Origin of the sequence: Sporosarcina sp. P13 (assembly GCF_002743055.1) — a bacterium.
Taxonomy (GTDB): Bacteria; Bacillota; Bacilli; order Bacillales_A; family Planococcaceae; genus Sporosarcina.
On record NZ_PDYM01000002.1, the window covers coordinates 1 to 182,240 of the forward strand.

Annotated in this window: 218 protein-coding genes, 1 riboswitch and 1 other annotated feature; of the genes, 36 read left to right on the top strand and 182 right to left on the bottom strand. The window is 40.8% G+C overall.

The window, feature by feature from the left end; genetic code table 11:
* Positions 1-397 precede the first annotated feature (397 nt).
* Genes CSV79_RS01295 through CSV79_RS01305 form a run of 3 tightly spaced genes read left to right on the top strand, consistent with a single transcriptional unit; the run spans position 398 to position 2,189 of the window.
* Positions 398-886, top strand: coding sequence for an RNA polymerase sigma factor (locus CSV79_RS01295; RefSeq protein WP_099687232.1), 489 nt, complete (start codon positions 398-400; stop codon positions 884-886).
* Positions 883-1,467 carry a zf-HC2 domain-containing protein gene (locus CSV79_RS01300; protein ID WP_143560520.1) on the top strand — a complete coding sequence of 195 codons (585 nt, stop codon included), beginning with the start codon at positions 883-885 and terminating at the stop codon, positions 1,465-1,467. The genes CSV79_RS01295 and CSV79_RS01300 overlap by 4 nt, the downstream gene beginning before the upstream one ends.
* Entirely contained in the window at positions 1,464-2,189 is a 726-nt protein-coding gene (locus tag CSV79_RS01305) for a YfjL-like protein (protein WP_099687234.1), read from the top strand. The genes CSV79_RS01300 and CSV79_RS01305 overlap by 4 nt, the downstream gene beginning before the upstream one ends.
* A 240-nt stretch (positions 2,190-2,429) precedes the next feature.
* Here the strand turns inward: CSV79_RS01305 and CSV79_RS01310 are convergent, their stop codons facing one another.
* The 4 genes from CSV79_RS01310 to CSV79_RS01325 form a co-directional block, all read right to left on the bottom strand.
* Entirely contained in the window at positions 2,430-3,152 is a 723-nt protein-coding gene (locus CSV79_RS01310; protein WP_233201335.1) for a VCBS repeat-containing protein, read from the bottom strand.
* 412 nt (positions 3,153-3,564) lie between these two features.
* Positions 3,565-5,382: a serine hydrolase domain-containing protein gene (locus tag CSV79_RS01315; RefSeq protein ID WP_099687236.1), complete on the bottom strand. Its 1,818-nt coding sequence runs from the start codon at positions 5,380-5,382 to the stop codon at positions 3,565-3,567.
* A gap of 79 nt (positions 5,383-5,461) precedes the next feature.
* Positions 5,462-7,732, bottom strand: a complete 2,271-nt coding sequence (locus tag CSV79_RS01320) for an excinuclease ABC subunit UvrA (protein ID WP_099687237.1) — start codon at positions 7,730-7,732, stop codon at positions 5,462-5,464.
* A gap of 206 nt (positions 7,733-7,938) precedes the next feature.
* Positions 7,939-8,289, bottom strand: coding sequence for a DUF2200 domain-containing protein (locus CSV79_RS01325; RefSeq protein WP_099687238.1), 351 nt, complete (start codon positions 8,287-8,289; stop codon positions 7,939-7,941).
* 519 nt (positions 8,290-8,808) lie between these two features.
* Here CSV79_RS01325 and CSV79_RS01330 point away from each other — a divergent pair.
* Positions 8,809-9,411 (top strand): LysE/ArgO family amino acid transporter, encoded by a 603-nt coding sequence (locus tag CSV79_RS01330; RefSeq protein ID WP_099687239.1) that lies wholly within the window; start codon positions 8,809-8,811, stop codon positions 9,409-9,411.
* A gap of 74 nt (positions 9,412-9,485) precedes the next feature.
* Here CSV79_RS01330 and CSV79_RS01335 read toward each other — a convergent pair whose 3' ends face one another.
* Both CSV79_RS01335 and CSV79_RS01340 read right to left on the bottom strand, forming a co-directional pair.
* Positions 9,486-10,727 (bottom strand): metal-dependent hydrolase family protein, encoded by a 1,242-nt coding sequence (locus CSV79_RS01335; RefSeq protein ID WP_099687240.1) that lies wholly within the window; start codon positions 10,725-10,727, stop codon positions 9,486-9,488.
* 15 nt (positions 10,728-10,742) lie between these two features.
* On the bottom strand, positions 10,743-11,912 hold the full coding sequence (locus CSV79_RS01340) for a hypothetical protein (protein WP_099687241.1): 1,170 nt from the start codon (positions 11,910-11,912) through the stop codon (positions 10,743-10,745).
* A 374-nt stretch (positions 11,913-12,286) separates the two neighbouring features.
* Between CSV79_RS01340 and CSV79_RS16520 the strand changes: the two genes are divergently transcribed.
* Positions 12,287-12,511, top strand: coding sequence for a hypothetical protein (locus CSV79_RS16520; RefSeq protein WP_143560521.1), 225 nt, complete (start codon positions 12,287-12,289; stop codon positions 12,509-12,511).
* Between the two features lie 174 nt (positions 12,512-12,685).
* Here the strand turns inward: CSV79_RS16520 and CSV79_RS01345 are convergent, their stop codons facing one another.
* The 6 genes from CSV79_RS01345 to CSV79_RS01370 all read right to left on the bottom strand — a co-directional run bounded on the left by CSV79_RS01345 (position 12,686) and on the right by CSV79_RS01370 (position 16,606).
* Positions 12,686-13,204 carry a hypothetical protein gene (locus tag CSV79_RS01345; protein WP_099687242.1) on the bottom strand — a complete coding sequence of 173 codons (519 nt, stop codon included), beginning with the start codon at positions 13,202-13,204 and terminating at the stop codon, positions 12,686-12,688.
* 89 nt (positions 13,205-13,293) lie between these two features.
* On the bottom strand, positions 13,294-14,673 hold the full coding sequence (locus CSV79_RS01350) for an FAD-binding oxidoreductase (protein ID WP_233201336.1): 1,380 nt from the start codon (positions 14,671-14,673) through the stop codon (positions 13,294-13,296).
* A gap of 111 nt (positions 14,674-14,784) precedes the next feature.
* The gene (locus CSV79_RS01355) at positions 14,785-15,000 is read right to left on the bottom strand and encodes a hypothetical protein (protein WP_099687243.1); all 216 of its coding nucleotides are present in this window, start codon (positions 14,998-15,000) and stop codon (positions 14,785-14,787) included.
* Positions 15,001-15,349: 349 nt separating this feature from the next.
* Positions 15,350-15,583 carry a hypothetical protein gene (locus CSV79_RS01360; RefSeq protein WP_099687244.1) on the bottom strand — a complete coding sequence of 78 codons (234 nt, stop codon included), beginning with the start codon at positions 15,581-15,583 and terminating at the stop codon, positions 15,350-15,352.
* Between the two features lie 94 nt (positions 15,584-15,677).
* Positions 15,678-15,911 (bottom strand): hypothetical protein, encoded by a 234-nt coding sequence (locus tag CSV79_RS01365; RefSeq protein ID WP_099687245.1) that lies wholly within the window; start codon positions 15,909-15,911, stop codon positions 15,678-15,680.
* Positions 15,912-16,150: 239 nt separating this feature from the next.
* A complete protein-coding gene (locus CSV79_RS01370; RefSeq protein ID WP_099687246.1) occupies positions 16,151-16,606 on the bottom strand; it encodes a hypothetical protein in 456 nt (151 codons plus the stop codon).
* Positions 16,607-16,784: 178 nt separating this feature from the next.
* Here CSV79_RS01370 and CSV79_RS01375 point away from each other — a divergent pair, with 178 nt between their 5' ends.
* Entirely contained in the window at positions 16,785-17,765 is a 981-nt protein-coding gene (locus CSV79_RS01375) for a polysaccharide deacetylase family protein (protein ID WP_233201337.1), read from the top strand.
* A 163-nt stretch (positions 17,766-17,928) separates the two neighbouring features.
* On the opposite strand, the gene CSV79_RS01380 is transcribed toward CSV79_RS01375, so the two are convergent.
* Entirely contained in the window at positions 17,929-18,342 is a 414-nt protein-coding gene (locus CSV79_RS01380) for a hypothetical protein (RefSeq protein WP_143560523.1), read from the bottom strand.
* Positions 18,343-18,566: 224 nt separating this feature from the next.
* Between CSV79_RS01380 and CSV79_RS01385 the strand changes: the two genes are divergently transcribed.
* Positions 18,567-20,243: a ribonuclease J gene (locus CSV79_RS01385; protein ID WP_099687248.1), complete on the top strand. Its 1,677-nt coding sequence runs from the start codon at positions 18,567-18,569 to the stop codon at positions 20,241-20,243.
* 133 nt (positions 20,244-20,376) lie between these two features.
* Here the strand turns inward: CSV79_RS01385 and CSV79_RS16525 are convergent, their stop codons facing one another.
* Both CSV79_RS16525 and CSV79_RS01390 read right to left on the bottom strand, forming a co-directional pair.
* Positions 20,377-20,535: a DUF4083 family protein gene (locus tag CSV79_RS16525; RefSeq protein ID WP_158232441.1), complete on the bottom strand. Its 159-nt coding sequence runs from the start codon at positions 20,533-20,535 to the stop codon at positions 20,377-20,379.
* 176 nt (positions 20,536-20,711) lie between these two features.
* Positions 20,712-20,912 (bottom strand): ATPase, encoded by a 201-nt coding sequence (locus CSV79_RS01390; RefSeq protein WP_099687249.1) that lies wholly within the window; start codon positions 20,910-20,912, stop codon positions 20,712-20,714.
* Between the two features lie 262 nt (positions 20,913-21,174).
* On the opposite strand from CSV79_RS01390, the gene CSV79_RS01395 reads away from it, so the two are divergent.
* Complete coding sequence (locus tag CSV79_RS01395; RefSeq protein WP_099687250.1) at positions 21,175-23,241, top strand: catalase; 2,067 nt, start codon at positions 21,175-21,177, stop codon at positions 23,239-23,241.
* 147 nt (positions 23,242-23,388) lie between these two features.
* Here CSV79_RS01395 and CSV79_RS01400 read toward each other — a convergent pair whose 3' ends face one another.
* From CSV79_RS01400 to CSV79_RS01680, 57 genes are all read right to left on the bottom strand, one after another.
* A complete protein-coding gene (locus CSV79_RS01400) occupies positions 23,389-23,808 on the bottom strand; it encodes a hypothetical protein (protein ID WP_099687251.1) in 420 nt (139 codons plus the stop codon).
* A 196-nt stretch (positions 23,809-24,004) separates the two neighbouring features.
* Positions 24,005-24,430 carry a hypothetical protein gene (locus CSV79_RS01405; RefSeq protein WP_099687252.1) on the bottom strand — a complete coding sequence of 142 codons (426 nt, stop codon included), beginning with the start codon at positions 24,428-24,430 and terminating at the stop codon, positions 24,005-24,007.
* Positions 24,431-24,807: 377 nt separating this feature from the next.
* Entirely contained in the window at positions 24,808-26,271 is a 1,464-nt protein-coding gene (gene gcvPB, locus CSV79_RS01410; protein ID WP_099687253.1) for an aminomethyl-transferring glycine dehydrogenase subunit GcvPB, read from the bottom strand.
* Complete coding sequence (gcvPA, locus tag CSV79_RS01415; protein ID WP_099687254.1) at positions 26,264-27,610, bottom strand: aminomethyl-transferring glycine dehydrogenase subunit GcvPA; 1,347 nt, start codon at positions 27,608-27,610, stop codon at positions 26,264-26,266. The genes gcvPB and gcvPA overlap by 8 nt, the downstream gene beginning before the upstream one ends.
* Before the next feature lie 21 nt (positions 27,611-27,631).
* Positions 27,632-28,732 (bottom strand): glycine cleavage system aminomethyltransferase GcvT, encoded by a 1,101-nt coding sequence (gene gcvT / locus CSV79_RS01420; RefSeq protein ID WP_099687255.1) that lies wholly within the window; start codon positions 28,730-28,732, stop codon positions 27,632-27,634.
* A gap of 158 nt (positions 28,733-28,890) precedes the next feature.
* A riboswitch (glycine riboswitch) is annotated at positions 28,891-28,983 on the bottom strand.
* Between the two features lie 136 nt (positions 28,984-29,119).
* Positions 29,120-29,626 carry a shikimate kinase gene (locus CSV79_RS01425; protein ID WP_099687256.1) on the bottom strand — a complete coding sequence of 169 codons (507 nt, stop codon included), beginning with the start codon at positions 29,624-29,626 and terminating at the stop codon, positions 29,120-29,122.
* A gap of 165 nt (positions 29,627-29,791) precedes the next feature.
* Entirely contained in the window at positions 29,792-30,223 is a 432-nt protein-coding gene (gene comGF / locus CSV79_RS01435) for a competence type IV pilus minor pilin ComGF (RefSeq protein ID WP_143560525.1), read from the bottom strand.
* Positions 30,220-30,519, bottom strand: a complete 300-nt coding sequence (locus tag CSV79_RS01440) for a hypothetical protein (protein WP_099687259.1) — start codon at positions 30,517-30,519, stop codon at positions 30,220-30,222. The genes comGF and CSV79_RS01440 overlap by 4 nt, the downstream gene beginning before the upstream one ends.
* Positions 30,512-30,952 (bottom strand): type II secretion system protein, encoded by a 441-nt coding sequence (locus tag CSV79_RS01445; protein ID WP_158232442.1) that lies wholly within the window; start codon positions 30,950-30,952, stop codon positions 30,512-30,514. The genes CSV79_RS01440 and CSV79_RS01445 overlap by 8 nt, the downstream gene beginning before the upstream one ends.
* A gap of 1 nt (position 30,953) precedes the next feature.
* Entirely contained in the window at positions 30,954-31,229 is a 276-nt protein-coding gene (gene comGC, locus CSV79_RS01450) for a competence type IV pilus major pilin ComGC (protein WP_099687261.1), read from the bottom strand.
* Positions 31,230-31,515: 286 nt separating this feature from the next.
* Complete coding sequence (locus tag CSV79_RS01455; RefSeq protein ID WP_099687262.1) at positions 31,516-31,749, bottom strand: DUF3006 domain-containing protein; 234 nt, start codon at positions 31,747-31,749, stop codon at positions 31,516-31,518.
* On the bottom strand, positions 31,746-32,810 hold the full coding sequence (locus CSV79_RS17350; RefSeq protein WP_099687263.1) for an MBL fold metallo-hydrolase: 1,065 nt from the start codon (positions 32,808-32,810) through the stop codon (positions 31,746-31,748). Before CSV79_RS17350 ends, CSV79_RS01455 begins: the two co-directional genes overlap by 4 nt.
* Before the next feature lie 148 nt (positions 32,811-32,958).
* Complete coding sequence (locus CSV79_RS01465; protein ID WP_099687264.1) at positions 32,959-33,252, bottom strand: hypothetical protein; 294 nt, start codon at positions 33,250-33,252, stop codon at positions 32,959-32,961.
* A 179-nt stretch (positions 33,253-33,431) separates the two neighbouring features.
* On the bottom strand, positions 33,432-33,614 hold the full coding sequence (locus tag CSV79_RS17385; protein WP_099687265.1) for a YolD-like family protein: 183 nt from the start codon (positions 33,612-33,614) through the stop codon (positions 33,432-33,434).
* Between the two features lie 615 nt (positions 33,615-34,229).
* On the bottom strand, positions 34,230-35,018 hold the full coding sequence (locus CSV79_RS01480) for an N-acetylmuramoyl-L-alanine amidase family protein (RefSeq protein ID WP_158232443.1): 789 nt from the start codon (positions 35,016-35,018) through the stop codon (positions 34,230-34,232).
* Positions 35,011-35,133: a hypothetical protein gene (locus CSV79_RS17250; protein ID WP_255407403.1), complete on the bottom strand. Its 123-nt coding sequence runs from the start codon at positions 35,131-35,133 to the stop codon at positions 35,011-35,013. Before CSV79_RS17250 ends, CSV79_RS01480 begins: the two co-directional genes overlap by 8 nt.
* Before the next feature lies 1 nt (position 35,134).
* Complete coding sequence (locus tag CSV79_RS01485; protein ID WP_099687267.1) at positions 35,135-35,413, bottom strand: phage holin; 279 nt, start codon at positions 35,411-35,413, stop codon at positions 35,135-35,137.
* A gap of 14 nt (positions 35,414-35,427) precedes the next feature.
* A complete protein-coding gene (locus CSV79_RS01490) occupies positions 35,428-35,814 on the bottom strand; it encodes a hypothetical protein (protein WP_099687268.1) in 387 nt (128 codons plus the stop codon).
* Positions 35,815-36,149: 335 nt separating this feature from the next.
* A complete protein-coding gene (locus CSV79_RS01495; RefSeq protein ID WP_099687269.1) occupies positions 36,150-36,686 on the bottom strand; it encodes a hypothetical protein in 537 nt (178 codons plus the stop codon).
* Positions 36,687-36,803: 117 nt separating this feature from the next.
* A complete protein-coding gene (locus CSV79_RS01500) occupies positions 36,804-37,022 on the bottom strand; it encodes a hypothetical protein (protein ID WP_099687270.1) in 219 nt (72 codons plus the stop codon).
* A gap of 265 nt (positions 37,023-37,287) precedes the next feature.
* Positions 37,288-37,431: a hypothetical protein gene (locus CSV79_RS16700; RefSeq protein ID WP_158232444.1), complete on the bottom strand. Its 144-nt coding sequence runs from the start codon at positions 37,429-37,431 to the stop codon at positions 37,288-37,290.
* Positions 37,432-37,713: 282 nt separating this feature from the next.
* The gene (locus CSV79_RS01505) at positions 37,714-37,965 is read right to left on the bottom strand and encodes a hypothetical protein (protein ID WP_099687271.1); all 252 of its coding nucleotides are present in this window, start codon (positions 37,963-37,965) and stop codon (positions 37,714-37,716) included.
* Positions 37,966-37,987: 22 nt separating this feature from the next.
* The gene (locus CSV79_RS01510) at positions 37,988-38,593 is read right to left on the bottom strand and encodes a hypothetical protein (RefSeq protein ID WP_099687272.1); all 606 of its coding nucleotides are present in this window, start codon (positions 38,591-38,593) and stop codon (positions 37,988-37,990) included.
* On the bottom strand, positions 38,594-39,637 hold the full coding sequence (locus CSV79_RS01515; protein WP_099687273.1) for a hypothetical protein: 1,044 nt from the start codon (positions 39,635-39,637) through the stop codon (positions 38,594-38,596).
* Positions 39,638-39,651: 14 nt separating this feature from the next.
* The gene (locus CSV79_RS01520; RefSeq protein WP_099687274.1) at positions 39,652-41,964 is read right to left on the bottom strand and encodes a hypothetical protein; all 2,313 of its coding nucleotides are present in this window, start codon (positions 41,962-41,964) and stop codon (positions 39,652-39,654) included.
* An 18-nt stretch (positions 41,965-41,982) separates the two neighbouring features.
* A complete protein-coding gene (locus CSV79_RS01525; protein WP_233201338.1) occupies positions 41,983-43,428 on the bottom strand; it encodes a siphovirus ReqiPepy6 Gp37-like family protein in 1,446 nt (481 codons plus the stop codon).
* Positions 43,407-44,150, bottom strand: coding sequence for a hypothetical protein (locus CSV79_RS01530; protein WP_099687275.1), 744 nt, complete (start codon positions 44,148-44,150; stop codon positions 43,407-43,409). The genes CSV79_RS01525 and CSV79_RS01530 overlap by 22 nt, the downstream gene beginning before the upstream one ends.
* A gap of 11 nt (positions 44,151-44,161) precedes the next feature.
* Positions 44,162-45,028 carry a phage tail family protein gene (locus CSV79_RS01535; RefSeq protein WP_099687276.1) on the bottom strand — a complete coding sequence of 289 codons (867 nt, stop codon included), beginning with the start codon at positions 45,026-45,028 and terminating at the stop codon, positions 44,162-44,164.
* Between the two features lie 15 nt (positions 45,029-45,043).
* Complete coding sequence (locus CSV79_RS01540; protein ID WP_099687277.1) at positions 45,044-49,594, bottom strand: tape measure protein; 4,551 nt, start codon at positions 49,592-49,594, stop codon at positions 45,044-45,046.
* Between the two features lie 206 nt (positions 49,595-49,800).
* Positions 49,801-50,385: a bacteriophage Gp15 family protein gene (locus CSV79_RS01545; protein ID WP_099687278.1), complete on the bottom strand. Its 585-nt coding sequence runs from the start codon at positions 50,383-50,385 to the stop codon at positions 49,801-49,803.
* 10 nt (positions 50,386-50,395) lie between these two features.
* Complete coding sequence (locus tag CSV79_RS01550) at positions 50,396-50,788, bottom strand: hypothetical protein (RefSeq protein ID WP_099687279.1); 393 nt, start codon at positions 50,786-50,788, stop codon at positions 50,396-50,398.
* Positions 50,789-50,847: 59 nt separating this feature from the next.
* Positions 50,848-51,129 carry a fibronectin type III domain-containing protein gene (locus tag CSV79_RS01555; RefSeq protein WP_233201346.1) on the bottom strand — a complete coding sequence of 94 codons (282 nt, stop codon included), beginning with the start codon at positions 51,127-51,129 and terminating at the stop codon, positions 50,848-50,850.
* Positions 51,089-51,520 carry a phage tail tube protein gene (locus CSV79_RS01560; protein ID WP_099687281.1) on the bottom strand — a complete coding sequence of 144 codons (432 nt, stop codon included), beginning with the start codon at positions 51,518-51,520 and terminating at the stop codon, positions 51,089-51,091. The genes CSV79_RS01555 and CSV79_RS01560 overlap by 41 nt, the downstream gene beginning before the upstream one ends.
* A complete protein-coding gene (locus CSV79_RS01565; RefSeq protein WP_158232446.1) occupies positions 51,521-51,919 on the bottom strand; it encodes a minor capsid protein in 399 nt (132 codons plus the stop codon).
* A complete protein-coding gene (locus tag CSV79_RS01570; RefSeq protein WP_199171855.1) occupies positions 51,919-52,242 on the bottom strand; it encodes a minor capsid protein in 324 nt (107 codons plus the stop codon). Before CSV79_RS01570 ends, CSV79_RS01565 begins: the two co-directional genes overlap by 1 nt.
* Positions 52,243-52,248: 6 nt before the next feature.
* The gene (locus CSV79_RS01575; protein ID WP_099687283.1) at positions 52,249-52,593 is read right to left on the bottom strand and encodes a putative minor capsid protein; all 345 of its coding nucleotides are present in this window, start codon (positions 52,591-52,593) and stop codon (positions 52,249-52,251) included.
* Positions 52,593-52,988, bottom strand: a complete 396-nt coding sequence (locus CSV79_RS01580; protein ID WP_099687284.1) for a head-tail connector protein — start codon at positions 52,986-52,988, stop codon at positions 52,593-52,595. Before CSV79_RS01580 ends, CSV79_RS01575 begins: the two co-directional genes overlap by 1 nt.
* A gap of 12 nt (positions 52,989-53,000) precedes the next feature.
* Positions 53,001-53,249 (bottom strand): hypothetical protein, encoded by a 249-nt coding sequence (locus tag CSV79_RS01585; RefSeq protein WP_099687285.1) that lies wholly within the window; start codon positions 53,247-53,249, stop codon positions 53,001-53,003.
* A gap of 59 nt (positions 53,250-53,308) precedes the next feature.
* Positions 53,309-54,205, bottom strand: coding sequence for a capsid protein (locus CSV79_RS01590; protein WP_099687286.1), 897 nt, complete (start codon positions 54,203-54,205; stop codon positions 53,309-53,311).
* A 24-nt stretch (positions 54,206-54,229) separates the two neighbouring features.
* Positions 54,230-54,877: a hypothetical protein gene (locus CSV79_RS01595; protein WP_099687287.1), complete on the bottom strand. Its 648-nt coding sequence runs from the start codon at positions 54,875-54,877 to the stop codon at positions 54,230-54,232.
* Positions 54,878-54,989: 112 nt separating this feature from the next.
* Positions 54,990-55,253: a DUF6275 family protein gene (locus CSV79_RS01600; RefSeq protein WP_099687288.1), complete on the bottom strand. Its 264-nt coding sequence runs from the start codon at positions 55,251-55,253 to the stop codon at positions 54,990-54,992.
* A complete protein-coding gene (locus CSV79_RS01605) occupies positions 55,253-55,498 on the bottom strand; it encodes a DUF2829 domain-containing protein (RefSeq protein ID WP_099687429.1) in 246 nt (81 codons plus the stop codon). Before CSV79_RS01605 ends, CSV79_RS01600 begins: the two co-directional genes overlap by 1 nt.
* 72 nt (positions 55,499-55,570) lie before the next feature.
* Positions 55,571-55,774 (bottom strand): hypothetical protein, encoded by a 204-nt coding sequence (locus tag CSV79_RS01610; RefSeq protein ID WP_099687289.1) that lies wholly within the window; start codon positions 55,772-55,774, stop codon positions 55,571-55,573.
* Complete coding sequence (locus CSV79_RS01615) at positions 55,774-56,898, bottom strand: phage minor capsid protein (RefSeq protein ID WP_099687290.1); 1,125 nt, start codon at positions 56,896-56,898, stop codon at positions 55,774-55,776. The genes CSV79_RS01610 and CSV79_RS01615 overlap by 1 nt, the downstream gene beginning before the upstream one ends.
* 5 nt (positions 56,899-56,903) lie before the next feature.
* On the bottom strand, positions 56,904-58,397 hold the full coding sequence (locus CSV79_RS01620) for a phage portal protein (protein WP_099687291.1): 1,494 nt from the start codon (positions 58,395-58,397) through the stop codon (positions 56,904-56,906).
* Positions 58,398-58,411: 14 nt separating this feature from the next.
* Positions 58,412-59,692, bottom strand: a complete 1,281-nt coding sequence (locus CSV79_RS01625; protein ID WP_099687292.1) for a PBSX family phage terminase large subunit — start codon at positions 59,690-59,692, stop codon at positions 58,412-58,414.
* A complete protein-coding gene (locus CSV79_RS01630; RefSeq protein ID WP_099687293.1) occupies positions 59,673-60,479 on the bottom strand; it encodes a terminase small subunit in 807 nt (268 codons plus the stop codon). Before CSV79_RS01630 ends, CSV79_RS01625 begins: the two co-directional genes overlap by 20 nt.
* A 106-nt stretch (positions 60,480-60,585) precedes the next feature.
* Positions 60,586-60,840 carry a hypothetical protein gene (locus CSV79_RS01635; RefSeq protein ID WP_099687294.1) on the bottom strand — a complete coding sequence of 85 codons (255 nt, stop codon included), beginning with the start codon at positions 60,838-60,840 and terminating at the stop codon, positions 60,586-60,588.
* 174 nt (positions 60,841-61,014) lie between these two features.
* Entirely contained in the window at positions 61,015-61,446 is a 432-nt protein-coding gene (locus CSV79_RS01640) for a helix-turn-helix transcriptional regulator (protein WP_099687295.1), read from the bottom strand.
* A 14-nt stretch (positions 61,447-61,460) separates the two neighbouring features.
* A complete protein-coding gene (locus tag CSV79_RS01645) occupies positions 61,461-61,649 on the bottom strand; it encodes a hypothetical protein (RefSeq protein ID WP_099687296.1) in 189 nt (62 codons plus the stop codon).
* 11 nt (positions 61,650-61,660) lie between these two features.
* Entirely contained in the window at positions 61,661-61,999 is a 339-nt protein-coding gene (locus CSV79_RS01650; RefSeq protein WP_099687297.1) for a hypothetical protein, read from the bottom strand.
* Positions 62,000-62,095: 96 nt separating this feature from the next.
* Positions 62,096-62,980, bottom strand: a complete 885-nt coding sequence (locus CSV79_RS01655; protein ID WP_099687298.1) for a DUF5677 domain-containing protein — start codon at positions 62,978-62,980, stop codon at positions 62,096-62,098.
* Between the two features lie 15 nt (positions 62,981-62,995).
* The gene (locus tag CSV79_RS01660) at positions 62,996-63,859 is read right to left on the bottom strand and encodes an HNH endonuclease (protein ID WP_099687299.1); all 864 of its coding nucleotides are present in this window, start codon (positions 63,857-63,859) and stop codon (positions 62,996-62,998) included.
* A 63-nt stretch (positions 63,860-63,922) separates the two neighbouring features.
* Positions 63,923-64,531, bottom strand: coding sequence for a hypothetical protein (locus CSV79_RS01665; protein WP_099687300.1), 609 nt, complete (start codon positions 64,529-64,531; stop codon positions 63,923-63,925).
* The gene (locus CSV79_RS01670; protein WP_369823350.1) at positions 64,528-64,719 is read right to left on the bottom strand and encodes an XtrA/YqaO family protein; all 192 of its coding nucleotides are present in this window, start codon (positions 64,717-64,719) and stop codon (positions 64,528-64,530) included. Before CSV79_RS01670 ends, CSV79_RS01665 begins: the two co-directional genes overlap by 4 nt.
* A 73-nt stretch (positions 64,720-64,792) precedes the next feature.
* Complete coding sequence (locus CSV79_RS01675; protein WP_099687301.1) at positions 64,793-65,215, bottom strand: hypothetical protein; 423 nt, start codon at positions 65,213-65,215, stop codon at positions 64,793-64,795.
* Entirely contained in the window at positions 65,208-65,387 is a 180-nt protein-coding gene (locus tag CSV79_RS01680; RefSeq protein ID WP_099687302.1) for a DUF6877 family protein, read from the bottom strand. The genes CSV79_RS01675 and CSV79_RS01680 overlap by 8 nt, the downstream gene beginning before the upstream one ends.
* 323 nt (positions 65,388-65,710) lie before the next feature.
* On the opposite strand from CSV79_RS01680, the gene CSV79_RS01685 reads away from it, so the two are divergent.
* Complete coding sequence (locus CSV79_RS01685) at positions 65,711-65,866, top strand: Spo0E family sporulation regulatory protein-aspartic acid phosphatase (RefSeq protein WP_369824902.1); 156 nt, start codon at positions 65,711-65,713, stop codon at positions 65,864-65,866.
* Between the two features lie 238 nt (positions 65,867-66,104).
* Here CSV79_RS01685 and CSV79_RS01690 read toward each other — a convergent pair whose 3' ends face one another.
* From CSV79_RS01690 to CSV79_RS01775, 20 genes are all read right to left on the bottom strand, one after another.
* Positions 66,105-66,614, bottom strand: coding sequence for a Holliday junction resolvase RecU (locus CSV79_RS01690; RefSeq protein WP_099687303.1), 510 nt, complete (start codon positions 66,612-66,614; stop codon positions 66,105-66,107).
* Positions 66,614-66,781 (bottom strand): DUF6011 domain-containing protein, encoded by a 168-nt coding sequence (locus tag CSV79_RS17035; RefSeq protein ID WP_233201339.1) that lies wholly within the window; start codon positions 66,779-66,781, stop codon positions 66,614-66,616. Before CSV79_RS17035 ends, CSV79_RS01690 begins: the two co-directional genes overlap by 1 nt.
* A 147-nt stretch (positions 66,782-66,928) precedes the next feature.
* A complete protein-coding gene (locus tag CSV79_RS01695; RefSeq protein WP_099687304.1) occupies positions 66,929-67,435 on the bottom strand; it encodes a dUTP diphosphatase in 507 nt (168 codons plus the stop codon).
* Positions 67,436-67,452: 17 nt separating this feature from the next.
* Positions 67,453-67,602: a hypothetical protein gene (locus tag CSV79_RS16705; RefSeq protein WP_158232448.1), complete on the bottom strand. Its 150-nt coding sequence runs from the start codon at positions 67,600-67,602 to the stop codon at positions 67,453-67,455.
* A 30-nt stretch (positions 67,603-67,632) separates the two neighbouring features.
* On the bottom strand, positions 67,633-68,133 hold the full coding sequence (gene ssb, locus CSV79_RS01700; RefSeq protein ID WP_099687305.1) for a single-stranded DNA-binding protein: 501 nt from the start codon (positions 68,131-68,133) through the stop codon (positions 67,633-67,635).
* Positions 68,134-68,314: 181 nt separating this feature from the next.
* Positions 68,315-68,563, bottom strand: a complete 249-nt coding sequence (locus CSV79_RS01710; RefSeq protein WP_099687307.1) for a hypothetical protein — start codon at positions 68,561-68,563, stop codon at positions 68,315-68,317.
* Positions 68,560-68,712, bottom strand: coding sequence for a pilus assembly protein PilO (locus CSV79_RS01715; RefSeq protein ID WP_099687308.1), 153 nt, complete (start codon positions 68,710-68,712; stop codon positions 68,560-68,562). The genes CSV79_RS01710 and CSV79_RS01715 overlap by 4 nt, the downstream gene beginning before the upstream one ends.
* Before the next feature lie 11 nt (positions 68,713-68,723).
* On the bottom strand, positions 68,724-69,536 hold the full coding sequence (locus CSV79_RS01720) for an ATP-binding protein (protein ID WP_233201340.1): 813 nt from the start codon (positions 69,534-69,536) through the stop codon (positions 68,724-68,726).
* Positions 69,537-69,548: 12 nt separating this feature from the next.
* Positions 69,549-70,352, bottom strand: coding sequence for a DnaD domain-containing protein (locus CSV79_RS01725; RefSeq protein ID WP_099687309.1), 804 nt, complete (start codon positions 70,350-70,352; stop codon positions 69,549-69,551).
* 24 nt (positions 70,353-70,376) lie between these two features.
* Entirely contained in the window at positions 70,377-71,078 is a 702-nt protein-coding gene (locus CSV79_RS01730) for an MBL fold metallo-hydrolase (RefSeq protein WP_099687310.1), read from the bottom strand.
* Positions 71,079-71,810: a phage recombination protein Bet gene (gene bet / locus CSV79_RS01735; RefSeq protein ID WP_099687311.1), complete on the bottom strand. Its 732-nt coding sequence runs from the start codon at positions 71,808-71,810 to the stop codon at positions 71,079-71,081.
* A 1-nt stretch (position 71,811) separates the two neighbouring features.
* On the bottom strand, positions 71,812-73,791 hold the full coding sequence (locus CSV79_RS01740; RefSeq protein WP_099687312.1) for an AAA family ATPase: 1,980 nt from the start codon (positions 73,789-73,791) through the stop codon (positions 71,812-71,814).
* Between the two features lie 94 nt (positions 73,792-73,885).
* Positions 73,886-74,032, bottom strand: a complete 147-nt coding sequence (locus CSV79_RS16955; protein WP_199171856.1) for a hypothetical protein — start codon at positions 74,030-74,032, stop codon at positions 73,886-73,888.
* Entirely contained in the window at positions 74,033-74,215 is a 183-nt protein-coding gene (locus CSV79_RS01745; RefSeq protein ID WP_099687313.1) for a hypothetical protein, read from the bottom strand. It abuts the gene before it with no gap.
* A gap of 310 nt (positions 74,216-74,525) precedes the next feature.
* The gene (locus CSV79_RS01750) at positions 74,526-74,798 is read right to left on the bottom strand and encodes a hypothetical protein (RefSeq protein WP_099687314.1); all 273 of its coding nucleotides are present in this window, start codon (positions 74,796-74,798) and stop codon (positions 74,526-74,528) included.
* A 9-nt stretch (positions 74,799-74,807) separates the two neighbouring features.
* The gene (locus tag CSV79_RS01755; protein WP_099687432.1) at positions 74,808-75,089 is read right to left on the bottom strand and encodes a helix-turn-helix domain-containing protein; all 282 of its coding nucleotides are present in this window, start codon (positions 75,087-75,089) and stop codon (positions 74,808-74,810) included.
* Positions 75,090-75,231: 142 nt separating this feature from the next.
* Positions 75,232-75,996, bottom strand: coding sequence for a phage antirepressor (locus CSV79_RS01760; protein ID WP_099687315.1), 765 nt, complete (start codon positions 75,994-75,996; stop codon positions 75,232-75,234).
* Positions 75,997-76,201: 205 nt separating this feature from the next.
* On the bottom strand, positions 76,202-76,459 hold the full coding sequence (locus CSV79_RS01765; protein ID WP_199171857.1) for a helix-turn-helix transcriptional regulator: 258 nt from the start codon (positions 76,457-76,459) through the stop codon (positions 76,202-76,204).
* Between the two features lie 28 nt (positions 76,460-76,487).
* Positions 76,488-76,778: a helix-turn-helix domain-containing protein gene (locus CSV79_RS01770; protein WP_099687317.1), complete on the bottom strand. Its 291-nt coding sequence runs from the start codon at positions 76,776-76,778 to the stop codon at positions 76,488-76,490.
* An 11-nt stretch (positions 76,779-76,789) separates the two neighbouring features.
* Entirely contained in the window at positions 76,790-77,014 is a 225-nt protein-coding gene (locus CSV79_RS01775) for a helix-turn-helix transcriptional regulator (protein WP_099687318.1), read from the bottom strand.
* A 171-nt stretch (positions 77,015-77,185) separates the two neighbouring features.
* Here CSV79_RS01775 and CSV79_RS01780 point away from each other — a divergent pair, with 171 nt between their 5' ends.
* From CSV79_RS01780 to CSV79_RS01810, 7 genes are all read left to right on the top strand, one after another.
* Positions 77,186-77,536, top strand: a complete 351-nt coding sequence (locus tag CSV79_RS01780; RefSeq protein WP_369824903.1) for a helix-turn-helix domain-containing protein — start codon at positions 77,186-77,188, stop codon at positions 77,534-77,536.
* Positions 77,537-77,644: 108 nt separating this feature from the next.
* Positions 77,645-78,271: an LptM family lipoprotein gene (locus CSV79_RS01785; RefSeq protein WP_099687320.1), complete on the top strand. Its 627-nt coding sequence runs from the start codon at positions 77,645-77,647 to the stop codon at positions 78,269-78,271.
* A gap of 80 nt (positions 78,272-78,351) precedes the next feature.
* Positions 78,352-78,861, top strand: a complete 510-nt coding sequence (locus CSV79_RS01790; protein ID WP_099687321.1) for an ImmA/IrrE family metallo-endopeptidase — start codon at positions 78,352-78,354, stop codon at positions 78,859-78,861.
* 160 nt (positions 78,862-79,021) lie between these two features.
* Entirely contained in the window at positions 79,022-80,212 is a 1,191-nt protein-coding gene (locus CSV79_RS01795; protein ID WP_099687322.1) for a hypothetical protein, read from the top strand.
* A complete protein-coding gene (locus CSV79_RS01800) occupies positions 80,181-80,702 on the top strand; it encodes a hypothetical protein (protein WP_099687323.1) in 522 nt (173 codons plus the stop codon). The genes CSV79_RS01795 and CSV79_RS01800 overlap by 32 nt, the downstream gene beginning before the upstream one ends.
* A complete protein-coding gene (locus CSV79_RS01805) occupies positions 80,692-81,288 on the top strand; it encodes a hypothetical protein (RefSeq protein WP_099687324.1) in 597 nt (198 codons plus the stop codon). The genes CSV79_RS01800 and CSV79_RS01805 overlap by 11 nt, the downstream gene beginning before the upstream one ends.
* 121 nt (positions 81,289-81,409) lie before the next feature.
* Entirely contained in the window at positions 81,410-82,564 is a 1,155-nt protein-coding gene (locus tag CSV79_RS01810) for a tyrosine-type recombinase/integrase (protein WP_099687325.1), read from the top strand.
* Between the two features lie 49 nt (positions 82,565-82,613).
* Here CSV79_RS01810 and CSV79_RS16535 read toward each other — a convergent pair whose 3' ends face one another.
* The 3 genes from CSV79_RS16535 to comGA are packed head-to-tail and all read right to left on the bottom strand — an operon-like array spanning position 82,614 to position 84,780.
* Positions 82,614-82,715, bottom strand: coding sequence for a prepilin-type N-terminal cleavage/methylation domain-containing protein (locus tag CSV79_RS16535; RefSeq protein ID WP_158232449.1), 102 nt, complete (start codon positions 82,713-82,715; stop codon positions 82,614-82,616).
* Between the two features lie 18 nt (positions 82,716-82,733).
* Positions 82,734-83,786, bottom strand: coding sequence for a competence type IV pilus assembly protein ComGB (comGB, locus tag CSV79_RS01815; protein WP_099687326.1), 1,053 nt, complete (start codon positions 83,784-83,786; stop codon positions 82,734-82,736).
* Positions 83,776-84,780, bottom strand: a complete 1,005-nt coding sequence (comGA, locus tag CSV79_RS01820; protein ID WP_099687327.1) for a competence type IV pilus ATPase ComGA — start codon at positions 84,778-84,780, stop codon at positions 83,776-83,778. Before comGA ends, comGB begins: the two co-directional genes overlap by 11 nt.
* Before the next feature lie 344 nt (positions 84,781-85,124).
* Here comGA and CSV79_RS01825 point away from each other — a divergent pair, with 344 nt between their 5' ends.
* Positions 85,125-85,367, top strand: a complete 243-nt coding sequence (locus tag CSV79_RS01825) for a DUF2626 domain-containing protein (protein WP_099687328.1) — start codon at positions 85,125-85,127, stop codon at positions 85,365-85,367.
* A 61-nt stretch (positions 85,368-85,428) separates the two neighbouring features.
* On the opposite strand, the gene CSV79_RS01830 is transcribed toward CSV79_RS01825, so the two are convergent.
* Positions 85,429-86,064 carry an MBL fold metallo-hydrolase gene (locus tag CSV79_RS01830; RefSeq protein ID WP_233201341.1) on the bottom strand — a complete coding sequence of 212 codons (636 nt, stop codon included), beginning with the start codon at positions 86,062-86,064 and terminating at the stop codon, positions 85,429-85,431.
* 158 nt (positions 86,065-86,222) lie between these two features.
* On the opposite strand from CSV79_RS01830, the gene CSV79_RS01835 reads away from it, so the two are divergent.
* Positions 86,223-86,405, top strand: coding sequence for a DUF2759 domain-containing protein (locus CSV79_RS01835; RefSeq protein ID WP_099687330.1), 183 nt, complete (start codon positions 86,223-86,225; stop codon positions 86,403-86,405).
* 48 nt (positions 86,406-86,453) lie between these two features.
* On the opposite strand, the gene CSV79_RS01840 is transcribed toward CSV79_RS01835, so the two are convergent.
* The 5 genes from CSV79_RS01840 to rpmG form a co-directional block, all read right to left on the bottom strand.
* Positions 86,454-87,470 carry a YqgU-like beta propeller domain-containing protein gene (locus CSV79_RS01840; RefSeq protein WP_099687331.1) on the bottom strand — a complete coding sequence of 339 codons (1,017 nt, stop codon included), beginning with the start codon at positions 87,468-87,470 and terminating at the stop codon, positions 86,454-86,456.
* Between the two features lie 66 nt (positions 87,471-87,536).
* Complete coding sequence (locus CSV79_RS01845) at positions 87,537-89,429, bottom strand: LTA synthase family protein (protein WP_099687332.1); 1,893 nt, start codon at positions 89,427-89,429, stop codon at positions 87,537-87,539.
* 131 nt (positions 89,430-89,560) lie between these two features.
* On the bottom strand, positions 89,561-89,758 hold the full coding sequence (locus CSV79_RS01850; RefSeq protein WP_099687333.1) for a YqgQ family protein: 198 nt from the start codon (positions 89,756-89,758) through the stop codon (positions 89,561-89,563).
* Positions 89,751-90,335 (bottom strand): 5-formyltetrahydrofolate cyclo-ligase, encoded by a 585-nt coding sequence (locus CSV79_RS01855; protein WP_099687334.1) that lies wholly within the window; start codon positions 90,333-90,335, stop codon positions 89,751-89,753. Before CSV79_RS01855 ends, CSV79_RS01850 begins: the two co-directional genes overlap by 8 nt.
* Positions 90,336-90,391: 56 nt before the next feature.
* Positions 90,392-90,541, bottom strand: a complete 150-nt coding sequence (gene rpmG, locus CSV79_RS01860) for a 50S ribosomal protein L33 (RefSeq protein ID WP_099687335.1) — start codon at positions 90,539-90,541, stop codon at positions 90,392-90,394.
* Positions 90,542-90,715: 174 nt separating this feature from the next.
* On the opposite strand from rpmG, the gene CSV79_RS01865 reads away from it, so the two are divergent.
* Together CSV79_RS01865 and CSV79_RS01870 are read left to right on the top strand one after the other, a co-directional pair.
* Positions 90,716-91,069: a hypothetical protein gene (locus CSV79_RS01865; RefSeq protein WP_099687336.1), complete on the top strand. Its 354-nt coding sequence runs from the start codon at positions 90,716-90,718 to the stop codon at positions 91,067-91,069.
* The gene (locus CSV79_RS01870) at positions 91,066-91,476 is read left to right on the top strand and encodes a hypothetical protein (RefSeq protein WP_099687337.1); all 411 of its coding nucleotides are present in this window, start codon (positions 91,066-91,068) and stop codon (positions 91,474-91,476) included. The genes CSV79_RS01865 and CSV79_RS01870 overlap by 4 nt, the downstream gene beginning before the upstream one ends.
* Before the next feature lie 48 nt (positions 91,477-91,524).
* Here the strand turns inward: CSV79_RS01870 and CSV79_RS01875 are convergent, their stop codons facing one another.
* From CSV79_RS01875 to CSV79_RS01890, 4 genes are all read right to left on the bottom strand, one after another.
* Positions 91,525-93,678, bottom strand: coding sequence for a peptidoglycan D,D-transpeptidase FtsI family protein (locus CSV79_RS01875; protein ID WP_099687338.1), 2,154 nt, complete (start codon positions 93,676-93,678; stop codon positions 91,525-91,527).
* 249 nt (positions 93,679-93,927) lie between these two features.
* Positions 93,928-94,536, bottom strand: coding sequence for a superoxide dismutase (locus CSV79_RS01880; RefSeq protein ID WP_099687339.1), 609 nt, complete (start codon positions 94,534-94,536; stop codon positions 93,928-93,930).
* Positions 94,537-94,623: 87 nt separating this feature from the next.
* Complete coding sequence (locus tag CSV79_RS01885) at positions 94,624-95,106, bottom strand: DUF456 domain-containing protein (RefSeq protein ID WP_099687433.1); 483 nt, start codon at positions 95,104-95,106, stop codon at positions 94,624-94,626.
* Between the two features lie 19 nt (positions 95,107-95,125).
* Positions 95,126-96,757, bottom strand: coding sequence for a Na/Pi cotransporter family protein (locus CSV79_RS01890; protein WP_099687340.1), 1,632 nt, complete (start codon positions 96,755-96,757; stop codon positions 95,126-95,128).
* Positions 96,758-96,996: 239 nt separating this feature from the next.
* Here CSV79_RS01890 and CSV79_RS01895 point away from each other — a divergent pair, with 239 nt between their 5' ends.
* From CSV79_RS01895 to CSV79_RS01910, 4 genes are read left to right on the top strand one after another with little or no spacing between them, the layout of a single operon-like run.
* On the top strand, positions 96,997-97,500 hold the full coding sequence (locus CSV79_RS01895; protein ID WP_099687341.1) for a DUF1189 family protein: 504 nt from the start codon (positions 96,997-96,999) through the stop codon (positions 97,498-97,500).
* Positions 97,501-97,546: 46 nt separating this feature from the next.
* Positions 97,547-97,891: a hypothetical protein gene (locus CSV79_RS01900; protein ID WP_099687342.1), complete on the top strand. Its 345-nt coding sequence runs from the start codon at positions 97,547-97,549 to the stop codon at positions 97,889-97,891.
* Positions 97,892-97,942: 51 nt separating this feature from the next.
* Positions 97,943-99,067, top strand: coding sequence for a flavodoxin-dependent (E)-4-hydroxy-3-methylbut-2-enyl-diphosphate synthase (gene ispG, locus CSV79_RS01905; RefSeq protein WP_099687343.1), 1,125 nt, complete (start codon positions 97,943-97,945; stop codon positions 99,065-99,067).
* The gene (locus CSV79_RS01910) at positions 99,064-99,654 is read left to right on the top strand and encodes a 5' nucleotidase, NT5C type (RefSeq protein ID WP_099687344.1); all 591 of its coding nucleotides are present in this window, start codon (positions 99,064-99,066) and stop codon (positions 99,652-99,654) included. Before ispG ends, CSV79_RS01910 begins: the two co-directional genes overlap by 4 nt.
* 151 nt (positions 99,655-99,805) lie before the next feature.
* Here CSV79_RS01910 and CSV79_RS01915 read toward each other — a convergent pair whose 3' ends face one another.
* Positions 99,806-100,276 (bottom strand): peptide-methionine (S)-S-oxide reductase, encoded by a 471-nt coding sequence (locus tag CSV79_RS01915; RefSeq protein ID WP_099687345.1) that lies wholly within the window; start codon positions 100,274-100,276, stop codon positions 99,806-99,808.
* A 253-nt stretch (positions 100,277-100,529) separates the two neighbouring features.
* Between CSV79_RS01915 and CSV79_RS01920 the strand changes: the two genes are divergently transcribed.
* The gene (locus CSV79_RS01920) at positions 100,530-100,694 is read left to right on the top strand and encodes an aspartyl-phosphate phosphatase Spo0E family protein (RefSeq protein ID WP_099687346.1); all 165 of its coding nucleotides are present in this window, start codon (positions 100,530-100,532) and stop codon (positions 100,692-100,694) included.
* A gap of 105 nt (positions 100,695-100,799) precedes the next feature.
* On the opposite strand, the gene CSV79_RS01925 is transcribed toward CSV79_RS01920, so the two are convergent.
* From CSV79_RS01925 to CSV79_RS01935, 3 genes are read right to left on the bottom strand one after another with little or no spacing between them, the layout of a single operon-like run.
* On the bottom strand, positions 100,800-101,213 hold the full coding sequence (locus tag CSV79_RS01925) for a Fur family transcriptional regulator (protein ID WP_099687347.1): 414 nt from the start codon (positions 101,211-101,213) through the stop codon (positions 100,800-100,802).
* 25 nt (positions 101,214-101,238) lie between these two features.
* The gene (locus tag CSV79_RS01930; protein ID WP_099687348.1) at positions 101,239-102,069 is read right to left on the bottom strand and encodes a metal ABC transporter permease; all 831 of its coding nucleotides are present in this window, start codon (positions 102,067-102,069) and stop codon (positions 101,239-101,241) included.
* Positions 102,066-102,836 carry a metal ABC transporter ATP-binding protein gene (locus CSV79_RS01935; RefSeq protein ID WP_099687349.1) on the bottom strand — a complete coding sequence of 257 codons (771 nt, stop codon included), beginning with the start codon at positions 102,834-102,836 and terminating at the stop codon, positions 102,066-102,068. Before CSV79_RS01935 ends, CSV79_RS01930 begins: the two co-directional genes overlap by 4 nt.
* 99 nt (positions 102,837-102,935) lie before the next feature.
* Here CSV79_RS01935 and CSV79_RS01940 point away from each other — a divergent pair, with 99 nt between their 5' ends.
* Complete coding sequence (locus CSV79_RS01940) at positions 102,936-103,178, top strand: hypothetical protein (RefSeq protein ID WP_099687350.1); 243 nt, start codon at positions 102,936-102,938, stop codon at positions 103,176-103,178.
* Positions 103,179-103,210: 32 nt separating this feature from the next.
* Here CSV79_RS01940 and CSV79_RS01945 read toward each other — a convergent pair whose 3' ends face one another.
* Positions 103,211-104,113: a deoxyribonuclease IV gene (locus tag CSV79_RS01945; protein ID WP_099687351.1), complete on the bottom strand. Its 903-nt coding sequence runs from the start codon at positions 104,111-104,113 to the stop codon at positions 103,211-103,213.
* On the bottom strand, positions 104,110-105,405 hold the full coding sequence (locus tag CSV79_RS01950; protein ID WP_099687352.1) for a DEAD/DEAH box helicase: 1,296 nt from the start codon (positions 105,403-105,405) through the stop codon (positions 104,110-104,112). Before CSV79_RS01950 ends, CSV79_RS01945 begins: the two co-directional genes overlap by 4 nt.
* 111 nt (positions 105,406-105,516) lie before the next feature.
* Between CSV79_RS01950 and vrrA the strand changes: the two genes are divergently transcribed.
* The gene (gene vrrA / locus CSV79_RS01955) at positions 105,517-105,987 is read left to right on the top strand and encodes a VrrA/YqfQ family protein (RefSeq protein WP_099687353.1); all 471 of its coding nucleotides are present in this window, start codon (positions 105,517-105,519) and stop codon (positions 105,985-105,987) included.
* Positions 105,988-106,056: 69 nt separating this feature from the next.
* Complete coding sequence (locus tag CSV79_RS01960) at positions 106,057-107,022, top strand: 4-hydroxy-3-methylbut-2-enyl diphosphate reductase (protein WP_099687434.1); 966 nt, start codon at positions 106,057-106,059, stop codon at positions 107,020-107,022.
* Positions 107,023-107,131: 109 nt separating this feature from the next.
* Here the strand turns inward: CSV79_RS01960 and CSV79_RS01965 are convergent, their stop codons facing one another.
* The 9 genes from CSV79_RS01965 to ccpN all read right to left on the bottom strand — a co-directional run bounded on the left by CSV79_RS01965 (position 107,132) and on the right by ccpN (position 116,123).
* Complete coding sequence (locus tag CSV79_RS01965; protein ID WP_099687354.1) at positions 107,132-108,253, bottom strand: Nif3-like dinuclear metal center hexameric protein; 1,122 nt, start codon at positions 108,251-108,253, stop codon at positions 107,132-107,134.
* Positions 108,250-108,948, bottom strand: coding sequence for a tRNA (adenine(22)-N(1))-methyltransferase (locus CSV79_RS01970; RefSeq protein ID WP_099687355.1), 699 nt, complete (start codon positions 108,946-108,948; stop codon positions 108,250-108,252). The genes CSV79_RS01965 and CSV79_RS01970 overlap by 4 nt, the downstream gene beginning before the upstream one ends.
* A 117-nt stretch (positions 108,949-109,065) precedes the next feature.
* Entirely contained in the window at positions 109,066-109,437 is a 372-nt protein-coding gene (locus CSV79_RS01975; protein WP_199171858.1) for a c-type cytochrome, read from the bottom strand.
* A gap of 138 nt (positions 109,438-109,575) precedes the next feature.
* Positions 109,576-110,715 (bottom strand): acyl-CoA dehydrogenase family protein, encoded by a 1,140-nt coding sequence (locus CSV79_RS01980; RefSeq protein ID WP_099687357.1) that lies wholly within the window; start codon positions 110,713-110,715, stop codon positions 109,576-109,578.
* A gap of 101 nt (positions 110,716-110,816) precedes the next feature.
* The gene (locus CSV79_RS01985) at positions 110,817-111,383 is read right to left on the bottom strand and encodes a hypothetical protein (RefSeq protein WP_099687358.1); all 567 of its coding nucleotides are present in this window, start codon (positions 111,381-111,383) and stop codon (positions 110,817-110,819) included.
* A gap of 87 nt (positions 111,384-111,470) precedes the next feature.
* Complete coding sequence (gene rpoD / locus CSV79_RS01990) at positions 111,471-112,640, bottom strand: RNA polymerase sigma factor RpoD (protein ID WP_099687359.1); 1,170 nt, start codon at positions 112,638-112,640, stop codon at positions 111,471-111,473.
* A 15-nt stretch (positions 112,641-112,655) separates the two neighbouring features.
* Positions 112,656-114,464 (bottom strand): DNA primase, encoded by a 1,809-nt coding sequence (gene dnaG / locus CSV79_RS01995; protein WP_099687360.1) that lies wholly within the window; start codon positions 114,462-114,464, stop codon positions 112,656-112,658.
* A 190-nt stretch (positions 114,465-114,654) separates the two neighbouring features.
* On the bottom strand, positions 114,655-115,473 hold the full coding sequence (locus tag CSV79_RS02000; protein WP_099687361.1) for a pyruvate, water dikinase regulatory protein: 819 nt from the start codon (positions 115,471-115,473) through the stop codon (positions 114,655-114,657).
* 11 nt (positions 115,474-115,484) lie between these two features.
* Positions 115,485-116,123, bottom strand: a complete 639-nt coding sequence (gene ccpN / locus CSV79_RS02005) for a transcriptional regulator CcpN (RefSeq protein ID WP_099687362.1) — start codon at positions 116,121-116,123, stop codon at positions 115,485-115,487.
* A 312-nt stretch (positions 116,124-116,435) separates the two neighbouring features.
* Here ccpN and CSV79_RS02010 point away from each other — a divergent pair, with 312 nt between their 5' ends.
* Entirely contained in the window at positions 116,436-117,815 is a 1,380-nt protein-coding gene (locus tag CSV79_RS02010; protein WP_099687363.1) for a glycine--tRNA ligase, read from the top strand.
* Between the two features lie 22 nt (positions 117,816-117,837).
* Here the strand turns inward: CSV79_RS02010 and recO are convergent, their stop codons facing one another.
* From recO to gpr, 25 genes are all read right to left on the bottom strand, one after another.
* Positions 117,838-118,617 (bottom strand): DNA repair protein RecO, encoded by a 780-nt coding sequence (recO, locus tag CSV79_RS02015; RefSeq protein WP_099687364.1) that lies wholly within the window; start codon positions 118,615-118,617, stop codon positions 117,838-117,840.
* A 35-nt stretch (positions 118,618-118,652) separates the two neighbouring features.
* Positions 118,653-119,567 carry a GTPase Era gene (gene era / locus CSV79_RS02020; protein WP_099687365.1) on the bottom strand — a complete coding sequence of 305 codons (915 nt, stop codon included), beginning with the start codon at positions 119,565-119,567 and terminating at the stop codon, positions 118,653-118,655.
* Positions 119,551-119,961 carry a cytidine deaminase gene (locus CSV79_RS02025; protein ID WP_099687366.1) on the bottom strand — a complete coding sequence of 137 codons (411 nt, stop codon included), beginning with the start codon at positions 119,959-119,961 and terminating at the stop codon, positions 119,551-119,553. Before CSV79_RS02025 ends, era begins: the two co-directional genes overlap by 17 nt.
* A gap of 28 nt (positions 119,962-119,989) precedes the next feature.
* Positions 119,990-120,340 (bottom strand): diacylglycerol kinase family protein, encoded by a 351-nt coding sequence (locus CSV79_RS02030; protein ID WP_099687435.1) that lies wholly within the window; start codon positions 120,338-120,340, stop codon positions 119,990-119,992.
* Positions 120,341-120,344: 4 nt separating this feature from the next.
* Positions 120,345-120,818, bottom strand: coding sequence for an rRNA maturation RNase YbeY (gene ybeY / locus CSV79_RS02035; RefSeq protein WP_099687367.1), 474 nt, complete (start codon positions 120,816-120,818; stop codon positions 120,345-120,347).
* An 18-nt stretch (positions 120,819-120,836) separates the two neighbouring features.
* The gene (locus CSV79_RS02040; protein WP_233201342.1) at positions 120,837-122,951 is read right to left on the bottom strand and encodes an HD family phosphohydrolase; all 2,115 of its coding nucleotides are present in this window, start codon (positions 122,949-122,951) and stop codon (positions 120,837-120,839) included.
* A 66-nt stretch (positions 122,952-123,017) separates the two neighbouring features.
* On the bottom strand, positions 123,018-123,980 hold the full coding sequence (locus tag CSV79_RS02045; RefSeq protein WP_099687368.1) for a PhoH family protein: 963 nt from the start codon (positions 123,978-123,980) through the stop codon (positions 123,018-123,020).
* Between the two features lie 5 nt (positions 123,981-123,985).
* Positions 123,986-125,077 carry a sporulation protein YqfD gene (locus CSV79_RS02050; RefSeq protein WP_099687369.1) on the bottom strand — a complete coding sequence of 364 codons (1,092 nt, stop codon included), beginning with the start codon at positions 125,075-125,077 and terminating at the stop codon, positions 123,986-123,988.
* Positions 125,067-125,324, bottom strand: a complete 258-nt coding sequence (locus tag CSV79_RS02055; RefSeq protein WP_099687370.1) for a YabP/YqfC family sporulation protein — start codon at positions 125,322-125,324, stop codon at positions 125,067-125,069. The genes CSV79_RS02050 and CSV79_RS02055 overlap by 11 nt, the downstream gene beginning before the upstream one ends.
* Before the next feature lie 47 nt (positions 125,325-125,371).
* The gene (locus tag CSV79_RS02060; RefSeq protein WP_099687371.1) at positions 125,372-125,899 is read right to left on the bottom strand and encodes a hypothetical protein; all 528 of its coding nucleotides are present in this window, start codon (positions 125,897-125,899) and stop codon (positions 125,372-125,374) included.
* 33 nt (positions 125,900-125,932) lie between these two features.
* A complete protein-coding gene (gene floA / locus CSV79_RS02065; RefSeq protein ID WP_369824904.1) occupies positions 125,933-126,934 on the bottom strand; it encodes a flotillin-like protein FloA in 1,002 nt (333 codons plus the stop codon).
* Positions 126,934-128,271, bottom strand: coding sequence for an NfeD family protein (locus tag CSV79_RS02070; protein ID WP_099687373.1), 1,338 nt, complete (start codon positions 128,269-128,271; stop codon positions 126,934-126,936). Before CSV79_RS02070 ends, floA begins: the two co-directional genes overlap by 1 nt.
* Before the next feature lie 379 nt (positions 128,272-128,650).
* Positions 128,651-128,824, bottom strand: a complete 174-nt coding sequence (rpsU, locus tag CSV79_RS02075) for a 30S ribosomal protein S21 (RefSeq protein WP_009496905.1) — start codon at positions 128,822-128,824, stop codon at positions 128,651-128,653.
* Positions 128,825-128,966: 142 nt separating this feature from the next.
* Positions 128,967-129,638 (bottom strand): deoxyribose-phosphate aldolase, encoded by a 672-nt coding sequence (deoC, locus tag CSV79_RS02080; RefSeq protein ID WP_099687374.1) that lies wholly within the window; start codon positions 129,636-129,638, stop codon positions 128,967-128,969.
* 92 nt (positions 129,639-129,730) lie between these two features.
* Positions 129,731-131,071 (bottom strand): tRNA (N(6)-L-threonylcarbamoyladenosine(37)-C(2))-methylthiotransferase MtaB, encoded by a 1,341-nt coding sequence (gene mtaB, locus CSV79_RS02085; protein ID WP_099687375.1) that lies wholly within the window; start codon positions 131,069-131,071, stop codon positions 129,731-129,733.
* A gap of 16 nt (positions 131,072-131,087) precedes the next feature.
* Positions 131,088-131,828, bottom strand: a complete 741-nt coding sequence (locus tag CSV79_RS02090) for a 16S rRNA (uracil(1498)-N(3))-methyltransferase (protein ID WP_099687376.1) — start codon at positions 131,826-131,828, stop codon at positions 131,088-131,090.
* A 2-nt stretch (positions 131,829-131,830) separates the two neighbouring features.
* Entirely contained in the window at positions 131,831-132,775 is a 945-nt protein-coding gene (gene prmA, locus CSV79_RS02095) for a 50S ribosomal protein L11 methyltransferase (RefSeq protein ID WP_099687377.1), read from the bottom strand.
* 15 nt (positions 132,776-132,790) lie between these two features.
* The gene (dnaJ, locus tag CSV79_RS02100; RefSeq protein WP_099687378.1) at positions 132,791-133,912 is read right to left on the bottom strand and encodes a molecular chaperone DnaJ; all 1,122 of its coding nucleotides are present in this window, start codon (positions 133,910-133,912) and stop codon (positions 132,791-132,793) included.
* A 135-nt stretch (positions 133,913-134,047) separates the two neighbouring features.
* Positions 134,048-135,874, bottom strand: coding sequence for a molecular chaperone DnaK (gene dnaK / locus CSV79_RS02105; RefSeq protein WP_099687379.1), 1,827 nt, complete (start codon positions 135,872-135,874; stop codon positions 134,048-134,050).
* Positions 135,875-135,924: 50 nt separating this feature from the next.
* Positions 135,925-136,500: a nucleotide exchange factor GrpE gene (grpE, locus tag CSV79_RS02110; protein ID WP_099687380.1), complete on the bottom strand. Its 576-nt coding sequence runs from the start codon at positions 136,498-136,500 to the stop codon at positions 135,925-135,927.
* Positions 136,497-137,552, bottom strand: a complete 1,056-nt coding sequence (hrcA, locus tag CSV79_RS02115) for a heat-inducible transcriptional repressor HrcA (RefSeq protein WP_099687381.1) — start codon at positions 137,550-137,552, stop codon at positions 136,497-136,499. Before hrcA ends, grpE begins: the two co-directional genes overlap by 4 nt.
* A gap of 90 nt (positions 137,553-137,642) precedes the next feature.
* Positions 137,643-138,782: a radical SAM family heme chaperone HemW gene (hemW, locus tag CSV79_RS02120; protein WP_099687382.1), complete on the bottom strand. Its 1,140-nt coding sequence runs from the start codon at positions 138,780-138,782 to the stop codon at positions 137,643-137,645.
* A 69-nt stretch (positions 138,783-138,851) separates the two neighbouring features.
* Entirely contained in the window at positions 138,852-140,675 is a 1,824-nt protein-coding gene (gene lepA / locus CSV79_RS02125; RefSeq protein ID WP_099687383.1) for a translation elongation factor 4, read from the bottom strand.
* Between the two features lie 83 nt (positions 140,676-140,758).
* Positions 140,759-141,559 carry a stage II sporulation protein P gene (gene spoIIP / locus CSV79_RS02130; protein ID WP_233201343.1) on the bottom strand — a complete coding sequence of 267 codons (801 nt, stop codon included), beginning with the start codon at positions 141,557-141,559 and terminating at the stop codon, positions 140,759-140,761.
* 53 nt (positions 141,560-141,612) lie between these two features.
* A complete protein-coding gene (gene gpr, locus CSV79_RS02135) occupies positions 141,613-142,650 on the bottom strand; it encodes a GPR endopeptidase (protein WP_099687384.1) in 1,038 nt (345 codons plus the stop codon).
* 195 nt (positions 142,651-142,845) lie between these two features.
* Between gpr and rpsT the strand changes: the two genes are divergently transcribed.
* Positions 142,846-143,097 (top strand): 30S ribosomal protein S20, encoded by a 252-nt coding sequence (gene rpsT / locus CSV79_RS02140; protein WP_099687385.1) that lies wholly within the window; start codon positions 142,846-142,848, stop codon positions 143,095-143,097.
* Between the two features lie 48 nt (positions 143,098-143,145).
* Here the strand turns inward: rpsT and holA are convergent, their stop codons facing one another.
* Entirely contained in the window at positions 143,146-144,153 is a 1,008-nt protein-coding gene (gene holA, locus CSV79_RS02145; protein ID WP_099687386.1) for a DNA polymerase III subunit delta, read from the bottom strand.
* Between the two features lie 125 nt (positions 144,154-144,278).
* On the opposite strand from holA, the gene CSV79_RS16710 reads away from it, so the two are divergent.
* Both CSV79_RS16710 and CSV79_RS02150 read left to right on the top strand, forming a co-directional pair.
* Positions 144,279-144,431 (top strand): hypothetical protein, encoded by a 153-nt coding sequence (locus CSV79_RS16710; RefSeq protein WP_158232450.1) that lies wholly within the window; start codon positions 144,279-144,281, stop codon positions 144,429-144,431.
* A gap of 917 nt (positions 144,432-145,348) precedes the next feature.
* Positions 145,349-145,483 (top strand): YqzM family protein, encoded by a 135-nt coding sequence (locus CSV79_RS02150; protein ID WP_099687387.1) that lies wholly within the window; start codon positions 145,349-145,351, stop codon positions 145,481-145,483.
* 64 nt (positions 145,484-145,547) lie between these two features.
* Here the strand turns inward: CSV79_RS02150 and CSV79_RS02155 are convergent, their stop codons facing one another.
* The 11 genes from CSV79_RS02155 to CSV79_RS02205 all read right to left on the bottom strand — a co-directional run bounded on the left by CSV79_RS02155 (position 145,548) and on the right by CSV79_RS02205 (position 154,113).
* Positions 145,548-147,812: a DNA internalization-related competence protein ComEC/Rec2 gene (locus tag CSV79_RS02155; protein WP_099687388.1), complete on the bottom strand. Its 2,265-nt coding sequence runs from the start codon at positions 147,810-147,812 to the stop codon at positions 145,548-145,550.
* A gap of 17 nt (positions 147,813-147,829) precedes the next feature.
* Positions 147,830-148,393, bottom strand: coding sequence for a ComE operon protein 2 (locus tag CSV79_RS02160; protein WP_099687389.1), 564 nt, complete (start codon positions 148,391-148,393; stop codon positions 147,830-147,832).
* Positions 148,394-148,406: 13 nt separating this feature from the next.
* Positions 148,407-149,057, bottom strand: coding sequence for a helix-hairpin-helix domain-containing protein (locus CSV79_RS02165; RefSeq protein WP_233201344.1), 651 nt, complete (start codon positions 149,055-149,057; stop codon positions 148,407-148,409).
* A gap of 68 nt (positions 149,058-149,125) precedes the next feature.
* A complete protein-coding gene (locus CSV79_RS02170; protein WP_099687391.1) occupies positions 149,126-149,866 on the bottom strand; it encodes a class I SAM-dependent DNA methyltransferase in 741 nt (246 codons plus the stop codon).
* Positions 149,863-150,207, bottom strand: coding sequence for a ribosome silencing factor (gene rsfS, locus CSV79_RS02175; RefSeq protein WP_099687392.1), 345 nt, complete (start codon positions 150,205-150,207; stop codon positions 149,863-149,865). Before rsfS ends, CSV79_RS02170 begins: the two co-directional genes overlap by 4 nt.
* Before the next feature lie 3 nt (positions 150,208-150,210).
* A complete protein-coding gene (yqeK, locus tag CSV79_RS02180) occupies positions 150,211-150,783 on the bottom strand; it encodes a bis(5'-nucleosyl)-tetraphosphatase (symmetrical) YqeK (RefSeq protein WP_099687393.1) in 573 nt (190 codons plus the stop codon).
* Entirely contained in the window at positions 150,758-151,342 is a 585-nt protein-coding gene (locus tag CSV79_RS02185) for a nicotinate-nucleotide adenylyltransferase (RefSeq protein WP_099687394.1), read from the bottom strand. The genes yqeK and CSV79_RS02185 overlap by 26 nt, the downstream gene beginning before the upstream one ends.
* Positions 151,343-151,352: 10 nt before the next feature.
* Positions 151,353-151,643 (bottom strand): ribosome assembly RNA-binding protein YhbY, encoded by a 291-nt coding sequence (gene yhbY, locus CSV79_RS02190; RefSeq protein WP_099687395.1) that lies wholly within the window; start codon positions 151,641-151,643, stop codon positions 151,353-151,355.
* Positions 151,644-151,645: 2 nt separating this feature from the next.
* Positions 151,646-152,470 (bottom strand): shikimate dehydrogenase, encoded by an 825-nt coding sequence (gene aroE, locus CSV79_RS02195; protein ID WP_099687396.1) that lies wholly within the window; start codon positions 152,468-152,470, stop codon positions 151,646-151,648.
* A 24-nt stretch (positions 152,471-152,494) separates the two neighbouring features.
* Positions 152,495-153,595, bottom strand: a complete 1,101-nt coding sequence (gene yqeH / locus CSV79_RS02200) for a ribosome biogenesis GTPase YqeH (RefSeq protein WP_099687397.1) — start codon at positions 153,593-153,595, stop codon at positions 152,495-152,497.
* A 2-nt stretch (positions 153,596-153,597) separates the two neighbouring features.
* A complete protein-coding gene (locus CSV79_RS02205) occupies positions 153,598-154,113 on the bottom strand; it encodes a YqeG family HAD IIIA-type phosphatase (RefSeq protein WP_099687398.1) in 516 nt (171 codons plus the stop codon).
* A gap of 156 nt (positions 154,114-154,269) precedes the next feature.
* Here CSV79_RS02205 and sigK point away from each other — a divergent pair, with 156 nt between their 5' ends.
* Positions 154,270-154,968, top strand: coding sequence for an RNA polymerase sporulation sigma factor SigK (gene sigK / locus CSV79_RS02210; RefSeq protein WP_099687399.1), 699 nt, complete (start codon positions 154,270-154,272; stop codon positions 154,966-154,968).
* A gap of 261 nt (positions 154,969-155,229) precedes the next feature.
* On the opposite strand, the gene mtnN is transcribed toward sigK, so the two are convergent.
* From mtnN to cymR, 15 genes are all read right to left on the bottom strand, one after another.
* A complete protein-coding gene (gene mtnN, locus CSV79_RS02215) occupies positions 155,230-155,922 on the bottom strand; it encodes a 5'-methylthioadenosine/S-adenosylhomocysteine nucleosidase (RefSeq protein ID WP_099687400.1) in 693 nt (230 codons plus the stop codon).
* A 112-nt stretch (positions 155,923-156,034) separates the two neighbouring features.
* Complete coding sequence (locus tag CSV79_RS02220; protein WP_099687401.1) at positions 156,035-156,742, bottom strand: YrrS family protein; 708 nt, start codon at positions 156,740-156,742, stop codon at positions 156,035-156,037.
* Positions 156,743-156,848: 106 nt separating this feature from the next.
* The gene (gene greA / locus CSV79_RS02225) at positions 156,849-157,325 is read right to left on the bottom strand and encodes a transcription elongation factor GreA (protein ID WP_099687402.1); all 477 of its coding nucleotides are present in this window, start codon (positions 157,323-157,325) and stop codon (positions 156,849-156,851) included.
* A 113-nt stretch (positions 157,326-157,438) separates the two neighbouring features.
* Entirely contained in the window at positions 157,439-158,074 is a 636-nt protein-coding gene (udk, locus tag CSV79_RS02230) for a uridine kinase (RefSeq protein ID WP_233201345.1), read from the bottom strand.
* A gap of 28 nt (positions 158,075-158,102) precedes the next feature.
* Positions 158,103-158,738 carry an O-methyltransferase gene (locus CSV79_RS02235; protein ID WP_099687404.1) on the bottom strand — a complete coding sequence of 212 codons (636 nt, stop codon included), beginning with the start codon at positions 158,736-158,738 and terminating at the stop codon, positions 158,103-158,105.
* Positions 158,739-158,765: 27 nt separating this feature from the next.
* The gene (mltG, locus tag CSV79_RS02240; RefSeq protein WP_099687405.1) at positions 158,766-159,902 is read right to left on the bottom strand and encodes an endolytic transglycosylase MltG; all 1,137 of its coding nucleotides are present in this window, start codon (positions 159,900-159,902) and stop codon (positions 158,766-158,768) included.
* A gap of 82 nt (positions 159,903-159,984) precedes the next feature.
* On the bottom strand, positions 159,985-160,275 hold the full coding sequence (locus CSV79_RS02245; protein ID WP_099687406.1) for a DUF1292 domain-containing protein: 291 nt from the start codon (positions 160,273-160,275) through the stop codon (positions 159,985-159,987).
* A 12-nt stretch (positions 160,276-160,287) separates the two neighbouring features.
* A complete protein-coding gene (ruvX, locus tag CSV79_RS02250) occupies positions 160,288-160,707 on the bottom strand; it encodes a Holliday junction resolvase RuvX (protein ID WP_099687407.1) in 420 nt (139 codons plus the stop codon).
* A complete protein-coding gene (locus tag CSV79_RS02255; RefSeq protein ID WP_099687408.1) occupies positions 160,704-160,976 on the bottom strand; it encodes an IreB family regulatory phosphoprotein in 273 nt (90 codons plus the stop codon). The genes ruvX and CSV79_RS02255 overlap by 4 nt, the downstream gene beginning before the upstream one ends.
* A 49-nt stretch (positions 160,977-161,025) precedes the next feature.
* A complete protein-coding gene (alaS, locus tag CSV79_RS02260) occupies positions 161,026-163,659 on the bottom strand; it encodes an alanine--tRNA ligase (RefSeq protein ID WP_099687409.1) in 2,634 nt (877 codons plus the stop codon).
* A gap of 41 nt (positions 163,660-163,700) precedes the next feature.
* Positions 163,701-163,907: a binding site (T-box leader), on the bottom strand.
* A gap of 38 nt (positions 163,908-163,945) precedes the next feature.
* The gene (recD2, locus tag CSV79_RS02265; protein WP_099687410.1) at positions 163,946-166,378 is read right to left on the bottom strand and encodes an SF1B family DNA helicase RecD2; all 2,433 of its coding nucleotides are present in this window, start codon (positions 166,376-166,378) and stop codon (positions 163,946-163,948) included.
* A gap of 19 nt (positions 166,379-166,397) precedes the next feature.
* Positions 166,398-167,063, bottom strand: coding sequence for a tetratricopeptide repeat protein (locus CSV79_RS02270; RefSeq protein ID WP_099687411.1), 666 nt, complete (start codon positions 167,061-167,063; stop codon positions 166,398-166,400).
* Positions 167,064-167,075: 12 nt separating this feature from the next.
* Positions 167,076-168,200, bottom strand: a complete 1,125-nt coding sequence (gene mnmA, locus CSV79_RS02275; protein WP_255407406.1) for a tRNA 2-thiouridine(34) synthase MnmA — start codon at positions 168,198-168,200, stop codon at positions 167,076-167,078.
* A 16-nt stretch (positions 168,201-168,216) separates the two neighbouring features.
* Entirely contained in the window at positions 168,217-169,365 is a 1,149-nt protein-coding gene (locus tag CSV79_RS02280) for a cysteine desulfurase family protein (RefSeq protein ID WP_099687413.1), read from the bottom strand.
* A gap of 13 nt (positions 169,366-169,378) precedes the next feature.
* Positions 169,379-169,798, bottom strand: coding sequence for a cysteine metabolism transcriptional regulator CymR (cymR, locus tag CSV79_RS02285; RefSeq protein WP_099687414.1), 420 nt, complete (start codon positions 169,796-169,798; stop codon positions 169,379-169,381).
* A 127-nt stretch (positions 169,799-169,925) separates the two neighbouring features.
* On the opposite strand from cymR, the gene CSV79_RS02290 reads away from it, so the two are divergent.
* Positions 169,926-171,221, top strand: coding sequence for a replication-associated recombination protein A (locus tag CSV79_RS02290; protein ID WP_099687415.1), 1,296 nt, complete (start codon positions 169,926-169,928; stop codon positions 171,219-171,221).
* Positions 171,222-171,246: 25 nt separating this feature from the next.
* Here the strand turns inward: CSV79_RS02290 and CSV79_RS02295 are convergent, their stop codons facing one another.
* The 6 genes from CSV79_RS02295 to nadC all read right to left on the bottom strand — a co-directional run bounded on the left by CSV79_RS02295 (position 171,247) and on the right by nadC (position 177,882).
* Positions 171,247-172,038: a DUF6612 family protein gene (locus CSV79_RS02295; protein WP_099687416.1), complete on the bottom strand. Its 792-nt coding sequence runs from the start codon at positions 172,036-172,038 to the stop codon at positions 171,247-171,249.
* An 87-nt stretch (positions 172,039-172,125) separates the two neighbouring features.
* Positions 172,126-173,199: a branched-chain amino acid aminotransferase gene (locus tag CSV79_RS02300; RefSeq protein ID WP_099687417.1), complete on the bottom strand. Its 1,074-nt coding sequence runs from the start codon at positions 173,197-173,199 to the stop codon at positions 172,126-172,128.
* Positions 173,200-173,217: 18 nt separating this feature from the next.
* A complete protein-coding gene (locus CSV79_RS02305) occupies positions 173,218-174,462 on the bottom strand; it encodes a glutamate-5-semialdehyde dehydrogenase (protein ID WP_099687418.1) in 1,245 nt (414 codons plus the stop codon).
* Positions 174,463-174,478: 16 nt separating this feature from the next.
* Positions 174,479-175,576 (bottom strand): glutamate 5-kinase, encoded by a 1,098-nt coding sequence (proB, locus tag CSV79_RS02310; protein ID WP_099687419.1) that lies wholly within the window; start codon positions 175,574-175,576, stop codon positions 174,479-174,481.
* Positions 175,577-175,918: 342 nt separating this feature from the next.
* Positions 175,919-177,028, bottom strand: a complete 1,110-nt coding sequence (gene nadA, locus CSV79_RS02315; protein WP_099687438.1) for a quinolinate synthase NadA — start codon at positions 177,026-177,028, stop codon at positions 175,919-175,921.
* Between the two features lie 5 nt (positions 177,029-177,033).
* Entirely contained in the window at positions 177,034-177,882 is an 849-nt protein-coding gene (gene nadC, locus CSV79_RS02320) for a carboxylating nicotinate-nucleotide diphosphorylase (RefSeq protein ID WP_099687420.1), read from the bottom strand.
* Between the two features lie 109 nt (positions 177,883-177,991).
* Between nadC and CSV79_RS02325 the strand changes: the two genes are divergently transcribed.
* Both CSV79_RS02325 and CSV79_RS02330 read left to right on the top strand, forming a co-directional pair.
* Positions 177,992-179,143, top strand: a complete 1,152-nt coding sequence (locus tag CSV79_RS02325) for an IscS subfamily cysteine desulfurase (protein WP_099687421.1) — start codon at positions 177,992-177,994, stop codon at positions 179,141-179,143.
* A gap of 11 nt (positions 179,144-179,154) precedes the next feature.
* The gene (locus CSV79_RS02330; RefSeq protein ID WP_099687422.1) at positions 179,155-179,694 is read left to right on the top strand and encodes a transcription repressor NadR; all 540 of its coding nucleotides are present in this window, start codon (positions 179,155-179,157) and stop codon (positions 179,692-179,694) included.
* A gap of 178 nt (positions 179,695-179,872) precedes the next feature.
* Here the strand turns inward: CSV79_RS02330 and CSV79_RS02335 are convergent, their stop codons facing one another.
* The 4 genes from CSV79_RS02335 to CSV79_RS16960 form a co-directional block, all read right to left on the bottom strand.
* Positions 179,873-180,478 carry an alpha/beta hydrolase gene (locus CSV79_RS02335; RefSeq protein ID WP_099687423.1) on the bottom strand — a complete coding sequence of 202 codons (606 nt, stop codon included), beginning with the start codon at positions 180,476-180,478 and terminating at the stop codon, positions 179,873-179,875.
* Positions 180,479-180,516: 38 nt separating this feature from the next.
* Positions 180,517-181,461, bottom strand: a complete 945-nt coding sequence (locus CSV79_RS02340; protein WP_099687424.1) for a ring-cleaving dioxygenase — start codon at positions 181,459-181,461, stop codon at positions 180,517-180,519.
* An 81-nt stretch (positions 181,462-181,542) separates the two neighbouring features.
* Positions 181,543-181,992 carry a MarR family winged helix-turn-helix transcriptional regulator gene (locus CSV79_RS02345; RefSeq protein ID WP_099687425.1) on the bottom strand — a complete coding sequence of 150 codons (450 nt, stop codon included), beginning with the start codon at positions 181,990-181,992 and terminating at the stop codon, positions 181,543-181,545.
* Positions 181,993-182,107: 115 nt separating this feature from the next.
* Positions 182,108-182,240, bottom strand: a 133-nt coding sequence (locus CSV79_RS16960; protein WP_143560528.1) for a YceI family protein, incomplete at its 5' end; no start/stop codon positions are given.

A 182,240-nucleotide genomic window follows, 5' to 3' on the forward strand; every position in this document is an offset into this window, starting at 1 on the left:
AGGAGTGTACCGGAGCGGAAAAAGGCCGACTCCTGCGGGATCTAGCGCGAATGTTGAGACCCCACAGGAAGAGCCGTCACGAAGAACGGCTTTTGCGAGTAAAAGCGTTAGCGTTAGGAGCACGGTTCCAGCGACGAGGAGGCTCAAGCGCGCCCCGCGGAAAGCGTGCCTTTTGGAGCGCAGGGGAACGGACTATTTTCTAGTTATGTCCCAGCCTTTTCACTTGATATAAAATCGGTTCTTCCTCCTGTTACACTAACGGTTGTTTTCTATCTACTACCTGTTTGTCATAGTTAAAATCCAAAAATCTTTTTTTAAATTGTAACGAAAGCTACGTTCAAGGTACTACTATAGTGAAGAGCTAAACAGAAGGTATTTTATGAGAAAGGAGGTCATCATGAAAGAGCTCGAAAAGATTTATAAAGATATCCAGCCTAAAATCTATGCTTTTTTCTTAGTCAACACAAATATTCAAGCGGTAGCAGAAGATTTAACACATGATGTTTTTTATGAAGCATGTAAAAGCATACGTTCATTTCAAAAAAATTCAACACTTCAAACGTGGCTGTTTTCAATCGCAAATAATTTACTGAAAAAGTATTACCGTTCAACTAAATACGAAAAACAACTACAGTTGATCGTTGCCAATGAAAAAGAAATCCCAGAAAAATCATTGGAAGAAAAAATGATAATCAATGAAGAAACAAAAAGCTTGATTAAACAAATTCAAGCTCTTGATGACCTCCCGAAGAAGATTGTTGTACTAAGAATATTTGGGGAATTATCTTATAAAGAAATCGGGGAGCTTGTTGGAAAAACCGAAAATTATGTTCGGGTGACATTTCATCGCACCAAATTAAAACTTCAAAAAGAAACGGAGGCATGATGATGACTAAAAGTTGCTATATTGTTGAAGATTTACTCCCCTTATATAAAGAAGATCTTTTATCTAGCGAAACGGAGGATTGGGTAAACGATCATTTAAACAGTTGTTCACAATGCAAAGCACTTGCACAACTTGCTGACAAACCTATTACTGAGGAAGTGCTCTCTTCACCTATAGATCATGAAAAAATGATGTCAAAAATCCAATATAAAATTTCTTTATATCAAATGATTTTCATCGGAATGTCCTTTTTTCTAGCTTTACAAACAACGTTAGTAAATGATAGTTTTGGGTTTATTTTATCCTATACTATTATGGGGTCTTTACTCTACTTATTTTATAAAAGCTTTAAAATTGTCGTAGCCATCGCATTTTTACCGGTCTTCTTCTGGTCTATTAGTTCAAGTTTCTCCATGAACACAAATGAAATAGGCTACCCAACCACAACTTTACTTCAACACTTTTTCCAATCCATTGTTGGCTCTTCATTAATTGCCGTTATCCACTTAGCTTTCGCACTAGTTGGCGCGCTAATTGGATACCTAATTTTTAAAATCAAAGAGAGCGGGGAAAACAAATGACTAAGATTAAATGGATTTACTTAGTTGTGATTATCATTTCAGTTGGAGCAGTCTTGTTCTTCTATAATGCGTTTAACGGAAATCCGATTTCCAAAATGACAGCTCAATCGACGCTTAAAAACCACTTGGAAAGTAACTATCCTGATGATGAATTCGTCATCCAAAGAGAATTTTATAATTTTAAAGATGGTGGCTATAATTTTTATGTCACACAAATTGGTGAGGAGGAACAAACTGAATACGAGTTTATACTCACAGGGTTTTTCGGCTCAAATATTCACTCTGATGGCATCTATTACGCAAATCAAGATGTAAAGCTTATTAGTAAATTACAAAAAGAAGCGAGCGAGGAAATTACAAATCTTCTTCAAGAAAAAGTACCAGAAGTACTTGAAGTAACCCCTCAGCTTGAAGTATTAAAAGGAAAATACCCATCCGATGCAAATTGGTCAAAGGACTTTAAAGCTGAAAAACCAATGTATATCCACATTACCATCGACTCACGCAAGTTTTCAAAAGAAGATATGTTACATGCTTCAATTTTAATACAGCGATCGTTACATGAATCAAACTATACGTATGAACATATAACGATTAATGGAAATATAATCGATGAGAATTATGAAGAAGTTAAAGGTGAACCATTTTGGGTTGTTAAATACGCGGTGGGATTTGAACATGATACAAAACTCACATTAAAAGATATTGAGCAATACGAGTAAATGAAAACGAGGAACAGACTATGACAAAACCTCAAAAATGCATGAAGAGCAATTTTACGCCTTCATGCATTTTTCTTTTTGACTACGTATTTATAAACGCATCTTTTTTAAGATACAGGAATGTACCGGAGCGGAAAAAGGCCGATTCCTGCGGGGATTTATCGCGAATGTTGAGACCCCGTAGGAGCGCAAGCGTAATTTTACCAACAGAAAGTATGATATGATTTTCTGCATTACACCTCAGCCACCAAAAATAGCCACATACTGGTTTTGCAATTCAAATCGATTGTTCTTCCATCCTAACGTATTCATTATAAATCCTAAAGAATCCGCATTATATCTTCCCGCTATTTTTTGATAAGCCAATAATTCATAAACGCCATTCCCATCAAAATCTACCGGATACAATCCACTCAACGGATTCACAAAACCGCTGATTGGTTGTTTTAACTTTCCGTTTCTATCATATATTTCATTCAAATAGTCCAACCCTTTTAGTGATAAATCAATCATATACTTTTCATTGTTCAATTTACTTATTACTAGCACCTTGTAATGATCTAGATATGTGACTTCGTATGAATACAAGTTATTATACGCTTCAAAGTCAAACAGCAATGTTGGTTTATTGCCCATATAGGAAACTATATAATAGTTCATTATCCCGCCACTGCCACCTGTAGCCATACTTATTAAAATCTCCTCCACACCATTACCAGTAAAATCCCCTAAGTATAGCGTAGGATTGTAGCCCACATTTTCCTTCAGCGCAACACTCGTCAACATGCCCGTTCTACCATCCCGCACATGAAGCGTAATCTGCTGAACAAATGGGCTATCTACTGTTTTTATCCCTGTTAAATACACTTGGTCGGGTACTTTGTCTCCCGTAACATCGCCTGTAGTGGACGCTACAACCATCGTGTGATTTCCAATATTACTAGAATGATGATTAGTCATCATGGCACCCCTTCCCGCTGATTTGATTGTCCCTACTATCCTATGGGTTCTTAGGGTAATTGCTACTTAATAAAAAATACCCCCAATGGAAGCAGATTCATTTCCATTGGAGGCAGGGCCACGATTCCTAATCCTGTACTAATTTACAGGTGAAAACTCACCTAACTTCTTTTTATAATCCAGATGTAGAAGAATAGATAACATTACTAAAAAAATAACCATAGAAAAAGGTATTAGCCATGAATTTTCTGTATTTGCATAAAGAACTTAGAACATGACTACAATCGCAATAATTGGTGCTGCAAAATAATAATTTCTCGCATGATTATTGACCAAATGACACTGGCAGACAGAATAAAACCAACTCCATTTTGACCATCATTCTAGCGATAAACTCCATGACTACATGATCGATTTAATAATAAAATTCCCAATAGACTATATTCACACACAAAATAATGGTAGAACAGATTGTCAACATTCTACTAACTGCTTCATATTTATATGTTTTATAAGTTTTCATTTGAAAAAGTAAACATACGCTTATGGCAACTGAACAGATGATATATATCAGATTTGCAGTTAAAAAAGGTTTAAGCGATGCATAGGTCGTCATCGATACTGTCTTGTAACTAATCCAAAGTACGTTACTGAACAGGAATATATTTAATATCTGTTGACTGATCAGTACTATAGATTGTTTTTTCTTCCGTATTTTTTTAACGATAGCGTGGATCGTAAAGTAGAAAGTATACAGAAAGGCGAATGCCCCTAGCAGAATGATTCCCCATTCAAAGAAATGTTTCGTATAAGGAATGTATAGTAAGTCTGTTTGTGCGGATGATAGCATTTTTTTCGTTTCTGTATGTTTGGAATACACGTCAAGAGCATACGCACTAAAATCCTCTTTTGCAATATAAATACTAGGTTCTTCTTGTGAATAATAAAAACCATTCATCAGTAAATCGTGTGAATCCATCTGTTTCACTTGGCTTCTTAAAAATAGTCCATACACTTTACTAAAGCCGTGGCGGGGCACACGAGCTGGTTCGTACATACCAATCCATTGTGAAGAGTTCTCCAAGTTTGTATTATTTCCCGTATGCTTATATGTACCGAAAATAATTTCAGGAATCCCGAGTGTGAACGTACTTTCGTTTGCCGTGTTCGTCAACACTAAAACACCTTTACGCTCAAGTCTGTCTACGTAAAATGAGGAACTAAAAGCCATGGTATTCCCCCCATGACCAAAAACTTGTTTACTAGTGGAAGGCAAGAAAAATAATCCATTTGCTATTCTTGGTAGATTCGATTCCGGGTAATATAAAGACGGTTGAAACAGCAAGTCAATCGTTTGCTGCTGTTTAAACAACGGTGAACCATCTTCAGCTAAAAGCGCTTGTAACATTTTTTGAAGATCAGTAGCTACTCCCATGACACTTCCAGCCGCATACAAAGGAATCACATAATGATTCGGTTCTATTAATTGAAGATCCGCTGTATATCCTTGCACCTTTTTCCTTTGTTCTTTCACCCATGGATTATCGTCCTGTTCGGCATCTATCGCTGTTTTCGTCATATGAAGTGGATCAAAAATATGTTTTTGGACGTATTCTCTATAATCTAAACCGCTCACTTCTTCAACAATATACGCAGCGAGACTTGCCCCATAGTTTGAATAAGCAACGATTTGACCCGGCGGAAACACTTGCTTCGTATCAACAGCTTCTACTACTTCTCTTAATGAAGACTTTTTAGTTGGATTATGGATCATTAAATCCGTATAACTATCATCGAACCCTGCCGTATGATGCATTAAATGTTGTAATGTCACTGGATTGTCAAACGATGTTTTTGATCGGAAATCCTGTGGCAAATACGTTTCAATATTTGCTTCTAAATCAAGTTCCCCATCCTCTACTAATTGTAAGACACTAATCCAAATAAGAATTTTAGAAACAGACGCCCATTCAAAGACCGTTTCTTCATCGACGGGGGTCTGCTTATCTATATCCGCATAGCCTTTCATCTCATATATTATTTCATCTTCGTTTAGTACAATCGTTGCTACACCAGCGGCAGTTTTTTCATGTTCTTTTATATAGGCCTCTACTTTATCTTTTAACGTCTGCTGTGTCGATGCAGATAAAGCAGGTTCAGGTGTATAGACAAATAAAATCCAAACAAGGATTGTAGAAAGGAAAACGGTAAATAGTTTATTATACGTGTTCACTAAAATTCAGACCCCTTTTCCCAATTAATCTTAGAAACATTTTTTTATAACAAGGAAAACAAACTACGCTACTACGGGATCACCCTTCCACGCCAAGCCGAAGCCACTTTGCAGTTGGTGTGTCCACATGCACCATCTCTTCCGGTGTTCCTTCAAACAGTATATGCCCACCATTCTTCCCGCCTTCAGGACCTAGCTCAATCACCCAGTCACTCGCCGCTATAAAGTCTATATTATGTTCAATAATCACGACTGAATTTCCTTTATTGACGAGATTCTGAAAGACGTCCAACAATCGCGCATTATCATGTACATGCAACCCTAATGACGGTTCATCCAACAAATAGATTTGTCCTTCTTTTTTCAAATGACTTGCCAGTTTCAGACGCTGCACTTCACCGCCACTTAATGAACTTGTCGTTTGGCCCAATGTCAGATACCCTAGCCCCACATCTTTTAGCGTGTCTATTTTTTTCACGATTTTAGGCATTGTAAAATAGTGATTCGCTTCGTCAATCGTTAACTGTAAAATTTCCACTATATTTTTCCCCTCGTAACGATAGGACAATGCTTCATCTGAATACTTCGTTCCGCCACAAACTTCACAAGGAATCGTCACTGGATCGGCAAAGGCGACGTCTGGAGTCGTAACCCCTTTCCCATCACATACTGGACACGCACCTAATGAATTAAAACTAAACAAGCCAGCTGGTTGGCCCGTAGCTTTCGCAAAAATCTTACGAATATCATCCATGATCCCCATATACGTTGCGAGGGTTGAACGACTGGAAGTTCCTATACTTCCTTGACCTACCATAATCGCATCGCCATAACTTTTTGGGAATGCTTCAAACAGTAAAGAACTTTTACCAGAACCCGATACACCACATATCGAAACCAAGACATTCTTAGGGATATCTACGCTAACATCTTTTAAATTAGTAGTCATTGCATTCTTTATCGAAAAATACTCTTCACTATCTCTTGGCTGTTTATTTATTTCCAACGTGTGATCCAGGCTCGTCACCGTCGAAGCATTTTTCAACCCTTCAGGCGTTCCTTGGTAGACAATTTCTCCACCATGTACGCCTGCTCCTGGACCCATCTCAATGATTTCATCCGCCACTTTTATAACGGCTACATCATGTTCGATGACGATTACCGTATTATGATTTGCTTGCAAACTTTTCAGCATGTTTAGTAATAAATCTACTTCTTCAGGATGAAGTCCTGCACTCGGTTCGTCGAAAATATACGTCAAATTATTTAAACTGCTCCCTAAATGACGCGCAATTTTCACTCGCTGCGCTTCACCACCAGACAACGTCCCCATTTTTCTTGCTAGACTTAAATAGCCTAAACCTAAATCTACTAGTTGTTTAATAGTCGGTATCGCTTGTTCCGCGATAGACTTTCCTAGTGGATCTTGAATTTTCTTTAGTTCACCTAGCAATTCTGTCAGCTCTAGTTGATCATACGCAGCAATATTGAAACCATTAATTTTACACTCCAATACTTCTGGATTTAAACCTGAACCAATGCAAGTTGGACAAACTGTATGCGTGGAAACTGCTAGTACATCATCCTGAGATGTTTGTTTTAGCTTCGAGACGTCGCGATTAATATATAGTCGTACAAATCTAGGCAATAACCCGTCCCACTCATGATCCTGCGGTCCGTCTTTCGTATGAAAAGGCGCAAACACTCTCTCGCCTTCGGGTGGTCCATAAATCAATAAGTCATACGTTTCTTTAGAATAGTCTTTTATCGGTAGATCCGGATCAAATAACCCACCCGTCATCATCCACCGACCTTGCCAACCTGAAGGAGATAACGGCTTAAACTGTACCGCATACTCTCGCAACGATTTATCGGGATCTATCATCTTATGTAAATCCGGAGCTACAACCTCGCCAAATCCACTACATTGCGGACATCTACCAAATGAACTTTGGCTTGAAAAGTCCGTAGCGGAACCTATAGATGGACTCCCCATTCTAGAAAACAGCAACCGAATCAATGGATGGATATCCATATACGTACCTACCGTAGAACGTGAATTGCCAGCTACCGCTTTTTGCTCAACAACGACGACTGGACTTAAATGCTGCATAAGATCCGCACGCGGTCTTTCGTATCTAGGCATTTGATTCCGAACATATAGTGGATAGTTCAGCGTCATTTGTCTTCTACTTTCGGTAGCTAACGTATCAAATACAACTGAACTCTTTCCAGAACCTGAAAGTCCTGTAAATACCGTAAGTTGTTCTTTCGGGATATTCAAATCTATATTTTTTAAATTATTTTCTTGTAGTCCACGTAAGATTATTTCATCTTTACTATTCGCCATACGTTTGTCCCCCCTAGCCGTCATTAGTTCATCATCTAGTAAGAAGTGTCCCTCTTTTCTATAACTAACACTACTTTTCAAAACAAAAAAGACTGTAGAATGAAAATCTCTACAATCTCTGTTTAATCGAGAGTAGTAAAAGACCCCCAACACGAATCGATAATACGAACTTCATGAATCCGCCTTCCCTACTAAAACTCCACCACTCACTTCCGCAAAATTTTCTCCATCGCTTTTCCTTTAGCCAACTCATCAATTAGCTTATCCAAATAGCGAATTTCCCGCATCGTTGGCTCTTCAATTTCTTCTACTCGAACACCACACACCACGCCTGTAATCAACGTTCGTGACGGATTCATTTTTGGCGCCTCGGCAAAGAACGTCTCAAAATCTGTCTGTTTTATGAGAAGCTCGTCGAATTCCGCACAGCTATACCCTGTCAACCACAGGATGATTTCATCAACTTCTTCCTTCGTACGACCTTTCCTCTCCGCCTTCTTTACATAAAGTGGATAGACACTTGCAAAACTCATTGTATAAATTTTATGTTTAGTCATAGTACATCCCCCGTTCGTTTCTATTCAACCAGTTATAATATAGATCTTTTCTCTATTCCCTTATACTCCATAAGTATTAGATCTCCTCTATCATTCGATAATTACTTAGATTAAAAATTACATATCTATGTTTCAAGCGTAGTATTTCCTGGGCAATCTTCGTTCTTCACATCACAAATCCAGCAACGCATTCGGGCGATTTAAAATGAAATCATCCTTATCAAAACTACCTTTTTTAGTCTCTACATGCATTTTCCCGATAATAAATCATAACAATATCATTGAAATAGAACACAAAATAATGTTATTTGATTTTTTTATAAAACACGGTAAATAGGATTAAACGGAACAAAATTTGAAGAGTATGTTATATACTTCGTGATTGAAAGATCAGCTCGATCACCTCTTAAGCCAAAAAACAAGCTATAAAACCCTGAATGAAATAGGAATAGCACAACAATTTATTGTTTCATTTTATTATAATCATAGTACGATAGTAGTTGAAAGGGAGTTGACCAGATGGAAGCCATGATTCACGGTATAATCTTAGCATTCGGCCTGATTTTACCTTTAGGTATTCAAAATGTATTTGTCTTTTCACAGGGAGCCACACAGCCTAAAATTCACCAAGCACTTCCAGCGACTATTACAGCTGCACTATGTGATACATTATTAATTCTTTTAGCTGTTTTCGGCTTATCTATTATCGTATTGCAGTTTGAATGGTTACGACTTGGCCTAGTGTCGGCTGGGATTTTATTTTTACTTTACATGGGGTATGCGATTTGGAGATCCAATACAAAAACCAATGAAACGAAAAACGCATTACCTATTCGGCAACAAATTCTCTTTACTTTATCCGTTTCTTTGCTAAACCCCCATGCGATCTTAGATACCGTTGGAGTAATTGGGACAAGCGCCCTAAAATACGTCGGAACGCAACAACTGTATTTTACAATCGGTTGTATCGTAGTAGCTTGGATATGGTTTTTCGGATTAACGATAGCAGGATCTGTAATGAAAGAACTAGATCATACAGGAAAGTTAATGAATATATTTAACAAATGCTCCGCGCTCTTTATTTGGGGAACTGCTATTTATCTATTAATAGGAATTATATAACACAAAAAAACCACCTGATTTTCGGTGGTTTTTTTATGTTGCTCTTCTATACGATGTAGCAATGCATTTCTGAATTAGCGAATATCCTTCTCCACTTTACCATCTTTAATAACGACTTGAATCGTATCATTAGTAGCTAATGAATAAATATCTTCTAGCGGATTTCCTTTGACGATCACTAGATCAGCAAGTTTTCCACTCTCAAGCGTACCGACTTTATCTTCCCATCCTAAACATTCAGCAGCTGTTTTCGTAGATGCGATGATAGATTCCATCGGTGACATCCCCGCGTCAACCATTAAACCAAGTTCACGAAGATTGGTCCCGTGTTTGAACACGCCTGCATCTGTCCCCATCGCAATTTTCACGCCCGCTTTATAAGCTTTTGTGAAGCTTTCTACGTGTTGTTCGATTACTTCTTTGGATTTTTGAACGGCCGACTCAGGCATACCCGTTTCATCCGCTGTTTCTAAGACCGCCACAGGTGCTAACAGTGTGGGCACTAAGAACGTACCGTTTTCAAGCATCAATTCAATTGCTTCATCATCGATAAAGATCCCATGCTCGATCGAATGAATACCAGCTCGTACCGCATTTTTAATACCTTCTGCGCCTTGAGCATGCGCCATCACTTTTACACCTTTTCTAAAACGACCTTCTTCGACAATTACCTTAAGTTCTTCCAATGAAAACTGCGTGAATTCGGGATGATCTGTTGCACTTAGTACACCACCTGTAGCATGTACTTTAATTACTTCCGCACCAGCCCGTAGCATTTCACGAGTCTTTTTACGTACTTCCTCCACACCATCACACACACCATGGGGCATCCCAGGATAGTTAGATGGCAAAATGTCTGTAACCGTGCCTGATACTGTATATCCGTCACCATGTCCGCCCGTAATCGTTAGTGCATTAATACTGAGTTGCATTCTAGGTCCTGAAATCAGTCCGTCCTCAATAGCCTTCTTCACACCAAGATCCGTTCCAAGTGCATCACGAACCGAAGTAACACCTGCATGTAAAGTCGTTTTCAAATACTTTGCCGCTTGGTAATACATGAAAGAGAAAGGCGTAGCCAGACGCTCAGCAATCGGGCTGAATTCCATCATCATATGCACATGCGTATCGATAAACCCCGGTAAAATCGTTCCACCTTGTGCATCGATGATTGTTTCCTCTCCGGAAGCCTTGTATTCTGATTCATTTCCCACAAATTCAATTTGTTTGCCGTCAATGACTACAATCTGATTATGTTTACTTTCCGTACCAGTTCCATCAATTAATAAACCATTTTTAACTATAATCTTTTTCATGTGTTTCCCTCCACGTTATAACGTTTGAACTAAGATGCCCGCAATTAATACAGATGCAATGGTGACTGTCGTAAATCCACCTATCAACATTGGCGCAAGGAGTTCATCCATAATAATTTTTGCTTCTTTTTCATCCCGCCCAATACTACGACTTACCTCTTCACAAAGAATGTAGTCACCTGGGAATCCAAACAAAGCTGTCAACGCAACAGGCATCCCTTTATACGGATCCCATTTGACAAGTTTAGATGTAAGGAAGCCACCGATTGTAATACCAGTTGTCCCAAGAATTAAAATCAATAGGATACTTGGTAAATTACTAAGAACTTGTGCAGGCGTAACACCGGACATTGTTCCGATAACTACAAAAACAATTCCAATCATTGTAATCGTAAATGAATTTGATTTTTCCAATGCTCTGGCGGGAAATAAACCTAATTTTAGACCGACAATACCGATCGCTAAGCACCAAAGTGAATAGTGAATTGGCGTAACAGTCCCTAATCCCACACCAATTGCAGCACCCAAAAAGACAAAGAACAATTGCAACGTTGTACTTGACTTAATCGGACTCACTTTCTTCGTCGTATCTACTTGAACCTCTTGCTCTGTGTCTTGATTCATTGGAATAAATGTCCCCGCGTCCATCTGCTTTTGAATCTTCACTGCATATTTACGCATAAATGACATAGCAAGCGGCATACCTAACACACCTTGAAACGCAACGATTAGTGCCGGAATAATGACGAGACTAGATAATCCAATTTCAGTTAATTTATCAGAAGTGACTATTAATGCAATAATTCCTCCACTTATCGGCCCAATACCTGCAACCGCAGTAGGATAATCAAAAACAAGAGGAACAATGATCAAAATTAAGATACCTGAGAAAAGCACGCCTCCTAAAGAGATAACCACGGCTTTAATTTGACTCTTTAATAGTGAAAAAGGAATCATCGTTCCCATATGCAAAATAGCTGGCCCAATTAGTATGGCCCCTAATGCAGGAAATTGAGCACTTTCTAAAATATCTTTTGGAAAAACGCCTGTCCATCCAAGTACTAGAAATCCAAGCATTGCGGTAAGCAACATAGGAATTCTAGCCTTTGAAACGATAGAAAGCCATTCACCTAATGCGATTAAAGCGAAAATACACGTTGTAGCAATGACTGGATTTGATAACATGGATGAAAACCTCCTAGGTGAAATTAAAATGAATACTATTCAGTTATTGCGATATCCAATATATCACGTTTGTTATCAAAAAGTAAATAGTATTCAGTTAAGTTTGTTGTATTTTTATTATTTTTTTCCAAGACTCAATATCCTTTGCTTATTTAGAGTTCCCCTCCTCAATTCTAAATGGTGTTAGCACTTCACTTTATTCGTCAGTTGCTACATCCCTTCCATCCTTATCCCAATAACTTGTCACCCATGTATATCTTCCATAAAACGAGACATATTACGGCAAGAGGAAATGTAAATTGAAGAACTAGGTTCGACGCTTTTTCAAAAAGCACGATCAACGAATAAATAGGATTAGGGTTTGGAGCTCGCCAGTGAAAATGCTTGTAGGAAAGAGTAAAGGGAAGCCAATCGTAATACAGAAATTAACAGGAGGTCATCATATGGAGAAGGATAACTACACAGTAGTTGGAACAAACATAGACGAAGTAAAAAGACTTAATGCAGAATCTGGTCTAACCTATAATGAGATTAATGAACTTCTTACAAAAGAAATTGAACAAAGAAAAAACGTTACTACGGATAAACATAAAACGTAATTGTCACACTTACGTTTTCCAGGCGTTAACAAATTTCTTACCTAGGGAAAAAGGCATTATTTCGTTCAACCCTGAACGGAATAATGCCTTTTCCTTTTATGATAGTACAATCGATATGTATAGTACCCTTGCGTCCCCATCATACTTTAGGTAAATATAAAATCCGAATGATATTCATATACTCTCCTTTCGTTCTCTAATAAACTCCCAAACGCCACACAAACACAATAACAAACCAAAAACAGTAATAAAGACCACTGGGGAGATGATTGTAACAAAGCTAAAAGCAATCATCGCAAAACCGACAATCAAATAATGATGCACAGCATGTAAATGGTACGTATCCTGTTCGGTGTGCCAGGCACGAAAATACCCCTGTAATAAGCCAAGAATCACTTGTAACAGAAGCACCATATACGGCAGAACTTCAGATAGATTTTTTATATTTCCTATTAGTAGATACACCACGCCCATACCTAGATAAATTAGACATATAAAAGACTGATTCTTATTTTTTTTGGACTGAAAGATTCGATACCCCCAAGCAGCCGCAAATGAAAACGCAGCAAAGAACCAGGCAAATAATGTGAATGTCAGAGATACTTGCTTTAACCAAATGATATAATACGGAAAAATCACAACTTGTCCTACAGTGACAACGAGCGGTAGAAAACGTCTAGTTTTATCATTCATACAGTGCTCCTTCACTTGACGTAATAGTCATAAAACATATTTTGGAACACTTCATTTGGATCTCTTCGCAATTTTTCATTCGCAAAGTTTTACCATGCTGGGTAAGAACGCCTAAATTGTTCTTTTGTCTGATAGCGATAATAAGGTAAGTAATAAGTTCCTCCATGTTCAAGAGTTATGTCCGTCCAACGCTGGATGATTGATGTAGCGTTCGTAACCTCTTCTTCCTTTACTCCATGCTGCATTAATACTACCAAACCTAACATGTCTTCTTTTGCATAGTTCAGCGTAGTAAAGTTATCTTTAGCTGCATAGCGAATCGTTATATTATGAACTTTGAAATCATCATGTTTGTCATTGGCTTGGATCACCTGCTTTACATCTTCTATATACTCTGTGTACGCATGAACCGGAACAAAAAACTCTTGCAACACTTCAACCCGCCCCGGTTTCGTATATTCCATAAACGTGGATTCAGAGCGCATGGCATTATTTCGGGTAATCTCTTGGTTATTAATGGAAGTAATATATCTTTTCTGCATAGTCCAAAATAGATCTTCCAAAGCTCCACCTTGTCGTCCCAAATCAAGTGCTATCTTGGATAATCGAACACCTTGTTCTTTTTTCAGAAAGTTTTTATGATCCTGTTTATCTGTGTAATTGTAATTGATTACATACATTTCATTTAAAAATGAACTGGGTGCAACACTTACTCTGGCATAGTGCATCGCTGTTTGTTGCTGGTTGACTAACTGAGTAAAATAGGATGGATACTCGCTCGTTTTCAACTTCTCTGTCTGAATCACATATAAGTCATTGTCCGTTAATTCCAACGTCACGTCTAAAATTACTCCAAATAATCCATAGCCACCAAATACATACTTCATCCATTCATCTGGATCATCCCGCGTGACGTTCATTATCTCTCCAGCAGGGGTTAACAGCGTCATTTCCTTAACCGTTTCCGCCATCGAACCGAAGCGAATATCCCGTCCGTGCGCATTGACTGAAAGCGAACCACCGATTGTAAAGATTGATTGAGATTGTGTCACTTTCAAAGCTAAACCATATGGAAGTAGTGCTTCTTGAACAGCTTCCCATGTCGCTCCGGCTTCTACACGAATCGTTTTTTGATGTTCATCTAGTTCTAATATTCGATTGAATGACCGCATATCAACAACGACACCGTCTTTATAATACGTATGACCACCTTGCGAATGTTGTAATCCCGCAACTGAGATCTGCTGCCCATTGTCGTTTGCTTGTTTCACAATCCGTTGCAAATCATCTCGGTTGTCCGCCACTACGATTCGTTCCACGCGTTCTGGAAGAAGACCGGTATAATCTGTTACCAAACTGCTTTGAGAAAGCCCATATTTTCTTTTCTCAATGGGTATATTCCATAGGACGACAGCCGCAAAAATAACAACTACACTTCCTAGAAACCATGGTTTTTTAACTAGATCCATTATAATTCGCATAGCCTCCTGATATGTATATTGTCATCCCTACAAATTCATTGAAATAAATACAATTCCAACCCGTTTCACATACGGTCCTCTTCGTCTAACAACAACTTTTTATTCTAGTTGCATTCTTTCCTTTTCTTTCAAAATAAAAATTTCCCTAATAAATGCCCCAGTAACCCCCGACAAACCAATCACCGCAAAAAGATTTAACACCTTAACAACTACATAGGGTGAATTAATGACTAGCAGACTATCAACTGTAATGATTATTGCAAATAGCACACAGATTAAAATCATTTTGGCAGGTGTATTCTTTTTCTCTTTCATCGATTCCTCCCGATCCTGTTATTACACATAGCAAGATAGGCGCTATTCCTAAGTAGAGAATAACACCCGTTAGCTTCACAACGTTTATTTGTTCGACACATCATAAAAAACGGTCGTATAGAAATCAAAACCAGCTCTGAAATCTCCTCGTAAATTACCTAACGACCTTTGTAATTCGCTTCTCGTGAAATATTTTCCGTCTTATATATATCTGTATAATGAATGCTACTGAACTGATCCCCCAGAATTTCTTTTTACGTTTTGTATTCATATAATTCTCTTTTACCTTGGAACGAATCGCTTGCTTTTTCAGAAGCTTATACAACAATCGGACCCCATTGCGGTAAGATTACTTCTCTTTATATCCATTTATTTCTTCTAACACAATTTTTGTACAAATAACTATAAGTCCACTAAGTAGGATCATTCCTGAATATATTGGAAACAAATCCCCTGATTCTGGACCAAAGAAATAGTCAAAAATTAAAGGTAAAACAACAAAACTAAGAATGATGAAGCCAACCATTGTTCCAATTACTGCTTTCAACATATCATCCCCTAATCCTAAGTTTATGAATTTCATTCTTCACAATTAATTCTCCCCATTCATAGGAAACCAGAAACCCATGATACAAGTTGCTTTTATCGACTGATCACAACAATTATTGTAAACCTCCCTATGAAACTACCTTAACCTTCTTTCTTGAAAGTCCAAAATAGAGGGCTATGAGCAGCGGAATGATCGGAGTGAAACCAATATACTTCAACGCGCTAACTGCTCCTGAAAAATAGTACGCAATAGGTATGAAACTAACCATACAGATCAGCATGAAGCGCCAAGACCGTTTAACCACTCCAATGATCAACGTAAAAACTGAGATCAAAAATGAAGCATACCAAAGTAAGATCACGGAACTCCTCCTTTTAGTTTCAGGAATTACTTAATTCTTCCATATAATCGATTATAAAGTTCTTTGTGAACGAACACAAAATAAAACACCTCTTTTTATGCTAGCGTGATTAACAAGAAATCACTACCACTTAAATGAGGTGCTTGCTGTATTTAAAACTAACTATTTAACGCTTCCTTCTATTTAACAATTGATCCGCAATGTTTCCACCAAAATAGAAGGAAATCTTTTTTAGTTCATTACATCTTAAATGGAGGAGTTGTTGTATTTAGCTGATTTGCATACTGGATAATGAGCATGGCGATTTGTTGAAATTCTTTCATTTGTTGCTTTACTGTTGCAAATTCTTGTAACTTGATAATATCTGCAGTGGATTCGATTTGTTCAAAATACATCATTGCCTGTGTAAAGTTTTCAGCTGCTGGATAAACAAGTTCATTAATCCAAATATTAATACTGTCTGAAGAATAGGCGTCCGTCACCAAAAGACACTCCACATACCCTTGACATCTATAATGGTAGTACATGCCCGAATTAAAAAAATGATTAAAAGCAGTCCACTGTTTGGGTAACGGTTCTTGAAGTTTTCCTGTAATTCGATAAGACAAGTTTTGAATCACTTGAATTTTTTCACTGAATTTTACTAATTGAATATAGATCTGTTCAAAAGTATCCTCGATTGTCGATGTTTGCATAAGGGCTTGATTCCACCTTTACCTATTGTTATACACACAGTATGCGATTTCCGGGTTATATGTACATGAATATTCTCTACAGATTAAGGCTCCTTAAGAACCCTCTTTAAAACGTATTAATAATCAAAATAAGGGCATAACAGGAATAATTAACTACCACTTCAAAAAGGAGGACCTTATGAAACAAATTAGTCTAATGACATGTCTGTTAATAGTTTGCGCGACTTTGTTGATTCTAGATAACGAAAGAAATCCAGAACCCCAACAAACCATAACTCCCACATCCAAAACCATCACAACTGGCGCTTCACTGGTTGACAGCGGAATGGACGATTACATAAAAAAAATCCAGTCCTATGCGGAGAAGCATGATATAAAACCAATTGATGCGAAAATTGATCCAGTGTGGAAGGCTATTCCGGGATACAATGGTCTAACCGTCGATGTTACCAAAACATACAAAATGATGTTAGATGGTAATAATTTCGATACAAATCATCTAGTTTTTAAAGAGGACCCGCCAAATGTTCATTTGGATGATCTCCCACCCTCGCCTATTTATAAAGGCAATCCAGAAAAACCAATGATTGCATTATTAATCAATGTTGCTTGGGGTGAGGAACATATTCCACATATGTTGAAGACTTTAAAAGAATCTGAAGTAAAGGCCACCTTTTTCTTTGACGGTAGCTGGGTGAAAAGAAATCCGAGCATTACGAAAATGATCAACCTAGAAGGTCATGAAATCGGTAACCACGCCTACAGTCACCCCAATCTTAACAAAAGTTCTCTCAAAGAAACACAAGATGAATTAAGGAAAACAAGTGAAATCATTGATGATACACTTGGCGTGAAACCTAAGTGGTTTGCACCGCCTAGCGGAAGTTTTAATCAGCAGACTGTCGATGTTGCACATGAACTTGGGATGAAAACGATTCTATGGACAGTTGACACGGTAGACTGGAAAAAGCCAGATACGTCGGAAATGGTCACTCGAGTATTATCTAAAGTTGAAAATGGCTCCATGATACTTATGCATCCTACAAAACCAAGTGCTGAAGGATTGGAAGCTATAATTAAAGGGGCAAAAGAGAAAGGACTTCATCTAGGTACCGTGAGTAATTTAATGAGTGAAAAGCGGGTGGATCCTTATAAATAAAGCAAAGGAAAGCTAAAATACCAAAAACGCCCACCTATCTAGAAGTGAGCATTTGTTATTGGCCTAGTTTAGTTATTATTTCGTAGATCACTGTTTATTCCAAAGTTTATTGTAGAGGGGGCGGCTTCCATCGATAAATCACTCCGCCCCACTTCCTATTGCTTTATCCACCTACTGATTGAAAATAAGTTTCCTCACCGTTTTTAAAAACTCTCATGTATTCATACTCCTTATCCAATGTGATCTTATATAATCTGTAGTTCTCAGCAGGCTTCATAACTTCATCCTCTTCGGTTAAGTAAATATTCCATGAGTTATCATCTGTCTTAATATCCAAACTTCCAAACCCCTTACCACTTTCCAAAAAATCTTGATCAAGATACAGATAGCGCGTGTCTGATGCATTTCCAAGGATATGAATCCCATTACTATCTTCGGTCGTTACGCTAGTTTCAATAAAACTTTTCACATCACGCGTCGCTTGATCTATACGTATTTCTGAAAAAGATACTTCCTTTTTACCGCATCCCGATACCATACTAGTTAGTAATACTAGTAGCACTATGCATCTTCTCATGTTTTCACACTGCCTTTCCATTCTTTTTCTCAAACAATCCAACTATCTCAATTTCCCCCCCTTTAAATATACTACTAATTCCCGTTACCATAAAATATCCATAAAAAACTTTAGAAGGACACGAAGAAGATTTGAAGGCAACCCATTGAAGTCTTCTTTCATAATAAATTTACTTTTAAAGGGCATACTTAAAAGAATCTTAAAACTTAAAGGAGATAGCATGTATGACCACACTCGAAAATACTTTGTCAATCTTTGCATTGGGCGGAATAAATGAAATAGGGAAAAATATGTATGTTGTACAATATGAAGACGATATTTTTGTTATTGATTGCGGTTCAAAGTTTCCCGATGAAAGCCTTTTAGGGATTGATTTGATCATCCAAGATATTAGCTATTTACAACAAAACAAAGACAAAGTCAGGGCACTACTTATTACGCATGGCCACGAAGATCATATTGGCGGTATTCCTTATTTTTTAAAACAACTGAATATCCCAGTTTATGCAACGGCATTAACAGCAGGATTAATAAATATTAAATTGAAAGAACATGGACTACTTAGACATACTGACATGACGATTGTAAATGCAGCATCAAAATTACCGTTCGGAAATGTTGATGTCACCTTTTTTAGAACGAATCATAGTATTCCCGATTGTGTGGGGATCGTATTCCATACACCGATTGGAACTGTTGTCCATACTGGAGATTTTAAATTCGACTTAACACCTGTTAATAATGATGCGCCAGATATCCACCAAATGGCTGAGATTGGAAAAAACGGTGTGTTAGTATTGCTATCTGAAAGTACCAATGCAGAGCGTCCCGGGTTTAACCCCTCGGAAATAACTGTCGGTGGGCATATTGAAGAAGAATTTCGAAAAGCAAAGAAAAAAGTATTTATCTCTACTTTTGCCTCAAATGTACACCGTGTGCAACAAGTCATCGATGCAGCACAAAAAACAGGAAGAAAATTGGCGTTACTAGGAAGAAGTATGATCAATGTAGTGAATGTCGCCTCGGAGCTCGGGCATTTAAAAATACCTGATGATATGTTGATCGAGCCGTATGAAGTAGGTAAAATGAGTCCTGAAAAAGTTGCCATATTATGCACCGGTAGCCAAGGAGAACCGATGGCTGCTTTGTCGCGATTATCTAGTTCAAACTTTAGACATGTGGAAGTGCTTCCGGATGATACCGTCATTTTAGCATCATCCCCAATCCCGGGTAACGAAAAGAATGTTTCACGTATAATTGATAATTTATATCTTCTAAAAGCCCATGTGATTTATGGCTCGGGGGGTACTGCTACGGGAATGCATGTATCAGGACATGCCAATCAGGAAGAACTTAAGCTCATGCTAACACTTATGAAACCGAAATATTTCATTCCGATTCATGGGGAATATAGGATGCTCTATAAACATCAACAACTGGCTGAAGCTGTAGGTGTGGATCGAGAAAATATTTTTATTATTAATAATGGAGACGTTGTGGATGTCGATCCTTCAAAAGCATACCAAACACGTAAAGTTCATGCCGGTCGTGTTTTTGTAGACGGATTAGGTGTAGGTGATGTTCGGAATATTGTATTGCGTGATCGCAAAGTATTATCAGAAGAAGGAATGCTCATGATTCTGATTACAGTTAGTAAAACAGATGGTCAACTGATTGCTGAACCAGATACGATCTCACGTGGTTTTGTTTATCAGCCGGATGCACAGGAACTTATTAATGAAGTAAATGAAGTTGTTAAAACAACGGTAAATAATCTAAAAGCAGTAAATGGTAGTAAACGAACCGTTATAAGACAACATGTAAAAAAATCTGTAGAAACTTTATTATTTGAACGAACGAAAAGAAGACCGATGATTCTTTCTTTTATCATTGAAATTTGAGGGAACATATATAATCAACATTGAAGAATGAATAGTAGTTTGTTTAGCTTGCAAGTGTGGAGATTCGGATTCTGATATTTGCAGACACTCCACACTTGCACATTCTTCTGTATTCATGCGACAGCTCCTATCCTCACTTTTCACTCTCTTCTTTATCGAGCAAAGCGATTAACTTATCCAATTTCTTTTCTATTCTTTTATTACTTTGAATTTTCTTCTGTTGATTGCTTAATAAAGAACTAAACATGAAAGCAAGAAAACAGATGAATATAATATAGAGCAATAATTCCATAGTTAAATCACTCCTCCTCATCGTGAAACATTGTACATATATTTCCCGAGAAATTACCTATTCGCAGCATCACCTATTTAATTAATCAGCAAAATCTTTACATAACGTACCGATTGCTTTGCTGTCATAGTACTATCCAATGTCACGGCACATCATTCGCTGTACAACATTTCATATTACTTAGCTCTCGATTTGATTACACGTTCACAAATAAACCCAGCTAACATTCCAACAGCAATGGGTAATAGAGAAATCTCAGTATCCGACAGTGACATTCTAAATATAAGGATATCAATATCCGCTATATAACCTAGTAAATATAATACTATCATCGTTCCAAATGAAACTAGTAATGGAATCCAAAGTGACTTATCCATTAGATCACCTCACTTTTCAAAATATGTCTTCTGAACATTCTAATGGGTGTAAAAAACTATATCGCGTCACATTTTCTCAGTCTATCTAACTCTCCTTTACTCTATTAACGGATTAGTCTTGATATAAGTTTCATTTAATCTGCAAACATTTCAATAATCTCTCAATTTTCTTCCAAAAACGTTGCATGACTATTTGTACTAGTCATCTAGACATACACATACACTATCGATGAGATGCTAGGAATGACTTGGAGGCGATGATGTGAAGAATCATTCTTCAAACAAAGCAAATAACATAAAAAAGAATCGTAAAGATCAACAGTTAGATCAGTTTAGAGTAAATAATGAAGGGACAAAACTTACCACCAATCAAGGAGTCAAAGTTTCAAATGATGAAGAGTCTTTAAAAGCAGGTGTACGTGGACCTACTTTAATAGAAGGAATTCATCTAAAAGAGAAGTTATCGCATTTTGACCGTGAACGAATTCCTGAACGTGTAGTTCATGCTAGAGGATATGCTGCACACGGCGAATTCGAGTGTTATGAATCGATGAAAGAGTATACATCAGCAAGTTTCCTTCAAGAAGCGGGACAGAAGACACCTGTTTTTACACGCTTCTCTAATGTGGCGGGAAGCTCTGGTTCTGTTGATACAGCAAGAGATGTAAGAGGTTTTGCGGTAAAGTTTTATACAGAAGAAGGAAACTATGACCTAGTCGGTAACAATCTACCCGTATTTTTCATTCAGGATGGTATAAAATTTCCAGATCTAATTCATGCGGTCAAACCAGAACCTAATACAGAAATGCCGCAAGCCGCTTCAGCACATGATACATTCTGGGATTTCGTAGCCAATAATCAAGAGTCAGCACATATGGTCATGTGGCAAATGTCAGACCGTACCATTCCTAGAAGTTGGCGGATGATGGAAGGGTTCGGTATTCATACATTTCGCTTTATAAACAGCGAAGGTAAAGCAACATTTGTGAAGTTTCACTGGAAGCCCGTACTTGGGGTGCATTCACTCGTATGGGATGAAGCGCAGAAAATTGCTGGAAAAGATGCAGACTTTCAGCGCAGAGATTTATGGGAAAACATTGAAAATGGTTATTTTGCTGAGTATGAATTTGGTGTCCAGATGATTGCTGAAGAAGATGAATTTATGTTCGACTTTGATATTCTGGATTCAACTAAACTCTGGCCTGAAGAGATTGTGCCTGTTAAAATCATTGGAAAAATGACCTTAAATCAAAACGTTACGAATGTTTTTGCTGAAACCGAGCAAGCTGCATTTCATCCGGGCAATGTTGTCCCAGGAATAGATTTTACCAATGATCCACTGTTACAAGGACGACTTTTATCTTATCTAGATACACAACTTTATCGTCTAGGCGGTCCAAATTTCACGGAAATACCTATCAATCGTTCGATTTGTCCATTTCATAATAATCAACGCAATGGGTTTAATCGTCAGCGAATTGATGTCGGCCCGGTAAGTTATCACAACAATTCCTTAGCCAATAATACGCCATCCACCTCTACAGCGGAAGAAGGCGGATTCGTTCATTACGCGGAAAAAGTTGAGGGACGTGTGATTCAAGCCCGAAGTAAATCGTTCGATGACTTCTTTTCGCAAGCTCGACTCTTTTGGAATAGTATGTCGCCTCCAGAAAAACAACATATCATTCAAGCATTTAGCTTTGAACTAGGAAAAGTAACTAGTGTTGCCGTTAGACAACAAGTGGTAGATATGTTTTGCAATGTGGATAAGGTCATGGCAACCACGATTGCGATAAATATAGGTGTTAACAAGCCAACGGGTGAACATGTGAATGTTACAGCATCATCACCTGCCTTAAGTCAAGAACATACGAATCGCTTTCCTTATAGTTTAAAAGTAGGGATCATCATAGGCGACCAGTTTAATGACCAGGAAGTGAAGTCAACGATTGAAAACCTATCGAAATACGGTGTATGGGTTTACACGATTGGTGAAAAGATCGGTACAGTAAAAGGCAAAAACGGACTAGCGATCCATATAAGTGATACGTTTTCAACAACGGCACCTGTCTTATTTGATTCCCTTTATGTGGTGGGTGGAACAGCAGTAAATCAGGCGAAGTTTAATTCCGAAAGTGTCTATTTTATTAATGAAGCATTTAAACATTACAAACCCATTGGCATTGCGTCAACAGGCAACTCCCTATTTAAGGATTCTGACGCAAAGGAAGGCGCCGGTATTATACAAGCCGAAAACACCCCCGAGTTTAGCGATGATTTTGTAAGGGCCATCACCCAGCAACGATTTTGGGATAGGCAAATTTATTAAGTGTTTAGGTAAAGAAAATAACCGCTACATCAAACCTCCTGTTACTCCCCTTCTATCAGGAAAATTCATGTAAAAAAATTCGCACCGCTTTTTGCGATGCGAATTTTTCTATTTACCTATTACGCCTCTTTCATATATTTCAACACTTTATAATTTTATATTAAGATTATAATCATCCTGTCCAGACGATAAATCGATTGTCGTCTCAAAGTCATATCCATCAGTAATTTTCACTTCATGTATTTCATCGGAAGAATTATTTGATGTACTCAAGTCATGTTGTTGAATTTGTTGATGTTGAACTTGCGGTCTAGTCTGCACATGCTGTTGATGTTGAACTTGCGGACTAGTCTGCACATACTGCTGTTGATCCCTGTTAGTTAATATGTCCAACCTTTCCTTTTCCTCTTTTTTCTGAGATATAATATACTCCAGCTGCTTTTGTAAACTAGTAAACTGTTTTTCTTTCATGCGGTTCTCCTTCTGGTTCATCCTTATATACATGCCGAAAGCAATAACAGAAACGAAAAATAATAACGAAAAGACATATGCTATAATCTCCATCATTTAATTCCTCCAAACCCAATTTTTCAAAATAGAATTCTTATGTGATGTATTCCCCTATTTACAGTTTATATTTATAAATATTTTGCCCATCCAAACGTTTCTAGCTCTATCTGTAATTCTCTACATTATTTAGAAAAAGGAGTCTAGTACTCTCACCAAGTATAGACTCCTTTTTTAATTGAATTTTTATACTACGTTATACACAACGGCTTCTTAGTGCTGGTGTTGTTGGAACGTACTGTGCAACTACTCTCACTTTTAACGGTAAGGCAGTACAAACATCTCCAGGAATCGCAAAGCAAAAACCAGTTACTCGAGTCGTCCTGCATGGGCCCCCAGGATCACCCGTATAAACTTCAGCCACCTTAAATCCTAAGTTTCTGTTATTTTCATCACAGATTTCCACCGCCATGTAAATTAGTCTATTTGGACATACATCTAAAAGATCTATATTTAACCTTAAAATTCTACCTGTACACAATAACGAATGTGTGGTCGTTCTTTGTGGGAAAAACCGACATCTCCCAAGATTTATATCACTACCAGCTGAACAACAATCAACGTCCACGCTAACTGGGTCGTCTTGATTAACCTCAACTAATTCTTGATTTTCATTTTCCATAATAAAATTCCCCCTTAATATTTTTTAATCAAAATAGATAACTTCTGAACGGATCTTACAATTCTCTACTACTGCCCTATTACACTTTATAAAACTGAAAGCTTTGTCTCGTTCTTGTGAACCACTTCCTATCTCCTTTCTCAATCTAATATATGGCTGATAATATTTTATGTACCGACGTTTGTCCTAAGCTAAACGCCCTTATCCCAGTTAATACATATAAAACTGCTTTCCCCTTTGGACAAATCCAGTTCCCTATTCGGTTGGAGGAAATCCATGTGTACACAGGTACCTCTCATTGCGACAAAATCCCCAGCTAATCCTAAACAAAAAAAATTCGCACCGCTTTACGCGATGCGAATTTCTTCATTTACCTATTACGCTTCTTTCGTATAACGCAAGACTGGCTTACGTGCAGCTTTTGTTTCATCCAAGCGACCAATAACTGTTGTATGTGGTGCTTCTTGAACAATTTCTGGATTCTCATCTACTTCTTTAGCGATCTGGATCATCGCTTCGATGAAGTTATCCAATGTTTCTTTGGACTCTGTTTCTGTTGGCTCGATCATCATGCCTTCTTCTACGTTCAATGGGAAGTAGATTGTTGGCGGGTGGTAGCCAAAGTCTAATAAGCGTTTCGCCATATCAAGTGTACGTACGCCAAGTTTCTTTTGGCGACGGCCAGACAAGACGAATTCATGTTTACAATGCTGTGTATATGGAAGATCGAAGTATGGCTCTAGACGACGCATCATATAGTTCGCATTAAGTACCGCATATTCCGTAACAGCTTTCAGGCCATCTGGACCCATAGAACGGATATATGTGTAAGCACGTAGATAAATACCGAAGTTACCATAATACGGCTTCACGCGACCGATCGATTGTGGCACGTCGTAGTTCAAGACAAAACGATCGTCCACTTTTGTAATGACTGGTTTTGGCATGAATGCTGCAAGTTCCTCCGTTACGCCGACTGGACCAGAACCTGGACCGCCACCGCCGTGAGGACCTGTGAATGTTTTGTGCAAGTTCAAGTGAACCGCATCAAAGCCCATATCTCCAGGACGTGCTTTGGACATAACCGCGTTCAAGTTCGCACCGTCATAATAAAGCTTTCCGCCAACTCCGTGAACCACTTTCGCCATTTCAAGAATTTCTTCTTCAAATAAACCAAGTGTATTCGGATTCGTCAACATCAATGCTGCTGTATCCGGTCCAACTTTTGCTTTCAAGTCTTCTAAATCTACTAAACCATTATCATTGGACTTCACAGTCACCGTATCAAAACCAGCAACTGTTGCTGAGGCAGGATTTGTACCGTGAGCAGAGTCTGGTACTAGAACTTTCGTACGTTGTGTGTCGCCATTCGCTTCATGGAATGCACGGATCATCATCAATGCTGTCCATTCACCGTGTGCTCCAGCAGCGGGTTGTAGTGTCACTTGAGGCATTCCCGTAATTTCAGCTAAGTGCTCCTGCAAATCATACGCCACTTCCAAAGCGCCTTGTACCGTAGACTCATCTTGTAATGGGTGGATACGTGCAAATCCAGGGAAACGCGCGACGGCTTCGTTGATTTTCGGATTGTACTTCATCGTACAAGAACCGAGCGGATAAAATCCTGTGTCGACTCCGTGGTTACGGTTGGATAGCGCCGTATAGTGACGCATAATGTCTAGTTCCGACACTTCCGGTAGTTCTGCATCTTCTGTACGGATCAGTTGCTTCGGTAGAATAGAAGATACATCTAGTTCCGGTACATCTAACTCAGGCAAACTGTATCCGACACGTCCAGCTTTAGATATCTCAAAAATGAGCGATTGATTTTCGTTATGCATGGATAGCCTCCAGTTCTTGCACGAATGCATCGATTTCTTCTTTAGTACGTTGTTCCGTCACAGCGATTAATGCGTGATTTGCTAAGTTTGCATCTACCAAGCTTAAATCATAGCCACCGATGATGCCTTGCCCTAGCAAACGCTTATTCACTTCTTTAATAGGAGATTTCAAATCTACGACGATTTCATTGAAATGAGCTGGGCCGAACTTCACATCGAATCCTGCTTTTTCAAAAGCTTGACGTGCGTAGGCTGTTTTCGCGATGTTTTGATACGCGATTTCCTTGACGCCTTCTTTACCAAGAGCTGTCATCGCAACAGAAGCCGCCAACGCGTTTAATGCTTGATTCGAACAAATATTAGAAGTCGCTTTGTCCCGACGAATATGCTGTTCACGTGCTTGCAACGTTAATACATAACCGCGGCGTCCTTGATCGTCAGTTGTTTCTCCAACTAAACGACCTGGCACTTTACGCATCAACTTTTTTGTTACCGCAAAATAACCACAGTGAGGTCCACCGAATGATTCCGCGATACCAAATGGTTGTGCGTCACCTACCGTAATATCCGCACCTAACGCTCCTGGAGGTGTCAAAACACCAAGTGCTAACGGATTAGCTGAAACAACGAATAATGCGCCGTTTGCATGTGCAATATCGCCCATTACTTGAAGATCTTCTACTTGGCCGAAGAAGTTCGGGTATTGAACGAGTACCGCAGCAGTTTCATCATCAATTAATTCCTTCAGCTTCTCTACGCACGTTACACCGTCTGTATGTGGAATCGTCACGACTTCAATCGATTGTCCATCTGCATACGATTGAACGACTGCTTGGGACTCCGCATGAACTGTAGAAGACACGAGCAACTTCTTACGACGTGTATGACCAGCTGCAAGCGTTCCTGCCTCTGCCAATGAAGTCCCGCCATCATACATCGAAGAGTTCGCAAGCTCCATACCAGTCAATTCGCAGATCATCGTCTGGAATTCAAAAATGGCTTGCAATTCACCTTGTGAAATTTCCGGCTGGTATGGCGTGTACGCAGTGTAAAACTCAGAACGTGAAATAACATGATCGACAATTATTGGTCGGTAGTGATCGTAAACACCCGCTCCTAAAAACGAAGCATAGTCTTGCGCGTTACTATTCTTCGCAGCTAAACGGCCCAATTCTTTCAATAAAGATGTTTCAGATTTTGCTGGTTTAATTTTATATTCTCCTGTAAATCGAACCGCTTCAGGAATGTCTGAGAATAATTCATCTATAGAAGAAACTCCGATTGTTTCAAGCATATCTTTCTGGTCTTGCTCCGTCATTGGAAGATACCGATGCTTCATAATAGTTTTACCCCTTTTCGCTTATGATCTTTTATAGAAAGGTGTGCCAATTACTTTGGCTTTTAAACGTTTCGAACGAATTTCTACTTCCACTTCTGTACCAAGCTCTGTCAACTCTGTAGTAAGTAGCGCAAAACCGATATTCTTCTTTAATGTAGGAGATTGCGTTCCTGTCGTCACTTCTCCAACTTCTGCCTCGCCGGAATAGATTTTGTAACCTGTTCGTGGAATCCCTTTATCAATCATTTCAAGACCAACTAATTTACGTTTCAACCCTTGTTCTTTTTGCCGCTTCAATGCTTCCTTACCGATAAAGTCTTGTTCTTTGTTTAACTTCACAACGAATCCAAGACCTGCTTCTAAAGGAGAAATCGTAGCTGACAATTCTTGACCATATAACGGCAATCCCGCTTCAAAACGCAATGTGTCACGCGCACCAAGTCCTGCCGGCACCACACCTTCCGCTTCCCCAGCTTGCAAAATCTTCGGAAATAACGTTTGAATCGCTGCTGGAGAACCATAGATTTCAAAGCCGTTCTCGCCTGTATAGCCAGTACGTGAAACGAGGACATCTTCCCCGCCCACATGCACATTTTCTTTAAAACGGAAGAACTTGATCTTATCTAGTGGCTCATCCGTTAATTTTTGCAGTATGTCTTGCGCTAAGGGACCTTGCAGTGCAAGTAATGCATAATCAGCTGATTGGTTTTCAATAACGACGTTTTCTGTCTGTTGCTTTTTCATCCAGGTAACATCTTTATCGATATTGGATGCATTAACAACTAATAAATAGCGGTCTTCTGCTAGTTTATAAATTAGGAAATCGTCAATTGTACCGCCATCCTCATTACACATCACGGTATATTGCGCTTGACCGATCTGTAGCTTCGATACATCATTGGTCACTAGCTTCTGCAAGTATTCAAGCGACCCACTACCTGTAACAAGAACTTCGCCCATATGGGACACATCGAAAAGACCTGCTTTCGTACGGACTGCTTCATGCTCTGCTTTAATGCTTGAAAACTGCACAGGCAATTCCCAGCCGCCAAAGTCGATCGTCTTCCCTCCATACTCTTTGTAACTCTCAAATAAGGGCGTACGCAATAGTTGATTTGTCAAACTGCTTCCTCCTTTATCATCTGATCTTATAGATCAGTCTGTAGTACAAAAAAGGACAGAGGTCTCCTATAGTAAGAGACCCCTGTCCTTTTGCCTGAAAGCTTTACAGTTTCCATACTTTCTTCGGCCGCCGATTCAATCGGCACTCTCCAGAGATGCGTCATGTATGCGTTTTGTTACCTGAGAGATTCATAACATTCGTTACTTGCTCCTTCGGCGGCGCCTAATGCGCGCTCTCCCCATACAATCATTCGCATTATTTAATTAATTTTTTCTTCCCTGATATCTTAACATTTCATAGAAGTAAGCGCAATCTATTTCTAATAAAGGAAATAAGACGAATGATAAGATGTGAAACCATCAAATCATTCGTCTTATGAAGTACCTTTACTGATATCTTTCAATTTGAAAAATAATATACTCAGCAATATCCGTCAGTGACTTGCCCGATGTTTCTACCGTAAAGTGACATGCCTGTATATACTTTGGTTTACGTTTTCTATACAGTGTTTCCAATTCTTTACGTGAAGACTGCTGCACGATTGGGCGATTGACATCAGTCGAGATTCTTCTCCAAATATCACGGAACGACGCATTTAAGAAAAATACAATCCCTGTTTCTCGCATGAGTTGGATATTTTCTTCTTTCACCGCCACACCGCCACCTGTCGCAACGATACAATACTCTTCTGGAAACGACCGCAAAAATTCCGTTTCTAATTGGCGGAAGTACGGTTCTCCATGCTTCTCAAAAATTTCAGGAATCGTCAATTGCATTTGTTCTGAAATTTCATGATCCATATCATAGAAAGGTATATCCGTTAGCGTATGCAGTCGTTTACCGATCGCACTTTTCCCACACCCCATAAATCCTACTAAGTAAATCCTTTTCATAGTCAACCATCCCGTTTCATTAATTTGACCGCTTGTTGTGTGTAATATGTTTCTAGCGAGTCATATATCCCGTATAACCTATCATGCCATGAAACGAGGGAGAAAAGAAAGAGACTTACGAAAAAAAGTAGAACAATGGCGAAAATAAATGATCCTCCCTTCTCATTACATAGATATTCCAATCGCAAACGTCCCTTCTTTTTTTATTCCATTATTTTTTGTAACAGAGATCTTTAAACGATTGCCATCTACCGTAAAGCTAGCAGACTGTAAATCCACTAATAACGGCACATGACCTTCTCCGTTTACTAACTTACGGATCATTTGCTGGTATACTTGAAGTGTAATTCGACCCCTGTCGGTGTGAAAGGTGAAACTAGTAGTTTTAGGTTGTTCTATTACGTGGACTTCTTCCAATAATTCTTGAACTTCTAGGGAGAAAACTTCCCATTCGCTAAGAAAATCATTTTGATAGCTCGACTCAACCGGTGCTTTCCAATAAAAAAATAATAGGGTGAGTTGTATAACAATAGTAAATATAAGTAGATGAATCATACTTTCGAATAACGAAAATCCGTTTTCATCGATTCTTTTCATACGCTCACACAATGGTTACTAGCCCCTCGTAAGTTTTCATATAGTACACAAATTTCTTCTTCATTTACTGTCCAATGATAATCCAAATCTTCATGTGTGCGCACGCCAGTCGTTTGACCACTTGCACGATAGTAGATTGCTGCTTGATAACTAGTTTGGGCTGCTATCATCGCATGTTTTTTTGCTACTACAGAAGTCGTCAACTTCATTGCCATTGGTAAGAGGGAGCTAAAAATAACCATGATGATGGCTAAAGATAGCATAGCTTCAGGCCACGATTGCCCTTTTTCATTCATTGATTATCATCCTACCCCTTTCAAATTGAAAACTAATTTTTTTATTTCCTATTGTTTGTGTAACAAATGTCATAGTTCCTGTTGGCGATAAATTACCATTGGGCATAAAATATAATTCCTTTAGCTTCGTGGACTCAGCCCTTCTCATACCAGTAGGAAATTGACCTTCTAATATAACAGTTTTGTCTTCTTTTGCAGACCGATAAAATACCCCATTGCCGGAAAATGTTATTAGCATAGGCTCATTATGTGTTATAGCATATAATTGCGTTTCATGAACGAATGTCATAAATACTTTCAATGCATCCTCTTCTGATATTTTCTGCAAGCGCTTTTCACTGAATGGAAGAATGACACCGGTCAGAATGACGATAATGGATAATACCAATAGTAATTCCAAAAAAGTGAATCCATGTTCTTTTCTCCAGTGCAATTTAACCGCCCGTTTGAACAACAGTCACCTTTCCTTCCGCATCAATCGCTATCGCACTTCCATCTGGACAAGAAGGTTCTGCTGGTAAATAGCCACCCGCTGTTAGTTCGGGAATCGTAGGAATATTTTTCATATCCATTTTATATGCTTGTATTTGCCCATTCACCATATTTACGTATGCTTCACACCCTTTTTCATCTATTGATTTGGAATGCTTTGTAACGTTAGGAATCGCAATTAATATTAAGACTGTAATGATCAGCAAAACGATCATCATTTAAAACAGCTTTTACTGTAGTTTTCAGTCCACCCAAAAGCTTGATTTAAATAGGTGTAAATCACTTTCTTTGTCTTTTTTCTTTGCTACGCTTATCTGTCCTTGTATATTTCCGTGGTTTTTATGTGAGTAGACCACTTAAAAAGACCACATAACCTAGTTTTAAAATGTGGTTTCCTAAAAAAAGACCACATTTATTAAGAACCTTCTATATAATGTGTCGTTTCTTGATGCGTCAATAAATTAAAACAGCCACCGACTCTATTGAGTGGTGGCTGTTTGGGTATCATTTTTTATTCTTAAGTTTTTCAAGCAAATCATTTACTTTTTCTCTTGTGATTTCAGTTTCTTCTTTCAGCACGACAATTTTACCATCTAAATAGATTTCAACGATATCACCTTCTGTGATTGACTCGGTAATATCTGAATTCGAAATTAGTAATTGATTCACTTCGTCAGGGTATTCTAGGAATACATACTGTCCTTCTTCCACCCTATCCAATGTATATTTCTTACTCATCGCTCACACGCCCATCCGTCTTTGTCTCGGTCCATCTTGGATTGATATGCAGGGTGCCCCTTAGATACACCGTTAGGATAAACTTTGCGCAACTCTGTGCAGTTTTTGAAATTAGTTTGAGTCACAGGCTTTGTAACTGGTTTAGAAGGGACTGGCTTTGGCTTGACTGGTGTCGGCTTTGCTACCGGTTTAGATGGTTTAGGCTTAGCAACAGGAGCAGATCCCTTGCCGCAACTATTCTCTACCGAGTGCTTTGCACCATTAGTCGTCACCGTGATATTGCAGTGAACAGGCGTTTTGTAAGTCTTCGCTCCAACATTTTTCAAACGCGCTTCAATAGCAGCATGTGGGTGTCCGTAGCTATTGTTTTCGCCATAGCTTAGGATTGCTACACTTGGCTTAACACTGCTGATAAAGGCAGCAGAACTACTCGTTTTAGATCCATGATGGCCATTTTTAAGAACTGTAGCTTTGACATCATATTTTGATCTAATATAATCCTCTGTAACAGTATCAGCGTCACCCATAAGCAAGAAGGATACTTTGTTATAAGTAATTTTCAAAACGATTGATGCAGCATTGCTGTCTTTTCCTTTTTCGTCTGCAAATAGTACACGTGTAATTAATTGTGAATCAAGTGCCAACTTGTCCAATTCCTTGGCAACTGTAAACTTGATGTTCTTTTTGTCGATTAACGTCAACAGATTATAGTACGTTTGTGACGTATGTACATAACCAGAATCGATAAAGTTTGTTACCGGAAATGCATTTAATACAGCTTCTAATCCACCAATATGGTCTGCATCTGGATGCGTCGCTACCACGTAATCCAAACGTTTAACGCCTTTTTCTTTCAAAAATGAAACGACTTTACTTCCAGCCGCCTTAGGACCGCCATCCACTAACATGTTTTTACCGTTTGGCGACTGGACTAGGATTGCATCCCCCTGTCCTACATCAATAAAATGTACTTTCATTTCTTTTGCTGCTGCGTCCGTAGAAATAGGCATCAGACTTATGGCTAGAACCATAGTCACGATGAGTGTTACTAGTTTTTTCAATTTATGCACCCCTTTTGTAATATATTATTTATCATAATCTGTCAGGTGTACGTTGTCTAGATATATTTTCCAATACTAGGCGCACCTGTCAGTATACAATACACAAAAATACAGCCACCTTCTATAAGAGAGAAATGGCTGTTTAATTTCAATGCAATTTAGTCCTAACGCCGATCGATGCAACCATAAAATCAAGTGCAGACATTTGTGGTAAATCATTTACAAAAGACCACGCTTGTTTAGGGTCGATAAAAGCAAACGACTGAATGCCATGTTTCACTTCTCCTGCGACACATAGATAAAGATATACACACGATAAACCATCTTTTTTGCCATCCATATTATCCCCGGTCACTAAAATCATCACCGCATCATTTGTTGGGCTAAAAAATGTCGTTAGAAATTCAGTCCCATCCAATTCCATTTGTTCTTCGTAATTCACTATACCTCCCCCTTTAATAGTCAATTCGACATGGGGAAGGAATATCCTTCAAATTATCTAAGTAATATGTATTTTAATTCGATGCATTGCACAGCAATAATTACAGCGACCGAAATCCGGTCAATGCCAAATGGATCTTCTAATAATATGGCTTTTGACTGCACGTTAATCTCTCGTATCTATCCTTGATGATAGATAACCTTGCCATCCTGCCATGTTTGGATCTCCGCTTCGCATTGTCGCAAGTAAGCCATTTCCAGCGTTTCCTGAATGTTATCCCAATCAAACTGGTCCAGTTGTGATTGCATTATGTAGTCGTCTTCCGCTCGCCATTCGCGGAGTCGTTCCAGGTGCTCAGGCAGGAAGAGAGACGTCCATTAGATATTGCCACGATCTTTGTTATTTTCCATCATACGATTACCTTTTCTCTGTGTAGTACAGGAAGGGCTGCTAATACATTGTCGATAAGGAAAGTTCGTTTAGATTTTCGTAGGAAGCATTATGCTACAAAGGTTTCCTTATGCATATGTAGAACCTTTACTTTTCGCTTGCTGATGGATCTATCCTTGGCCATGTACATGATTTCTAGCGTTTCACCATATCTTCCCGACTTTTCTAATGTTTTGCGTACGTTCGTTTGTGAAGTGAAAAATAACAATATGTTAATGATAAGTAGTGAACCATACAAAAACATCTATCTATTTCCTTCGTACTAAATTATGTAATACAGATTTAAAATCAAGCATGGGTAACTGTTGCGCCTATCGGTTCGTATAAACGAGGTAGCAACTACAACATATATGTAAAAGACGTAATCTCAAAATCAGGAAAAGTCTTAAACGAAAATATGAAGATGAAGTTTTCAACTATGAAATAAAAAAAGCGACTAGTCCAGATCGGATAGAGTCGCTTTAACTTTACATTGGCCACTTTCCAAAGCCCTGCATATCAAAGTTTGCATTATGGCCAACTGCATCTTATTTAAACTCTTTGATTCCAGCACCCATCAATAGAGCAACTAAATCACCGTTAGCGGCTGATCCGTCTGCTTGCTTACCAATCCACGCCGAAGAATAGCCGCGTTCTGATGCCGCCTTCGTTGCAATCTCCTGCTGTAATTTGCTACCTAGAAAAGTCTCCACTTCTTTACGTAATGTACCAGATGTGAATTCTAGCTCGATCGTAAGCTTATCTGGCGTTGGTTTAGGTTTATTAGGAACTGCTGCTACAACTTTTCTACCTCCAGTGTAATTAATTATTCCTTGCGCTGTCAGTAATGCCAACTTTTCGACTTCACTAATCAAGATAGTTTCATCGTTGTAATTCGAAATAAACGCATACTCTACGAGAACAGCCGGCATATGTGTTAAGCGCAACACCGCGAAGTTTGCTCTCTTTTTACCACGATCACGAATACCGATTTGATTAGCAATTGAACTGTGTACAGCGTTCTGTAGTTTTGTTGTAGCGGCGCTAATACTACCGTTATAGACGAACGTCTCGAAACCTGTTGCTGATGCTGTAGCCGAGTTGTCGTGTAAGCTGAAAAAGTAATCGCCTCCCCAAGCATTAGCTAGTCTCGCACGCTCTCCTAACGAAATAAATTCATCAGTTGAACGTGATAGTCTCACTTCATGCCCATAACCTTCTAGAATCGTCTTCAGTCGTAAAGCTACTTTTAGAACATTGTCTTTCTCTCTGGAGCGTATTCCTACTGCACCTGGATCGTGACCACCGTGACCTGGATCAATAAAAATCTTACTCATCGCCAAACACCTCATTTTCTGGATTCTGATAACATTCCTCGCACATCATTTCACCATTGAATTGATCCAGTACTTCGATTTCTTTTCCGCACACTACACATTCTGATTTATTCATATTATTTCAGCCCTTTCTTTTTATCTTTTCGCGGTTCTTGATACCTCATAACTTGCTCACTGTCATCAGTACCATCAGTAGTAGGATCCACGACAATACCTAAGATCACGAGTAAAGCGAACACAGAGTTAATAAACTTGGTAGCTTCAAGGCCAATCAAGTCAGCCGCTAATTCCATTCCAAACCATGCCGCGGCAATCTGCAAGACCAACAAAAAAGCCGGCACTAAGGCCAGCCAGAACAACTTATTTTTCGCACGCACTTTCCAATTGATTTTCATTTAATAACCTCCTATCATTTTAAAAACTGCATTAATGCGGCAATCCCGCCAAGCACTCCACCCGACCCCGCAAACGCACCAACGATGCCTAACACGATTTTCTCGCGTGTAGAAAAGCGCTTTAGTGTGATCCGCTCATCTACATGAATGACATCTCTCTCTGTCTGCAAACGCTGCTTGTCTGCAGCGAAGTAATGATCCACAAACTTGTTCAAAATACCTCTGGTTTCTTGCCCGTCTTTCATCACTGTTAGTTCTAAATTCGTTTGTGATGACTTGATTTCCGTGACTTGATTCGTGATCGCTTCTACTTGCGTGTTAAAATCCATCTGTGCTTTCTCGACTTTTTCCAATCGCGGTAGAATGTCATGATGTATCAATTCATCGTGTCTTTCGAGCATATCCAGCTCCTCCTCCGGCTGCGCCATCTCTCACCCCACCACACTTTTCCCTTTATAAATGGATACAAATAGAACGCTCCGATTGGAACGTTCTTCATATCATTCTTTTATTTTCTCTTAGCCCAAGTAAGTGTAATAATAATAAACATTATTTTTACGTCAATAGAGAAAGAAACACATATTTCAATCATAGATACTACTCCCTTTTAAGATACTAGGTACATGACCTGTATCTATCCCATTACTTAAAAGAAGTAGCTTTTACACAATTACGACAAAAAAAGAACGTCCGATGTGGACGTTTTGAAAACCAACATTATTTTACTCAGTCTTCTTCAGATATTAGGAGGGATCCTCAGTAATAAAAACTCATTATCAATACCTAGATTCCCGTGATTAATAAAACCGAATCTTTTATAATATTTTACTAAATCTTCCGTTTCTGCGAAAAGGGCTAATGGCAATTTTATTCCCTCAGAAAGCGATATGAAATCCTCCATAATTAAAGAACCTTGACCCTTTTCTGCCGAATGTAATTCTACAATTTCTATACATTTGGCTTGATTACCTAATACTCTTTTCGTAGCTTCGTTTAAAGTGGCGCAATATCTAAATGATACCAAACTTTTCCAATCCCGATTTAAAAGGATGAAGGTCGCGTCCGATGAAGAAGATAAGTAATATTTAGTTTCAGACATATCAAGCAAAAAATTTAAAAAGCTCTTTTCTGTATTATTTGCAAAAGCGTTTGCACTTAGCAAATTTCCAAAGAGTTTCCGAAACGAAGAGGTATTCGTCTTAAATCGCTCTCTAAAAAAGCGTTGGTTTCTAATCGTCAAAAAGGTTTCGTGAGACATCTCTGATTTATTCATAGTCTGTACCTCCTTATGGCTTTATAGACTATATGCTCTGTCTCATTTACATATATTAGAATGACTTAATTCGTTCCGAATGCGACATAATGAAAAAGAGCATCCAATTGGACGCTCTTACTTGAATCTTGTTTTAATATCTATCACTTTGTTGTAATCCTCAAAATTTAAATCCATGTAATTAGCAGGATGATTGATTTCCAAATTAATTACTTGGAGATCCAAGCCGTTAATTGCCCATCTCGCACCTTTTTTCATAGAATGTTTTTGAGAAGTGATTTGATCAACTGTTGTTTCTTTGATGATTTCATCCTTGTATTTGATGTTAACTTTCATAAACTTTCCCCCTTTACGTTTGGTTAATTCGACATAAATAGAGGTTGTCCTTCTTTATTCAAAATAAAAGAACGCCCGGTGTGGACGGTTCTAGTCTGTTATCTGTACTACTATGTCTAACCCCAATGCTACAACTAAATTCAATCTATTGTTAGACACCAGTATTTTCGACCTTCATTACCTTCGACATAACCGGAGAAATTATTGAATCGTTGATTTACATCCTCAATGGAATAAGTATTAATTGTATAAGGTGATAAATCCACTATGTTTTTGTATTTCTCACCAATATATTATTCTCAATTTGCTTTTCTATTACATCAATCTCTTCTTTATACCCCCTATCAATCAAATGGTTGACATAATATAGAAACCAAACTACTCCCGCTTTTTCTTTTGTAACTTCCACGACAAACCTCTCCTCATATCCTGGTAATTATCTTACAATTAAAGAGAATATGAGTCATGCCAAATGATCAGTCACCTAACAACCTCTTTCCGAACACCAGCCAACTCTTGCTTGGACAAAGAAAAAGAGTGTCGATAACGACACACCCGTACGACTTATTATCAACCGAAATCGTCTTACATATTTTCAATAATCTCTGTTCTATACGGTTCAGAGACTTCCTCAACAGTCGTACGTTTCATGTCAATTAAAAATTTATACAACCGCGCTTTTGTACTCATTTTATATACCTCCCGATAAAACGATTTCTGTCAGATCGGCAACCGTCTGTTTTAACTGGTCGATTTCACTAGACGGAATATCCTCTAATATAAGCTTGCAAGGTGTTACAGAGACATCAACACCAGTAACTCGCTTGCCTTCCGGTATTTCTTCATAGATATACGGAACACCTACCGGAAGTCTTGGCGCAGGATGTCCGCTTTGTTGTGATAGGATTACTCCTTCATTGTCATGAATAAATAGAATTTTCATTGTTTCTACCTCCTTGTATTTCTTAAATTTTTAATGCTATCCAGTTCCAAACATCACCTGTACTACCGGATCTCGTTATTTGTCTCACTTGGAATCCGTTGTCGGTAATGTTAAAACCGCTTTTAGTAATCTGTTGACTTGGTGCTCCAGAAACTTCAATATCACCTACAAACGATAGTGATTGTATTAATTCCAAACTGACATAGATAACTTCCTGTTGCACCCCGGGATTGCGAGTTGTTGGGGTCCAGGCAATTATAAAGTTAGGTCTGAATCCTAAATTATTTACAGGTTGTAAATAACCGCCATCATATGAACTATCGGTATAAATAGATTTCCCCGATGCCCACTTTGCACCCGTATTAATTTGCCCTATCTTAGTAGCCAATACCGCAAACGTATCAGCAGGGCTTGCCGCTACGCCTTTTGCTGTCACCGCATTGGCAACACGTGTTTTCCCGTCATTGGCAAATTGAAAAAGGTTTTGCATCGCTATTTGAACATTTGCGCCCGTTAGTCCACTTATTGGATTAATAGCTACGTTTTCGGCTTTTGTTTTCGGGAATAAATCATCCCATCCGGTATTAGCAGTATTTCGTTGAGTCATTTGAATATTTTTTTCAGCCATTCATTGAACCTCCTTATACCAAAAATCCCCAGGAGATATACTCGACGGGGCTGTTGGACTTGTTGTTATTTTTATTCCTCCACCTGCTCCGATGTCATTTTCTAATTCTGACATTTTGGTGGGTTTGAATTTATCTATTGCTTGTTTCGTTCGAAGTGGCGTCATATATTTCGCGTTCGATGTTCCCGATTCTGCTTCTGCTTGCGTGGCTAATCCGTAATCGAAAACGCTACCTAGCCCTACTTGCGCTTTTGTTACCCCGTGTGGATTCGCTTTGTTTGAAATATGACTCTGGATGTTTGAATTCTTGGGTTCGTAATCCGCATCGTGCTTATGGTTGAGTCTAGAATACACATAGTCTAAATATTGATTTACAGCCACTGCTTCAGGGTGACAAAAGAATATTTCACTTAGACCGATCCTATTAAATCCATTGCTACCTACAGCACCGACTGTGTCGTAAATTGTAATTCTAAACTGTGTCAAAGCACCACTTAACCCACTCGGATATATAGGTACTAGTAATTCTTTAGACGGTGTATAGACTGTGCTTTTATCAATTATCGTCTTCCATCCTCTACTGTTGTAAGAATCGTAAGCCTCTACTTTGAATTTCGAAGGATAATAATATCTGCTAGTCCACCCAAATACACCACCTGTTTGTGTATGAATATTCGGTAACCCAGAAACAGTTATAACCAATGGATCGTTTGGGTCAACTCCGTTTGGTGAGTAAGTAGGCGCTAACTTCCCATCAAATAACGACGTCAAATTAAGCTTAGCTGAACCAGTTTGGGTTATTGCGTATCCCCTTTCTTGGGCATATAGCAAGACGTTATATTCGTTACCTACCATAGTGCTGGCCGTAGAAGGGAATAAACCATAAGCTCCTCCATTCGTTAGTTCCTGAAAATCACTAGCATGCTTTCCATCAACGGTATCAGCATTACCTCCATTAGCGGGTAAACTGGTGGGGGGTGTAAAGTTCCCCTTATGCCACACATCATCACCGTTAAACTTTAAATCCTTCCCGACAAAATTCACATTGTCACCTCCTCCTATCCAGTAACCGTTACTCTATATTGATTGGTAGACGGAGCACTGGCGAATAGTAACTTAATATTGTTAGCGTCTGTTATTTCGACATCAGCAAAGACAACGGCGAAAGGCGCGACAGCCTGTCTTAGTGTTACCGTCACATCTTGAGAGTTTAATTTGTGGTTAACTGCAAAAGTAGTAGCAACTGCATTACCTACATTCGCCGCATACTTAGCCGTCTTGGCATTCCATTCGCTTCTTTCTAAAGCTGTGATATGCCTAGTATTATCATTGTTATGAGTATTAAATTCCGCTTTTGTAGCTTGTTGAATATTATCCAAATTACCCAATCCGACCTGTGCTTTAGTGACTGCGTGCGGATTTGTTTTGTCCGCAATATGGCTTTGGATGTTCGCGTTTTTGGGCTCGAAATTCGCATCAGCATAACTTTTAGCGTTAGTTTCTGCTGTGTTAGCCTTCGCTTGTGCTCCGCTTGTTGTCTCTTTCGCGTTCCATGCGGTTCTTTCTGCCGCTGTTATGTGTTTTGTATTATCGCCTGTATGAGCATCTATAGTGGATTTGCGATAATACAAATCGTCATGATGGTGAGCTGATGGTGAAAATGTACTCGGCTTGTCTATGATGTTTGCCCATTGTAGATTAATATTTTCCCAATCCGCCTTAGACAAGACCACCCACGCAGTACCATTCCAGATATACGAATCACCAGTTGTTGTCTCATAGGCTCTATCACCAATAAGCATCCCTGTCAGTGCATTCCTGGCCGTTGCGTTTATAACCACATACGTCTGACTCTTAGCCACGTCGGGTAGTTGTGCGATAGGTATTTTTGAATTCGCATCTAACGACGGGTAGCCATTCGCTTTACCTTTGTTCGCGGAGTTTTCAGGCGCGAACCCTAACGTATTCTGTTTTGCATTCCATGTGGACTTTTCCGCATCTGTGACAAATCTTTGAGTTGTTGATTCCGTAATCATAGATGCCGGATGTGTGGGTGGGTGCGTATAGTTGTTAGCGCCTGTTGCGATGCCGTCTAATTTCGCCTTATCTTCTTTTCTAGCTAATCCATCAGAACCACTAGTCACTAGCGGAATTGCGTCAACACCACCTGTTAAATGCTCGCTTGCGTGTCTAGGAAACGGATGCCAGTTGATAACCTCATAATACTCTAGTAAAACGTCATCGCCCGCACGTAATCCAGTAGGTAACGTCACCCTGGTGGAACTAGTTTCGGTCAAAGCTCGGTCATCTTGCTTATCACCGTTGAGAAACCAAGTTATTGCACCTGTATTTGGTTTGTACATACCTTTTGTTAGATTAAATACCGTTTGCCCCGCACCTACCGTGAAGCGTTCTTGTTTACGGATAAATGATGCGGGGTTGTCATTAGCATTTAATGTACCGTCTGGCGTGACGGTTAAGTTAGCACCAACCTTGATACCACCTAACTGTACAGGTGTGGCAATTGTTGGATTAAACTTTGTTGGTTTGCCAGTGATAGAATTCCATGCATGAGTGTGATTAGATGCCGCTAATCCACTTAACTTTTGGTCCATCTCTGTTTCAGTATAGTATCTGTCGTCGTGATTGTGCGCTGATGGCGTGAACGTTGTCGGCTTTCCTGTGATTTCGCTCCACGGATGTGTATGAGCCGATGGTGCAAATGTAGACGGTTTGCCAGTGACGGCCGACCACGCTATCGAATCTTGTCCACCTAGCTGCACCCACGTTCCGGTATCTTGGTATATCTTTTTGGTATCAGTCGCCAGATAAAGCAAGCCGCTGTTATTCGCCGATGGTCTAGCGGATTCTAAACCGGAATGAACTTCTGGAACACCAACACCTTTTACGGGGCTGTACCCTAAAGCATTTGTGACGTTTGCGCTAGTCAATTCACTGCGTATCGTTGCCGATGACTTATTTTCCGCGTTGCCAAGACCAACGTCCGCCTTTGTTGTGCCGTGCGGGTTCGTTCCGGAAGGGTGTACATAGACCTGTTGTTCAACACCATCAATCTTGATATGGCCGTTAGTAACGCTGTTTTCAACTTTATTAGCACCAGACGAAATACCATCTAGCTTAGACTTTAAGGTTGTCGTGAACACAGCTGTCATTGCTTCGAGAATAGGTTTATTATTGAAAAACAATGCTAAATCGACCCAACTAGTTCCGTTCCATCCGTAGAACGTCTTGTCGGTCGTGTTGTAATAAATTTGTCCCGGCACCGGACTAACTGGAGCAGTTGCAAGATTTTGTATCCTAGCATTCTGTAATTCATTTTTCGATAAATCGATGTTCGTTAAAAACTGCAAGATTCCACCCCCCTTTATTTAATTAAAAAAGGCTTTACCCGCAAACGCAGCAGTAAAGCTTATGACTACTTTATTGATTGATTCATATTTAACGTCCCCCATAACAATGTTTTTCGCACTGTCAGTAATTATGACGGATGGATGTTTACCCAAGTTGTGGATTACCGTCCAAGATGATGATGGTGAGAGTTGACTATGCTCATGTGATTTGTCATTAGCGATAATGCTAACTTCATCTCTCGTAACGTACCCCGCATCATTTACTAAATCGGATGTTCTTTTTGGGACATTCGCTTTTTCGAGCATGGGCGCTTCAATAACACGCTTGATCTTGTCGATTAGAGTGGGAAGAGTATTACCGAAAACGGCATCCAACCTAAATCCACCCGGCTCATAAATTTCTGTCACCTCAGTGATCGGACTATCGAGAGTGATACCGAGTTTCGAGTCTTGGACAGTGACGGTATCTCCCACATCCCAATCTTTTTCGTAAATGAATGGACCATACGTAAGAATTTCTGATTCAAATGATTCGATTTTCTGAAGTTCTAATAACTTTTTATTAGCTCTTTGGGATAGCGTTGCAATCACTTCGTTTTCAGGAATCGGAATTTCGGTAGTGTTACCTTCTGCATCTTCCGTGGATCTTGTTTCGTCAACGTCCCTGGCATCCACAAACGTTTCAATACGTGAAAGGCCACTTGAATTGCTGATTTCCACAATCCTACGCGCTTCACCTTCGCCTTGACCGCCTACATAGGCTGTGTTTTTGTGTCCGATGGCACTTTGCGTAAAGTTTTGACCTTTTATATTGTCAAAGTCGATCGAAAAAATGACAGGCGGTAAAATTTCCTGTGAATCCGTTAGGTTTCTACCTTCCAATACTTCGAATACCCATTTCTCATTCTTCTCATCTAAATAGACATCCCATCCAAAATTATTACCATTCGTTATCTTTTCCAGTTCCTCGTCCAATTGCTTGTACCTGGATTGCCACTCAACAACTTGCCCACGTTGCATATCCTCCGCTATGACAAGTTGCGGAATGATACGTGTCGTATCAGTTGGATTTACTGCATTTTGTCGGACGTAATGTTTTAAAACCGTTTCTATAGGTGCATCCACTTTATCTTGTGACTGCCCTTCCGGTGGGAGAGTGAGTCTTCTACTTAAATGCCCTGATAAAGTGTAACCCCGAATGACAAGTTCTTCACTGTTTTCGCGGTTCAATTCCCTATGGAGGATAACCCCTACTTTCTTTTCTGATAATACGATTAAGTTTTCTTCCAATAAGGTTCCAATTAAATTTTTATTTAAGTTGATATGCAACTCAAATGACCCAGGCTTAATAAACCGTCTGGTAAACTGTAAACTTTCATAGTCGTCGATTTCGCCTAGCCATTGAAAATCCGGAGTCAATATACTGATAGATTGCATTTTCATCACCCTATCGTTTTGATCCATAAATCACCCGCTACAGCTTCCGCTGGTTCAGTCGTTCCAATAAGCGTCCGGACACCAATCTGATTTTGTATGCCGTTAAACCAAGATTCCCAAGCATTTTCATAGTCCACCTTATCTTGATTTAATTGACTCATCCAACTAGCTAAAGATGTTTCATATTGACCCTTTGCGGACTCCATTTCTTCCATGAATGCGTTCCACTCTTGAATAAATCCATCTGTAGGTATCGTGATTAAAGACGATACCAGGCCGGCTACTGCCGGATCTAATCGTTCATCTTTAATAGTTGCAATAGTGGTCGCTCCTGCGTTGATTTTGACTTGTGCCAAACTAATTTCATAGATAACACTATCCCTTTGTAATGTAGGCGGCTTTGGATTGGTTGCCGGTGTTCCCTTCTTAATAAACGCTTTAATATATCGAGCATTTACGTTTCGGTCTAATCGCAATACGATGCGGTCTACACGAGCATTTGTAGCATCGGCCTGATCATGAGTAAAAAGAATATCCTCTGTATTGCGATACATAAAACCCTCGATATATGCGCAACCGGGATCTATTTTTGTTTGCAGTCCATTCACATGAGAAATTTTTAAGGCCGGCATATTGTCCGTGTGATACAGGCCATTGGACAAAAACTGCTTAAAGTAAGTCGCAAAAGCTTCCATGTCATATTCACGGTCACCATTTACATCGTTAAAAAAACTATATTCTTCTGCCATACTGTCACCTCCTACACGCTTAAATAACGATTCTGCCAGGTAATCAAGACCCCCGCCCTTTCGTAATCCTCACCCGTTGAATAGTCCAATAGATTATTGCCTGGTATAAGGTTGAAAAACTTGCTGCCACGTTTGATGTAGTGGAAAGCATTAAACCTCGTTCCATCTGCAAGAACTCTTTCTACACGTTTCTGACCAAATGCTGTATTGATTTCTAGTCGTTCCCCTATAGCCAAAGGTTGATTGACCTGAATAAAATCATCTGTTGTTTTATTCTCAATTCGGATAGGCGCGGTTGCCGGGCCATTAAACACAATACGTAATGGTGTTTCAACATCTCCCTTATTCAACAGGGTTTTCGATTTTGATTCCGATTGACGGGCGAATCTTGTAGGTAGTTTTAAAGGGAATGTTAGCCCGCCTTCCCATACGACTAGTTGTTCAACTTTCTCGATAGAAAGCCAATAAGGACTTGGCGCTTTCAGGAATAGGAGCGCCTTCTGAAATTGTGTGCCCCTATTAGTATCACCGTCTGGGAAGCTTGCAACTGATTCTGCGACTACATTTATCATTTTCACTTCGTCACCGCGTATATATTTGAGTAGCCCTAACCCCAATTTTGGATTGAAGACAGAAGCAAGTCGTCGCCTATTCGTTTCGACCGCCTTTACCTCCTTACCGCGTACGGTTAATTCTAACGACATAAACCGCGGCTCCAGTATGACGTCTAGTAGCGTATCACCATCTTGGTAAGGAGCGCGTTGTGATTGTAAATCCGCGCCAACGTCACCAAGTCCCTCCACACTTGAAAGTCGAAAGGGAGAACCAAACAGCTCAATACTTTCATTTCGAGAATTCGTGAAGATTAATTTAAACATATCCGTTCTCCTTTCTTAATAATCTAGCGCCAACCGACGAAGCATTTGCTCTTGCTTACGTGCCGATTCCGATGGCGATGAATCAACCCTCGTAAAGTGGTTCGTTATATTAGGCGAGAATGATTTGCTGTTATCTGTAGTTGTATTGCTACCGCTCCCCGAACCTCCAGACAGGTTAATTGGCATTACACCCCTTATGGGAGCCGATACACCCCTCAACTTATTTACAAAGTTCGTTTGTGGTATTTCGGGTTTCATCCAGTCAACCATCTGCCCTGCTTTTCTCACAATGGAGCTTTTGGTTTTATCGATACCGATAATAAACCCTTTGCCCATGTTGCCTGCAATGAAATCCCTCATCCAACGGCTTGGACTATGGATATCCAATGCATTAGCCATTGCGTATTTGATAGCATTTGCAATGGATTCAGCTTCTGCGACAATCGCTTCACGTTCGGACTGAAAACCTTTTAGTAAACCTTGGCCAGCTTCCCGACCAATCGTCTCTAATTCCTTTAGCTTATCGCTTGTCACACTCGTGATTTCTTGTATCCTCTTTTGCCAATCTGATTTGACTTCATCTAATTTTTCGTTTGCCACTTTACGTAAACTACTAATCTGATCCGCGGTATCTTGCTTCATGCCAATCAGTTCTTTTTCGGCTTGTTGACGTGCCAATGCCTGCTTTTCCCGGTACAAGTCGCTGTACTCGGTCAACTGCTCATCCGTCAGTTTGTTGAGCGCTGCAATTTCGCCTGCCGCTTTCGGACCCATCGCTCGTAATTCTTCCAGTAGCCCATCATCAATGGCCCGTTCCGATAATGTAGTGATACTTTCTTGCCAATCTTTAAAGCCATCAACTTGTCCGCGTAAATTAGAAAGTAACTCAGTGCCTGTAGATTCGGTTTTCGCTTTAAATTCATCAAAGATGCCAGAAAAACTAAATAGCGCTTTTTCACGATCGTCCAGTGACTTCGTATAAGCTGCAGTTATTTCTTCTTCACTCTTCTGCAGATCCTCGTTGATTTTTGTGATTTGGTCAGCATAGAACTTATTTGTGTCAGCAATTTCCTTGTTCAAATCACCAAGCGCTTTCACGTAAGATTTCTGCGCTTCTATTTTTTCTTCTGTACCTTCTCTAAAATAATCAACGGCTTTCGCCCATATCTCCGCTTCTTCTCGCAAAGATAGATTTTCAAGTGTCTTCTTTTCGTCAATGAAGGATTTCAAGCTGGACATCATGTCTTTGTCGATTGCTTCCAGTGCGTTCTTCAAATTCTTTTGCGCTTCAATCTTCTCTTTCGTGCCATCTTTAAACAGCTTCACTGCTTCTTCCCAGATAGCCGCTTCGTCTTTCAAAGATAGTTGATCAAGAGACTTTTTATCTTCGATAAACGTTTTTACGCTAGATAATCTTTCTTTATCCAATATTTCTACGGCTTTGTTGTAATTCTTCTGGACTTCAACGCGTTCTTTTGTACCCGCTACAAAAAATTTGAGTGAGCGTTCCCACACTGCTACTTCTTCTTGTGCAGATAATTCATTAAGCGACTTCTTATCTTCGACAAACAGTTTAAGTTCCTTTAATTTGTCTGCTTGTTCTTTCGACATAAGTTCCACACTGTCTGATACAGCCTTACTTTCAATCTCCGCAACCTTTTTCGCCGTATTTTCTTGAATGCGTTGAACTTTGATTGCTTCGTCTTTCGTCAGCTTGCGTTTCTTCATTGCTGCTGCGCGATGAATTTTGTCGATGTCCTCTTTTGAACGTTTTTCCAACTCCGCGATCTCCGCATTAGCAGTACGCGTGATTTTCTTTTCTTCGCTTCGATAGTGCTCTGCCACGTCTAACATGAGATGAACGGTATCCTTCAACACCTTCACTACATCTTGTTCGCGTTCAGTTAAACCGTTGATAAATCCTTGCATAGTATCATCACCGATAGCCATAAAAACGCGAGAAGGGGACTTGATTCCTAAAGCGTTTTTCGCTTTATTGACAACGCCATTGACCACTCCCGCAACCGCGTCAATTGCCGCTGCTCCCATTGCGAGAATTCCGTTAATTAGACCTCTAATTAAATCTTTACCCGCTTGCAAGAATTTACCCGCTACGCCAGTGACTGCCGAAATCATTTGAGTCATCATTGAACGAACGGTACCGACCGCCTTCGACATCGCGGAATTGATTGCGGAGACTACAGCGTTAAAACCACTCGCGATAGCTGATTTGATAGAGTTTACCGCACCCGTGATTGCCGATTTAACGCCATTCCATCCTGCCTGAATCACACTCTTTACTGAGTTCATTACTGTTGTAATTATGGATTTAATAGCATTCCATACAGACGTAACAACCGACTTGATTGCGTTGGTTGCTGTCGTGACGGTCATCTTGATTGCATTCCATATAGTTGTGATTAGCGACTTGACCGCGTTCATGATGGTTGTGATTGTAGATTTGATTAAATTAAATCCGCTAGTGACTAAATTCTTGATAGCCGTCATCGACCCGCTGAATACTGTTTTTATTACATTCCACACCATAGATATAAGCGTTTTAATCGCATTCATGGCGCCGTTAGCCGTAGACTTAATTGCGTCAAATCCACTTTTGAATGCTGATTTTATTGCGTTTATTGCATTGTCGAAAACACTCTTGATTGCATTCCAGGCACTTGAGATAACTTTACTAATGCCGTTCATAATCGTGTTGACAGCCGACTGCATGGACTGGAAGCCTTTCGTGAATATCCCTTTCACGAACTCAACCGCCGAAGAAAATGCCCCTTTAACGGCTCCCCACATACTTGTGGTCGCCCCTCGGAACGATCCGGCAAAGACTGCGATACCTTTCAACATACGACCCCACAACATAAGTTGCACAGCGTTCCATAAAAATTCAATTACACCGATGAATAACTGTTTAATACCTTCCCACACACCTGCCCAATCTCCTGTGAACAAACTAGAGAAGGTCTTAACCAGTCCTAAGATGATATTTAACGCGCCCTCTATAACGCCTTTGATATTGGTCCAGACTGCTTCTATCACGAATTGAACGGCCATCCACGCGACTTTGATAATCGCTTGAATTGCAGGCATAACGAATTCAATCACAGCTTTTATTGCATCCCACACGCTTTTCGTGGCAGCTTTAATAGTTTCGCCATTCTCATTCCAAAATGTCGCTATTTTAGTAGCTACACCCTGCACGAAACTAGCCACGCCGCTTAGGGCTAATTCAATGGAAGACTTAATAGCATTCCATGCCTCTGTCGTGCTCGATTTAATGGATTCGCTATTTGCTGTCCAGTACGCAGTAATTTGGTCAGCCATACCGCCTACCACAGCTACTAGATTTCCTATGGTAGTCGTAACAATTGATACGATAACGTCCCAAATGGCGTGGACACCTTCGCGGAACCACTCGAATTTATTGTAAGCAAGGACTACCGCAGCGATGATAGCCGCAGCCAGAAGTACCCACGGATTAGCTAATATGGATGCATTCAATGCTACTTGCGCCTTTTTGACAGCCGCAAGAATGGACTTGACAGAATTGAATGAAGCGTAGGCCAGTACGACCGTTCCGATGCCTGCCACAATGGAACCTAACAACGGCAACCACGGTACTAATGCGCTATATACGGATTGAATTGCTTCCGCTATAGGAGGAATCGCGGCAACAATGGTTTTAAACGCTAGCTGAATAGCCGTTTTCAACCCATCGATAATACCTTCTATTGATCCCACGCCACCCAGTGCTAGGTCAATCCCTGCGATGATGTCCGTAACTCCTTTGACGATAGCAGTTTTCATATTCGCCCACGACGTTTTAATACCACCGCTAGCTTCCTTTGCAATATCTGCAAAGCCGCCTGTTTTGTTACTCATCTCAATGATTTTTGCGTTGAACTCATCAAACGTGATGTCGCCTTTTTTTAGCGCATCGTATAAATCGTTTTGTGCAGATCGCCCCGTAAAACCGAAAGCATTCGCAGTCTCGTTAAGTGCGACACCCATCGTCTCCTGTAAGGTTCGCCAAGATTGAAGGTCTACTTCACCTTTAGATAACATCTGGACGTATTGATCTAGACCACGCTCTGCATCAGCAGTACTTGCACCGGACGCAATAAAGGCATTGTTAAGTGCGAGGGTAGTTTCTACCGCTCCGTCTAAATCACCAGTTAATATCGCAATTCGTTGCGTCTTACTCGCTATGCTATCAAGAGTAGTGGGAAGTCCATCGATACCCTTGGATAGCTTGGTTATCGCTCCTTGCGACTGCGCGGCATCGAATCCCATTTGTTGCATGACTCGTGGGAAACTATTTAGCGTGTCATATCGGTTAATCGCACCATCAAGTGATTTCTTGACCATGTTTATCCCTTGTGCGGCTAAAGCAGTTAATCCAAGAGCCGTTACAATCTTGCCGATACCTAATGACGCTTTTTCACCTGTGTTGCCTAACTTGCCTATCTTGCCGTCAAGATTCGTAACACCTTTTACTACACTACCGTCATCCAATATGACGTCAATTACTATGGTTCCATCCCCTGCCATCTAAACACCCCTTCCACGTGAATCTGGTGTGGTCGGTGCTCGATGGCTCTCTAATTACTCGCTAAAGTAATTGACCTTTTTACATTTCGGACATTTAATTTCTGCGTGCCCTTTCAGTTTTCCTAAAAAACGTCCGCAATCTACACAACGGACGATGATTAATTTCTTCATAAAATGCCGCCTTTCGTAAGGCAATAAAAAAAAGCCTATTCAGCTTCTGGTAGTGGTTGGCCTTTCAGCGCGTATGCTCTTTTGGCATCCAGTATTGATTTTCGTTGTTTCTCCGTACCCTTACCTGTTGGCAATTCCATGCCGCGAATCTCCAATACTTTTTTGAATTTGGTTTCATCGCCAAGTCCAGCCAACAACGCCCTAAATTTAGACCAATGGAGCTTGCCTTGATATTCGAATAGATCCATTCCGTAATCTTGCATAAATGATGCGTAGATATACTCTGCATCTTCTGTAAGTGAGTAACTAGCTCCGCCTTCAGACTCTTCATTGGACGGCATTGGGTTTCCCTTAATATCCACAGGCCTTGATTTCTTTTCTCCTTCTGACACAACATCTTCAAATAATTTATTGAAGATACTGCCTTTTAGATTAATATCACAGTCAAGATCTACGCCTATGAACATCTGCATGCCTAATTCAACTTGCGTCACATCGTCAATTTCCTGATCATTCAACATCTCGATTAAACGTAAAATGTTATCAAACGACATATCGATCGGGTATGTCGTTCCGTCAATCTCGACTGTTTCTGTCAGAGGGTAAGCAAGAGTAAACACACCCTCTCACCTACTTCTTTTTATTTTTTGTATTGAGATATTTATCCACTTTCGCTTGTTGTTGATCAACGAATCCCCGGTTGTTCAATTCACCGTTCAGCGCGTTGCCTAACTGCACAAGATACTCTGCTGTAATAGCTACGGACGGTGTCTGTTCATAGATTTTGTCGAATGCACCCTCACTTAAAATGAGGTCGTAGCCTTTACGCAGTATATTTTTCAATAACACCACATCCTCTTCACTTGCGCTACTTGCTTCCAATAATTCGATTTCTTCGAGCAGTTTTTGCCCATTCTTTCGGAATGCGATTACATTTTCATCTGTTGTAATGAATTCGAATTTCAGCTCACCGATTTCAATTGGTATCGCTGGTGTTTTCGTTTGAATCTTAATAATTGACATGTAAATCCCTCCAATATTGTATTAAAAAAAGAGAGTGGGATTACCCACCCTCCACTAACTTATAACGTTGTTACTTCCACCACATTTGACGGTTCGGACTCCCCGCTGATGAATGCCGTGACGTGGAACTCATACGGCATAGCCGTTGTCAATCCTGTGACCATGTAACTATTCGTATTAACTGTATCTATCATTACTGCGTCCTTATAGACGTGATAGCCGACAGCGTGGCTAACAGCATCCCAAGTTAGATCGACCGTCGTATCGGTTTCACCGCTCGCTGTTAGGTTGTCGGGTGCATCAGGGTGTGATTGTTGGTTTCTTGTCCCAAGACACTGCACATTCAAACGCCGCATACTCCGTCGCATCGCCGCCTGTCACTTTGATACCTGTCAATGTTGCAGGACCTTCAAGTGTAGAACCATCTGTACGGACTTGCTTGAACATCACTTTTCGATCTTCACCCGTTGCGAACTCAAGATTTGCAATAAACTTCATCGCTGGGTCTGCGTCATCGTACATGCCTTCAAACGTGTACGTCTTCTTCACTGAGATGACGTCCGTTTCCGGTGTACCGTCACCATCGTAGAATCCCTGATCCTCTGTTTCTTCGTTCGAATCATCAGTCACGTTGGAAATCCACTTTGCGAGCTCGTGGTAAGTAGTCTCTCCTGGTGATTCCGGCACTGCACCCACATGATATTCCGTTAACGCGTTCTTTTTTCTGCTCATTTAAGCCACTCCTTTATAGATTGTTATTTTTGCACTGATCGATAATGCGTACACATAAAAACCCTGCTCGTCTTGTGCGACCAACGACGGCAGGGAGGGTGTTGAAATCCTATTAAATTCATAGCTACCATTCCCACTGGGTAAGTCAGCTAGATTTTCTAACGCTTGATAGATAATGGTCAAGGCGTTTAAACAGTTCATCTGATTCTTGCTTTTCGCATTGATCTGCACTTGATAATCTTTGTCTCGCATGCCGTCCATGTACTCCACCTCAGAGCCACCAGGCATTGCCATGATGGATAGGCTTTCACCTACATCCAACAAGCCAATTGACGAATGGGCATACAAGGACAGGCTATTAATCCTTTGATTGAGTTTCGTCATGAAATCAAGTTCCATTACTTCATCGCCGCCTTTACAATCGCTGTCCATTGATTACCGTGGATAGCTAGTGCTTTCCTATCCCATTTAGGACCAGTTCCAGGTGTCGTGAATTTGGCCCCATAGTTATAATACTGGCGTCTTGCATATACAGTGCTCCAAATGATGGACTTGCCGTCAATTGCGATAGTGGATTGATTGCGCAAATCACTAGATAATTTAGGCACATAGATATTGCTGTCAGCGTGCACCTGGTTAACAAGCGCGTATTGCCCTTGTTTCACCATTTTTCCCACTTTCGCTTTCACGCCACGTAGATCGCGCTTGATTCTGATTGTCATCGCCAATTAGATCACCTCTAATTCCCAGTGGTGAACCTTGTTCTGATTCGGATAATAGCACGGTACCACCTTTTTTAAGATGTACCGCTTTCCGCCGAACGTGATTACGGACTGTTCTGTGAATTCGGGTACTGGTGAACTGTTGGCTGCATCAATGAATACCACTGCTTCTGCGATAATCTTTGTTTGTGTGTTATCCCGACTAAATACGGTAGATTCATCAAAGCGAACAAAACGAATGTTAACAGGCCGTTTGTATACCAGGTTGCCCCAATCATCTTTATTTCTTGTGTACTCCTCATATACAATCGTATGGATCAACCACGATTTTGGAAGCGGTTTGATTCGCATTACCTCACCCCAATTCCACGATATAAAAGCCCAGTGCCATGAAGGTACATGTACACATCAACAGAAATGAGTTTGATTCCCGGTTCCCGTGACGTTGCACTGCCGCTTGCGCCACTAGACATGCTAGTCCGGCCGATTGTAACCGAACCAGGTTCATTCAAGCTGTGCGACGTTGTTGCACCCATATCTTGAAAATATTCAATCTGACAGGCGACTGCCTTTTTGAACTTATCGCGTCTGAACGGAATATCATTTGCAAGGTCATTGAATTGATAGAAATTACTGGTAAGACTATCAAGTACATCACTTGCACGTCTTTCCAATCTATCGAATTCTGTAGACTCCACAGGTTCGAACGGTAAAGAGGAATACTCGGCATTTGTTAAGTAAGGCATCTGATCACCGCCTTATTTTTTTGGCGCTTCTAGTTTTTTAACTTCAGCTTTCAATGACATGATTTCTTGTTTCGCTTTATCAAGCTCTTCGATAACCTTGTTATGTTCAGGAAGAGAAATGGCTCGTCCACCCGTCGCTAGCTTGATTACTTTTCCTTCATCATCAATCTGGTCATATCCTTGATTCAAGAAACTTGCTAAACGACTAGTTTCGACGTGTAGAATTCGGTTCTTCTTCTTAATTTTTACCGATTTACTCAAAACAAAAACCTCCTTATATTATCAAAAAAGAGAGAGCGATTTGCCCCCTCGAATAGTTCTTATTCGCCTGGCTCGATGTTAAACAAAATGCCTGGTACTTTCTTTTCAATCGCAAAGATGTCCCAGTATTTTCTTTCGAAATACAAGTATTTACCACCAGTAGCAGCAGACGGATTATCCAAACTAACAAACTCGTATCGTTGTGGTGTGAGAACTGATAACGGATGCACCAAAATCATATTGATTTGTTTAGCAGCTAGATCCACAACTGCTCCATCCGTAAAATCATATGCCGTTTTCATGCGTGGTGATGGTACCATTTGAATCGTCACATCATCAAGTGAATAAATGCTACGCTTCACGTTTCCGCTATTCCCAGCTACATCAAGTTGACGTTGTAGCCCTTGTGCTGTTTTTAGTAACTTGTTGACAGCTGGCGTGACATAAAGAATACGCCCGCTTTGTGGAACTTCCGCGTCATCCATTTTTTCCATAAAGTCGTCAAACACTTCAAGGATATTTGCCGCTGTAAGAACTTCTGTATTAGCTGTCCCGCCGAATGTCGTGAACTCTGAATACAACTTAGATGCTGCGTACTTGTCCATTTCCGGGATTTTCTGCTCATCATTAAACACTCGCGTAATGTTTGCAATCGACAATGCAAGGTTCGTTTCGTCAATATCCTGAGGATCTACCAGCGTGCGGAATTCACGGTCGTGTTCAATCGTTTTCGTTTCCCAATCGTTATCAGCCCGACGAGTAAATGAACCGACAACATCACGGTCAACGTCAACAAATCCGCCCACTGTAATGCGCGGGATTTGAATTGTTTTTGCATTAACCCATTTGATATTTGCGTTGTTCGGCGTACTGAATAGCGCATTAAAAGAAAGTCCTTGTGCGAATTTTTGCTGAAGCGCCATTAAATATTGTTGTGCGTAATTGACTACTGCCATTGTATACCACTCCTATTTCTAATTTTATTTGAATGCAGCTAACCACTTGTCCGTTTCGGATTGTGGTTGCTGTTGGTGCTGTCCGTTTGAAAATTGTGGTTTCGGTGGTGTGTTTGGATCTGGTTCCTGTTCTGCCGCTTTCGCAAATTGAGGATATTTTTCAACGACTTTCGCAATCGCCGCATTCATATCCGTTTCATCGTTGACCATCGTCTTCGCAAGCACCACGACATCTTCAATTGATTCAGCAATGACACCCGCTTTCATAGCGGACAGTTGCGCCTTGAGTGTTTCGTTTTCGCTTGAAAGTGTACCGTTTTTAGTTTCAAACTCTTTCAAAGCTTCGGCTTGACGTTCCGATTCGGTCTTTTGCGCGTCCTGAAATTCTTTCAGTTTTGCAAGACCTTCCTTCGCCCCTTTAAAGTCCTCGATGCCCAAATCTTTCAGCATCTTTTCCTGTTGTTTTTTCGTTTCACGGGCAATTAGATTGTTTACATCGTCTTGCGAAAATGATTTCGGCTCTGTTGGCGGCGTTTCTACAGGCGGTGTCGGTGGGGCTGGTTGCCCACTTCCTCCCGGGGGCGTTCCTGCCGGGTCAACTGGTGGTGTTGCTCCCTCTCCTGCCGGATCAGCAGAAAAGAATTGTAGGTTTAATCGCAAAAGTTTGAACATCTATAGTCCCTCCAATTATGGATAGTATTTTCCTTTCGTTTCTTTAACGCCTAACGAATAAAAGGCGAAATAAATAAGCCTGTTTATATCGTCTATTGCTTAAAGACGCGTGTTACAATTTGATGCACTTGTTTTCCCACTTTTTATAAGCATCAAAATAAATTTCACTTTTATCGCCGTTGTAAGTCAATTCGTAATACATACCGTCAAACAAAGTTGTACTTAATAATGCTTTGTTATTTTGTAATGTTTTACAACTCCAAACGACAAAAACATCTTTATCATCGATTTGTTTGTCGTCACTTTTATCTAAGTGTTCGTTGGCATAACTACGTACAATCAGCTTACAATTATCAATAAATTTTTGATTATCCATTATTCAACTACCTCCCAATCTTCTGCTAGAATATCCGCTTGATATGCCTGTGCAGGAGCGCAACCGCCATGGTCTTTAAGCGTCGCAAGGATTAAACCATTTAGAAATGAGAATGATGTATTGTAACCATCTTCATTTCCCTGTTTACACGAAGGATACTTAAACAATTGCCAATGACCACCCCAAGTTTTCCGCTTTACCTTCTTGCCATTTTTAAGTGCTTCAATCGCTTGTCCGAAATTCAATACAATCATTCCTTTTCGCTTTTTATAAAGCTGCATAACGGAACAGCAAACCGAGATATGGATCACTTCCTTTCAAATGATTTTTCGCACTTGAAATACAGGTTTCCGTGATAATACTTGACTTGGTTTTCTGTTATCCAAACACACAAACCAAGTGGAACGCAATTTCTTCTTTTGCTTGATTTGATCGACAGCATTATGAATAGATTTGATAAACGCTTTGATTTCATTCCAAGCCTTTTTAACTGTCTGAATCAATTCACGAAGTGCATCCATTATGAAATCACCCTCTCTTTGTCATATCTGCGTGGCAAACCATGCCTACCAATAAACTCACGAACATCTGCCTGCCTCAACCTAACTTGTTGCTTATATTTATTAATAGTATCGATGTCACCAATTTCATTCGCCAGGTTTAACGAGCGTTTAGACTTCCTTACCTGCCGTTCGTAATAGCGCTGTTTCTGCGACAAATCATATTTTTTCTTCATGTCTTCATCGCTAAATTGAAGTTGATTGTTGGTATTTAAACCGTCTATGAACGGATAAAGTATGTGGCGACAATTAGAGCCACGGATGCCCCACGGTTCACCATAGCCAAATTCATAAATAGACGGGTACTTAGGGTTGCTGGACGGATTACTCATTGAACAAACATTACCCTGTATTTGTGAACACGCAGGACGTGGATCGCTATAACTATTCACCAACACCAAATCCACCCCATACTCATTCATACGGGATGTGCGCAATTCGTTATATGTGTTGTTGACTGTATTTCTAATTAAAGTATCTGCGTATTGTTCTAAATGCCAGGTTCTGCCGCCTTTATCGACAAATCCTGTCGCAAAACCTTTACTCGCCCATTTAATCGTTGTTTCAGCCACCGCTTGATTAATCGTCTTGTTGCCCGCTAAAACTTGTGCAGTAGCTTCTTCAACAATTTTACGGTACATATCTGCAACAGTTCCGCGTCCGAATGTAGTAGAAATGAGCGTTTGGTTTACGTAGTTGTCTAGTTCAAGAAAAGTCTGTGTAACAAACCCTTGAAGCACAAAATCAATTTGCGTCGGTAGAGGAAGAACGTTTCGCGCTCCTTTTAACTCTTCATCAATGCTTTTGATAGAATTGAATCCAACATCATTAATCATACTTTCGATTTCACTAGCTGCAAGCCCTGTTGCTTTCGATAGTTCTTTGATCGTTTCTTGATTGAGCATTCGTAGCTGTTGCATTCGTTCAACTTGCCATTGCAACACGTAGTCTTTACCGTGTGCTGGATTTGTTTTAAGTCGTTTGGCAATCTGAAAAAATAGTTCATCTTCAAGGGCAACGTATATATCGACGATTTGAGAAGAGTACTCGTTGAATTGATAAGGTGTAATGATCGGACGTGCCATTTACATCACTCCCTTTGACCAAAGAAACTAACTTCCTTTTCTACTTCCTCAAGTTCTGGTGATGATCTTCGTTCTTCGTTCCAAATTTCCAAAAGGATTTCCAACGCTTCCTTCTCAGTCACTCCATGAATCTTCATGATTGCTAACTTTTTAGAAGTGATGCCGCTTGCTAACAACATGACCTGTTCGTTAATGTCGGCTGTTCTGTCCTGTGCGATAGAATCATCAAACGTGACTGTGACACCGTATTTCCCTTTTGGACGACTAAACACGTCATACAACTCCGCCAGTTGGACAATAACCTCAACAAGTTCAACCAATCCCGCTTCTACGATGACCTCATGCGACTGTTTCGTGCGGAACGTCTTGGAGTTCTCACTAACAACTTCGGTAGCTGTTTTCATTGACTTACCATCGAAAGCGAACGACCCGCTACTGAATCCGGTTTGCATGGAGAGTAGATTAAGCAGGGCATTAATTGCGGAAATATGTTCTTCTACTCGTAATTCCACGGTATTGTCGTGAATCTTTTCATTGTCCATATCACCAAGATTCATAGCCTCGTAGACTTCATCATTTGAATCAAAGTATCGCTGTAGTTGACCGTGCTCATTAATTACCGACCTGACAGCGGATGCCGGCACAATAATGCGTCGCTTACCAAGTCTGAACTCTCTTTCGAACGAATCATAAGCAACATCGAGTGACTTCAACGTATCAAGCGCGTGAGAATAGATCGGCACCCCCAATGGACTCGACATGTCGATTTGGTTTGCTGTATTCGGCGAAAAGTAAACGAATAACGAACGCTTGATTCCACTTACCCTTGCCTCTTCTTCAAGCGCTGGATAAAGCTCCGACAACGGAATCTTCTTCCCTAATTCCGTTGCGTTTTCACTTACATACAATTCATTCTTAATTACATATTCGTCAGATTCACGTAGATGCCATTCGAGATGCGTGTAGACCTTCTGACCTTTTCTCGTCTGATTTGTAAAGACTGCTTCAAAGATCCCCTTGTTATCCCAAGCGACAGGAATAAAGCAATCTGGTGTAACAAATGAAAGTTTAATCTCTCCATCTTGAAAATATGGTTTGATAACCATACCACCCAACGCGAATTGGTATTCTAAGTAGTCTTGAAAGTGCTTATTAAACTTATTGTTTTTCAAAACATCGTCAATATTACTCGCTAAACCTTCATCATCAATATTGATTTCACAGCGTTCATTGAAAATCAAGGTTGCCATTTCTTGCGATAATACTTTCGGCATGTTTAAAGTGGCCATACGTCTTTTCTTTAAACCGTCGATTGTCCTGTATTGCAAATCGTGCCACTCACTAAAATATCCTTGATAAAGTGCTTTCCACTGTTCAATCATTAGATAGAACGAATCATCTATAGGAATACTTTTTATATCTGAAAGCGACTTGACTGTTTTTACTAAGCCCATACGTTGCATCACCGCCTTTACTTTTGAAATGATAGTTTTGAACATTGCATCACCGCCTCTTATTTAACGTAACGATTATAGAAGTAGTTGTTAGCGTATCTAGCCTCGTCCAATGCGTGGTTGTTGTCGTCTATCGGATTACCATTATCTAAGCGGACATACATACCAATTTCCTTTAAAAAGTGGTAGTGATCGTACTCGCTGTCTGTTTCAACAATAAAGAACTGTTCATTTGTAATGGAGTTTTGCAAGCGTTCAATGCCTGTCTCGATGCCTCCGCCTTTTTGTCGACCGTCCTTTGCATTGTTATCCGCTCTTGATGTTTGGATTTTTAAAAGGTGCATTTCTTCACGCAACGACTTACAAGCTGGATCCACGAACACCTCTGTATATCGCATCTCAAATTTTTCAACGCACCATTCCATGAACCGCTTAATCTCTTTAGCATAAACAGACATGGCTTTTGTCTGTCCGGTATCAGCACCACTGTGATAGTAGTTTGCTATACGTAGTAAACGGAACTTCCCTTCGAACCGAACCACCATATTGCAGCTACATGATGTAGCATCCGACTGCCCACCATCCGCAACAAAAAACATTTCATACCTTTTCCCACGAATAACCGGAAGACTATTCACATCCAAATCAAACACGGAATAGATTACACCTTGCGGCATCACTCGTTCACCAAACCAGTCACGTCGCAACAAATACGGATTTTTCTTTAAAACCTCGTAGATCTCTTGTTTCCGTTCCTCCGTAATAATCGGATTGTCTTGTATGGTCCAGTGTAGCCAGTTGGTATTCTGAACTTCGAACACTTCTTTGATTACTGGATGGAATGGAGCAGGTGGGTTCAAGTCCGCCAAATGATAGCGGTCTTGAGCGGCAAACGTACGGCGAAAACATTCTTGAATCATGGACATATGTAGAAGGTTAATCTCACAAAAAACGACACTTCCCAAGGACATCCCCGTGATAGCGCCGACGCTGTTCGATTTCCCTCCACCTTTGTAATACACCTTTTTAATTCCGATTGGTGTATGTACTTCTAGGTGCGATCCGTGTTCATCATGTTTTATTTCGCATAAGTTACCGAATATATGCATTAGACCTGTGCCGTCGCCATCAATAAATAGGCGATAGGCTTGCTCTTGGTTGTAGGCAACAATTAGATGATTCGTGTCTCTAGTCCACGTCAGGTAGTCAGCATACCGGAAGTGTCCAGCTGTTGTCTTACCCGAACGTGGCGTGCCTTCGAAGACATCAAACGTATGGTCATATGGACGATAGATCGCTTCGAGCTGCTTTGAAGAAAACTTAATCTTTGTTTTGCTCATACAACTTCCGCCCTTCTAACAACGCATCCAGTAAACCAGTGTCTTTCTTATTACCTTTCAACTTCTCAGCACGTTCGATGGAGAAGTCTGCATCTGCTTCCGTTTTAGCAATTTCAGCTTTTAGTTTTTCTTCTAGTAAACGTTCTCTATCTTTATCCGAGAGGAGATCCGTATACTTGGCGAGCATATCCAACGCCTTCATCTTGTCAGCCAGTTTAATCTTTGGCCCATTTTCGGTATTGCCGACTTCACTAACAATAGACATATCTAATTCTTCTAATGGCTTCAGCTCTATCATGTAACCTGTTTCTGAATGTACATAATCGCCTATATCAGCGAAAGCAATGTCAATGTACTTTTGCAGGACGTCATCGGCACTTAATTTCTTATTGCTTAGTGTTTCACTTCGCATCCGGTCAATTTCTTCTGATATGTTAGGGTTTGCTAGGTGTCTATGTCCTTCAACTCTCGCAGTTGTATAAGCGCACTCATATGCCTTCTGATAAGCCTTAGTCGCATTAAAATACTTAATGTAGTAAATACAAAAAAGCCGTTGTTTATCAGTCAGGTTATCCGACTCAACAACAGGCTCTAATTCCTTCTTTTTCGGTTGCATCCTTTTGGTAAGGGTTGCAACCTTTTTCGTTTTAGTTGCATCCCTTAACCACTTATCGCGGCTTTTTCTACTCTTCAATGTTCCCAGTTTCACATCATGTTTTTCCGCTAATGCAGCCAGCGTAATCTTCGATGTTTCCCAATCTCTTTGAATCTCATCCCAATTCGTCATCTACATCACTTCCGCCTCCTTGTATTCTTTCACTTTAAATCACCTCATTATGATATTCTCTTCGTTTATTTGTATTAAAAAAGCACCTCCGAAGAGATGCTTAAAATCACTGTAACTCTTCTTCAATTTTGTCGATTCCATAAGCAGTTATCTTTGCAAAAAATAACGTTGATGCTTTCGAAGAGTAATCGATATAGCTCTTATCCCTTATATATTCATACGCAAGATGATTTTTCTTTTCATCCTCCGTCATCGGCATTGAAACTGTGATTTGCTTAGGTCTGCCGGCTGATTGTTCATTCCAATCATATAAGCCTTTTAACAGCTGATTTCGAAGTTCTTTCTTTTCTTGGATATTCATAGTATCACCTCCCACTGACAATATTCGTCAAAGAAGGTGAATATCCTCTATTTCATCAATCGTTATGTATAAGGCTCGGCATTACTGGTTAAGAGTTTGTGTATTGGTAACACGCCCCCCTCCAAACCTCCCCCCTCAATATAAAACTTTTTTCTACGCATGCAAACTTCTGAACTAAATGCACTTTTGAACGTTCTGAACATCTTGAACATCTTTAGAAATCTTTTTAGCGATAGAAGAGAAAAATCTTTTGATGTGCGTGTGAGATAATCCCATGTGTCTAGCAATCCACGAGTAGCCTTTACCTTCCAAAATCCAATGTAATACTTCCTTTTCTCGCGTGTCTTGGATGATGTGAATATACTCTTGAATCAGCTTGATTTTGTTTTCGTAGCCCTCAATCGTTTTGAAATGTTTAGACCGTCGAACGACTTCTGTGTAAACAGGGTCACTAGATCCGCCTTGAGCTTTCGGCATAGCTGCTTCAATTCCATATTGTGCAGTTAATTTGCCTCCTACATCCTGTAAGTTCTCGCGCATAACTCGTACAGAATTGACCATCCAGTGATAATCTTTCAAAAGTTCCTCGATTTGCTTCTCTGTCATGCTGACTCCCCCTTTTATCGTCTACGAACTGCTCCACTCGGTCCGCGTCTGTACGTATCCCGATTCATACCCATCAACTCTTTAAGCTCCCAATCACTCAACTGTTCACTTTCCCTGCTATTCGTACCGTTTGCGTCGTATTTGGTATCGCTTTGAATAGATTTAGTATCGCTTTTGCATGAATTAGTATCGTTTCGATTCATCCTTTCACCCCTCAACGTAGATTTTTCCGTACAACTAAGACCGGTTTATGATTCATCCACTGATTACCTTTTCTTGTATCCCAGTTGATATGCCAGGTAGAACGCGTATGTTGGTTATGCTTGTGCCGCGCTACATTCTTTTCATACTTTTTCATCCATCGAATGACAGGACAGATATGTTTGTTAAAGAAATCGGCCAACGCTCTAGCAATCCCTCTGAACACTTCCGCAACCGTTTTAATGAATTTTCGAACCGAATCTGCAATACTTTCTTTTGGTTGTTGATGCTCTGGCAGTTTTAACGGTTTCGATAACGGTCCCGATATCAATGCTTTTTGCTTATTATTCATATCAATCACTCCTTTTCTGAAATAAAAAAAGAGGACAACAAATGACGCAGCGCAATGCTGCAATCAAATGTTGTCCTCTGGTTGGCCAGGGCGGACTTATTCCATTTTTAATTCTGCGACAACTTCTTTAGGAAGATCTTTTGCATACCAAATACTATAATCATTTACACTCTGTATATCAAAATGGCCAAGAATCTTTAAATTTGCCCTAACTCCAATTGATATTGCTACTTGTAAAGACAAACTTTCTTTCACGTCTTCCCTTATAGGTTTAAACGCACCTTGATTATTAACCGTTGTAAGTTGATTCAATGCATTAGTAGAGTGAACTTCATGGGAAAATAATGCATACATTGTTTCGTATTCGTCATCCATTTTCAAATATCGGCATAATGCTGCTATAGAATCTTTTCCTTTAGAAATGTTGTACCATGTAGGATACCTACCACCTTTATTTTTATCTTTCTCTTTACGTTTCCAATCAACTTGCAAATTCTTGAAAGGTTCCTCTAACAAACGCTTATTGATATAAGCACGCCTCTCTTTAAGTTGTTTGGGCATCTGTCCAACTTTATTTCCAATAAGTGATTTTAGCTTTTTCGCCTTCTTATTATTGGGATCAAACCAGTCTATTAACTCTAATTGCGTTTGTAGGCTCTGAAATTGATAAGCCGAAGCCCTATATTCATACCGCTCATCTAGCATAAATGCAAGATAAACGTAATTTTCAAAGGCATCCCGAGCAATTGAATCTGCTGTATTTTGGTGGCCATTATCATGTAAAATAAAAATTGCATCTATTTTTTCAATGATTTTTCTGAAGATTAATAGGCTAATAACATCCGTATCCTTCAACTGGCCATCTTTACTTACTAATAACGAAATTATTCTATCAAGTTCCAATTCAGCTTTTCTAATTACTATTTGCAACTTTGCTATATCTCTACTCAAAACTCTTTCACCTCTTCCCTTCTCGCCCATCCAATAGATTCATTCCTATCTATTTTTTTTAGGTGATAATCTCCGTTGTAACCCATCCAGTAAATCCTTAGATCTCGATTTCAATTTATGGACGTCTTTTTCATTATCAACAATATGCATTTTTCGATGGCAATTCGGACAAAGTGCTATGACATTTTCAATTACGTCTGCTCCACCAAGCGACAACCAGTCAATATGATGTGATTCTAAGAATGGTTTTCCTTTTCCGTCGTGAAATGGCGCATTTGAATCACACAACTGACAAATACCAGCTGCCAATTTAAATGAGAGCTCTTTCACATAGGGATCACGGACATAAACATTTTTATCCATGACGGCTCTTTTTGAAGGGTTACTATGAGCTTGTCCTGCAAGCCCTAGTAATTCTGCTTCAGAAAAACTTCTTGCCTTTTCTTCCTTTTTCTTCATACTATTCTTTATTAGATCTTCTGATGGCGACCACTCATGATCAATTACTTTTATCGGAAAGATCCATACTTCGCGCTCGTTACCATCATTATCATTCTGTCTACCCTTATAGGGTTTATCTACAAGTGTTACTTCTCCTCTAAATGTGTATTCTCTCTCCTTGAATACCTCAAATAAGTAAACTCTAACACCATTGGTATGCGATTCTGCAAGTGTTTTATTTTGAGTTCCTAATGTTTGATCACCTATAGCACCCATACCAGTATAATGTAAAGTATTCCCGTCCCATCTATTCGTGTACAAGGACTTCACATTATTAGAAACTATCACTAATGTGTTAGTGTCAAGCGACCTTCTCATCCCCCCTTGACCTGAGCAACCAAACGTTTTCATAATTTGATCGTTCTTAATAATTTCTCCTTGTGTTAAACTCGGGAAAGTTTTTGTCATAATTTCATCTCCTATTACAGAAAAAGGATCGTTAACAACAAATGACGCAGCCCAATGCTGCAATCAAATATTGTCCTCTGGTTGGCCGGGGCGGACTATTTCATTCACTTGAAGTCTATTTCTTAACTCTTCAATCATACGAATTAAATTTTCTGCATCTGATAGCGCTCTTTCTTTGAAGTTTTCTTTATTTGGATAATTCTCTACAAAGTTAGAGATGTTTTGAACAAGTACTTTTACTAGGTTCTTTTCTTTTATGAAATCAGAACTTACATTCAAATTTTCGATTTTCTTAAGCAAACACATCGCCGATTTTTCTACCTGCTGTTTTCTGATGTTTTCGAGATTAGGATATTCGTCTTTCATGATACTGATAAATGTATTAGTAACATTGGATAGATCATAGCTATATTCCAAAATAAAAATCCTCAGCTCGCTGTTGGTCCTCAAAAACTCTTCGTTGGTTTGTCGTTTGTAAACATATAGCGATACAACACCACCGCCTAAAACTCCTATAAAGGAGCCTACAACAGTAAAGATACCTGTAACCCAAGGTTCTTCCCAAACAGAATTAACATTATCAATACCTACCGTTGTTAACAAAAAAATAGATGCTAATAATATTGAGACAACAATCCATAGTACACGGTTTTCTGTTTTTTTACAGCTCAAAACTCCTCTCCCTCTTCCCTCCGCATCCGCCGAACTTTCCCCTGGTGCGTCACAATCTTATACTCACCATGCTCTGGTAACTCCCTCAACTTCGCAACACCTTCAGAAATCACCACAACACAGTTCATTGGTAATTCCATTATATCAATATTTAACCTACCTTGCCCATCAATCGACAAATTTTCCATATTCACCAGAACCCCTCCATGTGATACAATAATGTCAGCTACGACGGGAGAAACCCTGTCTTTTTTTATTTATTCAATTTCCATAAAGCCCAAACTTCCGTGGCTCAATTTTCCCTTTAAACTCCTGATCCATGACCAAAAGCGCGATACTCTGTTGATTCGTCCTCATCTTTTCTGCCATTTCGTCAATGTGCCAACCTTTATTCCATAGTTTTCGGAACCTTTTTAACTCCCACTCTTTCCATTCCCATTTGATATTTGCGCTGGATAATAAGAAAGTTGTCGGCTGACGTTCTTTATCGCTTTCCTTCAACGCTTCTTTAAAGAGTTCAAGGGCTCCCTCGGGCGTGGTATTCGCCTGATAACTTAGCTCGTTCATTAAGTTTCCGAATTGGCGCTCGACACTCTTTTTGTTGCGTGTGAAAGGGTGCGTCCAACGTTTGTGCAGATTGATGAGTTCACCTATTATGCGTCTTGTGTCGTTAGTATTAATCATTACATTTCACCCTTTCTGCAACCCCCTGCGCATACAGCAACTGCTGAAACATATAGGGATCATCATAGCTGCCTCCTGACGACAACCAGTCCGCTATGCGGTGGTGTAAGTCTTGCACCACCGCAATAGGTAGCTTGTCTTGCAGTCTGCTGATTTCATAGATTGGATTCATGATGTTCTCCTGTTAATTTATTTTGTTGATACTTATGGTCGAACTGCGTAACATCATCAGATGAAAGTTCGTAAACCCATCTCAATTAAAAATCAGTATTTTTTATCGTCTAATTCAAGACCTAAAGAGTTAATTAAAGTCAAGACTAAATCGGTTTATCATGTATAGGACCCATCATTTATGACATTATTATGACATCAATTTTTTACACATAATTCGACATTCTTTACATTTTGAATAGGTTAAAATAGAAAATGTTGTTTTATTTCAACCGCACGCCTCAGATAAATAAAACTAATAATATTATAATGAGAGGGATTATAATGATAAGTTTCTTGTTAAAGTTTAAAATTGAAATAAAAAGAAAAGAAATGTATAAAAAAGCGAAAAATTTAGGATTCAGGCATCCACTCGTAGTAAAATGCAGTCAAGAATTAGATTTATTACTTAATAAGTATTTTGATCAAACTTCTAATTAAAGGGAGGAATATTTATTAATCAAACTCTCAGATCTCTATAAAGCCAATCAGAACAAATATTACATACGATTTGATTGGCTTCTTGTTTTGAAATCACAACTTTAAGCATCAAACACTGTGCACTACTACCCTCTTTCCATCTACTATGTCACTCCTGCTTACCTTGGATAAATCCAAATACATACGCAGTAATAAAGATCAAACCGCCTGCCAGATACACTTCCAATTCATTCACTCCTCATTCCAACACCTTTAAATAATGCAGTTGATAGTCCTCTGACGCTTGTAACAGTTCGCATTGACTAGCAATCACATCGTAAGGAATCGACTTCCTTCCGCCTCGCTGTGCGTCCTGCCAATACATGCTGAGCACTTGCATATCCAGCATGTAGTGTTCGCCATGTTCTGAAAAATATAAAAGAATGAACGTGTAAGCACCTTGCCTCCACCATGACATCAATGTTTCGTACTGATGAGTCGCTATGTTCGAAAGCGAAAAACTCGTTCGCGTCGCTGTTTGTTTTGCATCAAATATGACCGCTCGACCTTGGCACACTCCGACAAAATCGACTAGATCTCCTTTAACTACCATGCCGTTAATACGACCGCCTACGTTCTTCGTTATTCTGACTGGTGTAGGTACCTTCTTTACATCAGCAAAGCCTGTTGCGCGGTACATCTTATTAGTTGCTTCAATAAGCTTTTCCAGTTGCATGCCCCTGTTTGCATACGTACGACTTTTCACCATTATCTCGCCACCTTCAGCTGATACGCTATTTCTTCGTCCAATGTAATCTGCCGTTTCAAGAACTCCGCTTCCGCCTCGTCGTGTTTCTTTTTGCAGATCGGGCCGAACCCGACCTTGATGCTTTGCGCTGTTTTGAGTAGTTTGTTGCATCGTTTGCACTTTGGCATGATGTATCCCCTTTCTGCGGTATGCCGTTTTTATTTACTTGCGGCTCATGCCAGCGCCAGCCATCTCGTTTCATATACTTGATTTCTCTTGCATTGAAATGACCGGTCGCTGTCAGCGTTTTGTTGTCTTGCCGCTTGCAAAAGACTTTAATATCCACTTATCTGACGCTCGTGATTGACTTCGTTCTTCGCATAGTACGCGGCTTCTATTTGGTCTGTTGTGAAACCAAGACTTTCGCCTAGGTTGATAAAATATAAGAGTAGTTCTTCGTATGAATACTTTGTTCCATCAAAACTAAAATCGCTAACCGCCCCATTCAAATACTTGAATTGTTTTAGCACGTCCTGTCCTACGGAAACTCCGGAATTGCCAGAAAGCATAACAATTAACTCTTCAACGCTATAGCCTTTTTCAATTCCGATTGACAGGATGAAGTGCAAGCTATCTACGAATTCTTCCAATGCTTTTTCATAGTCGTTTTTCTTATTCGACCAAAACTTGAAAACTTCAGGCAACTCGTTCATGAGTTCGCTTAGTTCGACTTGTAGCGCGACAACTTTCTTGGCTATCAAATTTTGGCCTTCGAGTCCTTTTTCCTCAACAATGTGATAGTCCAAAGCTTTCTGCGTTTCAAACAGTTTCTTGAAATTCATGACCAAACCCCTTTCCCTCACTTCTTTTTTGTACTTCTTGGCTGTTGTTCCTGGATAAACCGCAGACCGCCGTACTCGATCACCGTTGGCTTACCTTTACGCTTTTTAAGCACCTTTACTGTTGGTGTTGGATTGATAATGATTGCGTCGTATTCGTTTGGTTTCACAACATTTCACCCTTTCAAAGTTTCATAGGACTAGAACGGTAAATCGTCATCAGTCACATCAATCGGTGCTCCACCCGGTTCGAATGGATCATTTACGTCGCGTGCTTGTCCACCGTACCCACTTTGACCTGTCTGATAACTAGGTAGAGTGTTTGTCTGATCTTGTCGATTCGTCTGTTGTGGGGCTTGCTGTGCGTTATTTGGGTTGTTCGCTTTCGGTTCCAAGAATTGCGTACTGTCTGCGACTACTTCAGTCGTATAAACACGTTTGCCGTCCTGCCCCTCGAATGATCCGGTCTGAATACGACCATCAACCCCTGCGAGACTGCCTTTGTTTAAGTAGTTCGATATGTTTTCCGCTTGTTTGCGCCATGCTACGCACTGGATAAAATCTGCTTGTTGCTCTCCGCCCTCGCTTTTAAACGGTCGGTTGCAGGCTAACGTAAACCTGCAGACCGCGATACCTGAAGTTGTATATTTGAGTTCTGGATCCTTCGTAAGTCTTCCGACCAGCACAACACGATTTATCATTTGTTACCCTCCCAAGGTTTGAAATCCCATTCTGCATAATCTAGCGGTGCGCATTTGTATCCGCAGTAATGTTTCACGCCTGCCCATTCATCAATCACGAAACCACTGGTCATCGGCTTTCCGCAATCGTGACAGTGAATCTGTTCCCTCGCGTCTGTTCCGCAAATGTAAAAGCTTTCTGTCACGCCTCTTGCCCCTCCACTTCCAAAATCATTTCATCAGCCGCCGAAACCATGCCAACCAAATTGTTATAGCTGACTTCGTTATTTTCATAGACTCGTAAGTAGCCCTCGATTTTTACGACTGGTGCATGATTACGTACCGCGTTCTCGTAATTGAAGCGTGAATGCACAAGTTCTTTCTTCGCATGTTTTAACTTTTTCTCAACATCGTGCTTTGCAATTTGTAATACTTTTAACTTTGCGCTCATGCTGACACCCCCTTTCGGGCAGCCATTGCCGCCTCCGCTACTTGCAAGCGCTGTTCCAGTGTGTCCATTTCGCACTTGATTTGTTGCTTGTCTACTGTCGCCGGCATTGGCACCATGTAGATTCCGTTGTTGTTTGTCCAGTTAGTCATTCCGCATCCTCCTAGAAATCTTTTTTTCGATAATCCCTACCAAACATTTTCACAATGTCTGTGTTCTCCATCATTCGAGAAAAGTTACGTGAATTTACTTTCGCTTCAAGCTCCTTGCCTGATAGGTTGGTCGTGTAGATCGTGCTTTTACCTGAACGGCTGTCGATGACTTCAAACAGCTTCGTCCACGTCCAGTTATCTCCACCGTTTTTCATATTCGTGTATTCAGCACCCATGTCATCCAGTACGAGCAAGTCCACATTTTCTATATAATCCAGCAAGTCATTCTCCGAGAACTGCGCTTTAGAATTGTAAGTGTCTTTGATTTTTGTGAGTAACTTTGGAACTGATAAGAACAGCGCTGTATGCCCTTTGTTAATCAACATTCTGGAAGCAGAGAAAGATAAGTGACTCTTGCCAGTTCCGTACGTTCCCGTAATCAGCAGGTTGTGACCATCGTTTGGATTGAAGTTGGTCGCGTAATCTAGCAATGTCTGTTTTGCAGAGTTAAGTTCCGCTGATGTTGGAAAGTAGTTGTCGAACGACGCTTTCAGCAACGACTGATTGACGAGTGAATTCTGATCAAATACATCTTTTGCTCGATTCATCTTGGCTTTTCGCTCGTTCTGCACTACTGCTAACTCGATAGGCTTGTCCCGGCACTTACAGCCAAGCGCGAATCGTTCAAGCTTCCCTTTTTCGGGTCCACCCATGATTGGCATTTCCACCAATCGGACTCCTGGTTCTTTGCAACCTTCGCAGTCATATTCGTCAAGAACGTTCATGTTGACGTGTGTTTTCATTACTTCCTGGATGCTTTTCATTCGTCACCCCTCCTAGAAACCGTAGTCGTATTCATAACCGTCTTTCTTTTGCTGTGCCTGTGGTTCAAATTTGTGTACTTTGCCACCAAACTTGTTTCGTTCGTGAGACTTTACTTGGTCCAGAGTAGTCAGTTTGTTATTGGCCCACTCTCTCAATAGGTACTCTACAAAGCCGTAACTTCTCTTATTTCGATCAGCAGCTGTTCGTATGGCTTCTGTAATAATTTCCTGATTTTCGTTAAAGTCGTCGAACCACATGCCCAGCGATTCTCTTTGCATTGGAGCGAGCATACATATATTCGCTTCGAACAATTGAGCAACTGTGCCGAATCCGTCTGTTGATGTAGTAGTAGAATCTTTATTTCTTAAATTCTTTAATTCTTGTTCTTGTACCAGGTTCGTCCCACCATCGTCCCGAGGTCGTCCCGTCTTCGTCTCGCTATCCGTCCCGCTAAATGATTTCGAAGGTTCGTCAAACCCTTGATAATCATCGTATTTAAGTATGGTAAACAGTGTCCCGCTAAGTGTTTCGCTAACCGCCACCATGTCCAACCCAACTAACTTCTTAATTTTTCTCTCAATCGTGCTTTTCGAGACTTTTTTCACGCCTCTACCTTCTGTATATTCGAGGTCTTCCGCTAACTTCGAGTAGGATCGGAGGTACTGCCCTCTGTTAATCTCGATCCCCCTAGTCTTGATTCCGTCTTTATGAGAGGCTTTCAATAACAATAGGGTGAACAGTCGGAACGCTGTGACATCTTGCCAAATTTCATTATCCAAGACTTTTCTGTGAAGCTTTATCCAACCTTGCATCATTCGTACCTCCTTCCAGTCGAAGTATTAAGCTACATACACTAACTTTCCAGTAGCAACCTGTACCGCATGTTTAAATTCGATCTCATTACTGTTTGAATCCGACAAGTGAAGCAAATGAATCTCTTGGACTCTTGATAGATCGTTAGAATTCAAAAAGACTAATAGATTCTCCAAGCTGAAATGCGACTGCATTACACGATTCTTCAAGAACTCAGGAATACGTCCATTTTCAACGTTATTTTCTAATATCTTTTGCGAGTAGTTACACTCGATCATTAAATGGGTAAGTCCTGAGAATTTGTATTTGATGTAGTAGGTATCAGTCGCAAATAACAGCTTGTCACCATCTTGATTAGCGATTAAGAAGCCAAGCGGCTCTGCTGCATCGTGCTGGACATCAAACGGCAATACCGTCCATGTACCAATCTTGAAAGCTTCCTTGCAATTGGCAGGCCGTATACGGTGGTGCTGAATGCCGATAGCGTCCGCCGTGCCTTGCGACATGTAAATGTCTAGCCCACGGTCTGCGACGTCCTGTACCGCCTTACAGTGGTCTTTGTGTTCGTGTGACACTAAAACGCCTGCTACATTGCTAGTTTGGAAGTTTAACGCTTGCTGTATCGTCTTGAATTTAATACCGCACTCCAAGAGGAGCGAGGTCTTGGAATCACTGATGTGATAGCAATTCCCCGTACTACCTGTTGCGAGTGTTCGAATTGTAATCATTTAAAACCCTGGTCCGCTTGACTGAACTGGTACTTTTTCGGGTTCTTCGTAACTTTCTTCTTCCTGCTTAATTTCTCCAGTTACCATATATACCGGTATATCCAGCACTTCTTTATTTGCATATTGCTTAATCTCGTCCTGAACGTGCTGTGTAACGTCTTTAGGTTCCGCTTGAGTTAGTGCATCATCTTCTGTATAAAGCGCGCCCAACGTATCGGGAAACGCTTCACGTTGCGCGTTTACGATTGCTGACTTACGAATCATGTTTAGTGGCATTGCTTTCCATGTAGCTTGTCCTTTTGAGAATTCATCCAGGCTGATTCTGGTTGTGATCGGTTTCTTTCGGTCTGAGCGGTAAATTTTGGCCCAGCCACCGATAAGCTTGTCGTTAGATAGCTTCACTGCACCTTCCACTTCTACCAATTCACCATTGCGATCCACGATAATACCGGCTTCAAACCCTTCATACTTCGGGTGGTTCTCCGCACGTTTCATGAATGCTTCTTTCGATACAATGATTTGAGCCGGCTGTGATCCGAACTTGATTAGATATGCTTCATTTAAAAATGGATTTAGCTTCTGAAACTTACATAGATTCATAAACATAACCAGTTCTTGATCCGATACATCGCCATTCCCTCGTACCAGGTAGTCTTTCACCATCGTTCCTGATAATTTCACCGTCTCACCGTTAACATCAAACTGCATAGGTCTTTCCATTAATCCGCTCATATTAAATAGCCTCCATCATTTCGTTTTGTTGTGTTTCAATTCGTAACTGCTTGTCCGGCTCTGACACGACCAGGCTGATTAGCTGGGAATCAGTATCCGCAATCCGCGTGACAGCTTCAGCATTGTCCACGAATATCGGCGCTCTAATTCCATAGTGTTCAGAAAGTGTATTAATAATATCGATACCAACATTGATACGAGCAGCGTTGTTCAAACCGCTAGAGAAGGGGATACCTTCAAACGTTGTTTCACATATCTCTTGCAGACCTCCATTGACCTGCTGGGCGAACAACTTAAATCGTGCATACTTAAACTTGCTGTTGATCTTGCTTTCAAGTAGCTCCACTTTCGAACGGATGAACTGTTCAGTCAGATAGAGTTGACGTTCTAACTCTTCGAATTCCGTAGCTAGTTCCTTTTGTTGTTCTTCGAGCTCCGCTACACGCTTTTCAGACGCTTTCACTTGGTCGTGAGCCGCAATCTGCGAATTGAGTTCCGAACGCTTTACTTTGAGTCCAGCTACTTCTTTCTCGATTTCTGCAATAGCTTCATTCGCATTTGCTTCAAATGATTTGATTTCTTCTTGAGCAGTCGTCATTTCAGCAACCTTTTCCGTGTACTTTGGATTCGTTCTAGCGTTCTTCACTTCATCGCGCAACTCATTCAGCTGGATGTTGAGCTTGTTAATTGCTTCTTCCTTCTTCGCAATACCTTCTTGCAGTTGCGCAACGACCTTCTCTGATTCCACGATTCGATTCAGCGTTTTTTCTTTGTCTGCCGCAATCGCTTTACCTGTCGTTTGGATGTGTTCTAATTTGCTCGACTTGTTTGTATTGAATTCAGCTACCGCCTTGTCTCTAGCGGCTGTCAGTTGTTCTTCTGGTAAGGCTTGTCCGCACGTTGGGCATTCGCATGCTTCTTTGTGTTCAAACTGTTTAGCGTCCTCTGTCGCAAAGTCTTCTCGTAAAGCGACCAACTTCTTGTCAAACTCGACCATATCTTTTTTACCTACAACTATCTGATGGTTTGTGTCATCTAGCTTCCGTTGCATAATCGCTTGATTGGATTTTTCTTCTTGAATCTTTGCAGTCACCTGGTAGCCCTTGTCAGTTGCTTCTGATTCCAGTTCACGCTTGATGGACTCAAGATCCATTTCAATCTGTCGTAAATTGTTCTTTTTGTTCGTAAGGGCCGAACCATTTTTAATGTTGTTGATTTGAGTAGATGTCGCGTCTATTTCTTTTTCTACTTTTACGATTTCTACCTTTATAGAAGAAACATCAATTTTCGTGTCCGGCATAGAGTTATTCAATTCATCGATTCGGACAGGTATGCGGTCTAACTCTTTATTGATTTCAGCCCGTTTTGAAGCAATGACTTTCCGGTGATCTTCGATGCTCCGACCTTTCAGGATAGCCGGCAGGTCTTTCAATTCGCTATTGAATTCCAGTACATCTTCAAGCTCTACATCGCCGCACACTTCGAGCAGCGTAGTTCTGCGGTCTTGCCATTTGACTTGTTCATTAAAGTAAAGTGGATTGGTAAGAAGTTTGAACACTTCTTCTTTCACAATGGATCCGATTTTCTCTTCATACTCTTTTTTCTTCACTGGCACGGAGTCGATGTAGTACAGCGTTTCATGGCCAGTAAACTCAGCCATTGGAGCACCGCGTTTCTTCGTCCACTTTTCCTTGTACACTTTACGTAATGAAAGCGGAACGTCACCTACTGTGAGCAACGCCGATACTTCATGTTCCAAGTTGTTGACTTCTTTACCATCAACTAACGTTTTGATTGAGAAGTCTGATTTATTTTGGGTATCCTTATTGAAAAGTAGCCACGAAAACGAGTCTGCTATAGTCGTCTTCCCAGTAGCGTTGTCTCCATAGATTTTTAAGTCTCCACCCTGAGCATCCAATTCCAAAGACTTGATGCCTTTAAAGTTCTTCAATGATAGATTCATCAATTTGATTTCTTTCATAAATGTTGCCTCCCTTGTTATTTGTGGGGTTCCGTACTATAATTCAGGTAATATAATATTCTGAAACCCTGAACTCACTGTTGTCGCAGTGGGTTTATTTTTGTTCTTCTTCGACTTCTGCAATCGTCAACTCGTGGTGGCAGTCATCACACGTTTGTGGGTAGCCGACTTCACTGCCGATAAAATGGCCACAACGTTCGCAACATACACCGCCGATCATCATTTCTGCGTATTCACCCATTTAGATTGCCTCCTCAAAACGAATGATTTCCGCATCTTTACGGATTCCGTACACTTTTAAATGATCTCCGTAGTTGTTGTAGTACGTTTGAGCAGCTTCTAGTGCGCTGTCCTCAAATGTCGTCACGTAGACCGAATCGATTTCTTGCATAAACACTATTTCCCACTGATAAGTCTTCATCATCCTCACGCTCCTTTCTAAGTTGATGACCGGCATCGGCCCACATTGAACCGAGCATAAATGCCAGGTTAATCAGCAATACCGTTGAAACTAACAAAATTCCGTAGTCCGTCATGCTATCAACTCCTTTCTATTCTATTGATGGTTGAATCCCATCAAGAAGACCAGGTGTACAATCGAGCAACCAACTCGACTGCATATTATCCGATGGCTAACCAACCAACCTGGGCTTCTTGACAGGAGCCAAAGCTCCCGTTCTGTGCTATACTGTAAGTAATCTATATTCGATGTTTGTCGACTAGCGTTGGAGCGCTTAGTCGGCTTTTTTTATGCGTACAATGCTGATGTCGATACCGCGTTTCTTAAACTCTTGCTCAACAAACCGCAAGTTAGCTTCATCGTGTTTCCTATTCTTCATCACTCGCACTTTCTGCATAGTTTGGTAGAGCTGTGCAATCCGTGCGGTTGCTTTGTTGATATCGTCCGTCCAGATAGCTTTTTCGATTCCCTCAATTTGATTTAGTGCCGCTTTCTTCATTTCAAGTACCATTTCGATATCCTCGGTCTTGTAATCTTCTAGATTCATGATTTCCTCCTATAGTAAGAAACTTACAAATCCGCCTATGATTGATGTGCCCATTGTAGATAGGATGTTTGTCAGTATTGATACACCATCCATCCCACAAATGAATGCAACTAACACATCTTGTGAACCTGTTAAAGTCGCCCACTTCTGAAAGAGCGATAAAGCGGGTTCTTTTACGTTGTTTTCGTACTTAGATATATCCGACTGATTCACATGAAGGTGGAACGCCATCTCTTCTTGATTCCACCCTTTCCGCTCACGACAAGCTTTTAAAATCGATCCATATTTCATTTCCCTCACCCCCTTCCGATATTCCATATTGGAATACTCCTTTTTTCTAGAGTGCGATATTCTTGTTGTAGACCCACTCTTAACCTCGTGTTACGCTTCGTAGTGCACCACATAATCTAGTGGAGCAAACCCCTCCGCTCCGCTAGATCACTTCTTTCAAACTTAGAAATTTATTAATGAAGTAAACCTGACCTTTGCCGGTCACTTTCGTTGTCCTAGTAATTCGTACACTTCCATCAGGATTGTTGATAGTTCGCTCCTTTACTTCAAACCAACCTCTCTCCATTGCATACTGCGTAGGCTCGTTATAATGCGATCCACTCTTCCCAAGAAACTCGTTTTCTCTCAACCACTTAAACAATCTATTTTGGCCGACATGGAAACCATTCTGTGTGATCAGCTTTGCAAGTTGTCCAATTAGAATGGATGTATCACTCGTTTCAACTGCTTCTGCAAACCGCACTTTCGGTTGTTGTTGTTCAATCCGAAGTTCGGCCTGTTGACGTTTCAGTCGCTCTTCTTTTAGATCCGTCGCCAATCTAATTAATGTGTCAGGATCAGACAGGACTTGCTCGACTGTTTCGGGTGTTAAATAACCGCCGTGCTTTCTAATAGAAGGAATCACCTCTCCGGTAACCCACTTTCTGAACTTCTTTGCTTCAGGCTTTCTGCTTTCAAGAACTACGTCGTATAATCCGTCCTCGTTCACAAATGACGCTTGTTGTGTTCCTCCTGCGGTTTGAAGGGGGTGATTTGAAATCACGTCCTTGTTTAATCGCCTTTTAACACCTGCCACTTGCTCCAACCCTAAAATGGAGCAAACATCCTTCAGTAAGAAAAGCGGATTTGATTCTTCACCACCAATTCGCAACTCTTGACCTTCAAATAATTTCGTTATTTGATTCATCTTCATTCCTCCTTTTCCTGATAACTTCTATTATAGTTTTCGACCATTTACCATTTATGGATAAAAATGTTCTTCTGTGATTGTCTGTGCTTTTCAAATAACTGTTTTTAATTAATTTCAGCGTTTTGTTGTTCTGTGGTTGTCTGAGCGTTTCGGAAATATTTCATTTCTGGAAATTTGCCAATAAGGCTTGTCAAGTACTTTTTTATAAATCAGGAAATAATATTTCAAAAGGCTGTTGAAAATAACTTTCTAAACCTAAAGAGATATCAAGCCCTGGTTTTACCCTCCCCAGCTCCAAGTGTGAAATTGTCGCTGTTGAACATCCTAACTTCTTGGCTAATTGTGTTTGGGTTAAACCCGCCTTCTTTCTTTCTGCAATCAGACGCTCACGCCTAGAACCCTTAAGATTCCTGTACTCGTTCGAAATTGCATTCGATGACTTTGAATTTCTTTTATGCACCACTGGCACCTCCTCCACCTTATTGGGGTCAACTACCAAAGTTGTAAACCAAATCGTAATTACTTCGCTTCTTAATCCATTGAAGCAACTGATCCGTAACAACCTTTGCATGTCCAAAATCACGGGTGACTGGAAAGCCTTGAATCTTTGCTGCGCGATACATTGTTGTGAGACTTACACCCAGCAAGTCTGCCGCTTCTTGTAATGATAGTAAGATTGGTAGTTGACGTTCGCGTAAAGCTTCACCAACCGCCCGATTTACTGCTACATTAATAAGCTCGTTTAATTGCGTTGCGGTTGTTACAATCACTTCTGACATCTTTCTCCCTCCTATCCGACTTCTTGTTCACCTCTAGTTAACTCATTATCTAAAAAAATATAGTCTGGATTTGACTTGAAAACAGCTGCGATTTTGACAGCTTGAGAATATGTCAACCCCCGCTTTCCGTTCTCAATCATCCAGTAATGTTCTTTTGAAATACCTACTTCATCAGCGACTTGTTGGTAAGTCATACCCTCACTTTCTCTTGTTTTTTTAAGTTTTTCTAAAATCATGGCTCTCGCCTCCCTTTGTTAACTCGAGGTTAACCACAGTATAGTTTACACCTAGTTAACATGTCAACCGTTTTATCTAAAATAGTTTCTTTTTAGTTAACTTAAACTTTTCACCTTCAAGTTATCTATTAGTTAACTTATAATGATTGTATAGAAGAGAGGTGTTAATTGGTGCTAGGTGAACGTCTGAAGAAGTTGAGAACAGAAAGAAAACTAACTCAAGATGAGTTAGGTAAAAAAATAAATGTAACCAAAGTTTCTATTTCCGGTTATGAAAACGGCAACAGAAGTCCAGATACAGAAACACTTCAAAAAATAGCGGACACCTTCCATGTAACCACCGACTACCTTCTCGGTCGATCAGATAATCCTGAAAGAACTGCGGATGAAGAATTCCAGGCATTCGCCAATGATCCCGATATGGAGCGCTGGTATAGACAGCTCCCAGACAGCGATGAAGAGGATCTTCGGAAATTGCGACAAATGTGGGATATCATCAAGAGTGACAACAAGAACAAATAAGCTTGGCACTACCACGGTGTAACTTGCCGTGTTTATTTTTACATACAGAATGGGAATATCTCACTAAGTTGTGTAATTGAGACAAATTGATTACGAGGAGTGGAGGACATGAACAAATTTTTATTAGGTTTGCTTGCCACTGTTTTAGCAGCGACACTAGCAGGGTGTGGGGACACTGGAACAAAAAAAGAAGATTCAACGCCTGCTGATACGAGTTCTGAGACAAGTGCAGTTAAAGATGAAAATAAGGCTGATAAAAAAGAGGATGAGAATGTCGAAGAATCTGAACTAGGGAAGATGACTATCGTATACAAGAACAAAGAATTAAACGAAAATGCAGAAAGTGGACCGATGAAACTAAACGTTTCAGCAGTTCAACTGGCGAACTTGGAAGTAGCCGAGGACTATAAAGGAATGTTTGACGAGAAAGATAAAGTAACAGTGATCACGGTTCAAATGAAAGCTGAAAACACAATTGACGAAACAATGTCCTTCTATCCAGACCAAGCAACGTTAACAACTGACACCGGCGATCAAATTGATGCAAGTCTCGTACTTTCTGACTCGGTAGGAGGAGACTTCTTCGGTAAGGTCAATAAAGAAGGAAATGCCATTTTCCTGGTTGATACACCAGCAGAAGAAATTGGAGAAATCAGTTTAAATATCGATGGTTCACACGATGAAAGCTTCATGAATCACGGAGATAAAATCAAGATGACTATTCCGACAAAATAATATGATGCGTCAATAGAATTGCCCTTCCTAGGGCTTTTCTTTCAAACTAAAAAGAACGTACATTCGAAGGTGGTCATGTGATGTACTTAAAAAGCCATTTGGAAGACTACATCGAGAAATTATACAACGGCATATCTATACATAATCCAGGACAACTAAATAAATACGTTATTGCAGATCGTCTAGATATTGGAATCTATTTGGCAAGTGATCCGAGCGAAGCTTTTCGTTGGCAGGAACGCTACTATATTTTCATTAATAGAAATTTAAATGGCCGGCAAAGATGGCAAGACTTTGGACATGAGTTGTGCCATGTATTACGTCACTCAGGACACCAGGGTCACATGCCTCCCCCATTTCGAGAGTTACAGGAATGGCAGGCTGATAACTTCATGTATCATTTTTGTGTGCCAACATTTATGTTGGATAGGATGCAGTTGCCGAGCGACAGACAAAGGGCTACGTTGCTGTTATGCGATGTTTTCACCGTTGAATACCACTTTGCCGAAACGCGACTAGACCAGTACTTCAATAAACTTTGTTACGGTGGATTTAAAGTGGCCGAAACGCAAGTTGATTCTTACACTTAATATTCGTTCAGCATAAGGTGGATGGGTTTGTTGTGTCGCGTGGGAAGTTGGGGACGCTGGAGTGGATTGAATGATTTAATCGAATTCCTCTTAAGACATCGCGCACTTCAATTAACGTTTTAACACAAAAATAGATCTTATAACTTGCGGGGGATTAAATATGGTCAATATCTGTGAACCTATTTCTGATAGTCTTTTTAAAGGACATTTTCAGAAACATCTTAAATCAAGAAGACAATCAACTACAGGAACTGTCCCTGTTTTGATTAATAGAATAGAACAACTTATAGAAAACCCAGATGAAAAAGAGATGTTTGAATCCTTTTTGGTTGATGAACTTAAGTTTAATAAAAACAAACAATTATTTTACAATCACCTAGGGTTAACAAATAGGGGTATTTTAAAAACACCAAAAATCGTAAAACAAAAACTTACATTAAATTCCGTTCCTGACACACCCTTTAATGACCTACTTAAAGAGGAACCAAAAAATAATGAGATACTATTTTTGGATTACACAATTCATAACAGAGAAATAGAATTAATTGAAATGTGCATTTTTAAAGAGATATTTCCTAAAGGCGATAAGGTAGAATATCTATACAACTACGTCTGGGTAGAGTTAAATATAAAAAACGATTATATGATCGTTAGAGTAAGAAACCAACAGCATATGCAAAATTTTTATACAACTAGGAGCATATATTTAGAAGTGCGTTCAATGATTGAAAATATATTTTCTGTACACTTAAATATTAATATGCTTCCTTCAAAAGAAACTTTGTACAATATGTATAAAGAATTTATTCTGAAAGCAGAGTTACCCTATCACAATCTAGTCAACGAAAATAATGATATTATAGTAAATTCCCAAATACCTATGTTTAAAAAGTTGGGTATAAGAGAAGATTCTAATACCGCTGAAACTATTATAAATAGATATAAAAAACTAATTGAACGAATTCTAACCTTGGAAGACTTCGCTTACTATACCGAACCTGTAGAAGCTCCTAAAGCTAAGGTTACAAAGATTTCTATGTCAGACGATACTGGTGCATCTGCATATATTCAACCTAACGATATTGATGGACTAGAGATTGCTACTATATACTTTGATGTTCGTGATACAATTGATGAAATGAAAACCCTTAACAAGCTATGGTTAACTTGGAATCACGAAACCATTAATGACCAATTAGATCTTTTTAATGCAACTACATCTACTTTCGAGAAATATCCAACACGATTTGAGGTTTATAGAGATTATGTGATTATTACTTTTATGGAAGAACGTTCTGTTGATAAGGAGGTACAACAATATGTCTTTGAAGCTTTTAGAGAATTTGAATAACTATCGATTTAGTAAGCAAGATATCGATATGCTTATATGGTGGATCCAAACACGAAAAAGGAACACTTGGAACTATCTAAATCCCTTGCAATACAGTGTTGACTGTAATATAAATATCGAAACAGCCATAGAGCTTTTTTTGACATGCACGCACTATTCAGATGTCAAAGTTTTTGATGTACGCTCGATAGCCAAATGTCCTAATTGCGATAGTATTATTTCCACTGAAGAAAATTGTATTATGATTACGGATCTTCCTAAGAATTGTAATGAGTGTGGTTTGCATATCCAGCCGGATTTCATGGATAATTTCACAGATATTATTTTCAAACTAATAGTTGATCCCTTCCCCCCCGAACTTACTCCTACCCCGCCAATAGGAGTAAGCAAACAGCCTGCGACACATTTAACTTCACATAAAATATTACGTTCTGACTCGAAGAATGTAAGAACGTTAGCTGGAAGAATGAGAAGGCTCAATGGGAAGTAATAACGATATTAGATTAACATCTACACAATTATATGGAATAATAATATCTGTGATAATTTCGACATTATTTATGTCTATCATTATCTACCTTGTAACTACCCACCTATTAAGTAATGATGATAGAGTTATTGCGACTATAAGCGCATTAGGAAATATAAGTGGAGGGATAATTGGCGGATTCGTCGCTTTTTTAGTTGCCAAAACTCAAATAAGCAGCTCTCTAAAAAATGAAAAAAGAATATCAACAAACAGTGTAATATCACATTTAAAGTTACTCAAATCAGAGTTCACTTATAATAAAAAGCTAATTGAAGAGTTTAAAGAAGATATTATCGGACAGATAAATGTGGATGTGATTGATCAGTTAAGTACAGAAGCTTGGTCTAGTAGTTCATCCAAGATAAGTACGGAGTTATCCGATGATGATTTGATGTCTATTCTTACTACGGCTACTACTACTAATTTGCTAAAAGTTCATATAAAAAACAATAGGACTGATAATATTGAAACTGAATTAGATGACTTATGCAGTTTTTTAAGCGAAACTATTTCTTTACTGGATGAAAATATTAAGAAGTTGATTTAACAGCGCTATTACAAAACTACTTTTTAACAAACAATATCAAAGCTCACTTATGTGAGTTTTATTTTCACCCACATAAGAACATACATTCCCGAAAACGTTATTCGAAAGGAGAAATAAATTTATGTATTGCCGCAAACTAAACAACGGAAAGTGGTCATGCACCACTGACGCCACACCTAACCCCCTAACTGGCCAACGCAGACAAGTAACGCGCCGTGGAGATACAAAGAAAGAAGCTATGAATCGAGCGCAACTAGCTGCAGATGAATTATCCAAACAAAGACAACCACAAAAAAGACTCGTCCAGGAAGTATGCGACGAGTGGTTGAACGTTTACAAAGAAACGGTTAAACCGTCTTCAGTGAAAACTAGAATGGTAGCTATGCGCCCCTTCATCGATAAGCACGGGAAACATTTAATCAGCAAGCTACAGATTAATGACATACAGAAATTCTTGATCGAAAGACGTGATACAGGCATTTCGAAACATCACATTGCCGCAACGCGAACTGCATTGAATTTAATGTTTGAATATGCTTTTAAGAATGAGTATGTCGAGAAGAATTTCGTGAAAGATACTGTGATCCCGAAAGCTACGAAAAATTCACAGCAACTTATCAACGCGAAGAAAAAGTATCTTGAAAAAGACGAGATCCAGCACTTTCTTGCAGGTGTGAAGTCATCTGGCAGACGGAACGCTTATCCCCTAGCTCTCACAATGCTGTCTACAGGCTTACGTGTCGGAGAGGCATTGGCGCTCACATGGAGTGATATCAACTTGGAAAAGCGCACTCTCGTTGTAAGTAAGACGCTGTTTGAAAAGTCAGCGGATGAAGGTGGGTTTGAGTTTATGCCTCCGAAAACAGAAGACTCCAATCGGACGGTATCGTTTAACCAAGAGCTGGCTGAAGAATTAAAGAGGATGAAGGTGCAATACAACAAAGAGAAGCTGATAGGTTTACGAGATCCAAAATCCGAATGGCGCGATTTAGTTTTCACTGGACGAAACGAGCAACCGGTTCGAGCCGTTACAATCGGTAGCGTGTTTAATAAGATATACAAAGCATACGGCATTGAGGGTGTGAGCGGCACGCATATTTTAAGGCATACGCATATCACGATGTTGGTTGAAGCAGGAGTGGACTTGCCTGTTATTATGGAGCGTGTCGGTCACTCCAACATAAACATTACGTTAGACATTTACACACACGTCACCAAGAAAATGCAGAAGCAAAGTGACGACAAAATTAATGAATATTTCCTTCAGTTTATCTAAATTCAAAATAAATGTGGTTTTCCTGTGGTTTTCCAATCTACGAAACTACTTAGAAACGTGCGTAAACACTATCTTTGCGCACTTCCCTCCTTATAACGTTTGAAATGATCATCATTTCTATCAACGTAAATCCTTTTTCGTTCTTTATCAACTTGGATTTCCTCCTCATTTAAATACTATCTATCATCTTATACACAGGTAATAAAATCGATAAATACGACAGCAAAATACAAATAGCCAATATGCCGAATAGAGCGGGTTGCAAAATAGTAATCCATTGATTCATTTTCTCCTCTAATTGCTCGCCTGTATGTTCACTGTAAATCATTAATTCTTTTGAAAGATACCCTGTATCTGCACCATGTTTAGCAAAGTCTGCTAGTCGATCGGAAAGACCATCTGTTAATCGAATCGCTTCATGTAAAGATTCTCCATAAATCACATAGCTGCTTAGCTGTCTTGTGATTTCTGCTAAGATAAGATCTTCCGTTTGTTCCTTTAAGACTCCTAAGGCACTTTGCAAAGATAGGCCTGACTGCAACAAACTTCCTAACTCATTAGCAAAATCCCTTGTTTTCATCTCGTTAAAAAACGGACCTGCTACCGGTACTGTTAATATCTTTCGTATGATTTGAGCGGATGTTAATCTCTTTATCCAAAACCTTATGACTACATAACTTAGAACGGTCAGAATTACCATGGCTAATAATAGATCAGGAATGGCGGATACAACATAAGGTAAGAGTTGGACTATACCGGTTTGTTCATCCGTCCGCATGATTGAAAGTGCTTCAAAGTTTGGTAAGAAAAATTGTCGAAACGCTACTAAGAGCAGTAGAAGAAAGGAGAATAAAACTGCAGGATAGGCTAATAGCTTTTGAATTTGCTTTTGTTTATCCGCTCTACGATTGACACGATTAGCCACTTCATTTAACGCACGAAGTAAATTTCCATCCACTTCTGCAATCGCTATAGGCAACATAATACTTTTACTGAAACCTAAGCTTTTCAATATATGAGAAACTCCATAACCACTCTTTAACTCCGCTTCTACTTGCTCCAGCCTTTCTTCATAATCTTTCGTATGATAAGGCAAAATCAGAATCAGCCCCTCATGGAATGTATAACCCTCCCCTAACAACACCGATAGCCTATGGAGAAATTCAGCAGGCTTTACCAACTTCTTCTTAGCTGAATATCTACTGCAAGATTTACTCTGCATTTACCCGCACCTTTCCATAAATCATCTGTTGTTTATCAATTTTCTTTTCCTCTGATGAAGTAAACCGCTGTCCTTTTGCAATTGCCCCAGTTGCTTCTTCTATAGCAGATTCATTCAAAATCTCAAAAACTGCCGCTGTATCTCCTGTAGCCTTCGTTATTAATCGTTGGGCTGAAATTGCAATAATTGTCTGCCGAAGCTCTTCTAAGTGAATGCCTAAATCTAGTAAACGGTATAAACAACCAATCGGATCTTTCGCATGAATAGTGCTGAGAACTAGATGCCCTGTCAATGCGGCTTCAACGGCAATCTTCGCTGTTTCTGCATCGCGAATCTCTCCAATCATAATGACATCGGGTGAGTGTCGCAAAATCGCCTTTAATCCCGCTGAATAGGTAATGCCAGATCGTTCATTGACTTGAATTTGCAGTAAATGACTATGATTATTCTCCACTGGATCTTCCAATGAAATTACATGGCGCTCTAATTCTGCCACACAATGAGAAGTCAAAGAATACAAGGTTGTCGTTTTACCAGAACCGGTAGGACCCGTGACGAGAAATAATCCTTGTTTATTCGCAATTGCTTCAGATAATTGCTTGCTCCATTCGGGATTTATGCATAATTGATGAAGTGGAACGACCTTGTCATGTTTTTGAATTCGAATAGCGACACTTTCACGCAAATGAATAGAAGGAATGGTAGAAACACGAAAAGAGAAGTTTTGATCAGAGAATGACCGGTGAAAGGAACCACTTTGAGGTCGTCGTTGTTCACTAATATCCAGAGACGATAGAAATTTGTAGAAAGAAATTAAACGGCCGCCCAGTGTTTGGGGGAATTGGCCAATTTTCGAGAATAGGGCATGCTTACGGATCGTCACATCATACCCTTCCGCTGTCGGTACGAAATGGATATCCGTTGCATCTGACTGAATGGCTTTCTCCAGAAGCTGAAAACAAGTTTTTTCTATTGGATTTTCGATAGTTTCCATAATTCTCTCCTTTCTTCAATGGACAGAAGACCACTTCCCGTCTTACAAAGGAGTTTACTACGGAAAAGAATTGTTTGAAAATGTGCTACAATTACATCAATTCAATTTTACCTATCAAAATCACACTAAAATTCATTTCTTACGCAATATTCTAGCCCGAAAATGGATTTTCATATTATTTTTAGTTCGATGTTCTGTTATACTAAAGAAAGCTATTGTCTGCGTCATCCGCGCAAGTACACTCTTTTGTCACAATGTGAAATTGATTGGAGTTTACTTTTGGGCTGACGTTCTATTATAATGGATAAGAGCTTATTGTATTGTTGTGAAGGAGGGACTTGTAGATGGATAATATGTTTAAACTTTGCGGATTCTGGACAGGTATTTTTGCAGTTATGTTCTATGTAGGACACATGGTACCTGCTTCTTTACTGCTTGTCGCAAGCACGATCTTCTTTATACTACTTGGATACTTGAAACTTTCAGAGCGTATGTACGTATACTTATTCGGAGCATACTTAATGATCTTTATGGTCGGTTTCAGTTACTATTCCATTTTTATTCACGTACCAGGTGGAGGACACTAATCCGTACATACAAAAAACAGCCTTCTTATAGAAAGCTGTTTTTTGTTTTGCTTATTTTCGATTAAAAGCCATTCAAGTACGGATTCGTATCTTTTTCAAGTCCTGGGGTCGTTGCAGGACCGTGCCCAGGGTAAATAATACATTCATCATCAAGCGACAATAATTCTTCATGGATAGAAGTGAGCAGCGTCTCTGTATTACCCCCTGGCAAGTCCGTACGCCCTACACTTCCTTGGAACAACGTATCCCCTACAATTGCGAATCCATCGTCTTCAAAGATGTAACTGATGCTTCCTGGCGAATGTCCTGGCGTATGGCGCGTCCCTATCGTAAACGGTCCAACTTGCAACGTCTTTTCATCATGTAGCAATACGTCAGCTGGCTTGCATACAACATCAGGTAGTACTGGATATTTACCAGAACCATTTAACTCTGCGCTGGCCATCCATTTCTTTTCTGCCACATGCAAGTATACTGGAATATCATACGCCTCACGAATCGTATCCACCGCACCAATATGATCAAAATGTGCGTGTGTTAACAAAATAGCTACTGGCTTCAGCGATAACTTCCGCAACTCCGCAAGCAACGCGTCCCCATCATAACCGGGATCAAACACTAAACAATTCTTCTTGTCATCTTCCACTACATAGCAATTCGTCTGAATTGGACCTAGTGGATGTATATGTACTCTCAAATATCTCACCTCTATTACTACTATAAATGAAACGTGAGACATATTTCAAACAATCGTCATTATTTAATCTCGACAAACCGTTTCTTTAACAGTACAATAGAGGAGGAATATTGCTTTACGGCATTCATTTTTTCATTGTGGAAAGGAGTGTCTACTCAATGAATTTATTAGTAATCATTTTTGGATTGACTGCGTTATTGGCAGTCTTTGGAACGGTCCAAGCTTTTAAGGAGCGGAATCTTTTAAGTATAATTTTCAATGTGGTAACTGTTGTAGTTATCGGAGGATTTACGATCGCTACTGTCATATATTCAGGATACCCGCCACCGCTACACAAATAAGTTCCAAAAATAAGGACATCTCTTCTAATAGAGGGTGTCCTTATTTTTTTATTCACTAATCAACCACTCTACCATCTCGCCAGTTTCTAGCTCGATCAGCGTCTCTAAGCGTTTACCCATAAGACATCTCTTGGCTGATGCACAACTTAGTAATCCCGCATCCATATTGACTTCGTACTGATGCACTTCTTCACCATTTTTCAAATGACGTAGAAATGCTGTCGGAGTTGCTGATGATTGATTCATAGTTAACATAATTATATTATTGTTATTCATCATCTCTACATTTATAGCTAACTGCGTTGGATCTTCTGAAAGCCACGAAAACTTCTCTTCTCCCTGTACATCAAGTACCTTATAATACGTCGTTTCATCCTCGAATACTTCTAGCAAGAGATGTGTAGAAGCCGCATGGAATTGATTAGCCTCACGTGCAAGAATTATTTTCTCATTCGTTTCGAGCGATTCTTTCACTAGTGCTGTATCTTCAATATAGACAACATCCTCCTCTCCTAACCATTGCGGAAATGGGTCAGTAAGCGTTATCGGAGTGACTGCCTGTTCCTTCCCGTCATAGAAATACATCTGATAGCTCCAATCGTCCGCAAATGCGGAAAGTAATAGCTTAGATGGGTCCACTGGATTCCAATTAATCTCAAGTTCTGTAGACTCGACTACTAATTCATCTAGCACTTGCGCGTCACTAGTAAACATAATGATATTTGCTTCCGTTGAATCATCCGCTGTTTTGACGAGAAATTGTTGTTTCGACGGATGAATGAGCACTTCAGAAATAATGGCGGTGTCAGTATATAATGTCTCCGTCTCACCCGTTTTTATATTAAACGTCTGCAAGTGATCCTCACCGTCCTGATGAACGACAAAACCTATCGTTTGATCATCTAGCCATCCTGCAACAAAACGAAATTCTTCCTCCGACACATTCAACTTCTGAATTACCACTTCTTCATCAACGGGCGGTGTAGATTCAGGTTCTTTGACTTCTAGTTGCTGACAACCTAACAGAAAAGAAACCAGTACGGTCAGTGATATGATACGCTTCACAACATCTCACTCCTTTCTATGTATAAAAAAACTGCGCGGCATAAGAAAGCCGCGCAGCCCATAACATTATTTTCTTTCTTCCATCTCTGGACTATCTTCTGATTGCTCTTTAAATCGAAGCAAATCCCCATTGATGAGTGTATCTGAATAATTTAATTCAGTCGTGGCCCGCTCAACATACGGCTCACATTGCGCTTGATCTGTCGGCTCTCGAGTTTCAACATCATAACAAACTTCCTGTGTATAGATATTTTTATCGGTTATTAAGCGTCCATCACGGAAAATGACGAATGGCTCATGGTCAGGTGAGAATACATCCGAACCAAATTGCATATCCGATTTCGTATCAATCCCTAGCAAGTGCAAAATTGTCGGACGTATATCAAGCTGTCCAGCTAATTCATTCATCTTCTTACCTTCACCATATCCAGGAATATGGATGAACATAGGAACTTTTTGTAATTCAGCATTGTCCAATGGGGTAATTTCTTTATCCATATACATACCCATTGCTTTATTATGGTTTTCGGAAATTCCGTAGTGATCTCCATACATCACAATAATCGAATTATCATACAATCCACTTTCTTTCAGATCAGCAAAGAATTCTTTCACTGCTTCATCCATATAGCGAACCGTTTGGAAATACTTATTCAACGTATTAGAATTTGATGTATATTCAGGAATTAACTTATCCTCTTCATCCAAATCAAATGGGTGATGGTTTGTTAATGTAATCATTCGCGTTTCAAATGGTTGCGGCATTTCTTTCATCATTTCTACTGATTGATGGAAGAACGGAATATCTTTCATACCCCAGTTGACTGCTTCACCTTCACCAATTGTATAACTATCTACATCATAGAACTTTTGAACATCTAATGCCTTATACATGATGTCGCGGTTCCAGAAACTTTTGCTGTTCGGATGCATGACGCTTGTAAAATATCCATTCTCGCCCATGCGTTTAGATAGAGAATCGTATGTGTTGCCACTGTTCGTAAAGAATACTGCACTACCATTACGGCCATACAGTGAGTTTTCTACGATAAACTCAGAATCTGATGTCTTCCCTAAGCCTGTTTGATGATAGAAATTATCAAAGTAAAATGTATCTTTATCGTTTGTCAGTTCATTTAGGAATGGCGTGACCACATGGCCGTCCATTTCATTGTTGATGACAAAGTTTTGTAAAGACTCAAGTGAAACAATAATCACATTACGACCTTTCGCTAAACCGAACATTTTCGGATCCGGTTGCGCGTGATTCGCTTTTACATAGTTTTCAATTTCTGTTAATTCAGTACCATCTGCAAATGTTCGCTGTGCATGTGACTTCGATTGAACAAATAAATCATACAGATGATAGTTATAGGTTCCAATGTTTTTCACTAATAATTCACGGTCAAAGCTTCGTGTCAATAGTTGTGGACGTTGCGCTTCCGCCATTGCCAAGTTAAACATCAATAACGTTGCAGTAGCTGCGAAATACACTTTACGTCCTACTTTTCTTTCCGTCACTTGAATAGCCTCTTGTGGAATCAACTTAATTGCTAATAATACAATCAGCACGTCGCTAAAGAAGAAGACGTCTAGAAAACGCATATTCTCTGTAATAGAAGAACTTAAATCTGCAAAATTACTTGTCTGGAACAACAGCGGGATTGTAATAAAATCCGTGAAGAAACGATAGAATACTGCGTTACTGAACATCACAAACGATGTTAAGAAACTGATAGTTAAAATATAGCGATTACGTGTTTTAGTTTTTTTAATAAATAGCGCAATCCCATAAATAAATAGCAAGAATGCCAATGGGTTAATAAACAAAATAAATTGTTGCATAGCATTATCGATTTTCATATTGAAACTTGTAAGATACCCAATATAGGTAGTCAACCAAGTAGCGATTACTGCGATAATGAGTACGGAATGCTTAGGCCATGAAATCTTTCTCATTCCATCTCTTCCTTTCATTTCTGTTTCTAAAAATATGCCGTGGCTTGTTTTTTGCTTACTGTATTATAGACGTTTCGCTGAGTGAAAAGTTTCACATATCATGACGAATGAGTAGATTATCCTATATATGGTTACCGTACATCATTTTTATTAATTTCTCTTCGCAACACTAAAAGAGCCTGTAAATACGTTTGCTTATCAATAAATTGATGATCATATAACTCTTTCACTTCTGACTCCATCACTATACTATCTTGTCGTTTATTACCTGTGTAAATAATGACTCCAAACTTTTTAAGCAATTGGAGTACATCGTAAAACTCATTCATTCTTTTCACGTACTTTCTGACAATCTATTATACGTTCTTCAGTGAATATATATGAAACCGGAAGATCATGAGACTCCCTATCTATAGTATCGGTTATTTGTCGTTCAAATGCCAATGATACCGTTTGAGATGAATAGTCTGCTAAGTAACGATCGTAGTAGCCACCACCAAAACCAATGCGGTAGCCTTCCTCCGAATAGACGACACCCGGCACAATTTGCAGATCGATTTCTTCAGGTGTAACAGACTTTGTAGAGTCTATACGTGGCTCTAGTAAATCCATATAGACCGTTTCTGTCTGTTCAAATGAATCAATTAGACGAAAATCCATTTCTTTAGTAGCCGCAATGCATTTCGGAATCGCAACTCGTTTCCCAGCTTGCCAAGCGATTTCAATCAAATGATGCGTTGCTACTTCCGGAAATCTAGACAGTGTGATTCCGATCGTTCGTGCATTCTTAAATTCATCCGAAGCAAGAACTTTTTCATGTATCAAAGCTGATTTTTGTTCGTGATCAGATGGAGTTAATCGATGTAATTGCTTCAACACTTGGTTACGATGATGTTGCTTTTCCATTTGCGCTACCTCCCGTAAGAAAAAACCAAAACCGAAGCAGGTTTTGGTTTTAATAATTATTTCGTTTCACGGTGCAACGTGTGCTTTTTTTCACGTGAGCAATATTTGTTCATTTCAATACGCTCTGGATTGTTACGCTTGTTTTTCTTTGAAGTATAATTACGCTCTGCACATTCTGTACAAGCGAGTGTAATATTTACGCGCATTACTGTCCCTCCCACTCATTAGCGATAGATATAAAATAAAATATGAGCATGATCTATACGACTAATAAATTATATCATATATTTTTTCATTGTACAGCAGAAATGTTCAAATATCATTCATCTGCAGCCTATGGTATTATGTAGAAAACTCTAGTTATTTTGGAGGTACATACAATGGATATCCCGCTACTATTGCTTATTATCGGTGTAGTCGCTGTCGTCGCCTCTTTTTTCGTAGGTAGCGATACTCGGGTAGTGGAAGATGAACTGGAAAAGGTTTCAATTAGTCTCCATCAAGAAACGAGTAATTTGAAAAAACGCGTGCGTCTGTTGGAAGAGGAATTAATGATTGCAGCACCAGCACAAGAGAACTTTTCGGCGCCTAAAAAAACAATTCATGCGATTATCGTCAATCAAATCACTTCATTGCATAGTCAAGGCTATACCGTCCCTGAAATTTCGCAGAGATCTTCTCTTCCTGAAGATGAAGTCGTCGCTGTTCTGCGCTCTAAAGGAGTACGTTTATGATTAGACAAGTTTTACGAACAGTAGGCATCGGCTGTTTACTAGCTGGCGGTATTTTGTATATAGTCAATACCCCGCAAGAAACGGATGCTTCATTAGAAAAGGAATTGACTGCGATTCAAAAAGAATTGGCAGTTGTGAAAAAAGAGTTGGCAATTTCACAAACCGTTTCTTCCAAAACAACGAATACAAAAAAGTTCACTAACGCCCGTGAGTTCATCGTAGCGCCTGGAACTGTTTCTACTGATTTATCCAAGCAGCTAGAGCAAGAGAAGTTCATTGAAGGCGCAGAGAAGTTTGATGCGTATATGGAAGAGAACAACTATACAGACAAAATGAAATCCGGCACATTCACGCTATACGACGGCATGAGATTCCCAGACATCGCACGGGTGCTACTTGGATTATAACGGCAAAACAACCTCCTGCAAATCATGCAGGAGGTTGTTTTCATTTATCTACTTTTTAATTTTAATCTCTGGTGAAGAAGATTTAACCGCTTCTGCACTTCGTTGCCTTTTCAAATCAAAGAATACATCTAATGCTTCTCTCGCAATCTCACTCGCTGTTGCAGAAGGATAGCGCTTGGTATTTGTTGAGATATACGGCACAATCACCGAATAGGCAACTTGTGGGTTTTGAGATGGTGCATAGCCAACATGGGATAGATTGATTGTCGGAATGACCGGATTTGATTTATTTCCTGTGTAGTAGAACGATTCAGCCGTACCTGTTTTTCCGGCGCCGTCATATGAAGCGCCTGCTAGTAAACCGGATGCCGTTCCATTATTTCCGTAATAGACATAATGCATACCTTTTTTTACTTGATCGATTTCAGGTTGCGAATTCTTAATACGATTCAATACTTGTACAGGCTTTTCTTCAACCAATCGGCCGAGTACTTCCCCGTCCGGTGAAGGTTCACGTATTTCTTTGAGGATTCTCGGTGCAATCCGATAGCCATCTGATGCTATCGTCGCTACATACTGTGCCATTTGCAAGGGCGTGTACGTGTCGAACTGCCCAATAGAAAAGTCAAGTAGCTTTCCGGGAATCGTTTCAGTACCGGTCACCCCTGTATATTCCCCCGGCAGATCAATTCCGGTTTTCACACCTAAGCCAAAGGAAGCGAAGTTTTCTCGGAATGTATCGAATGCTTTCTTATCGATTGGTAAACCTTGTCCGGGTCGATACGTCGCGTTTCCTAGTCCCATCGCAATGCGGAACATATAAACGTTTGAAGAACGCCCGATAGCAGAAATATCATTTAGCGCTACGCGGCCATTCGGATTGAATAAGGATCGTTTGTAAGTGCCCCCGACATTAATCGGTTGGTCAATTTTCACTTCACCGATTCGTGCCGCACCTTCATGGTAACCCGTCAGCATTGTTGCCAATTTGACAGTGGAACCGACTTCATAGGCAGATGTAAACGTACCGTATGTATAATCTTGTATTGCCCATTTTCCGCTAGATTCATCTTTCACAACTTTTTTACCGACCAATGAGAGAATCTCACCATTATTCGGATCTAACATGACTAGGAAGGCAGATTCCAATGCGCCCGTGTTCGGTCCTTGTTTCAATCGCAATAATTTATTGGACACGACATTTTCTAATGCTTGTTGTAAATCAGAATCAGTTGTTAAAACAAGATCTTTTCCAGGCTCTCCTTCTCTCACTGTCTTCGTTTCTATCACTTTACCTGTTCTGTCTTTGATATTTTTCACAATCGTCTTTTGGCCTTTTAATAAATCCTCATAGTATGATTCCAAGTAACTTCTACCAACGCGGTCATTTCTCGAATAATCTCGTGCTAGGAAGTAGTTTACATGCGTACGTGGAATTCCTTCTAAAGGACTCGTTGTAGAACCAAGAATCGCACTATATGATTTCTTCACGCGAGCCCAATCCGTGGTCGTATTGAAACCCGGTAATTCATCCAGTCTTTCAGAGATAATAGCAAATTCCCTATCGGTCACTCCGTCACTTTTAATGATTTGCGGTGAATATGCATAACCTGCCATCATTTCCCGATAAATCGCAAGAACCTTCAAATCTTCAGCAGATAACGACGCCAACTCTTCATCTGTTATTCGATCACGCGTCAACTGATTGATTTGTCTTTGAATATCTTTTTTAGACAACTTATCGTTTTTACTTAAGTCGATTTGTTCTTGCTTCGATACTTTTTCAGCAGCTTTTTCAGAGTTTAACAAAATCCAAAAATCTCGCTTATCCCCCATTGTCACACGCCTCGTGTCTTGATCTATCCATTTAGAAACTTTCGTTGCAAGTTCCAACATTTCTTTTGTAGTGGTAGAAGATGTCTTCGTATATGTAATCGCGTTTTTTGCTTCATTATCTACGAGTACTTGCCCATTGCGATCATAAATTCTTCCTCGTGGTGTACTCGTATTAACAGCAATTTCTTCCGTACGTTCGAGTGCTCGTGTATAATCTTCCCCTTTGACGATTTGCAAATAACCAAGACGGAATATAAGCAATGAGAATAGAGCAAAGATTGTAACGAAAAGGACGTTCATTCGAAAAGGGATATGTTGACGTTGATTGGCGTTTGGCTGATCCGTCTTTCTGTGGTTTTTCTTCAACAGGAATCTCCTTTCTACGATTTTATATGTACGATAAATTATAGCATGAAAACATCAATGTTAAAGTATATGTTGTAAATATCAACTGCATCTTCACGCACCAGCCCCTCGGGTCGTTTCAGACTAGCAAGAAAGGCAAAAAGCGCCTTTATTGCTAGTCTTCCAACGCCTGTCGGGGCTAAACGGCGCTTTCCGCTTTTGAATAAAAGAACACACATCTAGACGAACTAGATGTGTGTTAGGTTTCAATTATTTAGCTGCTTGGTAACGCTTTTCAACTTCGTCCCAGTTTACTACGTTCCAGAATGCTGAAATGTAATCCGGACGACGGTTTTGGTAGTTTAAGTAGTATGCGTGCTCCCAGACGTCCAAACCTAGTAATGGTGTATTACCATCCATGTATGGAGAGTCTTGGTTAGGAGTTGATGTAACTTCGATTTCACCGTTGTTTACAGATAGCCACGCCCAGCCTGAACCGAAGCGAGTAGTTGCTGCTTTAGCGAACTCTTCTTTGAAAGCGTCAAAGCTACCGAATTTTTTGTCGATTGCTTGTGCAACTTCCCCAGTTGGGTTGCCGCCACCGTTTGGTGAAAGGATTGTCCAGAATAATGAGTGGTTTGAGTGTCCACCTGCATTATTACGTACAGCTCCACGTTTTTCTTCAGGAACATTATCCAAGTTTGCAATTAACTCATCAACTGGTAAGTTAAGAAGTTCATCGTGACCTGCCAATGCATTGTTCACGTTTGTAATATACGTGTTGTGGTGTTTCGTGTGATGGATGTTCATCGTTTCTTTGTCAATGTGTGGCTCCAACGCGTCATAAGCGTATGGTAGTTCTGGTAATTCATAAGCCATTTTCCATTCCTCCTCTAATTTATCTATGTTTTGCCCTACCCCTTAACATTATCAAAATATGAGGAAGCATTCAATTAAAAGGGACTTTTATTGGAGAAATATGAGGAATATAATGATCATGATTACCATAAGAACACCTTTTACTGCCACCGACGTCAAGAAACCGACAACAGAACCAATGCCCGTCTTGACTGCTTGTTTGAGACCGGAACGCGTAATGACTAATTCTGCGATAATTGCTCCTAGGAATGGCCCGATTAAAATACCAGCCAGCGGAATGACGAAAGGACCGATTAATAAGCCAATCGTACTGCCCCACATCCCCGCCTTACTGCCACCGAACTTTTTTACACCGACAAGGTTCGCCACGGTATCCGCACCAAACAGCAAAACGAGAAACAACACTTCGATGACCCAGAACAACCAAGTCAATTCTTCAAATGAAACAATCGCACCATATAATAAGAAGCCGGCGAAAAGGAAGATGACAGAAGGAATGATGGGATAAATCAATCCGACAAACGCAATGACAAACATGACAATTGCTACAATCCAGCCGATCCATATCATACCCATCACCCCTCCTTCATCAAACGTGCTTACCTAAAATAGCTTCTGCAATATTTACTGCGTGGTCACCGATTCGTTCCAAGTTTGAAACGATATCGACGAATACCATACCTGCCTGTGCACTACAATGCCCTTCATTTAGGCGAAGGATATGATTTTTACGGAAACGGCGCTCCATATTATCAATCAAATCTTCTTTCTCAGAAACCGTACGAGCCAGTCCAGTATCATTTTTATCCAATGATTCAATTGCTTTTTGAACTGTTTCAATCGTCAATGTGAACATTTCTGTCAAATCAACTATTGCATCGTCTGTAAGCTTCAATTTATTCGTTTCACGTAAATCGATTAACTCAACAATATTTTCGAAGTGGTCACCTATTCGTTCAATGTCGCGAACGCTATCCATTAACATGACGTGTCGTCCGGACTCTGCTGCCGATACGGTTACAGAAGACACTTCAACTAAATAATCCGTAATCTTCCGGTCGAGGTTGTTAATGGCATCTTCTATTTGATAGGCCGTCTCTGCATGCTTTTTCTGACCCGTCTTCAAATATTCGAATGTTTCGTTAAGACCCTGCACACTGAAATCACCCATACGGATAATTTCTTCTTTCGCTTGTCCAATCGCAACAGCTGGAGATTGGGCAATGAAACGACGGTCAAGGTGCTTCGGTTTGTATTCGATCGTCACATCTTCTCCTGGAATCATCTTCGTAACGAAATACGCCCACGCCCCGATGAACGGGAATTGAAGAACCGTATTCGCGATGTTAAATGAACCGTGAGCAAATGCTATCTGCATTTTACTCTCCAAATTCAAGACACCAGATATCCACTCTACGTACGCGGTGAATGGGATCAGCAACAACATGAAGATGACGGTACCGACAACATTAAATAGTACGTGTGTTGCAGCGGCACGTCTAGCGGCAACTGATGCACCGATGGAAGCTAATACAGCGGTAATGGTTGTCCCAATGTTGTCACCAAAAAGGATTGGCAATGCGGCTTTCATCGACACAAGATCTTCAGCGTACAGACCTTGCAAAATACCGACAGTTGCACTTGAACTCTGTACTATTAACGTAAAGATCGTACCTGCTACAACACCGAGTAAAGAGTGTTCACTCATCGCCAATGTTAAATCGGTAAACGCTTCTAATGAACGTAAAGGCTTCATACCGCCACTCATTAACTCCAAACCTAAAAACAATCCCCCGAAGCCGAAAATGACTTCCCCTAAGTTCTTAACTTTAGCTTTTTGAACAAAGAAAATCAGAAATGCACCAAATGCCATGATTGGCAATGCATAAGCCCCAACGTCAAGACCGATAATAAATGCTGTCACAGTTGTACCAATATTGGCACCCATAATGACACCGATCGCTTGGCGAAGCGTCATAAACCCAGCACTTACAAGTCCGACTGTAATAACAGTTGTACCCGAACTAGACTGAATCAGCACCGTTACGATAATACCGACAAGAACACCCATGAATGGATTGGTAGTGAAACGATCCAAGATTGCACGTAGTCTGTCTCCCGCAGCTTTTTGCAATCCATCCCCCATATACTTAATTGCGAATAGGAAAATTCCTAGTCCCCCAAGAAATTGGAATATAACTTCTTGCCAGTTTACATCCATTGAATTGTCAACCTCCATCAAACGATTTATCTACTGTCTAACCACTTCATTCCACACTTTACGTGTCCAAGAAGTTCACCTTATTATGTTGGGAAAGAAGATGATTGTAAAGTGTTGAACAACAATCTTTACATCACCTTAACAAAGCAACAATGATTTGTCATTAAAATGTCGAATTTTAGCCTAACGTGCAAGTTTCATAAAAATGATAGACTAGAGTATAAAGGGAGGCCAAGTCAGTGAAATTCCAACAGCTCTTTACAGCTTCATTGCACGAACCGAAGAAACTTGCCGCGTTTCGCTTACTGTCTATCGGTAAAGTCATACAATACATATTTATTTTCATCTTTCTCTACACGGCTGTATCATTTTTACAGTTTGTACTAGGTGATCATTCCATATTCCAGTCATCCCCGGAATTAGCTAAAATAGGCGAAACAATCGGTTTATTAATTTATCCGATCGCTTTTGTATTACAGTTGGTTATTATTACGTCGTATTTATTTATTCGCATCAGTATTTTTGCTATTATAGGAGTATTGCTATTGAAACTATTGCATCGCCGCGGTGAGTTCCGCTTTATGTGGCGAACAGCTGCGATTGCTGCGACACTTCCTATCTTGCTGACGATGGCGTTTGAATTTTTACCGATGATGCAACGCTACAGTATTTGGATCGCGTCACTTATCCATTTGCTCTATGTCTGGCGAGCGGCTACATACTATCCAAAACAGCCACGATGAATAGTCTTCCCTTTCCTCGCATAGTGTGAGGCAGGAGGGATGGACTATGAGAATATTTCTACTTGCACTCGCTGTTTTTTGTATCGTACATTTCGTTCGTGTGGACTTAACCGATGGGACAATCCCTCTTGCAGCCTTTTTTGAGGAAGAATCGTCCTGTATAGAGAAAACACCCAATCACACAATTGTCATTCGTGTGGTGGAAGGTGATACAATAGAATCGTTATTCGCATTATACCCAGATCCAGATCAAAACTTTCTCGAGAGGTTAGAACAATTTTACGCCATGAACCCTCATCTAGAGAAACAGCAATTCCAGGCTGGTGAACAAATTCAACTACCGATTGGCAAACAATCTGAGCCTGCCTGTCAGGACAACGACAAAAACTAATTTCCATTCCATCTCATGATGGCATGTATTCATTTGAAGGAGAGAAAAGTAATGACTGAAATGATTCATCGTTCTAAAACGCGCCCCGTTAAAGTTGGTAACCTAACGATTGGAGGAAGCGACGAACTATTTATTCAAAGTATGACGACTACGAAAACACATGATGTCGAGGCTACAGTTGCGGAGATTAAGCGTTTGGAAGAGGCAGGTTGTCAAATTGTGCGTGTGGCCTGTCCAGACGAACGTGCGGCTTATTCTATTGGTGAAATCAAAAAACAAATCAATATTCCACTGGTTGTAGATATTCACTTTGACTATAAATTAGCTTTGATCGCAATTGAACAAGGCGCAGACAAAATCCGTATCAACCCAGGAAACATTGGCCGTCAAACAAAGGTAGAAGCGGTCGTCAATGCAGCAAAAGCAAAAGGTATTCCGATTCGTATTGGTGTCAACGCAGGTTCATTAGAGAAAAAGATTCTTGAAAAATATGGTTATCCAACAGCTGAAGGTATGGTAGAAAGTGCCCTGCACCACATTAAAATCTTGGAAGACTTGGATTTCCACGATATTATCGTGTCGCTCAAAGCATCTGACGTCAACTTGGCGATTGAAGCTTATAAACTAGCTGCCGCAGCATTCGATTATCCATTACACTTAGGTATCACGGAATCTGGTACATTATTTGCAGGATCTATCAAGAGTGCGGCGGGTCTTGGTTCATTACTATCAGCAGGAATTGGGAATACGATGCGCGTATCGTTAAGCGCTGATCCAGTTCAAGAAATTAAAGTAGCGAAAGAGCTATTGAAAGTATTTGGCTTGTCTTCAAACTCCGCAACATTAATTTCTTGCCCGACATGTGGACGTATCGAAATCGACTTGATCTCGATTGCGAATGAAGTGGAAGAATACATCTCGAACATCAAAGCACCGCTTAAAGTCGCCGTACTAGGTTGCGCGGTAAACGGTCCAGGTGAAGCGAGAGAAGCCGATATCGGCATTGCTGGCGCACGTGGTGAAGGCTTATTGTTTATGCACGGTAAAACAGTTCGTAAAGTACCGGAAGAAACAATGGTTGAAGAACTAAAGAAAGAAATCGATATTCTTGCTGAACAATATTTCGAGAAGAAACGACAGGAAGAAGCCCTTATCCAAGGTGGCGCTTCGGAATGAAAGACATCCGTTTCGGCATCGATATTGACGGAACTGTAACATGTCCTACTGCCCTATTACCCCACATCAATAAACGTTTTGGTTCGAATCTGACACTCGCTGATATTAAAGAGTACGATCTAACTAAAGCATTCGATGTGGACCCTGAGCTATTCGGAAAATGGTATAAGGAAACAGAGGAACTGATTTATCAAACGTCACCTGCGCAACAGTTTGCAAAAGAAGTATTGACGAGCTGGCAGAAGCAATTTGAATTATTCTATATTTCAGCACGCGGACAAAACGTGCTAGAATGTACAACAAATTGGTTCCACGAACAGCAAATCCCATACGATCATGTGGAATTGATTGGCACACACTATAAGATTGAAGCAGCAAAACAATTTAACGTGGATGCTTTTTTCGAGGACAAACATGACAATGCGGTAGCAATCCATGAAGAACTAGACATTCCCGTCTTTTTGTTCGATACACCGTACAATCAGGATCCAATTCCAAAAGGTGTCATACGCGTGGCAAATTGGCGGCAGGCCGATCAATACGTCAGAAGATTGTTTTATGCGTCGGAAATGATTACGAATAAGTAAATGATGGAGCATCGCACGATTGCGATGCTCTTTTTGTATATGTGAACAAATGGATATAGAAGAATGTTTATATGGTAGTGAGATTCGCCTTAAACCTACTATATACTATATAAAAATCAGAGCGCGCGTATGGAATTGGTAGAACTATCCTTTACTTATACTTACTTAATATTTCTTCTGGAATATGACAATAATCATGTGGACATCTGGCTAACCGATCTTGATGTTCTTCTGCACTTCTGACATAGTTTGTAAGCGGTAATACTTCAACAACTATACGATCATAATCATCTCTTTCCTCAAGGAACACACGCGCCTCTTTTAAATGTTCAGGCTTTTCACTATATATACCTGTCCTGTATTTCTCGCCAACATCCTGTCCTTGTTTATTCAAACTGTATGGATCGATGATTTCAAATAAATAGCTCATTAATTCTTTGACCGTTACAACTGTCGGATCAAATAAGGTTTTAACACATTCAGCGTACCCATCATAATCACTTTCAAGTGTATGACTTATTCCATTGGCTCTTCCCGCTTCTGTAAAGTTAACACCAGGTAAAGTTTTTATAAAAGCCTGTACTCCCCATAAACATCCACCCGCAAAATATACGACTTCCATATGGACTCTCCTCTCTATTTTCATAAATTCATTCCAAGTAAATTAGCGAATTAAAAACCCTTTTCATATGTAAGAAAATATTGAATAGTTAAACATTATACACATTTTCGTCACGATTCACTAACAATTTAAAAGTCACCCAAAAAACGACATACTTTTCATTCTAGAATTTATATGATGTACAAGAAGCTTCAATACTAACAAGAAAATACTACATGCCTTGAAGCGTAATATATATTGCGGAGGAATATAAATGAAGAACGCGGTCAAAAGGAACTTAATCTTGTTTAGAATTAAAGTAAAAAGAATGGCTATGTATAAGAAAGCAGGACATTTAGGATTTACACATCCAAGCGTTGTAAAATGCAGCCAAGAGCTGGATACTTTATTAAACAAGGTGCAAGGAATTTGTTCTTAACTATGGAATAGGATCTACCAATAAAAAAAGACAGTTCCGGTTTTGGAACTGTCTATTCATATCTCCTAAAACTTTATATAAAAAGTTGAAAGTTCTACTTTCTACCTATTCAATACACTTCGGACATCTGCCATAAATCTCAAACTTATGTCCTTCAATCTCATACTCAGACAAATTCACTGTCACCATATCCATCGGGCAGCTCGGAATCGGTTTCGTGCTACCACAAGTAGTGCAAATAAAATGATGGTGATGATGGTCTATTGCGCATTGCATACGAAATAGTCGTTCTCCATTTAATTCCGTTTCATCTAAAATTCCAAGCTTTGAAAAAACCGCTAGATTACGGTAGATCGTATCAAAGCTAATGCCGGGATTATCTTGCTCTACCGCCACACGAACTTCCATGGCGGTTACATAGTTATCGGCTTCATCAAAAAATCGAAGCAAAATCTCTCTATTTTTCGTCCGTTTATAATCATGTTTAAATAAAATGTCCCACGCTTCATCTATCGTCATATCAACGCGCCCCTTTCCACGATCTTTATGACCGTATCTTTTTCCAAAAAAGCACAAATAACAAAATGATAACTGATGTGACAACAATCGTACCACCTGGCGCGATATCCAAATAATAAGCTGAAATCAAGCCGATAATTACGGCTACTTCACCAAACACGATGGAATACATAAGCGCACCTTTATAGCTTTTCGCCACTTGAATAGCTGCCGCCACGGGTAAAGTCATTAAAGATGAGACGAGCAAAATCCCAACAATCCGCATCGAAGCGCCAATCACTAACGCGGTAATAATCATAAATGCCGCCTGAATCACTTGTTCATTCACACCAGACACTCTCGCATACTCTGGATCAAACGCTAATGAAAATAACTCTTTGTACAGAAAATATAAGAATGCGATAACAATGATTGCAATCATGATGACAATATATAAATCTTGACGACTTACTGCGGAAACCGAGCCGAATAAATATCCGACCAAATCCGTACCAAAGCCTTTTGCTAATGAAATGAAAATCGCACCGAAGCCGATACCAGCAGATAAAATAATCGGAATCGCCAGCTCTTCAAAACTTTTGTACACCCTGCGCAAACGTTCAATGAGCAATGAGCCAACAACTGCTGCACCCATTCCTAAATAAACGGGATTTAACGCAGCAAAAAATAACACCTGCTGACTTAAATACAAACTACCCGCTATACCTGCTAATGCGACATGACTCAATGCATCAGAAATCATCGCCATTCGCCGGACCACGATAAACAGCCCTAGCATCGGTGCAATAATACCGATAATTAGTCCGGACAGCACCGCGTTTTGTAAAAATTCATATGTGAAAATCGCTTCAATCATGTAATCGGCTCCGTTTCTTTTTGATGAAGCCGACGAATTGGATGTCCGTACCAGCCGGACAATTCTGACTCAGTCATTTTATCATACTCTTCATGCGCCCCATGGAAATGAATTGTGCGGTTCAAACAAGCGACATGTGTCGCGAGTTGAGTCACTACATCAATTTCATGCGTAACCAATAAAATTGCAATTCCATATTCACGATTTAATTCGCTAAGCATAGAATAAAAGGATTCAACATTTTGCCGGTCAATCCCTACTGTCGGCTCATCCATAATCAGCAAATCCGGCTGACCGACAAGTGCTCTCGCGATAAATACACGTTGTTGTTGGCCGCCTGACAGATTGCCGATGCTCTCCTGTTGATAGTCCCCCATTTTAACGACATGTAGCGCATCTATTGCCTTCCGTTCGTCTTCTTTGTTTAATCGTTTGAACAGCCCTTTTCTACTCGTCAATCCACTCTTTACTACTTCAAGCACCGTTGCAGGAAACTTTGTCGAAAACGCATTGGACTTTTGTGACACATAGCCAATTCGTTGTTGCTGTTTAAATGAATCAATTGGGCCACCAAACAACTGAATTGTCCCTTCTGTCGGCTTTAGTAGCCCTAAAATAATTTTAAGTAATGTCGATTTACCCGAGCCGTTTGGACCGATTAACGCCCAAAACTCCCCTTGCTTCACTTCTAAACTAACGTCAGAAAGCGCAACGGAGTGATGATATTTATGTGTTATATGCTCTAATTTGATGATGGAACTGGCCATATACATATCCCTTCCTTTAATTCGTAATCATTCCGATTACTTTATGAATTATATAGGAATCTACGACGGGATACAACCATTTGAAAGGATTTGATGAGGATGGATTTACTACAGTTGATTCAGCAGATGAAAATGTTATCGGATGATGAGGCGAAGCGCTATGCAGCAGACAATGGCGTAGAGTTATCTGTAGGAGAAATCCGGCAGTTGCGACCAATGTTGGATGAAGTATCTCTCTCTTGGCTGTTCACGGGAATTCCGCCAACATTCATCGAGCGAGTGGCACAAATTATCGGTTATGAGAAAACGATGCTTTATTTGGAACAGTATCGACTACAATAAAAAAAGCGTTGCGGTTAAGCAACGCTTGAAGATTAGTTTTGTAATTCCTGCAATAAAGCAGGCGTAAATTGATTGTTTTTCAACATATCAATTTCTATCGCATAGGGTGCTTTTTTATTTGCTTTGTCTGTTCCGACGAAAGGCGTTTCCAAGATTTTTGGAACGTCCTTGAATGTCGGATGGTGGACGATATAAGCAAGTGGTTCGAAACCGATGTGACCGAAGCCAATGTTTTCATGACGGTCTTTTCCGGCGCCGCGTTCGTTTTTACTATCGTTCACGTGAATGACAGAAATTCGATCAAGTCCAACGATTTGGTCGAATTCATCCAGTACACCAGCGAAATCGTTGACGATGTCATAACCTGCGTCGTGAACGTGACACGTATCGAAGCAGACAGATAGGCGCTCGTTATTTTTCACACCATCAATGATCTTTGCGATTTCGTCGAAGCTTCTACCGCATTCCGTTCCTTTACCAGCCATCGTCTCAAGCGCAATACGAACGTTCGCGTCTTCAGAAAGGACTTCATTCAGACCTTCGATAATTTTCGCGATTCCTACGTCTGCCCCAGCGCCTACGTGGGCACCCGGATGCAAGACGATTTGGTTCACTCCCAGTGCTTCTGTGCGCTGAATTTCTTGTTGCAAGAAATCTACACCTAAGCGAAACGTTTCGGGTTTCGTTGTGTTGGCGACGTTGATGATATACGGAGCGTGGACCACGATATTGGATTGACCATTGGCTTTCATATGTTCCGTACCAAGTTCTATATTCAATTCTTCAATAGGTTTTCGTCTCGTGTTTTGTGGTGCTCCCGTATAAATCATAAATGTATTAGCTCCGTAGCCTAGCGCTTCTTCACTAGAGCCGAGCAACATTTTTTTGCCACTCATCGATACGTGGGACCCTAGAAGGATTTCGTTTGGTATCATGATCTCTTCTTCATTCTCCTTTGTCTCTTTTTAAATTTTTCTTGTTGTTCAACCATCTTTTTCTTATAGCCTGGCTTTACTTTATCTGGTTTACGAATTATGGAAGTAGCCTTCAAATCAATTTCATCTACTTCACGTACACGTTTCTTACGCGCTTGTCGTTCTTTGACTTCGATCCATTCACCATTTTTGACATCTTCATGAACAAACGGGATACCAAGCTTTTCAATGCGGTTAATCGCATCTTCATCTTCTGGCTTATATAGCGTAATCGCTGTGCCTTGTAGACCTGCACGCGCCGTCCGTCCTACACGGTGGATGAAGAATTCAAGGTCTTCCGGTAATTCAAAGTTGATAACATGGCTGACACCTGGGATGTCGATACCACGTGCCGCCAAGTCTGTTGCAACGATGTATTGATACTCAAGATCACGTACTTGTTTCATCGTCCGTGTGCGTTCGCGTGGTGTTAAATCACCATGGATTCGTCCTACTTTATGGCCGTGTTCAGCCAAATAATCCGCTAGTTGATTGGCATTCTGTTTTGTATTCATAAAGATAATTGCCAAGTACGGCTGAATTGCATCCATCACATGGAGCAATTTCTTGTTTTTATCCATACTTCTAACAGGCACTAAAGAATAATGCATATTCTCTGTCAATGGCTTTTTATCATCCATTTGCACATGTATAGGTGAATTCATATATTTCGCTAAAAACGGCTTCAATTTTTCAGGAATCGTCGCAGAGAATACATACATGTTGAGCTTACTAGGCATTCTTGAAGCGAATTTATCGATATCTTCAATGAATCCCATATCAAATGCTAGGTCCGCTTCATCGATCACGAGCTGTGTAGCCGTATGAATCGCTAAAGCACCTGTTTCCGACATATCTTGTATACGACCTGGCGTGCCGACGATGATATGTGGTGTGCTACGCAAACGTTCTGCAGAGCGTTTTTTATCAGTACCTCCGATGAGGATAGCACTTTTAATGTCTGTCCCGTCAATTAACTTCTTCAATTCATCATGTAATTGAACAGCTAATTCACGCGTTGGCGCAGTAATGACTGTTTGTAGTTCATCTTGTTCTGTATTAATTTTTTCAACAAGTGGGATTAAGAAACTATGGGATTTCCCTGTTCCTGTATGCGCTTGTCCAATCGCACTTGTATTTTTCATGATTAATGGAATCATTTCTTTTTGTATCGGTGTCGGTTCTTCAAACCCCAATTTTTGAATGGCTTCCCTCAAAAATGGTTTGAACTGGTAATCTGTAAATTTCGACATATCGTTCCTCCTCTAGCTTATTCCTTATTGTAACATGATTCGGTGCCATCAGTAGTTTTTTTCGCATAGGATAGCATAGTTGTACAGAAAATTTTCGGAAAGGAGTTCGTCATGAGATATCATTCTTTTTATCCGTTTAGTAATCAACAGCAGCCTATGACACCTGGGCCGCGTCCCCCGCAATTTCAGGGTGGTGGAACTCAACAACCTTTTCCTCAAGGGATGCAAGGTAATGCTGGCGGTTTTAGACCTCAAGGATCCCCTCAAGGTTCTATGACTTCACAAGGTATGCCACAGTCACAAGCAGGACAATCGGGCATGTCACGAGCAGACCAGTACATGCAGACCGCCAATCGCTTTTTAAATACCGCCCAACAATTTGCTCCCCTTATGCAACAGGTTGCGCCAATGCTTCAAAACTTACCCGCTATGTGGAAATTATATAAAGGGTTTCAATCTTTGCCAGATGCGCCTACTCCACCATCTGCTGGTCCTATAAATACCGCTGCGCCACGTGCTCAAGCACCACCCATACCTAATGATCAGCCTGCAGCACCAAGAATTTATCAACCACCCTTCTGAACTCTTTGAATCACCCGCCAATCTCCGCTATAATGAAAGAGAACTTACTAGAGGAGTGGAGTGGAAGAAATGAAAGTACTCAAGATTTCACCAAGAGGTTATTGTTATGGTGTGGTGGATGCGATGGTCATTGCTAGAAACGCTGCGCTTGATACATCCTTGCCGAGACCCATTTATATATTAGGCATGATTGTCCACAATAAACATGTAACGGACGCATTCGAAGAAGATGGGATCATTACGTTGGATGGCGAAAATAGACTAGATATATTACGTAAAGTAGATAAGGGAACGGTCATCTATACAGCACATGGCGTATCGCCCGAAGTACGTAAACTTGCAAAAGAAAAAGGATTAGTTGCGATTGATGCAACATGTCCAGATGTTTCGGTCACACATCATTTGATCGAAGAGAAAGTAGCGGAAGGCTATGATATTCTCTATATCGGCAAAAAACATCATCCAGAGCCTGAAGGAGCGATTGGTGTCGCGCCAGATTCTGTTCATTTAATTGAAAGAATAGAAGATATCGAAAACTTACAAATAAATAACGAAAAGCTGTTGGTTACGAATCAAACAACGATGAGCCAATGGGATGTTGCACATTTGATGGATGAATTACAGCGTAAGTTCCCGCATATTGAAGTCCATCAGGAAATTTGCTTAGCGACGCAAGTTCGTCAAGAAGCAGTTGCACAACAAGCGGGCGATGCAGATTTACTACTTGTCGTTGGCGATCCAAAGAGTAATAACTCCAATCGTTTGACACAAGTTTCTGTAGAGATCGCGAATACACCTTCTTACCGTATTTCAGACGTCTCAGAAATCGATCCCGCATGGTTGATGGATATTGAGACAGTAGCTGTTACAGCAGGTGCTTCGACGCCTACAGTGATCGTTAGAGAAGTTATTTCTTACTTGAGCGACTTCGATGCGGCTGACCCTGCTACGCATCACCCTGAACGCAAATTTAAGCTTGATAAGATCTTACCGAAGATCAAAAATCCAAGTCCCGTTATTCGAATTGAACCATAAGTTGACTTCATAAAAAACACCGCCCAGAGATTTCTCTTGGCGGTGTTTTGCTTGTGGATAACAGTAAGTAGAAACGGATACTTGGTGAGTGGTTCGGAATTTACGTAAATTAATACAAAAACTGAAATGGTTCTGTAATAATTTTAGATTCGATGTACGTAACGTCTAGGTTCTTTTCTTCGCAAAGCGTTGCTAGTTTCTTTGCGACGCCTGCAATCATGATCTTTTCGATATTATGTCCTGGATCGACTACCGCAAGTCCTAGCGCTTGTGCGTCTTGTGCGACGTGGTAGTATAAATCACCTGTGACGAGGACGTCCGCGCCTTTACGCTTAGCTGCTGTGATGTATTTGTTACCGTCACCGCCAAGTACCGCCACTTTACGTATCGGTGTTTCTGGATCACCAACGAAACGTAATGCAGGTACGTTGAATGCCTGTTTCACCTGTTCAGCAAATTGCTTCAATGTGATTTCTTCAGCGATCCGGCCTACCCGTCCGATTCCTTGCACATTCGTTTTTTGCTGCATCTTAAATAGATCGAATGCCGGCTCTTCATATGGATGTGTACTAAACATCGCCTTTATGACTTTAGACTGAAGACTTTCCGGGAAGACGACTTCGATACGCTCTTCATCTACTCGTGTTGCTTCTCCGACTTCACCAATCGTCGGATTCGCCCCATCAACCGGCGTAAAACGTCCGACACCTTGCGAGCTGAAACTACATGCTACGTAATCACCGATTGCACCTGCTCCTGCTTTCGCCAAGTCTTTGCGAAGTTTGTCTGCGTCTGATTGTGGACAAAAGACTGCTAGCTTTACCAAATGCTCAGAATTTGTCACGTCAATTGGCTCCGTCTCAACAACGCCAAGTCGCTCAGCCAGCATATCATTGACGCCACCTTCTGTGATATCAAGATTTGTATGCGCAGCATAGACTGCGATATCATGTTTAATACATTTCTCGATCATCTTTCCTTGCGGTGTATCTGTCCAAATCATTTTCACCGGACGGAACAATGGTGGGTGGTGTGCAATCACGAGATTCGCACCCTGTTCAATCGCTTCATCTATAACTTGTTCATTGACATCGAGCGTGATGAGCACTTTTTCTACTGGACGATTCAATTGACCGATATGCAAACCGACGGGATCCCCTTCAAATGCCAATCGTTTAGGTGACCACTTTTCAAAAATCTCAATAATCTGATGCCCATTCGCTTTTCTCATGTAGTTAACACCTTCCTGACTAATTCATACTGATGCTCAATAAACGCTTTTTTCTGTTGTATCTCTTCTGTCTGCTCGGCTTGATCAAGAGCTACCAGTACACGCGTCCATTCCTGCATTTCTCTTTCCCATTTCGTATGAAAAACAGCTGTAGCTTTTTCTTTTAGAATAGGACCTACTAAAAGTTCGGTTGGTGTATAACTAGCTGTACCTCTCTCCAACACGAGCACTTCATAGATTTTGCCATCTTCTTGTAAAATCTCTTCATCTACAAGGTAAAAATCGTTTGCGACAGCCCACTCGCGAATCGCTATGGCGTGGATATTCGGCTGTGCAATGATGCGCGTCACTCCCGACAAAAGATCTTTCCCTGCTTCTAAAATCGACGTAATTAATGTGCCGCCCATTCCTGCGATTGTAACCGTTTCTACCCCATCTGTTGGTTGAATGGCTTGTAATCCATTCGCTAAGCGCACTTCTATCATGTTCGTAAAACCGTTAGCTTCTACATTACGCTTCGCTTGTTCATATGGACCTTTTACTACTTCTCCTGCAATCGCTTTTGAAATGATCCCTTTATTCGTCAAATAACACGGTAAATACGCATGATCGCTACCGATATCAGCGAGCACTGTATGTTGTGGAACGAAACTCGCGACTAGCGCAAGACGTTCAGATAATTGGTTGGTGTTCATAAATTCCCGCCTTTCATTCCACACTATTGTATAATCAGTAGGCTTTTCATGCAATGCAAAAGAGCTATTGAACCAAGGAATTCCAAGGTTCAATAGCTCTATTTAGTAAGTAAGCAATCAGTCTAGTGATAAAATGTAGTCTACCATTTCATCTATGTGCTCATCAGGAACAAGTCCAGCAGGCATAGCAGTTCCTGGAACGCCGTCTTTGATTGCAGCGTGCATTTCTTCAGCACCGAATGCTTGACCGTTTAAAGCAGGCCCCATTCCGCCAGATAAGTTTTCACCGTGACAACTTATACACTTTTGCTGAGAGACAGCTTCTGCATCAAATTCGCCAGTGTTTGCATTTTCTTCTTGCGTAGTGCTTTCTTCATCTGGTCCAGCAATTTCTTCTTTTTGCTCTAAACCATAAAGTGAGAAGAAGAAAATCAGTCCAATTCCAAGCGCGAAAATCAAGAAAAATGGTACAATAGGATTTTTATTCATTGGATTACCCTCCTTCACCAAAATCTATTCTGTAAAAGATACAGTATACATTTAACATTGTACTGTATCTATGGGGAAACTGAAAGTGTTATTGAAGGACTTTCCGTCTTTTGTGACAGTTTCGTCATAATTCTAGATTTAGCAGCCGATTTGTCTGGCTATGACCATTCGTTGAACTTCTGAAGTCCCTTCGCCAATCTCCAAAAGCTTGGCATCCCGTAGATAGCGCTCGACTTCATATTCTCGCATATAGCCGTAGCCACCATGGATTTGAATCGCTTCATTTGAAATTTGCATAGCGATTTCTGAAGCATACAGTTTACACATCGACGCTTCCTTCGTGAAATTTCTTCCTTGATCCTTCAACCACGCCGCTTTATAAACCATCATTCGCGCGAGTTCGATTTTCAACGCCATATCCGCGAGCTTGAACTGCGTACTTTGGAATGAAGAAAGCGTCCGACCGAATTGCTTACGTTCTTTCGAATAGCTTAGCGCGCGCTCATACGCGGCCTGCGCGATACCGACTGCCATAGCCCCAATACCAATTCGTCCACCATCTAGCGTCACGAGGAACTGTTGGAATCCTTTCCCGCGCTCACCAAGTAAGTTCTCTTCAGGCACGATGACTTGATCTAATACTAATTCAGTTGTGTTTGATGCATGTAGTCCCATTTTTTCGTAGTTATCGATGATTGTAAAGCCTTCTGTGACGGTAGGGACAATAATTGCGCTAATCTCCTTCTTACCTTCAGAACGACCTGTGATTGCTGTAATCGCTAAGTGCTTTGCATAGCTAGCATTCGTTATATATACCTTTGATCCATTAATTGTAAAGTTACCATCTTCCAATACAGCCGTTGTTTCCGTCCCACCTGCATCTGATCCTGCATTCGGTTCCGTTAATCCGAATGCACCGAATGATTCACCTGTACAAATAGGCGTTAAATAGCGTTCTTTTTGCTCTTCCGTGCCAAATAAATGCAATGGTGCTCCACCTAATGAAATATGCGCTGAATAGGTGATACCAGTTGATGCACAAGCACGGCTTAATTCTTCTGTGACAATTGCGAAACTAGTCGTATCCGCACCTGCTCCACCATATTTTTCAGGGAACGGCAAACCCATCATACCCATCGCAGATAGCTTTTTGAAAATTTCTACAGGAAACTCGCCTGTTCGATCACGATCGATTGCTCCTGGTGCTACTTCATTATTCGCAAAATCTTTCATCAACTTTTTGACCATTTGCTGTTCTTGAGTTAAATCAAAGTTCATTTTGATCATCCTCTCTTTATGAAGGCCCTTACAATTCATTATATAGAAAATGGACAGATATTAGAAATGATTTCATTGCAATCTGTCCATTTGTTTAGTGTTTATAGGGATAAAATCAGGAACGCGATAATCATCAACAAGCCGAGTGTACCTGAAATCGTGAAGTATAATAGATTCAGCACTCTTCCTGTAAATAGCCACAGACTACAGTTCAATACGAGCAGTCCAATCAATAATGTAGTATCTCCACCGAAATACGCTGTCCAGACTTTCAACGACATCATTAATAATAGAAAAGCCAATGATATGTATAAAAACGGCGCAAAGCCATTCTTGATAAATGTTTTTCTCGTAACAATCAGAAGAAAGCCAAGAGATAGTATAACAGCTGCGACAAACGTGACCGTCTGATATTCTTTATACAAGAACATCGCAACAGTCGCTACGCCCGCTAGCATCAAACTAAAGAAAAAGAGCATAAATCGTTTCGTACGCAATTGCCTACGTTCTTTTTGTAGTGTGGAAGTTTCCTTTTTTACGAATTTATCGGGGTCTTCCCCTTGCGCATACAGTGTAATTAAGAAATCACAATAATGTTCTGGTAGAAGTTTATTCTGTTTCCAATAACGGATTTCAGAAATAATGATCTGCTTTTTCTCCTTAGCCATCCTTTCTCCTCCAATAGCACGAATGGTTACTACACCTGGTAATCCATACAGAAAAAAGCATCGGCTAATTTGAAGCCGATGCATCTATTACTCTAAAAAGTCTTTTAAACGTTTGCTGCGTGAAGGATGGCGCAATTTCCGAAGAGCTTTTGCTTCAATTTGACGAATCCGTTCACGTGTCACACCGAAGACTTTCCCTACTTCTTCTAGCGTGCGTGTACGTCCATCATCTAAACCAAAACGAAGTCGCAACACATTTTCTTCACGATCTGTCAGTGTGTCCAAGACATCTTCAAGTTGCTCTTTCAGCAACTCATACGCAGCATGGTCTGATGGAGATTGGGCTTCCGAGTCTTCAATAAAGTCACCTAAATGAGAATCATCTTCTTCCCCAATAGGCGTTTCCAAAGAAACCGGTTCTTGTGCAATCTTCAATATTTCGCGAACTTTTTCTGGCGTTAAATCCATTTCCTCGCCAATTTCTTCTGGAGAAGGCTCTCGTCCTAAATCTTGAAGAAGCTGACGCTGTACGCGAATTAATTTATTGATTGTTTCGACCATATGCACAGGAATACGTATCGTACGGGCTTGGTCTGCAATAGCACGTGTAATTGCTTGGCGAATCCACCATGTCGCATACGTACTAAATTTAAACCCTTTTGTATGGTCGAATTTCTCAACTGCTTTAATCAATCCCATATTTCCTTCTTGAATCAAATCAAGGAACAGCATGCCACGTCCGACATAACGCTTCGCGATACTAACAACTAACCGGAGATTGGCTTCAGCCAATTTCTTTTTCGCGTTTTCACCACGAATAATAGCTGCATCAATTTCTGGGGTCATTTTCTCTGTTTCTGCTAACTCTGCCTCCGCTTCGATCCCATCTTGGATTCGAATAGCTAAGTCCACTTCTTCTTTACCTGTTAGTAAGTCTACACGACCGATTTCTTTTAAATACATGCGAACTGGGTCGTTGATTCTAACACCTGGTGGTACACTTAAATCATTTAAGTCGAATTGCTCTTCCTTCTCGTTCTTAGGATCAGCCTCTTCTTTTCTATCCATTTCAATTTCTTGCGCTTCTATTTGATCAAGGAACTCTTCAAACTGGTCTGGTTCCATTTCGAAGGATGCCAGTTTTTCGGTTACATCCTCTAATGAAAGTTCACCTGTTTTTTTACCAGCCTCAATAATAGCCGCTTTTGCTTCTTCTAGGGTCATTTCTATTCCGCTCGCTTGTTCTTCTTTTGTCATAGTGACTATACCTCCTTACAGAACCTTTAACGATCTCAAAAGTCGGATTACCTCTGAGCCCAACTCCATTGCCTTTGATAGGTCGTTCCTTTTTTCTGCTTCTTTTGATTCGTGCTGTTTTTGCTCAATTAAACGTTTTAGCTGATTTCGCTTCAAGTGGCGGATACAGTCTTCTACTTCTTGCGCTGTATGTTCTTGTGATATATCGGCCCTAACCGCTGCCATGACCACATTCTGCAACTGCCGATCTTCAAGCGTTTCAACAAATCGCTGATAGTTCGGCATGTCATATTGTTCATAAAACGCAGCTAACTTGAAAAATATTTTCATAATATCTTCTCTAACAAATAACTCTTGAAGTTCTATGCGTTTTTCTTCGAATAAGTCTGCATCCATTAACAGACGTGCAAGTAGTAGCTGTTCAGCGCGATCTGTTTCTGATTTGTTTACGGGTGCTCTTGTGATGTGTACAGATCGACTTTCTTCAACAGGACTTGTATCACGCGTTTGCTTAGTCCTTTTCGCGATCGACTTGGTAAACTCCTGCCCAAGCGACTCTTTTGAAGCATGTGTTTCACTATGGAGTTGTTGTATGAGTAAATCTTTCTCAATAGGAGAACAACGGTGAGCGAGTTCACTAAATACTTCATGAACATATTGCTTAATATCATGATCAATCGTCAAATTCTTGTCTCTTTTATAAAAAGCTGCAACAAAAGAGTTATAAGAAAGTGGCTGATTAAGGATCTTTTCTATAAACGTTTCGGCTCCGTGCTCTGTAATATAATCGTCGGGATCCATTCGATCGGGTAAAGTGGCTATAAATACATCTATACCACTATCCATCAAGCTATCGGCAAATCGTTTGGCGGCCCCCCAGCCAGCAGAATCACCATCACAGCAAATGACGACTTTTTTTGCCATTCGCTTTAGCTTCACAATATGATGTCCAGATAACGCGGTACCCATGACAGCTACCGTGTTTCCTATTCCTCCACGATCTGCGGCGATCGTATCCATGAAACCTTCGAATAATACTACTTTACCCGTTTTCCGAACATTAAGACGTGCACGATGAAAATTAAACAAAACCTTGCTCTTTTCAAAGATGGGTGTTTCAGGACTATTGATATATTTGGCGTCAGAAGTAGAATCCTCCAGTCTTCTTCCGGAGAACGCAATTGTGGCACCATTATCATCTTGGATAGGAAACATAATTCTTCCTCTGAAACGGTCGAAATAACCCGATCCATCTTCTTTTTGAAAACAAAGTCCTGCGGTTTCCATTTCTTTCAGATCAAAGCCTTGTCTCTTGAGTAGTGCTGATAGTGCATCTGATTGAACAGGAGACCATCCTATCTCATATTGTTCGATTTGATCACGCGTAAATCCTCTTTTTTCTAGATATTCTAATGCTTTTTCGCCTTCTATGGTGTTTAAGAGCAGATGGCTATAAAAATTGGCGGCTAGCGTATAAGCTTTCAGCATCTGCTGATTGGATGAAGTCTTCGTCGTTGGTTCACTTTGCGAAGCCTCTAATTCCATTCCCATCCTGCCACCGAGTTGAATGATGGAGTCAACAAACGTACGATTTTCCATATCCATCATAAACGTGATGACATTGCCGCTTGCTCCACAACCAAAGCAATGAAATAGTTGCTTGTCTTCAGAAACCGAGAACGACGGGCTGCTCTCTTCGTGGAATGGACAAAGCCCAAACCAGTTTTTGCCCCTTTTTGCTAGTTGAACATATTCACTGATTAAATCGACAATATCGGTTCCAGTACGGATTTCCTCAATTATCTCGTCAGATATTCTTGTCATTCTATCACCATTTCTACTCTATATACCTACATTCGATACTTTTCACAAAAACCCTTTTTTATCGACAGGATTCACTACAATTTTTTTGCAACTAGTGTGGACATATTGTTACAAAGAATGGCGAAGACTTGCGATACTAAAGACACTTCCTAGAAAGACGCACAGAAAAAAGAAGACCCAACTTTCTAGTTCAGTTGGCCTTCCTAACTGTAAGTGTTTTGAGAATCGTATTGGCTGTTTCTTCCACCGCGCGATTCGTCACATCAATGACATCGCAACCAATTCTAGTTGTAATGTTCTTGCAATAGTCTATCTCTTGTTGAATACGTGCTATTTTCGCATAGTTCGCATCATCTTTCAAGCCTAACGTCTCCAAACGTGCTTTCCGTATCGAGTGCAATTGCTCAATTGAACTATATAATCCAAAACATCTAGTTGGATCAATAGAAAACAGTTCCGCTGGTGGTTCTACTTCTGGTACAAGCGGAACATTGGCAACTTTATATCCTTTATTTGCCAAGAATTGAGATAACGGCGTCTTAGAAGTTCGGGAGACACCAATCAATACGATATCCGCTTCAAGAACCCCTTTTGGATCCCTTCCATCGTCATAGCGCACCGCAAATTCGATGGCCTCAATTTTTTTGAAATATTCATTGTCTAACTGACGCACAAGACCGGGTTCTTCAAAAGGTAATTGTTTTAACTGATTGCCAATCTCCTCTATTAACGGACCTAGCAAATCGACGCACTTAACGTCTAATTCTTCGCAAAGTATTTGCAATTGATCTCTCATATCACTTTTGACTAACGTAAAAACGATGAGTGCTTGCTGTTGCTTTGCCAAGAACACAACTTCCTTTAACTGCGAAATTTCTTCAATATAAGAAAATCTTTTTATAGAAACCGTTTCCAAATCATGTCGGAATTGACTCGCAGCAGCCTTCGTTACAAGACCAGCTGTTTCTCCAACAGAATCTGAGACGATAAATAATGTAAATCTCGCCATCAAGTCACCCCTCATATATCATGATCTTCCGCTAATGAAAGAAATGCGGCTGTAATATTTGTTTTCGTAATCCGACCAATTACTTCAAGTCCACCCTTTTTCTCATTGACAATCGGCAATGAATCCACTTCGCTTTCCATCATTTTCTTAGCAACAGAAATAAGTGTGTCTTGTTTCTTACAATACGTAATGTTCGGCATTCTTGTCATAATGACATGCACAGGAATTTTATCCAATTCCGTTCTCCCGATGCTCGTGCGCAACAAATCCTTACGCGATAGGACGCCAGTTAATAACGATTGCTGGTCTACAACGAATAATGTTCCTACATCTTCCAAAAACAGTTGACAGATCGCATCGTAGACGGAAAGGTTTTCCGTAATTACGACAGGTCTAGACTGAAAATCCGCCGCTGTCATATCTACCATACCGTCTGCAACCGATTGGATAGGTTTCTTGCCAGAATAGAAATAACCTACACGCGGTCGCGCATCTAAAAAGCCCGCCATTGTTAGAATCGCCAAATCTGGACGAATCGTCGCGCGCGCCAAACGTAAACGCTCCGCAATTTGCTCTCCCGTAATAGGTCCATTTCCTTTGACGATATCAAGGATCTCATTCTGACGTGTATTTAATTCCAAACATGTCACCGCCTTCAGACTTCAAAGTAGTATTTACTGTCTAATTATATATCAAGACGCTCGCTATTGCGAAGAAAGGAGAAGCATGCTAAACTAATTTTGAATGAAGTAAACGAAGAATGGTTAATAAGTAGTGTAAAATGAAGCGAACAGGGATAGTGAAAGCCTGTACTACACGAAAACGGCAGCCGGGAGTTGAAACATTCATTATGAAAGTGGGTTGAAAAACCAAACGGGGTGGAACCGCGGGTCATCATGCACTCGTCCCCGGACATGACTATGTCCGGAGACGAGTGCTTATTTTAATTGGAGGCGTTTAGGATGTTATCTATGGAACAAGTAGTAAATCTTTCAAAACAACGAGGCTTTGTATTCCCAGGGTCTGACATTTACGGTGGATTAGCAAATACATGGGATTACGGTCCGTTAGGTGTCGAGCTAAAAAACAATATCAAGCGTGCTTGGTGGCAGAAATTTATTCAAGAATCACCTTATAACGTAGGACTTGATTCTGCTATTTTGATGAATCCGAAAGTATGGGAAGCATCTGGTCATATCGGCAACTTCAATGATCCAATGATCGACTGTAAAAAATGTAAGACACGTCATCGTGCAGATAAGTTGATTGAGGAAGCTCTAGATGCAAAAGGAATTGAATTGGTCGTTGACGGCCTTCCATTCGAAAAAATGTTCGAGTTAATTCAAGAACATAACATTGTTTGTCCAACATGTGGCGCAATGGATTACACAGAAATCCGTCAGTTCAACTTGATGTTCAAAACGAGTCAAGGTGTAACGGATTCATCTGCTAACCAAATCTTCCTTCGTCCGGAAACAGCGCAAGGGATCTTCGTGAACTTCAAAAACGTTCAACGTTCTATGAGAAGAAAAGTGCCATTTGGTATTGCACAAGTAGGAAAAAGCTTCCGTAACGAAATCACTCCGGGTAACTTTACATTCCGTACACGTGAATTCGAACAAATGGAACTTGAATTTTTCTGTAAACCAGGTGAAGATGAGAAATGGTACGAGTATTGGCGTGATCAATCCAAGAATTTATTGTTGAACCTTGGATTGAAAGAAGATAATATCCGTCTTCGCGAGCATAACGAAGACGAACTATCTCACTACTCTAAAGGTACTGTAGATATCGAATATAAATTCCCATTTGGTTGGGGCGAGCTTTGGGGTATCGCAAACCGTACGGACTTCGACTTGACGCGTCATATGGAATATTCAGGCGAAGACTTCCATTATCAAGACCCAATCACGAATGAAAAATACGTACCATATTGTATCGAACCTTCTGTAGGTGCAGACCGCGTAACACTTGCATTCCTTTGTGACGCATTTGATACAGAAGAGTTGGAAGATGGAGATACACGTACCGTATTACGTTTCCACCCGGCACTTGCTCCTATTAAAGCAGCAGTTTTGCCATTGTCTAAAAAATTAGCTGACGATGCAACGAAAGTATACGCAGAATTAGCGAAGCATTTCCCAGTACAGTATGATGATTCCCAATCCATCGGCCGTCGTTACCGTCGTCAAGATGAAATCGGAACACCATTCTGTATCACATTCGACTTTGATTCATTGGAAGATCAGCAAGTGACAGTTCGTCACCGTGATTCTATGGAACAAGAGCGTATGCCGATTGCTGACGTAACTGCTTATATCCAAAAGCACCTACAGTTCTAATATGAAAACCCCGGAAGTGAAGTTAATCTTCTTCCGGGGTTTCTTTTCGTTTTTGTAATTCTGGTGTACGTTCCAGTTGTTCAATAAACTTGCGTGATTTTAAGTAAATCCCTGTTTGTTCCTGATAAATCGTAGATACGAGCTTTTGCATGAACGTTTTCGTCGTTTTCTTTAACGTCAACTTGCCGATTTGATCCAACGGTACATTATAAAACATCCGAATCAACTTGATTTGTGTAGGAGATAGACGAATGATGTACGGATCAACTGAGAAGCAACGATGACAGAGGAAACCGATTTGCTGGAAAGAAAACGAAAATTCTCCTTCCGTTGCACCGCAGTTTGCACATTCATGAAGGATCGGGTGAATACCAGCGACCGGCAGCATCTTCCATTGGACGAACAGCGAAATCGCTTCTGCATCATATTCTTCTTCCATCGCTCGGAATGAATCATCGAGTAATCTGAAGATTCCTGCATTCGGCTTGTCCGACTCTGTTAACCGATCGATCAATTCAACGACTAATCCTGCATAAGCAGTCGTTTCGAGGTCGGAACGGATATGACGGACACTGCTGATTAGCTCTCCTTGCTCAAGTGACCCCATCCCCCTACTCGCTCGCACAAGGAAAAATCCATGTGTGAACGTTTGAGTAATAGCTGCCAGTCTGCTTGCAGGCTTTTTCGCACCCCTAGCCATCGCTGTAATTTTTCCAGCTTCTTTTGAATAGATCGTAACGATTTTATTTGACTCTCCGTATGGGATGCTTTTAATGATAAACCCTTCAATCTTGTTTAACAAAGCACTCTTCCCTTCATCATGGATAGATGAAGATGTTAATAATCTTCCTCATTGAATCCAAATTCTTTTAAACGACTTGGACGGTTACGCCAGTCTTTCTGAACTTTGACCCATAATTCCAGATACACTTTATGGCCAAGTAACATTTCGATATCTTTTCTTGCTTTTACGCCGACTTCTTTCAGTAATTTACCACCCTTACCGATAACTATTCCTTTTTGTGAATCACGCTCTACGATTATCGTTGCACGGATATGTGTTTTATCGGTGGCAGGATCTTGCTCGATACTTTCAATAGCAACCGCAATGGAGTGCGGGATTTCTTCTCGCGTCGTATGCAAAACCTTTTCACGAATCATTTCAGAAATGATAAAACGTTCTGGGTGATCCGTTACTTGTTCCGCATCATAAAATTGTGGACCTTCTTCTAAATAGCTTTCCAGCGTTTCCACAAGACGCTCAATATTATTACCGTTCAATGCCGAAATCGGAACGACTTCAGCGAATTTCATTTCATTTGAATACGAAGTAATAATCTCTAATAATTCATCTGGATGAACTAGGTCAATTTTGTTGATGACGAGGAACACCGGTGTTTCAGATTTTTCTAGCCACTCCATGATAAAACGATCGCCCGTACCAATTTTTTCATCTGCATTGACCATGAACATGATAACGTCAACTTCACTCAATGTACTACGTGTCACTTTTAACATAAAGTCGCCAAGACGATGCTTCGGTTTGTGAACGCCTGGTGTATCGATGAAAATCATTTGGGACGTCTCACTTGTGACGATTCCTTGTACTTTGTTTCGAGTAGTTTGTGGCTTATCGCTCATGATTGCAATTTTTTGACCAACCATACGATTAATGAATGTGGATTTCCCTACGTTTGGACGTCCGATGATTGAAATAAAGCCTGATTTAAATGGTTTATCTTTCTTCTGCATAGTCTAAATCCTCCTTGGAAAAAGCACCTGGTAATAATTTTTTAATAGTCGTCTCTTGTATGTTACCTTTTAGATTCGTTAAATAAACGGGCATCGTTGGCGCACAAAACTCTGCAATGACTTGACGGCAAGCCCCGCATGGCGCAATTGGCCCTTCTGTGTCACCAATAACCGTAAGCGATTTAAAAGATTTCACACCTTCAGAAACCGCCTTGAAAATCGCTGTCCGTTCTGCACAGTTCGATAGTCCATAGGATGAATTCTCGATATTACATCCATGATAGATCGTCCCATCTTCGGCTTCTAGCGCGGCACCTACTGGGAACTTGGAGTACGGAACATAGGCCGTCTGCATGGCGATTTTTGCTTCATTCAATAGTTGTTCAATAGTCATCTAGTTCAACTCCAATTTTTAACATGTATTAGCCAAACCATTTTGGCAAGAAAATTATGCAACCAATGATGGCACTGGCTATTGCGAAAATTAACACTGAGCCAGCCGCGATATCTTTAGCTTTTTTCGCTAGCGGATGGAAGTCTAGTGTGACGAGATCCACCACATATTCAACGGCTGTATTCATTAATTCAAGGGCCATCATCCCGCCAATCAAAAGAATAACGATGCACCATTCTGTGATAGAAAGACCTGTCAGTACCCCCGCAACGATTACGATAATTGCGGATAACGCATGAGATTTCATATTCCGTCCATTCGCTAAGCCGTCTACAAGACCAGCCCATGCGTAGACGAATGATTTGAAAAACCTGTTCATTAGATCACTGCCGTTCCAAGCCATAAGAAGTTAAGATTTTTGTTTGTCTTCCGAACATTTCCTTCTCTTGTTCTTCGTCTAAATGATCATATCCTAGCAAATGCAGGAAACCATGTAGCGCTAAAAATCCAAGTTCTCGCTCAAATGTATGATTATACTCTGTTGCTTGGCGTTTTGCAGTGTCAATCGAAATAATAATATCGCCAAGAACGACTGGCATATCACTTTCTTGAACAATAGCTACTTCTCCTTCTGATAATTCCTCTAGTGCAAAGGAGATCACATCTGTCGGCTGATCCTTCCCTCTATATTCAGCGTTCACTTCTTGGATTGCCGCATCATCCATAAACGTAATCGATAATTCATACAACCCTTCCAACCCTTCCATTTCCGCTGCATGGTTCAATAGATTCGTTATCAAGGCTTCTGAACTTTGATCAACTGCTTCTGTTTCATCTTCAAAATAAAAATCTATCATTTTGCTCGAGCTCCTTTTTCAATCGGGATATTCAATTCGATTATGGAAAATTCCATTCAATGTTTCGCAAATTACTTTTTTCACTTGCTTGATCTCTTTCATCGATAAATCACATTCGTCAAACTGATGATCTTCCACTTTCGCGCAAACAATGGATTCAACGAGAGCAGCAATTTTCGCTGGTGTCGGCTCTTTCATGGAACGCACTGCCGCTTCCACGCTATCCGCAATCATAATGACCGCAATTTCTTTCGTTTGTGGCTTCGGACCAGGATACCTGAATTGCTGCTCTTGCACTTCTGGATCGTGTTCTTTTGCTTTGACATAGAAGAACTTCAAAATACTCGTTCCATGATGCTGTCTCGCAATGTCGATCAGCTCAGCAGGCATATGATGCTTTTCTAATATTTTCGCACCATCTTCCGCGTGTGCAATAATAATATCACGACTCTTTTCCGGAGTCAGAGTATCATGTAGATTGTGGTTACCATGCTGGTTCTCTATGAAGAATCCTGGATGAATCGTTTTGCCGATATCATGATAATAACTACCAACGCGGGCAAGTAACCCATTCGCACCAATCGACTCACATGCAACGTCCGCCAAATTCGCTACCATAATACTATGGTGATATGTACCAGGTGTCTCCACTAATATTTTCTTCAGCAATGGATGATTTGGATTCGACAATTCAACGAGTCGCATATTCGAAAGCAATCGAAAACTAGATTCAAAAAATGGTAAAAGTCCCATTGTTAACGCACCTGATAAAACACCAGATGCAATGGCCGCAGCCGCATAAAAAATCAGTTCTGGCATCGTATAAGTCGACTGTGTCATAAGCAAATAGAATACGATAAACAGCATATTCGATAACGCAACACCCAAACTCGTCTGCAAAATCGTTGAACGTCGCCCGTGTTCGTCGAGCAAATAAATACTAACAATCCCGCCAAATAATATATACAGCGCGACTTCCATCTGCATGATGGCAGCTACTCCCTCTTGCAACATGATTCCCGCAGTAGCTGCTGTGATAATCGTAGCTAACACAGCTATTCGTTCATTAATCAATAATTTAACGAGCATTGGAACTAAGGCCGTTGGGAATAAAAACGCAATAAGTACATCGAATTCATGATCGATATAGCTAACGATTTTCATAAGAATCACCGCCATAAATAAGATGACATAAAAAATGAGCAATGCCTTCTTTTTAAGCGGCTCTGTATTTTTTGAATTCGTGAAGTGTATTGTGATTAAACCCGAGATGAACAGGACAAATAAGATGATGCCAAGCATCGGTTTAATTGAAGATTGATTAGTTAATACGCCCGAAACTTTCAATTGATGATAAATATCACGATCAATCAGCTGTCCTTCTCTGACGATTACTTGTCCTTGTAAAATACGATTCGGTTCAATGGAAGCACGTGCATCTTCTTTGTTTTTTGTTGTCAATTGATCATCAACTACTTCAGTCTCCACAATCGCTGTGCGACCAATCATCAACGCTACGTCTAGCAAATCATTTGGTAACGTATTCGTTTGACGGATTCTCTGCTCCACTTCATAACGATGAATCGAAAGCTGGTCTTCTTTGAATGGTTTGGCTAGTACCTCACCAACCGCAAGCAATAGTAGCTCATGCAAATGATCTATATCTTTCTGATCAGCTGCTAGTAGTTGTTTTAATTGATCATCCGATAATAAGTAAAAAGAATCGTCTTTCTCCATCCCTTTTAATTTTGCTCGTAGCTTCGTCAATTTATCATTCGCTGTAATCGTTTGATCTATTTTCGTTTCCACATTCACATCACTGACCGCTGTAAAAATCGAACTAATGATCGCTTGTCTGTTTTTCATAATATCTTCCGAGTAACGATAAGCTGTTGGAACCGCCTGCTCTGCCCGCACTCGTTCAAGTTCTGTCTTGTCAGTATCTTCTATTGTTTTCGGTGAACGAATGGTTTTCGGTGAAATTTCATAAACCGAGATTTCATATGTTTCATTTTGATTGCTTCCATACATGAGGAAAAATAACAGCACACTGGACAGCGAGACGACAAGAAGTAAAAGAATGATAAAATTCACGTCACGAAGTTGTGAAAACAATCGTTTTAAAGCTGCCAAGAACTTGCCTCCCTTCTATGCCAGCCACCCACTATGTATCTATTTAGTTCATGAAAAAAGCAGTCATTAATTCGATGACTGCTCTTTTTCGTATGCATCAATGATTTTCGCGACGATTGGGTGTCGTACAACATCGCCCTGCTCTAGGTAAATAAATTGAATATCTTGTACGTTTTTCAAAATTTTCTCCGCCACATTTAGTCCCGAGTCTACACCCCTAGGTAAGTCAATTTGCGTTTTGTCCCCCGTGATGACCATTTTTGAACCAAATCCTAAACGAGTTAAAAACATTTTCATTTGGGCTTTTGTTGTGTTTTGTGCTTCATCTAAAATGACAAATGCATCATCTAATGTACGGCCTCGCATATACGCAAGTGGTGCGATTTCAATGACACCGCGTTCCATAAGTCGGTCGGTATGTTCTGCACCAAGTATATCATGAAGCGCATCATACAGCGGACGTAAGTAAGGATCGACCTTCTCTTTTAAGTCTCCAGGAAGGAAACCTAAACTCTCTCCTGCTTCTACAGCGGGACGCGTTAAGACGATTCGCTTAACAGAGCCGGATTTCATCGCTTGCACAGCCATAACGACTGCGAGATACGTTTTTCCTGTTCCAGCAGGTCCAATACAGAAAACAAGATCTCTCGAACGGATCGTTTGCACGTACTCCCGCTGTCCGATTGTCTTCGCACGAATAACTTTGCCTTTTGTGTTGCGCGCAATTTCTTCATCATACAACGTAGCAAAATATTCGATCGTGCTGTTTTTCGCCATTTCAATTGCTGTCGCAACATCTCGTAAATTAATGTTGATGCCTTTGCGGATGACTTTCAATAATTGTTCTAGTAATGCCTTCGCTGCTTCAACCTGTTCTTCTTCCCCACTAATTGAAACATTCTCGCCTCTTGTGCGGATTGAGACACTCAATTCTTCTTCGATCAACTTCATGTTTTGATCGGAAATACCGAGAAGCATAATCGCTTCGTTTGGCTCTTCAATATGCAATTGGATGGTTTGTTCGCTCAATATATTCAGTCTCCTTGAGTTATCGGTCGTTTTTCAGCTATGTTTTCATTAAGTAAAAATAGTATAGTCCCTTTCACTTTATCATTAGTGAAGGATACATGTAAAACATTTTCCTCTTTAATAATGCGCTCATTTGTTTTCTTTGACAATAAATCATACTTTAAAAGCGGCAGAATGACCGTCTCTTCCATTCCTTTCTCAAGTCGTACAGTATGCACAGGGTCCTCACGTGTTTGATTGAATAGTATCGGATTCCTAAAACGAATAGTTCCTGCAGCATTTTCGTGCCAAGGTTTTTGCCAATCGATATGCATGTGTTCTTCCCCTTGAATGGAATACGTAACCGTTCGAGGTAATTCAAAATGATACTCCAACCAATAATCCGCAAATACTTCGCCATCTGCCCCGACGACTGTTTTTTTCTCCCCTTGTTCAAGAATTCCTGTAGCGAGCATATCCCCTTTCTTTACTGTCTGATGAATGACACTTGCACGTTCACCTCTTGTTAAAGCGAAATGGGTAATGACTCCTCCGGTTTTTGCCACGAGATGGGAGGGTGTTTCTTTCACTTCTTCTTTGACTTCAGCAGACAGTGGCGCTAGCATCGGTGAGACGATGAAAGACGTACCCATTTGTGTAAAACGGATCCATGACAAAGACGATTCATCTTGCATCAGCAGTCTACGAATTTCATCTTCTTCAGGCAATTTAGAGAGCAGCGAAGGCACTTTGATATTTGCTTTTTCCAGTTTCATTTCAATCCGCTCCGCCACTTCCGGTACTTCACTTTCCACTTTGATGTCCCACAAAAAGAGCGACGCACAAAGGGGAATGATACAACTTATGATAAATAATAAAGAAGAGAACAAACGATACTCTACCGTGTCGCTACCTACACGTGAAATCTTTACTTGCACTCGATACTTCCTTCTAAAACGTCTAATCTTCTCGATACCTTTACGATCCGTTTCGAAATATACCGACTTTCCAGCCACATAGACATGCTGAATTTTGACATGCTCTGCCTGCAACTTGCCTAGAAATGCGGATGCCCTACCTACATTAGTCAATTGAACTTCAAAGCGCTTATGACTCATACAAACGTTCCTCAGCGGGTTTATGTCGAATCGTCACTTCAATAAGTTCTGTAATCGATATATGGGCATGTTGTTCAGTCAGTTCTAGAACCGTTACGTCTTCACCTCTGATGCTTAGGGCATAGTCATCTGTTTGAAAGGATACGGATTGTTCTGTCAAGGCTGTTAATTGGTAATAGCCTGTAATCCGTAATGAATTGAATTCATCTAAAATAATAGATGGATGAAGTGCGAATAATTTTTTCACGAAAAAACCCCCTGACTCATCCTATGATGAGTCAGGGGGTTACATGATTACCGTTTAGCTTTTGGAGGACCTAAAATTTCCGAATAGACGATTCCCTGAAGCACTTGTTTCGAAGTTTTTGGAATCAAGTCTTCTTGCAGAATACGTGAGTCTTCCACTAGCACAGTTGGCCTCTCCGAACGGAGCCTACCTCTGCTTGGTTGGCGCTCGGAACGTTCCGCACGCGCTGGAGAAGCTGGTTTAGCCGGTCGTTGTTGCTGTTTCTGAGGTTTAGGCTGCTCTGGATAAAACACTTCTGTTTGCGGTGCCTGTGTCTGCTGCTTGGGTTCTTCCATTTCCGTCTGCAAGTCCTTGAATTCTCTCTGAATATCTTCAAACAAATCTCTTGAAAGATCTTTTAGTGAACGAGGCTTATTCGTAGGTGCCGCATTCGTACGTTCTGGTTCTAATTGCTTGGTTTGCGTATGAATCGGTCGTTGCTCGCTCGTTGGCTTCTGCTCTTCTGGCTTTTTTTTCTTTTTACCGAATAGCGAACTGAGCGCCAGCATGACAATCAATATAATGAGTTGTTCCATTATGCATCCCCTTCCCGGGAATTCATCGTGTAATTAGTCTTTCTTATCTTCTTTAGGTTGCTGTTCTCCGCCTACCTTGCTAATGGAGTCACGCATACCTGTGTCGGCTTGAATATTTTTGTAGTTCATATAATCCATAATACCAATATTTCCAGAACGCAATGCTTCTGCCATCGCTAAAGGCACTTCAGCTTCTGCACCCACAACTTTAGAGCGCATCTCCTGTGTCTTCGCCTTCATCTCTTGCTCGCTAGCAACAGCCATTGCACGACGTTCTTCCGCTTTTGCTTGTGCAATATTCTTATCAGCCATCGCTTGCTCTGTCTGAAGTTCGGCACCGATGTTTTTACCGATATCAACGTCCGCGATATCAATAGATAGAATTTCGAATGCTGTACCAGAATCTAGACCTTTTTTAAGAACGGTCTGAGAAATCATATCCGGATTTTCAAGTACTTTCGCGTGGCTGATGGAAGAACCGATTGTACTTACGATACCTTCACCAACCCGGGCAACTACTGTTTCTTCACCCGCACCACCGACGAGGCGATCAATATTCGCACGTACTGTAATACGCGCTTTCGCCTTTACCTCGATACCGTTCATCGCAACACCTGCGATAAATGGTGTTTCGATAACTTTCGGGTTAACTGACATTTGAACTGCTTCAAGTACGTCACGTCCCGCCAAGTCAATCGCTTGTGCTCTTTCAAAAGTTAAGGCAATGTTCGCACGTTGCGCAGCGATTAATGCGTTAACTACACGGTCTACGTTACCCCCAGCTAAGTAATGACTTTCTAGTTGGTTAATCGATACTGTTAGGCCCGCCTTATGTGCTTTGATTAGCGGATTAACGACTCTACTCGGAATAACCCGACGTAAACGCATCCCAATTAGTGTGAAGATACTTACTCGTACGCCTGCCGCAATGGCAGAAATCCATAGCGCTACAGGGACAAATGTGAAGAATATTGCCAGTACGATAATAATGAAAAAGACTGCAGCTACCAGTCCTATCGTTCCTAGTCCCGTCATCATAAATGTGTGTCCTCCTCTTTCTTCTTTTCTCTAACTACGATTCTGAAACCTTCCACCGCTACAATCACTACTTCTTTACCGCGATCAATATAACTTCCTTCTGATACGACATCAATGCGTTCACCGTCTAATTCAGCTACACCGGATGGGTATAGAGGAGTTAATGTGGTCGCAACTTTATGCAATAGTTCCGTACGGTTTTCATTGGATACATAACCGTCTTCCGTATCCATCGTATCCATTAAGATGATTTTATTCAACAGATGAAGTTTTTTTCCGAAGAATTTCATAATAACCACCATTCCTATACTCGCTACGGCCATCGCAATCAGTACTGAAATTGCCATGAATGCCAAGTTTGTACCCGCTAGTAAAATACTTCCTATGATAGCGAGAACCCCGAAGATTCCAGCTATCCCTCCTGCAATGAAGAATTCGGCAATGATGAGTCCCACACCTAAAAGGAATAAGATCAAGGTCTCATATCCTGCTAGCCCTGCCACTGTATGCCCATAGAAAAATAAAAACAGAGCAGTGAGCCCCATGGTGCCTGGTACACCGAAGCCTGGTGAATACAATTCCACAATCAATCCTAGACTTGCTACAGACAGTAAAATCGGTACGACAATCGGATTCGTAATTAAACGAGCCGCTTTTTCTGTGAATGTTTCCGTTGTAGAGATGATAGTAGCATCAGCCAAGTCTAGTTTCTGTAGCAACTCGTCAAATGTCGCGACAGTCCCCTCACTATAACCTACTTTTTCGGCTTCATCAGCAGTGAGTGTCAATAACTCACCTTTTTGCGCACGAAATTCTGGCATATCGATTGTCGGATCAGCCATGGCAAGTGCATATTTCGGGTCCCGTCCTTCTTTGTGCAATGCAGCATTTTTCATTTGCGCTAACCAATAACTGTTCGCTTTTGATTCCGCTGCATTCCCTGAACCATCGATGACTTGTGCTGCTCCGATTGAACCGTTCGGCGTCATGTAGATTTGATCAGCATAGAGCGCAAGGAACGCGCCGGCCGATAGTGCCCGGTCGTTGATGAAGGCGATGATTTCCGCGTCAGTCGATTTCATCAGCTTTGCGATTTGATCAGCAGCATCTACAAAGCCTCCAGGAGTGTCTATATCCAATACAATCGTTTCTGCTCCAGCATCCTTCGCTTCTTTAAAAGAACGTTGCAAAAAGGCATGCAGGCCCTTCTCTACTTCTTGATGGAGTGGCACTTGATATACTTTTGTTTCAGCTGCGTCTGAATGTATAAATGGCAATGCGATTGTTCCGATGAATAAAATGAGCAGAAAAACTGACCTAATCATTTTAGTCATTATTTTTTTCACCTCTCTCTACTGCCTATTATACTTACTATTTACGATTGAAGAAGCTTTTGGTTTCATTTTATGCAAAAAATTTATGAAAACTTTTATATTGTAGAATCATTGTGTGCTCCAATACTTAGTAAGTAAATTTTGTGTTTACAAAGTGATTGCAACCGTATCCGAGATGCTCGTCCTATGGGCGTTACTTAAACCCCTTCATTCGCTTCGCTGAAGTCCAGGGGCTTAAAGAGGAAACCCTTCGGAACGCGTCTGCATAAAAACAGATTCCCTTCCCGAAAACTAAAATAAACCGAAAATCCATTGATGGATTTTCGGTTTATAAGATATTACATTAATGGTTAAAGTCAAAATTCAATGTAGGCAGAAATTAGAATTTGCGTTTACGTGCCGCTTCCGATTTCTTTTTACGTTTTACACTTGGCTTTTCATAAAACTCGCGCTTTCTTACCTCTTGTATTGTACCACTCTTGGATACAGTACGTTTGAAGCGGCGAAGAGCGTCTTCAAGTGATTCATTTTTGCGAACGACTGTCTTAGTCATATCTCTTGTCCCTCCCTCCGAGCACACTTCGAAGCATAGCAGTTTGCTATGTACTATAGAATTATAACGTAAAAGTTTAATTAGGTCAATAAAAAACTAGTAGAATATTAATCAAAACTTCTCAAAGTAAATAAAAACCGCATCAATAATCAGCAGAAGACTGTAGACCTTGCATGATTGCGACACCCGAGCTAGCTCCGATACGCGTTGCTCCGACTTCGATCATTTTTTCAACATCTGCTAAGCTACGCACACCACCAGATGCTTTGACACCAATTTTTGGTCCAACTACGGAACGCATTAATTTCACGTCTTCTGGAGTCGCCCCACCTGTTGAAAAGCCTGTAGATGTTTTGACGAAGTCGGCACCCGCTAATACTGCAAGTTCACATGCTCTGCGTTTTTGAACATCGTTGAGTAAAGAGGTCTCAATAATCACTTTAACAATGGCTTTACCTTTTGACGCTGCGACTACGCCTTCGATATCTTGTTGTACTTGTTCAAGAAGTCCGCTGTGTAACGCCCCGATATTTAACACCATGTCGATTTCGCTTGCACCGTTATCAATGGCATTTTTCGTTTCAAAAATTTTCATTGCAGTCGTGCTTGCACCTAACGGAAAACCGATCACTGTACACACTTTGACAGCTGTTCCTTGCAATGTATCTGCTGCGGTTTTGACCCATGTCGGATTGATGCAGACGGAAGCAAATGCATACGTTTTTGCCTCTTCACATAGTTCTAGTACTTGCTCTTTCGTCGCATCAGCCTTTAGCAACGTATGATCGATATAAGCGGCATAATTTCTAGTCAATGAAAGCGCTCCTTTTTACGTTCGTTTCTAACAGTATAACAAAGCCTGTATTTTCTTGCACGAAAAAGACCACCCATTACAGGTGGCCATATTCAAATAATAAGCTTTTCGTCTTCTAGTATACGTACAGGCTGCCCTTCGTTATAAGGATACCCAGCTTTCGTAATTTTTACTCGCACGATTTGTCCAACCATTGATTCGTCAGCGGGCAAGACAACTTTCAGATAATTATCTGTATAGCCTTCGTAAAGATCTTGCTGTGGATCAAGTTTATAACGCTCTTCTGGAATCATTTCCAGTACTTCGCCTTCAAAACGTGAGGCATAGTCTTTCGCCAATTGATCGTTCAAAGTCAATAAACGGTGAACGCGTTCATTTTTAATACTTTCATCAATTTGATCTTCCATACGAGCTGCAGGTGTACCTGTTCTCTTAGAGTATGGGAACACATGCAGTTCAGAAAATTTATGATCGCGAATGAAATTATACGTCTCCATGAACTCTTCTTCTGTTTCGCCAGGGAATCCGACAATAACGTCCGATGTGATTGCGAGTTCGGGTAATGCTTCATTGAGACGAGTTAAACGCTCAGAGAAGAACTCCATCGTGTACTTCCGGCGCATACGCTTCAAAACAGTATTCGAACCGGATTGGATTGGGATATGTAAGTGACGGACAACGATATTGGATTCGCGTAAGACATCAATTACTTCATCTGTCAGTTGACTTGCTTCGATTGAACTGATGCGAAGACGTTTCAAACCTTTAACTTGGCTTTCTAAATCACGCAGTAATCGAGCAAGATTATAATCCTTCAAATCTTCACCATAACCACCTGTGTGAATACCTGTTAGAACGATTTCCAAATAGCCTGCATCGACCAATTGTTGCGCCTGATGAATAACTTCTTGTGGGTCACGTGAACGCATTAACCCTCTAGCCCATGGAATGATGCAGAACGTACAGAAGTTATTGCATCCTTCTTGGATTTTAAGTGAGGCACGTGTACGGTCTGTGAAGGAAGGGACATCCAATTCTTCATAGACACGATTTTTCATAATATTTCGTACTGCATTGATCGGCTGACGTTCTTCACGGAACTGTTCAATCAAACCAAGCAATTTCGTACGATCTTGCGTACCTACAACGATATCCACGCCAGGAATCGCCATAATTTCAGCAGGTGATGTTTGTGCGTAGCAACCTGTGACACAAATAACGGCATCGGGATTTTTACGGATCGCTCGGCGTATCACTTGGCGACTTTTTTTATCTCCCGTATTCGTTACTGTACATGTATTAATAACATAAACATCGGAATTTTTTTCAAAATCTACTCTCTCATAGCCTGCTTCTTGAAACAGTTGCCAAATTGCTTCTGTTTCATAGTGGTTCACTTTGCAACCTAGTGTATGAAAAGCAACTGAAGACATAAGCTGCTCACCTCTTTCATTCAAATTCATAAGACATGGCGGACAATGTATATAATGGGGCCGTTTCTGTACGTAAGATTCGCGGACCTAATGACACCGGAAGGAAACCAGCTTCTTGTAGTAAAACAGCTTCTTCTCTGGCTAATCCACCTTCAGGACCAAAAACAACGACTATCGATTGTCCATGATACACGTTTTTCAGCCGGTCTGCAATCTTATGTGGAACATCGCTTTTCGCGTCTTCTTCATCAGCGAATAACTTCACGTCAAACATTGCTGCATAATCAATCAATTGCTTAACCGTTTGAACTGGCAGGATTTCAGGTATTTCATTGCGATGGCATTGCTCCGCTGCTTCTTTAGCAATTTTTTGCAGTCGTTCAATACGCTTATCACTTTTTTTCGAATCCCACTTGACTATGGATCGACTAGCCGCTAACGGTATAAGCCTTTTCATACCGAGCTCAGTACCTTTTTGCGTGATTAAATCGAGTTTATCACCTTTAGGAAGACCACAAACAAGCGTTACAGAAACGGGCATTTCAGTTTGTTGAGTAAGTTCACAATGCTTGGAAACGACGACTTGATTGTCAAGGATTTCTTCAATCTTAGCAACCGATGCAATTCCACCATAAACGGTTAGTATTTCTTGTCCCGCGATCATACGCATCACTTTGATAATATGTTTACTATCATCTCCGCTAATCACCGCACGGTTTCGTTCATCAAATGGCTGATCAAGAAAATAGCGTTGCATGATTATTCACGACCTTTACGAGCAATGATTGCTACCCAATCTTCCATCAGTACCGTTTCAACGATTTCAAATCCGTGTGACATCAAGTCATTGCGTACTTCATCGCGCTTTTGGCCGATGATTCCAGATGTGATAAACAAGCCGCCTGGTTTGACAAGATCAAAGGCATCTTTTGAGAAGGACATAATAATGTCAGCCAAAATATTCGCAATGATCAAGTCTGGTGGATCTTCTATCGCATCTAGTAAATTCGCTTTTAGTACAGTAATCCGGTCATCTACATGATTGTAAGCAACGTTTTCTTGTGCTGCACGAACCGCCACTTCATCTAGATCAAGCGCCGTAATTTGTTTCGCACCGAGCAATGCAGCACCGATTGCAAGCACGCCTGAGCCAGTTCCGACATCAACGACCGTTTGATGAGGTTGCAAATATTTCTCTAACGCCTGCAAACATAGCACAGTTGTAGGGTGTGTTCCCGTACCAAATGCCATTCCCGGATCCAACTCAATGATTAGTTCATCCGTTTCAACCGGTGTATAGTCTTCCCATGTCGGCACGATTGTAAAACGTTTAGAAATTTTTACCGGATGATAATACTGTTTCCACGAATTCTCCCAGTCTTGCTCATCTACTTCTGTGATGCCGATCGTAAAGCGTCCCGGATCCAATGAAAACTGACGGAGTCCTTCAATTTCGAGTTCAAGCTCTCGGACGGTTTCGTTGATGAAACTATTCACCGGCAAATACGCTTTAATAATGACACCTTCACTTGGAAAGTCATCCTTATCTAATGCATAGAGTTCACCGTAGACATTGACTCGTTCTTTATCGGGTTCTTCGGAATCTTCAATAACGACTCCGCTCGCTCCTGCTTCGTGCAGGATATTCGCCACCGCTTCGGTAGCCTCATGCGTCGTGTGGACGGAAACTTCAGACCATTTCACAGTTGTTCAATCCCTTCATTCGCCTTTGAAAGTACGTTTAATTTTGTCAAAGAATGAGCTGGAATACTCATCCGGTGATTCGCCTTCAATGGAGGCAAACTCACGCAGTAATTCCTTTTGTTTCTCTGTCATTTTCTTCGGTGTTGCCACTTTAACAATGACGTGCTGATCTCCTACACCATGACCATGAACGTTTGGAACTCCTTTACCACGCAAACGGAAATTTGTACCGTTTTGTGTACCCGCTGGGATTTTCAACTTCACTTTACCGTGCACAGTCGGAACTTCCAATTCATCTCCAAGTGCAGCTTGTGGGAATGTCAATGTAAGTTCTAGAATAATATCGTCTTCTTCTCGAATAAAACGATTATGTGGACGTACATTAAAGACAATATATAAGTCTCCTGGAGGTCCGCCGTTAATTCCCGCTTCCCCTTGGCCACCTACGCGTAAACGCTGACCTTGGTCTACTCCTGCAGGAATGCTTACTTTAATGACTTTATTTTTCGTTACGCGACCTTTACCATAACATGTCGTACATTTTTCAGGAATGATTTTACCCGTTCCTTGACATGTCGTACATGTTCTACGATTCACTACTTGACCAAATGGTGTGTTTTGCGTAACGGAAACTTCACCAGCACCATTACACGTTGTACATGTTTTGACACTTGTACCTTTTTTAGCACCTGTTCCGTCACATGTAGAACATTCTTCTTCACGTGGAATTTCAATCTCTGTCTCTTTACCAAAAATTGCATCCATGAAATCTACAGTCATCGTATATTGAAGATCGTTACCTTTTTGCGGCGCGTTCGGATCTCTTCTTCTCGCACTACCACCAAAGAACGTACTGAAAATATCTTCAAAACCGAAACCTTCTCCACCACCGCCACCGAATCCGCCAAACCCTTGTCCAGGTCCAGCATGGCCATACTGGTCATATTCCGCGCGTTTGTTCTCGTCGCTTAATACTTCGAATGCCTCAGTTACTTCTTTAAATTTCACTTCTGCATCATCCGCTTTATTCAAGTCTGGATGGTATTGCTTGGATAATTTTCGATACGCTTTACGGATTTCTTCCTTCGTTGCGGATTTAGAAACTCCTAGCACATCATAATAATCTCTTTTACTCATTTCCTGCACCCCTCATCGCATTTTACCTGTGGTCCATTGTACCATGTTGAACCGATTTTTGTTATGTTAACGAACGAAAAAGTCAAAGCCGGAATTCGGACTTTGACTTTTCCGTCAATAGCTATTTCAATTCAATTACTTTTTGTCTTTGTCTTCTACTTCTTCAAAGTCAGCATCTACTATGCCATCGTCTTCTGTACCTGCTTCACCTTGTGCTGCTTGTGCTTCCGCAGCAGCTTGCTCATACAATTTCACAGAAAGTGCTTGTACTAAACCGTCTAGTTTTTCTTTCTTTTCGCGTATTTGCTCAAGATCTCCAGATTCATTAGCAGTTTTTAGTTCTTCTAAAGCTACTTCTGCTTCTTTCACTTCAGCTTCGTCCACTTTACCTTCTAGATCTTTAAGTGTCTTTTCTGCCATGAATACTAGCTGATCTGCTTCGTTGCGTAATTCTGCTTCTTCTTTACGCTTCTTGTCTTCTTCAGCATGCGCTTCTGCATCTTTAACCATTTGATCGATCTCTTCATCAGAAAGGCCTGAACTAGACTGGATCGTGATGTTCTGTTCTTTTTGAGTACCTAGATCTTTCGCCTTAACATTTACGATACCGTTTTTATCAATATCGAATGTTACTTCGATTTGTGGAACGCCACGTGGAGCTGGTGGAATATCCGTCAATTGGAAACGACCTAATGTTTTGTTGTCAGTTGCCATTGGACGCTCACCTTGTAATACGTGAATGTCTACTGCTGGCTGATTATCAGCCGCTGTTGAGAACACTTGTGATTTACTTGTAGGGATTGTCGTGTTGCGGTCAATCAATTTAGTGAAGACAGACCCCATTGTTTCAATACCTAAAGAAAGTGGAGTTACGTCTAGTAATACAACGTCTTTTACATCCCCTGTAATGATTGAACCTTGAACAGCCGCACCCATTGCTACAACTTCGTCTGGGTTAACGCCTTTGAATGGCTCTTTCCCTGTTGCTTTTTTGATAGCTTCTTGAACCGCTGGAATACGAGTAGATCCACCAACAAGAATGACGCGATCGATTTCAGATGGAGATAGGTCTGCATCTTTAAGTGCTTGACGTGTAGGTACCATAGAACGCTCTACAAGATCTGCAGTTAACTCATCGAACTTACCGCGAGTCAATGTGATTTCTAAGTGAAGTGGTCCTGCCTCTCCCGCTGTAATGAACGGTAGTGAAATTTGAGTGGATGTTACACCAGACAAATCTTTCTTCGCTTTTTCCGCTGCATCTTTCAAGCGTTGCATTGCCATTTTATCTTTTGAAAGGTCGATTGAATTTTCTTTACGGAATTCTTGTACTAAATAGTCCATGATGATTTCATCAAAATCGTCACCGCCAAGTTTGTTGTCACCTGCAGTTGAACGTACTTGGAATACACCGTCACCAAGTTCAAGGATTGATACGTCAAACGTACCACCACCTAGGTCATAGACAAGAATCGTTTGATCTTCATCTGTTTTATCTAAACCGTATGCAAGTGCTGCTGCAGTCGGCTCGTTGATAATACGCTCTACTTCTAGACCTGCAATTGTTCCAGCATCTTTTGTTGCTTGACGCTGCGCATCGTTAAAGTAAGCAGGTACAGTAACTACAGCCTTCGTTACTTTCTCGCCTAGATATTCTTCTGCATAGCCTTTCATGTATTGAAGGATCATCGCAGAAACTTCTTGTGGAGAATATTCTTTGCCGTCAACTTCTACTTTATAGTCCGTACCCATATGTCTTTTCACAGACATGATTGTGTTTGGATTCGTGATTGACTGGCGCTTCGCAACTTCCCCTACTTGACGCTCGCCATTTTTGAATGCAACGACCGATGGAGATGTACGGTTACCTTCTGGGTTCGGAATAACTTTTGCTTCTCCACCTTCATATACTGCTACTACTGAGTTTGTTGTACCTAAGTCAATACCAATAATTTTACTCATGTTTAATTTTCCTCCTAGATTATCCATACATTAGATTATATTTATTTAGTTTATTCGTTCACTTTAACCATTGAAGGACGTAGAACGCGATCCTTCAGCTTATATCCTTTTTGCAGTTCTTCTAAAACAATACCTGACTCTTTATCTTCATCATGGTCTGTCATGACTGCTTGGTGGAAGTTTGGATCAAACGCTTGATCCAGTGCAGGAATTTCTTCCAAGCCTTCCGATTTTAACGCATCTACCAATGAACGGTAGACCATGTCCATGCCCGTAAGAAGTGATTGTGTTTCTGCTTCTTTCGCTTCAACAGAAAGTGCACGTTCGAAGTTATCAAGGACTGGTAAAATATTTACCATTACGCTTTGCGCACGATATGTTTGCAACGCTTGGTAATCAAGTGAAGCGCGTCGTTTGACGTTTTCCATATCAGCTAAGACGCGTAGTCTTTTGTTCTCTTCTTCTTCAAGAGCTTTCGTTAGTTCATCTATTTTTTTTGCTTGCTCATCCTCTTCAGTAACTTCTACAACCTCTTCTGGCTGTTCAGTCGTTTCGGTAAGTTCTTCGTCAGATTCTACTTCGTTCATTTCAACTTCTTGTTTGTTAAGCTCTTCTTTTTCCGTCACGTGTCTTGCCTCCTGTCTGTTTCTTGTCCGATAGTCATTCGATTGAGTGCAGTGGATAAATCGCTACTTAAAGTATCGAGTAACGTGATCACTCTTGCATAATCCATACGCTTCGGACCGATAATTGCAATGGAACCTTCCATATTCTCTCCTGCAGAGTATGTGGAAGTAATGACGCTATACTCTTCCATTTCAATTACTTTGTTCTCAGAACCAATTCGAACTTGGATACCTTTCCCTTTTTTCTGAAAAAGATCCATCGCCGGATTGCCTTTTTCAATTAGTTCAAAGAATGATTTCATTTTTTGAAAATCATGAAATTCAGGTTGTTTCCACATATTCAATTTCCCACCGAAGTATAGACGTTCTTCAGGTTCTACGGCAATCGCTTGCTGTAAGGAACTAAATAGTTGTTCGGCTTGATGAATATGTTGTTCGAATACATGTTTCGCTTCTTGTAATAACTTTTGTTGCAACTGGACGAGCGAAGTGCCTATTAGGCGTTCATTTAAAATATTGACCGTCTTTTCGATTTCCGAAGCAGTGAGACCTGGCGGGACATCAAATATTCGATTTTCCACATGCCCATTATCTGTGACGATAATCGCAACTGCCCGTTGTTGATCCAATGGAACAATAGAAAACTTTTTGACGGCGTGCGTCGATGTATCCGGTCCAAGTAGAATCGATGTGTAATTCGTTAACTCTGATAAGATCGTTGCAGACTTCCGAATTAACTCTTCAGATTCCCCTACTTTGTCATGAAACAATGTACGCAGTTGCAAGCTGTCTTCTATAGCTAACGTCTGTGGTTGCAATAAATGGTCCACAAAAAATCGATAGCCCTTTTCAGAAGGTACTCTTCCAGATGATGTGTGAGTCTTTTCTAAATAACCCATATCCTCCAGATCCGCCATGTCATTCCGAATGGTTGCCGAACTAAATGGCGCTTCCGGCTTCTTTGACAGTTGCCTCGAACCCACAGGCTGTGCAGACTCGATAAAATCTTTCACTGTCAATTGTAGTATGAGCAATTGTCTGTTTGTCAACATGATCATCACTCCTGTTAGCACTCTTTAACTTTGAGTGCTAATACTACTCATAATTTATCAAATTCTGTTTTAGCTGTCAACGATTCAAACTCATAGTTCCAGTAAAAATTGTTCAAACACATGATTTCCTTGAAAAACGCCTTTTCGAGTTAAGCAAAGACGACCTTCTTTTTGCTGTAAAAGTCCTTGGTTTTGCATACTTTCGATTGGTTTACCGAATACATCTTGTATAGATGTTGCAAATTTTTCTTTAAAAAGCTCAATCGATACTCCTTCAATCTTTCGCAAACCTAAAAACATTTCTTCTTCCATTGATTCAGCTAACGTCACGGTATGCGTTTCCTTAACAGGTAAGCGGCCGGCTTCTAGTTGCTCAATATAATGTCGTAACGGGCCTACATTTGCATAGCGCTGTGTACCAAGAAAGCCATGCGCACCGGCACCAATCCCTGCATACTGCGCATTCTCCCAATAAATTAAGTTATGGAATGACGGTGAACCTGGAACCGCGAAATTGCTAATTTCATATTGCCGTCGATTTGCTGCATTCATCCGATCAATCACCATAGCGAACATTTCAGCTTCCGCGTCAACGCCTGGCAACGGCAATTTCCCTTTCGCCATCCGATTATAAAAGACGGTTTTCGGCTCAACAATCAATGAATAAGCAGAGTAATGCGGAAGATTGAGTGCCAATGCACGATCCAACGTTTCTTCCCACTCTTTCACTGTTTGCGTTGGTAATGCGTACATTAGGTCGATACTAATGTTTTCGAACCCAATCGCGCGTGCTGTAGAAATCACACGTTCCACATCGTCGTTTGAATGTGTTCTACCGATTTGATTCAAGAGACGATCATTAAATGATTGCACACCAATGGATAAACGATTGACTCCTTTTTCTTTCAAAATCGCAAGCTGTCCTTCTGATAAGTCATCTGGATTCGCTTCCGTAGTGAATTCACGTAACTTCTTAACGTCGATATACTGCGCGACGATCGTCAGTAAGCGGTCAAGTTGCGTAACGTTTAGTGCTGTTGGTGTACCGCCACCGAGAAAAACAGTTTCTACCTCTTCAAATGAATGTCCTGCTTCTTGCATCAGTTGAAATTCCTTGCCAATTGATTCGATATATTGATCAACAGGCTGATTTTTCAAAAACACTTTATTGAAATCGCAGTAATGACAAATTTGCTGGCAAAACGGTATATGAATATACACTCCTCGCATGCTGCCACTTCCTTTTACTTAAGTATGTAAACGTCAAAAAGAGGGCGTGTCTGCCCTCTCTTTTGTATGTTAATCTTCGTCCATCTTCAAGACAGCCATGAACGCCTCTTGAGGCACTTCGACCGAACCGACTTGCTTCATCTTCTTCTTACCTTCTTTTTGCTTTTCAAGAAGTTTACGTTTACGAGAAATATCTCCACCGTAACATTTCGCCAAGACGTTCTTACCCATCGACTTGATCGTGGAACGAGCAACAATTTTTTGACCGATTGCCGCCTGTACTGGCACTTCAAACTGCTGTCTTGGAATGAGTGACTTTAATTTTTCTACAATTGCTTTACCGCGTTCATAACTAAAGTCATTATGGACGATGAAGCTGAGCGCATCGACTGTTTCACCATTCAAAAGGATATCCATCTTCACAAGTTTCGATCGCTTGTAGCCAATTAACTCGTAGTCAAGCGATGCGTAACCTTTAGTGCTTGATTTTAATTGGTCAAAGAAGTCATAGACAATCTCGGCTAATGGCAATTCATAGATGACATTCACACGTGTGCTGTCCATATAGTCCATCGTTTTGAACTCTCCACGCTTTTGTTGGCATAGCTCCATAACTGCGCCTACGTAATCGTTAGGCACCATGATGGATGCTTTAACATAAGGTTCTTCTACATAATCCACCTTTTGTGCAGGCGGCATCATCGAAGGGTTGTCGACATTCATCGATGAACCATCCGTTAAATTTACTTTATAAATAACACTTGGTGCTGTCGTGATTAGATCAATTTTGAATTCACGTTCGATACGCTCTTGGATGATTTCCATATGTAATAGCCCTAGGAAACCACAGCGATAACCAAATCCAAGTGCTTGTGATGTCTCTGCTTCATATTCTAAGGCGGAATCATTTAACTCAAGTTTTTCAAGCGCCTCACGTAAATCATTATATTTTGACGTATCAATTGGATACAATCCACAGAACACCATCGGATTCATCCGACGATAGCCTGGCAATGCTTCAGGTGCGGGGTCAGTAACAAGTGTAATCGTATCCCCGACTCGTGTATCCCCTACGTTTTTAATAGATGCAGATAAGAATCCAACATCTCCTACCGTTAATTCTTCACGTGGAGAAATTGTCGGTGTGAAAACGCCTGTTTCCAACACTTCAAATTCTTTACCTGTTGCCATCATACGGATTTTATCGCCTGGTTTTACTTTTCCTTCGACGATTCGGATGTTAACGATAACACCTTTATATTGATCATAATGGGAATCGAAAATTAGCGCTTTTAGCGGGGCATCTGGATCTCCCTCAGGTGCTGGTACTTTTTCTACAATTTGTTCAAGGATTTCTTCAATACCAATACCTGCTTTTGCTGAAGCAAGAACCGCTTCAGATGCATCCAGTCCGATAACGTCTTCAATTTCTTGTTTGACTTTCTCAGGATCTGCGGCTGGTAGGTCGATTTTGTTGATGACGGGAAGAATCTCCAAGTCATTATCCAGCGCTAAATAAACGTTAGCTAATGTTTGGGCTTCTATTCCTTGCGCTGCGTCTACTACGAGGATTGCTCCTTCACAAGCAGCCAAACTTCGTGACACCTCATACGTGAAATCGACGTGTCCTGGTGTATCGATTAGGTGGAACGTATACTCTTCACCATTTTTTGCATTGTATGTTAACTGGACGGCATTTAATTTTATCGTGATGCCACGTTCGCGCTCCAAGTCCATAGAATCCAAAGTTTGTGATTTCAAATTACGTTTGCTTACCGTTTCAGTTTTTTCCAAAATACGATCAGCTAAAGTTGATTTCCCATGATCGATATGGGCAATAATTGAAAAGTTTCGTATATTCTTCTGACGTGCTGCTCTTTGCTCTTGATTCATCCATGTTCACTCCTACACATACGTACCTATTTAAGCTACTTGAATTATAGCAGTGAACTGTACAGACTTCAATATCTGAGCTGTTATTGCGCCATCAGTAAGGCAGAAATAGATTCCCCCATGACAGAAAGTGAGTGATTTAGTTCAACTTCAGTATTACCGACGCCGCCTAGTTCCACTAAAATCATACTAGTGTCTAGGTCCTGATTATATTTACCGTCTACACCACGACCGCCTTTGATGATGATTTCTCGCGTAATGCCAGGCACGCGTTTTTCCAATTCATTCTTCAACTGTTTCGTTTTCGTCAAATTCTTATTATAATACGGATGCTCTCTCCCGATAACGAACGCAATTTTGGCATAGCGTTGTCCACCATGGGTAATCGTCGTTCTAGCAGGTCCTAACGAGTCTCTATGCAGATCAATGACTAAATCATACGGCTGATTACGTACTTTTTCTTCTACATACGGGCGAATAGCTGCGTACGATCGGTGATAAGGTATTTTCTTTTGCTGCATGATTTTGGTTATATCAATATCCAATTGTTCCGCTGTGATACCGTGGACGAGTAAATTATCTTTTAATTTGGCGCCCATTTTCAAAATATTTTCGGAATGATGAGAAGCTGAAACTTTTCCATTGACTGCTTTCGTAATCGGTTCATAAGCTTCATGGGAGTGAGCAGAATAAATCAATACACGCCCTTCCACTTTAGGTTTCATATCTTCTTCTAGCACATTGGATGCATAAACAATCATGCTCGGTTCCTTTAAAGAGAAGGTGGATGGATTAGTCGACTGCTTCGGTAGGAACTGCAGAACTACTGGGAAGATGAATAAAATGAAAATGAAGCTCATCCAGATTTGCAAGGTTTTTTTCATTGGGATCCCTCCATCTTCCACTCTATGCAGAAGAAAAAAGGTCAATGACTGGATTAGCTTTTTACTTTATGAATCCAATCCACTAATGAACTGGACAATGCAGATGCATAATTTGCAACCCATGAATCAATTTCTTTAGGCGAGATAAAAGTAGCAAGTTCTTGTGCGGTTAACACTTCCTCAAACAATTGAACGCGCTCGTCATGTGTCCACGATGACCAATCTCCGAAAATGGGTGCGAGTGACCTCCGATCAGCATCTGTTTTTATACGCTGGGGAAAGCGCCCCGTAGCGAGCTTCGAAGACGGCATATCTGACTCTTCAATTTTCGCCGCAATATAGCCAAACATCGTGTCGATTGCATCTGCCACAAGTACAGGTCCATCGACGACGGTTGGGACGCCAATTGCGATTACAGGAATTCCTAAGCTCTTCTCTGATAACTCTTTACGGCTATTCCCCACTCCGGATCCCGGATGAATACCAGTATCCGTCAATTGGATCGTCCGACAAAGACGTGAACTACTTCTAGCAGCGAGTGCATCCACAACAATCACCACATCGGGCTTTACCTGCCCTACAATGGCTTTAACAAACGAAGCTGTTTCCAAGCCCGTTTGAATCGTCACACCTGGAGCGTAGACAATGATGTCACTTTCATCTGATTCATAATAGTCAGGAATGACTTCTTTCACGTAATCCATCGTTAACGGACCGACCGCATCTGGTGTAATATCGCGATTACCAAGACCGATTAATAACATCTTCTTTGCCTGATTTGGTAGCTTTTCTTCGATTAACAGCGACATTTTCTCCACAACTAACGTACATAGTTTCTGTATTTCATCCATTTCGTGAACAGCGAGTGTCGGAACAGTCAATGTGATGTAGGTTCCTTTCGCTTTGCCGATTTCTTCTTCGCCTTCTGCATTCACTTTTACTGTTGTCGCCTTTATACGTCCTAGTGTTTGTTCTTCTACTTCAATACCAGACTTTTTCTTTAAAGCTTTCTCTTCACCCGCACTCTGATGCCTAACAAATTCATCACTTTCATCGATCAAATCTGTACGATAATAATTGATTTCGCTCATTAATTTCACCTCTATCCAACAGTTTGTACCAAAATCTCACGTTTATTCGAAAATATATTGCTGTAAAGTCTAAATCCTTTACCTTTTTTTCTTGCATTATCTCGCTAGCTTTGTTAAAATTGTGCTTGTTGTAAAGAGATGTCCGGATGATTGTGGAAACACTCTTGCTATACCTAAAAGCTGGAGGTGAATTAAATGCCAAACATTAAAGGTGCTATCAAACGCGTTAAACAAAGTACTGCTGCTAACGTGCAAAACTCTCATGTGAAAGCTTCTATGCGTACTGCAATCCGTAAAGCGGATGCTGCTATTCTTGCAAACGAAGAAAACGCACAAGAATTAGTGAAAGTTGCTGTGAAAAAATTGGACACTGCTGCTCGTAAGGGTCTTATCCATAAAAACACTGCTGCTCGTCAAAAATCACGTCTAACTAAAAAAGCTCAATAAAACATGTAAAGACTGCCTCTTCGTGACGGCAGTCTTTTTTATACGTGCTTATAAGCCATTCATTAGAAATAATTCTAGTCTTCTCTGTCGGTTACCACTCGTTGTCTTTAATTGAAGATCAATCGTCGCTAAGTCATTTAACGCTTTTAATAGAATCGGTAACGGCGGAAGATTGCGCTGCATCATTAATTTAACGCGGTACGGGTGAATATGAAGCGTTGTCGCTATCTGTTGTTGTTGGTAGCCTTTTTTCCGTAAATTAACGACATGGATCATTAAACGCACTTGACTGGCAATTAAAGAAGTCAGCATGATCGGCTCTTCTCCATTACGTATTAAATCATGATAGACCGCTAAAGAATCAGCTTTTTTTCCATTAACAAATGAATCAGTCAGTCGGAAAACATCCATTTCAGGTGTTCGCGCGACTAATTGTTCGATCATGTCGATCGTAACAGTTCCTTTGAAAGCTAAATACGCAGCAATCTTTTCCACTTCAGTAGAAATTGTCAAAAGATCAGTACCCGCCATATCCATAAGAAATGCAGCTTCGCTTTTCCCAAATATAATTCCTATATCTTTCCCTTGTTGCATAATCCATGTTGTCAAATCTTGTCCTTGTAATGTGACGCCTTCTACAACAACCGCGTGCTTCTTCATCTTCTTCGTAATTTTCTTACGTGCATCCAATTTTTCATAAGGTGCAATAAACACGACGGTAGCTGTCGGTGAGGGATTTTCTAACCACTTCTCAAGCAACTCCAATTGATGGTTTTGCTTTTCTTTCGATTGATCTGTTGCTTTTAGAAACGAACAATTTTTTGCGACAATTAGTTTATGATCAACCAAGAAAGGTAATTCATCCGCCACTTCAAGAACGGCTTGAATCGGAATTTCTTCCAAATCAAAACGATTCACTTCAGCAGACGTCATGCCAGGCACCGCACGTATCAATTTCTTTACAGTTTCATCCAGCAAATGCTGTTCCGTTCCTGTCAGCAAATAAACTGGCTGCACATCGCCTTTTTCAATTGCACTCCAGATTTTTGTAACCATTTTGTTCACCTCAACTAACCATTTCTCTATCCAGTATCGTATCATTTCTTTACGTAAAATCCTTTAGTAACTATACATGAAAAAAGCGAAGTTCTCCATACTAGCAACAAAAGGAGGTCTTTTTTATGAAAAACCGTAAGAACAACAAAGTGACACCGAAAAAGAATGAGAAGGAAGAGATTTCAATGGAATTGGCGGAGATTGGTAATTTGCAGCCGAAACAGGAGCCTATGACGCCGAATCATCGTGAAACCGCGGAGAAAGATCGGTATTATTGAGATTTTGTCGTTGTTCGACTTAGTTTAAGTGACTGGATTTGGTAAGGCTCAGCTTTTTAGCCTCGCTTCGGAATGTTGGGAATTCCCCCACAAAGAGCCAACTAGCAAAATTCGCTAGTTGGCTCTTTGTTTCGTTCGACCCCGCAGTTGTGCCTTCGCTTTTTGAGTACAGTGTAGTTTTGGTAGTCTTTGATACAGTGGAAAACCAGTTTGTGTTGGATCGTTGCTCGACTTTTTCACGGTACTTAAGTTAGTAAAGGTCGGCTTACTATCACCGCTTCGGCACGTGGGGGATTGCCTCCCGCAGTTGTGCCTTCGCTTTTTGAGTACAGTGTAGATTTAGTAGGCTTTGGTACGGGGAAAAATCAGTTTGTGTTGGATCGTTGCTCGATTTATTTCCGACACTGAAGTCAGTAAAGGTCGGCTTACTATCACCGCTACGGCACGTGGGGGATTGCCTCCCGCCAGGAGCCAACAAGCGAAGGTCGCGCTAGTTGTCTCCTGGCTTCGGCTGACCCCGCAGTTGTGCCTTCGCTTTTTGAGTACAGTGTAGTTTTAGTAGGCTTTGATACATAGTAACATACACTTTTAAACTTTAAAGTACTATGTTACTTACTTCTCTTCACTAAACGAAGGCGCCTTACAAGCGGTAGGCGGAGCGATAAGACAGATAGGTGCTCTTCCTATCTGGCTTATTGCGGGAGCCATCCGCTAGCACCGAAGTGGGTACAGTGGGAATCGAAAGTACTTGTCGTTTCCGTTTTCGTAAGGTTTATTCTCTTGCCTTGTACCCCATTCACATCACCAGTCTTTGAACAAATTGTGTCATCGTTCATGGAAGATGCTTTAAACTGCGATTTTTATGGATTTTTCGTTCACTTTCATCTATACTTAGTATGGAATTAGGAGGTGTAGCAATGAATGAATTTGAACATGATGTTCAATCAAAACGTAATGATGCGATTGACTCAGGCATTGGCTTTGGTGTAGCGTTTATCGGTTTTTCTTTAATTTTTGTTATTGCTACGATCATCGATATCGTTGCCCGCTAATCAATATTGGATAAAATAGACACAACCGTTTATATACGGCTGTGTCTATTTGCTTTTCGAGATATTATCTGGAAGACGAAATCGTGTAGGATTCTCCTTTTATACGAAGTTCAATGGTGCCATTCTCTGCCGTAGATAAATACGGAATGCCATGTTCCTCAAAGCGCTCAGTGACTTCTGCGTGAGGATGACCGTACCTGCTGTTTCGACCTGCTGAGATGAGGACCAGTTCAGGCTTCAGGAAACGCACAAATGCTTCAGTACTAGACGTTTTACTGCCATGGTGACCTGCTTTTAAAATAACTCGTCCGAAGTCTGTTGTCTGATAACGTCCCAACATCCTATATTCGCCAGCCATTTCTAAATCTCCCGGAAATATACATGTCAACTCTCCATTCGCCATTACAAGCACTAATGAACTGTCATTGCCTTCATAGCGCCTTTCTTCAGGTGCCACATATTGAAATTGATAACCACCAAGGGACCAATGCTCACCTTCCCCAACTAATCGAAGGGGAATCTTTTGTTGCTGCGCTATACGCAAGACATCGACCATGGACTTCCCTTGTTCGCTTCCTGGCGGGGTATTAATTTCCTTTACACGCAACTCTTCTAACACTTCATCTGCACCTTCCATATGATCAGCATCGTCATGCGTGATGATCAAGCGATCAATTGTAGTAATTCCTTTTGCTTTTAAATAAGGCACCACAATATTACGTCCGACTTCAAACGGTTGATCGGGCGTCTTCCAATTCTTTTCACCGAAACGAACAACACCTCCTGTATCGATGACATAGACTGCTTTACGAAAAGGCAGTTCAATAATCGTGCTATCCCCTTGTCCGACGTCGACATAGGATACAATAACATCTCGATGCAACACCGGCTTGATTTCCAAGTAGAGCGCTGGCAGTAGAAGACAGACAATACCGAGGACAATTGATTTTCTTCTCTCAAGACAAACGAAGAAGATCAAAACACCGATAACAGCGAATGTCGCGCCCCACCCATCTGGTTGCCCTGGTGTCCATAGTTGATAAGGCAACGAAGCAAGCCATGACGTCATACTCCCAATCCACTGCCGAATCGGTTCATAAATGAAAAATAGAATATGAGCAAGTGGAGGCACTAGATAACTGCAGGCAAGCAAAAGCAAATTCGCCGGTAAAATAACAACTGAATACAACGGTACATAAAACAAATTAACAATAAAAGAAGATATCGATAGTTCATAAAAATGATAAAGCAAAATTGGATAAAGTGCGATTTGCGTAATGACGGTCACTAGAAACGACACATGCAAATTATGTTTAGCGTCACCCAAAATAGCAGATGAATATAGCAAAGAAAAAGCTGCCAAATAAGATAATAGAAAGCCAGGCTGAAAAACGATATACGGCTGTGATATCATAAACAACATCGCACTCATCGCTAACGCATCGTCTAGCCGCAAACGAAGATTCCCTGATAAAGCCAACAGCATAATCATCGTCACAGTTACCGCACGCCAAACAGACGGAGCACCACCCGCGATACAAGCGTAAAGCGGCAAAAAGAACAATAAACAATATGTGACCCACTCTTTACGAAAACCGACGCGTAGTAAAATCGCCCGTATGAAAAACGTCAGTAATCCAATATGCAAGCCAGAAATAGCAAATAAATGGGTAATACCAAGTGTTCGGTACTCCACTTGCAACGATGAATCCATTCCCGTACGATCACCAATTAGTAACGCCTCCGCTTCCGTAACGAGCGTACTTGGGAAACGACTTCTAATATGCTGTTTAATGTTTGAGCGGTAGTGAGACAAGCGAGAACGAATCGTTGCTAATGGTACATTGGCTTGGATCTCTGTAATTTCAAGAATGCCTGCAGCACCATTCATCCGCAAATACCGTGCCATATCAAACGCATAATCATGTGCGGCTGGTTCCATTTCTTTCTGCATGACTTCTGCTGTAAATTGGAAGGTCGCTAAATTAATCGATTGAAACAATTCTTTTTGACGTTCGGATTCAAGCGGATACATCATATAGACTACCGTGCCATCTGAAATGCGTGCGAAGCCTTTCACTTTACCGCCGTCCATTTTCACTTGGTCATGCCAAACAAAGGTAACAATAGAAGAACCGTCAGGGAGAGTGTTTGTTTTACTAGAGAAATAAAAAAAGGAGAGACCTACAATTGTGGTGCACAGAAAGAGATGAAGATAGTCTTTACGTAGAAAGAAAAAAGGTACTAGGAATAGTAAGTTAAGTAATAAAAGCGATCCTGAAAGCTCAGCTGCAAATGCAGAAATCGCTATAGGAATCGCTATATACATCCATCGTATCGATCGGATTAATTGCCAAATAAATGATTCACCCTTCGCGAAAGGGCATCCAGTTCTTCATCATTTGCGCCAAGTGCTTGCATTTTCGTTAACATTTCGCCGAACAATGCAAATTTTTCTCCACTCGCGAAGTCTATCGAACGATTATCAAATGGTACTTTTTCTGTAATTACACCTGCTTGTGCAAACAACTCGATCGCATAGTCGCTATTGCGGTAATCTTCGGCATAGTTGACGCGTTCTATTCCCGCTTGAATCAATGCTTTACTACACTGTAGACAAGGGAAATGTGTCACATAAATCGTGGCACCTGCAACAGGTATGCCGTATTTTGCACACTGCAATAATGCGTTCATTTCCGAATGAATAGTCCGTACGCAATGATTATCTACTACATAACAGCCATGTTCGATACAGTGATCGCCACCTGATATCGATCCATTATAGCCGCCAGCAATAATTCGCTGATCGCGCACTAAAATGGAACCAACAGACAAACGCGTACACGTGCTACGCATCGCCAGTAGATGACTTTGCGCCATGAAGAACTGATCCCAAGTAATTCGCTCCATACGGTCGCCTCCATCAATTAAGTGTGATAAATAATTCTAGTTTTTCAAATGTTTTATCGCCAATTCCGGAGACACTTTTTAAATCATCCAGTTGCAAAAATGCTCCGTGCTCTTCTCTATATTGTACAATGGCCATCGCTTTCGACGGACCAATACCCGGCAAGGTTTGAAAATCGCTTTCACTGGCTGAATTTATATTGACCTTCGTGGTCGCGCCGTCAGTAGACCCACTAGCGACTGGCTGCTCAAACGTAGGCGGCTGTTCACCCACAATCGGTACATAGACGACAGCTTCATCTGTCAATCGCTGTGCGTGATTTAAAAGCCGTGTATCCGCTTGTTCAGTATAGCCACCCGCTTGATCGACCGCATCTAATAGACGGTCACCTTCACGCATCGAATAGAGTCCGGGATGTTTTACAGCTCCCTTGACATCCACGAGAATAGCGGCCGACACAGCTTCCGCGACGAGTTCAACAGGCGCTTCGACTTCTTGTATATCTGGTAGTGTTTCAATCGGTTCAAATAGGGATTGTCCATGTTCTTCGGATAGCGGATCCGATGGTTCTCGGGGAAAGAACAAAACGATGGAAAGTACAGCGATTGCTGCAATAGGAATGATCAATTTACGCCACTTTTCGGTAAGGAATGATCGGATATTCAACAACCCTTTCTTTCAGCACCGTATGGAGTCTCCCTAACTATACCCGATTGTCTCCTTCTTGAGAAGGACTATTTACGCACTTGGAAGAATATTCTCTCACTTTCTTCCTCCGGCGGTTCGTCTTCCCAATCTGCAAAAATCCGCTCTATTTGAAAACCTGCTGCATTAAGCATTTCAATATATTCAGTAACAGCAAATGAACGCTGTGTATGTACTTCGTCAAATCGTCTGTACAATCCATTTTCCTGACGCACAAAAAATGCTAGCTCCGAATAAATTGAATGTTCCATTTCGCCAGGTACCGTCTGCCAAACATACGTAATCCGACGATTATCGAAGACGAAAGGTCCTTCCAAGAAAATCTCATCCATTTTAAATAAGGAATGAACGTCAAAAAGCAGTACGCCCCCCTTTGAAAGGGCTTTATAAACGCGACGGAATGTTTCTTCCACATCCGCTTGATTTATAACGTAATTCAGCGAATCAATTGAAATAATTGCCGCATCATACATTCCATCCACTTCTAATCGTTGCATCGGTTGCTCTTTAAAATCGATTGCAAGCCCAAGTGACTTCGCCCGATTAGCCGCAACTTCAAGCATATTAGCAGACAAGTCGATGCCTGTGACATGGGCTCCTTGTTTTGCAAGCATCGCTGAAAGCAAGCCCGTGCCGCAACCAATATCCAAGACTTTTTTCCCTATAACGCCAGCAGACGCCAAATCGAGTAACTCGACATAGGCGTCATACGGGATATCATTCATTAATTCATCATAAATATGTGCGAACTCTTGGTAAGAAGAGCTCATTGTTCATTCGCCACGTCTAGTAACGGTGCGTCTCCCCATAATTTTTCCAAGTTATAGAAACCACGCTCGTCTCTGTGGAATACGTGAACGACTACATCTAGAAGATCGACTAGAACCCAACGTCCAGCATCAAAACCTTCCATGCGTTTCACTGTATACCCTTCTTTTGATGCTTGGTCTGCAACTTCGCGAGCAATCGCTTGTACTTGACGTTCTGAGTTTGCGTGACAAATGATAAATTGGTCAGCAATCAGTGAGATGCCCTCCATATTCAATACAACGATGTCTTCTGCTTTCTTACTATCAACTGCCTGATAAGCTAATTCCAATAATGTTGGCATATTTCACTGTTCCTTTCTTCTACGTACATGTTCATTATAGCAATCAAATGATTTCGGGAAAATTACGGCGTACTGGTGTACTAAAAATTTAAATGTATGCTGGATACACTCCGTCATTTGATCTTCGAGTGACTCGCCCTCGATGCGCTGTCGTAAATCAGCAACACCTGGGAATTTTCTACCTGGCTCGATTAGATCTGCGATATAGATTACTTTTTCTAAATCACTCATACCTGCACGGCCCGTCGTATGATAACGAATCGCCTGCAATATATCTTCATCTTCTACACCATATTTTTCTTTTGCTAGTAATGCCCCAACTGGCGCATGCCATAGCTCGGAATGATATTGTGAGTAAAGTTCATATTCTTCATCGCGCTGTAATAACTCTAGTAATTCTTTTCTATCCATAAACTTGGCATAGTCGTGGAATAGACTTGCAATCTCAGCCTTTTCAACGGATACGCCCACTTTTCCGGCTAATTCCATTGCAGTTTCCGTCACTCGAATCACATGGTCAAATCGCTCTTTCGGTAAACGGTGCTCTAGGTCATTTCGAATGTCTTGAAGATTCATATAATCTCTCCTCTCGAATGTATGCCTCGACAGCAGTTGGAAGTAACAGTTGGACAGTACCGCCGGTTAAAAAGCGCTGTCGAATCAAAGTGGATGATAAATCAAGCTGTGGTGTTTCTAGCAGTTGGACTGGCAATTCAGTTGTATTCATAGCCCCTGGTCGTCTGACACCGATAAACGTAATGATTTTCAGTAAATCTTCAATCCGATACCATGAAGGCAACTGATCAATCATATCTCCGCCGATAATAAAATAAAATTCCGCTTCCGGCTCTTCTTCAACCAATTGTGACATCGTATCGAATGTATACGACACACCACCACGTTCAATTTCAAAAGAAGAAGCACGCAATCCTTCCATCTCATTAACGGCTAATTTCACCATTCGTAAGCGTTGCTCAGCAGTTGCGTCTCCAGGTGTTGTCTTATGTGGTGGAATCGCAGCTGGCATGAGCCACACTTCATCTAGTGCACATCCATGGAGAACTTCGTTAGCAATCAGTAAATGTCCGGTATGGGGCGGATTAAATGTCCCGCCTAATATGCCGATTCTTTTCATCTGATTCTCCTTATGGTAATTCGATACGCTTCTTTTCTGTTGACTCTCTGTAGACAACAATCGTACTACCGATTACTTGTACAACTTCAATTTGTTTGTGCGCACCAATTTTTTCGGCTATTTCTTTCTTGTCTTCTTCACAGTTTTGAAGAACACTCACTTTCAATAATTCACGTGCTTCGAGTGCTTCGTCAATTTGTGCTAAAATCGCGTCCGTCAACCCACTTTTTCCAATTTGGAAGATTGGGTCTAGATGATGCGCTTCACTGCGTAAAAAACTTTTTTGTTTACTTGTTAACATGTTTACCCTCCCACTTTCATTGTAATCATCTCAATCATCTTTTTTGTATCTGGATAGACGCTTGTCCACTTTTCAAATGCCAATGCGCCTTGATGTACGAACATTCCAACACCGTTCATCGTCCGTGCACCTGCTTGTCTCGCTGTTTGTAAAAATTCCGTTTCCAATGGGCTATAAATAATATCCGCCACAACAGCGTCTTTCTTTATCCCTTTCGGATCAACCGGCATGCCTGCTTGCGCAAAGTTCATACCAACGGAAGTCGTTTGGACAACTAGTTCGAATTCGCCCATTCTTTGCTCAGCTTCTTCTATAGATAACACGTGTGCATCCTGCATTTCAGAAGCGAGTTCTGCTGCTTTAGAAGTCGTACGATTCGTGAAATAAAGCGGACCGTAGCCAGCTGACTGCAATGCAAACGCAATTCCTCTTGCTGCACCACCTGCACCAATCATTAATACAGGACCACGCAGACGATTCCCAGCGAACTCCTGTAATGACTTAACGAAACCTGCACCATCCGTATTCGTTCCCACAAGCTTGCCGTCAGTCGTTTGATAGACTGTGTTCACTGCACCCATATGCATAGCTGCTTCATCCACCACATCTAAGTAAGGAATGATCGCTTGCTTATGCGGCACCGTCACATTCCAACCGCTACAACCGAGCGTTCGTAAACTTTCAATCGCTTGTCCTAACTTCTCTGGTGTTACGTGAATCGGTATATAGCTCGCATTCCATTCATTTTCAAGAAACCATTGATCATGCATGACAGGCGACATCGATTGTGCGATTGGATCGCCTAACACAGCATACCACTTTTTCATCTCAATTCTCCCCCCTGCAACCACTTAAATAAGTGAAGGTCTAATTTCGACATTGACACCTTTAGGAGCGTGTACCGCCACTTTTACATTGGGGTGCTGAATCGTGATCCAGCCAAGGCCTGAAATCACCAAATCTGTCTTCGCTTGCTTAATGGAAAACTCATGACGGACGAGCGCTGGTAGCGTTTCTAGTGATGCCGGACTTGGTGGTGACAACATATCCCCTAAATGCTTCTCATATAAATCATCTGCATTTTCCAATTTCGTGCGGTGAAGCATTATGCCATTCGCCACGTAAAAATTGAACGAAGAGCGATCACCTTGGATGAAGTCAAAACGAGCTAAACCTGAAATAAATATCGTTTGCTCAGCATTCAGCTGATAAACTTTCGGTTTAATCTCTTTTTTCGGTGTGATTAGCTTCAAATCTTGTGCGTCTAGATTATGTGCAATTTGGTGATCGTTGATGATTCCCGGTGTATCGATTAACGACTTTCCATCATCTAACGGAATCTCCACGACATCTAGCGTCGTACCAGGGAAATAAGAAGTCGTAATAATATCTTCCATACCCGTCGCGTTTTTAATAATGCGGTTGATGAATGTAGACTTCCCTACATTCGTACAGCCAACCACATAGACGTCTTTCCCTTTACGGTACGTCTCAATGGCATCCAATGCTTCTGTCATGCCTGTGCCTTTAACTGCGGAGACGAGAAGCACGTCGATCGGTTTCAATCCGAGTTTCGCAGCCTCCGCCTTCATCCAGTTCTTGACACGTTGCGGATTAATCGCTTTCGGAAGAATATCAGATTTATTACCAATTAATAAAATATCTTTTTTCCCAACAAAGCGGTGGAGTCCATTGATCCAGCTACCGTTAAAGTCAAAAATATCGACGACTTTGACAATCAAGCCGTCTTTTTCACCAATTCCATTTAGAATCGCTAAAAAATCGTCTCCTGATAAGGACACTGGTTGTAGTTCATTATAGTTACGCAACTTAAAGCAACGCTGACAAATAACATCCTCTTTTTCTAAAGAGGCAGGCGGCGCGTAGCCTTCTGCTGTTTTATCTGTCGTTTGGATTGCAATACCGCATCCAATACATTTGATTAATTCCAAATTTAGTCCTCCCACGTAATTAACCCTTTTCTTTTAAATCTTGCCATGATTCTTCGTTCAATCGCACGGTTGAATTTCGTAATCGGCGCATCGGAACTTGCTACAGGAACGACTAATATCACCTGTAAACCGGCTCGATTAGCACCTAAAACGTCTGTCAATAACTGATCACCAATCATCACAATTTCTTCTTTAGGCAAGCCCAATGTAGATACTGCCTGATGAAATGCTCTTTTCAATGGTTTTCTAGCTTGGCAAATATATGGAATACCTAATGGATCACAAAAGTGACGCACGCGTTCTATATTATTATTAGAAACAACTGTAATTTGCAAACCTGCAGCGCGCATCGATTCAAACCAAGCCGTGATATCTTCGGTGGCGTCTGCACGATCCCATTCAACGAGTGTATTATCCAAATCAGTAATAATGCCCTTTACGCCATTTTTTACAAGCTCTTCTGGCTTGATATGAAAAACTGATTTTACATAGGCACTCGGCAAAAATTGTTTTAACACATTATCCTCTCCGCCCTACAACAAATTCTTGTCTGATTATAACATAGTTGGGGTTTATGCACGCACAACTATGACTAATTTCATCGCTTTTCTTTTAAAGTGCTAGGGACCCCACTTTTTGCATAAGGTAATGTACTAACAAACGGAGGTGGTTACATGAGTGGGTTTTTCATGGCCCTCATGCAATTATGGTTAGAGATCCCCGCGTTAATCGGCTATATCAGGGGGCAAGCATTCCTTCGTCCACTATCAAAAGCGGAAGAAGCAGAATGCCTAAGACGATTAGCAGAAGGTGATGACAGTGCGCGCGATGAGCTAATTGAACATAATATGCGTTTAGTCGCGCACATCGTCAAGAAGTTCCAGCCAAAGCACGAGTTGTTGGATGACTATATTTCAATAGGTGCAATTGGCCTGATGAAAGCCATCAACAGCTTTACACCTGATCGCAAAACGAAGCTTGCGACATATGCTGCACGTTGTATTGAAAATGAAATTCTGATGTATTTACGCACACAAAAAAAGGTACAAAAAGATGTCTCCCTCTATGAACCCATCGGCCTTGACAAAGATGGCCAATCGTTAGAAATCGCAGACCTACTCCAAACAGATGACATACCTCCCCAAACAACCGTAGAACAGAATGAACAAAAAGAGCGCCTCTACAAACATTTGAGCAAGCTAGATTCGCGCGAACTTGAAATCATCCAAAGACGTTACGGATTACTAGATGATCAGCCGATGACGCAAAAAGAGATTGCTGAACAATTGAATATTTCAAGAAGTTATGTATCGCGTATCGAAAAGCGTGCTATTGTGAAATTGTATCAGTCTTTTAAACATGAGTATCAGTAACTTTACTATTTAGCGCTTGTGAATGGGCTAGCTTACAGATGTAAAAAAGCGTTTCCGATTAATTAGCTCAGGCCCCAAGCCCATCGCTCATCGGAAACGCTTTGTTTTGGTTGTTAGTCCGCTTTGACCTCACGTAAAATTACTGCTGACAATATAGCCGCTACTAGAAAAACTCCACCCATTAAGAATCCCATTGGTTGTCCCTCCTTTCAAAGAAACATTCAGTTGCATTGTCTACTTATTGATTTTACCATAGAACAATTAAAGTTTCGAGATGACTCGCAAAACAATCTGTGACGAGTGTTTTGCAGCGAGTGGTAAAAATTCGTCGAAGCTAACTGTGGATTCTTTTCCAGCGATGTCTGATAACGCACGGATGACGACACATTTTATGTTGAACTGGTAACAAACTTGTGCGACTGCAGCTGCTTCCATTTCTACCGCGATCACGCGTGGGAATTTCTCTTGCACTTGTATGACCTTTTGTGGATCTGCCATAAATGTATCTGCAGAAGCAATGCTTCCTACCGCATGTTTATATGTATCTAGTTCTACTACTGCTTCTCTAGCTAAGTCGATTAAATGTGTATCTGAAGGGAAACTAGCTGGTAGCTGTGGTAACTGCCCTAGTTCATAACCAAATGCTGTGACATCGACGTCGTGATGTAGCACATAATCAGAAATAACGACTGTTCCTACTTCTAAGTCGGGATGTGTACCACCAGCAGAACCTGTGTTTAATACCAGATCCGGTTTATAGATTTGCAATAGGAGCGTTGTGGCCATGGCAGCATTTACTTTTCCGATGCCACTTTTAGTAACGATGACTTGATGCTTACCTACTTTTCCTTCGATGAATTCGCAATTACCAATTGTCGTGATTTTCCCTAACCCGATTTCCCTGCGAAGTATTTCAACTTCTTCTTCCATTGCACCTACTATAGCTATTTTCATATGTTCCCTCTCCTTCATTTATCCGCTACTCGTATTCGTTAATTTGTAGAACAAGTGTAAGTGTATGGTATTGTCCATTCGACTCACACTTGTCTATTCTTTTTGATATCGTTTATTTCATGACGTCCATTTTTACTGGTTTCCATCCTTGGCCGTCTACCCACTCAAGGTATACTTTGTATTTCTTTGAATTATCAAGAGTTGTGACGATACCTTCTGCTTTTTGTGGACTTCCACCGTTTTGTATTCGCAAGTAAATTAAATCTTTTTCAGCTTTACCTGTGGCATAAGAAATCGCCTTTTTCTTTTCGTGCCAATCAGTTGAAGTTCCGTCGTATTTCGAAACATGCTGCCCTGTTTGCTTCGTACCTACCGGCTTCCAGTTTGGATCTACTACAGACTTTTTCTCCGGATCCTTCTTAGTTGGTTCCGGTTCCGGTTTTGGTTCTGGCTCAGGTTCAACTACTGGTTGTGTTTCTTCAACAACAGGTTTTTCAGCTGGAGTTTCTGACTCAACCGCCTCGTCTTCAGCTTTCGCATGTTTTTGCTCTTCAGATGAAGCTAGATCTTCTGCTGCTTCATTCTCTTCAACGAAGATTGGTTCAATTGGTGCTTGTTCCGCTTGTTCCGCTTGTTGCACTCCCGTTTGCTGATTTACGTTTGCTTCTTCTTTATCATCACCTAGAACGAATGTTATACCGACGACTAGAATAAGTAGCACAACAACGCCAATTAAAATATTCAATGTTTTATTAACGCTTGTTGTTTTGTTACCTTTTTTACGTGAAGTCCTAGAAAGATTAGGATCTCGATCTGCCATGTTGACATCTCCTTTTATACAAATCTAGTACACTTGTCCAATTGAACGTTTTATATGGAAAAATAAAGAAATACCGCCTTCTGCTTGTGAGAAGACGGTACGTTTGTCATTTTATCACGAGTACTTCGACTGACATTTCACCGCCGGGAGTTTGGATCTTGACTTTATCACCTGTTTTACGTCCAATTAATCCTTTAGCAATTGGTGAATCATTTGAAATCAAACCTTCCACCGGGTTCGCTTCAGCAGAACCGACAATCGTATACGTCTCTTCATCACCATTTGGCAATTCCTTAAATGTTACAGTCTTACCTAACTGCACTTCATCAGTATTCAGTTCATCTTCGGTAATGATGACCGCATTGCGGATCATGGATTCTAATGAAGAAATTTTCCCTTCAACAAATGCTTGATCTTCTTTTGCTGAATCATATTCGGAGTTCTCCGAAAGGTCGCCATAACTACGTGCGACTTTAATACGTTCGACTACTTCTTTACGTTTAACAGTTTTCAAATATTCTAATTCGTCTTCTAGCTTTTGCTTCCCAGCCACCGTCATTGGGAATTTTTTTTCTGAAACCATTTACCAACACTCCTCAAATTTCTGTTCATGGAAAATACTATGCCGCACCAACACCAACTATGCGACATAGTGGGTCTTTTGCTGAATTAAGTTAAAATTATGTCATCATCATATTACACTTCGTCAGGAGACGCAAGAATTGTTTTTATTTTCGTAACCATTAAGTCAATGGCAACAGCGTTCTCTCCGCCTTCAGGGATAATTATATTAGCATATTTTTTTGTCGGTTCGATAAATTGATTGTGCATCGGGCGCACAACCGATAAATATTGTTCGATAACTGAATCTACCGTCCGACCACGGTCATTGATATCACGTAAAATTCTTCGTATAATTCGAATATCTGAATCCGTATCAACGAATAATTTAATATCCATCAAATCACGTAAACGTTCATCTTCAAGCACCAAGATCCCTTCCAAAATAATGACGTCTTGCGATTCAATAACTTCCGTTTCCGCCGACCGCGTATGCAATGTATAATCATATGTCGGCTTTTGAATGGACCGCCTACCAAGAAGTTGATGAATGTGTTCAATCAATAAATCCGTATCGAAAGCCAATGGATGATCATAATTTGTCTGCAATCTTTCCTCAAATGACTTTTCGGATTGATCTTTGTAATAGTCATCTTGTTCAATGACGACAACAGAGTGTCCTTGGAACACTTCATGGATTTTTTTCGTAACACTTGTTTTACCGGAGCCGGAGCCACCCGTAATTCCAATCACAACAGGTTTATTCTTCACAGCGATTCCCCTTTGCTGTTTTTGGTAGTTACTTTTTAACCGCAATCAGAATTCCGTCACCAATTGGTACAAGCGATGATTCATACTGCTCATGTTCCATCGCCCAGCTCGTGAATTTTTTCAAATTACGGATCATCGTGCGATTACGTTTAGGAATTTCCTCATCAGACAACAGCACCATACCATGCATAAACATATTATCGCAATATATTACACCTGATTCGCTCACCAACGGGCTGTATTTTTCAAAGAATTTCATGTACTGTCCTTTTGCCGCATCGATGAACAAGGCATCGAACGACTGCTCAGCTAATGTTGTCTCGTCAAACTCCAATGCATCTGCGTGGATAATATGGATGCGATCAGTCAATCCACTTCGTTCAATATACTGCACTGCCTGCTCATAGCGATCTGTATCGCGCTCGATTGTGTAAATGACCGCTTGCGGAAAGGCTTGCGCCAAACGGATGCCTGAATAGCCAATAGCGCTACCGATTTCAAGGATACGTTGAGGTTGTTGTATTTGCAACAAACCTATCAACGTATGCAATCCCGTGTCATCCATAATCGGCACGCGATATTTAGCCGCATATTGCTCCATTTCCAAGATGAGCGGCTCTTTCTTTTCTGAAAAGCCGCTAATATAGGCATTGTAGTCGGTCATATCGACTTCTCCTTTAAACAATTTGTATTATTTATGCTGGCTATCAATATACTCAGCTTTGTTTTTCAAATGTTCGTCATATGTCTTCGCAAAGTGATTGATACCGTCTTTATCAGCCAAGAAAAACAAATAACGCGTCGTAGAAGGTTCAACAACAGCTTGTATAGAAGCTGTTCCTGTGTTCGCGATAGGACCTGGTGGAAGACCTTTGTTTCGATACGTGTTGTACGCATTTTCTACTTTCAAATCCTCATTCAAGACACGATCTTTATGTTTACCTAGCGCATATAAAACGGTTGGGTCGGTTTGCAAAGGCATGTCTTCTTTAATCCGGTTATTAAAGACACTTGCAATCGTCTCACGATCCGCTTTACTCGTTGCTTCTTTTTCAAGTAAAGAAGCAAACGTTAACAGCCAGTGAGCAGTCTTTTCTTTTTCTGTCCAATAGCCTTGATAAGGAATCAAATTTTGCACAGTTGCATCAACCATCGTATCCACTACTTCTTTTACTGTCGGCTCTTCTTCATAAAACGGATACGTGGCTGGGAAGAGATACCCTTCCAAAGCATAACGAATATTTTCCGCTAAAATTTCATCCGTTATGATTTCAGGATATTTTGTCAGATAACCTTGAATCGTGTCTTCATTTGTTACATAATCCATAAATTGCTTTTCTGTGATTGTTGTTTTATCACTTGTTCTTTTCGCAATTTGATCAAGCGTTAAGCCTTCTGGAATAGTTAACGTAAAGACGGGCGTTCTATAGACTACACCTGTTTTTAAACTCTTAATCAATTCGTCTGGCGTCATCGATTGTGTCAAGCCATACGTACCTGCCTGGAAATCTGCTTCATTATTTACTTTTGCATAATACTTAAAAATACGAGCATTTTTGATAATGCCTTTTTGCTCAAGTATTTCGGAAATACTGTCTAAACCGGAACCAATCGGAATCTCCACTTCGATTACTTTTTCCGAATTTGAATCCATTGGTTCAAGCGCACCTTTTATGTATGTATAAATAGAGAAGCCACCAATTAATCCTATAACAAGTAGTATGGAGACAATCCAAAATACGATTTTTCGAACGGTTTTCACTTCTTCCTTTTGTTCCAACATGCGTTCAAACATGACTTCTTTTTTTCCTTGGGGCTCTTTTTCCATAACCCTCACCTCTTTTTCTAGGAATGCTAGTGTATCTTAAAAAAGACGGAACGGTGCGCACCATTCCGTCCGTCGCATTCTTTTACTCTTCTTCTTCTTCAAGGAACGTATTTAGTACTTCTTCAATCATGTCCCACTCTTCATCTGATTCAATTTCAAGCAATGAACCGCCGTCTTGGCCTTCTTCTGTCGGGATGAAAGCTGCCGCGTGGATTTCAACATCCTCATCATCGTCTACTTGTTCGCCGTCTAAAACATGATACAGTACATACGATCTTTCATATTCCTTTGAATCAAACGTTAAAATTACTTCACATACATGCTCTTCGCCATTCTCGTCTATAATTGTCATTGTTTCTTGTCCGTGTTCCATTCTAAATCACCTCTAGTTTTTTTTTGAATCCAAATAACCTTGCAAAATCATGCTAGCTGCCATTTTATCGATAACGGATTTACGCTTTTTGCGACTAACATCCGCTTCGATTAAGACACGTTCAGCAGCCATTGTCGTCAAACGCTCATCCCACAAAATCACAGGAGAATCAAACTTTTTACGCAGCTTTTCCGCGTATTGTTCGGAAGCTTGTCCTCTTGGACCAATTGTGTTGTTCATGTTTTTCGGATAACCGACGACGAACTCCTGCACTTCATACTCTTTTGTTAACTCTGCGATTCGCTCCAAACCAAAAAGACCTGCTGCTTCGTCAATTTTGATCGTTTCGATGCCTTGAGCAGTCCAGCCGAAACTATCGCTAATTGCGACGCCGACCGTTTTTGTGCCGACGTCCAATCCCATAATCCTCATTCGGTTTTGCCTCTATTCTCACGGATGTAGAACTTGACTAATTCTTCTAGAATTTCGTCTCGTTCTAATTTACGTATTTGATTGCGAGCATCTTCATGACGTGGAATATAAGCCGGATCTCCGGATAATAAATAGCCGACAATCTGGTTGATCGGGTTATAGCCTTTTTCTTCCAATGATTTGTATACGTGGAGCATGACCGCCTTGACTTCTTCCTCCATCGACTCTTCAGGAAAGTTGAATTTCATCGTTTCGTCGGATGAATTCATACTCGACACCCCGCCTTCCGATTTCCGTTATGTGTTTGACTGAATTCAGTTAAACAGATTTTACATAATCATACACGGATTGAAGCGCATCATCAAGTTTAGATGCGTCTTTTGCCCCCGCCATCGCCATGTCTGGACGGCCGCCGCCTTTTCCTCCACAAAGTGAAGCGACGTGGCTGACGATCTTGCCTGCGTGATAGTTGCTGTCTTTCAAATCGCTTGTTATACCAGCAGCTAGCATGACTTTACCGTCTGTGACTGTACCTAAGACAATAACACCTTTTTCTGTTTTTTGTTTCAGCTCATCGATTAATTGACGTAGTCCGTTATTGTCTTTTACTTCAACATTCGCAGAAAGCACTGTAACATCTTCTATCTTTTGTGCAGATGCCATTACGTCAGCTAATTGGTTATTGCCCATTTTCGCTTGCAGGGATTCGTTTTCACGCTGCAGCTGTTTATAGTCAGACAAAATAGATTCTACTTTAGAAATAACGGTTTTCGGTGTTGCTTTTGCTGTAGCTGCAACTTGCTCAATAACCGATTGATCTTCTTTAAATGAACGGAATGCTTGTCCACCAGTGAAAGCCTCAATACGGCGCGTTCCAGCTCCAATACCGCCTTCAGAAACAATTCTAAAAATATTAATGTCTGCTGTATTGTTGACGTGACAGCCACCACAAAGTTCGATGGAATAATCACCAACTTTTACCACACGTACGATATCTCCATACTTTTCACCGAACAATGCCATTGCGCCCATTTCTTTCGCTTCTGCAATCGGTGCTAGCGTTGTATGAACAGGTGTACTGGCCCATATTTGTTCATTTACTTGGTATTCGATGCGCTCTAACTCTTCTTTCGTCACTTGGCCAAAGTGTGAGAAGTCAAAACGTAAACGATCAGGACCCACATAAGAACCTGCTTGGTTAACATGTTCTCCAAGTACGTCTTTTAATGCACGGTGTAATAAGTGGGTCGCTGTATGGTTTTTAACCGTTAAGCTACGTGAATGCTCGTCCACTTTTGCCGCGACCGGAGCGCCTTCATTTATTTCACCAGAACTGACAAATACAGTATGCAAGTTTTGGCCGTTTGGCGCTTTTTTAACATCTTGAACTTCCGCAATGAATGCTTCATTCGTCAACGTTCCTTTATCCGCAATTTGACCGCCGCTTTCTGCATAGAAAGGTGTTTGGTCAAGAATAACTTGTACTGTTTGACCTTCAGCAGCACGCGCGACTCGCTGACCGTCTTGTAGTAAAACGCTAACCGTCGCCGCTGTCCCTAGCTGCTCATAACCGATAAATTCACTTGCTTCATGAACTTCGCCTAGGACGCCAGATTGGACATGCATGGAGTCGGTAGTTGCTCTCGCTGCGCGTGCACGGTTACGCTGTGTAGCCATTTCTTCATCGAATCCATTACGATCCACTGCTACGTTCTCTTCATGTGCAAATTCCTCTGTTAATTCAAACGGGAATCCGTATGTATCATATAGTTTAAATGCATCACTACCTGACACGATTTGTACATCTGAAGCTTTTGCTTTTTGAAGGATAGTAGTAAGAATCGCCATCCCATCATGCAATGTTTCATGGAAACGATCTTCTTCGTTTTTCACAACTTTCATAACGAAAGCTTGCTTTTCATGTACTTCCGGATAGAAGTCTTTCATAATATCTCCAACAATCGGCACTAGCATGTACATGAATGGCTTATCGATGCCTAATTGTTTCGCAAAACGAACCGCTCTTCTAAGTAGACGACGCAGTACATAGCCGCGACCTTCATTAGACGGTAACGCCCCGTCACCTATTGCGAATGCTACGGTTCGGATATGGTCTGCAATTACTTTAAATGCCGTATCTGCTTCTGCTGTTTCCCCGTATTTTCTACCTGAAAGATTTTCCACAGCTTCGATAATTGGCATGAATAGATCCGTATCGAAATTTGTTGGTACGTCTTGGATGACAGATGCCATACGCTCTAAGCCCATTCCTGTATCAATGTTTTTCTTAGGAAGCGGCGTGTACGTGTGATCAGGATTATGGTTGAACTCAGAGAATACTAAGTTCCAAATTTCCAAATACCGGTCATTTTCTCCACCTGGATATAATTCCGGATCTGAGAAATCATCACCATAGCTTGGGCCACGATCGTAGAAGATTTCAGAATTCGGACCACTTGGACCTTCACCAATATCCCAGAAGTTTCCTTCCAAACGGATGATACGCTCTGCCGGAATACCAATACGGTCTCTCCAGATGGCATATGCCTCTTCATCTTCTGGATGAATCGTGACAGATAATAATTCGGGATCAAAACCGATCCACTTGTCATTCGTCAAAAAGTCCCATGCGCGAACGATGGCTTCTTCTTTGAAGTAATCGCCAATGGAGAAGTTTCCAAGCATTTCAAAGAACGTATGGTGACGCGCTGTGTAACCGACGTTTTCAATATCGTTTGTACGAATCGATTTTTGTGCGTTTGCAATCCTTGGATTATCAGGAACCACTCGTCCGTCAAAGTATTTCTTCAGTGTTGCGACTCCACTGTTAATCCATAGTAAAGATGCGTCATCAACAGGCACTAAAGCCGCTGATGGTTCTACACTATGTCCATGCGCTTTAAAATAGTCTAAAAATAGTTGGCGAATTTCAGATCCCGTTAGTTTTTTCATCGTCTGTTCCTCCTAAAATTAAAAAAACTCCACCCCTTGTATGAAGGGGCGAAGGTTCATTGATCGCGGTACCACCCTAATTACCACGAAAACCGCAGTATCTCGAGTTGCCTTAACGCAGCAAAGACGGCAGGGATTAGCTGCACTTGGGAATAGCGTTCCTCTTGTTTCTTATGTGAGCTTTTTCAGCCTAGAAGCTCATCTCTTTACATAGAATACAGGAGTACTTGTTCCTTCAACGTTTTCATTATTTCTAAACGAATTATAGGAAAGTTCTAGTACTTTGTCAATTAGTCTCGCCTATAAAGTCGAATGGTGTCAGATTCGCCATACCGACCATTGGATCGATTGTTGCGAAATTGTCCATAGTCAACTTTGCGGGACCGGTTTCAATCGTTGGTTCTAGCGTTTTCTTTGTCTTAACTACTTCGTTTGATTCCATTGCTGAATCTGGCTCAACTAGCACTTCCGTAGTCTCCATCGTACCGGCAATTCGCTCTTTTAAAGTCGTCTGGCGTTCAGTTTCATCTGTACGCTCGATGCCCGCTTTAAATTCTTCCGCTTCACCACATAGAATTAAAAAGTTTTTCGCCCGCGTGATTCCCGTGTACAGTAGATTACGACGAAGCATTTTTCGCTGACTCCTAACGATTGGCATAACGACAATCGGAAACTCACTACCTTGTGATTTATGAATCGAACAGCAATACGCCAACGTAATTTGATTTAAATCACTACGCTCGTATTGCACTTCATTACCGTCATACGACACGACGAGCAATGCTTTTTTATCTACTGTCTCGTTCGCTAAGATAATCGCGATAACCTCGCCCATATCTCCGTTAAAGACGTTGCTTTCCGGTTGATTAACTAGTTGTAGCACTTTATCCCCGATGCGATAGGTAACTTCTCCGAACGTCATTTCTTTTCTGCCCGGTGAGGGTGGATTCGTGATTTCTTGAATCATTTTATTTAATCCGTCGATGCCTGCAGGTCCCCTATACATCGGTGCAAGCACTTGGATATCTTTTATGGAATGGCCTTTCGACGTGGCATTTTCAATAATTTGTTTAACAGCAGGTAAAATTTGATCACCAGACGCTCGGATAAATGAGCGATCGGATGTTTTTTTCGTAACATCCATCGACCAAGTTTTCTGTTTGATCATATGAGCCATTTCAATAATGGTAGAGCCTTCACTTTGGCGGAAAATATCAGTCAGTTCGACGACCGGTATTTTACCAGACTGCATGAAGTCGTGCAATACTTGGCCTGGCCCGACAGAAGGAAGTTGATCTTGGTCGCCAACAAATAAAACTTGCGCATCATCACGCACCGCTTTTAACAGCTGGTGCATGAGCCACGTATCGACCATCGATGTTTCATCGATAATAATTAAATTACCTTCTACCTCGCGCTCTGTCTCTTCTTCTTCCTGGCCCGTAAAGCCAAGCAAACGATGGATTGTCATAGCAGGCAATCCTGTAGCTTCTGACATTCGTTTCGCTGCACGCCCAGTCGGTGCTGCTAAAATAATCGGAAATGGTTCTTTCTTACGTGCGTATTCTTCAAGATCAAGTGACACGCCATGCAACTCAGCATACACTTCAACGAGTCCCCGAATAACCGTCGTCTTCCCTGTACCCGGACCACCTGTGAGCACAAGCAATGAAGAATGAAGTGCACGCTCAATTGCTTCCACTTGTGTTTCTGCATACTCTACTTCTAAACGTTCCTCGATTTCGCCAATGGCTTTTCGAATCTCGGATGCAGGGAATTGCGAAGCGACTTCATGCTCTAAAATTTTATTCACTTTCGTCGCAATGCCAATCTCTGAAAAGTAAAGAGAAGGGATGTATAAGCGTTGCATTTCAGCAGATAGTGCCCCTTCTTCCACCAATTCGATCACCGCTTGAGAAATCGAGTCAAATGAAATTTTATGCGGCTGACTTAATTCTAGCAATTGCTTTGCTTGCGGCAAGACAGCCTCCGCTTCCAAATAGACATGGCCTGAAGACTGCACTTCACTATGTACGCTGTAATAAACAGCTGCTTTAATACGTGCGGGATGATCGCCAACGATTCCTAATTGTTTCGCTAAATCATCAGCTCTTTGAAAACCAATCCCCTCGATTTCTTGAATCAATCGATACGGATTATCCGTTAAAATCGTAATCGAATCGTCTTGATACGCTTGATAAATACGCATCGCAATTTGCGGACCAAATCCCCATTCATTGAGCTGAACCATTGTTCGTTCAAGTCCTAAATTTTCCTGCAATACGGAAACTAACGTGTCTTTTCGTTCTTCGGACAAGCGTGGGATTGTATCTAGTACGGAGCGGTCCTCTAGTATTTTCTGAATTACGTTATTACCGAGTGTTTTGACAATCTCACTAGCTGTCTTCTGACCGATTCCCGGAAATAAGTCCCCTGATAAGTAATGGATGAGTCCTGCTTCAGTTGCCGGTAACTCTTTAGCGAACGTCTGCACGTCGAACTGTTGTCCATGGACGGGATGATTCACTAAGCGACCGGTAAATTTATATTCTTCTTCCGCCAGCAACGGTGGAAAGGACCCTTTGATGACAATCTCTCGTTCTTTATAATCTGTGTTTGTGGATGTGACTTTTAATTTAACGATAGAAAATAAATTCGTCGCATTATGGAAAATCGTCACGACCGCTCGACCGATTAAATATGGCTCTGATTCGTTCATCTTGGAGTCCCCCCTTCCATTATTCTTGCTCGCTACCCAATTTTATCATGTCATATAAGTAACGTGCTTGCGTGTGTTCAGGTTCAATCGTATACGCTCGTTCTAAATGAGACAATGCACGAACTTGATCTTCTGTAGACACCGCAAATAATACCCCTAAATTATAGTGGGCATCTGCATGTTCAGGTTGCGCTTGTAAAATCGATTCAAAAATCGGTTGCGCTTGTTCAAATAATTCCATTTTCGCCAATAAAATACCGTAGGACAATGCAATTTCGTGATCATCTTCACTTAATTCTACTGCACGCTGCAAGTAGGGAAGTGCGAGCCGGTCACTACCTGCTTGTTCGAAGCATTTACCTAGCATGAAGTAGACATCAGCAGATTCTAGTCCAGTCTGCAATGCTTTCTCATAGAGTTTTGCAGCTTCTTCAAAACGTTCTTGATTGTAATAAAGATTCGCTAGTCCGTAAAACGCTGTACCCGCATTTTCATCGAGTGACAGCGCCTTTTGGAAAAATGGCTCTGCTTGTTCAGCATCTCCAAGTGAAGCGAAAATATTACCGATATTAATATAGCCCGTCGCATCATTCGGATTTTCTTCGACCGCTTTCATAAATAACTCGATTGCTTTCTCATAATTGCCTTTTTGCATTTCTGAAATGGCGTCATTGTGAATCGACATGTTGTTGCCCCCTCATCCTACATATGTCAGTTTATTTCCGTCTTTAAATACTTCATCAATTGTTCCGCCACCTAAACATTCTTCATCGTCATACAAGACAACCGCTTGTCCAGGTGTCACTGCGCGAACGGGCTCATCGAATGTTACGATTGCTTTGTCACCGATTAATTGTACCGTCACTTTTGTATCCGGCTGGCGATAACGGAATTTCGCTGTGCACTCGAACGACTCTGGTAATTCTTTCGTTGTACATATATTCATCTTCGTCGCGTGTAAGCTTGTGGAAAACAGAGCGTCATGATAAAAGCCTTGCTCCACTAGCAAGACGTTGCGCTTTAAATCTTTACCTACCGCAAACCACGGCTCACCCGCTCCACCGATTCCAAGTCCGTGGCGTTGTCCAATCGTATGGTACATGAGTCCGTCATGCTTACCCATCACTTTACCGTCCATCGTCTGCATTTCGCCAGGACGCGCAGGTAAATATTCACCAAGGAATTCTTTAAAGTTTCGCTCCCCAATGAAGCAAATCCCTGTGGAGTCTTTTTTCTTCGCAGTAGCAAGTCCAGCTGCTTCAGCGATTTCTCTAACACTACTCTTCTCTAAATGCCCTAGAGGGAACATCACTTGCTGTAATTGTTCTTGTGTTAATTGATTTAAGAAATATGTTTGGTCTTTATTAGTATCCACGCCACGAAGCATAGCTACACCGTCTTCACGCTCAACTACTTGCGCATAATGTCCCGTTGCTAAGTAATCTGCACCTAAACTTTTTGCGTGTTCAAGAAACGCTTTGAACTTTATTTCTTTATTACACATAACGTCAGGATTTGGCGTACGTCCCACTTTGTATTCCTCTAAGAAATACGTGAATACTTTATCCCAATACTGTTTTTCAAAGTTTACAGAGTAATACGGGATACCGATTTGATCGCAGACACTCCGTACATCCTCAAAATCTTCCGTCGCTGTACAGTGACCAGATTCGTCTGTGTCATCCCAATTTTTCATAAAAATTCCGATGACTTCATAGCCTTGTTGCTTTAACAGTAATGCCGCAACCGAAGAGTCGACTCCGCCAGACATTCCAATGACTACACGCGTATCCGCAGGTGCTTTTTTCGTTGTCATGTTTATTTCATCCTTTACTGATTCATTTCACTAATCGTTGAATTACTGTGGCGATTCGGTTCGCAGCGTCCTCTACCATCGATAAATTCAGTCCATAGCCAAAACTTATGCGAATGGAGTTTCTTGCATTGTCTGACTCGGTTCCGAACATTGCAGTCACAACATGTGAAGGTTCAAAAGAGCCTGCTGTACAAGCAGACCCACTCGAAACCGCTACGCCCTCTATATCTAAGCCCATCAAAAGCGTTTCTACATCTGCTCCCGGAAACGACATATGGAAAACATGCGGCAATACCGGAATTTCTGCTGGCACCGTCGATTTACAGGCAATTTGGTGTTGTTGAAAAATTTCTTGCATACGCTCTTTATACGTTTGATAAAGACGAGTGTTTTCTGCTTTCGTTTGTTCCGCAATTTCCACCGCTTCTGCAAACGCGATCGTAGCGGGAACATTTTCCGTACCTGCACGTCGTTTTTTCTCTTGTGCGCCACCTAGGATTTGTGAAGGAAGCTTAGTTCCGCTGCGCTCATATAAAAAGCCGATGCCGTTTGGTCCGTTCAATTTATGAGCGGTGACAGACAGCAAATCTACTTGCAGCTCGTCTACATTAATTACTAACGTGCCATACGCTTGCACGGCATCGGTATGGAAAATCGCTTGATGTGATTGCAGTAACTTGCCGATTTCAGCAATTGGCTGGATCGTGCCCACTTCATTATTTCCGTACATCACCGATACGAGTATCGTTTCGTCTGTCAATGCGTTTGCGACTTGTTCAGCTGAGATAGCACCTGTTTGATTTGGTTTCAAATAGGTGACGTGATAGCCTTGTGACTCAAGTTGTTTACACGGATTTAATACCGCGTGATGTTCTATTTCTGTCGTGATAATATGTCGGCCCTGCTTACGCATAGCGTTTGCGGTACCGAAAATAGCTAAATTATCCGCTTCTGTTCCGCCAGAAGTAAGGATAATTTCATTGGGTGAAGCACCTATTGAACGTGCGAGAGTTGTACGCGCTTGTTCGAGTAACTTTTTCGCTTCCCTGCCTACTTGATGTGTGCTTGACGGATTACCGTATATGTCGTGCAACGCTTCCGTAAAACGTTCAAGAACAACAGGATGCATAGGTGTCGTAGCAGCATAGTCTAAATAGATTGCTTGTTTCATTATGCAAACTCCTTTAAATATAGAACATGTATTCACCTGGAGCAGATGAATCGTCAAATTCAATTAAGTCTTTAATTGTTGTGTGATCTAGAACGCCGCGAATAGCGTCACCGATTCGACTCCATAATTCGCGTTGTGGAATATCTTCATCCTCGAGTCCTTCTACAATCTGGATTGGTCCTTCTAGAAGTCGGATAATATCTCCAGCTGTAATTTCTGAAGGATCTTTTGCTAATTTATAGCCACCGTATGCTCCACGGACACTTTTAACTAATCCGCTATTACGAAGTGGTGGTATTAATTGCTCCAAATACGCTTCGGATAAACTTTGTTCTTCCGCGATTTTTCGCAAAGGTACTGGACCTTCTCCGTATTTTCGTCCTAATTCTACAATCACTGTTAGTCCATATCGACCTTTAGTGGAAATTTTCATGTTGGCATCGTCCTTTACTGAAATTGCTGAAATTAGTATAGCATAATTTTCGCTTGTATTCTTCGAAATGACTTCATTCGTATTTTACGTTATACTAAAGGAACAAATGTACGGAGGGATGATGTAGATGCATAACGAACCTTTGGCCTTCCGCATGCGGCCTGAGACGATTGATGAAGTGATTGGACAAGACCACGTCATCGGCAAAAATACTCCTTTATATCGAATGATTACGAATGGCCATGTGCCGTCTCTTTTATTATATGGAGAACCTGGAATCGGCAAAACGTCTCTCGCGTATGCCATTGCGGGGACTTCGAAATTACCGTTCATCGCGCTTAATGCGACTGTTGCCGGGAAGAAAGATGTAGAAGATGTCGTCAAAGAAGCACGGATGACTGGAAAAGTTTTATTGTTTTTGGACGAAATTCATCGATTTAATAAATTACAACAAGATACGCTATTGCCTCATGTAGAAAGCGGCTCCATCGTGCTTATTGGGGCAACAACGGAAAATCCTTTCCACGATGTCAATCCAGCCATTCGTTCGCGCTGTGGTGAAATTGTACAATTAAAACGATTGCAACCGGCAGATTTACTTGATTTGCTCGAGCGAACTTTGAAGGATTCGAAAAAAGGATTAGGTCAGGAAGACATTGCAATTACGACCGAGCAACTAGAAAAAATCGCGGAAGGTGTCAATGGAGATGCCCGTAAAGCACTGACGTTTCTAGAATCTTTGCTCGCTGCAAGTGATGTAGAAGATGGCAAAATTATGGTTGAAGATAATCTTCTTTCGCAACTATTGACGAGAGTTAGTTTACTAGGCGATAAAAAAGGCTCTCATCATTATAATTTATTATCTGCATTGCAAAAGAGTGTGCGTGGTAGTGATGTAGATGCGGCCATGTACTATTTGGCACAATTACTTGAAATCGGTGATTTAACCTCTGTTACAAGAAGATTACTCGTTATGAGCTATGAAGACATTGGACTTGCAGCATTAGACGTAGGTAGTCATGTTGTAGCAGCGACGGACGCAGCACTGCGCTTAGGAATGCCTGAAGCGCGTATTCCACTGTCCGTAATAGTGGTGGAGATGTGCTTAGCTTCGAAATCGAACTCTGCTTATAAAGCAATCGATGCAGCGACGAAAACGCTCCATGATCAACCAACAGGAGAAATTCCGATGCATTTACGGGATACACATTATGGCGGTGCCGCGGCACTTGGGCATGGCGGCTATGTGTATCCCCATAACACCCCTGTCGGTTCATTCGGCGGTTGGACGGATCAGCAATATTTACCTGATAGTCTAGTCGACACCAAATTCTACTCACCTGTTGAAGCAGGTGACGAAACGAGAATGGCCGCAATTTATAAACGATTACTATCATTTAAAGGCAAAAAAAATCCACGTTAGCCAAAGGCTCCGTGGATTTTTCATATCAATTTACTAATTTAGCCGCATCAGCAGGTAGTTTTATCGGATCGATAGCATTGAAATAACTGTACGTCGCATCCATTTTATGTTTATAACGGATATAATCGCGCCCAAAATAGCTCGTTACTTGCGCAGATAGCTTTAAGCCCGTAACGAAAAATGTTTTTTCATTGACTCGTAGTTCTACATCCATTTTATCAATCACCGGAAACCCAGTATGTGTATGGATGAATCGTTCTGGATCGTTACTATGGACCGAAACATTTTTTACCAACTGACGATACTCTGCAGGCGACAAAGAGAAATGTAGCGCATAGCCGTAATCGACTTTTTTCATTTCTGCCGTCTCAATGAAAGGCTGTAATAAAGCGAAATCTACTACGGGCGCTGCAAATGGTACAAACACTCCGAAAGAGCCATTACGTTGTTCTTCTGTTAGTGTCCGCCAAGGTTCTTCATCTACCTTTATCGCCATCTGGTCTTGCTGTTGGACGATGTGAAGTTGTTGACGTCCTTGTTTAGGAATTTTGTAGAGAACTTCTTCAGAAACCATCAAAGGGTCTAATTCTACATTCGATTGGATTTGCACATTTTTAGTCGTGCGTTTTACCGGATCAGATGTCACGATGCTCTCATCATAGACGATGCTTGAATGAACCGATTTCAAATCTTTCATCGCCGCTTCTGCCTTATCGAGCACATCTTGCGCACTCTTTGGCGCGGATGACGTCTTTCCGCATCCTGCCATTGTAAATAGGATGACAGCTAGGAATAAAACGAATATTCGCTTGTTCATCAGGTAACTTCCTTTCAATCAAAACTATTTACAGTGTACTTCACAGGAGCGGACTTGTCACGGATCGTTTCGTAAAATCTCTCAGCCTTACTCTATGTTAACGACCCAACCGAATGGATCTTCGACTTTACCCGTCTGAATGCCGGTAATCGTATCATAGATTTTCAAAGACAATTCGCCAATTTCATTGTTATTAATCTCACACTTTTTACCACTCCAGAACAATTCGCCCATTGGAGAAATAACGGCAGCTGTTCCTGTACCAAATGCTTCTTCAAGTGTACCTTCTTCATTCGCATCGAAAATTTCTTGAATAGACACTTTGCGTTCGGTCACAGGAATATCCCAAGATTGTAGTAATTCAATCACTGATTTACGTGTAATCCCTTCTAGAATACTACCGTTTAGACTTGGCGTAATGACTTCCCCATTGATTTTGAAGAAGACATTCATCGCGCCAACTTCTTCAATGTATTGATGCTCTTTTGCGTCGAGCCACAGTACTTGAGAATAACCGCCAGCTTCTGCCACTTCTTGTGCTTTCATCGCGCCCGCGTAATTACCTGCTGTTTTCGCACTGCCTGTACCACCGACTGCCGCACGTACATATTGAGATTCTACAGCGATTTTGACCGGATTTATGCCTTCCTTATAGTAAGGACCTACCGGTGAAAGAATAATCATTAAGCGATAGTTTTTCGACGGAGCAACGCCTAAATACGGTTGCGTCGCGAAAATGAACGGACGAACGTATAGCGATGTGCCAGCCCGATCTGGAATCCAGTCTGCATCCAATGAAACTAATTGCTTTAACCCTTCAAGTACGAACTCTTCATCAAAGTTTGGCATGCATAACCTATCATTTGAACGGTTCAAGCGTTTCATGTTTTCCTCTGGACGGAATAACACGACTTCCTTATCTTCATTTAGATACGCTTTTAGCCCTTCGAAAACCGTTTGTCCGTAATGTAGAACGATTGCCGCTGGATCTAGCAAAAATGGCTCATACGGCTCAATTCGTGCATCATGCCAACCTGTACCGTGTGTATAGTCCATCACAAACATGTGATCCGTAAAGATGGTACCGAATGCTAGCGGATTATCCACTGCTGGTTTCTCTTTTGGTTGCGTAGTTTTGTTGATCGTGATTTGTACTGTCATAGTAAACCCTCCTAAGTATTATCTAATTTGGCCAGTCCCTCTAATAACGAATTTCGAGCTAGTCAAGGCCTCTAAGCCCATTGGTCCCCTCGCATGCAACTTTTGTGTACTGATGCCGATTTCTGCACCATAGCCAAATTCAAAGCCATCTGTGAAGCGTGTCGAAGCGTTGACGTAGACCGCTGCTGCATCCACGCTATTTAAGAACTGTTCCGCGTGTTCATTTGTTTGCGTAATGATTCCTTCTGAGTGCTTTGTGCTGTATCGCTTAATATGCTCAAGTGCTTCTTCTATATTTACAACACTTTTCATACGTAAAGTTAAATCAAGGAACTCGCTAGACCAATCATCTTGTTCCACACCCGTTATCGATGCATCAAACTGTTGAACCGTTTGATCACCTAACAAATAGACATTTTTTTCACGTAATGCCCCGATCAGTGCTTCACCATGCTGTAGCAACCAGTGTTCATCGATAATAACCGTTTCAATCGCATTACAAACTGACGGACGATGTGTTTTCGCATTCACTACGATATCAATCGCCATTTTCTCGTCTGCTGATTCATCGATAAATAAATGGCAATTTCCCGCCCCCGTTTCAATTACAGGTACTGTCGATTCACGAATGACCGTCTCAATCAATTTCGCGCCGCCACGTGGAATAAGTACATCCAAATATTCATTGAGCGTAAACAATTCCTTCGCCGTTTCACGACTAGTATCTTCGATTAACTGAACAGAATCCACTGGCAGTGAACTTTTTTCCAGTCCACGCTGGATTACACGCCACAATGCAAAATTCGAAAATTTAGCGGAAGAACTGCCACGTAATACCACTGCGTTACCTGTCTTTAATGCTAGAGATGCTGCATCAATTGTTACATTTGGACGCGCCTCATAAATCATTGCAATCACACCGATTGGTACACGCTTTCGAACGATATGTAAGCCATTTTCTTTTTCGATTTCTTCTAACACTTCACCGATTGGATCCTTCAAGTCAACGACTAAACGAACACCTTCCGCCATCGCTTCAATTCGTTCTGGAGTTAGTAGAATCCGGTCAAGCACTGCCGCTTCAATACCATTTTCACGACCTTCATCAATATCTTTTTTGTTTTCAGCTAGCAATTGCTCTTGTTCTAAAAGTAACTGTTCTGCAATCAATTGCAATGCTTCATTTTTCTGTTCTGTCGTTGCAATATTCAGTGCAACACTTGCATCTTTTGCCGCTTTACCTTTTTGTCTGATTTCACTCATTATTCTTTCTCCCCTTTTATTGTACTTGCACCCAGCGATCCCGATGGATGACTTCGAGCATCGGTGTGAACCCTTCTTGCTGTCTATCTCTTTCAGCGATCGTTTCTTTTAATTGTTCCGAGGAATAAGTGACTTCTCCTTTACCAATTAACCCTTCAAGGCCATACACTTCAACAACTTCCCCTACTTCAAAACTGCCTTGTACTTTAAACACACCTGCCGGCAATAAACTGCGACCATTATGTAAAATTGCCGTTTCCGCTCCTTTGTCTACGTACAGACGTCCAGTAGATTCTGAATGCAAGGCAATCCATTGGCGCTTCGTATTAATGACATTGCTTAGTGGACTGGAAATATACGTCCCATCTCCATGACCTTTTAAAATATCTAGCAACTTCGTCGGACCATAACCAGTTCCGATAAATACAGGTACCGCCAATGTGTGTGCCGTTTTAGCCGCAAGCAATTTCGAACGCATGCCCCCCGTACCTACTTTTGAGCCCAGATCATCTGTTCCACCAAGCAATTCATCGGTAATTTCATCGAGATGCGTTAAGCGTACTGCATCTGGATCAATTCGAGGATTACTCGTGTAGATTCCATTTACATCCGTTAGAATGATTAATTGATCGGCATGTAAAAAACCACTTACTAATGCGGATAACATATCATTATCACCGAACGTCAATTCTTCGACGGAGACGGTATCGTTTTCGTTAATGATCGGCATAATTCCACGATCAAGTAATTCTGACATCGCCGCAAACGCATTATTATAGCGTTCGCGATTGGAAAAGTCGAGGCGAGTTAAAAGAATTTGTGCCGGCACTACCCCATGCTTGTTGAATCGTTCAATATACGATTGAATGAGTAAACTTTGTCCAACAGCCGCAGCTGCTTGTCTACCTTTGATTGTCACGGGGCGAGAAGAGTACCCAAGTCTTGAGAACCCTGCCGCCACCGCTCCAGAAGAGACAACGATGACTTCATGTCCGATATTTTTTAACATCGCTAATGCATCGACGTGATCATTAAATTTCAGCTGATCGATTTCTCCGTTATCATTCGTCAATGAGCTACTACCTATTTTTACAACAATTCGCTGTTTTTTCATCCTCATTCGCCTGCCATTTCTATATTTCACTACATAAACATATGGAATTAATGAAAATAAGCCCAATCGTCCCATAATCAGGACGAAAGGACTTAACTTCCGCGGTGCCACCAGTATTGGATTCCATTACAGAATCCCGCTCTCCTCTTAACGCCGAGGTACGCGCCTATGTTTTCATAGGACTCCAAAGGTAGGTTCAACAATCGCATTGTGACGGAAACTTTCAGCCGCTGGATTCCGCTCTCTAACACATGCCGTTTGTCTACTAATCCTTCATCAACGTTCAACAACTATTTTCACAATCATACAATAATAGATGCAATTGTCAAGCGAAATAAAGATTTATGGACGTTGGAGCATGCGATCAAGAGCTGCAATCGCTTCTGCTGAAGTCGCGTCATCTACTTTAATAATATTTTGTTCAGCACCTTCGACAATGCTTTCTAAACACCATAGCAAGTGTGGTAAGTCGATCCGGTTCATCGTTAAGCAAGGACACATTAGCGGATTCAGTGAGACGATATCTTGTTCGGGATGATTTTCTATTAAACGGTTGACCAAGTTCATCTCTGTGCCGATCGCCCACTTCGTTCCTGGCGCCGCCGCTTCGATTTGATCGATAATATATTTCGTCGATCCGTCGTCATCTGATAGCATAACGACTTCGTGCGAACATTCCGGATGAACAATAATCTTGCGGTCCGGCTCAGTCTCTCGTAAATTTTCGATGTTAGCGACAGTGAAATTTTCGTGTACGGAACAATGGCCTTTCCACAAAATCACTTGGCAGTCGTCATCTTGTCCGTCATACTCCAGCACATCTGTGATCGGATTCCATACTGCCATATGATCGAGTCGCACACCGAGTCCATATGCTGTATTACGACCTAAATGCTGATCAGGTAAAAATAAGATTCGTTTCTTCTGTGTAAATGCCCATTCTACGATCTCTGCCGCATTCGAAGATGTCACCGTTGCACCGCCATGACGCCCGACAAAGGCTTTAATCGCAGCAGTCGAGTTAACGTATGTCAATGGGACAATCGTGTCACCGAAACGTTCCTGTAAGTCCGCCCACGCACGTTCAGTCTGGAAGATATCCGCCATATCCGCCATGGAGCAACCCGCACGCATATCAGGTAAATACACTTTCTGATTAGCAGTCGTTAAAATGTCTGCTGTTTCTGCCATGAAGTGTACGCCACAAAAGACAATATGCTCCGCTTGTTCATTCGCCGCACATATTTGTGCCAATTGTAGTGAATCACCCGTCGCATCAGCGAATTGGATGACTTCATTCTTCTGATAATGATGCCCCGGAATGAATAATTTTGTACCGAGTGTTTCTTTAAAGCTGTAAATCTTCTCTTCCATTTCCTCAACCGAATACGTTTTATAGCGATCAGGTAACATAGCTCCAGCTTGTGACTTCACTACATCCATAATTGACATCATCTTCAGTCCTCCTGCTTTCTCATTTGTATAGTAGCACTAATATCTGCGGCGATGACCGAGTGCGTTAATGCACCGACTGATATATAATCGACTCCCGTTTGACCGTAGGAAGCAATCGTTTGTTCCGTAATCATGCCGGATGCTTCCGTGATGATATGTGACGGAACGAGAGGCAACCATTCGCTAATTTGTGCTGGTGTACGATTATCAAACATAATAATATCGGGTCTTGCTTGCACCGCTTCTTGTAGTTGTTCTAGCGTTTCAATTTCCACTTCTATTTTGACAGTATGTCCTAGACGTTCGCGCAATTGTGATACAGCTACTGTAATTGAACCCGCATACGCCAAATGATTATCTTTTAACATCACTGCATCATATAAGCCATTACGGTGATTAAAACCACCACCTGTTCGAACAGCGTATTTATCTAACATTCGTAAACCTGGCGCTGTTTTCCGTGTATCACACACCCGTGCCTCTGTCGTTTCAAGCAACTTCACTAAATGTGCCGTTTTCGTCGCGATCGCACTCATTCGTTGGATGCAATTCAAGATCACACGTTCAGCCGATAATAGTTTACGTACTGAACCGACAGCACTAGCTAGCACTTGCTTGTTCTCCATCGCATCCCCGTCCTGTACGAAATAGGTCACTTGAATCGCAGGATCCATCAATCGGAAACCTTCTGTAATGATATCCTTCCCACAAAAAATGCCTGCTTCTTTCGCAATCAACTGCATTTCTCCGATGGCATCGTCTGGAAACAATGTGTCAGCAGATAAATCGCCATCTCCTAAATCTTCTATGAAAAATTGTTCCAACATCGAAACTAATTTAATTCTATTCATCTATATCCCCCTATACACTACTTTACTAAGTTGTCTTTACACCTATCTTTACATATTTATCTTTCTATGACAAGATGAATACATTATTTATTATAGGAGGTCATTCATTTTGCACTATTTTGATTACGCAGCAACGACTCCCTTACACAAGGAAGCGGCAGAAGTATATGTAGCAGTCGCGCAACAAGAATTTGGCAATACGACGAGTTTGCATGATGAAGGTGGGGCCGCGCAAAATATTTTAAGGCAATGCCGCGAACGATTGAGCGAGATGCTAGGGGTACATCCTGCAGGTCTTTATTTCACTTCCGGCGGCACGGAAAGTAATTCATTAGCCTTGATTTCCCTCGCGTATGCGGCTAGAAATAATGGTAAACACATAATTTTAACCGCTGCGGAGCATCCTTCCCTACACTCAGCAGCAGCTTATTTAGAGGAGCAAGGCTTTCGAATCACCAACATTTCATTTACGTCAGAAGGACTTATTGATCTGCAAGAACTTGAACAAGCCATTACAGAAGAGACGATTGTCGTATCGGTTCAGCATTGCAATCCCGAAATCGGCACCATTCAACCGATTCGTGCCGTCTATGATTTGGTGAAGTCTAAAGGTATTCTGTTACATAGTGACTGCGTCCAATCATTCGGCAAAATAGATGTTCGTGACATCAGCCCATACGTAGATAGCTTATCGTTATCGAGCCATAAACTGTACGGTCCTAAAGGGGTGGGTGCAGTTTATATTAATCCTCGTATTCGGGCTGTGCCGTTATTCCCAGGCGCTGTTCAGGAGAAAGGGTTTCGTGGCGGGACCGTCAATGTACCTGGCATCACGGCATTTTTGAGAGCCGCTGAGCTTACAGAAGCGACAAATGATTACGAGAAGTATGAAGCGTTACGTACAGTCGTAATGAATACATTACTATCGCGTCAAGAACTCTTTACGTTTTACGGCACGTCACAATCACAATTGCCTCATATTATCGGACTATGCGTCAATCGTTCGGAAGGACAACTAATTATGTTAGAATTAAATAGACGAGGATTTGCGGTGTCCACGGGAAGTGCGTGTCAAGTAGGTCAGCAACAATCTTCTACTACGATGACTGCGATGAAGATCCCAGCTACTGAGGCAAAAGGATTAGTACGGATTTCATTCGGACAATCATCCACTCTAGAAAACGCACAGCAACTGGCAGATGCGTTACTGGATATCGCCATGACACTAAATAATAAAAATGAAAAAATAGCTATACGTTAGAGGTGAGGATTTTGCGTCATAAAGGAAAAATAGCAGGAGAAGAGCGACGACAGCTTATTCTTCGCACATTGCAAGAGGCCGGACGTCCTGTAACTGGAGGAGAACTTGGAGAATTAACAGATGTTAGTAGACAAGTGATAGTTAGCGATATTAATTTATTGAAGGCGAAAAAAGAGCCGATCATCGCGACCAATCAAGGGTATTTATACACGGCAATTCCTGAAGCGACAGAAGAGTTTGAACGCATTATTGTCTGTCGACATGCCCCTGAACAGACCGAAGAGGAATTAAATATTTTAGTAGACCACGGCGTGACCGTTAAAGATGTGCGCGTGGAACATTCCGTTTATGGTGATGTACGCGCATCTATTTTGGTATCGAATCGCCAAGAAGTGAAAGCTTTCATCGCCCAGATTCAACATGCGAAAGCACCTTATTTACTTAATTTAGATGATAGCGGGATTCATTTGCATACGATCTCTGCTCCGCGCGAAGAACAATTACAGCAAGCGCAAGACGCATTAAAAATAGCGGGATTTCTAGTTGAATAAATCGATTTGTTCATTGATGCGAAAATCAAAAAAATCACGTTTCAAAGCAGTGCATACCGCCTTTGAAACGTGACTATTAACAAAATAAAATACTTCACCTACATTACTTGACAAAGAACCGCTTAAGACTTGCATTAGTAAAAGCTAATCCAGGATTGAAATCACGCGTGTTCGCAGCTTAAAATACATTCAAATACCATTTACTAGCTACTTCAACTTCTCCCGCTGTTAATTGATGACCTTTATTGTCCCAAAAAATTTCAACATTTGCATTCGCTTGTTCCAATAATGATTGTAATTCTTCAGCCTCTTCTGGTGGACACATCGGATCATTGCTACCTGCAGCAATAAACACAGGTTTTCCAGACAAATCTGGAAGCTCAATTCCCCTTCTTGGCACCATAGGATGATGAAGGATTGCACCTTTTAAAGCATGTTGATAATGAAATAATAAACTAGCAGCTATATTCGCTCCATTTGAATACCCGATAGCAATAATATTCGTACGGTCAAATTCATATTTTTCGGCAGCTTCATCAAGAAACTCATATAATTCTTTCGTCCGGAATATAAGATCTTCTTCATCAAACACGCCTTCAGCTAACCTTTTGAAAAAGCGCGGCATGCCATTTTCTGTAACATTCCCACGAACACTTAACACGGAAGCCTCCTTATCAATTCTTTCTGCAAGTGGCAATAGGTCTAATTCGTTCCCTCCAGTTCCGTGAAGAATTAATAAAGTTGGTTTGGTGCTATCTTTTCCTTTTTGAAATACGTGTTTCATGTTACATCCCCCTCAAATATCTGTACTTCCACAGAAGCTTAGGTTTCTTCCAATTCTCTTACTGTAATTGGAATAAATTTACGTTCAAGTTGTTCTCTGTTCTGTTCATATTGCGCTGGTAATTTCAATTGTTGTCCCATCGTGTCCACCGACTCATCATGGGCAAAACCAGGAGGATCTGTAGCAATTTCAAATAAAATTTCTCCGTGCTCTCTAAAGTAAATCGCATGGAAGTAGTTTCTATCCTTAACAGAAGTGACACCATAACCTTTTTCTGAAACATGTTCTTGCCATTCCAATTGGTCATTGTCATCAATCGCTCTCCATGCAATATGATGAACTGTTCCAACACCCATTTGACCTTTTCCGGTTGCTGTTGCTTTAAGATCGATTGTATTTCCAATATCGGCGGATGAACGGAAACGGATATAGTCTCCCTCTTTTCCGATCAATTCAAGTCCCATGACTTTTTCTAAAAGTTCAGCTGTTTTATTTGGCTGAGCAGAAAATAAAGTTGCACCAGCGAATCCTTTAATTGCTACTTCGGGTGTTACGCCTCCAAACGTCCATGAGTTACGTTCACCTTCCGCCCGCTCAACAATTTCTAGTCGCAGTCCATGAGGGTCATCAAATTGTACGTATTGCTCACCGAATCGTTCTGTTTTGGTTACTGGTACGTTAAACGTTTCCAACCTTTGTTCCCAAAACTTTAGCGCTCCCTTAGGAACAACGTAAGAAGTTACACCTACTTGGCCATCTCCTATTTTTCCTTGATACGCATTAGCCCACGGGAAAAATGTGATTATCGTACCTGGTTTGCCACCTTCATTACCAAAATATAAATGGTACGTGCCGGGATCATCAAAATTAACCGTCTGCTTCACTAAACGTAAACCTAAAACTCCAGCATAAAAATCTATATTTTCTTGCGGATGACCAACTATCGCTGTGATATGATGGATCCCACTTATTTTCTTCGTCATTTATTTTCACTCCTCATTTAATATAACGTATACAATTAACAATAATTGCTATATTATCAATTCGAGGTATAAGAATAAAAATTACATATTTTGCGCATGGAAGCCTAATTTTTTTAGTTGTTCAATTAGTTCTTCTTTTTCTTTTATGTCTAATCCACTAAAAATTTCTTTTATAGCTTTTTTATGTTTCGGAAAGACTTCATTCATCAGTTCTGTTCCATCAGTTGTTATGGTTGCATGTATTACACGTCGATCTTTCGGACAAGGTTTTCTCTTTAACAAGTTTTTCTTTTCTAACTTATCTACTACATACGTAATACTACTACTCGCGATCAACACTTTCTCACCGATTTTTTGTATCGGTTGATCGCCTTTACTGTAAATTAACTCGAGAACAGCAAATTCTGTTGGATTTAACCCTAAACATTTTATATCTTCTTCAACACGTTTTCTTATTGACTCTAAAGCTCGTGTTAGTACGACAAATAATTTTAGTGATAATGCCTCTTCCTGCTGATTTTTAGTATCCATATTTACCATCCCTTTTATTTTTGTTGGATTTTTATTAACTAAATAACGGTTCAAGTAATCACTATAAATCAGAAAGCGATGATTATCTACTATGTGATAAAAAAATCACTATTCATTATGCTGGATTGACTTGAAGTTCTACCATTATTTTAATATCATCGCCTACTAGTACGCCGCCTGTTTCTAACGCTTGGTTCCAAGTTAGACCAAATTCTTTTCTAGAAATCTTTGTTTCCGTTTCAAAACCA

Bases quoted from the DNA above. Each gene is read 5' to 3' on its own strand.
- CSV79_RS01695 (WP_099687304.1), bottom strand. From the start codon at position 67,435: ATGAATTTCAAGAAACTGTTTGAAACGCAGAAAGCTTTGGACTATCAC.
- CSV79_RS01635 (WP_099687294.1), bottom strand. From the start codon at position 60,840: ATGAATATCCAAGAAAAGAAAGAACTTCGAAATCAGCTGTTAAAAGGC.
- CSV79_RS01455 (WP_099687262.1), bottom strand. From the start codon at position 31,749: ATGAGTAAGAAATATACATTGGATAGGGTGGAAGAAGGACAGTATGTA.
- CSV79_RS01630 (WP_099687293.1), bottom strand. From the start codon at position 60,479: ATGACGAATTGGGATGAGATTCAAAGAGATTGGGAAACATCGAAGATT.
- CSV79_RS01500 (WP_099687270.1), bottom strand. From the start codon at position 37,022: ATGAAAGTTAACATCAAATACAAGGATGAAATCATCAAAGAAACAACA.
- rpoD (WP_099687359.1), bottom strand. From the start codon at position 112,640: ATGACAAAAGAAGAACAAGCGAGCGGAATAGAAATGACCCTAGAAGAA.
- CSV79_RS02170 (WP_099687391.1), bottom strand. From the start codon at position 149,866: ATGAGCTCTTCTTACCAAGAGTTCGCACATATTTATGATGAATTAATG.
- CSV79_RS01890 (WP_099687340.1), bottom strand. From the start codon at position 96,757: ATGGATGTAAACTGGCAAGAAGTTATATTCCAATTTCTTGGGGGACTA.
- CSV79_RS01740 (WP_099687312.1), bottom strand. From the start codon at position 73,791: ATGAAAGAAATCAAATTGATGAATCTATCATTGAAGAACTTTAAAGGC.
- yqeK (WP_099687393.1), bottom strand. From the start codon at position 150,783: ATGAATCTTCAAGACATTCGAAATGACCTAGAGCACCGTTTACCGAAA.
- CSV79_RS01590 (WP_099687286.1), bottom strand. From the start codon at position 54,205: ATGGCAGTAGTCAATTACGCACAACAATATTTAATGGCGCTTCAGCAA.
- CSV79_RS02070 (WP_099687373.1), bottom strand. From the start codon at position 128,271: ATGACTAAAATGATTAGGTCAGTTTTTCTGCTCATTTTATTCATCGGA.
- CSV79_RS01755 (WP_099687432.1), bottom strand. From the start codon at position 75,089: ATGAAATATGGATCGATTTTAAAAGCTTGTCGTGAGCGGAAAGGGTGG.
- CSV79_RS01495 (WP_099687269.1), bottom strand. From the start codon at position 36,686: ATGAATAAATCAGAGATGTCTCACGAAACCTTTTTGACGATTAGAAAC.
- CSV79_RS01360 (WP_099687244.1), bottom strand. From the start codon at position 15,583: ATGAAATTCATAAACTTAGGATTAGGGGATGATATGTTGAAAGCAGTA.
- CSV79_RS01710 (WP_099687307.1), bottom strand. From the start codon at position 68,563: ATGAGCGCAAAGTTAAAAGTATTACAAATTGCAAAGCACGATGTTGAG.
- alaS (WP_099687409.1), bottom strand. From the start codon at position 163,659: ATGAAAAAACTAACGGGATCTGAAATTCGCCAACTATTTTTAGACTAT.
- CSV79_RS02345 (WP_099687425.1), bottom strand. From the start codon at position 181,992: ATGGATACTAAAAATCAGCAGGAAGAGGCATTATCACTAAAATTATTT.
- CSV79_RS02025 (WP_099687366.1), bottom strand. From the start codon at position 119,961: ATGACTATTGAACAACTATTGAATGAAGCAAAAATCGCCATGCAGACG.
- hemW (WP_099687382.1), bottom strand. From the start codon at position 138,782: ATGCGAGGAGTGTATATTCATATACCGTTTTGCCAGCAAATTTGTCAT.
- CSV79_RS17035 (WP_233201339.1), bottom strand. From the start codon at position 66,781: ATGCCAAAGTGCAAACGATGCAACAAACTACTCAAAACAGCGCAAAGC.
- CSV79_RS01775 (WP_099687318.1), bottom strand. From the start codon at position 77,014: ATGATTTTAGAAAAACTTAAAAAAACAAGAGAAAGTGAGGGTATGACT.
- CSV79_RS01670 (WP_369823350.1), bottom strand. From the start codon at position 64,719: ATGGAAAATTTGTCGATTGATGGGCAAGGTAGGTTAAATATTGATATA.
- CSV79_RS01720 (WP_233201340.1), bottom strand. From the start codon at position 69,536: ATGAAAAGCATCCAGGAAGTAATGAAAACACACGTCAACATGAACGTT.
- CSV79_RS01530 (WP_099687275.1), bottom strand. From the start codon at position 44,150: ATGGCAGAAGAATATAGTTTTTTTAACGATGTAAATGGTGACCGTGAA.
- CSV79_RS01725 (WP_099687309.1), bottom strand. From the start codon at position 70,352: ATGATGCAAGGTTGGATAAAGCTTCACAGAAAAGTCTTGGATAATGAA.
- CSV79_RS01305 (WP_099687234.1), top strand. From the start codon at position 1,464: ATGACTAAGATTAAATGGATTTACTTAGTTGTGATTATCATTTCAGTT.
- CSV79_RS01610 (WP_099687289.1), bottom strand. From the start codon at position 55,774: ATGGATGCACTTCGTGAATTGATTCAGACAGTTAAAAAGGCTTGGAAT.
- CSV79_RS02030 (WP_099687435.1), bottom strand. From the start codon at position 120,340: ATGAACAGGTTTTTCAAATCATTCGTCTACGCATGGGCTGGTCTTGTA.
- CSV79_RS02340 (WP_099687424.1), bottom strand. From the start codon at position 181,461: ATGACGAAGAAAATAAGTGGGATCCATCATATCACAGCGATAGTTGGT.
- CSV79_RS01600 (WP_099687288.1), bottom strand. From the start codon at position 55,253: ATGGATAATCAAAAATTTATTGATAATTGTAAGCTGATTGTACGTAGT.
- CSV79_RS01505 (WP_099687271.1), bottom strand. From the start codon at position 37,965: ATGAAAATTCTATTTATTCATGACAATGAAGGAGTAATCCTATCACAA.
- yhbY (WP_099687395.1), bottom strand. From the start codon at position 151,643: ATGTTAACAAGTAAACAAAAAAGTTTTTTACGCAGTGAAGCGCATCAT.
- CSV79_RS01645 (WP_099687296.1), bottom strand. From the start codon at position 61,649: ATGAATCGAAACGATACTAATTCATGCAAAAGCGATACTAAATCTATT.
- greA (WP_099687402.1), bottom strand. From the start codon at position 157,325: ATGGTTTCAGAAAAAAAATTCCCAATGACGGTGGCTGGGAAGCAAAAG.
- comGF (WP_143560525.1), bottom strand. From the start codon at position 30,223: ATGAAAAGAATCGATGAAAACGGATTTTCGTTATTCGAAAGTATGATT.
- CSV79_RS02295 (WP_099687416.1), bottom strand. From the start codon at position 172,038: ATGAACAAGCGAATATTCGTTTTATTCCTAGCTGTCATCCTATTTACA.
- CSV79_RS01440 (WP_099687259.1), bottom strand. From the start codon at position 30,519: ATGAATGAAAAAGGGCAATCGTGGCCTGAAGCTATGCTATCTTTAGCC.
- CSV79_RS01625 (WP_099687292.1), bottom strand. From the start codon at position 59,692: ATGAGCAAAACAAAGATTAAGTTTTCTTCAAAGCAGCTCGAAGCGATC.
- CSV79_RS01930 (WP_099687348.1), bottom strand. From the start codon at position 102,069: ATGATTGAAGCGATTTTCACATATGAATTTTTACAAAACGCGGTGCTG.
- comGC (WP_099687261.1), bottom strand. From the start codon at position 31,229: ATGATGATCGTTTTGCTGATCATTACAGTCTTAATATTAATTGCGATT.
- CSV79_RS01560 (WP_099687281.1), bottom strand. From the start codon at position 51,520: ATGAGCAGAAAAAAGAACGCGTTAACGGAATATCATGTGGGTGCAGTG.
- CSV79_RS01910 (WP_099687344.1), top strand. From the start codon at position 99,064: ATGAAAGACATCCGTTTCGGCATCGATATTGACGGAACTGTAACATGT.
- ssb (WP_099687305.1), bottom strand. From the start codon at position 68,133: ATGATAAATCGTGTTGTGCTGGTCGGAAGACTTACGAAGGATCCAGAA.
- CSV79_RS01945 (WP_099687351.1), bottom strand. From the start codon at position 104,113: ATGATACCAAACGAAATCCTTCTAGGGTCCCACGTATCGATGAGTGGC.
- CSV79_RS01400 (WP_099687251.1), bottom strand. From the start codon at position 23,808: ATGATGGAGATTATAGCATATGTCTTTTCGTTATTATTTTTCGTTTCT.
- CSV79_RS01320 (WP_099687237.1), bottom strand. From the start codon at position 7,732: ATGGCGAATAGTAAAGATGAAATAATCTTACGTGGACTACAAGAAAAT.
- ybeY (WP_099687367.1), bottom strand. From the start codon at position 120,818: ATGATAGATTTTTATTTTGAAGATGAAACAGAAGCAGTTGATCAAAGT.
- CSV79_RS01300 (WP_143560520.1), top strand. From the start codon at position 883: ATGATGATGACTAAAAGTTGCTATATTGTTGAAGATTTACTCCCCTTA.
- CSV79_RS01640 (WP_099687295.1), bottom strand. From the start codon at position 61,446: ATGACAGAGAAGCAAATCGAGGAACTTTTGAAAGATTATCACTGGATG.
- CSV79_RS01965 (WP_099687354.1), bottom strand. From the start codon at position 108,253: ATGAGAAAAGCGAATGGGCATCAGATTATTGAGATTTTTGAAAAGTGG.
- CSV79_RS17250 (WP_255407403.1), bottom strand. From the start codon at position 35,133: ATGAATAAATCAGAATGTGTAGTGTGCGGAAAAGAAATCGAAGTACTG.
- CSV79_RS01595 (WP_099687287.1), bottom strand. From the start codon at position 54,877: ATGTTCAAACTTTTGCGATTAAACCTACAATTCTTTTCTGCTGATCCG.
- CSV79_RS16525 (WP_158232441.1), bottom strand. From the start codon at position 20,535: ATGGAATTATTGCTCTATATTATATTCATCTGTTTTCTTGCTTTCATG.
- CSV79_RS01575 (WP_099687283.1), bottom strand. From the start codon at position 52,593: ATGCGAATCAAACCGCTTCCAAAATCGTGGTTGATCCATACGATTGTA.
- spoIIP (WP_233201343.1), bottom strand. From the start codon at position 141,559: ATGAAAAAAACCTTGCAAATCTGGATGAGCTTCATTTTCATTTTATTC.
- CSV79_RS01370 (WP_099687246.1), bottom strand. From the start codon at position 16,606: ATGCAAACATCGACAATCGAGGATACTTTTGAACAGATCTATATTCAA.
- mltG (WP_099687405.1), bottom strand. From the start codon at position 159,902: ATGGAAAAAGAGCCCCAAGGAAAAAAAGAAGTCATGTTTGAACGCATG.
- comGA (WP_099687327.1), bottom strand. From the start codon at position 84,780: ATGGAAACTATCGAAAATCCAATAGAAAAAACTTGTTTTCAGCTTCTG.
- CSV79_RS02090 (WP_099687376.1), bottom strand. From the start codon at position 131,828: ATGCAACGCTATTTTCTTGATCAGCCATTTGATGAACGAAACCGTGCG.
- CSV79_RS01655 (WP_099687298.1), bottom strand. From the start codon at position 62,980: ATGGGCGAGAAGGGAAGAGGTGAAAGAGTTTTGAGTAGAGATATAGCA.
- CSV79_RS02060 (WP_099687371.1), bottom strand. From the start codon at position 125,899: ATGGAACAACTCATTATATTGATTGTCATGCTGGCGCTCAGTTCGCTA.
- CSV79_RS02335 (WP_099687423.1), bottom strand. From the start codon at position 180,478: ATGAAACACGTATTTCAAAAAGGAAAAGATAGCACCAAACCAACTTTA.
- CSV79_RS01845 (WP_099687332.1), bottom strand. From the start codon at position 89,429: ATGAGAAAGATTTCATGGCCTAAGCATTCCGTACTCATTATCGCAGTA.
- CSV79_RS01330 (WP_099687239.1), top strand. From the start codon at position 8,809: ATGGAAGCCATGATTCACGGTATAATCTTAGCATTCGGCCTGATTTTA.
- CSV79_RS01525 (WP_233201338.1), bottom strand. From the start codon at position 43,428: ATGGATCAAAACGATAGGGTGATGAAAATGCAATCTATCAGTATATTG.
- CSV79_RS01715 (WP_099687308.1), bottom strand. From the start codon at position 68,712: ATGACTAACTGGACAAACAACAACGGAATCTACATGGTGCCAATGCCG.
- bet (WP_099687311.1), bottom strand. From the start codon at position 71,810: ATGAGCGGATTAATGGAAAGACCTATGCAGTTTGATGTTAACGGTGAG.
- CSV79_RS02155 (WP_099687388.1), bottom strand. From the start codon at position 147,812: ATGTATATAGCGATTCCTATAGCGATTTCTGCATTTGCAGCTGAGCTT.
- CSV79_RS01785 (WP_099687320.1), top strand. From the start codon at position 77,645: ATGAACAAATTTTTATTAGGTTTGCTTGCCACTGTTTTAGCAGCGACA.
- CSV79_RS02305 (WP_099687418.1), bottom strand. From the start codon at position 174,462: ATGAGTGAAATCAGACAAAAAGGTAAAGCGGCAAAAGATGCAAGTGTT.
- CSV79_RS01550 (WP_099687279.1), bottom strand. From the start codon at position 50,788: ATGTCAATTATTAAGATTCAAACGAAAACACCAGCGATACCAATTGAA.
- CSV79_RS01680 (WP_099687302.1), bottom strand. From the start codon at position 65,387: ATGAATCCAATCTATGAAATCAGCAGACTGCAAGACAAGCTACCTATT.
- CSV79_RS01380 (WP_143560523.1), bottom strand. From the start codon at position 18,342: ATGAGAAGATGCATAGTGCTACTAGTATTACTAACTAGTATGGTATCG.
- holA (WP_099687386.1), bottom strand. From the start codon at position 144,153: ATGGTTACAAAAATCTGGAGTGCAATTGAAAAAGGCGATGTGCAGCCA.
- mtaB (WP_099687375.1), bottom strand. From the start codon at position 131,071: ATGTCTTCAGTTGCTTTTCATACACTAGGTTGCAAAGTGAACCACTAT.
- gcvPA (WP_099687254.1), bottom strand. From the start codon at position 27,610: ATGAAGCATCGGTATCTTCCAATGACGGAGCAAGACCAGAAAGATATG.
- CSV79_RS01340 (WP_099687241.1), bottom strand. From the start codon at position 11,912: ATGTTATCAAATCCAGTCATTGCTACAACGTGTATTTTCGCTTTAATC.
- CSV79_RS01535 (WP_099687276.1), bottom strand. From the start codon at position 45,028: ATGTTTAAATTAATCTTCACGAATTCTCGAAATGAAAGTATTGAGCTG.
- CSV79_RS01885 (WP_099687433.1), bottom strand. From the start codon at position 95,106: ATGATATGGATCGGCTGGATTGTAGCAATTGTCATGTTTGTCATTGCG.
- CSV79_RS01920 (WP_099687346.1), top strand. From the start codon at position 100,530: ATGAAGAACGCGGTCAAAAGGAACTTAATCTTGTTTAGAATTAAAGTA.
- rpmG (WP_099687335.1), bottom strand. From the start codon at position 90,541: ATGCGCGTAAATATTACACTCGCTTGTACAGAATGTGCAGAGCGTAAT.
- CSV79_RS01850 (WP_099687333.1), bottom strand. From the start codon at position 89,758: ATGAATGAGTTTTACGATGTACTCCAATTGCTTAAAAAGTTTGGAGTC.
- dnaK (WP_099687379.1), bottom strand. From the start codon at position 135,874: ATGAGTAAAATTATTGGTATTGACTTAGGTACAACAAACTCAGTAGTA.
- CSV79_RS01345 (WP_099687242.1), bottom strand. From the start codon at position 13,204: ATGAATGATAAAACTAGACGTTTTCTACCGCTCGTTGTCACTGTAGGA.
- CSV79_RS01975 (WP_199171858.1), bottom strand. From the start codon at position 109,437: ATGAATAAAAATCCTATTGTACCATTTTTCTTGATTTTCGCGCTTGGA.
- CSV79_RS01940 (WP_099687350.1), top strand. From the start codon at position 102,936: ATGGATTTACTACAGTTGATTCAGCAGATGAAAATGTTATCGGATGAT.
- comGB (WP_099687326.1), bottom strand. From the start codon at position 83,786: ATGCAGAGTAAATCTTGCAGTAGATATTCAGCTAAGAAGAAGTTGGTA.
- CSV79_RS01690 (WP_099687303.1), bottom strand. From the start codon at position 66,614: ATGGTGAAAAGTCGTACGTATGCAAACAGGGGCATGCAACTGGAAAAG.
- CSV79_RS01685 (WP_369824902.1), top strand. From the start codon at position 65,711: ATGATAAGTTTCTTGTTAAAGTTTAAAATTGAAATAAAAAGAAAAGAA.
- CSV79_RS16710 (WP_158232450.1), top strand. From the start codon at position 144,279: ATGAAAAACCGTAAGAACAACAAAGTGACACCGAAAAAGAATGAGAAG.
- CSV79_RS02150 (WP_099687387.1), top strand. From the start codon at position 145,349: ATGAATGAATTTGAACATGATGTTCAATCAAAACGTAATGATGCGATT.
- nadA (WP_099687438.1), bottom strand. From the start codon at position 177,028: ATGTCAATTATGGATGTAGTGAAGTCACAAGCTGGAGCTATGTTACCT.
- CSV79_RS02000 (WP_099687361.1), bottom strand. From the start codon at position 115,473: ATGGCGAGATTTACATTATTTATCGTCTCAGATTCTGTTGGAGAAACA.
- CSV79_RS01855 (WP_099687334.1), bottom strand. From the start codon at position 90,335: ATGGAAAAGCAACATCATCGTAACCAAGTGTTGAAGCAATTACATCGA.
- CSV79_RS01900 (WP_099687342.1), top strand. From the start codon at position 97,547: ATGAGAATATTTCTACTTGCACTCGCTGTTTTTTGTATCGTACATTTC.
- floA (WP_369824904.1), bottom strand. From the start codon at position 126,934: ATGACGGGACTAGGAACGATAGGACTGGTAGCTGCAGTCTTTTTCATT.
- gpr (WP_099687384.1), bottom strand. From the start codon at position 142,650: ATGAGCGAAATCAATTATTATCGTACAGATTTGATCGATGAAAGTGAT.
- CSV79_RS01405 (WP_099687252.1), bottom strand. From the start codon at position 24,430: ATGGAAAATGAAAATCAAGAATTAGTTGAGGTTAATCAAGACGACCCA.
- CSV79_RS02270 (WP_099687411.1), bottom strand. From the start codon at position 167,063: ATGTCGATTCACAATGACGCCATTTCAGAAATGCAAAAAGGCAATTAT.
- vrrA (WP_099687353.1), top strand. From the start codon at position 105,517: ATGAGATATCATTCTTTTTATCCGTTTAGTAATCAACAGCAGCCTATG.
- CSV79_RS01985 (WP_099687358.1), bottom strand. From the start codon at position 111,383: ATGGCTAAGGAGAAAAAGCAGATCATTATTTCTGAAATCCGTTATTGG.
- CSV79_RS01810 (WP_099687325.1), top strand. From the start codon at position 81,410: ATGTATTGCCGCAAACTAAACAACGGAAAGTGGTCATGCACCACTGAC.
- CSV79_RS01980 (WP_099687357.1), bottom strand. From the start codon at position 110,715: ATGAACTTTGATTTAACTCAAGAACAGCAAATGGTCAAAAAGTTGATG.
- CSV79_RS02050 (WP_099687369.1), bottom strand. From the start codon at position 125,077: ATGAGTCATAAGCGCTTTGAAGTTCAATTGACTAATGTAGGTAGGGCA.
- CSV79_RS01485 (WP_099687267.1), bottom strand. From the start codon at position 35,413: ATGAAAATCAATTGGAAAGTGCGTGCGAAAAATAAGTTGTTCTGGCTG.
- CSV79_RS01750 (WP_099687314.1), bottom strand. From the start codon at position 74,798: ATGAATCTAGAAGATTACAAGACCGAGGATATCGAAATGGTACTTGAA.
- CSV79_RS01565 (WP_158232446.1), bottom strand. From the start codon at position 51,919: ATGGAACTTGATTTCATGACGAAACTCAATCAAAGGATTAATAGCCTG.
- CSV79_RS01570 (WP_199171855.1), bottom strand. From the start codon at position 52,242: ATGACAATCAGAATCAAGCGCGATCTACGTGGCGTGAAAGCGAAAGTG.
- lepA (WP_099687383.1), bottom strand. From the start codon at position 140,675: ATGAATCAAGAGCAAAGAGCAGCACGTCAGAAGAATATACGAAACTTT.
- cymR (WP_099687414.1), bottom strand. From the start codon at position 169,798: ATGAAAATTTCCACTAAAGGTCGATATGGACTAACAGTGATTGTAGAA.
- CSV79_RS01745 (WP_099687313.1), bottom strand. From the start codon at position 74,215: ATGATGAAGACTTATCAGTGGGAAATAGTGTTTATGCAAGAAATCGAT.
- CSV79_RS01825 (WP_099687328.1), top strand. From the start codon at position 85,125: ATGGATAATATGTTTAAACTTTGCGGATTCTGGACAGGTATTTTTGCA.
- CSV79_RS01650 (WP_099687297.1), bottom strand. From the start codon at position 61,999: ATGAATAATAAGCAAAAAGCATTGATATCGGGACCGTTATCGAAACCG.
- CSV79_RS01540 (WP_099687277.1), bottom strand. From the start codon at position 49,594: ATGGCAGGGGATGGAACCATAGTAATTGACGTCATATTGGATGACGGT.
- CSV79_RS01960 (WP_099687434.1), top strand. From the start codon at position 106,057: ATGAAAGTACTCAAGATTTCACCAAGAGGTTATTGTTATGGTGTGGTG.
- CSV79_RS02185 (WP_099687394.1), bottom strand. From the start codon at position 151,342: ATGAAAAGAATCGGCATATTAGGCGGGACATTTAATCCGCCCCATACC.
- hrcA (WP_099687381.1), bottom strand. From the start codon at position 137,552: ATGTTGACAAACAGACAATTGCTCATACTACAATTGACAGTGAAAGAT.
- CSV79_RS01795 (WP_099687322.1), top strand. From the start codon at position 79,022: ATGGTCAATATCTGTGAACCTATTTCTGATAGTCTTTTTAAAGGACAT.
- CSV79_RS01970 (WP_099687355.1), bottom strand. From the start codon at position 108,948: ATGAACACCAACCAATTATCTGAACGTCTTGCGCTAGTCGCGAGTTTC.
- CSV79_RS01770 (WP_099687317.1), bottom strand. From the start codon at position 76,778: ATGTCAGAAGTGATTGTAACAACCGCAACGCAATTAAACGAGCTTATT.
- era (WP_099687365.1), bottom strand. From the start codon at position 119,567: ATGCAGAAGAAAGATAAACCATTTAAATCAGGCTTTATTTCAATCATC.
- CSV79_RS02010 (WP_099687363.1), top strand. From the start codon at position 116,436: ATGTTATCTATGGAACAAGTAGTAAATCTTTCAAAACAACGAGGCTTT.
- nadC (WP_099687420.1), bottom strand. From the start codon at position 177,882: ATGAATAGAATTAAATTAGTTTCGATGTTGGAACAATTTTTCATAGAA.
- CSV79_RS01580 (WP_099687284.1), bottom strand. From the start codon at position 52,988: ATGCCTTACTTAACAAATGCCGAGTATTCCTCTTTACCGTTCGAACCT.
- ruvX (WP_099687407.1), bottom strand. From the start codon at position 160,707: ATGAGGATTATGGGATTGGACGTCGGCACAAAAACGGTCGGCGTCGCA.
- CSV79_RS01390 (WP_099687249.1), bottom strand. From the start codon at position 20,912: ATGGATAAGTCACTTTGGATTCCATTACTAGTTTCATTTGGAACGATG.
- proB (WP_099687419.1), bottom strand. From the start codon at position 175,576: ATGAAAAAACAGCGAATTGTTGTAAAAATAGGTAGTAGCTCATTGACG.
- CSV79_RS01510 (WP_099687272.1), bottom strand. From the start codon at position 38,593: ATGGCTGAAAAAAATATTCAAATGACTCAACGAAATACTGCTAATACC.
- rsfS (WP_099687392.1), bottom strand. From the start codon at position 150,207: ATGCCAACATTATTGGAATTAGCTTATCAGGCAGTTGATAGTAAGAAA.
- CSV79_RS01675 (WP_099687301.1), bottom strand. From the start codon at position 65,215: ATGATTAATACTAACGACACAAGACGCATAATAGGTGAACTCATCAAT.
- CSV79_RS02235 (WP_099687404.1), bottom strand. From the start codon at position 158,738: ATGACCGACTACAATGCCTATATTAGCGGCTTTTCAGAAAAGAAAGAG.
- CSV79_RS01490 (WP_099687268.1), bottom strand. From the start codon at position 35,814: ATGCTCGAAAGACACGATGAATTGATACATCATGACATTCTACCGCGA.
- CSV79_RS16955 (WP_199171856.1), bottom strand. From the start codon at position 74,032: ATGGGTGAATACGCAGAAATGATGATCGGCGGTGTATGTTGCGAACGT.
- CSV79_RS01620 (WP_099687291.1), bottom strand. From the start codon at position 58,397: ATGTTCAAAACTATCATTTCAAAAGTAAAGGCGGTGATGCAACGTATG.
- CSV79_RS01760 (WP_099687315.1), bottom strand. From the start codon at position 75,996: ATGAATCAAATAACGAAATTATTTGAAGGTCAAGAGTTGCGAATTGGT.
- CSV79_RS02160 (WP_099687389.1), bottom strand. From the start codon at position 148,393: ATGGAGCGAATTACTTGGGATCAGTTCTTCATGGCGCAAAGTCATCTA.
- CSV79_RS01790 (WP_099687321.1), top strand. From the start codon at position 78,352: ATGTACTTAAAAAGCCATTTGGAAGACTACATCGAGAAATTATACAAC.
- CSV79_RS02280 (WP_099687413.1), bottom strand. From the start codon at position 169,365: ATGAAACAAGCAATCTATTTAGACTATGCTGCTACGACACCTATGCAT.
- CSV79_RS01615 (WP_099687290.1), bottom strand. From the start codon at position 56,898: ATGGCACGTCCGATCATTACACCTTATCAATTCAACGAGTACTCTTCT.
- CSV79_RS02300 (WP_099687417.1), bottom strand. From the start codon at position 173,199: ATGACAGTACAAATCACGATCAACAAAACTACGCAACCAAAAGAGAAA.
- mtnN (WP_099687400.1), bottom strand. From the start codon at position 155,922: ATGAAAATAGCTATAGTAGGTGCAATGGAAGAAGAAGTTGAAATACTT.
- CSV79_RS01310 (WP_233201335.1), bottom strand. From the start codon at position 3,152: ATGATGACTAATCATCATTCTAGTAATATTGGAAATCACACGATGGTT.
- dnaJ (WP_099687378.1), bottom strand. From the start codon at position 133,912: ATGAGTAAAAGAGATTATTATGATGTGCTAGGAGTTTCTAAATCCGCA.
- CSV79_RS02220 (WP_099687401.1), bottom strand. From the start codon at position 156,742: ATGGCAGATCGAGATCCTAATCTTTCTAGGACTTCACGTAAAAAAGGT.
- CSV79_RS01295 (WP_099687232.1), top strand. From the start codon at position 398: ATGAAAGAGCTCGAAAAGATTTATAAAGATATCCAGCCTAAAATCTAT.
- CSV79_RS02290 (WP_099687415.1), top strand. From the start codon at position 169,926: ATGCATAACGAACCTTTGGCCTTCCGCATGCGGCCTGAGACGATTGAT.
- CSV79_RS01935 (WP_099687349.1), bottom strand. From the start codon at position 102,836: ATGGCCAGTTCCATCATCAAATTAGAGCATATAACACATAAATATCAT.
- dnaG (WP_099687360.1), bottom strand. From the start codon at position 114,464: ATGACAAGAATATCTGACGAGATAATTGAGGAAATCCGTACTGGAACC.
- CSV79_RS01870 (WP_099687337.1), top strand. From the start codon at position 91,066: ATGATTAGACAAGTTTTACGAACAGTAGGCATCGGCTGTTTACTAGCT.
- CSV79_RS01325 (WP_099687238.1), bottom strand. From the start codon at position 8,289: ATGACTAAACATAAAATTTATACAATGAGTTTTGCAAGTGTCTATCCA.
- CSV79_RS01480 (WP_158232443.1), bottom strand. From the start codon at position 35,018: ATGAGTAAGATTTTTATTGATCCAGGTCACGGTGGTCACGATCCAGGT.
- CSV79_RS01865 (WP_099687336.1), top strand. From the start codon at position 90,716: ATGGATATCCCGCTACTATTGCTTATTATCGGTGTAGTCGCTGTCGTC.
- CSV79_RS01805 (WP_099687324.1), top strand. From the start codon at position 80,692: ATGGGAAGTAATAACGATATTAGATTAACATCTACACAATTATATGGA.
- CSV79_RS01915 (WP_099687345.1), bottom strand. From the start codon at position 100,276: ATGGAAGTCGTATATTTTGCGGGTGGATGTTTATGGGGAGTACAGGCT.
- CSV79_RS01835 (WP_099687330.1), top strand. From the start codon at position 86,223: ATGAATTTATTAGTAATCATTTTTGGATTGACTGCGTTATTGGCAGTC.
- recD2 (WP_099687410.1), bottom strand. From the start codon at position 166,378: ATGAACGAATCAGAGCCATATTTAATCGGTCGAGCGGTCGTGACGATT.
- CSV79_RS01385 (WP_099687248.1), top strand. From the start codon at position 18,567: ATGACCACACTCGAAAATACTTTGTCAATCTTTGCATTGGGCGGAATA.
- CSV79_RS01425 (WP_099687256.1), bottom strand. From the start codon at position 29,626: ATGAAAAGGATTTACTTAGTAGGATTTATGGGGTGTGGGAAAAGTGCG.
- CSV79_RS01350 (WP_233201336.1), bottom strand. From the start codon at position 14,673: ATGGATCTAGTTAAAAAACCATGGTTTCTAGGAAGTGTAGTTGTTATT.
- CSV79_RS01660 (WP_099687299.1), bottom strand. From the start codon at position 63,859: ATGACAAAAACTTTCCCGAGTTTAACACAAGGAGAAATTATTAAGAAC.
- CSV79_RS01800 (WP_099687323.1), top strand. From the start codon at position 80,181: ATGTCTTTGAAGCTTTTAGAGAATTTGAATAACTATCGATTTAGTAAG.
- rpsU (WP_009496905.1), bottom strand. From the start codon at position 128,824: ATGACTAAGACAGTCGTTCGCAAAAATGAATCACTTGAAGACGCTCTT.
- CSV79_RS01375 (WP_233201337.1), top strand. From the start codon at position 16,785: ATGAAACAAATTAGTCTAATGACATGTCTGTTAATAGTTTGCGCGACT.
- CSV79_RS02245 (WP_099687406.1), bottom strand. From the start codon at position 160,275: ATGGAACACGGACAAGAAACAATGACAATTATAGACGAGAATGGCGAA.
- CSV79_RS01355 (WP_099687243.1), bottom strand. From the start codon at position 15,000: ATGAAAGAGAAAAAGAATACACCTGCCAAAATGATTTTAATCTGTGTG.
- CSV79_RS01730 (WP_099687310.1), bottom strand. From the start codon at position 71,078: ATGATTACAATTCGAACACTCGCAACAGGTAGTACGGGGAATTGCTAT.
- CSV79_RS01950 (WP_099687352.1), bottom strand. From the start codon at position 105,405: ATGTCGAAATTTACAGATTACCAGTTCAAACCATTTTTGAGGGAAGCC.
- aroE (WP_099687396.1), bottom strand. From the start codon at position 152,470: ATGAAAAAGTGGTATGCTGTGTTAGGCGATCCAATCGCACAATCGATG.
- CSV79_RS02255 (WP_099687408.1), bottom strand. From the start codon at position 160,976: ATGAATTCATCCGACGAAACGATGAAATTCAACTTTCCTGAAGAGTCG.
- rpsT (WP_099687385.1), top strand. From the start codon at position 142,846: ATGCCAAACATTAAAGGTGCTATCAAACGCGTTAAACAAAGTACTGCT.
- CSV79_RS01925 (WP_099687347.1), bottom strand. From the start codon at position 101,213: ATGACGATAGATGAAGCGTGGGACATTTTATTTAAACATGATTATAAA.
- sigK (WP_099687399.1), top strand. From the start codon at position 154,270: ATGAGTGGGTTTTTCATGGCCCTCATGCAATTATGGTTAGAGATCCCC.
- CSV79_RS01880 (WP_099687339.1), bottom strand. From the start codon at position 94,536: ATGGCTTATGAATTACCAGAACTACCATACGCTTATGACGCGTTGGAG.
- ispG (WP_099687343.1), top strand. From the start codon at position 97,943: ATGACTGAAATGATTCATCGTTCTAAAACGCGCCCCGTTAAAGTTGGT.
- gcvPB (WP_099687253.1), bottom strand. From the start codon at position 26,271: ATGCATAACGAAAATCAATCGCTCATTTTTGAGATATCTAAAGCTGGA.
- CSV79_RS01335 (WP_099687240.1), bottom strand. From the start codon at position 10,727: ATGAAAAAGATTATAGTTAAAAATGGTTTATTAATTGATGGAACTGGT.